The following is a 224,202-nucleotide window of genomic DNA, read 5'->3' on the forward strand; positions in this document are numbered from 1 at the left end:
TAGAGAATGCACAGGTCGACATTCGGGGAGTTCAGATTGTTCGGTTCGTTCGAGGCGCGCAGGTCGAGCTGGATGTCGGGATATTGATCGGTGAATTCCTGAAGCCGCGGGATAAGCCACAGCGACAGTACTGCCGCAACACAGGTCACGCGCAGCGTGCCGCCGGTCGAGGGCCGGGTCATCGCGGCTTTCGCTGCTGCGATGTCCGAAAATGCGTTGGAAACGACCGGCATCAGCAACGCGCCCTGGCTTGTAAGCTTCAGCCATTTGCCGCCGCGTTCGAACAGGCGCACGCCTAGCGATTCCTCTAATGTGCGTATCTGATGGCTGATCGCGCCGTGGGTGACATTCAACTCGCGGCCCGCCGCGGAAACCGATCCATGGCGGGCGGTTGCCTCAAACGCGCGTAGCGGGTTGAGGGGCGGCAGACGGCTGGACATAAGCAATGACCTGTGAGAAAAACTCGCACGAAGCTGTATATTAATATCAATTGATTTTCCAGCGAGCTTGCCGTTCAATCACTAAAAGAAGCCATCGGCCTCTGCGGCAAAGCTGCAGCCGAGGACCGATTTGCCATCCTGATCGCAACATCGTCACCCTCAAGAAGGCCGTCATGTCCTGGAATGAAACCAAGCTTTCCGAACTCCGAGCCAGATATGGCGACAGCCACGGCGGTGAGTTGCACCATCCTGAGTTCCGCAAGGTCGCGGAGAAGATCTTTAACAAGAGCGGCACCAGGCTCGCGCCCTATTCGGGAATCCCGACATTCCTCTCCGCCCCGCTGATGCAGGTCGACAACGAGGACCCGGATTTCGGTGATCTGCAGGTCGCGATCCTCGGCGTGCCGATGGATCTGGGGGTGACGAACCGCCCAGGCTCACGCTTCGGGCCGCGCGCGCTACGCGCCATTGAGCGCATCGGGCCTTACAATCACGTGCTCGGCTGCGCGCCGGTTCAGGAACTGCGCGTGGCAGACATTGGCGATGTGGCGTTTCAGAGCCGCTACCGGCTGGAATTGTCGCATGAGGATATCGAAACACGCGTCGCGCAGATCGTTAACGCCGGTGTGCTGCCGCTCTCGGTAGGCGGTGACCACTCGATCACCCATCCGATTCTGCGGGCCGTTGGCAAGGAGCGGCCAGTCGGCATGATACATATCGACGCCCATTGCGACACCGGCGGTGCTTACGACCTGACCAAGTTCCACCACGGCGGGCCGTTCCGCAACGCGGTGCTCGACGGTGTGCTCGACCCGACGCGCGTGGTTCAGATCGGCATTCGCGGCTCGGCTGAATATCTCTGGGAGTTTTCTTATGCCTCGGGCATGACGGTGATCCATGCTGAGGAGATCTCGGCAATGGGCATTCCAGCAATTATCGAAAAGACGAAGGCCATCATCGGTGACGGGCCAACCTATCTTTCCTTCGACATCGACAGCCTCGATCCGTCTTTCGCGCCGGGCACCGGCACGCCGGAGATTGGCGGCTTCACCACCCGCGAGGCGCTGGAGCTCATCCGCGGCTTCAAGGGCGTGAACTTGGTCGGCGGCGATGTCGTCGAGGTCGCGCCCCAGTATGACGCTACCACCAACACAGCCCATGCTGGCGCGCAGATGCTGTTCGAAATATTGAGCCTGATGGCGTTCAGCCCGGCAATCCGCCGTGCCGCCTGACGGCCCTGGCCGCAGCTCAAGGCCAGGAACGAAAAGAAGGCTGCAAAGGCCTCGAATAAATTGAAAGAGGGAAGCGGCGTGCCGCATCGGTTAGGAGAAAGACGATGACGAAACTGACAACGAACCGCCGCACCGTGCTCGGCCTCGGAATAGGTGCGGGTGTAGCCATGTTGGCAATGCCCAATGTGCTGCGCGCTCAGGACAAGTCGCTGAAGGTCGGTGTTTATGGCGGCTACTTCAAGGACTCGTTCGACAAGAACATCTTTCCGGAGTTCACCAAGGCGACCGGCATCGCCGTCGAATCCGTCGCAGAGCCGACCGGCGAGGCCTGGCTGGTGCAGATGCAGCAGGCAGCCAAGGCAGGCCAGGCGCCGGCTGACGTTTCGATGATGTCGCAGGTGTCGATGCGCAAGGGTCAGGCCACAGAGCTGTGGGCTCCGCTCGACCTCGCCAAGATCAAGAACTCCAGCAACCTGCTTGAGCGGTTCGTCAACAAATACCAGGATGGCCGCGTCGCCGGCATCGGCGCGGTCTCATGGTTCATCACCCTGGTCACCAACACCGATGTTTACAAGGAAGCGCCGACCAGCTGGACCGCGCTGTGGGATCCCGCCAATGCCGACAAGCTCGGTCTGCTGGCGCTCGTCTCCAACTCCTTCCTGCTCGACGTGACGGCAAAGACCTATTTCGGCGGCGCCCAGGCGCTCGACACTGAGGAGAGCATCCTCAAGGTCTTCGCCAAGCTGGCCGAGCTGAAGCCGAATGTCCGCCTGTGGTATCGCGACGAGGCGCAGTTCGAACAGGCGCTAAAATCGGGTGAAATCCCGATGGGACAGTATTATCACGACGTGACCGGCCTCGCCGCCGCGGACGGCCAACCCGTTCGCTCGACCTTCCCGAAGGAAGGCGGCATCCAGGACGCGGGCTCGTGGGCGCTGTCGAAGGCGTCGCAGAAGACGGAAGAGGCGCATATCTTCATCGACTATATGTGTCAGCCGTCCATCCAGGCCGTGCTGTCACGCAAGGTAGGCACGTCACCAACGGTCAAGCGCGAAACGACCGACCTGAACGAGAAGGAATTTGCGGCGGTTTCCTCCGACATCGAACCGATCATTCCACACTACGACATGTACATCTCCAAGGCCGACTGGCTGAACGAGAAGTGGACGGAAATGATCGCCAGCTGACACTGATCGTGCTTTCGCAGGCCCCGTTCAGGGGCCTGCCTTTCGGTTGGGAAGGGGCATATGTCGGGACTCACGCTTCAGAATATCGTCAAGGACTTCGGCGCCTTTCGCGCCGTCAACAATGTCGACCTGACGGTGCCGCACGGCGCATTCGTCTGTCTGCTCGGCCCCTCCGGCTGCGGCAAGACAACCTTGCTGCGCATGATCGCAGGTCTAGATCTGCCGACATCGGGCCGCATCACGCTCAATGGGAACGACATCACGAGGACGCCCACGCACCAGCGCGAGCTTGGCATGGTGTTCCAGTCGCTGGCGCTGTTCCCGCACCTGACGGTAGGCGAGAATATCGCCTATCCACTTCGCATTCGCGGCCGGCCGAAGGACGAGCAGGCAAAGCGCGTCGAAGAGCTGCTGGCGATGATTTATTTGCCGGGCTACGCTGATCGAGCCGTGTCGAAACTTTCGGGCGGCCAGAGGCAGCGCGTCGCAATCGCTAGGGCACTGGCGATTTCGCCAAAACTCTTTTTGCTCGACGAGCCGCTGTCGGCGCTTGATGCCAAGCTGCGGGAAGCCATGCAGGTGGAGCTTCGCCAGCTTCATCAGCGGCTCGGCATCACCACGATCGCCGTCACGCACGACCAGCGCGAGGCGATGACCATGGCCGATACGGTGGTGGTCATGAACGGCGGTCAGATACGCCAGGCGGCGTCGCCGACCGAGATTTATCGTAGGCCGGCAGACAGCTTCGTAGCGGATTTCATTGGCCAAACAAATCTGGTCGAGGCCAGGCGGGAGGGCGGCGCGGTCAGCATATTGGGGCAGCCGGTCGCCGACTTGTCGCTGTCGGCAGGGATCGAGCGCGCCACGCTCTCGATCCGGCCGGAAGACGTGCGCCTGGGCCCGCCGAAGGCCGGTGCACTGATGGGCGAGGTCATCTTCGTGCGCGATCTCGGCGGCGTCGTCGAAACCTTTGTCAATGTCGGCGGTCAGCAGTTCATTGCAGTCTCGACGCCGCGCGAGCGCCCTGACGTGGCGGTTGGCCAGAAGGTCGGCATTGCGCTCACCGACAAGGACTGCGTGGTGCTCGAGCAATGAGACGCGAAGCCCCCCAGACGCTTGGCGACTATGCCCCGCTAGCCTTCCCGGCGATCATGCTAATCGTCTTCTTCGTCGTGCCTTTCGGCACCATGATTTCCGTCAGCTTCTTCAAGCGCCAGCAGGGCGCCTTCTACACGCCTGATTTTGTCTTCGATAATTATGTCCGCTTCCTCTCTGCCTTCTTTGGCGGAGTGCTCAGCTTCTCGCTGATCCTTGCGATTGCGGTGGCCGTCATGTGTGTCGTTCTGGCCCTGCCTTTCACATATCTGCTGATCCGTATGAAGCGGAGCACCCAGGTGGTCTGGCTGGTCGCACTCCTTTCGATCCTGTCCCTTTCTGAGGTAATCATCGGTTTCGCCTGGTCGACGCTGTTTTCGCGCACGGCCGGCATCACCAACCTGTTCGTGTGGCTCGGCCTCATGCAGCAGGCAGTCGCCCTGACGCCGAGCATCGGGGCCGTTGTCACGGGCATGGTCTATCAGGCCTTCCCCTACACGGTCCTAGTCCTCTATCCCGCGCTGGTGCGGCTTGATCCGACGCTTTCGGAGGCCGCGCGTACGCTCGGCGCTTCGCCGGTCAAGGCATTCTTCACCGTCGTCGTGCCTGCGCTTCGCGATACGATCGTCGCCACGCTGATCATGGTTTTCATCTTCGCGCTCGGGTCCTATCTGTTGCCGCAACTGCTCGGCCGCCCGCAGCACTGGACGTTTTCCGTGCACATTACCGACCAGGCGATCTATCAATCGAACATGCCCTTCGCGGCTGCCATGGCGGTTTTCCTGGTATTGGTCACACTAGCCCTTGTAGCGCTGACCCTGCTCGTTGGCCGCCGAGGAGGGGCGATCAAATGACTATTCTCCGCAACGTTCTTTTCGGGGCCGTTGGACTGTTTCTCGCTCTGCCGCTGATCGTCGTCGCCGGCGTGTCGGTCAACGCCAAGCAGAGCTTGACCTTCCCGCCGCAAGGCTTCTCGCTCGGCTGGTACGGTGAAATATTTCTCCACATGGAATGGCGCAACGCGCTGATCGCGTCACTTGTGCTCGCGCTCTCGTCGGCGGCGCTGGCAGTGCTGATCGCCTTGCCGCTAGCCTGGTTCCTATGGCGCCGCTACGCGCCCTGGGCCAATATCTTCCAGTTGCTCGGAGTGGCGCCCTTTACCCTGCCGCCGGTTATCACGGCGCTCGGCCTGCTGACTTTCTGGGCCACGACCGGATTTTACGGGCAGTCGTGGACGGCGGTGATCGGCCACGCCATCTTCTTCGTCACGCTGCCGTTGGTGACCATTTCGCTCGGCTTTTCGGCCATCGATCACTCGCTCGTAGAGGCCGCGTCGACCTTGGGCGGTGATGATCGCGCTGTGTTCCGAACCATCGTTCTGCCACTGATTTCGCCGTACATCGTGTCAGGCTACGCTTTTGCCTTTGTGCTATCGCTCAACGAATACATCGTTGCCTACATGACGGTCGGTTTCACGATGGAAACGCTGCCGATCAAGATCTTCAATTCGCTGCGTTACGGCTACACGCCGACCATGGCGGCGGTGACGGTCCTGTTTGTGGCGACGGCAGCGATTGTCTTCAGTCTCGTCGCACGCTTCGGCGACCTGCCGAAACTGCTGGGCGCGATGACTTCCAGCGAGCCCTGATCGAGGCAACCCATCGCCGCCACGGAACCCCAGGGCGTCATGCTGTTTGCCTCCGCCACCACTGGGCGTCGCGGCGGCGATCATTTGATGAACATCCTCAAAGCCGTTGAAGACTTTGCCGCATGTGGCTGGCACCCAAAGAGGCAGGGCGGGCGAAAACCGAACTTAACTTCGATGGAGAATCGGATGACTGAAGCCGTTACGATGAGCGTGGAAGCCCTGCAAAGTCGCGTCGTTGCCATCTTCGAGCGCGCAGAATTGAACAAGATCAAGGCGGCGGCTCTGGCCCATGTCATCGTGGCCGGAGAACGCGATGCCTGCAAGTCGCACGGCATTTACCGCATCGAGGGTGTGCTGCGCACGGTAAAGGCGGGCAAGGTGAAGCCCGATGCCGCTCCTGTTCTCGCGCCGGATGACGGCAGCGCGATCGTCAGGATCGATGCGCGGGGCGGATTCGCAAATGCGGCGTTTGAGCTCGGCGTACCTGCCCTGGCGGAACGCGCAACGCGGCTTGGCATCGCCGCCATGATCGTCAACGATTGCTCGCATTTTTCGGCGCTGTGGCCAGAGGTCGAGGCGTTGACCGCGCACGGTCTCGCAGCATTGGTGATGTGCCCGAGCTATGCGACGGTTGCCCCATCCGGAGGCAGCAAGCCTCTGCTCGGTACCAATCCGTTTGCCTTCGGCTGGCCTCGCAAGGACCAGCCGCCTTATGTGTTCGATTTTGCCACTTCGGTGGCCGCGCGCGGCGAGATCGAACTGCACCGCCGCGCTGGCAAGCAACTGCCGGAAGGTTGGGCGATTGACGCTGCCGGCAACCCAACCACTGACCCGGTTGCTGCGCTCGAAGGTGCAATGATGCCCTTCGGCGGCCACAAGGGGTCCGCCATCGCCACCATGATAGAGTTGCTCGCCGGCATCATGATCGGCGATCTCACCAGCCCCGAGGTTCTAGACTACCTCGGCACGACGATCTTGGCGCCGTTCCATGGCGAACTGATCATTGCAATGTCACCCGAAGCCTTCGCCAGAGGCCGCCCCGGCGATCGTTCGCGCGCGCCGAAGTGCTCTTCGAATCGATCGTCGGACAAGGTGCGCGGCTTCCGTCGCAGCGCCGCTTCACCGCGCGCATCCAATCGGAAGCCAAAGGTATCAGCCTGACCGCAGCTGAGATTACCCAACTGGATGCGTTGTTGGAGGGCTGACCGCTGTTAACTAAAGCGCTCGCGTCAAACGGACTAGGGCAATTTGTGCGAAACCATTAGCCGGTGTGGGAGGTAGGTGAGCATACCGGCCGCAACCGATCATTTTTTCACCGCCACCATAAAAATTCGCGGGAACCGCAGCAGCACCCGCCCGTCCGATAGCTTCGGATAGGCCCTTTCCACCCGTTCCAGATAATCCGCCAGAAAAGCCTCGCGGTGCTTTTCGCCGGCATGGGCGAGATAGGGCATCAGCCCGGTGCCCTTTACCCATTCGACGATTGCCGCCGCATCCGCCATCGGGTGGTTGTAGATGGTGTGCCAGATATCGACGCGCGAAGCCTTGGCGATCAGCCTGGAGTAATAAGTGGAGGGCGGAGCCAATGGCTGGCGGCGCACGCTCTTTTTCTCGAAGGCGGCCTTCCACGGGCCGGCATGCGCGCTCTCTTCCATTGCCAGATGCGAGGGTTCGCCGAGATTGTCGGGCATCTGCACGGCGAGCACGCCGCCAGGCGAAAGCCCGTCCATCAGCCGGTCGAAAATGTCGAGATGATCGGGCAGCCATTGGAAGACGGCATTGGCAAAGAGCAGGTCGGCCGGCTCTGTCGGCTGCCAGCTGCCGAGATCGGCCTCGACGAAGGCGGTGCCGGGAAGTCGCTTGCGGGCCGCCTCCAGCATATTGACGTCGCTGTCGAGGCCGGCGACACCTTCGGCGCCATAACGCTCAATAATGAGTTCGGTCGAATTGCCCGGCCCGCAGCCGAGGTCGACGGCGCGGCCGATGCTCTGCAGCGGCACCTGCGCCAGAAGATCGCGTGCCGGGCGTGTGCGTTCGTCCTCGAATTTCACATATTGGCTGGCGGACCATGCCATGGCGGTACCTCCTGATGTCGGGCCACAATTCCCTGTGGCGGATGCCGATCCTGTCGAGTTGCTCCGTCGGGCTCGACGATCTCAACGGCGCCGGCTTTCACTCCGCAGATACAAGTATCTTGTCCACGCGCCTGCCGTCGAGATCGATGACTTCGAAGCGCCATCCGTCTCGCGTGAAGCTCTCACCCAGTTCCGGCAGGTGTTTCAGCTCTTCCAGCACCAGGCCGGCCACGGTTTGATATTCGAGATCGTCATCGAGCTTGAGATTCAGGAATTCGGCGAATTCGTCGATCGGCGTCCAGCCGGACACCAGGTAGGAGCCGTCGTCGCGGCGGGCGATGGCCTGTTCGTCGACCGGCCCCTCCTGCAGAGCGCCCATGATCGCTTCCAGAATGTCGCCTGACGAAACAATTCCCTCGAAATGGCCGTACTCGTCGAAAACCAACACCATGTGGACCGGCGATTTCCGGATCGCTTCGATCACATGAATGGCGGTTGAAAGGTCTGAAACCACAGGAACGTCCTGCGTCAGGGCCTTGATATCGGCACTGCCGTGTTCGGACATTGAATCGTAGAAATCCTTGACCGGAAGAATGCCGATCACCTCGTCCGAACTGCCTTTTCGAACGGGCAACCGGGACCGTTTCGTCCGGTGCAGCTGCGCGCGAATTTCGTCAAGGCTGTCGTCGATATCGATGATTTCGACGTCGCGCCGGGGCGTCATCAGTGCGCGGGCGGTGCGATCCGCGAGCCGCATGACGCCTGAAATCATCGCCGACTCTTCGCTTTCGATCACGCCTGCGGACTGCGCCTCGGCCAGAACTGTTTTGATCTCCTCGTCGGAGACGTTGTCGCCGCCTTTCCCTGATTGGCCCAAGAGCTTGAGCACAAGGTTGCCGGAGGCGTTCAGAAGCCAAACGAGCGGCAGCGCAATTTTCGAAAGCAGCGCCATGGCGGGCGCGACCTTCGCAGCGACGGCTTCGGGTTCCCGCAACGCGATCTGCTTTGGCACAAGTTCGCCGACGATCAAGGAAAGATAGGTGATGGCGACGACGACCGAACCGACGCCGACAGCGTCTGCAGCCCCCGACGACATGCCCTGTGCTTCCAGCCATCCGGACAAACGGCCGCCGAGCGTGGCCCCTGAGAAGGCGCCCGAGAGAACGCCGACCAGGGTGATGCCGATCTGAACCGTGGAGAGAAAGCGGCCGGGGTGTTCGGCAAGTTTGATGGCCTGGGCCGCACCCTTGCTGCCATTGTCGGAGAGAACCTTCAGGCGGGCTGTTCGAGAAGACACGACAGCCAGCTCAGACATGGCGAGCACACCATTGAGAATGGTGAGAAACGCCACAATTCCAATTTCCAGAAACACAGGGACCCTATTCGTTATTGATCAGGCGACGCGGCGAGGCATTCGACGAGAGGCTATATATACGCATCGCCCATCGTCTTCCATCGTCGTGTTAAGATCGATGTCGGTTCTCTCCGTCTTTGGAAATGCCTGAGACAGCAAGCGGGATCCAGGCCGGAAGGTCTCGTCACGCCGCCAGGATCGTAATCCCATAGGCATTGGCGGCCGCCGTCATGCGGGCGATGGTTTCCGCCGAAGGGCTGGTCTGCGGTGGCTCGCTTGCGCCTTCCGCTTCGATGAATTCGGCCATGTCGCGATCGACGACAGCGGAAAAGACCGCCGGAACGCTTCCGCGGTTGGCATAGCCGTGCACCATGAAGGGCGCGATGGTGACGATGTCGCCGGCGCCGGCCTCGATCTCTTCAGGGCCGTTGTCGGTCACCCGCCAGATCGTCAGGCGTCCCTCGAGGATGCGGAACACCTCAGGGCTTGCATGCGCATGTCTAGGCGTCCGGCTACCGGGCGGCACGGTGACGTCGAAGATGTTGAGCCAGGTTCCGCGGATACGGACCTGTCGTTCGATCCGGTCGCCGAGGACGAAAAAGCGTTTTGCCTCCTTGCCGGCAGGCATTGTCACAAATGAGTTGGACATCATGTCTCTTTCTTCTTCTTGGTTTTTGTTTGCGGGGCAGCCGTTAAAGCTTGGCGCCTTTGACAACAGCCCCGTTGTCATGGCTGCCGACGATCCCGGTCGGCACGCCGGTGACGGCGATATCGGTACGGTCGGCCATTTTCGCAAGGCCTGCCGGCTGCGACAAAATGCGGAGGCCCGCATTTCCGGCCGGCGCCTGTAATACCGCCGACACAGAAGAGGCGCATAGAACGCGGCGGCTGTTCCGGCCGCCTTGAGGCCGCCTCTCTACGCCGTCCCGGCACCCACTTTGATGGAGCTGATCCATGTCCTCTCTTCCCGTCGTCGGCGCCGCCATGACGCTTGATGAGCTTGAAGTTCACCGTGACTGGCTTTTAGAAAAATCCCGCGATCTTGAATTGCAGAGCTTCGTCGACGCCGAGATCCTGAACGGCGACTGGACGCCGCTTGCCGCGCGCGCCAGGAGGCTTCTCGACGGGCATACCGGCCGCCTCGGCATTCACGGCCCATTCTGGGGTTTCACCATCGCCTCGCGGGATCCTGACATTCGCGCCATCGTCACCAGGCGCCTGCTGCAAGGCCTCGAGGTCTGCGCCGCCATCGGCGCCACACAGATGGTCATCCACAGCCCTTACACCTCCTGGTCCTACAACAATCTCGACAACAATGCCGGCGCCCGCGAGGCGTTGGTCGAGCGCGTGCATCTGACGCTGCGCGACGCCGTCCGACGCGCCGAGGAGATCGGCTGCACCATGGTTCTCGAGAATATCGAGGATAAGGATCCGCATATCCGCGTGGCGCTCGCCGAAAGCTTCAATTCGCCCGGCGTCGCCGTTTCGATCGACACCGGCCACGCCCATTACGCCCATGGTTATACCGGCGCGCCACCGGTGGATTATTACGTCAAGGCCGCCGGCAACCGGCTCCAGCATGTCCATCTGCAGGACGCCGACGGATATGCCGACCGCCACTGGAGCCTCGGCGAAGGCTCGATCCATTGGCGCGCCGTCTTCGCAGCCCTTGCCGAGATCAACAGCAATCCGCGCCTGATCATCGAGATCAAGGACAAGTCCAAGATCCCGGCGTCTGCTGCCTATCTAGCGTCGATTGGAGTGGCGGAGTAGGGCTGCGCCTGTGCTCTCGCGCCGAAGCTGGAAGCCTGGAAGGGGTGGTCAGCGTCACGGCTTGGCTCCCTCTTCTCCCCAGCGGGGGTCCGAAGGACGGGTTGAGACCCGCGGCTCAACCCAGGTAAAGGTGGCCCGAAGGGTCGGATGAGGGGGCCGCACGGCACACCATTCATGATTGCCCTTCGCTTGCGCTCAGCGCATTCGCGGCTTTGCCGCTCACCCCCTCATCCGCCTGCCGGCATCCGCTGGGGTCGAGCCACGCGTCTCGACCCGTCCTTCGGACCCCCGCTGGGGAGAAGAGACGTGTGGCGGCCTTGCTCCTCGGCCGAAGCAAGATTCGTTGGACGAAGGTTTTTTCCTGGGCCTGCCACAGGCGAGAGGCCGGACTTCCCTCACGAAAACCGCGTGATCACGCTGATTCCCGTCCCCTCCGCCTTGTCGAGCACCATCAGCGCCGGTACGGCCTCCTCGAGGCTGATGCGCCGTCCGATCAGTTTCTGCGGGGCGATCTTGCCGGCCGCCAGCATCGACAGCATGGCGTCGTAGCGCCAGGCCTGCATGCCGTGGCTGCCGTAGATCTCCAGCTCGTTGCTGATCACTTGGGCCATCGGAATTTGCGGAGTCGCGTGCTCGGCAAGCATCAGCCCCACCTGCACGTGACGTCCGCGGCGGCGAAGGTTCTTGATCGAGTTGAAGCAGGTGGTGGGATGGCCGAGCGCGTCGATCGAGACATGCGCGCCGCCCTTGGTGATCTCGCGCACCGCCTCGGCCACGTCGGCAACGCTTGAGGCATTGACCGTCGCCACCGCCCCGCACTCTCTGGCGAAGGCGAGTTTCTCCTCCGATATGTCGATGCCGATCGCACTGGCGCCGAGCGCGGTGGCGATCATGATCGCCGACAGGCCGACGCCGCCGCAGCCATGCACGGCGATCCATTCGCCGGGTCCGGTGCGCGCATGGTCGGCGACGGCGCGAAACGAGGTGGCAAAGCGGCAGCCGAGGCTCGCCGCCGTCGCATCGTCGATCGTGTCGGGCAGGTGCACCAGATTGGTGTCGGCATAATCGATTGCCACATATTCGGCAAACGAGCCCCAATGGGTGAAGCCCGGCTGGAACTGGTTCGGGCAGATCTGCTGGTTGCCGGAATGGCATTCGCTGCAATGACCGCAGCCGGAGACGAAGGGAACGGTCACCCGGTCGCCGACCTTGAAGCGCATCACGCCGCGGCCGGTGGCGACGACTTTTCCGGCAAGCTCGTGCCCCGGCACATGCGGCAGGCGGATATCGGGATCGTGCCCTATCCAGCCGTGCCAGTCGCTGCGGCAGAGGCCGCTGGCGCCGACTTCGATGACGACGCCGTCCTCTGTCGGCGTCGGATCGGGCAGGGTGCGGATTTCGGGCGCCTGCTCGAATGCTTCGTAATACATGGCTTTCATCGGCGTCCTCCTTCATGCCTCTTTTTGGGGGCCATGATGACACGCGGCAGGCAGCCATTCCAACAGAGATTCCATCACTTTTGCTGATGCACTCATCGCCGACGCCGCAGCTGTCGCGCACGAATATTGCGGCCCCGCCGCATCCCCCGGCATTTTCTTGCTTCCGTATTTCCGGCCGGGATTTGTCCTTGACCCGGCTTGCCGCCGGGGCTTTTGCTTTCCCGGATTCGCAAGGGAGAGCAGCAATGGCCGTCGATACATCACCGCGTTCCACCACCTGGACTCACGTCGACGGGGAATGGCTTCCCGGCAATCCGCCGCTGATCGGGCCGACCTCACATGCCATGTGGCTGGGCTCCACGGTCTTCGACGGCGCCCGCTGGTTCGACGGCATCGCCCCGGATCTCGATCTGCACTGCCAGCGCATTAACCGCTCGGCGCTTGCTATCGGCCTGCAGCCGGTGAAGTCGGCCGAGGAGATTGCCGCGCTTGCCTGGGAAGGCGTTGGCAAATTCGACGGCGCGACGGCGATCTACATCAAGCCGATGTATTGGGGCGAACACGGTTCGCCCGGCAGCATCGTCTCCGTCGACGCGGCATCGACCCGCTTCGCGCTCTGCCTGTTCGAGGCGCCGATGGGCGGCCATGCCGGCACCAGCCTCACCGTCTCGCCCTATCGCCGCCCGTCGCCGGAAACGGCGATGACCGAGGCGAAGACCGGCTCGCTCTATCCCAACAGCGGCCGCATGATCGCCGAAGCCCGCAGCCGCGGTTTCGACAATGCGCTGGTGCGCGACCTCAACGGCAACGTCGTCGAAACTGCCTCCTCGAACGTCTTCATGGTCAAGGACGGCATGGTGATGACGCCGGCCGCCAACCGCACCTTCCTCGCCGGCATCACCCGCGCCCGCGTCATGGACCTGCTTCGCAAAGCCGGTTTCGACGTCGTGGAAACGACGCTCTCCGTCGAGGATTTCCTCGCCGCCGACGAAATCTTCACCACCGGCAACTATTCCAAAGTCGTCGGTGTCACCCGTCTCGACGACCGCAACCTCCAGGAAGGCCCGGTCACCCGCAAGGCGCTTGACCTTTACATGGACTGGGCCCACGGCCGCAGCGAGAGTGAAGAGTAAGCGGCGGTTCGGCGAAGCCGAAGCAATCGATCCAGTGAATCGATTGCAACTGCGGACGCCCGGAGCGCAAGCGCAGGGCTGGCACGGTGGTTTCCGTTGGAACCAATTGCGAAGCCATCAAGGCGACTTCAAACCGATGGGGCGTCACCAGTACTCATCTCGCCTGTAGAAATTGCCGTAGAGGTGCGTCAGCACCGAACTGGATGCCAGTTTTTCTTCATCGCTGTTACTATAAACATGTTTGTGTGGATCGCCTTCGCTGTAAATGAGAGCGACGAAATGATCGACACTCACGCCTGCGATTCCCGTCGAAACGTCGCGCGCCTCGATGATGGCAAACTTTGGACTGTTCTGTGAAGAACCACTCGTGGCTGCGGCAGCTTCGAAACTCGATTTATTGAAAATGGCGTACCATAGCCAAGGATCGAATAGTGGCACGGTGACGATCGTCCCAAACCAAACCGGAACAATGATGATGGCGATGAAGCTACTCGCCATCCCACGGAGACGACGATCATATTGGGCAGCAATGGCGCTGATAAACCAAACGAGCAGTATACCCACGACCGAAAGAACGAGCAGCGGACCGCCCAATAAATCAAAGAGTCCTCGTAGCCCATTGGCAAAACCAAGCGGCCAAAAATCCAAGGCGCGAGCGTAGGCGGCACATGCGGTGCCAAGAAAAGCGGCGATGACCATTCGCCGCACATTCCAAATGTCTACGCACTCAACCGACACATTAACCTCGTTGTTTTTAACGTCGAATGGTGTCCAGCGAAGTCGAGGCATTTTGATGTCCGATCGGCATTGCTGCCGAGCTTCGCCATGTTGAATTCCCCCTCACGTCATCCACTTCCGATGCTCGGCAAATCTCTCCGCGAGCAAGTCGATGAACAGCCGCACCTTGGTCGGCAGGTGGCTGCGGTTGGGGTAGACGGCGTTGATGTTGAATTCCACCGGCCGGTAGTCCGGCATGATCTTCACCAGCCGCCCTTCGGCGATGTCGTCGAACACCACGAAGCTCGGCGCCAGGAAGATGCCTTTTCCGTTCAGCGTCAGGAAACGCAACATCTCCGCGCTGTTGGAGACGACGTTGCCGGCGATCTTTACGCTCTCCTTGTTGCCGTCGCCATCCTCGAAGCGCCATTCGTCGCCATAGGGGTAATAGGCATATTGCAGGCAATTGTGGTCGGCGACCTCGGCCGGCTTTTTCGGCATCGAGTGGTTCTCGGCATAGGCCGGTGAGCAGACGAGCACATGGCGCCAGGGCGTCAGCTTGCGCGCGATGAGCGAGGAGTCCGGCGGCAGCAGGGTGCGCATCACCAGGTCGTAGCCATCCTCGATCATGTCGACCATGCCTTCGCCGACGCTGAAATCGAGCGAGATCGACGGATAAAGCTCCATAAACTCGCTGACCACAGGCAGCAGGAAACGCACGATGGCGCCGCTGGTATAGACCTTCAGCGTGCCGCGCGGCGTCGTGCTCAGCGCGCCGGCCGTTCGGTCCGCCTCATCGAGTTCGGCGAGAATCTGCGACGAGCGCTCATAATAATATTTGCCGGTTTCCGTCAGGCTGACTTTGCGCGTCGTGCGGTTGAGCAGCCTGACACCGAGCCGCTCCTCCAGCGATTGCACATGATTGCCGACCATGGTGACGGACATGTTGAGCCGGCGCGCGGCGGCGGAAAAGCCGCCGCATTCCACCACTCGGCCAAAGACGGCGAGGCTTGTCAGTCGATCCATATTGTCTCCGGATTATCCGCTGAGAGTTGATGATCCTTCCCGATATAAGCAGATTATCAAAGTGAATGGCAGGGCGCATTTTCCTTCGCATCGAACAGGGCCTCGCAGAAACGGGGTAGAAGACGAAGGAAGAGACGATGGTCGAACTACCCCGCAAGCAGGATTTCGAAAGCGCCGGCGAGGCCGAGCGGATTTTGGCCGAGGAGGCCGCCAGGACGCCCGTCGCCGAAGCGCCCGCGATGCCCGCTGCCGAAACCCCGGTTGTCGAAGCGCCAAAAAAGACCGGCCGCGGCATCGTCAAGCGCGCCGTCATCGCCGCCGCGCTGCTTGCCGGCGTCACTTTCGCGGGCGATTTCGGCTACCGCTACTGGACGGTCGGCCGCTTCATCGAATCCACCGACGACGCCTATGTGAAGGCCGACTACACCACCGTCGCGCCGAAGGTCGCCGGCTATATCAGGCAGGTTCTCGTCAACGACAATGACGCGGTCAAGGCTGGCCAGGTGCTTGCCCGCATCGACGACCGTGATTTCCAGGCAGCGCTTTCGCAGGCGAGAGCCGAGGTAAAGGCGGCCGAGGCCGCCATCGCCAATATCGATGCCGAGATCGTGTTGCAGCAGTCGGTCATCGAACAGGCCAGGGCGACGGTCAATGCGTCGCAGGCTTCGCTGGATTTTGCCGTGTCCGATGCGGCCCGCTCCGCCCGCCTCATCACCAACGGCGCCGGCACCCAGTCCCGCGCCGAACAGAGCCAGTCGGCCCGCGACCAGGCCGCCGCCGCCGTCGAACGCGATCGGGCAGCGCTTGTCGCGGCAGAGAACAAGGTGCCGGTGATTCGGACCCAGCGGGAACAGGCGGTGGCGCAGCGCGACCGGGCTGCGGCCGCCGCTCGCCAGGCGGAGCTCAACCTCTCCTATACGGATATCGTCGCCGCCGTCGACGGCACAGTTGGCGCCCGCTCGATCCGCGTCGGCCAGTACGTCACATCGGGCACACAACTGATGGCCGTCGTGCCGCTGCATGCAGTCTATGTCGTCGCCAATTTCAAGGAAACCCAGCTGACCTACATCCGCCCGGGCCAGTTGGTCGAGATCAAGATCGACAGCTTTCCCGGCAAGGCGATCAGGGGCCATGTCGACAGTGTTTCGCCGGCAAGCGGGCTCGAATTCTCGCTGCTGCCGCCTGACAACGCCACCGGCAACTTCACGAAGATCGTCCAGCGTATACCCGTCAAGATCGTCATCGACGACGAGGCTCTGAGCGGCCTTCTGCGTTCCGGCATGTCGGTCGAGCCCGAGATCGACACCAAGGCTGCCCAGAACGACGCAAACAACACCGCCGGAGCAGCCGGGGAGGGATCGTCCAGTCACGCTGGATAATCCGTTCCCATCTGCCAGAACTATCAACCCAACCCGTCATGAGACGTTTTTCCGCGAAGCCGGAAGGGGATAAGTCATGGCCACTCTTCAGATCGCCGCAAACAGCAATTCGCTCGTGCGCGCCGCCGCGGCTTCACCTGCCCAACCGGCAAAGATGAGCCCGCTGCGCACCTGGGCGGCCGTCGTCGGCTCCACGCTCGGCGCCTTCATGGCGGTCCTCAATATCCAGATCGTCAATGCCTCGCTTGCCGATATCCAGGGCGCCATCGGCGCCGGCACGGATGACGGCGGCTGGATCTCGACCTCCTATCTGATCGCCGAGATCGTCGTCATTCCGCTCAGCGGCTGGCTGGCGCGGGTCTTTTCGCTCCGCAACTATCTGCTGGCCAACGCCATCCTCTTCCTGATCTTCTCGGTCGCCTGCGCCTTCGCGGTCAATCTGCAGCAGATGATCATCCTGCGTGCGATACAGGGCTTTTCCGGCGGCGTGCTGATCCCGATGGCCTTCACCATCATCATCACGCTTCTGCCCAAGGCCAAGCAGCCGGTCGGCCTTGCCCTCTTTGCCCTTTCGGCCACTTTCGCGCCGGCAATCGGCCCGACGATCGGCGGTTACCTCACCGAAAACTGGGGCTGGGAGCATATCTTCTACGTCAATCTGGTGCCGGGCGCGCTGATGGTCGGCCTGCTCTGGGCTTCGCTCGACCGTGCGCCGATGAACCTGAAGCTTCTCGCCAAGGGCGACTGGCCGGGTATCGTCACCATGGCGATCGGCCTGGCGGCCTTGCAGACCGTACTGGAAGAGGGCAACAAGGAAGACTGGTTCGGCTCCGACTTCATCCTCCGCCTGTCGGTCATCGCCGCCGTCTCGCTGACGCTGTTCCTGGTCATTGAGCTGAAGGCGGCCCAGCCGCTGTTGAACCTCCGGCTGCTGCTCCGTCGCAACTTCGGCTTCGGCATCGTCGCGAATTTCCTGCTCGGCATTGCGCTTTACGGCTCGGTCTTCGTGCTGCCGATCTATCTCGCCCGGATACAGGGTTACAATTCCGAGCAGATCGGCATGGTTCTCGCATGGACCGGCATTCCGCAGCTGGTGCTGATCCCGCTGGTGCCCCGCCTGATGAAGCGTTTCGACGTGCGCCTGCTGATCATCATCGGCTTTGCCCTCTTCGCCGCGTCGAATTTCATGAACGTGCATATGACGGGCGACTATGCGAGCGACCAGCTCTTCTGGCCGAACATCGTCCGTGCCGTCGGCCAGGCGCTGGTCTTCACCCCGCTGTCCGCCATCGCCACCGCAGGCATCGAGCAGGAGAATGCCGGTTCGGCTTCCGCGCTTTTCAACATGATGCGCAATCTCGGGGGCGCGGTCGGCATCGCCTTGCTGCAGACGTTCCTGTCGAAGCGCGAGCAGTTCCATTCGAACATCCTCACCCACTCGGTGTCGGTGTTCGAGGAAGCCACCCGCGATCGCATCGCCCAGCTGACGGCCTATTTCATGAGCCACGGCGTCAGCGACCAGGCGGCCGCCAGCCAAAAGGCGGTCGTCGCCATAGCTCTGAAGCTGCGCAAGCAGGCCAATATCATGGCCTTCAGCGACGCGTTCTTCCTGCTCGGCGTCGCCCTCGTCGTCGCCCTGCTTGCGATCCTGCTTCTCAAGAAACCCGCTCAACTCTCCGGCGGCGGCGCTCACTAGCACCGCCTGCCTCAAGGAGGAGATGCCATGACAACTGCGATCTATGCTCCAGCTGCAGAAAGGCAGGCCAAAGCCGTCAGCACCGGTGCGCTCCTCGCCATCATCGAATGGCTGTCCGGCGACGAATGCCACGCGCTCGACGAAGCGGGCCTCGTCTCCGGACTCGGCCGCAGGCTTCAGGCGCTCGGCCTGCCGGTCGACCGGATGACCCTGCATCTGATGACGCTGCATCCAGAGCTCGTCGGCCGCACCATTGCCTGGGCGCCGGGCGAGCCGGTCGAGATCCACGACCGCGAACATGGCGCGCGGGTCGCGCTCGCCAATACGCCGCTGCGCAAGGTCATGGAAACCCGGGAGCCGCTGGTGGTCGGTCCTGGCGAAAACGTGCACGGCCGCTGGCAGCATATCGACGTCTTCGCCGATCGCGGCCTGATGCAGCTTGTCATCGCGCCGCTCTGCAATATCGATGGGCCGGTCGGCGCTGCCGTCTTTGCCACGAGGCGGCCGGTGGGCTTCACCGACTCCGAACGTCAGGTGATCGAGCGCATCCTGCCGGCGCTGCGCAACACCAGCGAGCTGCGCATTCTTCGCCAGGTCGAGCTCAGCCTGCTCGATACCTATGTCGGGCCGCTGACCGCAAGCCGCATCCTTGCCGGCCGCATCCGCCAGGGCGAAATCGAGTCGATGGACGCCGCCCTGCTGCTTTGCGATCTGCGCGGCTTTACCGAGTTGTCGAACCGGCTGCCCGGAAGCACCGTGCTCGGGCTGCTCAATGCCTATTTCGACAGGATCGTCCCTGCCATTACCCGAGAGGGCGGCGAAGTGCTGAAATTCATGGGCGACGCCGTGCTTGCCTTCTTCCCGGGTTATGCCGCGGCCCATACCTGCGGCGCCGCCCTGGCATCGGCTCGCGCCATCCTCGATGAGATCGACCATTTCCAGTATGACGGCACCGGCGTGAACACCGGCATCGCCCTGCATTATGGCGAAGTCAGCTACGGCAATGTCGGTTCAGGCCGGCGTCTCGACTTCACCCTGATCGGCCGCGACGTCAATCTGGTCAGCCGCATCCAGACCGCCTGCAGTGAATTGAGCGAGCCCCTGCTGATGTCGGCGCCGTTCTGCGAAGAGGCCGGGGCAGGGGATGTGGTGTCGGTCGGGGCGCATGGGTTGAAGGGGTTTGCGGATCCGGTGGAGCTTTTTACGATTGTGAGATGATGCGACGCGGCCCCCTCATCCGCCTGCCGGCACCTTCTCCCCGAGGTGAGAAGAGATATGCCGCAACTTCTCGATTCCCTCTTCTCCGCTCGGGGAGAAGGTGCCCGTAGGGCGGATGAGGGGGCCGGCGAAACCGGTCTATCTTCTTGACCTATTCAAGCCTCGCCGCCCACTTGCCCGGAACTCAGGAAGGCTTGCCCAAAACGACTTCGCTTCCCCATATCTTTCCGCCATAGTGCCGCCAACCCCACAACCGAGGAAGAACCCATGACCCTGCTGTCCGACGAACAAGGCGAGATCATCCGCGAGCTGGGCGTTGCCGCCGAGATCGATCCCGAGCGCGAGATCGCGCGGCGAACCGCCTTCCTCAAGGATTATCTCGTCGCCTCAGGTCTGCGCAGCTACGTTCTCGGCATCAGCGGCGGTGTCGATTCGCTAACCGCGGCGCTGCTCGCCCAGAAGGCGGTGCGCGAGCTGCGCGACAGCGGTCATGCTGTGGAGTTCGTTGCCGTGCGTCTTCCCTATGGCGTCCAGGCTGACGAGGCCGATGCCGAGAGGGCGCTTACAACGATCGGCGCCGACCGCTCGATGGTCATCAATATCAAGGCGGCTGCGGATGGGATGCTGGCCGCCGCTCAAAAGGGCGGTCTGGCTTTCGCCGACGCCGGCCGGCAGGATTTCATCCTCGGCAATATCAAGGCCCGCCAGCGGATGATTGCTCAGTTCGCTTTGGCCGGTGCGCTCGGCGGCCTTGTCATCGGCACCGATCATGCCGCCGAAGCGGTCATGGGCTTCTTCACCAAATTCGGCGATGGCGCCGCCGATATCCTGCCGCTCGCCGGTCTCAACAAGCGCCGCGTCCGCCTGCTGGCCAAGCGGCTCGGCGCGCCTGACGAACTGGTCTTCAAGGTGCCGACCGCCGACCTGGAGGATCAGCGGCCGCTTCGCCCCGACGAGGAGGCCTATGGCGTTACCTATGACGAGATCGATGATTTCCTCGAAGGCAAGCCGGTCGGCGAGATCGCCCGCCGCCGCATCCTCGCCGCCTATCGCGCCACCGCCCACAAGCGCGCGCTGCCGGTGGCCGTCAACGCGCTCTGACGGCTATTATGGCCTGACCGGCGAGCCCGTCCGCCCTGATGAGGCGACATAGGCATGCGGCGCGAAGAAGACGCCACCGGCATCGAAGGCCTCGAGATCTTCGGCCTGCATCGCCTCGCGCACCTTCGGGCGCGCCGCCACGCGGGCCATGAAGCCGTGCAGCGCCGGCCATTGCTTGAGATCGATCTCGATCCAGGGCGACCAGTTCAGGCAGACGAAGAGATAGGCGTCCGCCACGGTGAAGGCCTCGCCGGTGAGGTAGGGTCCGGCAAGCCGGCCGTTCAGCCAGGCGAGCCGCTTCGATACCAGCGCGCGGATTTCCGGGTGGACGGTCGCATAGGCCGGGTTGAAGAGCAGCACCATCGGCTTGTGCAGCTCGGCGGTGATGAAGTTCAGGTAGGATTGCACCTCGTTGCGTCTGAGGTTGCCGAGCTCGGGCAGCATCGCCGTGCCGTGCGGCACGCTGTCGGCGAGGAACTGCACGATCGCCGGCCCCTCGGTCAGCACCTTGCCGTCATCGAGCCTCAGCGCCGGCACATAGCCATTGCCGTTGATGGCAAGATAGTCCTCGCCGCCGCTCGTCCTGTGGGTTTCCCGGTCGACCTCGACGAGTTCGATATCGAGCCCCAGCTCACGGCAGACGATATGCGGCGAAAGCGAGCAGGCCGCGGCGTTCATATACAGTTTCATAGCGAGTTCCTTCTCCGAGGAGGCGGTCTGTTGCCGCCTGTCAATGGCGTTGAACATCTGTACTGTTTCGCATAAAATACCCTGCGTCAAGATTTTAATGCGAAACGGTACAAAATATGAAGGATGAGAGGAAGCGAGGCCGCCCGAGGGCTTTCGATGCCAAGGCAGCGCTTGGCAAGGCCCGGGACGTCTTCTGGGACAGGGGCTTTGCCGCAGCCTCGCTCGATAATCTCAGCGCGGCGACCAACCTCAACCGTCCGAGCCTCTACGGCGCCTTCGGCGACAAGGAGGATCTCTATCTCGATACGCTGGAGGCCTATCGGCAGGACGGCATGGATGCGCTGGCCGAGGCACTCGATCCGTCACTTCCGCTGCGCGACAATCTCGCCCGCGTCTATGCCGGTGCGCTGGCGGTCTATCTGCATGGCGAAACCGCCGCGCGCGGCTGTCTGCTGATCGGCACGGCGACGGTCGAAGCCGTCGAGCGCGAGCGGGTGCGCGAAGTGCTCGGCCGCAGTCTCAGCGATTTCGACGGCGAGATCGAAAGGCGCATGCGCCTTGCCGTCGAACGCGGCGAGCTTCCCGAGAGCGCCGATCCGCAGATGCTGGCAAGGCTTGCCTCGGCCGTCATGCATTCGCTCGCCGTACGCGCCCGCGCCGGCGACAGCCGCGAGACGCTTGAGGCAATCGCCCGTTCAGGCGTCGAGCTGATCTGCGGTAGCGCGCGAAGCTGAGCCCGATCCGGCCTCGATCTTTCTGGGCCGCACCAGCCAGGCATAGGCAGCACCCGCGACCAGCAGCACCGATGTGCCGAGGAAAACCGCCCGCATGCCGATATGCCCGCCGACAAAGCCGCCGAGGATAGGACCGGCCACCTGGCCGACATATTGTGAGGAGACGGACAGGCCGAGAATGCTGCCGGCCGCACTATCGGGCACGCTGTGGCGGATCACGGCGGCAATGCAGGGCAGCAGCCCGCCGAGTGCGGCGCCCATCAGGAAGCGCAGGACGATCAGTTGCCAGGAACTGGTGACGAAGGCCTGCGGGATCAACAGCAGCCCAGCGACGGCGAGCGCGCCCGAGATCACCGGCCAGTGGCCGATCCTGTCGGCAAGCCTGCCGAGCCAGGAGGCGGAAAGAATGCTGCCGAGGGCGGCCGCCGACATGACGAGGCCCGAGATCATCGTCACCTGGGCTGCGATGGGCACGATCTGCGCGACATAGACGGTGATGATCGGCTCGATCGACATATTGGCGAACATCAACAGCATGCCGGTTGCCAGCATGGCGATGACCGGCCGCTTGTCGGGAATGGATTTCCAGCCGCCGCTCGCCTTGGCCGCCTGTTTGCGGGCCGGCGATTTCTCCTCCTTGATCAGCAGGGTAGTGGCGAGAAAGGCAAGGAAGATCATGCCGCCGGCGGCGAAAAACGTGCCGCGGATGCCGATAACAGGCGGCAGCACTCCGCCAAGGAGCGGCCCGACGAGATTGCCGGCCATGATGCCGGAAGAGAGCACGCCGAGCGCCCAGGCCGATCGGTCCTTCGGCGTCTGCGTCGCCACCAGCACCATCGAGCCGGAGGAATAGCCGCCCGCAAGCCCGACGAACAGCCGCAGCGCCACTAGCTGCCAGATATCGCCGGCCATTCCCATCAGCGAGATCGCCAGCGTCATGCCGAGGCTGGCGCGCACCAGCATCAGCTTGCGGCCGTAAATGTCGCCGAGCCGCCCCCACAGCGGCGCGACGAGAGCCGCGGCAAGAAAAGTGGCGCCATAGGCGATGCCCGACCATTGCACGATCGCCGCATGATCCGCCACGCCGAGTTCCCTTACATAGAGCGGCAGGAAGGGAAGCAGCAGCGTCATCGCCACGATCGTGGTAAAGGAGCCGATCAGCGAAACGGCGAGATTGCGCTTCCAGTAGATCGAGCCTGTCCCAATGCTCGCCGCGTCCAATTGCCTATCGGTCATTCCTGCCTCGGCGGTTCGATCACGAGGGCGCGATTGCGCCGAAACTGGATCATTTGAGGTAAACGTGCTAAACTGATTGCGATATGCAATCGGTTTATCGGAGGATATTGCCATGAATGATGTGCGCACGAGGCAGCAGACCGTCCGCGATCTCTACGCCGCCTATCTGGATGACCGCAAGGACAAAGTCGGCGCCATGTCGACGGAGGATTTCACCTTTTCTAGTCCGCGCGACGATCATATCGACCGGGCCACTTATTTCGAACGCTGCTGGCCGAAGGAGCCGCTCTTCGGCGCCATCCACATCGAATTTTTGGCGGTAAACGGCGACGAGGCTGCTGTTCGCTACCGTGCCGAAAAACTGGGCGGCACGAGCTTCGGCAACATGGAAAGCCTTCGTTTTCGCGGTGACAGGATCGCCGCCGTGGAGGTCTATTTCGGCCGCAATCTCTGAGCCTTCGAAGTTCTAGAAGATCCGCAGCGCCGACGTCGTGATGATGACCATCGAGACCGCCACCATCAGCGCCCGCACCGGCAGCCGCTTGACGAGAATGGCGCCGAAGGGGGCGGCGATGACACCGCCGATGATGAGGCCGATCGCCGAGTTGAGCTCAGACCAGCCGAGCGTCACGACGAAGGTGACCGAAATCGTCAGGGTCACGGCGAATTCGGTGAAATTGGTCGAGCCGATCACCCGCTTCAGGTCGTGACCGCGCCCGACAAGCGTGCTGGTGACGACAGGACCCCAACCGCCGCCGCCGATCGCATCGAGAACACCGCCGAAAAAGCCGACGGGCGGCACGGCCCAGTCGCGCACCTCGCGCCTGATCTGCGGCCGGAAGGCCTTGTAGAGGATCAGCAGGCCTATCGCGATCAGATAGGCCGATACGAAGGGCTCGATCACCTTGCCGTCGATATTGGCAAGCAGATAAGCCCCGATCGCGCCGCCGATCATGCCGGCAGGCGCCAACCGCGCCACCAGCCGCCAGTCGACATTGCGGTGATAGGCATGCGAGAGGCCGGACGCCGCCGTCGTGAACATTTCCGTCACATGCGTCATGGCGCTGGCATTGGCCGCCGGAACCCCGAAGGCCAGCAGGCTTGTCGTCGACAGCACGCCGAAGGCCATGCCGAGTGCGCCATCGACGATCTGCGCGCAGAAGCCAACGGCGATGAAGAAGAAGATATCCGATGTCATGCGGTCCCCTCAGACGAACGGTAGCATCAGAATCCGCGATGCGGGAAAAAACTTTTGCTCAGGCGGAAAGTCCGCGCTGCTTCAGCCGGACGATCTTGAAAAAGCCGTTCGGAAAGACCGGCAGAATATCGGTCGCCGAAAAATCGCCGCGACGCTCGGCCCAGGCGAGGATGCGATGGATGCGGAAGGCGGAAGACCAGCCGATGTGACGCACCAGCGGCGCCACCGCCGCTTCGATCGCCCCCTGCAGGCCGGCGCCGTCGCCGAGCTTGCTGGCGAGGATGATCTCGCCCCCCGGCCGCAGCACCCGGGCGCACTCGTCGAGCGCCCGCTCGGGCTCGGGAATCAGCGTGATGACGAAGGGCAGACAAACCACGTCGAAGGACTGGTCGGCAAAGCGCAGCGCATGCGCATCCATCACCTCGAGCGCCTGCACATGCTGAAGGTTTTCGCGACGCACCTTCTCGCGCGCCCGGGCGATCATATGTTCGGAAATGTCGATGCCGGTCACCTGGCAACGGCTGGGATAATGGGCGAGCGTCAGGCCGGTGCCGGTGCCGATTTCCAGAATATCGGTGCCGGCCGCGGCGGCAAGCGCGGCAAGCTTGCGATGGCCGTCGCGCAGGATGCCGCGATAGACGCGATCATAGACCGGTGCCCAGCGCTGATAGATTTTCTGCTGATCTTCCGCCCGCTTGCGAAGCTCCGACATGTCTAAACCTCCCTGCGCACAACCCCAAGATCGGAATCAATTTTTGAAAAGGATCATGCATTTATCACAAACATAGAGCGCCTCGACGCCTCTCACAGACGCCCGACGCTGTAAAAACCCGGAACTTCAACTCGCAAGGGTAGGCTCGGGTTCCGCTCGGAATGCGACGGAAGTCACAACAGCTACGGCGACCGACTATTTAGCCAAGGTCAGCCCAAGTTTCTTGGCATCCATCGCGCTGCCGATCTCGACCGACTTCTCCTGCTTGTCATAGACGCAGATCTGGACGACGAGCCCCTTGGCGCCCTTCGGCTTTCCCGTCACCAGGGCGAGCCCGTAATGTGATGTGCCGAAGGGGTCGACGGCGGCAACTGGCTTCTCGATTCCGACCGCGGCCTTCCTGCACTTGGCTTCCACGTCGGCGGCCAGCTGTTTCCAGGCCTCGTCCGAAGAGGCACCCGCCGCAGCCGCAAGAAACGGAAGCGCGGCCATGGCGAGAAGCGGGATTATATTCCTGTTCATGTCAAGCTCTCCATTGATGTCTGTCGCCGGTAAGCGGTTTTCGCGGCGGCCTGCCGGTCGATTTGCATGCTCGAATCCAGCCCTGAAACTGAGGCAAATTTTCCTCCGGCCGGTCGTTTTTTGATATTTCGCCGGTTGCCTCTCCCCCGTTCCCCTCCTATGTTCCGCCTCACCTGCCGATGACGCAATCTATTGCCAAGAGGAGATCTGACATGGCTTTCGAATTGCCTGAACTTCCCTATGATTACGAAGCCCTTGCCCCCTTCATGTCGAAGGAAACGCTGGAGTTTCACCACGACAAGCACCATAAGGCCTATGTCGACAACGGCAACAAGCTCGCCGCTGAAGCCGGCCTTTCGGATCTGTCGCTCGAAGACGTCGTCAAGAAGTCCTTCGGCACCAACGCCGGCCTCTTCAACAACGCCGCCCAGCACTACAACCACATCCATTTCTGGAAGTGGATGAAAAAGGGCGGCGGCGGCAATAAGCTGCCGGGCAAGCTCGAAGCGGCTTTCGCCTCCGATCTCGGCGGCTACGACAAGTTCAAGGCCGATTTCGCCAATGCCGGCGCCACCCAGTTCGGCTCCGGCTGGGCCTGGGTTTCCGTCAAGAACGGCAAGCTCGAAATCTCCAAGACCCCGAACGGCGAAAACCCGCTCGTTCACGGCGCCACCCCGATCCTCGGCGTCGACGTCTGGGAACACTCCTATTACATCGACTATCGCAACGCCCGCCCGAAATACCTCGAAGCCTTCATCGACAGCCTGATCAACTGGGACTACGTCCTGGAACGCTACGAAGAAGCCACGAAGTAAGCGGCACCAGGCTCGCCGCCATCGACGGCGATTCTCAGCCTCTTTTTTTGCACCCGGCGTTCCTCCGAACGCCGGGTGTTTGTTTTCAAGCTCGTCACATCCCTGTCACCGGCCGCTCCTAATCACGCCCCATGTCCTCTTCCGCTCTTCCCCTGTTCCGCTTCGGCATCATCGCCGATCCTCAATATGCGGCCATCCCCCCGCATGCGGCCATGGGCCGTTACTATGCCAACAGCCTCGCCAAGGTCGCCGAGGCGATCGAGATCTTCAACGGTTGGGATTTGAGCTTCGTCATGACGCTCGGCGATGTCATCGACCGCAGCTTTTCAAGCTTCGACGAGATCCTGCCGGTCTATGAGAAGCTGAGGCACGAGGCGCTCTTCCTGCTTGGCAACCATGATTTCTCCGTCTCCGCTGGACATCTCTCCGAAGTCGCCGCACGTCTCGGCATGCTGTCGCCCTATTACAGTTTCTGCCGTCACGGCTGGCGCTTCATCGTGCTCGACGGCAACGAGGTCAGCACCTTCGCGCCGCCCGAGGGCCATCCGCATCGAGCGCTGGCCGCGCAAATGCTGGCCGAGCTGGAGGAGAACGGCGCCAGCAATGCCCATCGCTGGAATGCCGCGCTGAGCGACGCGCAGTTCGCCTGGCTGGCCGATGAAATCGCCAAAGCGGGCGGGGCCGGCGAAAAGGTGATCGTCATGAATCACTATCCCGTCTATCCGCCCAGTGAACACGGCATGTGGGACAGCGAACGCATCGTCGCGCTGCTCGCCTCTGAGCGCAATGTCGTCGCCTACCTCAACGGTCACGACCATGTCGGCAATTACGGCATGGCCGGCGCCTGCCACTTCGTCAATTTCAAGGGCGTGGTCGACACCGAGGCCGAAAACGCCTTCGCCATCGTCGAGGTCCACCCCGATCGCCTCGAAATCCGCGGCTTCGGGCGCGAGGACAGCCGGACGCTGGCTTTTTAGGCCTGGGAGAGACTGCCGATAAAGTCGGCCCCAACCTCGTCATGCTCGGGCTTGGTCTACGGATCCCCACTTGCGGGAAAGGGGGCGAGCCTCGCACGAGGGCGCGAGGAACGGAGATGTCGCGGCATGTCCTCTTCTCCCCTCGGGGAGAAGGTGCCGGCAGGCGGATGAGGGGGCCACACGGCACATCTTTCACCTAAAATCTATTCCGCCACGCCGACGGTAACGCCGTTCCCCGCGCCCTGAACTTGGTTGAGACGATGCCAGCGCGATCGAAATCCGCATGGGCGTTGTTGGAAAGACCGGCTTCGCCGGCCCCCTCATCCGCCCTACGGGCACCTTCTCCCCGCTGGGGAGAAGAGGGAGTCGAGACGTCGCGACCTTCTCCAGATAGTTGTCTGCAAACCACGCATCACCCCGACACAGCCTTCTCCGCCCAGCCGCTCGTCCACAATTCCCGCAGTCTGTCACCGTCACCTTTGAAAAAATCCTCACCCGCCGCGCAGCGCTCCACCCGGTCACTGCGGAAATTGCGGATCGCCTGGCGCAGTTCGCACCAAGCGACGATGTTGGCGGTCTGCGAATAGTAGATCAGCGCGATCGGCTGGATCGTCCGCTCGCTTCCGCGGCCAAGTTCGTCGCGGTAGCCGAGCATCAGCTTGCGTTCGTCGCGGATCGCCCGGCGCACGATCGCAAGGTCGAAGCCGGCCGGCTGCGCGGTCGAACCCCAGGCATAAAGCACCTTATTGTCCATTGCCTGGCGCAGCGGCGCCGGCACGGCGCCTGATATCTTCTGGTTGACCCGGCGCGCGGCCTGCTTCAGTTCCTCGTCGGCGGTGCGTTCGAGCAGCGCCAGCGACAGCACGATCGCCTCCATTTCCTCGATCGAAAACATCAGCGGCGGCAGGTCGAAGCCGGGCCGCATGATATAGCCGATGCCGCGCCCGCCCTCGATCGGCACGCGCATCGCCTGGAGTGCGGCGATATCGCGATAGATCGAGCGCACGGTCACCTCGAGCGTCTCGGCCATCTTAGCCGCCGTCATCGGTTTTCTGGCGAGTCGCAGGATCTGAATGATCTCGAAAAGCCGCGAGGCCTTGCGCATTTTGCCTCTCCCATCCCTTACGCTCCTGACAATACCCTGTCAGTTGGGTTCCCGTATAGAGCCGCCTATCGGATTGAAATCAATCAGGGTCTTTCAAAGCGACCCATGCAGCGGCAAGGCGGTAACTGACATGAACTACCATGAAAACCTCTGGCTCTTCTTCACCCTTCTGTTCGGCATCATCATCGTGCCGGGCATGGATATGCTCTTCGTGCTCGCCAACTCCCTGACCGGCGGCATCCGGCGGGGGCTGGCCGCGACCGGCGGCATCATGGCCGGCGGCGCCGTGCACTCGGCCTATGGCGCGGCCGGCGTCGGTGTGCTCGTCACCATGCTGCCGCAACTGTTCAACGTGCTGCTCTTTGCCGGCGTCGCCTATATGATCTGGATCGGCATTTCGCTGATGCGCAGCTCGATCACCGTCGAGGCGGTCGGGCCGGCGACGGCGGGCTCCGGCTGGCGCGCTTTCCGCCAGGGCGCGGTCACCTGTCTGGTCAATCCCAAGGCCTATATCTTCATGTTCGCCGTCTATCCGCAGTTCCTGAAACCGGAATATGGCCCGGTCTGGATGCAGGGCCTGATCATGGGCGCCATGACGATCGCGACGCAGTTCGCCATTTACGGCACGCTGGCGATGACCGCCGGCCGCAGCCGTGATCTTCTCGTCGGAAACCCCGATGCGACGGCCTTTGTCGGCCGCTGCGCCGGACTGCTCCTGGTCGCCGTCTCCGCCCTCAGCCTTTGGCAGGGCTGGAAAAGCGCCTGAGCCGGCTGTCCCTTGTCGCCGTCACTGATAGTGGGAAAGCAAATCTTCTTTTACGCCCGCCCCGGCGCGCGCGATATTGCCACGCGCGTCGGGGCGGCCGGAACTCGCGGCCTGGGTTGGATTAGTACCCGACGGTGAACCGTTGCCTGACGTGGGCAGGAGCTTCGATCTCGTCAACGAGCGCAACGGCGAAGTCCTCGAAGGAAATGCTGCTGCCGTGTTCGTTCGTCAGCAGTTCGTCCTTGCCGAGGCGGAAGCTGCGGTGCGCTCGCCGGGGACGAATGCGGCCGAAGGGGACAGGAAGGTCCAGTCGAGGTCGTGTTCACCCTTGAGCTTATTGAGGTAGTCGACGCCGCCCTGCGCTTCGGATTTGTAGATCGCCGGGAACTCGGGCGTATCCACCAGGAGAACGCCTGGAGCGACTTCGAGGCTGCCCGCCCCGCCAACCACATAGTAGCGGCGAACGCCGGAGGCCTTGACGGCGCCGATCAGCTTGTCCGGATCGCTGGCGGAGAAATGCACCGAGCTGATGACTGCGTCATGACCCTCCAACACCTTCGCTAGAGCTTCAGGTGCGGCGATGTCGCCGGAGGCGGCGGTGACATCAGGCAGAGAGGCGACCTTAGCGGGATCTCGGGCGATCGCGGTGACGCTATGGCCGCGAGCCGACAATTCCGACAGGATGCGGGAGCCGGCCTGACCGGAGGCTCCGATAAGAGCGATTTTCATGATGATACTCCTGGTTGGGATTGATGTTTCAGGCGGCTGCGCAGAGCTCGTCGAGCGCTGCGGCAAGCCGAGCCGGACCTTGATAGAGCGCCTCGCCGCTAAGGATGTGGGCCTCGCCGTTGATGAGGGCGACGAGCTGCGGGACGCCGCGAATGCCGAGGACGTCCATCTGACGCTGGGTCTCTTCCATCCGCTCCAGCGTGCGCTTCCTGAGATCGGCGTCGTTCCGGAGCCTCTCAGCCAAGACCTCGGCAGTCAGTTCGATGCCATGCTCGGCAGCCACCTTGGCGGCGACCATCGCAACTTCCTGAATGTCGGTAGTATCGCGGCCCTCGACATAACGCGCGATCTGGATCGCATGCAGGAAACGGGGTTCGAGTTGCGTGGAGTGTTCGCCGAGCGCAGTGAGCGCAAGTGTCGCAGGTCCCGAGTCGAAAACGCCGTTCGGCGCCAGCAGGACGTTCTGGTGGTATTCCTTGGAAAAGCGCTGCCCGGTGAGAGCCTGGATCCTCTGGTCGTTGCGCCATGCGTGATCTGATATCGACGAGATCGGCCTTGCGCCGATGAAAAGGCCGGAGGGAAGCATCCTGAGACGATCTGAAAATTGGTCGGCAAGACCCGCCAGCGCCGGAGCGCTTGCGTAACACCAGCCGCAGAAGGGGTCGAAGAAATATTGAAGTTCGATGTCGGTGGTCACTGCGATCTCCCTGTGTTCAAGAAAGATATAATGTTGCGCGTATCAAAGATAAACGTCACTATGATCGACAGAATGTTGCATAGATCGAGCGAATAGATGGATCGGATCATTGCGGCGAAAGTGCTCTTGAAGACTGTCGAGCGCGGCAGCGCTTCAGCTGCAGCCGAAGAATTGGGCATGTCCCGCGCGATGGCGTCGCGCTACATCGCGGCCATGGAAGACTGGTCGGGAACGCGACTTCTCCACCGCACGACGCGACAGCTCAGCCTGACATCGGCGGGCGAACGCGTTCTCGACATGTGTCGGGACATCGTCCGTGTTGCCGACGCGGTGACGGAGGTCGCAAGCCATGCAGAGACTCCGCACGGTCTTCTCAGGGTGACAGCGCCCGCCATCCTCGCCGAGGCGCAGCTCATTCCCCTTCTTGCCGATTTTGCCGACGTCTATCCGCGCATCAAGGTCGATTTACAGATTTCCGATCGGACGATCGACCTCGTGCAGGATCGCATCGATCTGGCGATAAGGATCGCCAACCGCATGGATCCATCCTTGATCGCAAAACGGCTCGGACAATGCTCGTCGCTGCTCTACGCCTCGCCGCGCTATCTCGAGCAATACGGAATTCCGACAGGACCGGAGGATCTCGGCGGCCACAGGTGCCTCACTTACACCCACCTTGGAGGAACGGAATGGTCGCTGAGGAATTTCGACTCTCAGATCGTCATCTCAGTGCAAGGAACCTTCCAGACCAATGACGCTGTCGCCCTGCGCCGTGCCGCTCTGTCTGGTCTCGGCATCGCCATGCTGCCGCGTTTTGCCGCCGATCAGGAGGTTCGGACAGGCAATCTGGTGGTCGTCCTGCCGGCATGGCAGCCGGCCACGCTTGGCATCCATGCTCTTTATGTTTCCCGAAAGCACCTGCCGATGGCTGCACGAGTCCTTATCGATTTCCTGGCAACGAGACTGCCGGACGTATAGGATTGCCGGGTTGGGTTAACGCGGCGTCGGCCTGTCTGGCACTGGCCCGCCCCGGGTCCGTTCGCTGTTTATCACATTGTTTTTATGGTGATCCGGCAAAACGTGACTGCCTTGCGCCATGGATTTTGGCATGCTCCCGGTGCAGATTGGCCACCGGCCGCCTTGGCCGAAGAGAAATGGAGAGGAAAAATGAATTGGAAAGCAGTAGCTGCCGCTGCAGCGATGGCCGGCATGGCCTTCGGCTCGGTGACCGCCGCCGAAGGCACGCATGATTCGCGCGCGGCGCTGATGAAGAAGATCGGGGGTTCGGCGGGCGCGCTGGCCGGCATCGCCAAGGGCGAGAAGCCCTATGACGCCGAGGCGGTGAAAGCCGCGCTGACGACGATTGCCACAACCGCCAAGGTTTTCCCCGATCAGTTCAAGCCGGGCACGGAGACGGGCGACGAAGCGGTGAGCCCGAAGGTCTGGGAAAACATGGACGACTTCAAGGCGCGCGCCGCGAAGCTCTCCACCGATGCCGAAACCGCGCTGGCTCAGCTTCCGGCCGATGCCGCCGCCGTCGGCGCCACGATGAACACGCTCGGGGCCAATTGCGCCGGCTGTCACAAGGCCTATCGCCTCAGCAAGTGAGCGATAGGCCGTTTTGATCTGGTCCTTATATGCGATCCGCGCCGGCCTTGCCGCCGACGCGGATCGTCTTGATATCCGCTCGGGGAAGTCTCGGAAAAAAGGGAGGCGGGGCATGATCCGCAGGTTCATCCGGTTACTGCTCTGTCTGATCGGCATCGCCGTCCTCGGCGGTGCCGCCTTCTATCTGGTGACCGCGCCCGATCCGCTGCCGGAGAGCCACTGGGCCGGCCTCGGCGCGCCGGATCCTGCCAACGGTGAGATGGTCTTCTGGGCGGGCGGCTGCGTCAGCTGTCATTCAGCCCCCGGTTCCGAAGGCGATGCGAAGCTGACGCTTTCGGGCGGGCTGGCGCTGAAGAGCGCTTTCGGCACCTTCCACGTGCCGAGTATCTCACCCGATGAAAAAGCCGGCATCGGCGCCTGGACGCTGGCCGAATTCGGCAATGCGATGAAGCGCGGCGTCGGACCGGACGGTGAGCATCTCTACCCGTCCTTTCCCTATGGCTCCTATTCCCGCATGAGCGACAAGGACGTCAACGATCTCTTCGCTTTCCTGAAAACCTTGCCGAAGAGCGCCAACGTCGCGGCTCCGCATGAGCTGCCGTTCCCCTACAACATTAGGCTGGCGCTCGGTGGTTGGAAATTCCTCTATTTCAACGATCAGCCGCGCGTGACTCTTTCGAAAAGCGACGACAAGATCAAGCGCGGCCAATATCTCGTTGAAGGCCCCGGCCATTGCGGCGAGTGCCACACGCCCCGCGATGCGCTCGGCGGGTTCCAAGCCGATCAGTGGCTCGCCGGCGCGCCCAATCCGGAAGGCAGGGGCCGCATACCCAATATCACGCCGGCGTCGAAAAGCATCGGCGGCTGGAGCGAGGCCGATATCGCCAGCTATCTCGAAACCGGCTTCACCCCCGATTTCGATAGTGTCGGCGGCTCGATGGTCGATGTCCAGCAGAACATGGCCCGCCTGCCGGCCGCCGACCGCGAAGCGATTGCCGCCTATCTGAAGGCTGTGCCGGGGCGTTAATGCCTGGTCGCGCAAGACTGTGCAGCGGTTTTTGCGGCCGCTGCATTTGCAAGGTCGATCTCCCTGTTATAGGGAAGTGGGACCAGGCATGAGATCATAGGGATGGCGCCAGCCCGGCATGCTGCTGATGCGATCTTTCCAGGCTGCGATAGCCGGAAAGGCACTGTGATCGATTCCGGTATCCTCCGGCATGAAGGCGTAGCCCGCCAAAGAGAGGTCTGCGATCGTCAGCCGGTCGCCGACCATGGGCCAAGTGTTCGTCAACGATCGCATAGGCAGCTTTGGCTCTCAGCCTTAGGAACTCGACGACGGGCGTCTCGCCGCTCTTCTGAAGGCCATAGATGAACCGCAGCGTCGCGTAATAGCTGGTGAATTTATGATTGTCGAAGAGGATCCAACGCATGATGTCGCGTCGTTCTTCGGCCGTCTGCGCCCCAAATTGGCCTGTCACCTCTGACAAGTAGTCCAGGATAACTCCCGATTGGCTGATCTTCGCTTGGCCATGTTCGAGCACCGGCGCTTCGCCCTGTTCGTTGATCGTCTTTCGCCATTCTTCAGTACGCGTTTCGCCGCCCAGATAATCAACGAAAATGCTTTCCCATTCCATGCCGGCAAGCGCAAAGAAGAGTGCGACCTTGTAAGAGTTCCCGGAGAGAGCGAAGCAATGAAGTTTGAAATCAGCCATGAATGCTCCTAACGCGATTTGATAAAGTATCAGCAGTCCTGAAGCGGGGCCCGTCCGACTCGATCCGAACCCCACCCTACGTCTGAATAGATGCGCGCCGCTCCAGCTGGCAAGCTTAACCCGCTCCCGCTCCATCGAGCCAGGAATGTGGACCTTCGTGCCACCCTAAGCGATCGACTGCATGTAGCGCATGCCGGTCACCGGCCGCGGCGTGAAATCCAGCTGTTCGTAGAAGCGGTGCGCCAGCACGTTGCCGGTCGCCGCACTGACGGAGAGGTAGCCGCAGCCGGCATTGCGGGCGGTTTCGCGGGCCCGGTCGACCAGCAACTGACCGGTGCCGTGGCCGCGATGGCCGTCGCGCACGAAGAGGTGATGCAGGTCCATGCCGCGTTTTCCCTCCTGCGCCCTGTAGAGCGGCACGAGGATGGCGTAGCCGATCAGCCCTTCGCCGGTCTCGGCAACGAGAGCCTGGATCCAGGGCAGGGGGCCGAACAGATCGCGCTCGAGCTGCTCCGGCGTCGTCGCCGCCGCGTCGCCGTGATGGGCGGCAAGCAGGGCGATCATGTCGTTGAGTTCGGGCAGGTCGCGCGGCTTGGCGGTGCGGATCGTCACCACCGATGGGCGCATCAGTGAGATTTCGCTGTCTTCCATTTCGGTCATGGTCTTCGCGTCCTTTGATAATCTGCCGTCAGGACGCTGCCGATACAACAAAGCCGCCTGACGGCGGCTTGTTGACAATATGATCTGTCCGGCCGCCCTTTACAGGTACAGCCAAAAATACGAGCGGCTCTGGTGCACGTTTTTGATCATGGCGCATCAATCGCCGCAAACGCGGCATTTGTCAATGGCGTTGGAGCGTGGCGCTCAACACGCTGTAACGCTCGTTGATGTCAGTCCGTGCGCTTGGTAGTATACCCCCCTATGTTATAGAAGGCCGACCATGTCCCATACCACTTTGCAGAAAAAGAAGCTCATCGCCCGCATCAGCCGCCTGAAGGGGCAGATGGAGGCGGTCGAGCGGGCGCTCGAGGCCGAGCGCCCCTGCGGCGAAATCCTGCAATTGCTGGCCTCGATCCGCGGCGCTTTGAGCGGACTGACCGGCGAGGTGCTGGACGATCACCTGCGCGAGCATGTGCTGAATGCCGCCGATGACGCGGCACGGGCCGAGGCGGTCGAGGAAATTTCGGAAGTGTTGCGAACCTATATCCGCTGATGAGAGAAGGAGCCTGGAATGAATGCCGGGATCGGGAAAGCCCAGATGACCGCCCTCGAACACGATCACGTCTTCCTCGGCGCCGACCATCAGCGCAATGAGCTGCGGATCTGGCTGGTGATCGGACTGACGACGCTGATGATGGTGGCCGAAATCTTCGCCGGCACGATCTACGGCTCCATGGCCCTCGTGGCCGATGGCTGGCACATGTCGACCCATGCCAGCGCGCTGCTGATTTCGGCGCTCGCCTATCTCTTCGCCCGCCGTCAGGCGCGCAATCCGCGCTTCACTTTCGGCACCGGCAAGCTCGGCGATCTCGCCGGTTTTGCCAGCGCCATCATTCTTGCTTTGATTGCTTTGCTGATGGCATGGGAGAGCTGGCTGCGGCTTGTAAATCCGGTGCCGATCGGCTTTGCCCAGGCGATTGCGGTCGCGGTGATCGGCCTTGCCGTCAATCTCGCCAGTGCCTGGCTGCTCGCCGGCGGCGGCCACGACCACGGTCATCACGCTCATCACGGGCATGGCCATCACGGACATGACCATCACGGGCATAGCCATCGGGGCCATCACGATCACGGGCATGGCGACCATGCCCACCACGGTAAAACCGGCGACAACAATATCCGCGCCGCCTATCTGCATGTCGTCGCCGACGCGCTGACCTCCGTGCTTGCCATCGCGGCGCTGACGCTCGGCAGCCTCTATGGCTGGCTCTGGCTCGATCCGATCATGGGCATAGTCGGTGGCCTGGTCATCGCCAACTGGTCCTGGAGCCTGATGAAATCCTCGGGCGGCATCCTTCTCGACGTCGTCCCGCACGGCGAGACGCTGCCGGTTGACATTCGCGAGGCGATCGAGACGGAGGAAGACCGGATCACCGATCTGCATGTCTGGCAGGTCGGCCCCGGCCACCATGCCGCGATCGTCGCGATCCTCACCCCCGAGCCGCGCGATCCGGCCTTCTACAAGGCTCGGCTTTCGGCGCTGTCGGAATTGTCGCATGTGACGGTCGAGGTGACGCGGGCGGCATAATTCCAGTGCGGACGCCGCCGCGATGACGAGATGCCGCCGCAATCGCGCCTTAGCTCTGTCCTCCTCACCGCCGGAGGAATTTCATGGATCTCAGCCTTACCCGCCGCATGCTGATCGGCTCGGCTTTGTGCCTGCCTGCCCTCACGTTTCCCGTCAATGCCGAGGAGAAGAGCGAGGAGGGCGACGACAATGTCGAGCGCCGCCTGGCCGAGCTGGAAAAACGCACCGGCGGGCGCCTCGGCGTCTCGGTGCTCGACACCCAGACCAGCATCTCCTTCGGCTATCGCGGCAGCGAAGCCTTTCCGATGTGCAGCACCTTCAAGGCGCTGGCCGCCGGCTTCGTGCTGGCCCGCGTCGACAAGGGTGACGAGAGCCTCGACCGGCGGGTGACCTACGGCAAGGACAAGCTTGTCGACTATTCGCCGATCAGCGAAAAACACGCAGGCGCCGACGGCATGACGATCGCCGAACTCTGCGATGCGGCGGTGACGGTCAGCGACAACACCGCCGGCAACCTGCTGCTCGAAAGTTTTGGCGGGCCTGCCGGGCTGACCGACTGGCTGCGCTCGATCGGCGACGGCACGACGCGTCTCGACCGCACCGAACCGACGCTGAACGAGGGCCGGAAGGGCGATCCGCGCGACACGACCACCCCGGCTGCGATGCTCGATACGCTCGGCAACCTGACGCTCGGCTCGGTGCTGACCGAAGCCTCCTGCGACAGGCTGATCAACTGGCTGGTGGCAAGCACGACAGGCAAGGAGCGGCTGAGAGCCGGCCTGCCGGCCGATTGGAAGGTCGGCGATAAGACCGGCACCGGCCCGAACGGCTCCCTCGGCGACATCGCCGTCATCTGGCCCCCCGACCGCGGCCCGATCGTCGCCGCCGTCTATATCGCCGAGGCGACCGTGCCGGTGAAGGAGCTGAACCCGGTCTTTGCCGAGGTGGGACGGATGATTGTGGAGATGGTTTGAAATAGGAAAGATGCGACGGCTGTCCGGAGTGCGGGTGAAAACCCCTCCCCACAAGGGGGAGGGGCTAAGCTGCGGCGCGCTCCCGCACCAAAATGCGCTGCCACATGCGGTATCGTCAGAAATGAAATGTGACGGGCGCGGCACGGTAGCTCCTCCCCCTTGTGGGGCTATTAGATTCACACATTGTCGAAAGCTGATAAGAGGAGGTCTACGCCGCGTTTGGCGGCCTGGAACTGCTGCCATCCGTCGAGCATGACGATTGGCCCAGGCTTGCCGTAGTAGCCGGTCCATCCGCCGAGGCGGGCGCAGACCCAGGCGGCATAGGCCAGCGACCCTTTGGGATGCGGGTTCTTCTGTTTGGCGGTGTTGCCCTGAAGCTTGGCGCAGAAGGCTTCCAGCAGCGGCCGGTCGCTCGGCTCGAAGGCGTCTTCGATGGGGCGCAAGGTGCTGCCGGGTGGGGCGCCGTCGCGGGCATGCACCAGTTGTTGCACGATGACGGCGGCGACGAAGGCGGCCGTCACCAGATTGCTCAGCGCCCCCGCGTCCTCGATGCGCAGGCCTTCGATGTCGAAGCCCTGCGTCTTCAGGGTGCGGAACAATTGCTCGATCGTCCAGCGGCGGCGATAAAGGGCGATGACCGCCACCGCCTGGTCGGCATCCGACACCGCGTAGGTCGTCAGCAGCCGCCAATGGATCGGCGTCTCGCCCGGTGGTGCGGCGGTCTCGCGCACATCCACCAGAAAAAGACGCACCCCATCCGGGGTCTTCCTGTAGATGCCGTTCTTCGGGGGCAGCAATGTCACCGGGCTGAAGCGGATCGCCAATTGCGTGTCGCGCTGCTTGCGGCCCGGCTTGGCCGGCAGGGTGAAGGCAAGGTTTGCCGCAACCGGCAAGGCATCGGCCATGGCAAATAGCGACGGCTGGTCTTTGCCGAAACTGCGGTCTTTGGCGGCGCGCACGACAAGGTCGACATTGGCAGGCCTGCGGGTGAAGGCCTCGTAGATATCGCTTTCGCGGTCGGCAATGACGGTGATGTGGCGCGCCGCTGCGCAAACCTCAGCCGCCCGGTCGGCGCCCTCCAGCCAGCGATAGCTCTCCTTCTCTTCGATCGCACGCGCCCGCTGGGTGCCGCGCTTGCCCTGGTCGCGGCTTAGAAACTGTCCATGGATCGCCCCGACGATCGCGCCATCGTCGGCGTCGACCCCGATCATCGCATGCAGATAAAGACCGCCACCGCCGCTGGAACGGACCACCGTCGTATCCTGAATGGCCAGGATGTGCCGATCCGCGCAGCGGCCGGCCGTGCGCAAGGCCGCTTCATCGATCATCGCCTGCGGATCGACCGCTCCATTGCGTAAGAACCGGGTCAAGCGGATCTCTCCGGCCCGATTGCCGCCGAGCTTGCGCACCCGCATTCCCTGGCCGGCCGTCGCAATAAGGCGCTCCAGCAAGAACGCCCCCCTTTTTCCAGGCGACGGTCGCCAAACCGCCCCAGGCTCAAATCATCCATCGCTCAATTCTCCTGCTTGCAGCAAGAGAATCAGAACGCCATTCCATAGGCAATTCTAAATGTGTGAATGCCATAGCCTTGTGGGGAGGGGTTGGGGAGGGGTCTTTCTCCGAAGGAACGGCAACTCCTCCATCACGGCAGCGTATAAGCAATCACATAATCACCGGGCTTGGTGCCCACCGAGCCGTGGCCGCCGGCGACCATGACGACATATTGTTTGTTGTCGTCAGTCGTATAGGTCATCGGCGTCGCCTGGCCGCCGGCGGGAAGCCGCGCCTGCCAGAGTTCTCGGCCATTTGTCACGTCATAGGCGCGCAGGTAGTTGTCGACGGCGGCGCTCAAGAAGGCGACGCCGCCTTTGGTCAGCATCGGCCCGCCAATGCCGGGCACGCCCACCTTGAAGGGCAGCGGAAGCGGCGTCATGTCGTGCACGGTGCCGTTTTTGTGCATATAGGCGATCTTGCCGGTGCGCAGATCGACGCCCGTGACATAGCCCCATGGCGGCGCCTGGCAGGGGATCTGCAGCGGGCCGAGGAAGGGGCCCATGAAGACTCCGTAGGGCGCGCCGTCATTGCGGTTGAGCCCCTGTTCGCTGCCCTTCTCGTCCTGGCCGCGTGGCGGAATCTCGGCAGCCGGCACCAGGCGCGAGGTGAAGGCGAGATAGGTCGGCATGCCGAACATGATCTGCCGTTCCGGATCCACCGCGACGCTGCCCCAGTTGAAGGTGCCGAAATTGCCGGGATAGACGATCGTCCCTTCGAGTGACGGCGGCGTATAGCGGCCCTCATAGCGGTAGCGGTGAAAATCGATGCGGCAGACGAGCTGGTCGAACAGCGACACCCCCCACATGTCCTTTTCCTTGAGCGGTTCGGGCGAAAAGGTGAGGTCGGAGATCGGCTGGGTCGGCGAGGTATGATCGCCCGAGATCGCGCCGCCGGGGGCCGGGATTTCCTTGACCGGGATGATCGGCTCGCCGCTGCGCCTATCGAGCACGTAGAGATCGCCCTGCTTGGTCGGGCCGACCAGGGCGGGAACGACGCTGCCATCTTCTTTCGTCAGGTCGATCAGCGCCGGCTGGGCCGGGACGTCCATGTCCCAGAGATCGTGGTGCACCGTCTGGCGCACCCAGCGCAGCTGGCCCGTGGCGATATCGAGGGCGACGATAGAGGAGGAGAATTTCTCGACATTGTCGCTGCGGTTGATGCCGAGCTGGTCGGGCACCTGATTGCCGAGTGGGATGTAGACCATGCCGAGCGCCTCGTCGACGCTGAAGACCGACCAGCTGTTCGGCGAATTGGTCGTGTAGGTCTGGCCGGCCGCGATCGGCGTCGTCACATCGGGATTGCCGGAATCCCAGTTCCAGACCAGAGCGCCGGTCTTGATGTCGAAGGCGCGGATGACGCCCGACTGCGCCTGCGTGGAGTAATTGTCGTTCACCGCCCCGCCGATGATGATCTTGCCGGCCACCGCGACCGGCGGCGAGGTGGAATAATAATAGCCGGCCGGGTTGAAGCGCATGCCGGTTTCGAGATGCAGTACGCCCTGATCGGCAAAGCTGGTGCACACCTTCCCGTCCGCGGCGTCGAGCGCGATCAGCCGGGCATCCGAGGTCGGCAGATAGACGCGCTCGGCGCAGGGCTGGCCGGCGGCGACTTCAGGATCGGCATAATAGGTGACGCCGCGGCAGGTCTGGTGCTGCCGGTTGGGGTTCATGCCGGAATTGGAGTCATATTTCCATTTCTCCTTGCCGGTCTTGGCGTCGAGCGCGATCGCCCAGTTATGCGGCGTGCAGAGATAGAGCGTGTCCTTCACCTTGAGCGGCGTCACCTGATAGGTGGTCTCGCTGATGTCCTCCGGCCGTTTGACGTCGCCGGTCTGATATCGCCACGCCTCTTTGAGGGTGGAGACGTTTTCGGCAGTGATCTGGTCGAGCGGCGAATAACGCTGGCCGAACGGCGTGCGGCCGTACTGATGCCATTCTCCATCCGGCACGCTGCCGCCGAAGGCGGGGCTGGCCACGACCTCATCCCTAGGCAGGTCGCCGGCAAGATCGTGCGGATCCGTCGTCATCGAATAGAGGGCGACGGCGATGGCGAGAACAACGGGCACGGCAAGCGGCCAGGGGTTGGCGCCGTAGGTTATGCCCGTCGGGCTGCGAAAGCCGAGCGGCCGGCGGATCCACGGCGTCAGCAGCCAGAGCCCGAGCAGGATGATCATGCCGCCGCGCGGTCCGAGCTGCCACCAGTCGAAACCGACCTCCCACACCGCCCAGGCGAGTGCTGCGACGACGAGCACCGCATAAACCCAGAGCGCCACCGCCTTGCGCATCAGCAGCAGGCCGGCGGTGATCAGAAACATCAGGCCGGCGAACAGATAGAAGAGGCTGCCGCCGAGCGTGACGAGCCAGAACCCGCCGCCACCGAGCGCCAGCCCGATGATGATGAAGAGGATGGAGGTGATAACGATCGCCATAAGGCTGTCTCCCGTTGAGGTCCGCCGGGTGAAGGAGGGGCGGAAAAGCCCCACCGGTCAGCCAGATAGCGCGAGAGAGATGCCTTTCAACGGCTGCATTTGCCGCAGCGTGAAATCACGGTCCGGTTGTAGGAATGCCGGCCGCCGGCTCGAACGATAGGGATTTAATCGTGCTCACGTCCCGCAGAAAGTCGCGAGCACCCGCTCGTGCGGCTTCGGCGGCTCGCTATAGGGGGCAAAATCCGGCTGGTCGTCGTAGGGATTGGCGAGCACCCTCAGCAGCGCCTCGAACAGCGAGAAATCGCCGTTCTCGACCGCTGCCTCGATCGCCTGTTCGACCCGGTGATTACGCGGAATGAAGGCCGGATTGACGCTGCGCATGGCGGCTGCGCGCTCGCCGTCGCTTTGGCGATCGCGTGACAGCCGCTCGCGCCATTGCGCAAGCCAGGTGCCGCAGGAATCCGGCTCCCGGAAGCTCGCGGCGAAGGCTGTCTCCAGGGCGTCATCGCCGGTCAGATCCGACAGCCGCCGGAAGGTCAGGGTAAAATCGGCGCCCTGCGCCTGCATCAGTGAGAGCAGCGCTTGCACCAGTTCGAGATCGCCGTCCTCTTTGCCGGCGAGGCCGATCTTCGCCCGCATACCGGCCAGCCAATGCGCCTGGAACCGCTCGCCATAAGCCCGGATCACGCCATTCGCCTTATCGACTGCGCCGTCGGGCTCGGCGTCGATCAGCGGCAGCAGCGTTTCGCCGAGCCGCGCGAGGTTCCATTGGCCGATGGCCGGCTGGTTGGCATAGGCGTAACGGCCATGCTGGTCGATCGACGAGAAGACGGTCGCCGGATCATAGGCATCCATGAAGGCGCAGGGGCCGAAATCGATCGTCTCACCGGAGATCGTCATATTGTCCGTGTTCATCACCCCATGGATGAAGCCGACATGCAGCCAGCGGGCGATCAGCGCCGCCTGGCGCTCGGAGACTGCCTCGAACAGCGCGAGATAGGGATTGTCGGCTTCTTTCAGGGTGGGGTAATGCCGGTCGATGACATAATCGGCAAGCGCCCGCACGCCGTCGGTATCGCCCCTGGCGGCGAAGAACTGGAATGTACCGACCCTGATATGGCTGGCTGCGACCCGGGTGAAGACGGCGCCCGGCAGCACCTCTTCGCGGTAGACCGGCTCGCCCGTCGTCACCGCCGCCAGCGCTCGCGTCGCCGGAATGCCGAGCGCAAACATAGCCTCGCTGATCATGTATTCCCTGAGCACCGGTCCGAGCGCCGCCCGCCCGTCGCCGCGGCGCGAAAAGGGCGTCGGTCCGGCGCCTTTCAACTGGATGTCGAAACGCCTGCCGCTCCGGTCGACCACTTCGCCGAGCAGGATCGCCCGGCCGTCGCCGAGCTGCGGCGAGAAGCCGCCGAACTGATGGCCGGCATAGGCCATGGCCAGCGGTTGCGCCCCTTCGGGAACGAGATTGCCGGAAAAGATCGCCGCGCCGTCGCGCCGCAGCGTCTCGACGTCGAGCCCGAGCTCGGCGGCCAGCGGTTCGTTGAGCTTGATCAGCCACGGCTCCGCCACGGGCGTCGGCACTTGCGCCGCAAAAAAGCGTTGCGGCAGGCCGGCATAGCTGTTGTCGAAGGCGAAGGCCGCACCGGGCCGGTTTTTCTCGAGGGCGGAGGTCATGATTGATAGGTAGGGCCGGGTGGCCTGCGGCGCAAGCTCTTCACGAAGCATGAGGCCGATGCAAGCAAACGTGATGTGCTTTTCTCTCTCGTCAAAGCTGCTTTGCCATAAAGGACATAGCGCCGCCATGATCGCGGGCGTATACCAGATCGTCTCCCCTTGGCATTACGCCATGTCATCCCCCGCGGCCTTGCAGCCTCGTGTGCTCCGCCGCGCCACCGCGAGTGATCCCGGACGATGTCGGATCAGATTTACCAGGCGCCTATGGTTCGGCGCGCCGCGCCCAATTTCCGGGTGATCGCGATGATCGTCGCGAGTGCGATGCTGATGGAAAATATCGATGCGACCGTGCTGGCGACGGCGCTGCCGACCATGGCGCGCGACTTCGCGGTCAGCGCCCCGGCCATGTCGATCGCTCTCACCTCCTATCTCCTCAGCCTGGCGATCTTCATTCCGGCGAGCGGCCGGATGGCCGACAGTTTCGGTTCCCGCACCGTGTTCCGCGCGGCAATCGCCGTTTTCGTCATCGGCTCCATCCTCTGCGCGCTGGCGCCGACGCTGTCCTTCCTGGTGCTGGCGCGGCTGCTGCAGGGCCTGGGCGGCGCGATGATGATGCCGGTCGGCCGCCTCGTGCTGATGCGCAGCGTCGACCGCAAGGATATGGTCAGCGCCATGTCCTGGCTGCTGGTGCCGGCGCTGATCGGCCCGATCGTCGGCCCACCGCTCGGCGGTTTCTTCGTCACCTACCTCGACTGGCGCTGGATCTTCTACATCAACGTGCCGATCGGCATCATCGGCATGATCTTCGTCTCGATCTATATCGACGAGGTCAAAGGCAAGGCGAGCGGTCCCTTCGATACGATCGGCTTCGTGCTCTCGGGCCTCTCGCTCGGCTCGCTGCTTTTCGGCTTCGAAATGTCGAGCCATGAAGGCGAGGGCGCCTTCTCGCTCTTCCTGATCGCCGTCGGCCTCATCTTCGGCATCGCCTATCTCAGGCATGCCCGCCGGCATCCGTCGCCGATTCTGGATTTCTCGCTGATGAAGGTGCCGAGCTTCGGCACTTCGGTCATAGCCGGTTCGCTGACCCGCATCACCCAGGGCGCACAGCCCTTCCTGCTGCCGCTGCTCTTCCAGATCGGCTTCGGCCTGTCGGCCGCCGCCGCCGGCCAGATCGTCATCGCCACAGCACTTGGTGCGCTCGCCATGAAGCCGATGGCAAAATTCGTCTTCAGCCGGCTCGGCTTCCGCCGCAGCCTCGTCCTCAACGGCATCTTCGGCACGGTCGGTTACGGCCTCTGCGCCGCCTTCCGGCCGGACTGGCCGATGCCGCTCATCTTCATCGTGCTGATACTCAGCGCCTTCTTCCTGTCGTTCCAGTTCACCGCCTATAACACGATTGCCTATGACGAGATCGACAAGGAGCGGATGAGCTCGGCCACGAGTTTCTACACCACCTTCCAGCAGCTGATGCTGTCGCTCGGCATCTGCATCGGTGCCTTGGCGCTGCACGGCTCCATGGCCTTCAACAATGTCGAAACGCCGTCGCTCGACGATTTCTCCACCGCCTTCGTCGTCGTCACGCTCATCTCGATCACCGCGACCTTCTGGAACTTGCGTTTCTCCGCGACCGCCGGCGAGGAGATCAGCGGCTACAAGGCCAAACAGACGAAAGACGCGGTCGGAGACTGACGCCCTCAGCCTTCTTGACGCAGATCGGCAATGAACTGGTCTCTCTGGCCTTGTGCCGTAGCAGCCCCCCTCTGCCCTGCCGGGCATCTCCCCACAGGCGGGGAGATCACAAGCGGATTGAACTTCCTACTCATCTACCGTTTCGTCGTGCTGGACGCTCATTGTTTGGGGAAGCCAGTGAGCCCAGCCCATCTCCCCACCTGTGGGGGAGATGCCCGGCAGGGCAGAGGGGGCACACATGGCACGCCGTAGCCGGATACAGGCCTCCTACCGCTGTCATGCCGCCTGCGGCAGGCATGCCTCGCAGATCGCCGCGACATGGCGGTGGTCGGTGCCGCAGCAGCCGCCGAGCACGCGCACCGCCGGCATGCGGCCGATGAGCTTGCGGTAGCGGCTGCCGAGATCCTCGGGATCGCCCGCATCCAGCGTCTCGCTATTGTCCAACTGCTCGTGGCTCATGGTCGAGGCGTTGGCGCGAATGCCGGAAATGCGCATTGCCCAGGCGCTGCCGGGATCGAGTGCACCTTCGAAATGCGAGGGATGGGCGCAGTTGATCATGTAATAGGCCGGCGTCCCGCCGGTCGCCGCATCCGTGGTCTCGATGGCATCCTGAAGGCTGTGACCCGTCACCAGTCTGCCATCCGTCTCCAGCGTGAAGGAGATGGCCGAGGGCATGTTGAACGACTGTGCCGCCCGCGCCACGCCGATCGCCTCGTCAATATTGGTCAGCGTGAAGGCGGTCACCATGTCGGCCTCGGTGCCGGCGAAAGCCCCGATCTGGAAAGCGTGGTAGTCTTCCGCTTCGGCGGCATCCATGCTGCCCGCCTTATAGCCGTCGCCGCGCGGGCCGATCGCGCCGCTGATGACGATCGGCTGCTCCGGCCGCTCATAGGCGCTGCGTAACCCGACGAGCAGGTCGACGGCTTCCTCGTTGGCCGCCTTCAGGGCGTCAGCGGTATAGCCGAGCTTCTGCCCCCAGTCCGGATTGGCGCGCCATGTCGCGGTGTCGAGCACGAAGCCCGTGCCGTGCCGCCGCGCGATATCGAGATAACGGCGATAGTAATTCCGCATCCGCTGGCGCCCGTCTTCGGAAGCCAGCAATATGAAAGCAGCGAAATGCGGAAGCTCGATGCCTTCTTGAAAGATCATCGTCGTTTCCATGCCGCCATCGGTAATGAAGGTGCCGCCTTTGAGCTGCGGCAGACCGTTTCTGTACTTTGCCATTGTTGAAGCCTTTTCCTCGCGGCAGCCGAACAGCTGTCGTCGAACGAAGTTCTCGCGCTTAATCGGCTGTCAAACTAGGCGACTTGCGGTATACTGCCGGCGGTTTTGGCTTTTGCCGGTTAATATCAATCGCTTGGCGTAACCGAAGCTGCCGGGGACGCAGGCAAGTTCTGACCGTGCGCCGATCAAAACTGTACCGCCGGTACAGGAGGGGATATGCGAAAGGGCGAGGAAACCAGGACCCGCATCCTCGATGTGGCCGAGGCGGCTGTGTTGCAGAAGGGGTTCGGCGGCACCTCCATCGAGGAGCTGATTGCCGAGACCGGCATCACCAAGAGCGGCTTCTTCTATCATTTCAGGGACAAGAACGAGCTCGCCAAGGCCCTGCTCAACCGCTACATCGAAAATGACGAGCGCATCTACGACGAGATCTTCAGCCGCGCTAAGGATCTGGTGGACGATCCGCTGCAATCCTTCCTGCTCGGGCTGAAGCTGCTGTCCGAACTGCTCTCCGACCTGCCGAACGGCCATCCCGGCTGCCTTGTGGCGACCGTCTGCTATTACGAGCGACTGTTCGACCGGGAGATACAGGAGACCAACCGCAATGCGGTGCTTGCCTGGCGGCGCCGTTTCAGCCGCATGCTTCGCGATATCATGGAGGTCTATCCGCCGCGCGAACCCGTCAATATCGACCAGCTCGCCGATATGGTGTCCTCAGTCCTGGAAGGCGGCATCGTCCTGTCGAAGACACTGAAGGAGCCGAACACGCTGGCCGAACAGGTGCTGATGCTCAGGACTTTCGTAAAGATGCTCTTCCTGCCGGCCGCGGAAATGCCGAAGGCCTAGCTGCCGTTAACGTTCCATCGCTGCGGCCATTTCCGCGAGCTTGCGCACGGTATTGAGATTGCGCGAGGTCGCTGGTTTCAGCGCCGGCAGCTTCAGCTTCGAGCGGCCGGAGCCATTGGGATAGTGCACATAGATTTCGCGGGCCGCGAGTTTTGCCTCCTCGCCGTCGGGCGCCACCATATTTTCGAGTGCATCGGCAGGGGCTCTTTCGGGCAGGAAATAGACGAGCAGGAAGTTCGGTTTGGCGTCGGGGAAGGGTGCGTCGGCGACGATCGCGTCGAGCTCCTTCCGGGTTCGCACCATCACGCCTGGCCGCTTGCCCATCGTCTTGCCGAGGGCTGCGTCGAGCTTTTCCTCCACCGCCGTTTCGGATTCATCCGAGCGGAAGAGCACATTGCCGCTCTGGATATAGGTTTTGACATCCGTGAAGCCGAGCTCTTCGCAGATTGTTTTCAATTCGGTCATCGGCAAGGCGCCGGTGCCGCCGACGTTTACGGCGCGGAGGAGGGCGATGTAGATGGGCATTTCCTTCTCCTTTGACCGTTGTGCCGTGCCGCCCCCCTCTGCCCTGCCGGGCATCTCCCCCACAGGTGGGGAGATTGGCTGGGCTTGCTGGCTTCCCAAACAACCAGCGTCGCGGCTGGGCGAAACGGTAGAGAGGCGGGAAGGTTTGGCCACTTGCCGATCTCCCCGCCTGTGGGGGAGGTGCCCGGCAGGGCAGAGGGGGCGACCACGGCACCCCCCTAAAAATTCACATCTTCCCCGCCACCTTGATCGCAAACGCATACTCAAACGCAATCTCTTCCAACCGCTGGAAACGCCCGGACGCGCCGCCATGGCCGGCATCCATATTGGTCTTGAGCAGGATCGGCGCCGCGCCGGTCGTCTGCTCACGCAGCTTCGCCACCCATTTGGCCGGCTCCCAATAGGTGACGCGCGGGTCGGTCAGGCCGCCTAGCGCCAGGATCGGCGGGTAGGCTTTGGGGCCGACATTGTCATAGGGCGAATAGGCGGCGATCTGCTCGTATTCTTCGCGGCTGTCGATCGGGTTGCCCCATTCCGGCCATTCCGGCGGCGTCAGCGGCAAGGTGTCGTCGAGCATGGTGTTGAGCACGTCGACGAAGGGAACGGCGGCGATGATGCCGGCGAATTTTTCCGGCGCCATGTTGGCGACGGCGCCCATCAGCATGCCGCCGGCCGAGCCGCCCTCAGCGATGATCTTCGCGTAAGAGGTGAACTTCTGTTGATTCAGATAATCGGCCGCGGCGACGAAGTCCTTGAAGCTGTTCGTCTTCTTGTCCATCTTGCCGTCTTCGTACCAGGCAAAGCCCTTGTCCTTGCCGCCGCGGATATGGGCGATGGCATAGACGAAGCCGCGGTCGGCGAGCGACAGGCAATTGGTGTTGAAGCCGGCCGGAATGGTAATGCCGTAGGCGCCGTAGCCATAGAGCAGGCAGGGGGCGCTGCCGTCGAGCGGCGTGTCCTTGCGGTAGAGCAGGGTGACCGGCACGGTCTCGCCATCCCAGGCGGGGGCGAAGACCCGGCGGGTGACGTAGTCTTCGGGATTGTGGCCCGACGGCACTTCCTGCGTCTTCAAGAGCGTGCGCTCGCGCGTCACCATGTTGTAGTCGTAGAGCTGCGATGGCGTCGTCATCGAGGAATAGGAGAAGCGGATGACATCCGTGTCGTATTCCGCAGCACCCGACAGCCCCAGCGAATAGGCTTCCTCGGCAAAGGCGATCGCGTGTTCCTCACCGGTCGACCGGTCGCGGATGATGATCCGCGGCAGCCCGTCCTTGCGCTCCAGCCACAGGAGATGGCGGGCATAGGCCATGTGGCTGATGATCAGCGTGCCGGGCTTATGGGGAACCACTTCGCGCCAGTTTTCCTTGCCCGGATTGTCCACAGGCGCTTCCATGATCTTGAAATCCTTGGCGCCGCCGTCATTCGTCAGAATATAGAAGACGTCGCCGCCCTCGGTCATCGAATATTCGATGCCTTCCTCGCGCGCCGCCACCAGCTTCGGCTCGGCTGTCAGATCCTTGGTCGACAGCAGCCGGTATTCGCTGGTCTCGTGGTCGTGGATGTCGATATAGATGAAATCGTCGAGCAGCGAGCCGCCGACGCCCATGAAGAAGCCGGCATCGGTTTCCTCATAGACCAGCCGGTCTTCCGACTGCGGCCGGCCGACAATATGGTGGAACACTTTCGAGGGCCGGTGGTTCTCGTCGAGCGCCGAATAGAAGAAGCTCTTACCATCGGGCGCCCAGACGCCGCCGCCGCCGGTATTCTCGATCACGTCGTCGAGATCCTGGCCGGTCGAGAGGTCGCGCACCTTCAGTGTGAAGAATTCCGAGCCCTTATCGTCATAACCCCAGATGCCGCGGCCGTGGTCGCTCGAGTGGTCGAGGCCGGCGAGGCGGAAATAGGCTTTGCCCGTTGCCTCCTTGTCGCCGTCCAGCAGCACCATGCGGATCGTCTCGTCGGCGACATCGCCGTCGCGGGGGATGCGGAAGTAGCGCGGCTGCTCGCCGCCGGTCACGTAGGATGTGCCGTAGGCATAGGCGCCGTCCTTCACCGGCACCGAGCTGTCGTCTTCCTTGATGCGGCCGCGCATTTCGGAAAACAGCACCTTCTGCAGCGGTTTGGTGTCTTCCATCGCCGCATTCATATAGGCGTTTTCAGCTTCGAGATGCCGGCGGATCTCGGGATCGAGGATCGAGGGATCCTTGAACATCGCTTGCCAGTTGTCGGCGCGCAGCCAGGCATAATCGTCCGTGCGGGTAATGCCGTGGCGCGTATCGGAGACGGGCTTCTTCGGGGCGGCAGGCGGTGTCGGCAGGTTTTTGAAAACGGACAAGGAATTGGCTCCGGTGGGAAGGTCGGGTTGGCAAGAGATAGAGGCGCACCGGTTCCGGATCAAGCGCCAAGGGGGAAGGGGGCCTTCCACAGACAAGGCGACGGCTTGTCTCGCCCTGCCTTGATGTCACCACAAAGTTTAAGAAAGTCCGCTATCGCTGCATGAAAGTTACACCTGCCAAGCCCCTGGCAACCCGCCTGTGGCAGGGTGAAGAATGGACAACAGTAAGGGATTTTCTCCGCAATGCCGAAACGTCTGCTCCTGTTTGTATCCCTGGCCGCTCTTGCCGCCCCCGCCTTTGCCGTCGATCCCGCCATCAAGAAGCAGCTGGAGAAACTCGATCCCTCGACCCGCCTGGAGCAGAGCTGCGACACCGAGGCGATGAGCCGCATCAACCAGGACAGCACCGGCTTCAAGCCCGACAAGGTGATCGCCTATACCTTCAAGGATCCGATCGCCGGCGACAATTCGCTGCAGGCGCCGGGCGCGGTCTTCCGCAGCAAGGGCGACTGGTACCATCTCTCCTACACCTGCATCACCGGTCCGCAGCATATCAACGTGCGCCAGCTCGATTACCAGATCGGCGACAAGGTGCCGCGCGAGAAGTGGGAAAAATATTATCTCTACGATTGATCGCCTGTCGCCTTGGCTGCGCTGACCGGCCACATGGTGGTGGACGAATGCCGTCGCTAAACTCGGCCGATTGAATCGTAGAAGTCCTTCCATGAACCGCATCTTGCTTGCTTCGGCGTTTCTTCTGGCCGGCCTCTCCACGGTGTGCGCGGCCGAAACGCCGCTGCTGCCGGCTGCCGGCGCTCCGGTCATCAAGGGTCCGGCGGTAAACCTCGTCGAGCCGCATCTGCATATTGCCCGCTCCAACATCGCGGGCCATGCTCGCATTGCGCTGACCTTCGATGCCTGCATGGGCCAGGCGGACGAGCGCATCCTGTCGACCCTGGTGCGCGAGCGCATTCCCGCGACGATCTTCGTCACCGCTCGCTGGCTGAAGCGCAATCCCGCCGCGCTCGCCGTCTTCCTGCAGAACCCCGACCTGTTCGAACTCGAAAATCATGGTGAGAACCACATTCCCGCCGTCGATACGCCGACGCGGGTCTATGGCATAGCGTCCGCCGGCTCGCCGCAGGCCGTCCGCCAGGAAGTCGAAGGCGGCGCTGCCGCCATGCTCGCATCCGGCATTCCCGCACCGCACTGGTTCCGCGGCTCGACCGCCAAATATGACCTTTCGGCAATCGGCGAAATCCGCGCCCTCGGCTACCGCATCGCCGGTTATTCGGTGAACGGCGACGGCGGCTCGCTGCTCGGCGCTGCAATTACCGAAAAGCGCATCGCCTCGGCCAAGGACGGTGACGTCGTCATCTCCCACATCAACCAGCCGACCCATGCGGCGGGCGAGGGGGTAGCAAAGGCGCTGGTCGATCTGAAGGTGAAGGGCACGGAGTTTGTTCGCCTCGATGATGTCGATGATATGGGGGATGATCGCACGACGGAGTAGTTCGCTATTGAAGGTGTGCCGTGGCCGCCCCCTCTGCCCTGCCGGGCATCTCCCCCAGAGGTGGGGAGATTGGCAAGTAGCCAAGCCTTCCGCCTCTCTACCGTTTTGCCGAGCCGCGATGCCAGTTGTTTGGGGAGGTCACCAAGCCCAGCCGATCTCCCCACTCGTGGGGGAGATGCCCCGCAGGGCAGAGGGGGCGGCCACGGCACGACAGCCACTACAAGGCCTCTACCGCAGTTCACTCCCCGCTCGCGCCCTATCTTCCCCAAACCGCCGCAGCCCCGGCCCGTCGCGATCGAGCGCGAAATCCTCGAACCAGTCGCGATGCATGCCGGCAATCATCGCGCCGATCATCTGGGCAGCGAGATAGGAAAGGGTAATGCCGTTGCCGCCGTAGCCATAGGCGGCGAACACATGCGGCATGCCGGGTACCGGGCCGATCAGCGGCAGGCCGTCGGCGGTTTCGCCGAAGGTTCCGCCCCAGGCATGGGCGATGCGGGTGTCGGCCCTCGGCCAGAGCCGCTGCATCTTCGCCTGAATTACACGGATCTTCGCCGGCAGCTTCCGCTCGCGCACCGCAGCATTGACGGTGCCGTCGTCTTCACCACCGGCGACGATGCGGTGATCCGCTGTCGTGCGCATGTAGAGATAGGGATGGCTGTCCTCCCAGATCAGCGCCCTGTCGCGCCAGAGCCTTGCCGGGTTTTGGGGCACGGTGGCGAACGCCCAGCTCGAACAGACGCGGTGCAGCTTCGGCATCTCGAGACCCGGCATCGAATAGCCGGTCGCCAGCACAAGATGGCGCGCTTGGATGACATGGCCTCCGTCGGTTTCGGCAGTGACGTGGTCGCCGTCGCTGTGCAACGCGGTCACCGAAGCCTTGAGCAACTGCGCGCCGCGCCGCACAGCGATCGCGATCAGCGCCCAGGTGAGCAGCAACGGATCGGCTTCCGCCGAACCCGGCGAATAGATCGCGCCATCGCGATCGAGCTCGAACTGGGTGAAGAGATCGGGATGTTCGAGATAGACGCCGGGCAGGCCGGCCCGGCGGCGCAGCTGGCGCTCCGCCTGCAGGTCGCGGGCACCTTCCTGATTGGCGGCGAGATAGAGCGTGTTGCGCGACCGAAAACCGCAGGCGATGCCGTTTGTGGCGATCAGCTTGGCAAGGCCGGCGACGGCAGCGGCGCTGCGGCGATAGATGCCGGCCGCACGCTCGAAGCCATACCAGGTCTCCAGCTCGCTGAGCGTGCTGTCGATTTCCCATTGCAGCATCGCCGTGCTGGCGGCGGTGCTGCCAAAGTCCAGTTCCTGCCGGTCGACGATAACAACGCAAAAGCCCCGCGCCGTCAGATGTTCTGCGATCAGCGCACCGGTGATGCCGCCGCCGATCACCGCCACATCGGCAGCAATGCTCTGCTCGATCGGCCGCCACTCCGGACGGATGGCATTCCTCCCCCAAAGCGAACGGCCGCTGACCATCTGGTCATGATCGGATTCGTCGAGATCGGGATCAGATGCCAACGGATGTCTCCTCGCTTGATCACTTCGGCAATTGCGGCTGCGGTCGTTCCTCGATCAACAACTCCTCGATAATGGTCATGACGATCAACGACAGCGGCAGCGCCAGCATCGCTCCGACCGCACCCCACATCCACGTCCAGAACAGGATGGCGATGAAGACGATGAAGGGGTTGATTTCGAGCCGTCGCCCCATCACCGCCGGGAAGATGATGTTTTCCATGACGAGATGCACCGTGAAGAAGGCGGCGGCCGGCATCAGGCCGACGATGAAGCCGTCATATGTAATGATGCCGGCGATAGCGACAGACAGCGTCATCAGCGTGATGCCGAGATAAGGAATGAAGCTCGACAGGAAGGCGAAGAAGCCCCACAGCACCGGTGCCGACAAGCCGCTCGCATAAGCGATAATGGTCATGACGATGCCAAGCCCGACATAAATCAGCGAGGCGGTGGCAAAGTAGAAGCCGAGCACCTGTTCGACGGCATTGATGATGCGGATCGCGGCCAGCCGCTGCGGGCGGGTGCGGAAGGTCATGATGATCGTCTTGCGCAGATTGACCCGACTGGCGAGGAAGAGCAGCAGCGCAGCGAAAAAGATCAGCCCCTGCACCAGCGCCGGCGTCAGGCTGGTGGTCACCACATGCAGGACGTTGCCGGTGTTTTCGAGCAGTGCACCGATTGACATCGGCCCGCTTTCGAATGTCGCCGGCGTGATGTGCAACCATTCGATGCGCTCCAGATAAGGCATGATACGGCTGATCGTGCGCTCGACGAAAGCCGGGGCTTCATTGGCAAGCGTCGTCAGCGGATCCGCAAGCGAGTTGGCCAGCAGCGCGATGACAAGAGCGACCCCGCTTGACAGCAGAAAGGCGTTGGCGAGCCGCGGCACTCCCATCTTACTGAGATTTTCGGCGGCGAGGCCGAGGATCATGCCGACGACCACCGCAAGCGTGATGGGGATGAGGATCAGCGACATCATATAGACGGCCGCCAGCCCGAGGATGGCGAAGATGCCGATGATCGCCCAGGCCGTGCTGATATCCAGCCCGTCCTTTTCCACACGACGCACCGGCGCAGGTGGTGGCAGCTCCTCCGCCGCCTCCTGCAATGTCTTTGCCCAGGTGCTGGTGCGGCGTTCGCCGTCGGCGATCTTCTTTGCCTGTTTGCGGATGCCGTTGGCGATGCCCATGCGGTGAGGTCCCCGAAGCCCCATTGCTTCGCCACAAGAACGCGCTGCTTCGGTTCCGGTTCCGCAAGGTCACGCGATGCCGCAAATGGCGCCCGTTGCAGGCGTGCGCGGTCAGGCGAGAGGACCTCCGCCCCGCGCCGGCAAGCAAGCGAGTTGAATTGCATCGCCGGAACAAGCTTGCAGTCGCGGGCGTTCGACGTCGGAAGGAGATAGCTCATGACCGAAGATCCCGATCGGACGAAAACCACCGAGACCTATTCGACCAATCCCCCTTACGCCGACGAGAGGGGCCTGAAAGCCGCCGACCAACGGCGGTGGTGGGCCTGGACGGTCCTTGCGGCAGGCGCGGCCGTTCTCATCATTGCCGGCGTCAGTGTTGCGATCTGGCCCGACCCAGACAATAACGATCCGACGGCGACGGCGTCGACGAAACCGGATCCGATCAATACGCAGCCGTCCGGTCCCGGCACGTTCAACGATGACCCGGCCTCCGGTCCTGCACGGCCGCCGGAAGCAACAGACCGTTCGCCGGCGCCGAGTGGCAACGGCGGCGGGCCGACCGGGGTGACGACGCCATCGGGAACCGAGAAGGTCCAATAGCGTCCCGGTCAGGCCGACAGCGTCAGGCCGATGCCCCAGGGATCCCGGAGGAAGACGCCGCCATCGCGCTTCTCGCTGTTGATCTCCAGTGCGTCGAGCTTCGAGACCGCCGCATCGAGCGTCGCCTTGTCGTTGAAACGGATCTTGTAATCGGACAGGCCGGTCATATTGTCGGCGCGCGGGCCCGCACCCCGGCTGTTCCAGATATTGGCGGCGAGATGGTGGTGATAGCCGCCGGTCGCAAAGAAGCTCGCGCCGGGATAGCGGGCCATCAGCTTGAGGCCGAGCACGTCGCGGTAAAAGGCGTCGGCTTGCGGGATATCTCCGACCTGCAGATGCAGATGGCCAATCGCCGTCCCCTGCGCCATGCCGCCCCAGCGCTCGTCCGGCGCGCTGTCGTAAAGCGCCTGCAGGTCGAGACGCTGCGTCGCCATCTCCACCATGCCGTCCTGATGAAACTTCCATCCCTGGTGCGGCCGGTCGGCATAGATTTCGATGCCGTTGCCTTCCGGGTCTGAAAGATAGATCGCCTCGCTGACGAGATGGTCGGAAGCGCCGTCAAGCACGACATTGTTATGCGCCGCATGCCGCAGCCAGCGCGCCAGTTCGGTTCGGTCCGGCATCAGGAAGGCGGTGTGGAACAGGCCTGCGGCGTTTCGCGGCGCGATTGCGGCATTGCCGGCGGTCGTCAGCGCCAGCAGCGGCTGCCCGCCGACTCCAAGGACTTCGCCGCTTGCCGTCTTTTCGATGACTTTCAGGCCGAGCATCGACTGATAAAAGCCGGACACAAGCGCAAGGTCTCGGACGACGAGATGCGATTGGTCGATATAGGCAGGCCGCGTCAGCGCATAGGATGTCTCGGTCGTCATGAATAATTCTCCTGCCTCTGAAATTGAAGGCGCACCGGCGGTGGCGGCAACCATGCCGCCTGTAGCAAACCCGAGAAAGTGTCGCCGGTTCATTCGCCTGATCTCCTCGGGTTGCCGTACTTGTCCCCTATATGGCTCATCTGGATTGTTCACAGAAGGCTCGTTTTTGAGGATGAAGCGTTGAGCAGCTGTTGACGATGACGCGCGCCGGCCTTGATCGGAGTCAATGCGCCCATATCTTTATTAGAGCACGCTTATGCATCTCAGTCATGGAGGGAAGCCATGTACAGGAAGATTATCGTGGCGATCGCGCTCGGCCGCCTCGACAGGGGAGAGAACATTCTTCGCAAGGCCGCGTCGCTGCTCGATGAAGGCGGCGAGATCGTCGCCCTCAACGTCGTCGAGGATGTGCCGACCTATGTCGCGATCGAGCTCCCGGCCAATATGCTCGAGGACGCATTGAAGGACAGTCGCGACAAGTTGGAAGGGCTGGTTGCTACCACCGGAATTGCGGCAAGGATCGACATCCGCAACGGTCCGCCGGCCAAGGCCATTATCGCGGCCGCCGAAAGCCATGGCGCCGACCTCATCATCCTCGCCTCGCATATTCCGGATTTTTCCAACTACTTTATCGGCGCCACGGCCGACCGCGTCGTGCGTCACGCCAAGTGCTCAGTGCTAGTCGAGCGGCCGAAGATCTGAATCTGCGCCGCTCCGTTTTCCGAGTGCTCTTTCGCGCCGTCGAGGCGGGGAAGATGTCGTGCGGTCTGTCACGAAGATTTACCGCTGGCGCGACGTGCCGCTGTTGCGCCGCCATCGGTTCAATGCGACCATCACCATCGGGCACGAAACGGATTGGCGCGCATGGCTGAGTTCAACGGCATTCGCTGGGCTTACGACAGATATGAGCTGATCGCCGATGGCATCGTCCATGGCGTCGGCCTCGTGCTGGCGCTGATCGGCGCCACCGTTCTGATCTTCTACGCCACGGTCTGGAGCTCCTATGGCGCACTCGCCGCCGCCTGGATCTATGGCGTCGGACTGGTGCTGACGCTTGCCATTTCCTTTTCCTACAATCTCTGGCCGGTCTCGCGCACGAAATGGTTCCTGCGCCGCTTCGATCATTCGGCGATCTTCATCCTGATCGCCGCCACCTATACACCCTTCCTCCAACGCGGCGCGGACGATCCGCTGCTCTTGTACATGCTGGTGGCGATCTGGCTGTTCGCCGTCGTCGGCATCGTCCTGAAATGCGCCTTTCCCGGCCGCTACGACCGTCTCGCCATCCTGCTTTACCTCGCCATGGGCTGGAGCGGCGTGCTGGTCGCCGGGCCTGTCTCCGCGCGCATCCCCTCCGCCTCGATGCTGCTGATCGTCATCGGCGGCGTCCTCTACTCGCTCGGCGTCATCTTTCATGTCTGGGAGAAACTGCGCTTCCAGAACGCCATCTGGCATGGCTTCGTCGTCATCGCCGCGGCCGTGCATTATTCGGCGGTGTTCACCTGTTTCAGCCTGTCGGCATCGGGTTTCTGAACGGCGGCCGGGCGCAACCGTCCCGCAACCGCGGTCTCCACTGCCGTTTACATCTTCTGAACCGCGGCGTATGCCACCCCAGATAGCCAATCAAACCGGACCAACCATGACAGACACCGTCCTCATTCGCGACGCTACCGAAGCCGATCTTCCCGCCATCCGCGAGATTTACAATCACGCCGTGGAGCACACGACGGCGATCTGGAACGAGACGCTCGTCGATCTCGAAAACCGGCGGGAATGGCTGAGGGCGCGCAAGGGGCGCGGCTTTCCCGTCATCGTCGCCGAAATGTCGGGCAAGGTCGCGGGGTACGCCTCCTACGGCGATTGGCGCGCCTTTGACGGCTACCGCCATACGGTCGAACATTCCGTCTATGTCGACAAGGATTGCCGCGGCGCCGGTATCGGCGAGACCCTGATGCGCGAATTGATCGCGCGTGCCGCCGCCGGCAATGTCCACGTGATGATCGCCGGCATCGAGGCTGAGAACACCGCCTCGATCCGGCTGCACGAGAAGCTCGGCTTCCGCATCGCCGGCAGATTTTCCGAGGTCGGCACCAAGTTCGGCCGCTGGCTGGATCTCACCTGCATGGAGCTTCGTCTGCCCTCCAAAACGGATTGACCGCTTGGCTTGGAAGACCGGATGGCCGCTTGCCCGGGCAAAGCGGATGAACGCTTCGGACGGAGTGACCCCGCAAATCATTGCCGGCGCGTTCGCCATCTTTTTATTGTATTCTGAGCTGTGTAGAAATGGGAGCGCCTGCTTCGCGAGAGGCGGCGTGATAAGCGTCATGGAGATCAACAGTTCAATGGCAATGCATCGATCGGCGCTCGGCCTCCTTGCCTTCCTTCTTCTCGCCGCCGCTCCGATCTCTACGCGCGCTGCCGATTGCGGCAGCACGGCCTCGCCGAAGCTCGACTGGCAGGAATGCTCGAAGAAAAACCTGATGCTGCAGGGCAGTGATCTCGAAGGCGCCAATCTCTTCAGCACCGATTTCTCGCTGACCGATCTCAGTGGTGCGAATTTCAAATCCGCCAATCTGGAGAAGGCGACTTTGGTGCGTGCCTCGCTCGAAGGCTCACATGCCGAAGGGGCCAACTTCGCCAAGGTCGAGGCCTATCGCGCCAGTTTCGCGAATATTGCCGCCGAAGGCGCTTCCTTCGCCGGCGCTGAGCTGCAGCGCGCCAATTTCGGCGGCGCCCGGCTCGCCGGCGTGAGCTTCGAAAAGGCCGAACTCGGCCGCGCCGATTTCGACAAGGCAGTGCTGACGGGGGTGAAATTCTCCTTCGCAAATCTCTCCCGCGCCGATCTCTCCAACGCCACCTTCGAAGGCCCGGCGACATTCGAGCGCGCCTTCATGTTCCTGACCCGCATCGAGGGCCTCGACCTCTCGGCTGCCGCCGGGCTCGAACAGGCGCAGATCGAGCTCGCCTGCGGCGATGCCTCGACCAAGCTGCCGCCCGGCCTCTCGGCGCCGGCAACTTGGCCATGCCCTGCAGAGCACGAGTGATCGGTCGGGCTTCGCAGGATCGCGCGGCCGGATTATCGACTGCGATGGATGCCGGAGCTAGTGGAGCTTGAACTCGCCCATGACGCGGCGCCATTCGTTAGGTCCGATCAGTTGCTGATGGGTGTAGCGAACGGAGTGTAGCGGCCCGTCGAGCGTCGACTGCCAGAAATCGAGAAACTTGTGCATTTCCGGAAAGTCCGGGGCGAGGTCGTAATCCTGCCAGACATAGGTCTGCAGCACGGATTCAAAATCAGGAATGCGATAGAGGATATGCGCGGTGGTCAGTCCATAGCCGTTCAGCTGACGCTCCAGATCTGATGAAAATTGCATGCTTCATCTCCGTTTCATGACGCTCGAAAGGTGGCGCAAAATTTTGCGGCCATCAACGGATTTCTGAACGCGTCCACCCTGTTTATTGTTCCTTTACAGGATGTTAGCAGCCACTCCGAGTGAGTGCTAATTTTTTTATGGCGCCCTCTTGAAATGGGAAAAGCGCAAAACCAGATCATTGCGCGCAGAACGCTCGATCGAGGTTTTGCACCCGCCCGGACTGGTCATCCGGTCCGGCCAGGGGAACAACATCATTATTGTTTGTCCATTGGAGGAAAACATGTCGTTCCGACCGCTTCATGATCGCATTCTCGTCCGCCGCGTCGATTCCGAGGAAAAGACCAAGGGCGGCATCATCATACCCGATACCGCCAAGGAAAAGCCGCAGGAAGGCGAGGTTATCGCCGTCGGCCCCGGCGCGCGCGATGATGCTGGCCAGGTCCAGCCGCTCGACGTCAAGGTCGGCGACCGCATCCTGTTCGGCAAGTGGTCCGGCACTGAGATCAAGATCAACGGCGAAGACCTGCTGATCATGAAGGAAAGCGATGTCATGGGCATCATCGAGGCCCGGGCCGCCGAAAAGATCGCCGCCTGAGGCGATTTCCGCGCATTAGTCAAAAAAGCTGCCTATTGAAGGAGTTACAGAATGGCTGCGAAAGAAGTCAAATTTCATAGCGATGCCCGTGAACGCATGCTGCGTGGGGTCGATGTATTGGCCAATGCGGTGAAAGTAACGCTCGGCCCGAAGGGCCGCAACGTTGTGATCGACAAGTCCTTCGGCGCGCCGCGCATCACCAAGGACGGCGTTTCGGTCGCCAAGGAAATCGAACTCGAAGACAAGTTCGAAAACATGGGTGCTCAAATGCTGCGTGAAGTAGCATCCAAGACGAATGATCTCGCCGGCGACGGTACCACGACGGCGACCGTTCTCGCCCAGGCGATCGTCAAGGAGGGCGCAAAGGCGGTTGCCTCCGGCATGAACCCGATGGATCTGAAGCGCGGCATCGATCTTGCCGTCGACGCGGTGGTCGCGGAATTGAAGGCTAACGCCCGCAAGATCTCCAACAATTCCGAAATTGCCCAGGTCGGTACTATTTCAGCCAACGGTGATTCCGAGATCGGCCGCTATCTCGCCGAAGCGATGGAAAAGGTCGGCAACGAAGGCGTCATCACGGTCGAAGAGGCCAAGACCGCCGAAACCGAACTCGAAGTCGTCGAAGGCATGCAGTTCGACCGCGGCTATCTCAGCCCCTACTTCGTCACCAACCAGGACAAGATGCGGGTCGAGCTCGAGGATCCCTATATCCTGATCCACGAGAAGAAACTGTCGAACCTGCAGTCGATGCTGCCGGTTCTCGAAGCTGTCGTTCAGTCCGGCAAGCCGCTCCTCATCATCGCTGAAGATGTCGAAGGCGAAGCGCTTGCAACGCTCGTCGTCAACAAGCTCCGCGGCGGCCTGAAGATCGCTGCCGTCAAGGCCCCCGGCTTCGGCGACCGCCGCAAGGCCATGCTCGAAGACATCGCCATCCTGACCGGCGGCACCGTCATCTCCGAAGACCTCGGCATCAAGCTCGAGAATGTGACGCTCAACATGCTCGGCCGGGCCAAGAAGGTGGCGATCGAGAAGGAAAACACCACCATCATCGATGGTGCCGGTTCGAAGGCGGAACTTGACGGTCGCACCGCTCAGATCCGCGCCCAGATCGAAGAGACCACCTCCGACTACGACCGCGAGAAGCTGCAGGAACGTCTTGCCAAGCTCGCCGGCGGCGTTGCCGTCATCCGCGTCGGCGGCTCGACGGAAGTCGAAGTGAAGGAAAAGAAGGACCGCGTCGACGACGCGCTGCATGCAACCCGCGCGGCGGTCGAAGAAGGCATCCTGCCCGGCGGCGGCGTGGCATTGCTGCGCGCGGTCAAGGCGCTCGACGCTATCAAGACGGCCAATGATGACCAGCGCGTCGGCGTCGACATCGTTCGTCGTGCAATCGAGGCGCCGGTTCGCCAGATCGCCGAAAACGCAGGCGCGGAAGGTTCGATCATCGTCGGCAAGCTGCGGGAGAAGAGCGAATTCGCTTACGGCTGGAACGCCCAGACCGGCGAATATGGCGATCTCTACGCGCAGGGCGTCATCGATCCGGCCAAGGTCGTTCGCACCGCACTACAGGATGCCGCCTCCGTTGCCGGCCTGCTGGTGACGACGGAAGCGATGATCGCCGAGAAGCCGAAGAAAGACGCCGCACCGGCAATGCCGGCCGGCGCCGGCATGGACTTCTAAGCGATCGCCTGGCCCGTCCTGCCCTCGGGGCGGGCCTCGCCACCAAAATGAGAATGCATGAAGTTCCATCGGTCAACATCAGTGGAGCCAAGCCATGAGAAAGGAAAGCACCAGCAATTCCATCGAGCAGCAAGCCAGGGCAGCGATCAGCGCGGGGCATCTGCTTCATCCAGCGAAACATTTCAGTCACCCGCGTGACGTGCTGACCGCCACCGACATCAGCAATGACGAAAAGCGGGCGATTCTCGCCTCCTGGGCATCCGATATCTTCGCCATCGAATCCATACCTGCTCTTCGCCTTTATCCCGGAGCGGAAAGAGCCGTCTCCTATGACGAGATCCTCGAAGCGCTGAAGACGCTGGATAAGGGTGATCGGCAATCCGGGGAGCAGGGTTCGTCCGCTCCCTCTGGGTCCCGCAGGGCCCGTCGCCACAGGCTGGCGGCACGCCGGCTGCCGGGGCTCGGCTTTTGCAGCTATTCGAGAGGAGGACGGCGTTACCAGCCATTTGAGAGCTGACCCTCCAGCTGACCTGACGCGTGCTCCCTTGAGGACGCAGGCATGATTTTTGCCGACGACTCTTTGCTCAACTGAGGAGGTTTTGCCAATGAAGATCGCTCAGATTGCACCGCTTGCCGAGAGCGTTCCGCCAAAGCTCTACGGCGGAACGGAGCGGATCGTCTCTTATCTTACTGAAGAACTCGCCGGCCAGGGGCACGAGGTCACGCTGTTTGCCAGCGGCGATTCCGTCACCCGCGCGAGACTGCTGCCGTGTGCGAACGTCGCACTTCGGTTGAATCCGACGGTCAAGGACCATCTGCCGCATCAGGTCGTGATGCTGGAGGAGATCCGTCAGCGCGCGCATGAGTTCGACGTGCTGCATTTCCACATCGATCTCCTGCATTTCCCGCTGATCCGCGATTTCGCCGATCGCACGGTTACCACACTGCACGGACGGCTAGACCTGCCTGATCTCAAGCCGTTTTACACGGCGTTCCCGGACGTTCCGCTGGTGTCGATCTCCAATGATCAGCGCCGCCCGATGCCACCGGTCAACTGGCGCGGCACGGTCTATCACGGTTTGCCGGCCGATCTACTTCCCTTCACGGAGAATCCGAAGGGCAATTACCTTGCCTTCCTCGGGCGGATTTCTCCGGAAAAGCGCCCCGACCGCGCGATCCAGATCGCGGCAAAGGTCGGAATGCCGCTGAAGATCGCCGCCAAGATCGATAATGTCGACAGAGCCTATTGGGAAACCGTGATCGAGCCGATGGTAAAGAGCCATCCGCATGTGGAATACATCGGCGAGATCAATGAACACCAGAAGGCTGACTTCCTTGGCAATGCAGGCGCGCTGCTCTTCCCCATCGACTGGCCGGAACCCTTTGGACTGGTGATGATCGAGGCAATGGCCTGCGGCACGCCGGTGATCGCGTTCGGCTGCGGCTCGGTTCCCGAGGTCATTGACAATGGCGTCTCCGGCATTCTGGTCGACAGTGTCACCGAGGCGGCCGAGAACGTCGAATGGGCGCTCCGGCTGGATCGACGCAGAGTGCGGGGCGCATTCGAAAAGCGTTTCACTGCGGAGCGGATGGCGTTCGACTATCTCGACATCTATCGCAACTTGCCGGGTGTTCGCACCAAAGCGGCGCCAATCCGCCGGTCGAATGGTCAGGCGCCCGACCTGCAGGCTGTCGCCTGACGCCAAGGAGGAGACATGTCGAACATTTCTGCGGGCATCGACGCCGCCACTGCATCACTACGCCCGGCGGCGGTCGCCCAGTTCTTCATTCCGGCTGCCGCATCGCTGCAGGAGCGCCGGCCGCGTACCCTGAAGCACGGCGATACGTTCGCCGTCTTCGACTACAATGGCGACGCTCTATCCGGGCCTGGAAGCCCAGAAGGTCTTTACCACCGGGATACCCGTTATCTCTCGCATCTCTACCTGACGATCAATGGACAGCGGCCGATGCTTTTGTCGTCGACCCTTCGAGATGACAACGCCACGCTGACTTGCGACCTCACCAATCCTGACCTGTTCGATGACAGGGGAAAGCTGGTCATGGGCCATGACCTGATTCACCTGCGCAGGTCACGGTTTCTGTGGAATGACCGCTGTTATGAGCGGGTGGCTGTGCGGAATTATGACGAACGGCGCCAACATGTCCGCATCCAGATCGCGTTCCAGGCGGATTTCGCCGATCTTTTCGAAGTCCGCGGAACGGCAAGAGCAAAGAGAGGCCGCGATCTTCCCGCCGTAATCGAGCCGGCTTGCATCCTCCTTTCCTATATCGGCCTGGACGATCACAAGCGGTCGACGCGACTTTCCTTTGTACCTGAGCCCTCGGAAATCCGCAGCGATCTTGTGACCTACGATTTCGAGCTCGATCCGCACGAGTCCAGATCGCTCTTCATCACCATCGGCTGCGACCAGACCTCCGCCGATCAACCTGCCCATTATTCTTTCTTCCTGGCGCTGCGGGATGCACGCCGTGCGCTGCGCGCTTCTTCCTCGCGCGCGGCTTTAATTGCAACTTCCAACGAGATCTTCAACGAAGTTTCGCGGCGCAGCGTCTCCGACCTCTACATGTTGATGACCGACACGGCGGAAGGTCCCTATCCCTACGCTGGAATTCCCTGGTTCAGCACCGTCTTCGGCCGCGACGCTTTGATCACCGCGCATCAGACACTTTGGCTCGATCCGGAGATTGCGCGCGGGGTTCTTTGTCATCTGGCCGCCAACCAGGCGGCGAACGTCGATCCTGCCTCGGACGCCGAGCCGGGCAAGATCCTGCACGAAGTGCGTTACGGTGAAATGGCCGAGCTGGGCGAGGTTCCATTCCGGCGTTATTACGGCAGCGTCGACTCGACGCCGCTGTTCGTCATGCTGGCAGGCGATTATCTCAAACGAACCTCGGATCTTGCGACTATCGAACGTCTGATGCCGCATATCGAGGCAGCGCTGACATGGATCGACGAATACGGCGATCGCGATGGCGACGGCTTCGTCGAGTATGGTCGGCTGACCGAAGAGGGCCTGATCAATCAGGCATGGAAAGACAGCCACGACTCGGTGTTCCATGCCGATGGCACATTGGCCAGGGGGCCGATCGCGATCGCCGAAGTTCAGGCTTATGTCTATGGGGCTTGGCTAAGTGCCCTGGAAATCTTTCGGCGAATCGGTAAGCCGGAACGAGCGGCGAGCTTTCTCGCGCGGGCGGAAGGACTGCGCCGTGCCTTTGACATCAGTTTTTTCGACGAGGAACTCGGCACATATGTGCTGGCCCTGGACGGGGACAAACGACCCTGCCGGGTTCGATCGTCGAACGCCGGCCATGCCCTGTTCACCGGTATAGCTTATCCTGAACGGGCGGCACAGATTGCCCGCACTCTGATGAGTGCATCGTCCTTCTGCGGCTGGGGCATTCGCACCCTTCCCTCCACCGAAGCACGCTACAATCCTATGAGCTACCACAATGGTTCGGTCTGGCCGCACGACAATGCCATGATCGCCACTGGCCTTGCCCGTTATGGCTATCGAACCGAAGCGGCGCGCATCTTCGAAGGGTTGTTCGCAGCCGCCAGCTATATCGAGCTCAGGCGGCTTCCCGAACTTCTTTGCGGCATGCCGCGTCAGCGGGCACGGGGGCCGACCTTTTATCCGGTTGCCTGCTCGCCTCAAGCATGGGCGGCTGCAGCGCCCCTGTCTTTGCTGCAATCCTGTCTCGGCCTCGACTTCGACCCGGATGGCATGCAAATCAGCTTCAATCTGCCGCAACTTCCCTCGTTCGTCGACGAGGTGATCTTGCGGCACCTGTGGATCGGCAGTGGTTCGGCTGACGTCGCCATCCGGGGGTCGGGACGGCAGGTCGTGGTCGATGTCATCGATCGTCGGGGCAACGTTCAGGTGCTCACCACCGCATGACGAAGCACGGTCTGGAGTAGGCGGGTCCCCGCCTCTCTAATCCTCTTCCTCTTCATCCGCCCTCAGCAGGTCGATCAGCGCAGCAATCCGGCCGGTCGGCAGAGGTCGGCCTTCGCCGATTAGCGCCTCATCGTTGTTGGCCCAGGCAAATGCCTCGGCAAGTTCGGCCTGCGTTGCACCTGTTGCGATGACCTCGGCTACAAGCGTGCTGTCGGCAGGCCCAAGGACGGCGATGACGTCGCCTGAAGTCATTGTCATAGCCATTTCTCCTGGTTCAAGCTGCGCCCAGCATATGGTGCGCCTATAAATGAAATCAATTTTCCTCTGCGAAATTCCATCCCCTTGAAACGTTAAGCCGCTGAATTACATAAATATTGTCGATCGCTGAAGAGGGGTCGACAGAAGGTCCAGGAGACGCCGGTCGCTCTTGGCGTCTCCTTGTATCCATGTTGCTTATGAGGAGGATATGGCTATGAGGACAAACTCCGACTTCACGCCCCTGTTTCGCTCGAGCGTCGGCTTCGAACGAATGTTGAATGCGCTCGAGGCTGCACGCCGCGCCGAGACAGTCGACAACTGGCCGCCTTATGACATCGTCAAGACCGGCGAGGATGATTACCGCATCACCATGGCAGTGGCGGGCTTCTCACAGGATGAATTGGCGCTCAGTCAAGAGGAGAACATGCTCGTCGTCTCCGGCCAGAAGGCGAATGGTGAAGATGTTCAGTATCTGCATCGCGGCATTGCCACACGGCCGTTTCATCGCCGGTTCGAACTCGCCGACCACGTGAAGGTTGTGGATGCCGAGCTCGTCAATGGTCTGCTGACCATCGGTCTCAAGCGCGAAACACCGGAAGAGGTGAAGCCGCGCCAAATTGAGATCGCAACGGCTCAGGCGATGCCGAAGGCGGTACCGGAACAGATCGAAGCCGGCAAGCACGCGGCTTGAGCTCTGCCCCGGCAGCAGGCAGCCATCGGCCAGATGGCTGGCGCCATGTGGAGAGCTTGCCCAACAACCACCAGAAAGGAGTAAAACCATGAGTGTCCGTGACTTGATTCCCTGGGGTCGCACCAACGGCAACCAGGGTCCGAGTCTCCTTCGCGACGATGACCGCGATCCCTTCCTGTCGCTCCATCGCGAGGTCAATCGGCTGTTCGACGATGTTTTCCGCGGCTTCGGCTCCGGGCCACCGTCACTGCGTGGCGCCAGCGGCTTTGGTGCCGGCTGGCCGAGTGTCGAAATCTCCGATACCGACAAGGAAATCAAGGTGACGGCCGAAGTACCCGGCCTCGAGGAAAAGGACATCGAAGTCCTGCTCGATGACGGCGTTCTGACGCTGAAAGGTGAAAAGCGTTCGGAGACCGAAGACAAGGAGAAGCAGTTCTCGGAGCGCTACTACGGTCGCTTCGAGCGGCGCATCCCGCTCGGCACCGAGGTCAAGGAAGACCAGGTCGAGGCCACCTTCAAGAACGGCGTCCTGACCGTAAGCTTGCCAAAAACCGAAAAGGCTCAGTCACAGGTCAAGCGCATCGCCATCAGGAGCTGATCGAAACGAGCGCGGCGGCCGCCCCGCGGCCGCCGCTTGTCCTTGCCGGAATGGGGAGGATAAACGATGGAAACTGTTCATCAATCACAGAAGGAAAGCGAACCAAAGTCCTGCGGTCCCCGCGCCTCGAACAACAGTCGGCGCAGCCATCCTCTTGCGGGAAGATCACTGTTTCCAGAGAATGCCACTGCCCGCATCTTGAAACCGTCCTGCTCCGTGATGACGTTGGCAACCGCACCGACCAAGGAGTGGCGGCTTGTCTTCGATCGCTGCAGCGCTCCGTTCATCGAGCCTCTGCTGGGCTACACCGGCAGTGGTGAGACGCTGGTGCAGGTGGAGTTGAAATTTCCGACCCTCGAATCGGCCATTCGCTATGCGGAGCGGCAGGGTCTCGATTACTTCTTGCAACGACAGGCAGACACGGGCGCACAGCTGTCTCCGAGGCTGGTCGTGCCCGGACGAGAGGGCGGGAGACGGGGTCATGATCTGCCCGAACAAAAGGCAGCATGAGGTGCGCCCATGAACCCGCATGTCGTCGATTGCCACAAAATCCAGCTCGACAGGTTTGCTTTAACGGTTGCTGCGGCCGCGCGCGGTCGTTTCGGGCGTGGTGCGAAGCCGGTCCCCGAACTGCCCGAAAGCCCGACCGAGCTCGAATTTAAGGAGATCGCAGGCGACGCCTTTAGGAAGGGCGGACTGTTGTTCCTGGCGGGAATATCGGCAACAGCCCCACTTGCAGCTCCCCGCGCCACGATTTCCGAGGCTTGCGGTGACGGTGATCCACTGGCGCCGCAGCCGTCTCCTGTCCACAGGAGGCGGTCCATTGATGATCCAACCAAAACAAGAAGGAGAAATGACCGATGCTGAAGTCTCTGTCTTCTAACAACCGGACGGCTTTCGATATCGTCAATATCGTTGCCGGTCTTGGCCTCTTGATCTCACCCTGGCTGTTCGGCTTCGCCGCTGAAACTTCTGCAGCCTGGAATGCATGGATTGTCGGCGCTGCCATCACCGTGCTCGCCGTCGCGGCTCTCTATGCGTTTTATGAGGCGGAGGAGTGGGCGAACCTGGTGCTCGGCCTTTGGGCCCTGGTCGCTCCATGGATTCTTGGCTTTTCGGCCGCGACGGCAGCCATGTGGGCGCATGTGATTGCCGGCATTGTAGTCGCTGTCCTGGCCGCAGGCAGCATCTGGTTCAGTCATAACCATCCGCTGTCGGCCGCATGAGTCCGGTCTGAACGGGCTCGGGTGTCCGAGCCCGTTCTTTTGCCCGGTGCCAAGGACGATGTCGGAGTAGTAACCGTCAGATCCAAGGAGCAACCGATGTTTGATCTCGCCGCAAGACTCCACACGATTGCTGCTTCCGTAGCCATTGCCGCTGGAGCCGCGCTTACCGATGCCTCCATCAACCCGGGCAATTCAGGCGGTGCCCTGGTGACGCTAGATGGCAAGCTGGTCGGGATCAATACCGCGATTCTCAGTCCTGCGGGCGCCAATGTCGGCATCGGCTTTGCGGTGCCGACCACCATGGTCGTGTCGGTGATGAAGCAGCTGATCGCCCATGGCGAGGTACAGCGTGGCCGATTGGGCGTCGGCATCCAGGATATCACACCGGATCTGGCGGACGCGCTCGGTCTCGGTGACCTGCGCGGCGCGCTCGTCGCCAACGTCGAACCCGGCTCGGCCGCCGATCGGGCTGGACTGAAAACCGGCGATGTGGTGACCGCCGTGGACGGCAACGCGGTGCGTAGCGCGACTGACCTCAGGAACCGCATTGGCCTCACGCCAGTGGGCAGCGAGATTAGACTGACCGTGAAGCGCGGCAGCGAGCAGCGCGAGATTGAAGTCACCACCACGAGCGAAAGTCGCACCTCCTCTGGCCTCTCGGGGACACTGCTCGACGGTGCGATATTGCGGGACGCCTCGGCACCCGAATCCGGGGCAGCTGGAGCCTCGGGCGTCGTGATCGAGAGCGTGGCTGCTGACAGCCGAGCCGACCGCGCCGGCCTTCGTGCAGGCGACGTAATCGTCGCGGTCAACAGAACCCCAGTCTCCTCGGTTACAGAATTGCGTCGTACCATCAGCAAGGCGGCTGTAGCCGCCCTGGAACTATTGCGGGATGGCGCGCGCTTTCTTTTGGTCATCAGGTGAATGAGGGTGAGCGTCCCTCTCGTGATGTTAACGCGCTGGCCGGCCCGCTGAGTGTAGTGTTTCTAAACCGCGGGCCAATCGCCGACGGGCGCTCATGCCCCGAAGATTTTCAACGAACGTGCGGTTCCTTGTTCCGCTGCGGAAGCGACGTCATCAAGGCTGCTCTCCGGCGCCAGCAGATCGTGTTTCTCAGCAAACGCGACGAACAGGCCGCGGGCGGTTTCCGCCTCGATTTCGCCGCGGAGTGCGGCGGTGCAGGCCTTGAGGGCAATAGAATGGGCGGGGTCTCTGAATGTCTCCGGCCATTCGGCAAGATGCCGATACGCCTCCATGACTGTTCGGACCTTCGCTGGAAATCCAAGGCCGACAAAAATAGTGACAGGCTGTTTGAACACATCGGGTTTCATCATTCGCTCCTTCCCTACCGCGATGTTGAACGAGCAATCTGCGCCAAGCGGCCTCCGAGCTGTGATCGGCGATAAGGCAGCGGCCTCTTAGGGGCGCTCGGCTTGCGGCAGATTAATTGGTTTTTGCGGGCTTTTAATTCAATAGGAACGAAGAAAAAATTGGCGCCTTTATCGCCGAAAATGCGGTGGAGAAAGGGCAGATCGGCAGGCGTGATTTCCCGCAGGGTCAGCCGGTCGGGCAGCGCCATCGGCCGCTCCTGCGTGCGGAATCCCCCTTGGCCGCTTTCAGAGCCGAACGCCTTATTTCCCGGGCTCGAACACCATGGCGTGGCCGTTGATGCAGTAGCGGAGGCCGGTGGGCGGCGGGCCGTCGGGGAAGACGTGGCCGAGATGGGCGTCGCAGGTGCCGCAGCGAATTTCGGTGCGCACCATGCCGTAGGTGGTATCGCGATGCTCGGTCACCGCATCGGGCGACACTGCTTCGAAATAGCTCGGCCAGCCGCAGCCGGCATCAAATTTCGTGTCGGAGCGGAAAAGCGGCGCGTTGCAGCCGACGCAGCGGTAAAGCCCGGTTTCGAAGGAATCCCAGTAGGGGCCGGTGAAGGCGCGTTCGGTACCGTGCTGGCGGGTGATGCGGTATTGCTCGGGCGTCAGCTGCTCTTTCCATTCCGCGTCGGTCTTATGGATCTTGGCGGTGGTTGCAGTTTCGGACATGACGTGCTCCTTTCGCCGAGGGGCGGTTCCGTCTTGCGAGGAAATGTGGTGCGCCGTCCTTGCTTCATCAAGCCTTCAGCGCCTGCGGTGACAATCGCGGCATGCAGCAGTTCAGGGAAGACGATTTCTTTTACATCCATTAAGGGTTTTCTGTTAGGGTTAATGTTACGTGCATTGAGGAAACATTGGTGTTTGAAGCGGCAATCGTCCTGCTCTACGGTCTCGTGGCCGCGGTCGCCATCGCGATCACGATGCTGGAAGGCTGGGCCAATCATGACGGCCTGACGTTCCATCGTCTTGCCGGGCTGGTCGCCTGCCTGCTCTGGCCGCTGGCGCTTGTGGCCTTCGTCCTGCACGGCTGCGCCGTCCGGTTGCTGACGCGTCTTTCCCGATCGATGGCCTGAGGGCTTGGAACTTTGCAGCGTGGTTTGGCTGCGACCGAAATCGCTTGAGACGCCTTGCCGTTTCGCCTAAGTCAGAAGACAAGCCGATTTGAGATCGGCTTTCCGTCTGGGCGGTAGAGGAGGAGACATGGCCGATGTCACGGCTCTGACATTTCTGGCCCTGTGTCTGCCGCTCGCCGGCGCTCTTGCCGCTCCCTTCGTCATCCGCTTCCTCGGCGCAAACGGTGCCTGGCTGCTGGCCGCCGCTCCGCTGTTCGCCTTCCTGCATTTTCTGCGCCTGCTTCCGCAGGTCGCACGCGGTCAGACCGTCACCGGCGGTTATGCCTGGGTGCCGAGCTACAACCTCTCCTTTTCCTGGTTCCTCGACGGGCTGTCGCTGGCCTTCGCGCTGCTGATCACCGGCATCGGCACGCTGATCGTGCTCTATGCCGGCGCCTACCTTAGGGGACACAAGGATCAGGGCCGCTTCTTCTCCTTCATCTTTCTCTTCATGGGCGCGATGCTCGGCATCGTGGTGTCCGACAGCTTCCTGATGTTCTTCGTGTTCTGGGAACTGACGTCGATTACCTCCTTCCTGCTGATCGGCTTCGATCACGAGCGCGAGGCGGCCCGTCGCGCCGCTCTGCAGGCGCTTGTCGTCACCGGCGGGGGAGGGCTGTGCCTGCTCGCCGGCCTGCTCATCCTCTGGAACATGTCGGGCGTCACGCAGATGTCGCAGCTGATCGTATCGGGCGATGTCCTGCGCGAAAGCCCGCTCTATCTCGCCGCTCTCATTCTGGTGCTCGGCGGCGCCTTTACCAAGTCGGCGCAGTTTCCCTTTCATTTCTGGCTGCCGAACGCCATGGAGGCGCCGACGCCGGTTTCGGCCTACCTGCATTCGGCCACCATGGTAAAAGCCGGCGTCTATCTACTGATGCGGCTCAACCCGGTCATGGGGGCAACGCCCGCCTGGGAAATCCTTCTACCATTCTTCGGCGGGCTCACCCTGGTGGTCGGCACGGCGCTCGCCATCCGCCAGACCGACCTGAAGCTCAAGCTCGCTCATACCACCGTCTCGTCGCTCGGCCTGCTCGTCATGCTGATCGGCTTCGGCTCGGACCACGCGGTGGAGGCGGCGGCGCTCTATCTGGTGGCGCATTCCCTCTTCAAGGGCGCGCTCTTCATGGTCGCCGGCATCATCGATCACGAAACCGGCACGCGCGACATCACCCGGCTCGGCGGCCTCAGGCGGGCGATGCCGCTGACATGGCTCATCGCCCTTGCCGCGGCCTTCTCCATGGCCGGTCTGCCGCCCTTCTTCGGCTTTCTCGCCAAGGAGGAGATCTATACGGCGCTCGCCGGCGGCGACATCCGCGCCATCACCTTCACGGCGATCGCCGTCTTCGGCAACGCGCTGATGTTTGCCGTCGCCTTTGCCGTGGCGCTGAAACCCTTCCTCGGCCAGAAGGTCGAGACGCCGAAATCCGCGCACGAGGCGCCCGTGCTGCTCTGGCTCGGCCCCGCCGCTCTCGCCGTCCTCGGCCTGTTGTCGGCGGTGTTCTCGACCTTCACCCATGCCGCTCTGTCTTCGCCGATCGCAGCCGCTATCCGCGGAACCCCGGTTGAAATCACCATCTCGCTGGCGCCGCATATCGGCCTGCCCCTGATCCTGTCGCTGCTGACCGTGCTGCTCGGAATCGGCGTCTACTGGCAGCTCGATCGCGCGCGATTCTGGATGGCGGTTTTCCTGCGCGCCGCCGGGCGGGGGCCGGATCACGGTTTCGATCTGGCCGTATCGGGTCTTGTCCGCTTCTCCGCCCACCTCATCCGTGTCGTCCAGCCGGGACGGCTTGAGATCTATGTCGCCTGCACGTTCCTCTGCCTCGCCGCCATCCTGATCGTTCCGCCCATCGTTTATGGTGAACTGCCGCGCTTTCCCGCCTGGCCCGCCGATGTCAGGCTGCATGAAGGGGCGGTCCTGCTGATCGCCGCTTTCGGCCTTGTCGCCGTGCTCATCGCCCGCGACCGACTGACGGCGATCGTCTCGCTCGGTATCCAGGGATTCGCCGTCGCCGTCATCTTCCTGCTGTTCGGGGCGCCGGACCTGTCATTTACGCAGTTCATGGTCGAAACGCTTTCGGTTGTCATCCTCGCCCTCGTCATGACAAGGCTCAAGCTTTCGCCGGCCGACCGGCGGCCGTTCGGCCGCAGGCTGTTCGACGGCTCACTGGCGCTCGTCTGCGGTCTCGGTTTTGCACTCTTGCTGCTGCGGGCGACGCAGGCACCGTTCAACAATGCGCTGACGGCCTTCTTCAACGCCTATTCAAAATCGATCGCCCACGGAGCCAATGTCGTCAACGTCATCATCGTCGACTTCCGCGGCACCGATACGCTCGGTGAGATCGCCGTCGTCGCGGTCACCGGCCTTGCCATCCTGGCGCTGATCCGCATCCGCGCCGGCACCGAGCGCAAGCTTGCCGCCAATGATCCGGATGCGGTGGGGGCAGGGGAATGATCGTATGAATACCCTGATCTTCCGCACCATCGCCCCCTTCCTCACCGCGCTGATGCTGCTTTTTTCCGTCTTCGTGCTGCTGCGCGGCCACAACGAGCCGGGCGGCGGCTTCATCGGCGGGCTGATCGCCGCCTCGGGACTGGCGATTTACGGCATTGCCCGCGGCGTTGCCGCCGTTCACCGGGCGCTGTTCTTCCACCCGCTGTCGATTGCCGGCTGCGGCCTCTTCCTTTCGACTGCGGCCGGTCTTCTCTCGATCGTCGTCGGCGTTCCCTTCATGACCGGCCTCTGGATCTACCCGAACCTTCTCGGCCTCGAGGTGCCGCTGTCGAGCATCATGCTCTTCGATCTCGGCGTCTATCTCGTGGTACTCGGCGCCATCACCTCGATCGCCCTCACATTGGAAGAAAAGGAAGTGGCATCGGAAGAAAAGGAGATGGAGTGATGGAGCCCCTTCTGGCGATCCTCGTCGGCCTGTTCTTTGCCGCTGCCATCTACCTGATGCTGTCGCGATTCTCGATCCGCATCATGCTCGGCATCGCCATCCTCGGCAATGCCGTCAATCTGCTGCTCTTTACATCAGGCCGGCTGACGCGCGAAGTGCCGCCGATCATCCCGGCGGGTCTCGAGACCTTGCCCGCCGGCACGGCCAATCCGCTGCCGCAGGCGCTCATCCTGACGGCGATCGTCATCTCCTTTTCCTTCCTGGCCTTCCTGCTGGTGCTGACCTACCGCGCCTATCAGGATCTCGGCACCGACGACACCAGCGAAATGCGTGCCGCCGAACCCGACGACCGGCCGCTGCCACCATTGGGGTATTGACGCGAATGCCGGTGCGGATGCTCACCCCCCTCTGCCCTGCCGGGCATCTCCCCCACAAGGGGGGAGATCGGCTGGGAGCCTCGTCTCGCTCCAGTCAAATGCCTCAGATCGGCGAAGCTGCTTGGCGTGAAATTACCATATCGAGAAGCGGCCGCCTCTTGCCGATCTCCCCCCTTGTGGGGGAGATGCCCGGCCGGGCAGAGGGGGGTACCCTACGGCACGCCCCCGACCATCCCGGAGGCCGCACCTGATGGCCGCCCCAATCACCGTCGATCTCTCCGCCGCCTTGGTGACCGCCCCGGTGCCGCTAGCGCATTGGCTCGCCATTCTGCCGGTCGCCCATTGCATCACGCTCGGCGCTGTCCTGCTGATGGTGCGCGCCCATCCCCGCCTGCAGTCCTGGCTGGCCATTTCGGGCCTCGCGGGGCTGGCGCTGATCGATGCGGCGCTGCTTGCCAAGGTCGCGGCCGAAGGACCGCTCACCATGGTCATGGGGCGCTGGCTGCCGCCCTTCGGCATCGCCTTCACCGTCGATCTCTTCAGTGCGCTGATGGCCTTCGCCGCAGCCCTTGCGGGGCTAGCCGGCGGCATCTATGCGCTGGCCGATATCAGCGAAAGCGGCCGCCGCTACGGCTTCTTTCCGCTGCTCATGCTGCTGATGGCCGGTGTCACCGGCGCCTTTCTCACCGGCGACGTCTTCAACCTTTATGTCTGGTTCGAGGTGCTGCTGATCTCTTCCTTCGGACTGATCATCCTCGGATCGGAACGGCAGCAGATAGACGGGGCGCTGAAATATGCGGTGCTCAACCTGATCGCCACGACCTTGTTCCTGGTGGGGGTCGGCATTCTCTATGCCGTCTTCGGCACGCTCAACATGGCCGATATCGCCGGGAAGGCGCGAGACATCAGCGGCACGGCGCCGTTGATGTCGCTGGCAAGCCTCTTCCTGCTTGCCTTCGCCATGAAGGCGGCCGCCTTCCCGGTCAATTTCTGGCTGCCCGCCGCCTATCATACGCCGCGCATCACCGTCTCGGCACTGTTTGCCGGCCTGCTGACCAAGGTCGGCATCTACGCGCTGGTTCGGGTGATGGTCATGCTGCTGCCGGCCGAACGCGCCGAACTCAGCCTTGTGATCGCGCTCGCGGCCGCCGCGACCATTCTCGTTGGCGCGCTCGGCGCGCTTGCCGAAAACGATGTCCGCCGGCTATTCGGCCATGTCGTCATTTCGGGCATCGGCAACATGCTTGCCGGCGTCGCGCTCGGCAATGCCGGCGGCATCGCCGGCGCGGTTTTCTACGCTCTCCATTCCATGGTGCTGATGACGGCGCTTTATCTTGCCGCCGGCGAGATCGCCCGGCGCGGCGGCGGCTTTTGCCTGTCGGACCTCGGCGGGCTTTATCGCCAAAGCGGCGGCTTTGCCGCACTTTCACTGGTGCTTTTCCTGGCCGCCTGCGGCCTGCCGCCCTTTTCCGGCTTCTGGCCGAAGGTCATGCTCGTCAAGGCCTCGCTCGATAGCGGCGCCTGGTGGCTGGCGACGACAATCTTGACCGGCGGTTTTCTGACGACGATCGCCTTTGGCCGGCTCTTTCTCCTTGCCTATTGGCGTCCCGCGCCGATGACGCTCGCGCCGTCGCGCTCTTCCTGGCGCACCGTTCTGCCGGTCGCCGCGCTGACCGCGCTCACCATCGGCTTCGGCATCCTGCCGGAACGGCTGCTGGCGCTGTCGCAAGCGGCCGCCGCCGGCCTTGCCGATCCCCAGGCCTATCTCCATTCGGTGTTCCCGGAAGGAGCTCAGCGGTGATCGCTTTCCTCTTCAACCTGCTGCTTGCCATCGCCTGGATTGCCGTTACCGGCAGCGCCTCGCTGCACAATCTCGTCTTCGGCTTCCTGCTGGCGGCTCTGGCGCTGGCCGTCATCCGCGAACCCTTCGGCGGCGGGGGATATCTGCGTCGCACCCGCCTGGTGCTGTCGCTCATTGCCCTCTTCCTCAAGGAACTGTCGCTGTCGGCCTGGAAGGTCACGCTCACGGTTCTGTCGCCGGATATGAAGCTGAAGCCCGGCATCTTCGCCTTTCCGCTGACGGTGACGAGCGATTTCGAGATCACCCTGCTGGCAAATCTCATCACGCTGACACCCGGCACGCTTTCCGTCGATGTCTCGACAGATCGCCGCACCCTCTATGTCCACGCGCTCGATTGCTCGGATCCGGAGGCTGCAAGGCGCGGCATTGCCAACGGTTTCGAACGCAAGATCATGGAGGCCTTCCGGTGATCACGCCCGCCGACATCGTTGCCGTCGCATCCTCGGCCGCCCTCCTCATCCTCGGTCTGGCACTGCTCTTGACCGTCTGGCGCGTCGTTGCAGGTCCGACCTTGCCGGATCGGATCCTCGCCCTCGACATGCTGACCGGCGTCGCCATCGGCTTCATTGCCGTCATCGCAGTTAAGACAGGGTTCTCCCTCTATATCGATATCGCCATCTCGCTCGGCCTCGTCGGCTTCCTGGCAACCGTCGCCTTCGCCCGCTTCGTGCTGTCGCGCGGCAACATCAAATCGCCGCCATCGGTGTCCGCGGCAACGGGCGGCGCAAAGACGCGCCGGGCAGGGAGGAAGGGACGATGACAGCTTATCTCGTCGCAGCCGTCACCGCGCTGCTGCTGGTTGCCGGTGCGCTCTTTGCCCTTGCGGCGGCGATCGGCCTGGTCCGGCTGCCCGATCTCTATACCCGCATGCATTCGGCCTCGAAGGCCGGCACCGTCGGCTCCGGCCTGCTGCTCTTTGCCGCCGGCCTCTATTCGCAGGATCCGGCGGTTATCGCCCGCGCCCTTGCCGGGTTCGTCTTCTTCCTGTTGACGGCGCCGGTTTCCGCCCATCTGCTGGCCAGGGCGGCCCATAGTTCGGGACACGATCTCGGCGCCATCTCGGTCTGCGATGATATGCGCGAACGCTGAGGGGTTGCTATTGCCATCTTAACCTGTTTTACGTTCGACTTATGCACAGGAAGCTGTGAGTAAAGCTTGGCCTAAAGTCCTATAATTCTTCGCCGGCCATTTTTTCTCAAGAAAAACGACAAATAATAATTGGCCTTTCGGCCAAACGATGGTATTTGAAAATGCAAGTAGAATTCTGATTGTGAATTACAATCGTACTGCTTCCAAGTCCCTCAGTGTTGATTTTTCAATGTCTAAACTGAGGCCGCCGCCTGGAGCACGACGTAGTGGTTTTTGGTCAGGCAGTATAAGAACAGGTCTCGAACTTCGGAATCTAGGGGTGGATTTCACGTTTTTCGAAACAGAAGATTGCTTCCTGTGCTTTTGCTGTTCGCTTCTACGAGGCGGGTCTTTGGCGTGACAGTCAAAGATCGTTTGAGCATGCTAACAGGAGAAAACATATGACAGATATGGCGACCGGCAATGGGCCGGAGCTGCTTGTGGAACTGACGGCCGACATCGTCGCGGCCTATGTCAGCAACCATGTTGTCCCGGTCAGCGACCTGGCAAACCTGATTTCCGACGTGCATTCGGCACTGAGCAACACGTCCGTACCGCAGCCCGCTGCGGCCGTTGTCGAAAAGCAGAAGCCTGCAGTCTCTGTCCGCAAGTCCGTACAGGACGAGCAGATTACGTGTTTGGAATGCGGCGGCAACTTCAAGTCCCTCAAGCGCCACCTGATGACGCATCACTCTCTCTCGCCGGAAGAATACCGCGAGAAGTGGGACCTGCCGACCGACTACCCGATGGTAGCGCCCGCCTATGCCGAAGCGCGTTCGCGCCTGGCAAAGGAGATGGGCCTGGGTCAGCGCCGCAAGCGCGGCCGCGGCTGAGCTTTTTCGAAAGCCATCAACGACAAAAGCCGGGTCTTGTGCCCGGCTTTTCTGTCTTTATCGCGAATGTGATTCCAAAGGCTGCGAGCCGATTCGGACGACATTCTGTTCCGACTTATGAATTGACATGGGGAATCAGACTTTAGTCTGAGGAGGCCCGACATTATCCTGTTCCAGGCGGGGAAAATTATATTCCGGACTATTTTGCGCCTATCGCAAATGATCCGGGTGAGGACGGGAGATCACGAGGCGCCGGATCTTATGCTTCGGAAGTGCAGCGTAGAATGTATTCCTATACTATAAGGAAGTGTTAATATACTATATTAGAGGGCGCTGCCACACGCGTCCGGCCCGAATCGAATCGCGTTCAAGCAGCGGCACGGACTTTCGCCTCTTCCCGGATTCTTTTCACCATCGAGCGCAGCCCGTTCGACCGCTGCGACGACAGGTTCTCCACCAGGCCGATCTTCGAGAAGATCTCGAAGGCATCGAGCGCGGCGATCTCGGATGCCGGCTTGCCGGAATAGGTGGCAAGCACGATGGCGACAAGGCCGCGCACGATATGGGCATCGGAATCGCCCTCGAAGTTCATGATCGGGTTATCAGGATCGCCCGACGTGTGCGTCACCAGCCAGACCTGGCTGGCGCAGCCCATCACCTTGTTCTCCGAGGTGCGCTTTTCCTCGGCCAGTTCGGGCAGCGCCTTGCCGAGTTCGATGACATAGCGGTAGCGGTCTTCCCAATCGTCCAGGAAGGCAAAGTCGTCGATGATCTGGTCGAGGGATGCCATGGAAAGCCTTTCACCATCGGCATGGCCGGCGAAACTGCACGGCAATTCTGCCTACGGACATGCTCTAATACTGCATATAGGTGAAAGACCGACGGATTTGAACCGTTAAAGCGCGTTGCGGCGTCGGATTTGCCGCATGTCGCAAGACCCCGCCGCATATTGATGCGTGCTCGTTCTCAAAAGAAACGCCGTGAGGGATGGGCTTCCTCACGGCGCAGCAAGATGCTGAATTAAACAGGGCAGGCACGTCAGGCATGGGGCATTTCCGCGTCATGCGGACCACCGATGCAAGCTCAGGCAATTCCGGCTGCTAAGCTGTTTCGTCCGGAATTGAGTCAAACAAGAACGAAGAATTCGAAATGCGTTGCGGGCGGCCGCCTCGCAATACAGTCAGATCGCCGGTTTCGGCGTCGGCAGCGGGATCGCGCCGGTTACCACCGTCTCGGCGGCCGTTTCATCATCGACCGGCGGACGGTACGGCATCGGCTGGTTCAGCGAAGCCTTTGCCTCGCGCACTTTCTCCTCGACGGAGGGGGTGGCGAGGGAAGGCAGGGCGGGTGCCGACCGCTTTGCCGTTTCGGCAAGCCTTGCGGTCGTTGCCGGTTCGTCGGCGAACTGGCTGTCGAGCAATTCATAAGCGACATGGGCGCCCTCGCGGGCCCGATATCCGAGCGCCGTCAGGGTCTCTGCGCCCTTGGCGCAGACCTCGGGCTTTTCCGAGCACATGCCGGTCAGATAGTCATAGGCGCCGCTCGCCGCCGTAAAGGCGTCGGAAAGCTGCAATTGCGGGCCGCTGGCGAGCTTGTCGGAACCCTCCGTGCTGAAGACGGAAAGAAGCACGAGCACAAGGCCAAACCAGAAGGATCCTTTGATCAGAAACCACATTGTCGTTGCCCATCCTGTTTTCCCGTCCGGTTCTTTTCGCCGAATCAGGCCGGTTGTCCGGTGTGCTTCCACCCTATCGATTAGTTGCGAACGCCGCTTTTCGAAACTCGCGCGCATTTGCGGCAAATTTAATTCAAATTTTAGCGAACCGGATTTGAGCAGCATTTAAGTCGAATGCGAGCGATTGCCGTTAAGCATCAGGGCAGCACCTCCTTGCAATTGCAGGGCTTTTGGCTGCTCGCCTTGCCACAGGAGTTAACGCTGTGCTGAAATATGAAGGAATTCCGTTGCTTACCGGCTATTAACCACAAAAAGCAAAGGGCCTCTCGGATGCATCAAAACGGGAATTTCTGCCCTTTCCGGCTGTGAACGGCGCTTTTGCCTTATCCTTTCCTTAAGTCGCGGGGGCCTATTGTCCGGATCGACAGACAGCCTTTTTCGGGCGGGTATTGCGTGCGAGTATTGAGTGACATTGGCGGCTGGGTGACGGCGCTCGTAGACCGGGCGGCGACAAGCTGGCTCTCCCGGACGGGCGGCGGTGAAGCCGTGCGCCAACGCGAGCTTGCGATTCTGCGCCGCCTGGTGCTGCTGTCCTCGGCCGCTCTCGTCGCCGCGCCCGTCGGTCTTTCGGCGGTCACCAGCCCCGCCGTCGCCTTGCCGGCCGGTGTCGCCATGGTCTGCGCCGCCTTCCTCTTTTCCGCCGTCGGCAGCATTGCGCTTGCCCGCCAGGGCTCGTCGGCCGGCATCGCCACGCAGTCGGCCGAGGACTTCTTCCTGAGCGTCACGCCTGGTCTCGTCTTGTTCCTCGATCCGCACGGCAGCGTCGCCACCATCGGCGGCCGTGATCGGCGCGATTTCCTCGCCTGGATGCGCGATCCGAAGGGCAGGGGCTTCCTGGAGCAGGTGCATGTCTCCGATCGCATCCTGTTCCTGCAGGCGCTCGATGGCCTCAGGCGCGGCGAGGATGCCGCAAGCGTCGATCTGCGTCTCGACCGGCCTTCGGTTTCGCGCGATCAGCGCCAGTTCGCTTATCTCAGAATGGATATGACCGCCCGGCGCGATGCCGATGGCGACCTGACCGCCGTGATCGCCCAGCTGCGCGACGTCTCCGTCGAGCAGCAGCTGCGGGCCGAGGCGCAAAGCCGCGCGGCTGATGCCGAATCGGCAAACGATGCCAAGTCGCGCTTCCTCGCCGCCGTCAGCCATGAGCTGCGCACGCCGCTGAACGCCATTCTCGGTTTTTCCGACATTCTGATCGGCGAATATTTCGGCAAGTTCGAAAACGATCGCCAGCGGGAATATGTCGGCCTCGTGCGCGAATCCGGGGCGCACCTGCTTTCCGTCGTCAACACCATGCTCGACATGAGCAAGATCGAGGCCGGCCGCTACGAGCTGATCCTCGAAGCCTTCGATATATCGGCCTCCGTCAGATCCTGCGAATCGATGCTGGCCTTGCAGGCCAAGACCAAGGGCGTCACCCTGACGAGCCGGATCCAGCGCGGCCTCGGTGAGATCGTCGCCGATCAGCGCGCCATCCAGCAAATCCTCATCAATCTCGTCGGCAATGCCGTCAAGTTCACCGAGGCCGGTGGCGTCGTCTCCGTCGATGCGGCGGCCCGCGACGGCATCCTGAAGCTGACGGTCAGCGATACCGGCATCGGCATTGCCGCCGACAAGCTGGCGATGCTCGGGCAGCCCTTCGTCCAGATCCAGAACGATTACACCCGCCGCTTCGAAGGCACCGGCCTCGGCCTTTCACTGGTCAAGGGGCTGGTGGCGCTGCATGGCGGAAATTTTGCTATCGCCAGCCAGCCGGGTGAGGGTACGATCATCACCATCGAGATCGCGGTGGATGGTTCTGGCGCCAGGCGGGCAGACGATGCCGGCCATGGCGCGACCGTCGAGTTTCCGCCGCGGCTGAAAGACGTGGTCAAAACAGGGGTAGAATTGGAAGAGGGGCTTTTCGATGGCCGCGCGCAAGCGAAAATCGCCTAAGGGAAAAAACCGACGGCAGCAGCCCGGCCTGGTGGTGTCAGGTGCGGCCGCTCTCGGCGGCCTCGGCCTGCAGGGAGCATCTGCGCTGGGTGGTCTCGGTCTGCAGGGCGCATCTGTGCTCGGCGGCGTCATCGGCCGCAATCCGTCGGTTGCAGGCGGCACGATCGCCTTCGTCGTCATCTTCTCCTTTGTCGCGGCCAATGCGCTCTGGTATCAGCCCGGCCTGCATCCGCATCCGATTTTGCGCACGCGCGACCCGCAGTCTTCAAACGTGCTCGGCGCCCGCCGCCCAGCCGAAGAGCAGCAGGGCGAGGTTACCACCTTCCGGATCGAACGGCCTGAAGATGCTGCCACCACCACCAGCGCCACGCCGGCGCCGGCCGCACCGACTCAGCAGCCGAGCGAGCTCGTCATGGGTATCCAGCAGCAGCTGGTGCGCCGCGGTCTTTATAACGGCATTCCTGACGGTATTATCGGTCCCCGCACCAGCGCCGCCATCCTCTTCTTCCAGGAGACCGTCGGCATGGCCCAGACCGGGGAAGCGACGCCGGAGGTGCTGGCTGCGCTGAAAACCGACGCCGCCGGCCCCTCGACCGTGCCCGCGGAAAAACCGCGTGAGGATGTGAGCTCGAAGGCGGCGGCGGAAGACCCGGTGGCCGCCGCGATTCGCAGCGCCGAAAAGACCGTCAAGACGGCTCCATCAGCCGCAAAGCAGCTTCCATCAAGCGAACTCACCACTGTTGACCTGGTGTTGAAGATCCAGAAGGGTCTTTCCAACATGGCCTATGCCAATGTCGGCGTCGACGGTGTTGCCGGCGAGCAGACCCGCGCCGCCATCCGCCACTTCCAGAAGCACTACAACCTGCCCGAAAACGGTGAGCCGAACGAGGCGGTGCTGAAAAAACTCAAGGAAATCGGCGCGATCTGAGACGTTTCGCGCAGCGTGCAGCCGCACGCCCCTGGCTCGAGGCTCTACAACCTAAGTCTAAGACGCCGGCGCCGTTTGCAACTTATTAACCATGTTGGTCGAAGCTTTGCCGATTGAGGCGGGGGAACGTCGGTCATGCATGCGTTGAAGGCGATAGACGATTTGGCCGGAGAACCGGTCGTCGAAGCGGAAGGCCCCGATCGCACGGCCTTGCGTCACATCCTGCAGCGCCTTGCCGAGGAGGCCTCGACGCTTGGCATCGATCTTGTCGATATTGCCGGCGCCATTCAGGACATGGCGGCGATGTCGGCCCGCCATGCCTCCGCCTTCGATCATGTCACCCGCACCGCGCTTTCGATTGCCGAAACCAACCGCTCTGTCGCCCTGTCGCTGCGCGAGACCGACCGCACCGCGGCCGAAGCCCGCCAGATGCTGAAGGAATCGGCCAACCGCCTGTCCGGCTCCGTCGCCGAGATCGGCCACATGGTTCAGTCCTCCAACGTCATCGGTGCCGAAATCGCCGGCTTTTCGAAGTCGCTGGCCGATGTCGACAAGATCGCCGATGAGATCAGCACCATTGCCCGCCAGACCAACCTTCTGGCGCTGAATGCCGCGATCGAGGCAGCGCGCGCCGGCGATGCCGGCAAGGGTTTCGCCGTCGTCGCCGCCGAGGTCCGTGCGCTTTCGCTGCAGACCTCGAAGGCGACCGGCTCGATCCAGGACACGCTGGACGAATTGCGGGTGAAGATTGACCGGCTGTCGGTGGTCGGCGGCGATGCGCGCAATAGTGCTGCCGGAGTCCGCGACAAGTCCGAGGCGATGCGCGGTGCCTTCGAAAGCATGGAACATGTCATCACCCGCATCCTCGACAGTTCCACCGTCATGGCCAACACCACCGAGGCGGTCGACCAGCAATGCGCCGGTTTCGTCGAAAAGCTCAGCGAGATGTCCGGCGAGGTCGCCGGATCGAATGTCGCCCTGCAGCAGGCGGCAAAACGGGTCGACAGTGTCGTCGGTCTCTCCGAAACCTTGGTCCAGTTGACGGCGAGCGCCGGCGTAAAGACCGCCGACAGCCGCTGGATCGAGGAGGCGCAATCGGTGGCAAAGCAGATATCAGGCGCATTCGAACGGGCCGTCGCCGAGGGCCAGATCGGCCTCGACGCCCTCTTCGATCGCCGCTACCGGCCGATACCGGGCACCGATCCGGCGCAGATGATGGCGGCCTTCACCGAGCTCACCGACCGCCTGCTGCCGCCGATCCAGGAGCCGCTCCTTGCCCTGGACGAGCGAGTCGCCTTCTGCGCGGCTATCGACGAGAATGGCTATCTGCCGACCCATAACCGGAAGTTCTCGCAGCCGCAGCGGCCGGGCGACGCCGTCTGGAACACTGCCAACTGCCGCAATCGCCGCATCTTCGCCGATCGTGTCGGCCTGGCCGCCGGCCGCAGCACCGCGCCTTTCCTCGTCCAGACCTATCGGCGCGACATGGGCGGCGGCAATTTCGTGATGATGAAGGATATTTCCGCGCCGATCACCGTGCGCGGCCGCCATTGGGGCGGATTGCGGCTGGCGGTCAAGGTTTGACGCATCCGGCAACATCCGAGCGCCGATTGCCGATGCCGGCGCGCCGGTCTATACCGCGCCGATGAGATTACGCGCCGATATCTTCGTTTCCTCCCTTTTGCGCCGGGTCTTCGCCAGCGGCGATTTCGCCGCCGTCGAGAAGAAGGGGGCCGAGGAGGCGGGTGCGATCTTCATCCGTCAGCACTTTCGCGACGGCCTGGAAACGCTTTATGCGCCGGCGCCGCAGACCGCCTTCGGCGAAGACGAGATCCGCGATCGCCTTTTCGAAATCCGTCTTGCGCGCAGCGAGCCGGAGGCGGTGCGGGCGATGCTGGAGCGCGAACGCCGCTTCGACCCCGATCTGTGGATCGTCGAACTGGAGGCGGAGGAATTGGGCGACATGATCCCGCTTGCGGGGAAAGGTTGAGCGTCAGCTCAGCGTGACCGCCGTCCGAGCACGCGCATGTCGCGCTGCACCGGCGCCTGGCGGACGAAGCGGTGGCTCTCCGTTTCCTCGCGGGCCGGCGTAACAGCCGCCTCCGGCTTGTAGGTGTAGCGGTCGGCGCGCCGCCAGGCCTCTACCCTTTCGTGGCATTCTTCCGGATCGAGCCCATCAAGCACCATCCAGGCGCGCGTGACATTATGCTGCTGTTCGGCCAGGTGCGGATAGAACCTTTCCAGCACGAGGACGGCGTCGAGAAACCCCATGCCGAGGCTCGTCAACGTCGTGGCGAGCTGCTGGCCCGATAGATCGAGCATGATGCGTTCGGCAAGCCAGCGGCTGGCCGAAAGCGCATCGGCGAGCGCGGTCGCGAAATGGGTTGCCTCGCGCAGGCGGGCGAAGCGCACCAGCAGCGCCTCCTGAATGTCGGTCAGCGTGCGCAGGCCGAGCCTGTCATCGTCCTTGCGGCCGAGATGGCCGGCAAGGTCGAGAATGCGTTCGCGCAACGCTTCTTCATTGGCGATACGCTGTTCCGCCAGCGCTTCGGCCTCGTTGTTCTCGGCCGGGACCGGCGACAGCGGCACGGCCTCCGATTCTGTGATCGGCGCCGCAGGGGCCGCGGGTCGCGGCTGGGTCTGGCGCAACGCCACCAGCGCGTCGATGACCTTCGGCGAGAGCGATTCGCGGCTGACGATCGCCCTGACATGCGCCGCGCCCTGCATGCGCGCAATGGTGATCAGCGTGTCGTCGGCAATGGCCTTGGAGGCGGCAAGAAAGGGCGCGGCGATCTCGATCGGCTGATTGCCGATGAACAGCGCCACGGCTGCCGGCATGGTCTGGCATTGCGAAAGGGCGGCGACGGCCTGGCGCTTGGCCTCATCGGAGGAGGCCTGGAACAGCGGTGTGAAAAGCTCGGCGAATTGACGCAATTCGGATCGTGTCGGATGTGACAGGCTCTCGAAACTGCTGACAGTCGCCATTAACACCACGTCCTTTTTCCTGACGGCCAACGGGCCCTCGAGGTCTCGAAACCGGTCACGCACACGCACACCCTGAAAACGCAGAACCAAGGGAAACCGTGGGCCGATAGCGCTGGCGGGACACCGGTCGGACCGCACGGATATGAACAAATCCTACACCGGTACGGTTAATGCATGCTGAAGATTTTATTAAAATGCAACAGAAATACACACGTGTGACGTGTTGCTGGATAATTAGCCGGCAACAGAATCCCGTGCTTTTTGAAGGCCTGCTCTGAGGGCTTCCGATCGCTCGTTCGACCGCAGCGACAGTTAGTCCTGCTGTCATCTTGCGGGCGTGAAGCAGCTTTTGCGTGGCTGTCATCATCGCTCCAGTGCACACCTTGCTTGGTGCTGCAGACGGCGTCTTAAGGCTCTCGCTGCTGATATTCCGTTGGTGCGGTAGCTCCGCGATATCCGAGTCTTCGAACAAGGATGGGAATCACCGGCAGGGCTTGTTGCCCTTCGCTGCCGCTCGCGTCTGGAACGATTCGCGGGTCGGCGATGGCCGCAACCCCGCTCTCCGATTGAGGGCGGATCGTCCCGATCCTGGGGTGCGACGCAACGGATGTCGGTCTGCCGCATATTTGCAACACCTGCAGCGCCGCCGGCGCGCGGGGTCGTGGCTGCATTGCCAACGATATGAATTATATTCGATTTTATCCTTCAACGGGTGCCAGAACCCGCGCGCAGGCGGCATGAAACCAAACCGGCGTTTCATGCGTTAAAGAGGAAGTCAGGGGAACTGTGTTTGGCAAGCGCTGAGTATTAGTAAACTGTTAACTGTCATGTGTCTCAATTCGGACAGGAACGACGCGATTTGAGTGGTTGGATCGTCGAAACTCCGCATCACGGTATTTCAGTCAGGTGCCGTGAGAAAGGCGCGAATGCCCTCGGTTCGGTTATGCCGGCACCGCAGGACGCGCCGGCTCGCAGATTGGCGGGCAGGGTGAAATCCATCGCAAGTTCATCCGTCTCGGGCAGTGCATGGAGACGAGAATGGCAATAGTAGTCGCATTTGCGGATCGGCGACCGCGGGCGCCGCGTCCTCAGGACAAGGAACCCCGCGAAGCCAAGATCCTCTGGTTCACCGGTGTCCGCTACGAGCGGCTGGCCGAGCCCCCCAGACATGGCCCGGCGCCCGCGCCGCGCGCCAGCAAGAAGTAACGTCGGTTCAACCTTAGCGGGCGCTGAACTGCTCGCAGCCGGCTTCCGTCAGGAAGTTCCGTGCGGCCTCATCGAAACTCGCCTGCGGCGCCAGCGTCCGCAGCACGGCGTAACCGTCCGGCCGCGCCATTTCCACCAGGATCGCCTGTTCCAGCTCCCGTGGCAGGTTCTTGCGCAGGTCCGTCAGCTGGATCGGGCCGCCGGCCAGCACATCGAGCGCGCCGCCGACCGAAGTCCTATCATTCATGCTGAAGACTTCGTTGGAGGCGCTGTCGTAGATGGCGATCGACCAGAAGGGCACGTTGCCCCTGGCGGTGAAATGCACCGGCCCATCCTCGACATCGAAGGAGCAGACGGCGGTGCGCACGAAGGGGTCGCCATTGGCAAGCCCGGCCTCGTCATACTGGTCGTTCAGCAGGTAGAAATTGTTGAGGTCGCCTTCCGCCTGCACCCGGGTCGCCGCGTCCCTGCCGGTGAAATGCGGCAGCGAAAGGATGATGACCAGATGCAGAAGCGCTGCGCCGAAAAGCCCGGTCAGGATGGCGAAAACGATCCTAAGCATTGCCGCATCCGGTCTTGGTGAGCTTGGGCATGGCGAGGTCGATCACGCCGGAACTGCCGGCCGTCGGCGTATCGAACAAGGTCAGCACCAGCCGGAAGGTGCCGGCCTGCGGCAGGGCCAGCCAATTGCCCGGCTGCGCGACGGCGGAGATCTCGATCGAGAAGCTGCTGTCGGGCTGGCGCAGCACCGTCCAGGAGTTCAGCGCCGAGGGAAGCCCAGTCTTCACCGCCGCCGGATTGCCGCCATTGTCGGCGGTAAAAAGCGTCCACAGCCGGGCGGGCGGCGTCTGCCCGCTGATGCGGTAGCGGCAGCCGGCATTCAGCCGCGCCCCCGCGTCGTCGACGCTCGCCGTGAAGGTCAGCCCCTCGGCGCTGCCATAGAGCAGCTTGCCGGCGCGCGCCCGGTGCGACTTGGCATAAGGATCGGCATCGACCGTCTGCAACGCCGGAAAAGCCTCCCAGGCGCCAAGCTTGATCGCTCCGAAACCCTGCGTCGCATCCAGCGCATACAGCGAAATCATGATCCCGCCGCCAAAGGCGACGATCAGCGTGATCAGGATGAAAAGGGGGAATCGAAACACGTTGAGACCTTGGAAACCATATCGGATGAAAGGGTTACCACTGATTCTGACAGGGTGGAATGGCGTGCGACGACATGGACGCCGATCTGTCCGCGGCCGTGCTGAATGCGGCAACACGGCCCCTCACCCTAACCCTCTCCCCGTAAACGGGGCGAGGGGACGTGCCCTGCGAGAGGCCGGTGGGGACGGAGAGGTTGCGGCTAGGTCCCTTCGCCCCGTTTCCGGGGGTCCGAAGGACGGGTCGAGACCCGTGGCTCGACCCCGGTCGGTGGCGGCAGCCTGATGAGGGGCTGGTCTCGCCGATCTTCCTGGGTCTGGGCTACTCCGCGCTCGCCAGCTTCGCCGGCGCCAGCGGGGCGGCATCCTTCAGCTTTTTGCCGAGGTCTTTGAGGATATTCGTCGATTGTACCGAAAGCATGCGCGGCCTGATGAGCTGCGGTAATCCGTCCTGCGGCTTGGCGGCGACGGTCTTGGCGAGGTCCTTTTCTGAGGGCAGGGGGTTTTCCACGCCGGGGATGGCGCGCAGCGTCACGCCCTGGTGGGCATAGTCCATGGCGCGCTTGAAGGTCATCGCAGGCAGCGAGCCGCCGGTCATCTCGTTGGTCGAGGTGTAGTCGTCATTGCCGAACCAGACGGCGCAGGTGTAGTTGCCGGTGAAACCGACGAACCAGGCGTCGCGATAGGCCTGGGTCGTGCCGGTCTTGCCGGCGGTCAGAATGCCGTTGTCGAGAGCCGCCTTGCGCGCCGTACCGACATAGGGAACGCGCGACAGCATCTGGTTCATATAGGCGTCGGCCTGTTCCGACAGCACGCGTTTGGGCGCCGGTTCGTCGCGGTCGAAATCATAGAGCACATCGCCCTCGTAATCGAGGATCTGGCTGATGCCGTGGCGGCGCGACTGGTAACCGCCGGCCGGGAAGGTGGCATAGGCTGTCGCCTGGTCGAGCACCGTCACCTCGGACGTGCCGATCGGAATGGTGACGTCGTCGCGGATCGGCGTTTCGACGCCGAGGTTTTTCGCCATCGCCCGGATCGGCTGAATGCCGAGTTTCTCCTTGGCGAGCCGCACCGGCACGGTGTTGATCGACTGGGCGATCGCGGTCTCGAGCGTGATGCGCCCGACATAGCGATTGGCGTAATTGTGCGGGCTCCAGTTGCCCCAGTAGATCGGCGCGTCGACGATCGTCGTCTGCGGCGTCATGCCGCTCTCCATCGCCAGGGCATAGGTATAGACCTTGAAGGAGGAGCCGGGCTGGCGCAGCGCCCTGGTGGCGCGGTTGAACTGGCTTTCGCCGTAATCCCGGCCGCCGACCATGGCGCGCACGGCGCCGCCGTTTTCGATCATCACCAGGGCGCCCTGCTTGGCGTGGTAAGCCTCGCCATATTCGCGCAGCGACGTCTCGACCGAATCCTCGGCCGCCTTCTGGATGCCCATGTCGATCGTCGTGCGCACGATCAGCGAGTGCTGGTGGAAACGCGGCGAAAGCCGCTGCACCTCGTCGAAGGCCCAGTCGAGGAAGAAATCGGGCGATTCCACCTCGTTGCGGTCGACGACGGTGGCCGGGCTGCGTCGGGCGGCGATCACCTGGCCCTCGGTCATCAGCCCGCTCTGCACGAGGTTGGTCAGCACCTCGTTGGCGCGGGCACGCGCCGCCGGCAGGTTGACATGCGGCGCATATTTCGCCGGCGCCTTGAACAGGCCGGCGAGCATGGCGGATTCGGCAAGGTTCACATCGGTGATGTTCTTGCCGAAATAAAACTGCGCCGCCGCGGCCGCGCCAAACGTGCCGCCGCCCATATAGGCGCGGTCGAGATAGGTGGAGAGGATTTCCTTCTTGGATAGGTTGGCCTCGAGCCATAGCGCCAGGAAGGCTTCGGTGACCTTGCGGTCGATCGAACGCTCGTTGGAAAGGAACAGGTTCTTGGCGAGCTGCTGCGTCAGCGTCGAGCCGCCCTGCACGACTTCGCCGGCCTGGGCGTTGGTGACCATGGCGCGGAAGAGACCGATGGCGTCGATGCCAAAATGGTCGAAGAAGCGCCTGTCTTCGGTGGCGAGCACCGATTTGATCAGGGAGTCCGGCAGTTCGTCGATCGGCACCGAATTCTGATGGATGACGCCGCGATGGCCGATGACGTTGCCGTAGCGGTCGGTGAAGGTGACGGCGAAATCGCCGCGGTTGCGCCAGTCCTCCTTGGTCGCTTCGAAGGCCGGCTGGGCAAGCACCAGCATCAGCACCGCGCCGACCGTGCCGAGGGTCAGCCCTTCGCCGGCCAGTTCGAAGACCACGCGCTTCCAGCCGCGCACGCGGAAACGGCGGAAGAAGATAGTGGTGTCTTCCCAGATCTCGGCAGCGCGGAAGCCGGCGTTCCAGACGGTTGAATCGATCCACGAATCGATGCGCAACAGAATGTGACGGCTCTTCGCCGGCCGCCCGCCGGGGTCAGCGGCCTGCTTTTCTGTCTCTTTTTCAGGCCCTTTTTCAGGGTTGTCCGGATCCTGCACGTCCTGTATTCCCGCCTGATCGCGCCTGCCTCATGTCCGGCAGCCGGAAAGCGGCGAAAGCGCGAGGCCCGATGGGCCCGAAAAGCTCTCCGATACCAGGAGAAAGTTCTCCGGTACCAGGAGCATGCTGAAGAATTGATTGATTTTGTGGCGGATAACAAGAGAGTAGAGCGGTGGTCACGCGAATTTGCGGGCCGCTGTTGCAAGAAACGAACGATGAACGATCTGCCCTTCTGGAAGAGCAAGACGCTGGCCGAAATGACCGCGGCCGAATGGGAAAGCCTTTGCGACGGCTGCGGCCTCTGTTGTCTCAACAAAATCGAGGAATGGGATAGCGGCGATATCTATTTCACCTCGGTCAGCTGCAAGCTGCTCGACGGCCAGAGCTGTCGCTGCTCGAGCTATGAGAACCGCTGGGATTTCGTGCCGGACTGCGTGCAGCTGACCAAGGAGAACGTGCCTGAGATCGCCTGGCTGCCGCCCACCTGCGGCTACCGGCTGGTCAACGAGGGCCACGATCTCTACTGGTGGCATCCGCTCGTCTCAGGCGACCCGGAAACCGTGCATGCGGCCGGCATTTCCGCCCGCGGCCGCACGATCAGCGAAACCGAGATCGATATCGAGGATCTCGAGGATTACGTCGTCGACTGGCCGCTGACCGTCGGCGAGGAGAAGGACGAGGAGGAAGCGTAAGCGGCCGGCGCGCCCGGCTTTCGCCTTGCGGTGCGATATATCGCCCGCCGTGTCTCCGGCGCGACATATAAAATTGACGCCGGCCGCTGCTTGATTATTGAAAAGTGAGACCCCACTTGCGGTGCGACCCGCTGGTCCGGGCCCCTCTGGCGAGAGCTTCGGCACTCTTGCGATGTCGGACCTCTTCTCCGACAACCAGTGCCGACCAGGGGATTATCCTTGAATCTGTCTTTTTTGTTCGTCGAGTGGCTGGGAACGCCGCTCTGGATGTGGTCGAGCTTTTTCGCCCTTGTCATCGCCATTCTGTCGTTCGACCTCGGTATTCTTCATAAGCAGAACAAGGAAATCGGCGTCGGCGAAAGCGTCAGGCTTTCCGCCCTCTATATCGCGCTCGGCCTCGCCTTCGGTGGTTGGGTATGGTGGTATCTCGGCTCCGAGGCCGGCCTTGCCTATCTGACGGGCTTCGTCGTCGAAAAGACGCTCGCCCTCGACAACGTCTTCGTCATCGCTCTGATCTTCTCCTTCTTTGCCGTGCCGCGCCTCTACCAGCACCGTGTGCTCTTCTGGGGTATTCTCGGCGTCATCGTGCTGCGCGCCATCATGATCGGCGTTGGCGCCACGCTGGTCGCCGAATTCGCCTGGCTTCTCTATATTTTCGCCGCGTTCCTGATCGTCACCGGCATCAAGATGCTGTTCGTCAAGGAGGCAGAGCCTGATGTCTCGAAGAACGTCCTCGTCCGCTTCATGCGCAGCCGTTTCAACGTCACCGAGGAACATCACGGCGAACGGTTCTTCGTCAGAAAGGCAGACCCCAGGACGGGAGCGATGACCTGGTTCATCACGCCGCTCTTCATGGCGCTCGTGATGGTCGAAGTCGCCGACGTCATCTTTGCCGTGGATTCGGTCCCCGCGATCTTCGCGATCACCACCGATCCGTTCCTCGTCTATACCTCGAACATCTTCGCGATCCTCGGCCTTCGCGCCCTCTATTTCGCGCTGGCGGCGATGATTCATCGCTTCCGCTATCTGAAGCCCGCGCTTGCCATCGTGCTGATCTTCATCGGCTCGAAGATCTTCGTCGCCGATCTGCTGGGCCTGGAAAAATTCCCGGCTGCGCTCTCGCTGAGCATCACTTTCGCGATCATCGCCGCCGGCGTGGTCTGGAGCCTCCTCAAAACGCGGGATCCGCAGCAGCTCGCCTGAGCGGGCTCTGCGAGCAATACGTAAACAAAGGAAGGAACAGATATGATTTCGGATTTCATCGGCTGGATTTTTGCCCTCCTCGTCGTCGGTCCGCTGCAGGCCGAGATACAGCAACAGGCTGAGCGCGCCCGGCTTCCCGTGGAGATCGTCCGCCAGTCCCAGGCCTGCCTGACATCTCAGGGACCGCGGCTCGTCGAGCGCGCCGCCGGCGACTACGTCTGGGCGGCGGCCACAGTCGTCAGCATAGCGATCGGCCATACCGCGCCGGCGGAACTTCTCGACGGCAGCGACCCGCAATGCGCAGCCCTCGCCAGCGCCCTGAAGGGAGACGGCGAGGGTGCGTGACGGCAACCAGCTGAAAACGGACCGTGTGATTGATCAAGACGGAAAGAAACAACCGCCGCGCGGCGTGGCCACGACGCGGCTGCGCGAGATGTTGGAAATCGCCCGGGTAAAAGGCGGCCTCTCCGTCGGCGAGGCTCTGGAGGCGATGGGCCAGACGAGCATCGCCTTCACCATCCTGTTCCTGGCAATCCCGGCGCTGACCCCAATCCCCGGGCCGTTCGGAATGGTCTTCGGCACTGCGCTCGCGCTGGTCTCCCTCCAGATTGTCGCGGGTGGCCGGAAGATCTGGTTGCCCGCCATCCTCAGGGATCGCCGGGTTTCGCCCGCGGCGCTTGATCTTATCGTCGGTCACGCGGTTCCGGTGATCGCCGGGGTGGAAAAGCTCGTGCGCGCCGGCCGGCTGCAGGCTCTCACCGGTCCGGCAGTGCAGGCACTTCTTGGCGTTCCTGTCTTCCTGCTTGCTGTGGTGATCGCGCTGCCGATCCCCTTCGGCAATATTCTGCCGGTGGTCTCGCTGGTCGTGCTGGCCGTCGCCCTGATGGAGCGGGATGGTCTCGTCACCTTGATCGGACTGCTGCTCACATCGGCGACGATCGTCACCACCGCCACCTTGATTTATTTTATCAAGGCGATGATCTTCACGGCCGCTTAGCCGAATGGACGGGGACCGCTGCGAGGAACCGCCGCAGCTCCGTCTCCACATATTCATCCACCCGCCCTTCTGCGCCAAAGCCCCACCAGGTGAGCGAGCCCTGCCATTGCGACAGCATCAGCCGGGCGATGGTCTCCGGCGCGCTCGCCGATCCGAAGCAGCCTGCGATCGCTGCCGTCAGCGCCTGTCCCCAGGCCGCGCCGCGGGCGCGCAGCACCGGATCGCGAAAATCCTCACGAAGCACCAGAAGTCCCTCGCCATAGGCGGCGGCATTGTCGCCGTAATCCTGCGACAGGCCGACAAGCAGCGCGACCGCGCCTTCAGACGTTTTCGGCACGCTTTCGGCAAGCCTTGCCGTCTCCGCATCCAGCCTGTCCCAGGCATAGAGCAGGGCCGCGCGCAGCATCGCCGCCTTCGTCGCAAAACGCTGCACCAGCGTCGAGCCGGAGAGGCCGCTCGCCTTTGCCACTGCCGCAAAGGTCGCGGCATCCGGCCCTTCCGCCTGGATCAGCGCCAGCACCATGGCGAGAAGCTGCTCATCGGATAGGGTGCGGCGGCGCGGCATGAAATTCCCTCTTGCATTCAGCTTATTTATGAACGAGCATTCGTTTATATACAATAGGCGTTTTCGGTTCTAACGCGGAGGATGGCGAAATGACAGCGGAGTTGCGGGAAAAAGTGGCTTTGGTGGCCGGTGCGACGCGCGGCGCCGGCCGCGGTATTGCGGTGGAACTCGGCGCTGCTGGCGCAACGGTTTATGTGACGGGGCGCACGACGCGCGCCCATCAATCCGAATATGCCAGGCCGGAGACGATCGAGGAGACGGCCGAGCTGGTGACGGCGGCGGGCGGCAGCGGCATTGCCGTGCAGGTGGATCATCTGGTCGCCCATGAAGTCGAGGCGCTGGTCGCACGCATCCGGGCGGAAACCGGAAGGCTCGATATTCTCGTCAACGACATCTGGGGCTGCGAGAAGCTGTTCGAATGGGACAAACCCGTCTGGGAGCATTCGCTGGACAAGGGGTTGCGCATGCTGCGGCTCGGCATCGAGACACATCTGATCACCGCCCACTACGCGCTGGCGCTGATGATCGAACGGCCGGGCGGGCTCTTGGTGGAGGTGACCGACGGCACGGCGGAATACAACGCCGCGCATTACCGGCTGTCGCCCTTTTACGACCTCGTCAAGACAAGCGTCATCCGCATGGCCTGGGCGCATGCCCAGGATCTGGCTAAACACGGCGCCACCGCCGTTTCGATCACCCCCGGCTGGCTGCGCTCCGAAATGATGCTGGACGCCTATGGTGTCAGCGAGGCGAATTGGCGCGACGCGACGAAGGTCCAGCCGCATTTCGCCATTTCCGAAACGCCGCGCTTCGTCGGCCGCGCCGTGGCGGCCATCGCCGCCGATCCCGATCGCGCCCGCTGGAACGGCCAGTCGCTGTCGAGCGGCAGCCTGGCCAAGGTCTATGGCTTCGATGACATCGACGGGTCGCGGCCGGATTGCTGGCGCTACATGGTGGAAGTGCAGGAGCCGGGTAAGCCGGCGGATGTCACCGGCTATCGCTGAGACAGCCCGTTAGCTTGCGGCTCTGAGCCGCGCCACGTCACGAAACGACACCAGCCGTTTCGCCTGTTCGTCCCAGAGCACCAGCTTGACGCAACGCAGGCTATCCATGAGCGTGATGCGGCCGATATCGGCCAGCTCGGGATGGTCCCTTAGCACCTCCGGCAACCGATAATAAGGCACCCGGCTCGCCAGATGATGCACATGGTGGATGCCGATATTGCCGGTGATCCAGCGTAGCACCGGCGGCAGGTCGTAATGCGAGGCACCGTGAAGGGCCGCATGCTGGAACTGCCAGTCCGGTTTCTTCGACCAGTGCGTTTCCTCGAACTGGTGCTGGACATAGAACAGCCAGACGCCAGCGGCTCCCGCTAGAAGCACGATCGGCAGGTGCACCAGCAGGAAGGGAACGATCCCGCCCGCCCAGATCAATAAGGCGGCGGCCAGAGCGATGGCAAGGTTGGTCGCCATGGTCGAGATCCAGGGCAGGGGGCCGGAGCGCATCATGCCGAAGGGCAGGCGCTGCTTGAAGATGAACAGCCATGCCGGCCCGATCCCGAACATGACGGCTGGGTGCCGGTAGAGCCGGTAGGCAAGCCGCCCCCGGCGGGACCGCGCATTATATTCGGCGATCGTCAGTGTCTCAATGTCGCCAACGCCGCGCTCGTCGAGGTTTCCGGCCGAGGCGTGATGTTCCGCATGCGCCCGACGCCAGTAGTCGTAAGGCGTCAGCGTCAGGATGCCGATCGCGCGCCCGACCCAGTCGTCGAGGCGGCGGCGGGCGAAAAATGAGCCGTGGCCGCAATCATGCTGGATCATGAACAGCCTGAGCAGGAAAGCGGCTGCTGGAACGACGAGGATTAGGCCCGGCAAAAAGCCGTAACGAACGGCCGCCCATGCGGCGGCCCAGAACAGCGCAAAGGGAATAGCTGTCACGGCCAGTTCAAAGGCACTGCGTGTGGCCCTCGGCTGGCGATATCCTGCAAGGATCTTCAACCAAGGTTTTTCGGCGAAAAGTGCTGTCGGTTGTTTCTGCGGATTTTCACAAGGCTCGTCCAAGGCGGCAAGCCGGATTTCCTCGCTCTCGAAGCGGCGCGCGCCTTCGATCACGAAATATCGCCGGAAAAGGCTGCGACGCTCGACGGAGCGTCGACGCGGTTGATTATATGAACAAGAGTCATGCTCTGTGGCACCTTCCGGCTTTTTCGAAAACACGATCATCGCTGATCCCGCGTCCCGGTAGGACGCGCCGCCGCTTTTAGCCACACATCACCCAATACGCAAATCGATCCCGACTGCGTTTGTCATGAAAGGGGCCACGGGCGATCCACCCGAGGGCTCGACGCGCGCTTATTTCTTCGGCGCGCTGCTTCCGTGTGGAGCGGCCTGGGTCGCGGCCTTCATCTGGCCGGCGAATGTGCGTGCCATCTTCGGCGCCAGCTTGTCCTTCTTCGGTTTGCGAGCCTCGCGATTGCTTCTCAGCTGACCTTTTGCCATCGATCGATCTCCTGTTCAGACGAATGCAAAGCGCGTTTTCAGCTTCGCGCGTCGGGTTTGAGGTTTGTCTTACGCCTGTCGCTGGGCAATCCCTGGATCGCATAACGGTCGTATACCGGAGTGACTGGTTTCGGCGGCGTCTTCAGCTTGCCGAAGTAGTGTTCGAGTGCCTGCGAAAGCATGGCGGGCGACGTTACGCCCTCCTGAAACAGCTTGATCAGCAGCATCGCTGCGACATTGCAGCCCCCGCCGTCGTCGGGCGTGATCCTGGCCTCGTAGCCCGCATTGTCGAGTACGGACTGAAGCATGTCGAGATTGGACGAGGTCAGGTATGGCTTTTTGGAAGTGGAAGACATCGGTCCTCCTTTCGTCGGGGCGAAGGTATGAAAACCCTCAGTCGGCAGCGCCCGGACAATGGCTGCCGACGGCGAAACCATGCGCCTTTCGCCGAGGCAAGGCAATGGGATTCTCGCTATGAATATTCGTTTTTGCTTATGAAAAGCCCGCACCGGTCAGGTGCGGGCGATGATCCTCATTCCGCCGGCTGATAGGCCGTCTGCCGCGCCGGCGATGTCCTCGGACCGGCTGCCGCGCGGCGATTTCAAGAGCCGCGGCCTGACGGCCGTTCTATCTCACCCGCTTACATCTCCCCCTTGTGAAAATAGGCTTCGAGGCGGTAGCCGTCGGGATCGATGACGAAGGCGGCGTAATAGAAGCGGCCGTAATCCGGCCGGATGCCCGGTTCGCCATTGTCGGTGCCGCCGGATGCGATAGCGGCGGCGTAAAAGGCGTCGACAGCGGCCTCGTTCGGGGCGACGAAGCAGAAATGCAGCCCGGATTGCATGTCGGCGACAACGGGATGCTCGGCCTGTATCACCCAGAGGCCGACCTCATCAGGACCGTAGCCGATCACACCATCGGAATTGGACAGGCGCTCATAGCCGAGCGGCGCCAGCGCCGCATCATAGAAACGGCGGGCTCTTTCGAGGTCTTTGACACCGATGGAGACATGATCGAACATGGTCTGCAAACTCCGTTCATCCCAAGACTAATTGAACAGCAGCATCTTTCAACTGCCAAAAGAAGAGTGGAATCCGTTTGGAGGTCCGGCCGCGCGCACTTGGCCGGTAAGACTTTACTGCAGCTGCGGCTTTTTCAGAAAGCTGTTGCGGTCGGCGGATTTGACGCGCAGCCAGGCCTCCCGGCCGTTGCGCAGAATCCGCATCGGAATCTCGGCGCCGGCCGGGCCGCTGCTCCAGAGCTTGCGGTAGAAATCGGCAAGGCCGTCAACCTCTTCGTCACGGATCTCGGAAATGATATCGCCCTGACGCAGACCGGCCTCGGCGGCCGGACCGCCTTCGGCGACGCTCATCACCACCACGCCGCCATTGCTCTCAGCGGAGAATGCGCCGAGCCAAGGCCGCGGCGGCTTGTTGACCTGACCGCGGTTCAAGAGGTCGTCGAGGATCGGCGGCAACAGATCGATCGGCACGACCATATTGATGTCGGCGACCTCGCCGTCCTGGCTCATCTGCAGGCGCAGCGAACCGATGCCGAGCAGCTTGCCGTCGGCGCCGATCAGCGCTGCCCCACCCCAGGCGGGATGGGCCGGTGCGGTAAAAATCGCCTCGTCCAGCAGATATTCCCAATAGCCGGCGAATTCCTGCCGGGCGACGATGTTTGCCTGGACGAACTCGCCGATCCCATCGGCAAGCACGACGGGATCGCCGGGCCTGGCGGCGGCCGCATCGCCGAAATCCACCGCCGGGGCGTTGAGAACGCCGAGCGCCTGCACCAGGCCGAAGCCGCTTTCCTGATCATAGGCAAGAGGATGGGCGGGAACCACCCGGCCGTCCTGGGTCGTCAGCCAGACCTCCTCAGCCTCGGTGATGAGATAACCGATGGTCAGCACCAGCCCGTTGTCGCGAATGACGACGCCGCTGCCCTCCCGGACGGTGCCCAGCGTCTCCGCCGTGAAGGCATCTTCTGGGATGGAGGAACGGACGGCCACGACGGACCGCAGGATCGGATCAATATTCATGCTTTTATCCCGAGGCGCCGCCGCGCGACACCGAAAGCCGGCGCGCCTCCTTAATAGGTAAGAAGGTGAAGGGGCGGCGGCAAGGTTGGCGCGACTGGAATTTCCGCAGCCCTATGCCAAGCCGTGGAAGGCTACCGGAATATCTGGGGGTGACAGCGGTGCTGCGCAACAATATACAGTCAATCCTATCAGGAATCAGACAGGGATCACGACATGAAGGATTGGCATCCCGATCTCAGCCGGAGCAGCAGCCCGCGTTACATGGCGATTGCCGATCTGATCGAAATGGATCTGCGCAGCGGCCATCTGGCGGTCGGAGACCGGCTGCCGCCGCAACGCGACCTCGCCAAGCGGCTGAATGTCGATTTCACCACCGTGGCCAGAGGCTATGTCGAGGCGCAGAAGCGCGGTCTTGTCGAGTCGCATGTCGGCCGGGGCACTTTCATCACCGGCCGCGTGGGCAAGGCGAGGCAGGACTTCGCGCCTGACTCGGCGCCCGATCCGCGCCGCGCATCGATCGTCGACTTCTCGATGAACATGCCGCCGGAACCAGACGATCCGGAACTGATCGCGGGCATGCGAGAGGCCATGTCGGCGGTGGCCGCAAGTCTCATCCCGCTACTGCGCTACCAGGGTTTCGGCGGCTCCGGCATCGATAAGGACGCCGCCGCCGTCTGGCTCGGCCGCCGTGGGCTCACGCCTTCGCAGGAGCGGATCTTCGTCACGCCGGGTGCGCATCCGGCCCTGTTGGCGATCTTCGGCCTGCTGGCAAAGCCGGGCGAGACGGTGCTTTCGGAAATCATCACCTATCCCGGCATGCGCTCGATCGCCGCCCAGCTGCGGCTCAACCTCGCCGGCGTGCCGATGGACGAGGACGGTATCCTGCCGGACGCCCTTGCCAGCGCCTGCGAACGGTTGAAGCCGAAGGCGCTCTATCTCAATCCGACACTGCAGAACCCGTTGACACTGACCATTTCAACCGGTCGGCGCGAGGAAATCGCGGCCGTCGCCCGCAAACATCAGCTGCCGATCGTCGAGGATGATGCCTATGGCTTCATTCCCCAGCAAGGTCTGGCGCCGCTTGCGGCATTAGCGCCGGACCTCACCTGGCATATTGGCGGCCTGGCGAAATCCCTCGGCGCGGGCCTGCGCCTTGCTTATGTCGTGGCGCCCGACAGCAAGGCCGTATGGCCCTTCGTCAGCGCTATGCGCGCCAACAACGTCATGGCCTCGCCTTTGACAGTGGCACTCGCCACCCGCTGGATAGAGGACGGCACGGCCGATGCGATCCTGCGCTTCATCCGCGCCGAGGCCGCCGCCCGTCAGCAGATGGTCGCCGCCATCCTGCCTGCCGGCAGCTACCGCGCCGATCCGATCAGCTTCAACATCTGGCTGCCGCTCGCCAATGGCTGGACCCGTTCCACCTTCGGCAGTCATATGCGTTCCGCCGGCATCGGCGTCGTGGCAAGCGATGCCTTCACCGTCGAGGGCGCCGCCCCGGAAGCGGTGCGGGTCTGCCTCGGCGGCCCGATCACTCGGGAGAGACTGCACGGCGCACTGGAATTCATGACCCATGCGCTGGAAGGCCCGCCGGAAATGGCGGCGTCGTTCTTCTAATCCCGGCAGCTTTCAACTTGCCCTCAGGCCCGCTGCTGGTCTGGTCCCTTCGATGATGTGATGTCTGCGGTTTGCCCGGTCGCCAGCCGACGGGGATCTGCGGCATTCTGGCAAGTTGACTGGTGATTGATGCGTAATGTATTTATATTGAATGCATGCATTCGTGTGGCATTGATCGGCATTGAGCCGCGTGCCAGAGAAGACGAGGTTATCATGGACACCGAATATCCCCCGCTTCCTCCGATGCAGACCGGCGTCAGGGGACGTTGCCCGCGTTGCGGCCAGGGCCATATGTTCAAGGGCTTTCTGACGCTGCAGCCGCAATGCGAGGTCTGCGGCCTCGATTATGCCTTCGCCGATCCGGCCGACGGCCCGGCCTTCTTCGTCATCTGCTTCGCCTGCATACCGAGCGTCCTGCTTGGCGTCTGGCTGGAGGTGGCGTTTTCGGCGCCGATCTGGGTGCAGCTTCTGGTCACCGGCCCCTTCATGCTCGCCACCTGCATTCCGCCACTCAGGCCCCTGAAAGGCTGGTTGGTCGCCAGCCAATATTTCTACAAGGCGGAAGTGGGCAAACTCGCCTAGAGCCTATTTCAGCGTCGCGCGCAGGCGCGGCGTGGCGAAATCGATGAGCGCCCGCAGTTTCAGCGGCACCAGCCCCTGCGAGGGATAGACGAGCTGCACCGGCGCCGGCGGCGGTTCGAAATCTTCGAGCAGCGGCACCAGCAGGCCCGCCGCTGCGGCGCGGGCGGCCTGATAGGAGAGCACGCGGGTGACGCCGAGACCGGCGACGGCCGCATCGACGGCGGCCTCGGCGGTGTTGACCGCGAGCCGTGAGCGGATCGGCACGGCAAGATCGCGCTTCCCCTCCGTGAAGCTCCAGCTCCGAGTCGCGGCCATGTTCTCGAAGGTGATGCAGTCATGTGCGGAGAGATCGCCCGGCTGCCGGGGTGCCAGGTGCCGCGCGAGATAATCCGGGCTGGCATAGACGGTGCGGCGGATCGCGCCGAGCCGCGTGGCGATCAGGTTGCTGTCGGCCAGGGTGCCGATCCTCAGCGCCAGGTCGATATGATCCTCGACAAGGTTCGACAGACGGTCGCCGAGCATCAGCCGCAGATTGATCTCGGCATAGGCCTTCAGGAAATCCACCACGACAGGCAGGACATGCAGCCGCCCGAAGACGATCGGCGCGGTCATCGTCAGCTCGCCCTTCGGCGCGCTGTATTCGCCGGCGGCCGTCCGTTCCGCCTCTTCCACCCGGTCGAGAATTTCCCGCGCCGCCTCCACATAGGAGCGTCCGGCCTCGGTCAATGTGATCTTCCGATTGCTTCTCTGCAGCAGCTTGGCGCCGAGATGCGCCTCGAGCTCGGAGACCTTGCGGCTGACCGTCGCCAGCGGTGAACGCAGATGCCGCGAGGCGGCCGACAGGCTGCCTTGCTCGACGACGGCAAGAAGCACGCTCATGGCGTCGAGGCGGTCCATTTTATCCTTCCATCAATTGAGAACATGCCTTCCAGATTAGCATCCTACTGCAGTTCATTGGAAGGCAGTAAATTCCCTGCAGGTGGTTCGAACGGCCATCGCCGGCAAGGCCGAGGCCTTGTTCCCGCCCCATCAGACAAAGGAACCGTCATGAAACTCTACCATCATCCGCTGTCCGGCCATTCCCACCGGGTTCACCTGTTCCTGTCGCTGCTCGGCGTGCCTTACGAACTGGTCGAGGTCGACTTGGCCGCCGGCGCTCACAAGGCTCCTGAGTTCCTGAAGCTCAATGCCTTTGGCCAGGTGCCGGTGCTTGACGACGATGGAGCGGTCATTTCCGATTCCGCCGCCATCCTCGTCTATCTCGCACGCAAATTTGGCCGCACCGACTGGCTGCCGGTAGACATGTTGGCGGCGGCACGGATCCAGAAATGGCTCTCGGTCGCCGCGGGCGAGATCGCCTACGGGCCTTGCGCCGCCCGTCTCGTCACTGTCTTCGGCGCCGCTTTTCATGCCGACGAGGTGATTGCCCGGGCGCACCGTATTCTCACGCTGGTCGAGGCGGAGCTCACGGGCCGCGCCTTCCTGCTCGGCGACAATCCGACGATCGCCGATATCGCGCTTTACAGCTACATCGCCAATGCGCCGGAGGGCAATGTCGACACCGCGCCCTATCAGGCCGTGCGCGCCTGGCTTTCCCGCATCGAGGCGCTGCCGGGTTTCGTCAGCTTCCGCAAGACGAAGATCGGACTGGCCGCATAAAGATCCGTCCCGATCGTGCCTGAAAGGAGGCCGTGATGCTGGAGACAAGAGAGGATGCGCCATCGCCCTGGCATCAGGGTGAACTCGCAATGCAGCGCAGCGTCGGCGTCGTCGAGCGGATGGACGGGCCGGGGCGGAATTTCGTCCGCAAGGCGATGCCCGAGCAGCACCGCGCCTTCTTTCCGATGCTGCCTTTCGTCGTGCTCGGCACGGTCGATGCGAAGGGCGACGTCTGGGCGACGGTGCGGGCCGCGCAGCCGGGTTTCATGTCCTCGCCGGACCCGGAGACGCTTGAGGTCCGCCTGCCGCGCGAGTCGGCCGATCCTGCCGATGCCGGGATGGAGGATGGCGCCGCCATCGCGATGCTCGGCATTCAGCTCGAGACCCGGCGGCGCAACCGGTTGAACGGCGCCATCAGCAGGACGGATGCCGATGGTTTCCGCCTGCGCGTCGGCCAGAGCTTCGGCAATTGCCCGCAATATATCCAGCCTCGCGCCGCCGCCTTCGTTCGCGATCCCGCTCTGCCGACAGCGCTGCCGCCGCTGCGGTCCCATGAGTTCGACGAGCGCGCGCGGCGGATGGTCGAGAATGCCGATACGTTTTTCGTCGCTTCCTATGTCGACCGCGAGAATGGCGAACGCCAGGTCGACGTCTCCCATCGTGGCGGCTATGCCGGGTTCGTGCATCTCGGCGCCGATGGCGCGCTGACCGTTCCCGACTTTGCCGGCAATCGTTTCTTCAACACGCTCGGCAATTTCCTGGTCAATCCGAAGGCTGGGCTGGTCTTCATCGATTTCGATACCGGCGACATGCTGCAGATGACGGGACGGGTCGAGGTGTTGCTCGATTCGCCTGACATCGCCACCTTTCCCAGGGCGGAAAGGCTGTGGCGTTTCACGCCGGAGGATATCGTGCTTCGCCCGGATGCCCTGCCGCTGCGGTGGAACCGGCGCACCGATGTCTGAGCTCGATCGCCGCCCGACAAGACTTGTAAAACCTGTACCGATCGGTAAACTCGAAACTACCCAGTACAGGAGATATCATGTCCAGCCTCATTCCGCCGTTCACCCTGGAGACCGCCACGCAGAAAGTTCGTCTCGCCGAGGACGGCTGGAACAGCCGCGATCCCGAGCGCGTCTCGCTCGTCTACACGCCGGACAGCCGCTGGCGGAACCGCGCCGAATTCATTACCGGCCGCGCCGAGATCGTCGCTTTTCTCACCCGCAAATGGGCCAAGGAACTGGACTACCGGCTGATCAAGGAGATCTGGGCCTTCACCGACAATCGCATTGCCGTGCGCTTTGCCTATGAATGGCACGATGACAGCGGCAACTGGTTCCGCTCCTATGGCAATGAGAACTGGGAATTCGATGCGGCCGGCTTGATGCAGCGCCGTTTTGCCTGCATCAACGATCTGCCGATCCGGGAAACGGAGCGCAAATACCACTGGCCGCTCGGCCGACGGCCGGACGATCATCCCGGCCTGACCGAGCTCGGCCTCTAGAACAGGATGAATTCAGGCCGGTGAAGACCGTCTATGAACGCACCGACATCGTGCCGCTGCTCGCGGAAACCTTCCGCGAGCTCGGTTACGAGGGCGCCACGCTCAGCCGCATCACCGAACGCACCGGCATCGGCAAGGGCAGCCTTTATCACTTCTTCCCGGGCGGTAAGGAGGAGATGGCCGGCGCCGTGCTCGCCGATATCGACGCCTGGTTCGAGCAGGCGGTCTATCGGCCGCTGAGAAATGACGATGCCCGTCAGGCGATCGCGGCGATGTGGCTCAACGTGGGTGACTATTTCCGCTCCGGCGGCCGCATCTGCCTCGTCGGCGCCTTCGCGCTCGACGACACCCGTGAGCGGTTTTCGTCTGCGATCGGCGACTATTTTATCCGCTGGATCGAGGCGTTGCGTTCGGCGCTGATGCGGGCAGGCTGTGCCGAGCGGGAGGCGCAGACGCTGGCCGAGGAAGGCATCTGCGGCATTCAAGGGGCGCTGGTACTGTCGCGCGCGCTCAAAGATGAAGCGGTCTTCACCCGGTCGCTGGAAACGTTGGCGAAGCGGCTTGAGGCTGCGACGCGATGAGGGCAGACCTTACATCCGCGCCGCTTTGCCTGTATCTCTCGGCGTTGCGGTTGAGGCTGCCGGGTCGGGCGGGGTGTTCTCGCGCTCAAGGCGAATCTGGCGCCACTCATTTTCCATCTGGTCGACGACGTGCTGGGGAATGGTGGTCTGGGTATTGGCGGCAGGCGTCTGCATCGGAAGCCTCCTCTTGTGGTGGTAAGGCTTCAGGGCAAGGAAATGAATTGCACAAGATAAAAGCCGTGTAAATCAGGGGCTTAGGCACTTCAAACGATTAAGTTGATTTTAATCGATTAAGACGGTTTTAACCACGAGATTGCCGGGAAGCGCGGTATGGTTGTCCACATGGATCGGATGTTCTTTTTTGATGCGGTGTGCCAGGAGCTCTTTAAAGGAGGGCTAACTCATCCTCAGGTAGAGGGTATTGCGGCGATTCTCGATGCCTGGGAAAAGCGGTTTGCGCGGGCCGACCGCCGGTGGCTGGCCTACATCCTCGCAACCGCTTACCACGAGACCGCCTATACGATGCAGCCGGTCCGCGAGACGTTGGCTGAAAGCGATACTCGCGCCGTCGAGATCCTGGAGGCGGCCTTTGCCGCCGGCAGGCTTTCCTGGGTAAAGGCGCCCTACTGGCGGCCGGACGAGGATGGCCGCTGCTGGCTCGGGCGTGGCCTGGTGCAGCTCACCCATAGGCGGAATTACGAGGCGATGAGCGTGCTGACGGGCATCGACCTCGTTGCCGATCCTGATCGGGCGATGGAGATGGATGCGGCGGTGACCATCCTGATCGAAGGCATGCTGCAGGGCAGCTTTACCGGACACAAACTTGCCGATCACCTGAACGCGACGACCGAGGACTGGGTCAATGCGCGCCGCATCGTCAACGGCACCGACCGGGCCGAGAAGCTCGCGGGCTACGCCAGGGCCTTCCATGCGGCGATGCGTCCTGATGCCGCGCAGGGCGGGGCGTGCGGTTGAAGGCCCGGGGTCCGCGTGTTATCGCGCGGGCGACCCTCTGAAATCTGACAGGAGCTTCCGCGTGATCCGCCATATCGTTTTCTTCACAGTGCAGGAGGAACATCTGGAGGAGGTGAGGGCCGGACTGTCGATCCTGACCGCCATTCCGCACGCGCGGCTGCTGGAAATCGGCACCAATGTGAAGACCGATCAGCTGGGTACCGAGATCGATCTTGTCGTCTACGGTGAATTCGACGATGAAGCGGCTCTCGCTGCCTATAAGGCGCATCCCGATTATCAGCGCTCGATCGAGCGTGTGCGGCCGCTGCGGGAAAAGCGCATTGCCGCGGACTACGACAGCCGCGCAGCGGTGACGCGGCCGCTCTGAACCGGCAGGCCGTCGGCTGCCGGACGTGTTTTGGTTAAATTTCAAAGGGATAAACAGCTTTCCGGATTCGCCGCGCTGGATGTTGATGCAGCCGTGAGCCACCGGATCCAATCTTCGCAAAATCGGCGGCAAGCGATTCAAAAGATTCGTCAAACGCACGGTCCATCGTCAGCGGAAGAGGGCGTCCATTCCAAGCGTCATGAGGCGGCCGGGCTTGGCTAAGATGCCCGCGCACCGCGCACCAGCGTCATCAGCATCAGCACCAGAATCAGCGACAAGGCGGCGAGAACGGCAGCGGCGAAAAGCGCCGGGCCGGGGCCGGCGCGGTCGAGGATGGCAGTGAAGACAACAGGGGCGATCGCATTGGCAAGGTTCTGCGGCAGCGACAGCCGTGCCGATTGCAGGCCGAATTCGCGCGGCGAAAACACCGCCAGCGGCAGAAGCGCGCGGGCAACGGCCATGACGCCGGAGCCGAAGCCGTAGAGCACAACGAAGGTGACGAGCAGCGGCGTCGACGGACTGGCGAGCAGCATCATCAGGAAGCTTATCAGCATCAGGCCGATGCCCATGGCGGCGCTGAGGATGGGATTGCCGCGCCGGCCGAGCAGCATGTCGAGGAAGCGCGCCGAAATGCCGAGCACGCCGCGGGCCGAGCCGAGCTGCAGCGCCAAGGCCGGCGCGGCGCCCGACTGGCGGAAGATTTCGAGCAGCGAGGGCGAGATGCCGAAGGTGACGAAGGTGGTAAGGGTCGTCGTCGCGGCGATCAGCAGAAAGGCTTTGCGCCCGGCCGCCTTCGACAGCGGCACCGGCGCGATTTCGGCCGCGCCGCCGACGACATGCGCGGCGATCGGCTTCGGCAGGGCGAAAAGATGCAGCGGCAGGCAGATGAAGAATTGCAGGCCTGCGCAGATGAGGAAGGTGAGGCGCCAGCCGACGGCTTCGTTGAGCAAGCTGAGGATCGGCCAGAAGATGGCACTCGAAAGCCCGGTGAACAGCATCAGGGCGGCGATGACGCGCTTGCCGTTCATCCCTTCGCGCTCGACGACGGCGGTATAGGCGGGCGCCGACAGACCGAGCGCGCCGCCGATGCCGATCACGATCCAGGCGGCGGCGTAGAGAATGACGCCGTTGGCGGCTGCCAGCAGGCAGAGGCCGAGGGCAAAGGTCAGGGAAGCCGCCGAAAGCACCCGGGCAGCGCCGTAACGGCCAAGCCAGCGACCGGTCGTCGGGCCGACGATGGCGCTGACCAACATCATGATCGTCAGGCCGGCAAACGCCACCTCGTTCGCCATGCCGAGATCGGGCGCCACGATGCGGCCCATCACCCCGAGCATGTCGAAAGTCGTACCCCAGCCGATCACCTGGGTGATGGCAAGCACGAAGACCGTCTGCGCCGAGCGGAAGCGGAAGGAGTTTGGCATTGGTGCTGAAATGGCCTGAATGCGGGAGCCGCAAGGACATAACAGGTTCAATCAGCCGGCAAAAGCTGTGATTGCAATTTCCGGCAGCCCGCCGCGCGCGGGCTTGACCCAAGCATCCACGCGCAACCCTCCGTGTGCGCCTGGGGAAGACTTTTCCCATGCGCAAAAAGCGGCCGCGGCATCGGTTTTCAGCAGCTGACACCTGCTGCCGCCAACAGTCGAGAACGGTTCTAAACACCCGCATTACAGCGCATTCATTTGCCATTCAGGTCGCGTGAGTACATAGTCGCATCAAGTTGGAATTACCCTTGAAAGCATAACACATGGCCTTTCCTCTGAGCGTCGCAATAGTGGCCGCCGGACTGGTGGTATCGGCGCCCTCACCGGACGCCACAGGCACTCTTGTCGTGCGTGTGACAGGCGATTGCAGCGCCGCTGCCGCCCAGGTCGTCGAGCAGACGGGTGGCCAGCTCTTATCGGTGCAACCGGTGGGCGATAGTTGCATCATCACCGTTCTGGTGTCGGGCAACGGCCAGCGCCCGCGCAAGGTGACGGTAAAGGTTCCGATGTAGGCGGAATCGGTCTATTCAGAACATGGTCGATTTGAAGCGGACGAAGGCGGACCGATGCGCATCCTGGTAATCGAAGACGACGTCAATCTGAACCGGCAGCTGACCGACACGCTGAAGGAGGCGGGCTATGTCGTCGACCAGGCGTTCGACGGCGAGGAGGGACATTTCCTCGGCGATACCGAACCCTATGACGCCATCATCCTCGATATCGGCCTGCCTGAGATGGACGGCGTCACCGTGCTCGAAAAGTGGCGCGGCGCCGGCCGCGGCATGCCGGTTTTGATCCTGACGGCGCGCGACCGCTGGAGCGACAAGGTCGCCGGCATCGACGCCGGTGCCGACGATTACGTCACCAAACCGTTCCATGTCGAGGAAGTGCTGGCGCGCATCCGGGCGCTGATCCGGCGTGCGGCCGGGCATGCCTCCTCCGAGATCATCTGCGGACCCGTTCGGCTCGACACCAAATCCTCCAAGGCGACGGTTAACGGCACGGCGCTGAAGCTGACCTCGCACGAATACCGCCTGCTCGCCTATCTCATGCATCACATGGGCGAGGTCGTCTCGCGCACCGAACTCGTCGAGCACATGTACGACCAGGATTTCGACCGCGACTCCAACACGATCGAGGTCTTTGTCGGCCGCCTGCGCAAGAAGATGGGCGTCGACCTGATCGAAACGGTGCGCGGTCTCGGCTACCGCATCCAAGCGCCGAAACATGCGAATTAAGTCGCTCACCGCACGTGTGCTGCTGCTGACCACGGTCTGGTCGACGGTGGCCCTGGTGGTAATCGGCCTGCTCATCTCGACGCTCTACCGCAAGAGCGCCGAACGCGGTTTTCAGGATCTGTTGCGGGCCCAGCTTTATAACGTCATCAATTCGGTGACGATCGGCGATCAGGGGGCGTTGAGCGGCAGCCCGCAGCTCGGCGATCTGCGTTTTGCCCAGCCGAAGACCGGCTGGTACTGGGTGGTGGAGCCGCTCGGCACCTATACGACAGCGCCGCTGGTCTCGCCCTCGCTCGGCTCGGCGCTCATTCCGGTGCCATCCGTCGTCGAGGCGCCCTTCGACAAGAATTACGAGCGCTACTATCAGGTGACGGACGCCTCCGGCAACCGGGTGCAGGTCGCCGAAACCGAAGTGGTGCTCGACACCGACGGACGCGCGGCGCGTTTTCGCGTCACCGGCAATGTCGATGTCGTCGAGGACGATGTGCGCACCTTTTCCCACAGCCTCTATCTGGCGCTTGCCGGTTTCGGCGTCGGCAGCCTGATCGTCAATGCGCTCGCCATTCTCTACGGCCTGAAGCCGCTCGACAAGGCGCGCGCCGCCCTGGAGCGCATCCGTGCCGGCGAAAGCGAGCAGTTGAAGGGCGACTTCCCGCGCGAAATCCTGCCGCTCGCCAACGAGGTCAATGCGCTGATCGACAGCAACCGGCGCATCGTCGAGCGGGCGCGCATGCAGGTCGGTAATCTCGCCCATTCGCTGAAGACGCCGATCGCCGTTCTCCTCAACGAGGCGCGCGTTCTCGAAAAATCCCACGGCGAACTGGTGCGCAGCCAGGCGGAATCGATGCAGGGGCAGGTGCAGTCCTATCTCAACCGGGCCCGCATCGCCGCCCAGCGCGAATCCGTGCTGGCGCGCACCGATGCCGAGCCGGCACTCGAGCGGCTGGTGCGCGTCATGCGCCGGCTGAATGTCGAGACCGAATTCGATCTCGTCGTTTCGCCGCCGCATCTGGCCGTCGCCATGGAGCAGCAGGATCTCGAGGAGACGGTCGGCAATCTCCTGGAGAATGCGGCGCGTTTCGCCAAGAGCAGGGTGCGGCTCTCCGCCGTAGAGGCCGGCGAGGACGTGAAAGGGGCAGAGGCCAGCGCCCGCCGCCACTGGGTGGAGCTCGCCGTCGAGGACGACGGGCCGGGCCTGGAGCCCGACCAGATCCGCGAGGCGCTGAAGCGCGGCCGCAGGCTCGACGAAAGCAAGCCGGGAACCGGGCTCGGCCTGTCGATCGTCACCGAGATTTCCAACGAATACCAGGGGCGCCTCGAGCTGTCCCGCGGCGAGTGGGGCGGGCTGAAGGCGAAGCTTATCCTGCCCGGCGTCACAAAGGATGTTGCATGACCAACTGCTTGATGTCACAAAGATACTGGCAAACGCATAGCATGCTTTGCCTTAATGCTGACACGGGGACGCTGCACTTCGATCGGCTGAAATTGACCTCTGATCGTGGTTCGACGCAATGATTCTACGCTCGCAAGGGATGATCGTTTCCATCCTGCTTCTCGCCGTCGCGCTCACCGGCTGCACGACGACGAAGGGCGCTGCTTCGCGCGGCATTTTTTCCAGCAAACCTTCGGCATCGGCCGCCTTCATCACCGCGCTGCAGGGCGGCATCGTCGGGCGCAGCGGCGTCAGCTTGAGCGACAGCGACAAGCAAAGAGCGCTCGAGGCGGAATATCGGGCGCTGGAAGGGGCAGCTGTCGGTCAGCCGGTGGTCTGGAGCGGCAAGGACGTCACCGGCAAGGTGGTGGCGGCAGCCCCCTATCAGGTCGGCTCGCAGAATTGCAGGCAATATACCCATACGCTGACGGTCGACGGCAAGGACAGCGTGGCGCGTGGCGCTGCCTGCCGCAACGACGACGGTAGCTGGTCGCCGCTCGGGTGAGGCTCGTTCCAAGCTAAATTGCGGCGAATAGCCTCAAATCTTCGTCATTCCGGCTTTGGCAGTTGGAATAGCGCCACGCTTCACGTATTTGGGCCGGTATGCTGTTCTGGATTCTCGTTGCCGTTCTGACGGCAGCTGTCGCCGTCATCCTGCTTTACCCCCTTCTGCGTGGAGCGAAGGCGGCGGAGAACAGTCGTGCCGGCGAGGCGGCAGTTTATCGCGACCAGCTGCGCGAACTCGACCGCGATCTTGCCGGTGGGCTGATCACAGCTGAGGAGGCTGATTATGCCAGGGCCGAAATCGGCCGGCGGCTGATCGCCGTCTCCGCCGGCGAGCCGGAGGGAACGCCGAAGCCCGCGCGCCATCACCGTGTCACCGAAGCCTTCGTTCTCCTGATCCTGCCGGTGCTCGGGCTCTGTCTTTATGTGACGATGGGCAGGCCCGGTCTGCCCTCGCAGCCGCTCGAAGCGCGGCTGGAAAATCCCGGCAATGACGTGGCGGTGCTGATCGCCAAGGCGGAACGGCATCTGGCCGAAAATCCCGATGACGGGAAGGGTTGGGACGTGCTGGCGCCGATCTATGTCCGCACGATGCGGGTCAATGATGCTGAGGTCGCCTACCGCAATGCGATCCGGCTTCTCGGCCCGAGCCCGATCCGGCTCGACGGCCTCGCCGAGACGCTGATAGCGGTCTCCGAAGGCGTGGTGACCGAAGAGGCGCGCCAAGCGCTGGAACAGTCGTTGACGCTTGAACCCAACAATCCGCGTGCCCGCTTCTATATCGCCCTCAGCATGGAGCAGGCGGGGCGAGCCGACGAGGCGCGCCGGGCCTTCGAAGCGCTGGCGCAGCAATCGCCTGCCGATGCGCCCTGGCTGCCGCTGGTCACTGAACATATCTCCAAGAACGGCGGCGCGGCTGCCCAGCCTTCGGCGCCTAGCGGCCCAACGTCGGAAGACGTGGCGGCGGCCGAAAACATGAGCGCCGGCGACCGCCAGCAGATGATCCGCGGCATGGTCGAAAGCCTCGACGCCAAGCTGAGCGCCGAACCCAACAATTTCGAGGGATGGATGCGGCTCGTCCGCTCCTACGCCGTAATGAACGACAAGGATCGCGCAGCCGACGCCCTGAAGCGCGGGCTTGCGGCCTTTCCGCCGCCGGGGGAACAAGGTCGGCAATTGCTGGCGCTTGCCAGTGAACTTGGCATAGCCACGGAGGGTATGACCCAATGACGCGCAAGCAGAAGCGCCTTGCGGTGATCGGGGGCGGGATGAGTTTCATCCTTGCCGCGGTGCTGTTGGTGATGTTCGCCTTCAGCCAGTCTGTGGCCTATTTCTACATGCCGGCGGATCTGGCGAAGACGCCGGTGGCGCCGGAGACCCGCATCCGGCTCGGCGGCCTGGTGGGCGCGGGCAGCGTCGTGCGCGGCGCCGGCTCGACGGTGGAATTTGCAGTCACCGACGGCAGCGCCAATGCGGTCAAGGTCCAATATACCGGCATCCTTCCGGATCTGTTCCGCGAGGGCCAGGGTGTGGTCACCGAAGGCATGTTTGCCTCAGGCAGCAACGTCTTTGTCGCCGACACGGTGTTGGCCAAGCATGACGAGACCTATATGCCGAAGGAAGTGGCCGACAAGCTGAAGGCGCAGGGTCTGTGGCAGGAAGGCCAGGAGGCGAAGGCGACGCCATGATCATCGAGATCGGCCATTACGCCCTGGTGCTGGCGCTGGCGACGGCGCTGATCGTCTCGAGCGTGCCTGTGATCGGCGCCCGCCGCCGTGACCGGGCGATGATGGATGTGGCGACATCAGGCTCGCTGGCGATGTTTACACTCGTCGCCTTCTCTTTTGCCGTGCTGACCTATGCCCATGTCGTCTCCGACTTCTCGGTCGAGAACGTCTGGGAGAATTCGCATTCGCTGGTGCCGCTGATCTACAAATATTCCGGCGTCTGGGGCAATCACGAGGGATCGATGCTGCTCTGGCTGCTGATCCTGGTGCTGTTCAGCGCGCTGGTCGCCGTCTTCGGCCGCAACCTGCCGGAGACGCTGAAGGCCAATGTTCTGGCCGTGCAGGCCTGGATCTCGCTCGCCTTCACCCTGTTCATCCTTTTGACCTCCAATCCCTTCCTGCGGCTTGATCCGGCCCCGGCCGAGGGCCGCGACCTCAATCCGGTGCTGCAGGATGTCGGGCTCGCCATCCACCCGCCGCTGCTCTATCTCGGCTATGTCGGCTTCTCCGTCTGCTTCTCCTTTGCCGTTGCCGCTCTCCTGGAAGGCCGCATCGATGCCGCCTGGGCGCGCTGGGTCCGACCCTGGACGCTGGCCGCCTGGACCTGTCTGACGCTTGGCATCGCCATGGGCTCCTACTGGGCCTATTACGAGCTCGGCTGGGGCGGCTGGTGGTTCTGGGATCCGGTGGAAAACGCCTCGTTCATGCCGTGGCTGGCCGGCACAGCGCTTCTGCATTCGGCCCTCGTCATGGAAAAACGCGAGGCGCTGAAGATCTGGACTGTGCTGCTCGCCATCCTGACCTTCTCGCTGTCGCTGATGGGCACCTTCCTGGTGCGTTCCGGCGTGCTCACCTCGGTGCATGCCTTCGCCAGCGATCCCTCCCGCGGCGTCTTCATCCTTTGCATCCTGCTGATCTTTATCGGCGGGGCGCTGTCGCTGTTTGCCTTGCGGGCGCCGAAGCTTGCGGCCGGCGGACTGTTTGCGCCGATTTCGCGCGAGGGCGCCCTGGTTCTCAACAATCTGATCCTGACGGTCGCCTGCGGCACGGTGCTCACCGGCACGCTCTATCCGCTGCTCCTGGAGACGCTGACCGGCGACAAGATCTCCGTCGGGCCGCCCTTCTTCAACCTGACATTTGGCCTGCTGATGGCGCCGCTGCTCGTCATCGTGCCCTTCGGGCCGCTGCTTTCCTGGAAGCGCGGCGATCTGCTCGGCGTTTTGCAGCGGCTCTATGTTGTGGCGGGTCTCGCCTTCGCGGCCGCGCTGATCTTCTTCTATCTCCAACATGGTGGGCCGGTACTCTCCGTGCTGGGGCTCGCCGCAGGCCTGTTCCTGGTTCTCGGCGCAATCGCCGATCTCTGGTATCGCGCCGGCATCGGCAAGGTGGCGGCCAACGTCGCCTGGCGGCGTCTGACCGGCCTGCCGCGTTCGGCCTTCGGCACCGCCCTTGCCCATGCCGGGCTCGGCATCAGCGTGCTCGGCATCGTCGCGGTGACGACGTTCCAGACCGAGCACGTCATCGAGATGAAACCCGGCGAGACGACGGATGCCGGCGGCTACAGCCTGCATTTCGACGGCATGCAGCCGGCGACCGGGCCGAACTACACCGAGGAGCGCGGCCACTTCAGCATCCGCCGCGCCGGTGTCGCGGTCGCCGACACCTGGTCGGCCAAGCGGCTCTACATTGCCCGCCAGATGCCGACGACGGAGGCGGGCATCCTGACCTTCGGCCTTAGCCAGCTCTACGTTTCCTTGGGCGACGCCACCAAGGACGGCGGTATCGTCGTGCGCATCTGGTGGAAACCGTTCATCCTGTGCATCTGGGGCGGCGCGCTGATCATGGCCGCCGGCGGCCTCGTCTCGCTCTCCGACCGCCGCCTGCGCGTCGGCGCCCCGCGCCGTAAGGCGAAGGCAAGACCGGCGGCCCCTGCCATGGAGCCGGCGGAATGATGCGCTCGCACCTCTTTTCCGCTTCTCCCCACCGGGGAGAAGATGCCCGAAGGGCAGATGAGGGGGCCGAGCGGCAGAGCAGTGAGGAGCTTGAGCGCAAGCGAAAGGTCGTTTTTGCTTCGAGTGGCCGCCCCCTCATCCGCCCTGTCGGGCACCTTCTCCCCGAGGGGAGAAGGGGAATGCGGCTTCTCTCACAGCTCCTCGTCATTCTCTTCACCCTCTTCACACCCTTCTCCGCCTTCGCCGTCAATCCCGACGAGGTGCTGGCCGATCCGGCGCTGGAGGCGCGCGCCCGAACCCTTTCGGCCGAACTGCGCTGCATGGTCTGCCAGAACCAGTCGATCGACGATTCCAATGCCGAACTGGCGAAAGACCTGCGCCTCTTGGTGCGCGAGCGCATCAAGGACGGCGACAGCGACGAGGAAGTGCTGGACTACATCGTCTCGCGCTACGGCGAATTCGTGCTGCTGAAGCCGCGATTCAATCCGAAGACCGTGTTGCTATGGGGCGCGCCGGTGCTGCTGGTGCTCGCCGGCGGGCTATCGTTGGTCGTCTTTGCCCGCAAGAGGGTCGGCAAGCCGACGGGAAGCAAGCTGACGCCGGAAGAACAGGCGAGGCTGAACGAGCTTCTAAAGAAATAACAACCCGTCGAGCCGGTGAATATCCTTTCGACACCCCAGGGAAGGGCCGGGCGCAGTAACGGCCAGAAATATTCCAAACATTACCAATTTTTCATTGGCCGGACAGTTCGCAGTAAGGTGCGCCATCCTATATCTTGACGCATCGACTGATCCGGCGCTGCCGGTCTGAAGATCCAAGAACAAGAGAAGGTGCTCCAATGCTGAAGAATTTCAACGGACGTCCGTCCCTCGCCACTGTGCTCAAGGCTTCTACCGTCGCCGGTATCGCAGCCGCTGTGCTCGCGACCGGCGTTCCGCTCGAAATCACCCGGTCTTATGCCGAAGCCGTCAAGGTTCAGGCGCCTGCCGTTCCGAGCTTCGCCAATGTCGTCGATGCCGTGTCGCCCGCCGTCGTGTCCGTTCGCGTCGAAAACCGGGTCAATCCCGTCGCCGACAACAATGACGGCTTCTCCTTCGATTTCAACGGCCGCGGCTTCGATGATCTGCCTGACGATCATCCTCTGAAGCGCTTCTTCCGCCAGTTCGGCCAGGATCCGAACGACCAGCAAGGCCATCAGCGGCGCTTTGGCCAGAATGGCCCCGGCGGTCCGAATGGCCCCGGCAAGGGCCGTCTGCGTCCGGTCGCTCAGGGCTCCGGCTTCTTCATCTCCGAGGATGGCTACATCGTCACCAACAACCACGTGGTTTCCGACGGTCAGGCCTTCGTCGCCGTGATGAATGACGGCACCGAACTCGATGCCAAGCTGATCGGCAAGGATCCGCGCACCGACCTCGCCGTCTTGAAGGTCGACGGCAAGGGCAAGAAGTTCACCTATGTCAACTGGGCCGACGACAACAATGTCCGCGTCGGCGACTGGGTCGTCGCCGTCGGCAACCCCTTCGGCCTCGGCGGCACGGTCACAGCAGGCATCGTCTCGGCCCGCGGCCGCGATATCGGCTCCGGCCCCTATGACGATTACCTGCAGGTGGATGCGGCCGTGAACCGCGGCAACTCAGGCGGTCCGACCTTCAACCTCAGCGGCGAAGTCGTCGGCATCAACACGGCGATCTTCTCGCCGTCCGGCGGCAGCGTCGGCATCGCCTTCGCCATTCCCGCCTCGACTGCCAGGGATGTCGTCGCCGATCTGATGAAGGACGGCCAGGTTTCACGCGGCTGGCTCGGTGTCCAAATCCAGCCGGTGACCAAGGACATCGCTGAATCGATCGGCCTTTCCGAGCCGAGCGGCGCCCTGGTCGTCGCCCCGCAGGCGGGATCACCGGGCGATAAGGCCGGCATGAAGGCCGGCGACGTCGTCACCGCCCTGAATGGCGAAACAATCAAGGATGCGCGCGATCTCAGCCGCCGCATCGGTGCGATGCAGCCGGGCAGCAAGGTTGAACTTTCGGTCTGGCGCGCCGGCAAGGCGCAGTCTCTCCAGGTCGAACTCGGCACTCTGCCCGCCGACCAGAAGGATGCTAGCGCCGATGACAACAACCAGCCGCAGCAGCCCGAGGCGCCGGCGTCCGAGAAGGCGCTCGCCGATCTCGGCCTGACGGTCGGCCCTTCCGATGACGGCAAAGGCCTGGCCATCACCGGCATCGACCCGGACTCCGACGCTGCCGACAAGGGCATCAAGGAAGGCGAGAAGATCACCTCGGTCAACAACCAGGAAGTCTCCACCCCCGCCGATGTCGTCAAGGTGCTGAACCAGGCCAAGAAGGACGGCCGCACCCGGGCGCTCTTCCAGATTCAGTCGAGCGAAGGAAGCCGTTTCGTCGCTCTGCCGATCAACGGCCAGGGCTGATCCGCGAAAAACGGGAGCCGTGCGGAGGAAACTCCGCGCGGCTCGATTGTTCTGATTTTTGAAGGATGATCCCGATGAGCGCCGCTCCGCAGCCAGATGCTTTGAGCCTTGCCGAAACGCAGCCGGTGGGTAATGTCGGCCGCATGAAGATTCTCATCATCGAAGATGATCTCGAAGCCGCGGCCTACCTTACGAAAGCCTTTCGCGAGGCGGGCATTGTCGCCGACCATGCCAGCGACGGCGAGAGCGGCCTGTTCATGGGATCGGAAAATACCTATGACGTCATCGTCATCGACCGCATGCTGCCGCGCCGCGACGGTCTTTCCGTCATCAGTGAGCTGCGCCGCAAGGGCATTCATACGCCGGTGCTCATCCTCTCCGCGCTTGGCCAAGTCGATGACCGGGTGACCGGTCTTCGTGCCGGCGGCGACGATTACCTGCCGAAGCCTTATGCCTTCAGCGAACTGCTGGCCCGTGTCGAGGTGCTCGGCCGCCGCAAGGGTACGCCGGAGCAGGACGTTATCTATCGCGTCGGCGACCTCGAGCTCGACCGGCTCTCCCATGAAGTGCGCCGCGGCGGCAAGGAAATCCCGCTACAGCCGCGTGAATTCCGCCTGCTCGAATATCTGATGAAGAATGCCGGCCAGGTGGTGACCCGCACCATGCTGCTCGAAAACGTCTGGGACTATCACTTCGACCCGCAGACCAACGTCATCGACGTCCATGTCTCGCGCCTGCGCTCGAAGATCGAGAAGGACTTCAGCCAGCCGCTCCTGAAAACCATCCGGGGCGCGGGGTACATGATCAAGGACGAGGGATGAGCCGCTTCAGGGTTCTCTTCAAGTCCACTGCAGTCCGACTTTCGGCACTTTACATTCTGCTTTTCGCAATCTGCGCCGCGACGCTCGTCTTCTATGTGACGGCGATGTCGGAACGGCTGCTGACGGGCCAGATCCGCGATGCCGTCAGGCAGGAGGTAGAGCAGGTGCAGCGCGCCTATGACACCGGCGGTATGAACCTTCTGCTGCGCACCATGGAGCGGCGCGCCCGCCAGCCCGGGGCCAATCTCTACATCATCGCCGGTCCCTCGGGCGATATTCTCGCCGGCAATGTCGCTTCAGTGCAGCCGGGTGTCTTCGAGGAAGTCGGCTGGATCTCGGCCCCCTTCGCCTATCAGCGTTATACGGACGGTGGAGGTGTCGAGCGCCGGCACAAGGCGATCGCCAATATTTTCGTGCTCGACAACGGCTTGAGAATTCTCGTCGGCCGCGACCTCGGCGATCCAGAGCGTTTCCGGTTGCTGGTGCGCCAGGCGCTGATGGTCGCTTTGGCGATCATGGGTCTAGGCGCGATCATCATTTGGTTCGGCATTGGCCGCAACGCGCTGAAACGCATCGACCGTATGTCGGATGCGAGCAAGAAGATCATGGCAGGCGATCTGTCGCAGCGCCTGCCGGTTGGCGGCTCCGGCGACGAATTCGACCGGCTGTCGATGTCTTTGAATACCATGCTCGAACGCATCGAGAAGCTGAACGAAGGTCTGCGGCAGGTCTCCGACAACATCGCCCACGATCTCAAGACGCCGCTGACGCGGCTGCGCAATAAGGCCGCCGACGCCCTCGATATGACTGACGGCGATACGCGGCGCGCAGCGCTCGAAGGCATCATTTCCGAATCGGACCAGCTGATCCGCACCTTCAACGCGCTGCTGATGATCTCCCGCGTCGAGGCTGGATCGGTCGCCGCGGAGATGTCGCCGGTCGAGCTGTCGGCCATTGTTTCCGACAGCGCCGAGCTTTACGAGCCGGCGGCAGAGGAGGCCGGACTTGGCTTGAGCGCCAGCGTCGAACCCGGAATCGAGGTGCAGGGGAATCGCGAGCTGATCGGCCAGGCGATCTTCAATCTGCTCGACAATGCTATCAAATACTCCTCCGATACTAAAGGGGCGGGCGAGGTGTCGCTGAAGCTTGCCCGCCGCCCGGATGGCATCTGCCTGTCGGTGGCCGACCACGGGCCGGGTGTACCGGCCGATCGGCGCGACGACGTGGTGAAGCGCTTCGTCCGCCTCGACGAAAGCCGCTCGAAACCGGGCACGGGGCTCGGACTTTCGCTGGTGGAGGCGGTGATGGAACTGCACAACGGCCGGCTGGAGCTCTCCGATACCAATCCCGACAAGCCGGAACAGCGCGGACTGACCGTCAGCATGATCTTCCCGGCCAAGGCTGCCTGAACCACTTGTGCGGAAACACGATCGGTTGAATCGCGTATTGGCGGTTTGGCGCCGAGACCCTAGTTTAATCCCGATCGAGCGGCGGGGCCGTGATTCTGGCGGCCGTTTCCTCCGCTCCAAAGCCAGGGAGAGCCTATGCTGACGAAATCGACGCATGGCCTGAAGGACGTCGCCGAAGGGCTGCTGCGTCCGCTGAGCCAGACGGAGTTGAAGCTGGCGCTGAGCGATCTTCAGCAGGCCGGCAAAAGCGAGCCGTCAGTCGCCGCGATGCTGAAGAGCGAAGGGGGGCTGCGCGATTTCATCGCCGCCGTGCTGACGCTGTCGCCCTACCTGCGCGAAATCGTCAATCTCGACCCGGCCATCCTCGCCGGCGCCATCACGCAACCCTTGGAGCCGCAGATCGAAGCGCTGATCGCTGAAGCGCGAGACTGCTGGCGGCCGGACGGCGAGGGGGCGACGCCGGCGGAATCGGTGGTGATGAGCAGGCTGCGCATCATCAAGCGCAAGGCTGCCTTCCTCGTCGCACTCGCCGATCTCTCGCGCATCGTCGATGGTCGGGCCACGACCGGCTGGCTGAGCGAGCTCGCCGAAGCCTCTGTCGCCGCTGCAATCGACCATCTGCTGCTGGCGGCGCATGAAAGCGGAAAAGTCAGGCTGCGGGATCCGGCAAAGCCGAGCGAGGGCTCGGGGCTGATCGTGCTCGGCATGGGCAAACTCGGCGCCTGCGAGCTCAACTATTCCTCCGATATCGACCTCGTCGTCTTTTTCGACGAACAGGCCGGCATCGTGCCCGACCCAGATGACGCTATCGAGGTGTTCCCGAGGATGATGCGCCGGCTAGTGCGCATCCTGCAGGAGCGCACCGCGGATGGTTATGTCTTCCGCAGCGATTTGCGATTGCGCCCCGATCCCGGCTCGACGCCGCTGGCGATTCCGGTCGATGCGGCGATGATCTATTACGAGGGCAGGGGCCAGAACTGGGAGCGGGCGGCCTTCATCAAGGCGCGCGCAGTGGCCGGCGACCTCGCCGCTGGCGGCGAGTTCCTGCGCGGGCTTTCGCCTTTCGTCTTCCGCAAATATCTCGATTACGCGGCGATCGCCGATATCCATTCGATCAAGCGGCAGATCCACGCGCATAAGGGCCATGGCGCGATCGCGGTGAAGGGCCATAATGTCAAGCTCGGCCGCGGCGGCATCCGCGAGATCGAATTCTTCGTCCAGACCCAGCAGCTGATCGCCGGCGGCCGCATGCCGGCGCTGCGCGGCCGGTCGACGGAGGAGACGCTCGGCGAGCTCACCAAGGCGAAATGGATCGACGCCGAGACCCGCGATGAGCTGACGGAGGCCTATTGGTTCCTGCGTGACGTCGAGCATCGCATCCAGATGGTGCGCGACGAGCAGACCCATCTTCTGCCGGAGACCGACGCTGATCTCAAGCGTATCGCTTTCATGATGGGCTTTACCGACACGCCGAGCTTTTCCGAACGCCTGGTCGGCGTGCTGAAGACGGTGGAGCGGCGTTATGCCCGCCTCTTCGAGCAGGAGAGCAGGCTTTCCACCGAAACCGGAAACCTGGTCTTCACCGGCCAGGGCGACGATCCGGATACGCTGGAGACCTTGAAGAAGCTCGGCTTCACCAGGCCGTCGGACATTTCCCGCATCATCCGCACCTGGCATTACGGCCGCTACCGCGCGACGCAATCGGTGGAGGCGCGTGAAAGGCTGACGGAGCTGGCGCCGGAGCTCCTGCGCGTCTTCGGCGAAAGCAGGCGCGCCGACGAGGCGCTGCTGCGCTTCGACAGCTTCATCTCCGGCCTTCCCTCGGGCATCCAGCTCTTCTCGCTGCTTAGCAGCAATCCGGCGCTGCTGTCGCTGATCGTCAACATCATGTCCTCGGCGCCGCGGCTTGCCGAGGTGATCGCCGCCAAGCCGCATGTCTTCGACGGCATGCTCGATCCAGGCCTGTTGGCCGAACTGCCGACGCGCGACTATCTGAGCGAGCGTCTGAACGGCTCGCTCGTCCAGGCGCGCCATTATGAGGAGGTGCTCGACCGGCTGCGTATCTTCGCCGCCGAACAGCGCTTCCTGATCGGCATCCGCCTGCTCACCGGCGCAATCAACGGCGCAATGGCCGCCCGCGCCTTCACCCATCTCGCCGATCTCATCATATCAGCCGCACTCGATGCCGTGACAAGCGAGATGCGGGCGGCGCACGGCGATTATCCCGGTGGCCGCATCGCCATATCAGGCATGGGCAAGCTCGGCAGCTTCGAGCTGACCGCGGGGTCCGACATCGACCTGATCCTGCTTTATGATTATGACGCCGCCGCCGCCGAATCCGACGGGCCGAAGCCGCTCGACGCGACGCGCTACTTCACCCGCATCACCCAGAGGCTGATCGCCGCCCTGTCGGCGCCGACGGCCGAAGGCGTGCTCTATGAGGTCGACATGCGGCTGCGTCCCTCCGGCAACAAGGGGCCGGTCGCCACCCGCATCAATGCCTTCGGCAAATATCAGCGCGAGGAGGCCTGGACCTGGGAGCATATGGCGCTCAGCCGCGCCCGGCTGATCTCAGGCGATGACAGCCTGATCGCCGAAGCGGAGCATGTCATCCGCGAGGTGCTGTCGGCCGATCGCGATATCGTCAAGGTGGCACATGACGTGGCCGAGATGCGCGAACTGATCGACAAGGAAAAGCCGCCTTCGGGCCCGTGGGACCTGAAGCATATCCCCGGCGGTGTCATCGATCTCGAATTCATCGCCCAGTATCTGGTGTTGATCGCGCCAACCAGGGGCGTCGGCGTTGCTGTCAGCGGCAAGAGCACCGGCGAGGCTCTGAAGTTGCTCGGCGACCGGCTGCTGGCCGCGGACGATCTCGACACCTGTCTTGAAGCCTTCGCGCTCTATACCAGCCTGTCGCAATTGATTCGTCTCTGCATCGACGGTGAGTTCGATCCGAACGACGCGCCTGCCGGCCTCATCGAACTCGTCTGCCGTGCCGGCGACTGCCCCGATATCAGGACGCTCGAGGGGGAAGTGAAACGGCTCTCGAAGGCGGTTCGGAAGATTTTTCTGAGTGTGGTTAAAGCCTAAACATCATCCGGAATGCGCAGCGAGATCACCGTGCCCACCGCTTCGCGCGAGCGGATTTTCATGCGGCCGCCATGCAGCGCGGTCAGCGAACGCGAGATGGCAAGCCCGAGGCCGGAACCGCCCTTGCTCTTGGCGTACTGGCTCTGAACCTGTTCGAAGGGCTGGCCGATCTTCGACAGCGCCGAGCGGGGGATGCCGATGCCGGTGTCGGCGATGGTGACGGTGACGGCGCCGTCGACGCGGCGTGTGCGCACCGCGATGCGGCCGCCATTATCGGTGAACTTGACCGCATTGGAGAGCAGGTTGAGCAGCACCTGTTTCATTGCCCGGCGGTCGGCCGTCAGCGTCAGGCCGGAGGAGATGCGCTGGTCGATGACGATGTTCTTTTCCGCCGCCGGAATGGCGGTGAAGCGCAGGCTTTCCTCGATCAGCGGCACGAGGTCGATGCGCTCGCAATGCAGCCTGAGATGGCCGGCCTCGATCTTCGACATGTCGAGGATGTCGTTGATGACGTTGAGCAGATGTTTGCCGCTGTCATGGATATCGCGGGCATATTCGTTGTATTTCAGCGAGCCGAGCGGCCCGAACATCTGGTTCTGCAGGATTTCAGAGAAGCCGAGAATGGCGTTCAGCGGCGTGCGCAGCTCATGCGACATGTTGGCGAGGAATTCCGACTTTGCCTTGTTGGCGGCCTCGGCGCGTTCCTTCTCCGCCTGATAGTTGGCGTTGGCCGTCGACAGCTCGGCCTTCTGGATTTCCAGCGTCTGGCGCGAGGCGGAAAGATCGCCGATCGTCGCCATCAGCCGCCGTTCGGATTCCCGCAGCCGCTCCTGATGGCGCTTCATCAACGTGATGTCGGTTCCGACCGACACCTTGCCGCCGTCGCGGGTGCGCCGCTCGTTGATCTGCAGCCAGCGCTCGTCGGCCAGCTGCACCTCCGTCGTGCGCGAATAGCCGGAGCCGTCGGCATCGGCGATCCGCCGCTCGATGACCGGGCGGGCGGCGGCGGCATTGACGATCGAGCGCTCGGTGCCGGGCACCAGCACGCTATCCGGCAGCCCGTAAGCCTGCTGGAAATGCGTATTGCACATAACCAGCCGGTCGTTCTTGTCCCAGAGCACGAAGGCTTCCGAGGTGCATTCGATCGCGTCGGCGAGCCGCTGGTCGGCTTCCGCATAGCGTTGGGCGAGCCGGTGCTGTTCGGTCACGTCCATGGCGATGCCGATCAGATGCATGCGGCCGGAATTGCTGCGGATCACCTGGGCGCGGGCGCGCATCCAGACATAGTGGCCGCCGGCATGGCGCATGCGGAAGATCTGGTCGACCTGACCGGAATGGCCCGCGGCGATGGCGCGGGCGATCTCGTAAAGGCCGCTATCGTCGGGGTGCATCAGCCGCGCGGCTTCGCCGAAGCCCATCGTCTTGTCGGAGCCCGGCAGGCCGAGCATGTCGTACATCGAGCGCGACCAGAAGAATTCCCGGTTTTCGAAATCGAAGTCCCAGAGGCCGCAGCGGCCGCGCGACAGCGCCGTCTCGACGCGCAGGTTCGATTCCAGGAAGATGTCGTCGGCGTCGCGGGCGCGCTTCACCTGCGTGTAATAGGCATAAAGGATGACGAGCAGGATCGAGGAGATGCCGGCAAACAGCGTGACATTGAGCGCCAGCTCCTCGCGCCAGAGCCTGCCGACCTCCTCAAGCGAGGTGGCGGCGACGACGAAGCCGCCGGAATTGCCCATCAGCGTGATCTCGGCATAGTGCGGTACGCCGCCGATAGTCGTTTCGATGACGCCGGCCCGATCGCCGAAACGCCGGATCGCCGAGACCTCGGGGAAGAAATCGCCGACATTGCTGCCGACATGCGAAAGCCCGGCGGTCGTTGCGGCAAAAACCTTGCCGCTGGCCTGCACCAGCAGCACGAAGGCGCCGTTATCAAGCCGGTCCTGCGGCAGGTACCTGGAGAGGCGGGCCTGCGCTTGCGCGATATCGCCACTGTCGAAAATGTCGGCCGTATCGGCAAATACGGCCGACGCCGTCGCCGCCGAAAGCGCGGTGGCATGGCGGGCGGAAGCCTCCAGCCGGCTATATTCGCTCATCATGCCAAAGAAATGGGAGGCGGCGACGACGGTGAGGAAGGCGATGATCAATGCCGGAATGGCGCGCTTCAAGATCAGCTCTGCCTTCGGCAGATGACGCAGGAGCGGTTCCGATGTCGGGTGACCGGATAGGCTGTCTCGCCAGGCTTTCAGCCCGTCAAAATCGACACGCAGCCGTCCTCCGGCCACGGTTGCCCGCCGCACGTCCATCATCTCTTCGCCTTGTCCCTCGTGTGATTCGCGCGCCGCTCGCTCGAACCTGACCTAGAGAATCATGGGTGATTCGCCTTGTCCAGAGGCAAAGGTAAAAATCCGTTAACTATTTATATTTTTGTGTTTTTCGGGCGATTCGAACCACCGGGCGAGGCGGCCGCCGCGTGGTGCGCGCCGGCCGGTCCAGGCATATCACCCCTTGAGCGTGCGTTCGACGATATCGCGCACATCGGTGGAAAGGTCGGGCGCCCGCTCGATCTCGATCAGCGCGGAGCGGGCGTGATCGGCGCGTGTCGGCTCCAGCGAGCGCCAGGAGCGCATCGAGGTGAGAATGCGAGCTGCGAGCTGCGGGTTGCGGCCGTCGATTTCGAGAATTTGACCGGCGAGGAAACGATAGCCTTCGCCGTCGGCCCGGCCGAAACCGGTCGGATTGGCAAAGGCGAAGGTTCCGACCAGAGCCCGCATCCGGTTCGGGTTGGTCCGCTTGAAAAGCGGGTTCTCCATCAAGCCGCGCACCCGGTCCAGCGCCTTGACGCCTGGAATGCCGGCCTGGATCGTGAACCATTTGTCGATGACGAGCGCGTTTTCCGCAAAGCGGTCGCGGAAGGCGGCCAGCGCCTCGCTTGTCTCCGCACTGTCGGGGAAACGATGGGCGAGGATCGTCAGCGCATGGCTGAGGTCGGTCATGTTGTCGGCTGCGTCGAAGGCTGCCTTGGCGCGCGCAGGTGTCTGTTCGGCGTGCGAGAGATAGGTCAGCGCACTATTGCGCAGCGCCCGCAGGCCGGCGCTCTTGGCATCGGGGCTGAAGCCGCCAGAGGTCGCCATCGCCGCGTAGAGGCCGGCAAAGACTTCCTTTCCGGCATCGGCGATCTGTTTGAGGATCGCCTGCCGGCCGGCATGGATGGCATCGGGATCGTTGTTGCCGCCGAGTTCGCGGGCAATATCGGATTCGCTCGGCAGCGCCAGGGCCTGGGCGCGGAAGGCCGGCTCGAGACTTTCGTCGGCGGCCGCCGCAATCAGCGTCTCGACGAAGGTCGGCTCGCAGACGACCGGCTTGCCCTCGCGCGCGTCGCGGGCAGCCTTCAGAAGGTTCGGCAGCGCCAGATCGGTCAGCGCCTGCCAGCGGGCGAAATGATCCGTCTCATGGCGGGCGAGATGGGCGAGATCGGCCGGGCTTTGATCGAAATGCAGGTTGATCGGTGCCGAGAAGCTGCGGTTGATCGACACGACCGGGCGCGAGCCGACGCCACGAAACACCGCCGTCTGCGTGCGTCCGGTCAGGTGCAGCACCTCGCCGGCATATTCGGCGCCGTCGACCGAGCTCGGCGCGATCTTGCCGCCGTTCTCGCCGAAGAGCGCCAGGCTGAGCGGGATATACATCGGTTCCTTGCTCGACTGGCCGGGTGTAGCGGGCGTCATCTGTTCGAGCGACAGCGTGAAGGTGCCGGCCGCCGGATCATAGCTGCCCGATGCGGTGACGAGCGGCGTGCCGGCCTGATGGTACCAGAGCGAGAATTGCGTGAGGTCCCGTCCGCTCGCATCCACGAAGCATTTGACGAAATCCTCGATCGTCACCGCCTGGCCGTCATGGCGGTCGAAATAGAGATCCATACCCTTCTTGAAGCCGTCTCTGCCGAGCAGCGTCGCGATCATCCGCGTCACTTCGCTGCCCTTCTCGTAGACGGTCCGCGTGTAGAAATTGTTGATCTCGCGATATGTCGTCGGCCGCACCGGATGGGCGAGCGGGCCGCCATCCTCCGGAAACTGCTCGGACTTCAGATGGCGCACATCGGCGATGCGCTTGACCGGGCGCGAGCGCTGGTCGGAGGAAAATTCCTGGTCGCGATAGACCGTCAGGCCTTCCTTGAGGCACAGCTGGAACCAGTCGCGGCAGGTGATGCGGTTGCCGGTCCAATTGTGGAAATATTCGTGCGCGATGACCGCTTCGATATTGGCGTAGTCGGCATCGGTCGCGGTCTCGGGATCGGCAAGGACGTATCTGTCGTTGAAGACGTTGAGGCCCTTGTTCTCCATCGCGCCCATGTTGAAGTCGGAGACGGCGACGATCATGAAGATGTCGAGATCATATTCGCGCCCGAACCTCTCTTCGTCCCATGCCATAGAGCGCTTCAGCGCATCCATGGCATAGGCAGCGCGCGGCTCCTTGCCGTGCTCGACATAGATCTTCAGCACCACCTCGCGGCCGGACATGGTGGTGAAGGTGTCTTCGACGACGCCGAGATCACCGGCGACGAGAGCGAAGAGATAGCTGGGCTTCGGATGCGGGTCGAACCAGGCGGCGAAATGCTTGCCGGGGCCATAGCCGGCGCCGCCGAGGAAGTTGCCGTTCGACAGGAGTAGCGGGTTGGTCTCCTTGTCGGCGATAATGTTGACAGTGAACGGCGCAAGCACGTCGGGCCGGTCGGGGAAATAGGTAATGCGGCGGAAGCCCTCCGCCTCGCACTGCGTGCAGTAGATGCCGCCGGTGCGATAGAGGCCCATCAGTTGGGTATTGGCCTCGGGATTGATGATCGTGGTGATCGTCAGTTCGAAGGGGGCGCTTTCCGGCAGGTCGCGCACCGTCAGGCTTTCCGGCGTTGCCTCATAACGCGAGGGATCGAGCTCCACCTGGTCGAACAGCAGCCCCGCCAGCGTCAGCTCGTCGCCGTCGAGCACGATCGGCGCTGTAGTGTCGGCGCCCGGGCGGCGGTGAAAGATGAGACGGGCTTCGACTTTGGTCTCCGTCGGGTCGAGTTCGAAGGTCAGGTCCACGCGTTCCAGCACGAAGTCGGTGGGACGGTAATCTGCCAGATGAATGACCTGGCCGGTATCTGTTCGCATGGTGTTTCCTGAAGACCGTTATTTGACAACCGCGGATACAGAGGCGGGCGCACTCTGCCTAAATTGCCGGGCATGATTACATTAAAGTCTGAACCAAAGTTAAAGCAAATTGCCCGCGAACACGAAGTTTACGGGCTAAATATCCTGTTCGAAACGGATGGACGCGCGGGCCAGAATTAGGTCTGCTATTTCTGATTGAGGGCGGCCTTGATCGTACGCGTCGCTTGCGGTCTGCTGCACCACGCCGCCGTCCAGCCGAGCCCGTCGTAATCCTCGTAGCCGAGTGTGCGCGCGAAGGCGACGATCGAAACGCTATTGTAGTAGTAGCTGCCTTTTGCCCGGATTTGCCGGATTTGCTCGAGGATTTGCCAACGAGATCCCGGCCTCTCAAGACGCGCAAAGCATGCCGTAAGCCTTGAACTCCCGCGTCATCCTGACGTCGATTCCGATTTAAGGATTATGCAGCGGGATTTTCTTTCGCTACGATGGGGCGTCACCTGCTGCGTTCCCGAGTCGAACGCATTTCCCCTTCGTTCAAGTCAGCATTAGAGCCAGGATCATGCACTCGGTTCTCAGAAACCCGATGAGAGGCATTGCGCTGAAAGTCTCATCGGTCGTGGTCTTCCTCGCCATGCAGACCTTCATCAAGCTGGCCGGCCCGGATATTCCGCCGGGTCAGGTCACCTTCTGCAGGTCCTTCTTCGCGCTCTTCCCGATCATGGCCTATCTCGCCTATATCGGACAGCTGCGCGCCGCCTTTCAAACCACCAATCCGGTCGGGCACCTGAAGCGCGGCACGATCGGCATACTGTCGATGGCTTTCGGTTTTTACGGCCTCCTGCATCTGCCGCTGCCGGAGGCGATCGCGCTCGGCTACGCATTGCCGCTCGTCGCCGTGATCTTCGCCGCGGTTTTTCTCGGCGAGACCGTGCGCATCTATCGCTGGAGCGCCGTTCTGGTCGGCATAGCCGGGGTTGCCATCATCTCCTGGCCAAAGCTGACGCTGTTTCGAGACGGCGGCATGGAAACTGAACAGGCCGTCGGCGCGCTTTGCGTGCTGTTCTCGGCGGTTCTGGGCGGCATGGCGATGATCCAGGTGCGCCGCCTCGTCGAGGAGGAGAAGACGGCGACGATCGTGCTGTATTTCTCGCTCACCGCGTCGGTCTTCTCGCTGGCTTCGCTTCCTTTCGGCTGGCACATCCTGCCGTGGCCGTCGGCACTTTTTCTCGTCGCTGCCGGCTTTTGCGGTGGTGTGGCGCAGATCCTGCTGACCGAAAGCTACCGCCACGCCGACGTCTCCACCATTGCGCCGTTCGAGTATACGTCGATCCTGCTTGGCGGCGTCGTCGGCTACTTCGTCTTCGGCGACGTGCCGAGCCTTACCATGCTCACCGGCACGGTCATCGTCGTTGCTGCCGGTATCTTCATCATCTATCGCGAGCATCAGCTGGGCATCGAACAGCGCGAGGCGCGCAAGGCGACGACGCCGCAGGCCTGAGCTTCACGGCAGGCTGGATTTTAACGCGGCGATTGCGGCCGCGCGAAACCTGCTGCTCGGGGGCGAAGGAATGGTCAATTCTTAGGATGGCGTCGATCCCAGGAATATGGTTGTTGAACATGAGATACGATCATTTATTCAACGCTGTGCATGGCTGACAGGCCGCTGCCACCGCGGCTTTCGATATTACTGCTCCGAACGCTGGTCTGCGAGCGGAGGTGGAGAAAAGCATAATGGCGTTCACGGCGGAGCAATTGGCGGGGAACTGCGCCTTTCTGACGAGTATTCGCTTTCTGGCCGGGCAGACGCGCGGCATGTTCGATGCCGGCCCGCGTCTGGCGCGATTGCTCGCCTCCCACCAGCGCTGGCTGCTGACCCAGACCGCCTATGCCCTCCATCTGGAATATGATCCGCGCGACCCGACCTCGGGTCTTACAGCAGTTGGGCTGACCGGCCGCATCACCGCCCACAAGGTGGCGAGCCGCAACACCGTGCTCGCCTTCATCGAAGAACTCTTTACCTACCGCTTCATCACCCATACGCCGGGCGACGAGCGGCGCCGGCCGCGCCATTTCGAGCCTGCCAATGTCAGCCTCCAGGCGATGTCGGCGTGGATTCATGCCAATCTCGCCGCGCTCGATCTGCTCGACGGCGGTGAACGGGCGGCGGTTTTCCAGGCAAACCCGTCATTGATGAGGCTCGTTCAGCCGCGCATTGCACGCCACTGCCTGGAAGATGCCGCGTGGCGGGAGCCGCCGGCGCAGGTGGCGTTGTTTCTCTGGACGGAAGCCGGCGGCCTCGTCGTCGACAACTTCATCGCCAGGATGGAAACGGAAGACGCCGAGGCGGGCAAGTTTCTCGTCGGCCGCGTCGAAACCCGTGCGCTTGCCGCCGACTTCATGATGTCGCGCACGCACCTGCAGCGCCTTCTGGCAAAGGCGGCACAGCGTGGCTGCGTCGGCTGGTATGATGAGCCGCGTAAGGCGCATCTCTGGCTATCGCGGCATTTCGTCGAGGAATATTGCGCCTGGCAGGCGGTCAAGTTCGCCTATGTCGACGAAGCCTTCGAATGGGCAACGGCCCGGATCGACCCACTGACGGTGTGATCACAACACGATCGCTGCTGAGACCGGGCCGGCATTGGCCGGCTTTACCGACAACTCGCGCTCATATTCGCGCGCGGCGCAGACAGCGACGCGGATATGCTCGAAGGTGTCGATGTTGCGCAGAAGCGATAGCAGGATCGTTGACATGGTGGGTTACTCTGACATTTAAAAGGCAGCAGATTCAAAGCGCTACAGCATCATCTGCGCGTCTGGCGAGATGCGCGGCGCTGTAGCGGCCGCCGCTCAGTATTGCTGGAAGTCCGAGAAAATGGCGTTCGGGCGCGCCGTGCGGCTGTTGATGCCGGTACCGCGGGCGATCATCTGTTCGTTCGTGGCGAAACCGAAGCGGCTGTAGCCATGTGTGAAGCGAAGCTGGTCGCCGGCAAGGCGAAGGGTTTCAAACCCGGAATGCATAGGACGAAATCTCTTGTTCATGGCCTTGGTTCCTGTGATTCCTCCCAAGACACAGGCCTATATTGCAGTGCAGCATAGATTCTACAATGCGTGCTGACGCGATGCAGCAATGCGAAAAATGCATGGCGCGCTTCACAAATTCTTCAACGTCGACTAATTTCTGAGCAGAGAGAGGGATTTGAGTTTTGCCTGAAAGGCTAGAAGATCGTTCCAGGCGAGCCGCTTGTTGACGGGTGCGGTCAACAGATCCTGGGGATGCAGGCTGGCGATGGCCGAAATGGCACGATCGGCGATGACGATGTCCTTCCAGCGGCCCCGCAGGCCGTGAATCGTATCGTTTTCCCCGAAGAAGAATCGCGCCGCGAAATTGCCGAGCAGCAGGATCACCTGCGGTTCGGCGAGCGCAATCTGTCGTTCGATGAAGGGCCGGCAGATGTCGATCTCGGCCGCCGATGCCGCCCGGTTACCTGGCGGGCGCCAGGGAATGACTTGCGTCAGCAGAACGCTAGAGCGATCGAGCCCGATCGCCGCCAGCATCTTGTCGAACAACTGGCCGGACTTACCCGAGAAAGGCAGGCCTTCTCGGTCGTCTTCGGCGCTCGGGGCCGAGCCGATCACCATGATGCCGCTTTCGGCGTCGCCGTCGGCAAAGATGGTCGAGCGGGCGCTGTGCTTGAGATTGCAACCGTTGAAGGCTTCGAGCGCGGTCTTCAGTTCGCTAAGCGAGCGCGCGCTTTCGGCGACGAAACGCGCCTGCTGCACCGCCTCGCCATCCGGGATCGCCGGTTGCGGGCCGGAGGCTGGGGCTGGACGTGCTGCCGCAGTCGGGCGCGGCGATGTCTGACGCTCCCCGACGCTTGGACGCTCCCCGGCCGCAGGACGGTCCTGCTGCGCCGATCCCGGGCGGCGCGCCGCCTTCATCGCTTCGAACTCGGCGAAGCGGTCGACCGCCTCTTCCTCCAGCAGCCACTCCACGCCGGCATCCGCATGGAAATGCAGAAGCGCTGCAAGCTCGGCAGGGGAGAGGTCGTTGGCGGAGATCATGCGGCAAGTTTAACGGAGAGAAATGGGCATTGAAAGGGCAGGCTGCACATTGGCCGCTCCGTCCTGATCTATTGCACAGTCCATTGCGTGATGTCGTCGCGTTCGCCGATCAGTGCCAGGCCGTGGGCGATCGACAGCAGTTCGCCGCCGCTTTCGATCCGGTCGCGGTCGAAACGCTCCGTGAAGATGCGGCGCACCGCCGGCACGAAGGAGGTGCCGCCGGTCAGGAACACTTTGTCGATCTCCGCCGGCTTCGTCTCGGTCTTGTCGAGCACCTCGTCGAGCGCGCCTTCGATGCGGGCGAGATCCTCGGCGATCCAGCCTTCGAAGTCGCTGCGCTTGATGCTGCGGTGTCCGCCGCGGCCAAGCGGCGCGAAGTCGAAAGGCGCCTCGTCGGCGGCCGACAGCGCCATCTTCGTTGCCGATACCGCCTGGTAGAGCGGGTAACCCTCGTCATGGTCGATGAGGTCGATGAAGATCTCGAGCTTTTCCGGTTCCAGGCTGGTGCGCACCAGCTTCTTCAAATCCTCGAATTCGCGCGTGGTCTTGAAGATCGACAGCTGGTTCCAGCGGCCGAAGCTGGAATAATAGTTGGACGGCACTTCAAGGATCTTGTCGAAGCTTTTGAAATGGCTGCCCTTGCCGATTTGCGGCGCGACGATGTTGTCGATCATCCTGTAGTCGAAATGGTCGCCGGCGACGCCGACGCCGGAATGGCCGATCGGCGTTGCCGTCAGCCTGCCGGCGACGGTTTCGAAGCGGATCAGCGAATAGTCGGTTGTGCCGCCGCCGAAATCGGCGACCAGCACGGTCGCATCCCGCTTCAGGTTCTGCGCGAAATAGAAAGCGGCGGCGACCGGCTCGTAGACATAGTGGATTTCGGGAAAGCCGAAGCGCGACAGAGCCTCGTTATAGCGTTCGGTGGCAAGCACCGGATCAGGGCTGGCGCCGGCGAAATGCACCGGCCGGCCGGTGACGATGCGGCTGACATCTGAGGGCCAGTTGTCGCCGGCATAGTTGCGCAGGCGCCGCACGAAGATCTCCATCAGATCTTCGAAATTATGCCGCTTGGCGAAGATCAGCGTGCCCTGGAACAGCGCGCTCGCCGCAAAGGTCTTGATCGACTGCAGGAAGCGGCATTCGCCGGGGTTGTCGATGAATTGCCGGATCGCCGCATGGCCGGCCTCCACCTTCAGCGCCGAAGCGCCGAGCTGGGCATCCTTCATGAAGGACAGCGCGGTGCGCATGCTGTCGGCCGTGCCCGCCGTGCTCGTGAACGTCATCGAGCCGGTTGTCCCGCCGTCCGCCATGGCGAGAACCGTATTCGTCGTGCCGAAGTCGAAACCCAGCGCCTGAGCCATGCCCGCACTCCTTCATGCCGATTGTTATTGGAGACGGAGCGTCGCTCCGTGAAGGGCGAAGGACGCCCGGATCAAGGAGGGCGGGTGATGCCACAGAGGCGTGACACATTCAAGAGGATCGAAAGTTGATGTGATCAAGGGCGCACGTATTCTTCCTGGGGAAGAAGAGTTCTCCCTGCGGAAGAAGACGTGCGCCGCAAGGGCTGATGGCGACGCGGAAGTCAGAGGGCCATCATCATTCGGCAGCCATTGCCCTTGTCTCCTGCATCACCGGCGCCTCGACCTTCTTCTGGCCCATCAACCGGCCCAGGAAGTTTCCGAAGCGGTCCATCTCGACGAAGATGACCGGCGTGATGAACAGCGTCAGCAGCTGCGAGACGACAAGACCGCCGACGACGGCGATGCCAAGCGGCTGGCGCAGCTCGGAGCTCGCGCCGGTGCCGAGCGCGATCGGCAAGGCGCCGAGCAGGGCGCAGAAGGTCGTCATCATGATCGGGCGGAAGCGCCGCACGCAGGCCTCGTGGATCGCCGCCGTCGCCTTTTCGCCCGTCGTGCGCATCGTCTCCATCGCCACGTCGATCATCATGATCGCGTTCTTCTTGACGATGCCGATCAGCATCAGCAGGCCGATAAGGGCGATGATCGACAGATCGAAGCCCATGATCTTCAACGCCAGCAGCGCGCCGAAGGCCGCGGCCGGCAGGCCTGAGAGAATGGTCAGCGGATGGATGAAGCTTTCATAGAGCACGCCGAGCACGACATAGATGGTCAAAACGGCCGCCAGGATCAGGTAAGGCGTATTGCCCTGCGACTGCTGGAAGATTTCCGCCGTACCGCCATAGGAGGTGAAGACATCGGTCGGCAGGCTGATCTCCTTCTTGATCTGGTCGATCGCCGCCGTCGCGTCACTGAGCGAGACGCCCTCCGGCAGGTTGAAGGAGACGGTGGTCGAGACGAGCTGGCCGGTCTGATTGATGGTGACCGGGCCAGTGGTGCGCTCGACATGCGCGAAATTCGACAGCGGCACCAGGCTGCCATTCGACGAGGCGACGCGGATTTCGGCCAGTTTCTGGTCGTCCCAGGGTTTACTCGTATCGTATTCGACGATGACGTCGTAGCTGTCGCCGGTCGACTGGATCTCGGCCGCCGTATAGCCGCTGAAGGATTCCTGCAGCGTCGTGCGCAGGGTATCGTTGTCGATCCCGTAGGCGGCCGCGCGCTCGGTATCGATGACGATATTCGCCTGCAGGGCGTTGTTCTGGGCGTCCGAGGTGACGTCGGTGAACAGCCGATCCTTGCGCATCGCCGCCTGGATCTTGCCGGCCCAGAGGTTGGTCTGGTCGGCGCTCAGCGCCTGAATGACCAGCTGATACTGGCTGGCGGTCTGGCGGCCGCCGAAGCGCAGGCTCTGGTTCGGCGTCACGAAGGCCTGCAATCCGGGGATCTTGTTGATCGCCGTGCGCAGCTCGCGCAGCGTCTGGTCAAGCGGCGGACGCTCCTTCTTGTCCTTGAGCTCGACGAACATCGAGCCATTGTTCTGCGGTTTGTTGGGGTTGCCGCCGATCGTCGACATCACGTGGTTGACCGCCGGGTTCGCCTTGACGGCGGCTGCCGCCTGCTGCTGCAGCGCCTCCATGGCGGAATAGGAAATGTCCTGGCGGGCCTGGGTGCTGATCGTCAGGCGGCCGATATCCTCCTGCGGGAAGAAGCTCGTCGGCAGCGTCATGAAGAAATAGACCGTCAGCGCCACCGAACCGAGGAACACGCCGAGGATCGTGATGCGATGACGCAAGCACCAGCCGACTGCTCTGTCATAGCCATTGAGCGTCCGCTCGAAGCCGGCATCGAAGAGGCGGATGAGCAGCGGCGGCCGGCTGTGGTTGTTGGACAGACGCGAGCCGAGCATCGGCGTCACGGTTAGCGAGACTATCGCCGACGAGATGATGGCGATGGCCACCACCATGCCGAATTCGTTGAAGACGCGGCCGACGACGCCGCCCATCAGCAGGATCGGGATGAACACCGCGATCAGCGAAACCGACATGGAGATGATGGTGTAGCTGACTTCGCCGGCACCCTTGATCGCCGCTTCGCGCACCGGCATGCCTTCCTCGACATGGCGCAGAATGTTTTCGAGCATGACGATGGCATCGTCCACCACCAGCCCCACTGCGAGCGTCAGCCCCAGCAGCGATATGTTGTCGATGCTGTAGCCGAGCACATACATCATGCCGAAGGTCGAGATCAGCGACAGCGGAACGGCAAGCCCTGGAATGATCGTCGCCGTCGCGTGGCCGGTGAAGAGGTAGATGACGAGGACGACGAGGCCGATCGTCAGGAACAGCGTGAACTTCACGTCGGCGATGGCGGCGCGAATGGGTTTTGCGGCGTCGTTCATGACCACGGTCGTGACCGAAGCCGGAATTTCAGCGTGAAGCTGCGGCAGCTTGGCGTTGATCGCATCGACGACGTCGACAGTGTTGGCATCCGGCTGGCGCTGGATGGCGAGGATGATGCCGCGCTGGCCGTCATACCAGCTGCCAGTATACTGGTTCTCGACGCTGTCCTGCACATCGGCGACATCGCCGAGATGGATCGGCGCGCCGTTCGGATTGGCAATGACGAGCGAGCGGAACTGGTCGGCATTGGTGCGCTGCGTGTTCGCCGTGATGGTCATGCTCTGCGCATTGTTCTGCAGCGTCCCCACGGGCTGCTGGCTGTTGGCGGCAGAAAGCGCCTTGTTGACGGTGTCGATGCCGATGCCGCGGGTGAGCAACTTGTTGGGATCGACTTCGACACGCACAGCATAGGTCTGGGCACCATAGACGCTGACCTGAGCGACGCCGGGGAGGGTGGAAAGCGACGGCGAGATGATGTCTTCGGCGATCTCGTCGAGCTTGCTGCGCGGCATGGTGTTGCTCTGCACCGAGAGCAGCATGACCGGCGCATCGGCCGGGTTGGTCTTGCGGTAGCTCGGCGGCGTCGTCAAATTGTCGGGCAGCTGCCGGGTCGCATGTGAGATTGCAGCCTGCACGTCGGCCGCGGCCGCGTCGATATCACGGTTGAGGTCGAACTGCAGCACGATGCTGGTGCTGCCGAGCGAGCTCGAGGCGCTGATCTCGCTGATGCCGGGAATGGTCTCGAACTGCTTGATCAGCGGCGTGGCGACCGACGTCGCCATCGTCTGCGGTGAGGCGCCGCTCAGCTGCGCCGAAACGTTGATCGTCGGAAAATCGACCTGGGGCAGGGCCGCAACTGGCACGAGCCGGTAACCGGCAAGACCGGCCAGAATGACGCCGATGGCAAGCAGCGTCGTCGCGACGGGGCGCTGAATACAGAAATTGGGGATCATTGCTGAGCTCCCACGGTGATCGTCTCGGACTTCTGCGGCTGCCGGGGCGCGTCGGCGGACGCGAGATCGAGCGCCTTTTCGTCGAACTGCTCCTTGATCGCCTGCTGGTCGCTGAGCTGGCCCTGGCCCTCGACGACCACATGGTCGCCTTCTGAAAGGCCAGATTCGATGGCGGTGAAGCCGCCATTGGCGCGAGCGACGGTCACCGGTGTCAGCCGCGATTTGCCGTCCTTGGCGACAAAGGCGAAGAAACCGTCCGGGCCGGGACTGACGGCGACCGTCGGCACCACCACCTGCTGTTCGTTGTTGTTGAAATGCACGACGATATTCACCGACTGGCCGGGCCAGAGGGCGCCGGAGGCGTTTTCGAATTTCGCCTTGGCGAGGATCGTGCCCGAGGCGGTATCGACCGTGTTGTCGTAGAAGCTGATCTCGCCCTTGCGGACCTGGCCCTTGGTGGAACTGGGGGCTGTGCTGACCTCGACCGGACCGGCTGCCAATGCCTTCTTCAGCTCGCGCAAATAGCGCTCCTGCAGGTGGAATTTCACATAGATCGGATCGTATTTGGCGATGGTGACGATCGCCGCGCCGGCATTGAGGAAGGCGCCTTTACTGACCGCGATATCGCCAAGCCGGCCGTCGAATGGCGCGCGGATATCGGTATGCTCGAGCAGGATCTGATCGGAGGCGAGCGTCGCCTTATCAGCATCGACCGTCGCTGCGGCGGTATCGCGGGCGGCTCTCGCCTGATCCAGGCTCTGCTGGGTGCCGGCTTTCTGGTCGAACAGGTCCTGCGCGCGCACCAGCGCGGTCTCGGCTTCCGAAAGCGTCGCCGTGTCGCGCACGATCATCGCATTGTCCTTGTCGACGGCCGCCTTGGCCGTCCGGTCGTCCAGCTTGGCGATCAGGTCGCCGGCCTTGACGGTCGCCCCGTCCTGCGCCGCGATGCTGACGATCAGCCCCTGTTCCTGTGCGGCGATGGTGGTGTTGTCATCCGCGTCGGCCCAGCCGGTCGCCGTCACATCCATGGGCAGCGTCGTTTTGACCGCTGCGACGGTCTTGACGACGGTCGGGCCGCCGCCGCCGCGCCTGCGGCCGCCGCCCTGATGTTGACCGCCATCTTGCGATGGATCGGCCTGTGCCTGGCCGCCCTGAGCCTGTTGGCCGCCGCCATTGCCGCCGGCCGCCTGCCTGGTCAGCTGCGAGAAGTAGGGGATGCGCGAGGCATAGGGGATCAGGTTGCCGAATTGCCAGAGGCCGACGGCAGCAGCGGCGATAATACTGACGGTGATCCAAAATTTCTTCATGGCGAGACCGGTTGAGCAGGGTTGCGAATTTATGCTTGATTGAGCCGCGTATATTGCGGCGCAAAAAAGACATAATTCCCGGGTCGCGATCACTAAGTGGTTATAAGGGCTTAAATTTTTGTAATGAATATTCCGTAATATTCAAACTATACTAATATAGTAGGAGTGCGCCTGACGTGGCTACGCAGCGGCATTGCCGCTAGACTGCGGCAGGCCGAAGCCGCTCCCGCATGCGGGTCGCTGCACACAAGGAATAGCGGAAAACAGAGAAGGCAGTTCGTCATGACTGAGTTGGAAGCCCGCGAATTTCGCACCCTCATCACAAGCGTGTTTCCCCACCTGACGGCCTCCGTCTTCAAGCTGGCGGCGAAGGGTTGGGATTCGATGGCGGTTGATGTCGATGACACGCTGATCTTCAAGTTTCCCCGCCATCTCGGCGCCGAAAGGGCGCTGGTGAAGGAAGCGGCCTTGCTCGACATCATCAGGCCGTCGCTGTCGATGGCGGTTCCCGATATGCGCATTCACGACGGGCCGCCGATCTTCTCCAGTCACGCCAAGCTGGAGGGCGAACATCTCATTACCGAAGATTACGATGCGCTCGGGGAGGGCGAACGGCAGCGCCTGGCGGATGATCTCGCGCGTTTTTACGCCGAGCTTCACGCGCTTGACGCCGACCGCCTGCGTGCGGCCGGCGCAGCGGCGATCCAGCCGTGGCAATCGCCGGACGTGGTGCGAGCTAAGGCCTTGCCGCTGCTGCCCGCTGATATCCAGCGCTTTGCAGAGACCGTTGTTTCGGATTTCGAATTCCTGCCGCCGGATCCCTACGGCAAGGTCTACGGCTTTTTCGACGGCCACGGCTGGAACATGGCCTTCGATTTTCGGCAGGGCAGGCTCAATGGTATTTACGATTTCGCCGATTCCGGTTTCGGGCCGTTGCACCAGGAGTTCATCTATTCGAACTTCATCTCGCCCGATCTGACCGCACGCATCGTCTCGGCCTATGAAATCCTGACCGGCCGACGGCTTGACCGGCGGCGCATCGCGGTCCTGACTGGGTTCCATCGGCTTTCCGAGCTCGCCGAACTTGCCGACGATCCGGCCAATGTGGAACAGATGATCCGCAGCGCAGCGGCATGGGCGGCCTCGGCCACCCGCGCTGCTTAACGGATACCTCAGACGGATCGTGCCGCGCCGCCGTCGCAGCGGATGAGCGAGCCGGTGATGTAGCTTGCCGGCTGGCTGCACAGGAAGGCCGCCGTTGCGGCAAACTCCTCCACCTTACCGTAGCGGCCGACTGGAATGCGCGCCTCCTTGTCGGTGCGGATTTCCTCGAGGCTTTTGCCCGTCCGTTTTGCCGCTGCGCCATCGAGATCGTCGAGCCGCGCCGTCAGAATGCTGCCCGGCAGGAGCAGGTTGGTGGTGATGCCGAAACTCGCCACTTCGGAGGCAAGCGTCTTGCTCCAGCCGGCAAGGGCCGGGCGCAGCGTATTCGACAGCGCCAGATTGGCGATCGGCTCGATTACGCCCGAGGAGGCGACCGTCAGGATGCGGCCCCAGCCTTGCGCCTTCATGCCGGGCAGTAGGGCATTGGTCAGGGTGATCACCCGGGCGACCATGGAGAGGAAATAGGTTTCGAGCTTTTCACCCGTCATGTCCTCGGTCGTGCCGGGCGTCGGCCCGCCGGTATTGTTGACGAGGATATCGAGCCCGCCGAATTTCTCCTTCACCGCCGTCGTCACCGTCTCGACGAAACGTTCATCGCTGAGGTCGGCCCAGATCCAGTCGGCCCGGCCATGACCTTCTCTGTTGATCGCCTTGCAATTGGCCTCCAGCTGTTCGCCGCTGCGCCCTGAGAGCAGCACGTTTGCGCCTTCGCGCGCCAGTGCAGTGGCGATGCCGAGGCCAAGCCCGCGTGAGGAGGCGAGAACGAGCGCCCTTTTGCCCTTGATGCCGAGATCCATGATTTTCTCCATGTCTTTGAGCGATGTATAAGGCGCAGGCGACGAAAAAGGAAAGAGAGGGAAGGGCCGCATCGGATTTCGCAATTGACGTTAACGTAAGCGTTATCGTAAATCTCGGATCGGCAGACGTATCATTGTGCGAAATTGAGGATTGGCTGTCGCATCCCGGCTCGACAATGCGGCGCTGTTTTGACAAGAAAGTCACCCATGGGATGATGGCCGTAGGCGGCCAAGCGGAGACTAGTGAATGACCGAGACGACTGAGCTGCCCGAACGCGAGAGCATGGAATTCGACGTGGTGATCGTCGGCGCCGGCCCTGCCGGTCTTTCCGCGGCGATCCGGCTGAAGCAGGTCAATCCGGAACTGTCGGTCGTGGTGCTCGAGAAGGGCTCGGAAGTCGGCGCCCATATTCTCTCCGGCGCCGTCGTCGATCCTATTGGCATCGACCGGCTGCTGCCCGGCTGGCGCGATGAGGCCGATCATCCCTTCAAGACCGAAGTCACCGCGGACCATTTCCTGCTGCTCGGCCCGGCCGGCTCGATCCGCCTGCCGAATGTCATGATGCCGCCGCTGATGAACAATCACGGCAACTACATCGTCTCGCTCGGCAATGTCTGTCGCTGGCTGGCGACCAAGGCGGAAGAACTCGGCGTCGAGATCTATCCGGGCTTTGCCGCAACCGAAGTGCTCTACGACGACAAGGGCGCGGTGATCGGCGTTGCCACCGGCGACATGGGCATCGAGAAGAACGGCGAGCCGGGGCCGAACTATACCCGCGGCATGGAGCTGCGCGGCAAATATACGCTGATCGGCGAAGGCGTGCGCGGTTCGCTCGCCAAGCAGCTGATCGCCAAGTTCGACCTGCAGCAGGACCGCGAGCCGCAGAAATTCGGCATCGGCATCAAGGAGCTCTGGCAGGTGAAGCCGGAGAACCACAAACAGGGGCTGGTGCAGCACTCCTTCGGCTGGCCGCTCGGCATGAAGACCGGCGGCGGCTCCTTCCTCTATCACCTCGAGGACAATCTGGTGGCGGTCGGCTTTGTCGTCCACCTGAACTACAAGAACCCCTATCTCTATCCGTTCGAGGAATTCCAGCGCTTCAAGACCCATCCGGCGATCCGCGGCACCTTCGAGGGCGGCAAGCGGCTCTCCTATGGCGCCCGCGCCATCACCGAGGGCGGTTACCAGTCGGTGCCGAAGCTGTCCTTCCCCGGCGGTGCGCTGATCGGCTGTTCGGCCGGTCTGGTCAACGTGCCGCGCATCAAGGGCAGCCACAATGCGGTGCTGTCGGGCATACTGGCGGCCGAGAAGCTGGCGGCGGCGATCGCAGCTGGCCGCAGCCATGACGAGGTCGTCGAGATCGAGAATGAATGGCGCAAGGGTGACATCGGCCGCGATCTGAAGCGGGTCCGCAACGTCAAGCCGCTATGGTCGAAGTTCGGCACCGCGCTTGGCGTGGCGCTCGGCGGTCTCGACATGTGGACCAACACGCTGTTCGGCTTCTCCTTCTTCGGCACGCTTGGTCACGGCAAGACCGATGCGGCCTCGCTGGAGCCGGCCTCGCAGCACAAGCCGATCGCCTATCCGAAACCGGATGGCGTCCTGACCTTCGACCGTCTGTCCTCGGTGTTCCTGTCGAACACCAATCACGAGGAAGACCAGCCGGTGCATCTGCAGGTCAAGGACATGGGCCTGCAGAAAAGCTCCGAGCTCGGCATCTATGCCGGCCCGTCGACCCGCTACTGTCCGGCCGGCGTCTATGAATGGGTGGAGAAGGATGGCGACAAGAGCTTCGTCATCAACGCCCAGAACTGCGTGCACTGCAAGACCTGCGACATCAAGGACCCCAACCAAAACATCAACTGGGTGCCGCCGCAGGGCGGCGAGGGGCCGGTCTATCCGAATATGTGAGGCGGATCGGCATCGCAGCCGACAATTTCACCTGCTGACGTCTTCGTGATCGGCCGCCGGCGGCGGCTCTTAGCCATTCGTTAACCATAAATTCCTTAGCTTGCGACATCTTCTCGACGCACTAAGGACACATTCATGTCGATCTCCCGCCGGGGCTTTCTGATTGCTCTGCCTCTTTTTGTGGCCGGCTGCTCTTCCACCGGTCTCAACAGTCAGACGAATTACGCAGCGCTTCCCGATGAAAAGTTTCCGCTGAAGCAGGTGCCGATCGACAAGATCAAGCCGGAGCTTCGCCGTCAGGAAGTTGCTTACGAGACCGCGTATGCTGCGGGCACGATCGTCGTCGATACGCCGGCGCGTCGAGCCTATTATGTGCTTGGAAACGGCCGGGCGATGCGCTACGGCGTGGGTGTCGGTCGCGAGGGGCTGGCATTTGCCGGGGGTGCCTATGTCGGGCGCAAGGCGGAATGGCCGAGCTGGACGCCCACCGAAAACATGCAGCGCCGCGAAGAGCGCTACCGCAGGCTCGCCGGCGGCATGCCGGGCGGCCCGAACAATCCGCTCGGCGCGCGCGCCATGTATCTCTATCGCGGCGGCAACGACACCCATTTCCGCATTCACGGCACAAACCAGCCGGAATCGATTGGTCTTGCCATGTCGAGCGGCTGTATCCGCATGATGAACCATGACGTGATCGACCTCTATAGCCGCGTCGAAGTCGGCGCCAGGGTCGTCGTCATCCAGGCTTGAGTGGTCAACACTAGCCCCATAGAAAAAGCCGCCGCAGCGATTGCTGCCGGCGGCTTCGCTATTGTTGGTCGCAGCCGGTGCTCAACGACGCGCGGCAATGCCGGTGGAAAGCGCCACGCCAATGCCGGTGATCACAGCGGCGCTGATCTCGACGATGCCGATTGCTTCGCCGAGCAGGAAACCGCCGCCCAGCGTTGCCAACACCGGCGTCAGCGCCGTGAAGGCGGCGGCCTGGGTGCCGCCCAGTCGTCTCACGGCCGTACCGTAGGCGACCATGGCGACGAGACCGGAAAGAAGACCCTGGCTTAGCGCCTGCAGGCCGATTTCCGGCAGCGATGCTTGCGGCAGCGAAATGCCGAAGACGAGCGCAAGCGTTCCCATGATTAGGAAGGACCAGACCGCGATCAGGGCGCTCGCCTGCACGGCCGTGAGGCCGGAGCGGAGGAAGGCATGCGTATAGCTTGCCCACAGCAAAGCGCCGGCAGGCAGCAGTACGAAGCTGGTCCATGGCAGCGAGGCGTCCGCAAGCCTGTGCGTGAGCAGGATCAGCACGCCCGCGACGATCGCCACGAGCCCGGCAATACGCGTGCCATCAGGTCTTTCCCCAAACAGCGCCACTCCGATCAACGCCGTGGCGAGCGGCATCGAGCCGCCAAGCAGAATGCCCGACGAGGCGGCTGGCGTCGAATGGATCGCCAGCGTGGTCAGCAGGAAGAAGACCGCGCCGGAACCGCAGACCATGATTGCCAGCAGATGAAGCGGCAGGCCTTTCGGCAGCAGTCCTGTCCTGAGCCAGACCGGCGAAAGCGCAAGTGCCGGAATGCCGAAGCGGATCAGCCCGATGTCGATCGATCCGAGCGGCGTCGCAGCACTGTGGCGGGTTACAAGAAACCAGGTTGCCCAGATCAAGACTGTAATCGCGCCGCCTGCATAACCCAGCGCCTGCGAGGGTGACTTGTCGTCCGAAAAAGCAATAGTGGTCATCGTCCTATCCTTTCCTCCGTCCGGAGCCTGTCCGGTTGAGGAAAAGATTAGCCTCAGAGGGCAGGGCATGTCCTTGCTATCTATGGCTTGAAAATCATGCTAAACGCAATCTTCTGCCAATTGACGCCACCTGGATTCTCGAAAATGCCAAATCTCGATAAATTCGATATCGCTATCCTGAAGTGCCTGCAGGAGGATGCGCGCGCCACCAATGTCGAGATTGCCGAAAAGGTGAACCTTTCGCCCTCGCCCTGCCTGCGCCGTATCCGCAACCTCGAACGGTCCGGCATCATCCGCGGTTACACCGCCGATATCGACCGCAAGGAGGTTGGTCTCGGCCTGACCGTCTTCGTCGAATTCAAGGTTGCCCACCACAGCCGCGAAAATTCCGAGGCGCAGCAGCAGACGCTGCTCGCGATCCCCGAGATCGTCTCCTGCTTCCTGATCTCGGGCACGGCCGATTTCCTCGCCGAAGTGGTGGTCGAGGACCTCGCCGCCTATGAGCGGCTGCTGACGGAAACGCTGTTGACCCTGCCCAACGTCAGTGACATCCGCTCGAACTTCGCCATCCGCAGCATCAAGACGCATGGGCCGCTGAAGCTGCCCGAGGGGAAATGATTCCCCGGCTTTGTGCTCGGAACCCGCCCCTCATCCGCCTGCCGGCACCTTCTCCCCGCACGCGGGGCGAAGGGGGCAAGCCGCACCGGTTCTGTACCCTCGACGCTGCGTTTGGCACGTCCCCTCTCCCCGTTTTACGGGGAGAGGGCTAGGGTGAGGGGCAAATTCCAGGCGCTACAGCAGCGTCCCGCTGAGGATGAGCAGCGCCACCGAGAAGTAGATGACGAGCCCGGTGACGTCGACCAGCGTGGCGACGAAGGGGGCCGAGGCGCTGGCCGGATCGAGCCTCAGCTTCTGCAGCAGGAAGGGCAGCATCGAGCCGCAGATCGAGCCGAAGGTGACGATCCCGATCAGGGCGGCAAACACCGTGACGGCGACCATCTGCCAGTGTGGGCCGTAGTCGTAGAGCCCGGCCGACTGCCAGAAGACAATGCGGATGAAGCCGACGAGGCCGAGGATCGCGCCGAGCACGATGCCTGTGGGAAGTTCGCGGAAGAGCACTTTCCACCAGTCCGAAAGCTTCAGCTCGCCGAGCGCCAGGGCCCGGATGATCAGCGACGTCGCCTGCGACCCGGAATTGCCGCCCGAGCTCATGATCAGCGGGATGAACAGGGTCAGCACGACAGCCTTTTCCAGTTCGCCCTCGAAATGCTGCATGGCGCTTGCCGTCAGCATCTCGCCGAGGAAGAGCGCGGCAAGCCAGCCTGCGCGCTTGCGGATCATGCCGGCAAAGCCGATCTTCATATAGGGCTGGCCGAGGGCCTCCATGCCGCCGAACCTCTGGGCCGCTTCCGTCGTGTCGGAGATCATCGTGTCGATCACGTCGTCGACGGTGACGATTCCGAGCACGTGCCCATGTTCGTCGGTGACCGGCAGGGCGAGCAAGTCGTGCTTGCGGATCAGCCGGGCGACATCCTCCTGCTTCATCAGCGGATCGGCCGAAACCGGGTTGCCCTTCTGCGCCACAGAGAGGATGGAAGCATCCGGCTCGCCGGTGATGAGACGGCGCAGCGTTACCACATGCATGAGCGCATGGCTGACCTCGTCGAGCACATAGATGGCATAGACGGTCTCGCGCGAGCGTTCGACCTGGCGCACATGGTCGAGAGTCTGAGCGACGGTCCATCTAACCGGCACGCTGACGAACTCGGTCGTCATGATGCCGCCGGCGGTGCGCGGCGGATAGCCCATCAGGTGCTGGATCGCGATGCGCACCGGCTCGTCGAGGCTGGCGAAGAGCCGGGCGCGGGTCTCGCCGTCGAGTTCGAGCAGCACGTCGGCGACCCGGTCGTTGGACATGCCGTGCAGCAGCCGTGCTGCATCCTCGGCGCTGATCAGCGCCAGGATCTCGGCGGCGTTGCGAAGCTCCGGCCGGTCGAGAATGTTGACGGCATAGTCGAGCGGCATGCCCGTCAGGACGCGGCCGGCATCCTGGATGCTCAGCGCGTTCAGCGCTTCGACGCGTTCGGCGACCGTTGCGCCGCGGCTGTTGTTGATGAAAGCACGGGCGGCATGGCCTGCCCGAAGAGGGAAGCGATTGATATTCATGTGAGGCTCGCCTTTCCGTCGATCCGCCGTAGCGTCCCGAACGGGCGAGCCGACAGGAGTCGGTCAGCGCACGAGGGCCGCGTACGGCAAAGGCAATCGACTGCTACTGTCGCTTGGCATCGTGAAGATGGCTCCGTTGAAATCCGTGGCTAACGGGTGTCGGCCACGTTTTTGTAGGTGGTCCCGAACGCGGAAAAAGTCAAGCGGGGTAAATGCTTAACGCCACAATGTCGCACCCTGCGATGCGCGCATTGTTGACGACCTCAAATGGTCTGTGCGCTCCGGTTGCGACGCTCCAGGTGGAAGGACGCTGCAAAGACGAAGAGGCCGAGGAAGGAGAGTGCTGCGCCGACATAGCCGGTCGCCGCAAAACCGTAGCCCCAGGCGATGACGAGACCGCCGAGCCAGGCGCCGATCGCATTGGCGATGTTGAAGGCGGAATGGTTGGAGGCGGCCGCCAGCGTCTGCGCATCGGCGGCGACATCCATCAGCCGCGTCTGCAGCGCCGGGCCGGCGGCGAAACCGCAGCCGACGAGGAAGACCGAGAGGCCGAGCATATAGGGGTTGGCGGCGGTCAGCGTGAAGGTGGCCAGCACGACGATATTATAGACGAGCGAGCCGCCGATCGTGCCGAGCAGCGATTTGTCGGCGAGCCACGAACCGATGAAATTGCCGGCATTCATGCCGACGCCGAACAACACCAGCATGATCGGAACCGCGCTTTCCGGCAGCATCGCCACCTCAGTCGTGGTCGAGGCGATATAACTGAACATGGCGAACATGCCGCCATAGCCGACGGCGGCGATGCCGAGCGTCAACCAGACTTGCGGCCGGCGGAAGGCGCCGAGCTCGCGCAGGAAGCTTGCCTCTTCGGAAACCCTGTCCTTCGGAACGTAGAACCAGATCAACACCACCGTCAGCAGGCCGACGATGCCGACCGACCAAAACGCCACCTGCCAGTCGAGCGACTGGCCGAAAAACGTCGTCAGCGGCGTGCCGAGAAGCGTCGCGACGGTGAGCCCGAGCATGACGCGTCCGACGGCGCGTGCCCGCCGATAAACCGGCACCATCGAGGCCGCGACAAGCGCGGCGACGCCGAAATAGGCTCCATGCGGCAGGCCGGTGACGAAGCGCAGGAATGTGAAGGATTGGAAGGTCGGCGCGACGGCACTTAATATATTGCCGACGGCAAAGACCAGCATCAGTGTCAAAAGCAGGGTGCGGCGCGCCATCTTCGCGGCGAGCACGGCAATGACAGGCGCACCGACGACGACACCAAGCGCATAAGCGCTGATGACATAGCCGGCCTGTGGTGTCGTGACTGAGAAAGTCTCGGCGACATTGGGCAGCAGTCCCATGATCGCGAATTCGCCGGTGCCGATGCCGAAGCCGCCGCAGGCGAGCGCCAGTTGGACCAAGGCGACGGTCGTTGCCGACGGCAGCTCGTCTTCGGGCTGGGTTCCGACGGACTCATTGATGGCGATCTCACTCATGAGAGCTCCTCGGGAAGGTTTTCTGCTTGGCAATGCCTCTGGCGCAAGTGCGGCGCGAGGCGATCGTGATAGATGGCGGGAAGTGGAGACGATCTCTCCGATATCTGATCTATCCGTCATGTACCGGCGGGCGTCGAGTGCATTTTACGCAGTGCAGCGTCCTGCTATGTGCATATGTCCGTTGCAATATTTGCATTTCTGTTGTTTTTGCGGAGAGGTGGGCGCGCTTGAAATCGCCAGTGCCGCAACCATTTCAGGGCAAAGGCAGGAGCATTTCCGCGCCAGGGACGGGAGCCTCTATGAAGCTTGTAGGCTTTTTCAATCGCGACGGCGGCACCTTCAGGACCACCGACATGGTGGCCTACGAAAAGAGGGCGGAAGCGGCCTTTCGGGATGCCGGGCATGATTTCGATGCCATCGTTTTCTCCGGCAAGGAAATAATTCCCGCGATGGAACGGGCGGCCAAGCGCGACGATATCGACGGCATCGTCGCCGGCGGTGGCGACGGCACGGTTTCGGCCGCGGCGTCGATCGCCTGGAAAAACGGCATCGCGCTCGGCGTCGTGCCGGCCGGCACCATGAACCTTTTTGCCCGCTCCCTGCGCGTGCCGCTCGATATCTGGCAAGCGCTCGACGTATTGGCTTCCGGTGAGATCGATAATGTCGATATTGCCAGCGCCAACGGCCGGCCTTTCATCCATCAGTTTTCGGCCGGTCTGCATGCCCGTATGGTGCGCTACCGCAACGCCTACAGCTATCGCTCGCGGCTCGGCAAAATCCGGGCAAGCACCAAGGCCGCTCTTGGCGTGATCTTCAATCCGCCGGAATTCGAGGTCGAGTTCGAGGCGGCCGGCATGCGGGAGCGCCGCTGGGTCTCGGCGATTTCAGTTTCCAACAATCCCTTCGGCGAAAATGCGCTGCTCTATGCCGATAATCTCAGAAGCGGCGAACTCGGCTTCTATACGGCAAACCCGCTGAATCCGCTCGGCGTCGCCCGCCTCGCCATCGACATGCTGCGTGGCAAGGTCCGTGAGAATGCCGACGTCATGGTGATGCATCCGGCCGAGGTACACCTGCATTTCCCGAAACTGCGCCGCAAGGCCAATTGCGTCATGGACGGCGAATTATTGCCGCTCCAACGTGATGTTTCGATCCGGCTGCATCCCGGCGAGCTGAAGGTCCTCGTAAAGCAGGGGCTCGCGGCTCAGGTGAATGAGGACGAACGCCGCGAGCCTGCAGCCTGAGGCCGGAAGACTTCAGAGCCGCGGCAGATAGGTGCGATAGTCGAAATCCGAGACGGTGCGCAGATGCGCGAGCGCTTCCTTGCGCTTGGTGTCGCCGTAAAGCGCCTGATAACGCGTGCCGAAGATATCGGCGATGAAGGGCGAGGCGAGGAAGGTTTCGACCGCGCTCAGGAAATCATGCGTCAGCCGCGTCGTATTGGCGGACGTGTAGGAGGGCGTCGTTTCCTCGCCGGGGTCGAGCTCGCGGTCGAGACCGATGAGCATGCCGCCGAGAATCGCCGCGAGCAGCAGATAGGGATTGGCGTCGGCGCCGGCCACCCGATGTTCTATGCGTGCGGCCGCGCCGTCCTTGTCGGGTATGCGGATCGCCGTGCCGCGGTGGCCGCTGCCCCAGGTGAGGTCGACCGGCGCGAACGAGCCCGGCTGGAACCGCCGGTAGGAGTTGGCGAAGGGGGCGAAGATAAGCTGCGCCGCGCGCATGGTCTCGAGCAGGCCTGCCGTGACCGATTTCAGCAGCTTGGGCTCGCCGCCCTTGGCATCGAGGATGTTGCGGCCTTGCCGATCGACGATGCTCGCATGTACATGCAGGCCGGAGCCGGCATGTTCGGAATAGGGCTTTGCCATGCAGGTCGATTTCAGCCCGTGTCGGCGCGCCGCCTGTTCGGCGATGCGCTTCAAATAGAGGCAATCGTCGGCGGCGGCGAGCGCATCGGCGCGGTGCAGCAGATTGACTTCGAACTGGCCGGGGCCGAATTCTGCCGTCGTCGCATCCGCCGGCAATCCCTGCGCCTTCGCATAGGCCCTCAGGGTCCCGAGATAGTCGTCGAGCGCGTCGACGGCGTTCATGTCGTAGAGCTGGAAACCATTTGGCTCGCCGCGATAGGTGAGGCTGTCAGGCGGGGAGGGGCGACCGGTTTCGCGCCAGTCGCCCGACATCACGTAGAATTCCAGCTCGGTGGCGACGACAGGCGTCAAGCCGCGGCTGCGATAGCGCTCGACCACGGAAGCGAGGATGGCGCGCGGATCCATGAAGCTCGGGCTGCCGTCGAATTCATGCATGGTGGCAAGCACCTGCATCGAACCCTCCGGCGCCCAGGGCATCGGCGCGAGGCTGCGCCGGTCGGGAACAACCATGCCGTCGGGATCGCCGATCGTCAGAGACAGGCCGGTAATGTCGTCATTGTCGTCACCCCAGATATCGAGCGACTGCGTCGACGTCGGCAGGCGGATGTCGCCGGCCCAGACCTTGTCTTCGCCGCCGGATGGAAGCTGTTTGCCGCGTAGCTCGCCGTTCATGCCGACGATCAGGATCTCGAAACGCGGGTCGCCGCCGGCCTTGCCGTCCATCCTGTCGCTCGCCATGACCTTGAAAATCCTCCGGGACAAGGCCAAGCTCCTAACCCATCGATAGCAGCCTTTCAATCCGCGAGGGTCTTCTACCAGCCATGCCCGATACCTACCCGCCATCGAACCTTGCCGCGATTGATGCAGCCCATCATCTGCACCCCTTCGCCGACATGAAGAAGCTGAACGCCGATGGCGCCCGCGTCATCCAGCGCGGCGAGGGCGTCTATATCTTCGATGATCGCGGCCGGAAATATCTCGACGGCTTCGCCGGCCTCTGGTGCGTCAATATCGGCTATGGCCGGCGTGAGATCGCTGAGGCCGTCGCAAGGCAGATGAACGAGCTGCCCTATTACAACACCTTTTTCGGTACCACCTCGACGCCGACTTCGCTGCTGGCGCAGAAGGTGACGTCACATGCGGGCGCGCGTTTCAACCATATCTTCTTCACCGGTTCCGGTTCGGAGGCGAACGACACCTGGTTCCGCATGGCCCGTGTCTACTGGAGCGCCGTCGGCAAGCCGTCGAAGAAGATCGTCATCGCGAGGAAGAACGGCTATCACGGTTCGACCGTCGCCGGCGCCAGCCTCGGCGGCATGAAATACATGCATGAGCAGGGCGACCTGCCGATCCCTGGAATCGTCCATATCGGCCAGCCCTATTGGTACGGCGAGGGCGGCGATCTCTCGCCTGATGAATTCGGGCTGAAGGTCGCCCGCGAACTCGAAGCGAAGATCGACGAGCTCGGCGAGGAGAACGTCGCCGCCTTCGTCGCTGAGCCGGTGCAGGGGGCGGCCGGCGTCATCATCCCGCCCGAGACTTACTGGCCGGAAATCGACCGCATCTGCAAGGCGCGTGATATCCTGCTGGTGACTGACGAGGTGATCTGCGGTTTCGGCCGGCTGGGCGCCTGGTTCGGCCACCAGCATTTCGGCGTCGAGCCCGATCTCGCGCCGATCGCCAAGGGGCTTTCTTCCGGCTACCTGCCGATCGGCGGCGTGCTCGTCAGCGACAAGATCGCCGACGTGCTGATCAACGAGGTCGGCGAGTTCAACCACGGCTTCACCTATTCCGGCCACCCGGTCTGCGCCGCCGCCGCCCTCGAAAACCTGCGCATCATCGAGGCGGAAGGGCTGGTCGAACGTGTGCGCGACGATATCGGCCGCTATTTCGGAAAGGCCTGGGCAGCGCTCGCCGACCATGATCTGGTCGGCGAGGCCGTCAGCATCGGCCTGATGGGCGGCCTGCAGCTGGCCGCGGAGAAGAGCACGCGCACGCGTTATGAGAAGCCCGATCAGGTCGGCGCGCTGGTGCGCAATCACGCGCTGGCGAACGGCCTCGTGCTGCGCGCCACCGGCGACCGCATGCTGGCCTCGCCGCCGCTCGTCATCAGCCACGCGGAGGTGGACGAGATGGCCAGGACTACCAAACTGGCGCTGGATGCGGCCTGGAAGGAACTGAAATGCTGATGTCGCTCGGCCTAAAGCTCGAAATCCTGCGCCTTGATATCCTCGGCGCCATGCTTGGCACGTAGGATCTCGATACCGTCGTGATAGGAGCGATAGTAGCTACAGCGGTTCCGGTATGGCAGGCCACGCAGGCCTTCCGCGATGTGGTCGCGAGGAGATCCGGTGAAATCCACTTCGGCGATCCACGCGATCTTTGCGGTCAGGTCGTCCAGAAACTCCCGCGCATAATGGGGACTGCTCTCGGCGATATAGCGCCGCATATTCCGTAGATCCTTGATGGCGGATGGCGCAATAATCAGGCGCTTCGGTTTAATGGCCTTAGCTTTCGTTCATGACGTCTTTGAGGATATCCGCGCCGGTCGCGTATTCCTTGCCAAGGCCGGCTTCAATTTCCGAGTCGGCCGCCTGAATGTCCCTGCGCAGCGCTTCTATCTTCAGTTCGTGGTCGGCGAGCATACGGATGCCAGCCCGCACGGCTTCAGTTTCCGTGCCGAACCGGCCATTGCGGACAAGATCCGACAGGATCCCGTCATAAGTGTCGCCAAGGGAAAAAGTCTTTGCGCGTGCCATGTGATGACTCCTTCCCTTTAATATGAGGCAAAATACAATACTTTTGCAATACTGCATGGGAGGGCGATCCCGCCGAAGCCAATGCGTCCGATGTTGAGCTTCAGGGATGATGGTCGATCCAAGCATACCCGAAGCGGTAGCGGTCGTCGCCGCGCTGATAGAAATAGGGCACGTCGATCACCGATGCCGCAGGCGCGGACACGCCGAGATTGGCCTGGAGCCATTCAGCCATGGTCGGCGGAAGCCCTTCGCTTCCCCCCTTCGGCGGGATCAGCCACACGAGAAGCAGCGGTTGCCGGCCGCTAAGATCCGGGCGGAAGCCGGGATAATCCACGGAGAGGACCGGCACATCGGGAATATCCTGCCTAAGATTGCCGGCAAGCAGGCTGTCGCCGGCAAGGATCGCTGCCGGTTCGGCCTGTTTGCGCAGGTTTTCCAGCATTGTGGCATAGGGCCTGTTCAGCCGTTCGTAATGGCCGGTGAAGCGTGCGGCGGCGACGCTGCCGTAAAGGGCGGCCGGCACGCCAATCATGATGATGGCGACGATGGCCATGAAACGCCGGAACGCCCGGGCTGTCTGTACGCCGGCGGCGTCGATCTTCAGGCAGAAAAAGAGCGGCAGGATGAAGAGCATTGGCACCAACCAGCGATCCTTGATTCCGGCAGCACCGCCGAAGACGATCAAAAACAGGATGCCGATGACGAAGACGAGCATCATCCGCTCGATGAGCCGCGTCCATTCCGACCGAGCGGCCAATGCCGGGCGAAGGTTCTTGCCGAAGACGACAGCGAACACCGCCACGGTCAATCCGGCAAAGCTGACGATGGCAAGAGCGAGCGAGCCGACGCCCATGGCGACCTGCATCGGATAGCCGGCATTGTCGCTGGCGGTCATCTTTTCCAGGGTGCGGGCGGTGGCGAAGTCGAGATTGTCCTTCAGCCAAAAGAGATGCGGCAGGGTGATGACGAGGGCAACGATAGCGGTCACCGCCAGCCGCCGATCAAAGATCCGCCCCCGCCAGCGCGCATCCGCCAGCGCGCCGATCAAGGCTGCGGCCGGCAGGATGGCGAAATTATATTTGGCGAGCAGCCCGAAACCGATGCCAATGCCTGTTATCAGGTAGGAGGCAAGGCTCGGCTGTTTCAGACTGCGGATGAAGCCGTAGAAGAAGATGCTGGCCGAGAAGAAGACCGCGACCGTGTGGGTGAGGTCGCGCTGCATCTCGAAAACCATTTGCGGGATGGTCAGCAATCCGAGCGTCGCGATCGCCACCAGCGCCTTGTCGCGCAAAACAAGACGCGCGGTCAGGCCGTACAGCAGGTAGGCGCTGAACAGCAGGAGATTCTTCACCACCGAAAGCGCGACAAGCGAAACACCGGCAAACTGGAAGACGGCATATTGCAGCCAGTTGTAGAACGGCGGCTGCGGGCCGTAACCGGCGGCGAGCCATTGCGAACGGAAGACCTGTTCGGCCTCGTCGAGGTCGAGCGAATGCGAGGTCGCCAGCCGCACGCCGATCTGAAGCGTGAAATAGGCGGCGAGCAGCACGAAAATCCAGCTGACGTCGCGAAGACCGGTCTTGATCATTCTATCTGGCCCCCGGCCGAACCCAGGCATAGCCGAGTGCGAAATTATCGCCCTGGCGGCCGAAGTAATAGGGGAGCGACAGGGCGCCGATCTCCTGCGGCGCGATGCCTGCCGCCGTCAGCGCCGATGAAAACCGCTCCGGCATGACGGCATCCGCAGCCGTCGCCGTCTTCTTGCCGCGCCAGACGATCAGCACCGGTCCACCTGCAGTCGTGTAGGCTGGAATGCCGGCGACGGGAAAATCGGGGATGACGACGGGCACATGGGGAAGCTGCATACGCATATTCCCGGCGACATAGGGATCCGAGGCAATCACCAGCGCGGGTTCAGCCTGCCGGGTCATTTCGCGGACAAGGTCGGCCATCGGCACATTCGGCCGGCTATAGGTGCCGATCAGCCCGGCGCCGACCACACGGAAGCCGAGCGCGACCAGCACACAGGCCATCAGCACCGGCACGACCGGCCGGAAGCGGCGCAGCCCGGCGGAAAAATCGAGCCCGGCCGCCTTCATCTTTGCCAGAAAGTAGATCGGCAGCACCAGCAGGAACGGATCGAGCCAGCGCTCACGCACGGTGGTAGAGCCGGTGAACAGCACGATCAGAGCGATGCCGGCAAGGCTTGCGAGCATCATCCGCTCCATCATCCCGGTCCAGCGGTTCCTGGCCGAAAGCGCCCGGACAAAATCCCGGCGGAAGGCGGCTGCGAAGATTGCGACCGGCAGCGCTGCAAAGGCGAGGATAGCGATGAGAAAGGCGAGGAGGCCTTTGCCGATCCGGGCGATGCCGGCAGGTTCGTTGCCGGCGGCCATCTTGACCAGAGTATCGGAGGAGGCGAATGCGAGATTGCCCTGCAGCCAGATCGCGTGCGGCAGGACGATGACGAGCGCGACGGCGACCGCGATCAGCATGCGCCAGTCGAGCGCCCTGCGCCGCCATTCGGCGTCGGGCAGGATGGCAATCAGCGCGACGACCGGCATCAGCGCAAAATTGTACTTCGAGATCAGCCCGATGCCGGTCGCAAGCCCGAGCAGCAGGTAGCTGCCGACGCCAGGCCGGTCGAGCGTGCGGAAAAAGCCGTAGAGGAACAGGGAGCTGGCAAAGAGCAGCGCCGTTGTGTGGGTCAGGTCCTGCTGGGCCATGTAGGACACCTGGGGCAGGGTGATCAGCGCCAGCATGCCGATGGCGGCGAGCGCCTGGTCCTTCAGTGCTTCGCGCCCGGCGAGGCCGTAAAAGAGGTAACACAGGAAGAGCAGGATATTCTTCGGCACAACAAGCGCGCCGATCGACATGCCCGTCACCGAAACGATGGCATATTGCATCCAGTTGTAAAAGGGCGGCTGCGGGCCGTAGCCCGCCAGCAGATATTGCGAGAAGAAGGATTGCTCGGCCTCGTCGAGCTCCAGCGAATGCGGAAGCGTGATGCGCAGCGCGATGTTCAGCACGAAATAGGCTGCAAGCAGCAGCGCCGCGGTTTTGATCGTCCTCGTCGCGCGTTCCAGCATCGTGCTGCCGGCTTAGGCTTGGCTTTGATCGTCGAAGATCTGCCGCACGATATAGTTCGGAGAGGCGTCGTCACGATAATAGGTGCGCGCGATCATTTCCGCCAGAATGCCGGTGGTGATCATCTGCACCGACGACAGCAGCAGCACGACGCCGACCATCAGCATCGGCCTCGTGCCGATATCATTGCCCAAAACGAATTTGTCGAAGCCGAGGTAAAGCAGGATCAGCATGGCGATGGCGCCGAGGCCGAGACCCAGCGAGCCGAAGAAATGTCCCGGCCGCGCCTTGTAGCGCATGAAGAACATCACCGACAGCAGGTCGAGGATGACGCGGAAGGTGCGCGAAATCCCGTATTTCGAAACGCCGTGCTCGCGGGCATGGTGGGTGACGGCCATCTCGCCGATGCGCGAGCTCGGCACGACGCCGGCCACCCAGGCCGGGATGAAGCGGTGCATTTCGCCCATCAGCTTCACCTGCTTGATGATCGAGGCACGGTAGATCTTCAGGCTGCAGCCGTAATCGTGCAGCTTGACGCCGGTGATGCGGCCGATCAGGTAGTTGGCGCACCAGGAGGGTATCTTGCGCAGGAACAGACCATCCTTGCGGTTCTTGCGCCAGCCGACCAGGAGGTCGAGTTCGCGCCGCTCGAGCTCGGAGACCATCTGGGGAATGTCCTTCGGATCATTCTGCAGGTCGCCGTCCATCGTCGCGATCAGCCGGCCCCGGGCGGTGTCGATACCGGCCTGCATGGCGGCGGTCTGGCCGAAATTGCGCTGCAGCTCGACGATTCTGAGCGTCAGCCCCTCGCGCCCGACGAATTTACGGGCGTTGACGAGCGTCGCATCGGTGCTGCCGTCATCGACGAGGATCAGTTCCCAGCGATAAGGATATTCAGCCATCGCCGCAAGGATACGTTCGACCAGCGGGCCTACGCTTTCCTCTTCGTTGAAAACGGGCACGACCAGCGACAGCTCGAGCGATTGTACCGGATCATTCGTGCCGCGAATGGGTTCTACCGTTGTCTGCAACTTTCATCTCCAAAAGGCCGGCGGCCTGGCAATCCTTACTGCCGCCACCGCGTATGCGGAAGCCTACTACATGAAGTGTCCGTCCGTTGCCAGCGGACAATGCCGGTTTCCCTCGCTCCAGCTGCCGCAACGCTATTGCGCGCCGCCCTCCACCCAGGAGTAGCCAATCGAAAAGGTATGTTTGCCGTCACCGAAAAGATAGGGCAGCGTCAGCGTGTTTATCTCTTTCAGATGAATACCCGATTTCACGAGATCGTTGGCAAAACCCGGCGAAATGGTTGGATCGTTTGCCGTTTCGCCGCGCCAGACAACCAGCACCGGCCCCTTCGCTGTCGCATATTCCGGAACCCCGGGACCGGGGAAGAACGGGATCACGACGGGAACGTCGGGAAACTCCAGCTTCATATTGCCCGCCACGAATTTGGTCCCGGCCACGATGAGAACCGGCTTGCGGGTCGCGGTCAGTTCGGTCACGTAGTTCGCGAAGGGGACGTTCGTTCTCGTATAGGTGCCGATATATTGAATGGCGACGATCCGCAGCAGCAGGATCGACAGGATGACGATCATGAAGACCGGCACCACCGGCCGAAAGCGTGCAAGGCCGGCGGAAAGATCGAACCCTGCGGTTTCCAGTTTCAGGAACAGGTAGATCAGCAGGACGAGAAGGCACGGGTCGAGCCAGCGTTCATGGATGTCGCTCGCGCCGGCGAAGACGACGATGCCGGCGAAGGCGAGCAGGCTGACAACCATCATCCGCTCGATCACCCGGATCATCGGACTGGACGAGGAGAGCGCCCGGAAGAAATCCCGCCGGAAGGCAGCCGCGATGAGAACGATCGGCAACGCGATGAAGCCGAGCACGGCGATGACGAGGGACAACAGCCCCTGTCCGATGCGGGGAAGGCCGGCCGCGGCCTCATGCTCGGCAGTCATCCGCTCCAGCGTCGGGGCCGAAGCGCTGACGAGGTTATCGGGCAGCCAGAGCGCATGCGGCAGAACGATCAGAATGGCGATGACGGCCGCCGGCAGCAGGCGCCAGTCGAACAGGCGGCTGCGCCACTTCCAGTCCGGCAGCACGGCGACGAAGGCGGCAAAAGGCAGGATGGCGAAATTATACTTAGAGATGAGGCCGATGCCGGTGGCAATGCCGATGACGAGATAACTGCCGATCGTCGGCTGGCGCAACGTCCGGAAAAAGCCGAAGAGGAAGAGCGAGGTCGCAAACAGCAGGGCAACGGTATGGGTGAGCTCGCGCTGCGCCATCAGGCCGACCTGCGGCAGGGTAATCAGGCTCAGCATGGCGATGGGCGGGAGCAAACGGCTCTTCAGCACCTCGCGGGCGGCCAGACCGTAGAAAAGATAGCAGCCGAACAGGATAATATTCTTGGGAATCGAGAGCGCCCACATCGTGATGCCGGTCACCGAGACGATGGCGTACTGGATCCAGTTGTAGAAGGGTGGCTGCGGCCCGTAACCGGCCAGAAGATATTGCGAGTAGAATGCTTGTTCCGCCTCGTCGAGATCGAGCGTATGAGGCAATGAGACGCGGAGCAGGATGTTCAGCAGGAAATAGCCTGCCAGAAAAATGCTGGCGCTCTTGATGCTTTTGGTAATGCGCTCCAACATCGATCTCCAAGTCAAGCCGGCAAGGCCTCGCCATCTTTCGGTCTGCCGCGCGGATCGTCGGCTTGAGGCGCTCCCGCCGCCACCGTCATCAACTCCGCCGTTGTGCGCAACCTTCATTTCTCCTAAAACGCCGGTGACGGAACCGAGGCCCATGCCGACGCCAAGCGAGGAATGCCTACTACATGAAGAGTTCGATCGTTGAAAGCCAGCAGTCCTGGTTTATGCGCAATCGCATGACGGCGCTGACGATCGTAATTGTCGCAGCCTATGCGCTCTTCGTGCAGTGGTTCTGGGGCTGGTCCGGCATCATCAGCCAATGGGCCGATGTCGGGGCAGGTCCCGTCATCGGCGCGCTCGTGGCTCTGACGGGCACCTATTTCCTGCGCACCTGGCGCATCTACGACTATTTTCCGCAGGAGACCACGGGTCAGTTTGCGACCCTCTTCCGGGTCACGCAGATCCACAATCTCCTGAACATCATGCTGCCCTTTCGGACCGGCGAAACCAGTTTTCCCCTGTTGATGCGCACCGAATTCGGCATTCCGCTGACGCGCGGAACCTCGGCGCTCCTAGTTATGCGGCTGCTCGACCTTCACGCTCTGCTTGCGGCTGCCGGTATCGGCTTTGCGCTCGCCGCAGCCGATGTTCTCGTCGCATGGTCGCTCTGGGCAATCTTCCTGCTGCTGCCGGTCGCAGCTTTCGCAGCGCGCAAACCGCTATTGCGCGTCGCCGCCAGGCTTCTGCCTTCCAAGGCGCAGAAATTTGTCGACGAGCTCGAAAACGGCTTGCCGCTGAATGCCGTCGCCTTTGCGCGCGCCTGGGCGATGACCATCGTCAACTGGCTGGTGAAGGTGATCGTGCTCGCATGGGCGCTCGGATTGATGGGTGTGTTTCCCATGGCGGCCAGCTTCGGCGGTGCGCTCGGCGGCGAACTCTCCTCCGTCCTGCCGGTTCATGCGCCCGGCGGGGTCGGCACCTATCCGGCAGGTATTACCGCTGGCGCCATTGCGCTCGGAGCTTCGAGCGAGCGGACGGCGCTCGCCGTGCTGGCGCAGGCGAGCGTCAATGCCCATTTGCTGATCATAGTCTCGGCGCTGACAGGAACCGCGATCTCACTGCCGCTCGGACGCCGCGGCAAGCTCTGAAATCCGTTTGCGAAGAAAAGCCTGCTCCGGCTCCTGCCGGCACAGCGACAGCGCCGTTTCATAGGCCGCGATCGCCTCATCTCTCCGGCCGAGGCGGCGCAGGAAATCAGCACGCGCCGCATGGGCGAGGTGATAGGCCTGCAGCTCGCGGTGCCTCAGGACAGCATCGATCAGCTCAAGGCCTTTCGACGGCCCTTCCGCCATCGCGATCGCCACAGCGCGGTTGAGTTCGACGACCGGCGAGGACTGGGCTGCGAGAAGCAGGTCGTAATAGAAGACGATCCGGCGCCAGTCGGTTCGCTCGGCGGCAGGCACCTTCGCATGTTCGGCGGCGATCGCTGCCTGCACCGTATAGGTGCCGATCTCTCCCGTCCGCATCGCCTCGCTAAGGAGTGCCAGGCCCTCCGAGATTTTGGCATGGTCCCAGAGCGAGCGGTCCTGATCGGCAAGCAGCACGAGGGCTCCCTCCGCGCTGCTGCGGGCGTTGCGGCGGGATTCCTGCAGCAGCATCAGTGCCAGAAGCCCGCAAACGTCGGGGTGCGGCAGCAGCGCTAGAAGCAGCCGCGCCAGCCGGATGGCCTCTGCCGTCAGATCGGCGCGAACGACCGCGTCTCCCGACGAGGTGGAATAGCCCTCGTTGAAGACGAGATAGATGACATGCAACACCCGATCGAGCCGCTCGGGCAGCGCCTCGCGGCCCGGCACTTCATAGGGGATGTTCGCGGCCCGGATCCTGTTTTTGGCGCGCACAATCCGCTGCGCAACCGTCGGCGCCGGAACGAGGAAGGCATGGGCGATCTCCTCGGTGGTCAGTCCGCAGATTTCCCGAAGCGCCATCGCCGTCTGCGCATCCGCCGGGATAGCCGGATGGCAGCAGGTGAAGATCAGCCGCAGCATGTCGTCCTCGATCGCTTCCATCTCGCCCATCTCCATTTCGTCGACGCTATAGAGGCTGTCCTCGATGTGCTTCAGCGATGCATCGAAACGAGCACGCCGCCGGATCGCATCAATCGCCTTGAAGCGGCCGGTCGACACAAGCCAGCCGGAGGGGCTGGCGGGAACGCCGTCGACCGGCCATGTTCTTGCGGCCGCTGCAAAGGCATCGTGAAGCGCTTCCTCCGCACGGTCGAAATCGCCGAGCAATCGGATCAGCGTCGCCAGCACCCGGCGAGATTGGGTTCGGTAGATCTCCTCGATGACCGTTTCCACGGGGGCACCTCAGTTCGGAAGGGTGAGTGTTCGCACCGGTCTCAGTTCGACCGCGCCGTAGCGGGCCGACGGAATTCGCCCGGCGATCTCCTTCGCCTTCGCCATGTCAGGCGCCTCGATGACGTAGAAGCCGGCCAGATGCTCCTTCGTCTCGACATAGGGGCCGTCGGTGACGGAGAGCCTATTGTTTCGAACCCGCAGCACGCTCGCCTGGTCAGGCAGTTCGAGCGCATCGGAATGGATCATGAAGCCGTCGCGGCACAGTTCCTCGTCGAAGGCAAAGTGCGCTTTGATGAGATCGTCGGTTTCATCCGGTGTCAGCCTGCCGTCGGTGTCGGTGCTGTTATAGATCAGGCAGATGTAGCGCATGGTTATTTCCCATCTTGGATGGAATAGGCTGGGCGGACTTCGATCGAGCAATATTTAAGGATCGGGAAACTGGACGCGATGGTCTTTGCCTCCTCGATATTCTCGGCCTCGAGCAGCACAAAACCGCCCAGATGCTCTTTGATTTCGGCAAACGGGCCATCGGTTGCGGAGACTTCGCCATTGTGCAGGCGAAGCGTGATCGCCGTCGATGGTTCATGCAAGGCGTGCGCTACCAGCAGATGACCGCTGTCGCGCCAGCGATTGTCGCTGATAATGCATTCCTTCGTGACGGCATCCCATTCGGCCTGGGGAACCAGCTTGCTCTTTTCGGTGTCGAACCAGATCTGACATAGAAACTTCATCGGCGCCTCCTCATTGGGCTCTCAATTCATGGATCGGCCGCACCTCGATGGCGCCGAATTTGGCGAGCGGAATGCCGGCGGCGATGCGGATTGCGTCGTTGAGGTCCTTGGCCTCGATCAGGATGAAACCGCCGAGCGCCTCCTTCGTCTCAGCGAAGGGACCGTCCGTCACCGATGTCTCACCGCTCCGCACCCGCACGGTCACCGCCGATGTCGGCGGCTGCAGCGCCTGGGCGACGATCATGTGCCCGCTTTCGGCAAGGTCCTTGTCGTAGTTCAAGGAATTCGCGTCGAGCTCGGCCTTCTCCTCTTTCGTCATCGCGTCGAGCACCGCGCCGTCGAACCAGACCTGACAGAGATATTTCATCGCAGACAGCCTCCTTGCGATGTTTCAATGACTCTGGACGATCGAGCTTCACACATTTCGACAGCGGCAGAAAAAATATTTGTCGCCGCCGGCTGTCGAAATCGCAGGGCAGCACTCGACAAGGCTTCATCGAAACCTGTCGAGGAGAACGGCAATGAGTATTCTTGAAATCGCGATCGCAAGCCAGATCTGGGCACGCCGCCATGACAAGCCTCGTCAGGCGTTCGAGGAAGGCGATGGAATGAAGGTTCTCTTACGCACCGCTTTCACCTTCATCGCCTTCAGCCTGCTGATAGCAGGGCTGAACCTTGCTGCCGGCAGACCGCATACGATTGTGCAGCAGCCGGCGCCTGTCGTGGCGGGACGATGAGGAAACGGCCTATTGGAAGGCCGTTTCGAAGAAGCTGCGCAGCTTGCGCGAATGCAGGGCTTCCTTCGGCATGGCGGCCAGCTTCTGCACGGCGCGGATGCCGATCTGCAGATGCTGGTTGACCTGCGTGCGGTAGAAGGCCGTCGCCATGCCCGGCAGCTTCAATTCGCCGTGCAGCGGCTTGTCGGAGACGCAGAGCAGCGTGCCGTAAGGCACGCGGAAGCGGAACCCGTTGGCGGCGATCGTTGCCGATTCCATGTCGAGCGCGATGGCGCGCGCCTGCGATAGCCGCCTCACCGGCCCGCGCTGGTCCCGCAGTTCCCAGTTGCGGTTGTCGATCGTGCCGACGGTGCCGGTGCGCATGATGCGCTTCAGCTCGAAGCCCTCGTAGCCGGTAATTTCGGCGACGGCCGCCTCCAGCGCCACCTGCACTTCGGCGAGCGCCGGGATAGGCACCCAGACCGGCAGGTCGTCGTCGAGAACGTGATCCTCGCGCATATAGGCATGAGCGAGAACATAATCGCCGAGCCGCTGGCTGTTGCGCAGGCCGGCGCAATGGCCGAGCATCAGCCAGGCATGCGGGCGCAGCACGGCGACATGGTCGGTGATCGTCTTGGCGTTGGAGGGACCGACGCCGATATTGATCATGGTGATCCCGGCATGGCCCTTCTTCTTCAGATGGTAGGCCGGCATTTGCGGCAGGCGGGCAAGTGTTGCATCCGTTTCCGGCCCGCTCGAGCCGGGCAGGGTGACGATATTGCCGGGTTCGACGAAGGCGGTATAACCGTCGCCGCCCTCGGCCATCTGCTTGCGCGCCCAGTTGCAGAATTCGTCGATATAGAACTGGTAGTTCGTGAACAGCACGAAGTTCTGGAAATGCTCGGCATGCGTCGCCGTGTAATGCGACAGCCGGGCGAGCGAATAATCGATACGCTGGGCGGTGAACGGCGCAAGCGGCGAGGGCTCGCCCGGCGGCGGGATATATTCGCCGTTGGCGATCTCATCGTCGGTGGTGTTGAGATCAGGCGTGTCGAAGATATCGCGCATCGGGACATCGACGAAGGCGGAGGCCGATGCTTCCACATGCGCGCCCTCGCCAAAAGCGAAGTGCAGCGGAATCGGCGTCGTCGATTCCGAGACGATCACCGGAACATTGTGGCTCTTCATCAGCAGCGACAGCTGTTCCTTCAGGTAATGCTTGAAGAGCTTCGGCCGGGTGACCGTCGTCGTGTAGATGCCGGGCGCCGTGACGTGGCCGTAGGAGAGGCGCGAATCGACATGGCCGAAGCTGGTCGTCTCGATGCTCACCTGCGGATAGAAGGCGCGGTAGCGCGAGGCAATCGGAGCGCCTTGGGCAAGCTCGGTGAAGCTCTGGATCAGAAACGCCGTATTGCGCTCGTAGAGTTCGGTCAGCGTCTCGACGGCCTTGGCGGGATCATCGAAGCTCTGCGGCTGGAAAGGAGAGGGAGAGGAAATGTCGAGGGGCGACAAAGGGGAGATTCGTTTGTTCATGGCGCATTATAGAGAGTTGTTTTTGACAAGCAAACGACGTGCCCCGGCGGAATCGATTTTTTATCTTCTTCCGTGTCTGTACTGCTCACCGCACCGTCGGCGCGCAGAAGGTCCCGTTTCTCTCCAGGCAGGTATAGCTCGCACCGAAATGCGACTGCGTGCCGCCGCCGCCCTCATGCACGACGACCGCCGAAAATGTGACCGCGAAGATCGCTGCGAACAGCGTGATGATGCTGAAACGTCTTGCCAGAATGTAGAGGTTCATCTCATGCCCCGATACGGCAACCTAACTATGACAAGAGTTTTGTCATGCGGCGGCTGAACGAGTGCTGAGATGCCGGTTCATCCACCGTTCAGCTTGCGGGGCAGGGTCGGGCGAATTGTCGCGAAAATCGGCGGGCGGAGAAGCTTTCGAAGCATGCCGCATTTCCGCCGGCATGCTTCGGCGTTTTGAATGTTTGCTGCGTCGGCCTTATCGCATCAGAGCCGCGTCCAGGTCTGCGACTTGCAGAGGATTTTCAGGACGCAGCCCTGCATCCGCAGCGAATTGCCGGAAACCTTGCCCGAGCCGCTATAGGTCTTGTCGGCGGCCGGATCGGTAATCTCGCCGGCGTAGCTGCCGCCGGTGCCGGCAAGTGTGCCGATCTTCCGGCCGCTGTATTTGCCGGTTTTCAGCGTCACGCAGTAACTGCCGCCGCAGGCCGCGATCACCGCCGTTTCGCCAGAGGCGGTTTTCCAATTGCCGACGATCGGCTCTTCGGCATGCGCGGTGCCCGCGATGACGGCGATGGCGCTGGCGAAAATAAAGCTGCGGATCATCTTTTCCTCCCTGATGTCCTTTTGACCGGCCGCGAAAATAACTGACGCGAACGTAAAGGTAAATACAGGCGATCGGCTATTGCCGGAGATCGCCGAAAGCAGAAAAAAAGCGAGAGGTCGATGCGTTTAAACTGTCGTCTGCTGATTTCATGATGAACGATCGGTTTATTTTCGAATCTGAATCTTTCGTAAAATTCGAACGAAAACCCCTAAGCTCCAAGGCATCCGATGTTTAACAAAAATCCAATTTTACCAAGTGTTTGCACTTTGTTTGTCTCAAATTAATCATGGATTTTAGGCGTTTTTTGAAGGCCGCTCGGCATAGTGAAGCCATCAAACGAGCGGGACAAACCCGCCGAAACTGAAGGGCTGCAAGCCGCGATAGACGGCAAGGTCCGGAGGTAAAACAGGGTAAGTCACAAACAGGCTAACAGGGATAAAACCGATGGCACGCTTTGAAATGCACAATGCTGAAACGGCCACCATGGGTGGCGACAACAGCGCCGATGTCTTCTGCGAAATGGGTCTGATGTATGCGACCGGCCGCGGCTGCGCCGTCGACCTCGTCGCTGCCCACAAATGGCTGAACATTGCCGCGATCAAGGGCAACGACCGCGCCGCCGAGCTTCGCGCCGACGTGGCCGCCACCATGAACAAGATGCAGCTCGTGGAAGCGTTGCGTGCTGCCCGCGAATGGATGACGGTCCACTGAAACCGTCTCCTGCTGGCGGTTCGACAGAAATAACAACCTCGAAAGAGGGGCCGGCGGGGCGATTTGAAACGCCGATGCCGGGAGAAGAGCACCGCGGCCGGCTATCCTCCACCGGCCGCGGTTCTTCGTTGAATTATCAGTATGACGTCGTCCGAAAACCGCTGACACGTTCGGCATCACGCTTTATCAGCCGATCGCCTTCAGCACCTGCGGCAGCGCTTCCTCGAACAGCGCCATGTCGGTCTCCGGTCCGACGCTGACGCGGATGCAGCGGTTGAGCGGTGCCACACCGGGCATGCGGATGAAGACGCCATGCTCCATCAGCCCGTCGACGATCGCCCGCGCATAAGCGCCGTCGCGGCCGGCGTCGATCGCCACGAAATTCGTGGCCGAGGGCAGCGACTCAAGGCCGTTTGCCCGGGCGATGCGGCCGATCCGCTCCCGCGCCGCATGGATCTTGCCGACCACCTCGGTGAGATAGGCCTGGTCCTTGAGGGCGGCGAGCGCGGCAGCCGTCGCCAGCCGGTTCATGCCGAAATGATTGCGGATCTTGTCGAAGGCCTGCGCCGTGCCCGGCGTCGAGATGACGTAGCCGGTGCGGGAGCCGGCAAGGCCATAGGCCTTGGAGAAGGTGCGGGTGCGCACGATGTTCGGCAGATCGATCAGCGATGTGATCGACGGCAGCGAATTTGCCGGCCCCGTCTCGCTATAGGCCTCGTCGAGCACCATCAGCGTCGTCTCCGGCAGTGCCCGGGCGAAAGCGACGATGCTGTCGGCGTCCCACCAGCTTCCCATCGGATTGTCGGGATTGGCGAAATAGACGAGCGGCGCATTCTCGCGCCTGACGGCTTCGAGCAGTCCGTCGAGATCCTCGCGGTCATTGACATAGGGCACGGTCACCAGCCGCCCGCCGAAGCCGGCGACATGGAAATTGAAGGTCGGATAGGCGCCGAGCGAGGTGACCACCGGCGCGCCGGCGTCGATCACCAGCCGGACGATCTGGCCGAGCAACTCGTCGATGCCGCCGCCGATGGCGATATTGGCGGGGGAGATGCCGAGATGGGCGCCGAGCGCCTCCCTCAGCGCGAAATTTTCCGGGTCGTTGTATTTCCAGATATTGCCGGCTTCCTCGCTTATCGCCGCAAGCACGGAAGGAGCCGGGCCGAAGCCGTTCTCGTTGGCGCCGATGCGTGCCAAGACGGCACGTCCGCGTTGGCGCTCGATGGCCTCGGGGCCGACGAAGGGAATGGTGGAGGGCAGGGCGCTGATGAGCGGCGTGAAGCGCGAAAAGGCGGACATGCGAAGGCAATTTCCCGGACATGTTGACGGTTGGCGCAACAATAGGCCGGGGTACGGCCAAGGCAAGCAAGATTATTTCGACAGCTGACCAATGGGAGACGCTTGCGGGCGGAACAGCGGCGCGCGCCGTGCATCGATCGCTTCCATGTTGCCGACGAGGAAATCGGTGCGCACCACGCGGCGCAGGACCTCGGGATCCATCAGGTTGATGAACCGCACGCCGATGCGTTCCTTGTTACGGTAGACCTCGGCACAGCCGATCCGATAGGCGAGGCCGAGGATGTTGAGATAATAATGCTTCGGCAGACCGGCGGTGGTCGACACGATGAAGGTCGCGCCGCCTTGCGAGATATCGATGATCTCGGCGCTTCGCATCGAAACGCCTGTGAGGCACGGCCGGACGGCGACGATACGGGCGGGGCGCTTGACGTGGAACTCTTCCCAGCGCAGGTCGTAAATGGCGGATTTGACCGTGGCAAGGTGTGTGGCGCGGAGCATAGTCATCTTACATTCTCCGTCAGACAGGGCACAGTTGGGGTTCTTGCTCTGGTGCAAGCTGATCTTGCTCCGGCCAAGGTCACATGAATGTTTTGCGCATTCGTCAAAGATAAAATGACAATTTTAACGAGTTTGAAATTTGTTCCCATTCGGGACGTCGGCAGTCATTCCAAATCCGTTTCAGCAAGATTTCTGACGGTATGTCATTTGAAACCGGATCGCCGCTCCACTCGATTTCTGACCCAATTTCTCGAACTCTTTCAACGGCCGGACGTTCTGTCTTGATCGATGAAGCATGGCGAGCTTCGATGACGACAGCGAGGAGTTGAAGATGACCGACGTCAGAATTCCCGGGAAATCATGGATTGTAGTCTGCAATGGAGCCAAGGCTCTGATCATGCAGAATGCCGGCGATGCCCAACTGATGAACCTCAAGGTGCTGGAAACCCTGACGCAGCCGAACGAGCCCGATCGCGAAGTCGGCGCCGACAAGCCTGGCCGCAGCCATGCCGCCGATGGGTTCAGCCGCAGCGCTGTCGAAGAGACCAGCTGGCAGGAGCAGGCCGAAGCGCAATTTCTGAAACATGTGGCGGAACGAATGGACGAGCTGACCCAGGCAAAGGATGCGCACCGCATCGTCCTCATCGCGCCGCCGAAGGCGCTCGGGACCTTGCGGCCGGCACTCAGTGCCGAGACGCAGGCAGCGATTTCGGCGGAATTGGCGAAGGACTATACCAATCTGCCGATCGACGAAATCGAGCGACATCTCGCCGCGTGATCAAACCCGAGCCTAGGAGAGCGCGGGCCTGAATGGTCCGCGTTTTTGTTTTGCCTCACATCGACGGCCGCTGCCCGGCAAATAGGTCTTCATGATCGGCAAACAGCGCTGCCAGGCGGTCGATGACGGTCCTGACCTCCGGCCGTTGCCGCTCATCGTCATGCGCGACGATCCACATCTCGTAGGTCAGGTCGTCGATGACAGGCCCGGCGCGTACGAGCTTGCGTTCCTGATCGCCGATGAAACAGGGCAGCACGCCGCGGCCGGCCCCGCCACGGATCAGGTAAAAAAGCATATGCGGCGTGTTCGTCCAGCTGGTGATCCAATAATCCGGCTGTTCGAACGTCCATTTGTCGGCCGGGGTGATCGCGGTGTCGGTGCCAAGCGAAATCCAGTTGCAATTGGTCTGAGCAAAATCGGCCGCCTGGTAAGCGGCATGGGCCACTTTGACCGAACGGCGAATGGCGACGTTGCCGCTGTCCGGCCGGCTGCGGCGAATGGCGATATGCGCCTCGCGATAGGTGAAGTCGACGCCCGCATCACAGGTCTTGTAGCACATGCGGAAACTGTCCTTCGGCGTCCAGACGCCGGCCAGATGGTCGGCGATGAAGCGCAGGGTCCAGCTGTCGGCGGCCGTCGAGACGATCGGCAACGTCAGAACCTCGCCGCGCCAGTCGGAGATCGCCTGCGCCGCATCCTGCATCAGCCGGACGCGATCGAGCAGTTCCTGACCATCCCTGGCCAGAAGATAACCGGTAGGACCGCGGCTGAACAACGAACGACCGGTCGCCCTTTCGAGCGCCAGCATGCGCCGGCCGATCGTCGGCGCGCTGAGGCCGGTGCGTGCTGCAGCCGCCGAAAGCCCGCCGCCGGTCGCGACATGGAAGAAGAGTTGCAGATCGTCCCAGCTCGCATCTTTCATGGATGAAAACCCCCTTTCTCCAGCGCCTCTACATAGCCAGTGCGTGAAGGCCTAGCTCAAGTGCTCCAGCAATAGATGGAGGATAGGCAATGCTTCTCAACTGGGTCGTTCTCTTCGAGGAAGTCGAAACCCGCAATCGCCGCATGCGCCGCGATCCCATGGCCGATCCGCTCGATGGCCCGGAATGGCGCGGACTTCGCTGGATCATTCCGATCTTAACGCGTCTGGCCTCAGGAAGAGGCGAGACCGGAAAACCGCGCCGCGATAGGGCGCGGATTGACAATAGCCTCAGGTTTCGAAGCTCAGTCGCAGCACGTGGTGCAGGAATTCAGGATTGAGCAGCATGTTGAAGCTGATCGTCACCAGTCCCTCTTCGCGCTTGACCATGGTGGCGCCGATCTCGTCGTGGATGCCGAGGATCTCGAGAAAGAAATGGCTCGGCATCTCCAGGCTCGGGCTGACTTCGAGCACCGCGCCGGCCAGCGTGATCGTTCGGATCAGGCAGCGCACCTGCGTTCCGGTGCTGAGGTGATGGCCGACGAAGATGATGTTGCCGGGCCTGTCGAGGTTGAATTCCCTGTAAGCACGTTCCGCCTTGCGGTGTTCTGTGTCGAGGTGCATCTGAAAGGCCCTTTTAGCCTCCGCTTGTTCTACCACAGGATATTAGCTGAAGAATGCTGACGACTGCTGAAGAACATCGTTAGAATTGAGCGCATAGCCGGAACCTCCCGGAAAACCGCACCGATTTCGGGCAGATTTGCCCCGAATCTGCTCATTGCCCGGCGCACATGCGCCATTCTTGACATGTCGGCAGCCTTCGCGCATAGAAAGGGCCGGTTCGAGGCACCGGCCGCTCGCGGATGAAAATCCATGGTGAAGCCCTCGCGATCATGGTCACGGCCCTTTGTGCATGCTGACTGGCGGCAATGCGAGCTCCCATCCCGCAGTCGAAGAGCATGCCTTGCAAAGGCTGACGCCATGACGACGACCTATCCTGCCATTGAAGACTTGAAGGCCCAGGCCAAGCGCTTGCGCCAGGCGATGAACGATCGCGGCACCCCGCTGACCCACAGTGCGGCGCTGGAAATAATAGCCCGCCAGCACGGCGCGCGCGATTGGAATACACTCTCAGCCCTTGCGGCAAAGCCCAATGCGGGAGCGAAGACGCCGCTCTTCGTCGGCGCCCATATTCGCGGCCGTTATCTCAATCAACCGTTCACCGGCGAGGTTTTGGCACTGTCGGCCCTGCCGGGCGGCGATCTCCATAGGATCACCATCCATTTCGACGAGCCGGTGGATGTCGTCACTTTCGAGAGCTTTTCCGCCTTTCGCCAGCGTGTGAACGCGCAGATCGATGCCGACGGCCTCTCGCCGCGGAAAACCTCGAACGGCGTGCCGCATCTGGTGCTCGATCTTTGATTGCTCTTATTTCCTGGAAGGCCGACATGTAGATTCAAACTGCAGCAGCGCCGAGATGGCAAAGGCTTGGCGCTGCCAGATTATTTAGCGATCGAACCCGGGGCTTTACGCCTTCACTAGCCACTCGTGCTCGACGGCATTGTGGAATTTCCAGATCCGTTGCGGCCCGGCCATCACGTTGAGGTAATAGAGATCGTAGCCATGGCAGGCCGCGCACGGATGGTAGCCTTTCGGCACCAGCGTCACGTCTCCGTCCTCGATCGCCATCGCTTCGTCGAGCGAGCGGTCGTCGGTGTAGACACGCTGGAAACCGAAGCCCTGCGGCGGATTGAGGCGATGATAATAGGTCTCTTCCAGAAAGCTTTCGTTCGGCAGGTCGTCCTGATCGTGCTTGTGCGGCGGATAGGAGGAAGTATGGCCGCCCGGCGTGATCACCTCGACGACGAGCAGCGAATGCGCCGAATTGTCGTCTTCAGGCATGATATTGTTGACGTAGCGTACATTCGTGCCCTTGCCGCGCGTCACCTGCGGATGCGTGCCGGGCGGAATTTCCTTCGCCTGGTAGGTCCCGCCGCCGGGCGCCGAGCAGACGGCCAGCTCCAGATCGGTCTCCGCCGTCACCGACCATGTCGATTCCATCGGGATGTAGAGCGCATGCGGCGCGCCGTCGAAGGGGCTCATCCGCTCGCCGAGCGTGCCGAAATCCCTGGTGCCGGCCGACGCCTGGCCCTTGCCGGTGACCCAGACGAGGCACACTTCCCGATCTCCGGTCTCTCCCGAAACCGTCTCGCCCGGCTTCAAGCGATTCAGATCGAAGCCGACATAGGTCCAGCCGGCATTCTCAGGGGTGACATGCGTGACGCGGCCATGCGTGCCGGATGGTTTCACCTTGAGGTTTGGCATTGGTGTTTCTCCTCATAAATTGTGGGGTGCGGCCCCCTCATCCGGCTGCCGCCACCTTCTCCCCCAGGGGAGAAGGGATATGCCGCGCCGTCTCTATTCCCCGTCTCCCCAGCGGGGAGAAGGTGCCCGAAGGGCGGATGAGGGGGCTTCTTGCCCGACGATGCTCTTAAGCCCCGGGTCTTTTGCACCCGTTATCCCTTAGGAAAACCTTCGGTCGCCACGGTATAACCAGCCGCCGTCATCACCCGCATCAGTTCGGCATGGCCGATCTCAGCCATCTTCTGCGGCGGCGCCTTGCGCGGATCCTGTTCGGCTTCGACGACGAACCAGCCTTCATAGCCGTGGTCGGCGAATCGCTGGACGATGGCGCCGAAATCGAGCGAACCGTCGCCCGGCACGGTGAAGGCGCCGAGCGCCACCGCGTCGAGGAAGGACTGCCGGCTGCGGTCGAGCCCATCCACCACTGATTGGCGAATGTCCTTGACGTGGACATGATTGATTCGGGCATGGTGATTGTCGATGGCGCGCAGCACGTCGCCGCCGGCAAAAGCGAGATGCCCGGCATCGAGCAGCAGCGGAATGCCTTCGCCGGAATTGCGCATGAAGGCGTCGAGTTCCGGCTCGGTTTCCACGACGGCCGCCATGTGGTGGTGGTAGGAAAGAGGCATGCCCTGCTCGGCGCACCATTCGCCGAACTCGGTGACGCGGCGCGCATAAGCCTTCATCTCGTCGTCGGAAAGGCGAGGTTTGGTCGCGAGCGGCTTGGAGCGGTCGCCCTGGATGGAGCGGCCGACTTCGCCGTAAACGATGCAGGGCGCATTGACCGCCTTGAACAGTTCGATCATCGGCGCGATGCGGTCCTTGTTGGCCGCAAGCTCCTCATTAACCAGCGTGCCGGAGAACCAGCCGCCGCACAGCGTCACGTCGGCGGCGCGCAGGATCGGCAGCATTTCTTCCGGGTTGCTGGGGAAACGGCGGCCTTGCTCCATGCCGGTAAAGCCGGCGCTACGCGACTGCCGCAGGCATTCCTCCAGGGACACATCGTCGCTGAGTTCGGGAAGGTCGTCGTTCCACCATGCGATGGGCGACATGCCGAGTTTGGCCTTCATCATATTCTCCTTAAATGACATCGGGAGGAGCGGGTGCGCTCCTCCGGAAAATAGCGGTAACCTCGTTAACCGATGCGCTGGGAAGCGCGGGCTTCGACATAGCCCTTGCGCGCCTTGTTGACCTCTTCGCGTGGGCTGACCTCGGGCACCGCGACATCCCACCAGTGGCCGCCGGCCTCCGTGGTGATCAAGGGATCGGTGTCGATGACGAAGACCGAGGTTCGGTCGTTCTTCTTCGAGCTGGCGATCGCCTGCTCCAGCTCCGCGATTGAGCCGACCTTGACGGCGATGGCCCCCATGCTTTCGGCATGTGCGCGGAAATCGATCTCCGGCATCACCTCGTGGTAGGAGTCCTTCAGCAGATTGTTGAAGTTGGCGCCGCCTGTTCCCATCTGCAGCCGGTTGATGCAGCCATAGCCGCGATTGTCGAGCACGACGATGTTAAGCTTGAGGCCGAGCATCACCGAGGTTGCGATCTCGGAATTCATCATCATGTAGGAGCCGTCGCCGACCATGACGACGACATCGCGTTCGGGACGCGCCATCTTGGCGCCGAGGCCGCCCGCGATCTCGTAACCCATGCAGGAAAAGCCGTATTCCATGTGATAGCTGCCGGGCGCCGTCGCCGGCCAGAGCTTGTGCAATTCGCCGGGCAGGCCGCCGGCGGCGCAAAGCAGCGTCGTATTCTCGCCGCCGATCGTGCGCACCACCGCGCCGATCACCTGGGCGTCGGAGGGCAGGGCGGCATTGGTCGTCGCCATCGCCTTCGCCGCAGCTTCCATCCAGATTTTCTTCTCGGCCACGGCCTTCTCAGCCAACGCCGCCGGTGCTTTCCAGCCGGAAAGGCCCGCCGAAAGCGCCTTCAGCCCTTCGCGGGCATCGGCCACAACAGGGTGGCTGTCATGCTTCACCGCGTCGTAGGCGGCGATATTGAGCCCGATCATCTTCAGGCTGTCATTCTTGAATAGTGCCCAGGAGCCGGTGGTGAAATCCTGGCAGCGTGTGCCGACGGCGATGACGAGGTCCGTCTCTTCGGCGATCGCATTCGCTGCCGATGTGCCGGTGACTCCGACCGAGCCGAGCGCCAGCGGATGGGTCTCGTCGATTGACGACTTGCCGGCCTGGGTGACGACGACCGGAATGGCGTGGGCCTCGGCGAAGGCGGCAAGCTCCTGCGTCGCCTGTGAATAGAGCACGCCGCCGCCGGCAACGATCACCGGCTTCTGCGAGGCTTTGATCAGCGCGATCGCATTGGCGAGCTCATCCGCATCTGGCTGCGGCCGGCGGGTCGTCCAGATCTTTTCCTCAAACAGGCTTTTCGGATAATCGAAGGCTTCCGCCTGAACATCCTGGCAGAGCGACAAGGTCACCGGACCGCAATCCAAGGGATCGGTCAGCACCTGCATGGCGCGCTTCAGCGCCGAAATGATCTGTTCCGGCCGGGTGATACGGTCGAAATAGCGCGAAACCGGACGAAAAGCGTCATTGGCCGATACCGTGCCGTCGCCGAAATCCTCGATCTGCTGCAGCACCGGATCCGGCGCGCGGTTGGCGAAGACGTCGCCGGGCAGGAAGAGAACCGGAATGCGGTTGACATGCGCAACACCGGCCGCCGTCACCATGTTCAGCGCGCCGGGACCGATCGAGGTCGTGCAGGCCATGAAGCGCGTGCGGAAATTCGCCTTGGCATAGGCGATCGCGGCATGCGCCATGCCCTGTTCGTTATGGGCGCGATAGGTCGTCAATTCCTCGCGCACCTGATAAAGCGCCTCGCCGATGCCGGCGACATTGCCGTGACCGAAGATCGCCCAGACGCCGCCGAAGATCGGTACCTTCCGGCCGTCGACAACCGTCATCTGCTTTTTGAGGAAATGCGCGACGGCCTGCGCCATCGTCAACCGAATCGTCTTGCCCATCGGGGTCTCCCGGAGTTTTAACTCTTTATCTTTTTCCCTCCCCAAGCCCTCCCACAAGCGAGAGGGACTAACCTGTTCGGCTCTTTCCATTCACACCGCGCGGTTTCATCCGCAGGACGTTGCTCACGGTGTGAGGCGATGCCTCAGATTGAGTCCCTCCCCCTTGGGGGGAGGGTTGGGGAGGGGTCTTCTTCTCAATTCTCAGTTCAGCCCGCGCGTCTTCAGCCACGCCTCTGTCAGTTGCCGGAAGCGGCCGGCCATGTCGGCGATCGCCTCCTCGTCGTTCATGGCACCCGAAAGCCAGGCGCGCGCCGCGTCGGCAAAGATCGTCCTGCCGACGGCGAAGCCCTTCACCGAAGGAGCCGCCAGCGTCGCCTCGAAGCAGGAGATCAGCTCCTCGGCGGGTGCCTCGAGCCCGAGCAGCACGATACCGCGGCACCATGGATCATTTTTGGCAATCACCGCGTCGATCTTCTTCCAGGCTTCGCCGGAGGCTTGCGGCTCCAGCTTCCACCAGTCCGGCTTGATGCCGAGCGCATAAAGTTCTTCGAGCGCGGTTGCGATCGTATCGTCGGTAAGCGGTCCGTTCTTGCCGGCGATGATCTCCACCAGCAGCTCGCGGCCGACCTTGCGGGCGGCTTCGAACAGCGTGCGCAGCTTCTCCTGCTGCTCGCTCTTCAATTCGGCTGGATCGTCGGGATGATAGAAGCACAGGCACTTAATGCAGTGGCCGAGCGGCCATTCCACCAGCTGGGAGCCGATATCCTGGCTGAATTCGAAGCGCAGCGGCTTCGAGCCCGGCAATTCCACCGGCCGGCCGATCCACGAAAAATTCTTAGTCGCCGCATCGAAGAAGGCGTCGCGGCCGAAACGTTCGTCGATGAGCATGCCGTAGCCGTCACGGCCGTTCGAAACGCGCGCTGCCGCCGAGACCGCCAGCCGCTTGAAGGCGACGATCTTCTCATGGCCGACGCCGAGCTCATCGGCGAGGCTGACGAGCTGCGAACGATGGTCGATCGCCAGCGCCATCAGCTGCGGAATTTCGCCGCGCCGGGTCGATGCCCAATGAATATGGTTGATCGCCTCGTCCTTGCGCAGCGCCCGGTATTTGCTGCCCGTCTTCAGGAAGAAGTCGAGTTCCGCCCAGGTCGGATATTCCGGCGAGCAGAGCAGACGCGAGACGGCGAAAGCGCCGCAGGCATTGGCCCAGGTGGCGCAGGTCTTCAGTGGTTCGTCGCGCAGGAAGCCGCGCAGGAAGCCGGACATGAAGGCATCGCCGGCGCCGAGCACATTGAAGACTTCGATCGGGAAACCCTGGCCGACGATGCCGGCTTCTAGGTCGTCGGCGATCGGCCCGTCATAGACGATGCAGCCCATGGCGCCGCGCTTCAGCACGATCGTCGCCGGCGTCAGGCGGCGAATCTCCTTCAGCGCGCCGAGCACGTCGTCAGCGCCGGAGGCGATCAGGATTTCCTCTTCGGTGCCGACGATGAGATCGCAATCCGGCAGCGTCTCCTTCATCTTCGATGAAACGCGGTCGGATTTCACATAGCGCTCGAAACCTTCCGCATGGCCGGCAAGGCCCCAGAGGTTCGGCCGGTAGTCGATGTCAAAGATTACCTTGCGGCCGTTTGCCTTGGCGATGCGGATCGCCTTGCGCTGCGCCGCTTCGGTGTTCGGCCTGGAAAAATGCGTGCCGGACACCAGGACGGCGCGCGACGATCTGATGAAATTCTCGTCGATATCGCTTTCGTCGAGCGCCATGTCGGCGCAGTCGGAGCGATAGAAGATCATCGGCGATACGCCCTCGGCCTCCACCGCAAGCAGCACCAGCGCCGTCAGCCGCTCCTTGTCGGTGATGATGCCGTCGGTCGCGACACCTTCGCGGGCCGCCTGCTCGCGGATGAAGCGCCCCATCTGCTCGTCGCCGACGCGGGTGATGAGGCCGGATTTGAGACCGAGCCGCGCCGTGCCGATGGCGATGTTGGACGGGCAGCCGCCGACTGATTTGGCGAAGGAGCCGATATCCTCCAGTCGTGACCCGATCTGCTGGCCGTAAAGATCGACCGAGGAACGGCCGATCGTGATTACATCAAGCGCCGGCTCCGGCTGTGAACCCGGATTCGATTGTACCATGATGTCCTCCCGCTAGATTTGCGCGGCTTCCAGTGCCTGCGAATTGCCAATAATGAAACATTGGTTCCGATATTTTGTCAATTCGGAATGTTTATTCCATTTTCGCTTTTCCCGCTTTTGCGTGCTGAAGCTTGCGTCGCCGCTCGGCGATGGCCACCGGCAGCGCCATGGTGAGCGCCATCGAGGCCGAAAGCGAGCGGAAGCCGGCGAAATCGGCCTCCGCCACCTCGAACCAGTGCGTGGCGCAGGCGGCAAGCGGCGAGAAGGCCGAATCGGTGATGGCGATGATGGGGACGCCGCGGTCGGCAAGCTCCTGGCTCTGGCTGAGGCTGTCGGCCGCGTAAGGAGAGAAGCTCGCGGCGATTGCCGCATCCTTGGGCGTTGCGAACTGCACCATTTCAGGGTCGACCCCGTTCGGGGAGGCGACGATCTGGTGGCGGATGTTGAGCTTGGCAAACGCATAGGTCATATGCGCCGTCAGCGGGTAGGAACGCCGTTTGGCGATCAGATAGATCGTTTCGGCGGCGGCCAGAATATCCACCGCTTTCGTGAACGTATCGCTCTGCACCGTCGCCGCCAGTCGGTTGACCGACTGGCTTGCCGCGGCGATGAAGCCGGACAGCAGATTGGCGTCCTCGTCGTCGCCGCTCGCCTGCTCCAGCGTGACGAGCCGTTCTTCATAACTCAGTGTCCGGTCGCGCAGCCTTTCGCGGAAGATGCTCTGCAGATCGGAAAAGCCTTCATAGCCCAGATGATGCGCCAGGCGCACTAGCGTCGAGGGCTGGACGTCGGAGGCAGCGGCGATGCTGGCCGTCGTGCCGAAGGCGATTTCGTCGGGATTGCCGAGCGCGAAGGCGGCGACCTGCGCCAGCCGCTTCGGCATGCTCGCCTTGCGCTCAATGATAGTGCTGCGCAGGCTTTCGAAATCGCGCGGCACACGCGCCTGCCTCTGGGGGTCATTATCCATGCTTGCGGCTCACGGGATGAAACAAATATTCCATATTGTCGAGCATAGACGATTTCAAGCGACACGCCTAATTGTTTTTAATCGCCTGTAAATCAAGGCTTTTAAACAATTCGGCAGGGAAGGGATGCGGAAATGCCGGTGAACCCTCTCTTGTCAAAATGATCCAAATATTCCAAAAATCGCGCGCAGTCCTGGAGGAGACGGAAATGAAGCCACTTGGCATCGGTTTGATCGGCACGGGTTATATGGGCAAGTGCCACGCGCTGGCCTGGAATGCGGTGAAGACCGTGTTCGGCGATGTCGAGCGTCCGCGGCTCGTGCATCTGGCTGAAGCCAATGCCGGGCTTGCTGAGGCGCGCGCCTCCGAATTCGGCTTCGAGAAGTCGACCGCAGACTGGCGGGCGCTGATCGCCGATCCAGAGGTCGACGTCGTTTCCGTCACCACTCCCAATCAGTTCCACGCCGAGATGGCGATTGCAGCCCTCGAAGCCGGCAAGCATGTCTGGTGCGAAAAGCCGATGGCGCCGGCCTATGCCGATGCCGAGCGGATGCTGGAAACGGCGGAGCGCTCCGGCAAGGTTGCCGTCCTTGGCTATAACTATATCCAGAACCCGGTCATGCAGCACATCAGGACGCTCCTGGGCGAGGGCGCCATCGGTACGGTCAATCATGTCCGCGTCGAAATGGATGAGGATTTCATGGCTGATCCCGACGTCTTCTTTTATTGGAAGAGCGAGCTTGCCGCCGGCTATGGTGCGCTTGACGATTTCGCCGTGCACCCGCTGTCGCTGCTCTGGTATCTTTTCGGCCACGTCGAGGCCGTCATTACAGACATGGTCAAGCCCTATGCCGATCGTCCGCTCAGCGCCGGTGGCCGCCGCGCCGTCGAAAATCACGACGCGGCCAACGTGCTGATGCGGCTTGGCGGCGGCATCTCTGCCGTGTTGATGGCCAATCGCGCCGCCTGGGGACGCAAGGGCCGCATCGCTCTGCAGATTTACGGCTCGAAAGGCGCGATCCTCTACGATCAGGAACGGATGAACGAATTCGAGCTCTATCAGGCCGATGGCCGCGGCTCCGAACAGGGTTTTCGCAAGATACTGGCGGCACCCGCCCATCGGCCGTATGATCGCTTTATTCCGGCGCCTGGCCATGGCCTCGGCTTCAATGATCTCAAGATCATCGAATGCCGCGAGCTGATCCGGGCGATCTCGGGCGAACCGTCGTCGATCGTGACATTTAAAGACGGTCTCAGGATAGAGAAGTCGGTGCATGCCATGGCACAATCCTTCCACGAGCGTCGCTGGATCGAGATCGGCCGAATGTAAGAGGCCGCTTCCGTTGACGGCGCATAGGGCAGGGGATAGGCCTTGGCGAGAGTGTCGAGCCTAGTTTCAGGAGTGAGATCGTGACGGACAGATTGGTGATCATCGGCGCTGGACAAGCAGGTTTTGCCCTGGCGGCCAAGTTGCGCGCTTTGAAGGATCCGCGCCCGATCACTCTCATCGGCGCCGAGGATGTAGCTCCCTATCAGCGCCCGCCGCTTTCGAAGAAATATCTGCTGGGGGAAATGAGCTTCGACCGCCTGCTGTTTCGCGACCAGCACTGGTATGCCGACAATGACGTCGACCTTCGCCTTTCCACCTGGGTCGAGGAGATCAAACCGGACAGCAAGCAGGTGCTGCTGCAGGACGGCTCTATTCTCGACTACGGCACGCTGGCGCTGACCACCGGCTCGACGCCGCGCCGGCTGCCCGCGGCAATCGGCGGCGATCTCGAAGGCGTCTATGTCGCCCGCGACAAGCGCGACGCAGACCTGCTCGCCGACGAAATGCGGCCGGGCCGTCGCGTCCTCATCATCGGCGGCGGTTATATCGGCCTGGAGGCGGCAGCCGTTGCCCGCCATCTCGGCCTCGAGGTCACCGTTATCGAGATGGCCGACCGCATCCTGCAGCGCGTTGCGGCGAAGGAGACGGCCGACATCATGCGCGCGATTCATGAGGGTCACGACGTGGTGATTCGCGAGAGGACCGGGCTCAAGCATCTGATCGGCAAGGATGGCCGTGTTTCCGGCGCCGCTCTTTCCGACGGCTCGGTCATCGACGTCGATTTCGTCGTCGTCGGGATCGGCGTCGTGCCGAACGATCAGCTTGCCAAGGAAGCCGGGCTCGAAGTCGCCAACGGCATCATCGTCGATGAATTCGCCCGCACCTCCGATTCGGCGATTTTTGCGGCTGGCGATTGCGCGGCTCTTCCCTGGCAAGGCGGCCGCATCCGGCTTGAATCGGTGCAGAATGCTGTCGACCAGGCCGAAGCGGCGGCAGCCGTCATCGCCGGCGGCAGCGAGCCCTATGATCCGAAACCGTGGTTCTGGTCCGACCAATATGACGTCAAACTGCAGATCGCCGGCTTCAATCTCGGTTATGACGATACGTTGCTGCGCCCCGGCGCCCGCGAGGGCGCCCATTCGGTCTGGTATTTCAGGGAAGGCCTGCTGATTGCCGTCGACGCGATCAACGACGCGAAAGCCTATGTGACCGGCAAGAAGCTGCTGGAATCCGGAACCAACCCCGACCGATCGATTCTCGCCGACCCCTCCGCCGATCTCAAGAGCCTGCTTGGCTGAGCTGGTATCCGCTTATCGCCTATTCCCTGCAGCGGCACGAATGCGGTCGCGCGGCCGCTATGCGTTTCGCGATTGCGCATAAGAGGAGAGACGAGAAACGGCGGTGCTCTCCCTGAGCGCTTGGCGGTAGAGCCTCTCTCCTATTGAAGAGAGGCTCGATCGAATCATGCCGATCATGGGCGGGCAGCAACGCGCCTTTGCCCGACCCGATGGAAATGCCGGCCGCTGCATTTCTTCTGATGAAAACTCAAAAAGCCCTTGCATTCACAGACCGGTCACCATAGTTAGGCCGCACCGGAGAGGTGGCCGAGTGGTCGAAGGCGCTCCCCTGCTAAGGGAGTATACGTCAAAAGCGTATCGTGGGTTCGAATCCCATCTTCTCCGCCATTTCAATTTCCGCAGCGCATGTCGTGTCTTAACCCTTCGGTGGGAATCGTGGTCGCCTGATTGGCGATGTCTCGCAGTCGCGCGGCGGAGAAATCTCTTCCCTTCGAAGAGAGAATCGCCGGCGGGAATCACTTCCCGCGTTCCTGTCCTCGGCGACCTGCGAAAGCGGATCGGTGACCGGCCGGTTACGCTTCCAGCGATCCGGATGTCTCCCGCAATGATCAGATTTTGTCAGAAAAACGTCACGAATGTGTCGGAAGGCGCATGTCCAGCCCCTTGTCGATCTCTACTAAGCACCCGCAAAATAAGACTTTTCTTAACAAAGCATAAAGGAAATCGAGGCCGGGTGCCCGACTTGTGTCCTTTCAGCAACAGAATGCGGGGAAGGCTCCCTCAAACCCCTCGTTGGAGTAAGTTGGTGATTGCGTGACGGCCGCCGTCTTGTATTTTCACCCTCGGAAGCAAGGGCGACGGATCGTCCGCTTCTTGAAACACGGGGATGGGGCAGGGAACGCTGCTCAGCGAAAGATCCCAAACCCGATCGAAACTTTGAATTGGAGGTCATTTATGAACATCAAGAGCCTTCTTCTCGGCTCCGCTGCTGCTCTCGCAGTAGTTTCCGGTGCTCAGGCTGCTGACGCTATCGTTGCTGCCGAGCCGGAACCGGTTGAATACGTTCGCGTCTGCGACGCTTACGGCACCGGCTACTTCTACATCCCCGGCACCGAAACCTGCCTCAAGATCAACGGTTACATCCGTTTCCAGGTTGACGTTGGTGATCAGCCGCTCAACGGTTCGGACAGCAACGACTCGGACTGGGATGCTCGTACGCGCGGCCAGGTTCAGTTCACGGCCAAGAGCGACACCGAATATGGTCCGCTGACCGGCGTTATCGTCATGCAGTTCAATGCTGACAACGCTTCGGATCAGAGCGCCAAGCTCGACTCCGCTTACCTCGACATCGCCGGCTTCCGCGCTGGTCTGTTCTACAGCTGGTGGGACGACGGCCTCTCGGGCGAAACCGACGATATCGGCTCGCCGGTCACGCTGCATAACTCCATCCGTTATCAGTACGAAACCGACGCCTTCTACGCTGGCATCAGCGTCGACGAACTCGAAGACGGGTTCTACAAGTCTGACGAAGAGCCGAACAACGTCGGCGTAGCCGTCGGTCTCGGCGGCAAGGCTGGTGCGTTCAGCTACCAGATCACTGCCGGCTATGACGTCGACAACGAAGAAGGCGCTGTCCGTGCAATGGGTACGGTTGACATCGGTCCCGGTACGCTCGGCCTCGCTGCCGTATACGCTTCCGGCCCGAGCTCCTACTACACCAAGGCTGAATGGGCTATCGCTGCCGAATACGCTATCAAGGCAACCGACAAGCTCAAGATCACTCCTGGCGTCCAGTACTACAGCAACTACTACGTTGCTGGCGACGACTTCAGCGATGACGACGCTTGGAAGGTTGGTCTGACGGTTGATTACCAGATCGTCGACAACTTCTACGCCAAGGCTTCGGTTCAGTACCTCGATCCGGAAAACGACGACGACTCGACGGCTGGCTACTTCCGCCTGCAGCGCTCGTTCTAATCTGATGTGACTTCGGTCAATCAGGAAAGCCCGGCTCTCGAGCCGGGCTTTTTGTGTTTGTACGAGTGGCGTGGAGGCGGCTGGCGCATCGGCCCGAAAAGCGGAGCCCGTTTCGGAAAGCACATCGGCTTGCAAGCTTGTGGCTCCCTTGCGCATCTCTAGAGGTGTGCGGCTGTAGCTGAGAGGTCTCCATCAGCTATCGGCAGCTGGCGAGGAACGCTCCAATTGCAGCAGGGATATTGCCAAGATGGAGCAGGGGCGCGTGTCCTTGTCCCTGAGCAGCATGCAGGATCAGGCTCGGATGCCGGCGGACCATTTCCTCGACCGTCTCCTTTGAGATCAGAGCGGTATTTTCGCCGCGGATCAGCATCAGCGGAAAACGGCTCAGGCTTTCGAATTGCTCCCAGAGCTCGGGGGGCGGCTGGCTGAAATCCACCGATCGCAGCGCCTCTGCGATCGCCGGATCGAAGTCGGCGACCGGTCTTCCGCCGATGTCGCGATAAAGCGCAAGGGCCATCTCGCGCCAGTCTTCCCCTGCAAGCGCGGTAAACGAGGCACCGTGATTCTCCTGCAGTATATCGGCCGCCTCTCTCCAGTCGGCCGGCTTCCTGCCGCTGTTCAAATAGTCGCGAATGAGTAGCAGCCCTCCGGCCTCGATAGCAGGGCCGATGTCGTTCAGGATCACGGCTTCGAGAAGATCCGGCCGTGTCGCCGCGATCAGATGCAGGATCAGTCCGCCACGTGATGTGCCGATGAAAATCGCCCGCTCGATGCCGAATGCCGCGCAGGCGGCAATAATGTCGTCGGCTTCGACGGCGATATTGTAATTGGCCTTGTTCTCATCCCATGCGGAGTTTCCGCGCCCGCGCGAATCGAGCGCGATCACCCGGCGTGGGCCTGTCTCGTCGCGGCAGAGACGCAGCGCAAGCGGGTGAAAATCGCGGCTATTGCGGGTCAGGCCGGGCAGGCAGATCACCGGCAGCCGTTCGGCGGCGGCCGGCCCCTCGGGCCGGTAGTCGCGGGCATAAAGCGTCAGCCCATCGGCAGAAGAATAATATCGTTCCTGGAAACCGCCTGCATCCATGTTCGCCACCGCATCTCAAGAACGATCTGAGCCCGAAGATGTAGCCTGCTTTTGAAGCCGCGCCAACGGCTTCAGGAGGCGCTGCGTCCGCCAATCAGGTCGCGCTCAATATCCGTCGGCTGGCCGAGGCGAGCCTTGTAGACTTCGTAATTCTCCATCACCCGCTGCACGTAGTTGCGCGTCTCGGGGAAAGGGATGCGCTCGATCCAGTCGACGATCTCGTCGATCGACCTGCCGCGTGGGTCGCCGTAGCGGCCGATCCATTCCGGTACCCGCTTCGGCCCGGCATTATAGGCGATGAAGGTGAGGATATAGGAGCCGCCGAAGGCCTCGATCTGCTCGCCGAGATAATGCGCGCCAAGCGTTGCGTTGTAGCCGGCATCGGCCGTCAGCTTGTCTTTCGAAAAGGTGATGTTGTGGCGCTTGGCCACCGCCTGGGCCGTGCCGGGCAGTAGCTGCAGCAGACCGCGCGCATTCGCTGCCGAAACGGCGGCGGGGTTGAAGGCGCTTTCCTGCCGGGCGATGGCATAGGCGAGCGCCTTGCCGGAGCCTGATATATTGGCATTCGCCGGGATCACGCCGACGGGAAAGGCAAGCGCTGCGACGTCGATGCCGCGGCCATAGGCGATCTTGCCGATCTGCAGCGACAGATGGTGATTGCCCGATTGCTCGGCCTGTGCGGCGAGGACCGCTAGTTCACCCGGGCTCTGCAGCTGGTCGGCAAGCGCGAGATAGAGACTGTCGGCCCGCCATCCGTGACCTGCCGCCTCGAGCCGGCTGATCGCCTGCACGGCTTCGCGGGCCTGGAAGCGCTGGCGGTCGGCCGTGCTCGGCGCCGGATAGGTGACATTGAGCGTCTTCCGTCCCAGCTTTTCTGCCGCGAGCTGGCCGTAGAAGGTGCCGGGAAAATTCGCGGCCTTGCCGTAGAATTCGCCTGAACTGCCGGGGCCGCCGGCCTCGGCTGCCCGCCCGAGCCAATACCAGGCGCGGGACACCGAGATCGGTCCGTTCGACGTCGCCAGAATCTTGCGGAAATGTCTTTCCGCCGTTGTCGGATCCCGCAGACCGCGCAGCGCATACCATCCGGCATGGAACTCGGCCTCGACAATATCTGTCGGGCTGCTTGCCGCGGAGTTTGCGACGATGCGGTAGGCCGGCTTGAATTGTCCCTGATCGACGAGACCGCGGCTGACTATCCGCTGCTCGTTCCACCATTCTGCTGAGTTGACAAGTTCTCCCCGCTCACGCGGCATCTTCTCCAGGAGCGCCGCCGCTTCCGCATATTTATCCTGCTTGCGCAGATATTCGATCTTCGCAAACAGCAGGCCGGCATCGCCGCGCCATTTCGCCTCGACGCTATTGATGAGCGCGCCGGCATTGGCGGCCTTGGCGTCGACCGCGGCCCAGGCCTTGTAGAGCGACTGCGCCTCGCCCATGTCGCCGAAGCGCTTGGCCTGCGCCACCCGGCCGCGATACATCAGGTAGTCCATGCGCGCCTTGTGGTCGGCTGGCGTCAGCAGGGCGGAAAACTCGAGGAGGATCTTGTCTTCGCTCGCTTTGTCGAGAGCCTCGGTGCGCCACAGCTTGCGGATATATTTTCCTGCCTGCGCCTGCTTGCCTGAGGCAATCAGCGCCCGCCCAAGAATGACGGCGCCCTGCATCGTCTCCGGCGCGGTATCGCCGAAGGCGGCAAGTACCGCTGGTGGCGCGGGGTTTTCGTCGTAGAGAGCACGTTCGGAATAGGCCCGCAGCCGCGAAAGACCGGGCCACCCCTTGAGCTCCTGCGCAGCACCGGCGATCTCATAGGAAGGAACCCCCTTCAGCCCCGACACGGCGATCGCCCAGGTGAGGATATGACGGTCGAGCGTACCCTCCGGCATCCTGTTGCGGATCGACAGAGCCAGTTGCGGATTTTTGGCGGTAAGCGCGTCGAGGCCGGTTTTCAGATCACTGGCGACAGGTGCTGCGCCCGGATTGCGCGGGATGGCGCCGGTGGTCAGCGCCTCCGGTATCGATGTCTCGGGAACGAAGCCGATCGGCTTGATGCCGGGCGTCGGAGGGTTTTCGCCGGCAAGCGGCGACGCAACGCTGCCCCACGCGGCGGCAACGAAGCCGAAGGCGGTCAGAATCAAGACAGCTTTCTTCATCCGGGATCTCGCAACGAAAACACGCCCTACCCATTTGGCTGGAGGCATCTTAACGAAACCTTACCGTACCAGGTAAAATTCATTCACATCTGCTATCGGAATTTGCCCTAAACCGAACTCTACGCGCTTGTCGCGATGATTTCGGCGCTCTATGGTGCGCAACTCTTATTCATGGAATGCGGCCGAAGCAAGGATTTGGTCGTGAGGAGCTTTGCATGTTCAATGGGTCCATTCCCGCCCTCGTCACCCCCTTCACCGATGCCGGACTGATCGACGAAGACAGCTTCGCCGCCCATGTCGACTGGCAGATCAAGGAAGGCAGCGGCGGTCTCGTTCCGGTCGGCACGACAGGCGAATCGCCGACGCTGTCGCATGCCGAACACAAGCGGGTCGTGGAACTCTGCATCGAAGTGGCCGCAAAACGCGTTCCCGTCATGGCCGGCGCCGGTTCGAACAATACGCGTGAGGCGATCGAGCTTGCCCAGCATGCCGAAAAGGTCGGCGCCGATGCGGTGCTGGTCGTCACGCCCTATTACAACAAGCCGACGCAGAAGGGCTTGATCGCGCATTTTTCCGCGATCGCCGACGCTGTCGCCCTGCCGATCTATATCTACAATATCCCGGGCCGCTCGGTGGTCGACATGACGCCGGAAACGATGGGCGCGCTCGTCAAGGCGCACTCGAATATCGTCGGCGTCAAGGATGCGACGGGCAAGATCGAGCGTGTCTCAGAGCAGCGCATCACCTGCGGCAAGGATTTCCGGCAATTGTCCGGCGAGGACGCCACGGCGCTCGGCTTCAACGCCCATGGCGGCGTCGGCTGCATCTCGGTAACGGCCAATGTCGCCCCGCGCCTCTGCGCCGATTTTCAGGCGGCAACGCTGGCTGGCGAATACGCCCGAGCGCTGGAATATCAGGACCGGCTGATGCCGCTGCACAAGGCGATCTTCCTTGAACCCGGTCTCTGCGGCGCCAAATACGGCCTCTCCAAGCTCGGCCGCATGAGCCGCAACGTCCGCTCGCCGCTGCTGTCGACGCTGGAACCGGCAACCGAAGCAGCGATCGATGCCGCCATGCGTCATGCGGGGCTGCTCAACTGAGAAGATCGGCTGACTTCACAAGGCCGGATCGTTCCCCTACATAAAGGCAAACAATGAGGGTGCGGCCTTTCGCGCGCCTCGAAGGGAATATCGTCATGGCCCCCAAAGGCAGCCAGCGCGTGGTGAACAAGGTCGTGGCCGAAAACCGCAAGGCCCGCTTCAACTACGAGATCATCGACACCTACGAGGCAGGCCTCGTGCTGACGGGCACCGAGGTCAAGTCGCTGCGCGAAGGCAAGGCCAATATCGCCGAATCCTATGCCTCGGATGAGGGCGGCGAGATCTGGCTGATCAATTCCTACCTGCCGGAATATCTGCAGGCCAACCGCTTCAATCACGAACCGCGCCGGCGCCGCAAGCTCTTGCTGTCGGGCCGTGAAATCCATCGCCTGCGCTCTGCCGTCAACCGCGAGGGCATGACGCTGATTCCGCTGAAGATCTATTTCAACGATCGGGGTCGGGCGAAGATGGAGTTGGCGCTAGCCAAGGGCAAGAAACTGCACGACAAGCGCGAATCCGAGAAGGAGCGCGATTGGAATCGCCAGAAGAGCCGTTTGCTGAAGGATAATGGCTGACCCACCACGCCGCAGCTGATCGGCTCGCGGCGCCTTCGATCATTCCTCGAAATCGCTGGCCGGGGCGACTTCGGCCGGACGCGGCGCTCGCTCCGACGGATCGCGACCGATCTCAGCCTTCAAGGACAAGAGATCGATGAAATGATCGGCCTGGCGGCGCAGGTCGTCGGCGATCATCGGCGGCTGGGTCGCCATCGTCGAGATCACCGAGACCTTGCGGCCTCTGCGCTGGAGCGCCTCGACAAGGTTGGTGAAGTCGCCGTCGCCGGAGAAGATGACGAGGTGGTCGACGGTTTCGGATTGTTCCATGGCGTCGATCGCGAGCTCGATGTCCATGTTGCCCTTGATCTTTCGTCTGCCCATGGAATCGGTAAATTCCTTGGCGGGTTTGGTGACGACTTTGTAGCCGTTGTAATCGAGCCAGTCGATCAGGGGACGGATCGATGAGTACTCCTGATCCTCGATCAAGGCCGTATAATAATAGGCGCGCAGGAGATAGCCACGTTTCTGGAATGCTTTCAACAGCTTGCGGTAATCTATGTCGAAACCGAGGCTCTTGGATGCAGCGTAGAGGTTGGCGCCGTCGATAAAGAGTGCAATTTTTTCGCGTGGGTCAAACATCGCTTACCAATTCCTAATGAGAGAAAAAGAAATTCGCAGGGCATCAAATTTCAATAAATACAGTGACTTATTGTGATTTTTGGTTTGGTCCTTACTTTACCAACTGTTCATATAAGACAGATTTAGGGCACGATTCGTCATATTCCAAGCAACCTTCGGTAGAATTGTGACGTTCTCCATGGAAATTTAGCTCAGCCTCGGATAAAGACGAGGGAGCCGGAACGAAAAACTTGTATTTGCCCGGTTTTAATTGTATCGGGCGTGCTAATCCCGAAATGACGACCGTAAAGGACAGGCAATGGCCCGTGTCACAGTTGAAGATTGCATTGACAAGGTAGAGAACCGCTTCGAGCTGGTTCTGCTCGCCAGCCACCGCGCCCGGCTGATTTCCCAGGGTGCCTCGATCACCATCGATCGCGACAATGACAAGAATCCTGTCGTCGCCCTGCGCGAAATCGCCGACGAGACCCTTTCGCCCGACGATCTCAAGGAAGATCTGATCCATTCGCTGCAGAAGCATGTCGAAGTCGACGAGCCCGAGCCCGATCCGGCCAGCATGATCGCCGCCGGCGGTGTTGCCGCAGCCGACAGCGAGGAGCAGGACGACCTGCCGGAGACGATCACTTTCGACCAGATGTCGGAAGAAGAGCTGCTTGCCGGCATCGAAGGCCTGGTGCCGCCGGAAAAGAGCGACGATTATTAAGCGCGTCGGCCGGATCTGATCCGGAAAAGAGCGGCGATTACCAATCGTCAATCTTGCGCCTTTATTGCTTAGGCATATTATTGCCCACGTGTGCGCCAATCGTTGATTGGCGCGCTTTTATTTTTGTCGGAGTGGCTTTGGAATGATGCGGCAGTACGAGCTCGTGGAGCGGGTTCAGCAATACAAGGCCGATGCCAATGAAGCACTACTGAACAAGGCCTACGTTTACGCCATGCAGAAGCATGGCCAGCAAAAACGCGCGAGCGGCGATCCCTATATTTCCCATCCGCTCGAGGTCGCCGCCATCCTCACCGATATGCATCTCGATGAATCGACGATCGCAGTCGCCCTTCTGCACGACACGATCGAGGATACGACGGCGACGCGCGCCGAGATCGACGAACTCTTCGGCGAGGATATCGGCCGCCTGGTCGAGGGGCTGACGAAGATCAAGAAGCTCGATCTCGTCACCAAGAAGGCCAAGCAGGCGGAAAACCTGCGCAAGCTGCTGCTGGCCATTTCCGACGATGTACGCGTGCTGCTCGTCAAGCTTGCCGATCGTCTGCACAATATGCGCACCCTCGATCACATGTCGGCCGACAAGCGGGCCCGCATCTCCGAGGAGACGATGGAAATCTATGCGCCGCTCGCCGGCCGCATGGGCATGCAGGACATGCGCGAGGAACTGGAGGAGCTTTCCTTCCGGCACATGAACCCGGAGGCCTACGAAACCGTCACGAAAAGGCTGGAAGAGCTCTCCAAGCGCAACGAGGGCATCGTCAAGAAGATCGAGGCCGAATTGCGCGATCTGCTGGTCGCCAGCGGCCTGACCTCCGCCTATGTCAAGGGCCGGCAGAAGAAGCCCTATTCCGTCTTTCGCAAGATGCAGTCGAAGTCGCTGTCCTTCGAGCAGCTATCAGACGTCTACGGCTTTCGTTTGATCGTCGAGGATATTCCCTCCTGTTATCGTGCGCTCGGCATCGTCCACACGCGCTGGCGCGTCGTGCCCGGCCGCTTCAAGGACTATATCTCGACGCCCAAGCAGAACGACTACCGCTCGCTGCACACCACAATCGTCGGTCCCTCCAGCCAGCGTATCGAACTGCAGATCCGCACCAAGCGCATGCACGAAATCGCCGAATTCGGCATCGCCGCCCATACGCTCTATAAGGACGGCGCCAGCAATGCCGACGGCGACATCCTTTCGCGCGAATCCAACGCCTATTCCTGGCTGCGCCACACGATCGAGGCGCTCGCCGAGGGCGACAGCCCGGAAGAATTTCTGGAGCACACCAAGCTCGAGCTTTTCCAGGATCAGGTCTTCTGCTTCACGCCGAAGGGGAAGCTGATTGCTCTGCCGCGCGGCGCCACGCCGATCGACTTCGCCTATGCGGTGCACACCAATATCGGCGACACCACGGTCGGCGCCAAGATCAACGGCCGCATCATGCCGCTGGTGACGCGGCTGGCAAACGGCGACGAGGTCGAGATCATCCGCTCCGGCGTGCAGGTTCCGCCGGCCGCCTGGGAAGAAATCGTCGTCACCGGCAAGGCGCGCGCCGCCATCCGCCGCGCCACCCGCATGGCGATCCGCAAGCAATATGCCGGCCTCGGCCACCGCATTCTCGAGCGCACCTTCAACAGAGCCGGCAAAATCTTCTCGCGCGAGGCGATGAAGCCGGCGTTGCACCGTCTCGGCCAGAAGGATGTCGAGGATGCGATCGCCGCCGTCGGCCGCGGCGAGATGTCCTCGCTCGACGTGCTGCGCGCCGTCTATCCCGACCACCAGGACGAGCGCGTCACCATCAAGCCTTCCGGCGACGACGGCTGGTTCAACGTCCGCAGTGCCGCCGGCATGATCTTCAAGATCCCCGGCAAGACCAAGGCCGGAGCCGAGGGCGGCCATTCCGAACTCGACGCCGATGTCGATATCGGCCCGATCCGCGGTCTGTCCGGCAATGTCGACGTCAAGTTCGCCTCCACCGGCGCCGTGCCCGGCGATCGCATCGTCGGCATCATGGATCAGAGCAATGGGATCACCATCTATCCGATCCAGTCGCCAAGCCTGCAGCGTTTCGATGATCAGCCCGACCGGTGGATCGACGTCCGCTGGGACCTCGACGAGGCCAACAAGTCTCGCTTCATGGCGCGCATCATGGTGAATGGATTGAACGAGCCCGGCACGCTTGCCAAGGTCGCCCAGACGGTTGCAGGTCTTGACGTCAATATCCGCCTGCTGAACACCGTACGGGTGGCCGCCGATTTCACCGAAATGATGCTCGAGGTCGAGGTCTGGGATCTGCGTCAGCTCAACCAGCTGCTCGCCCAGATGAAGGAACTCGACTGCATCGCCACGGTCCGGCGGCTCTACGAGTAGGCTGTTGTCAAGCCGTCGCGGAGCTGACCAAGAATTGCACATTTTATGACCGTTTCAAGGTCGAAATCGCGCATCAAAGTGGCAATGTATGCGCTCAATGCATGGCTGTCTCCATGTTGCGGTGGTGGTAATTAACCTTTGTCGGGACTATCTTCTGGTCATCGAAAACGTAAACAGAAGATGAGACAAGAAATGTTTGATCCTATCAGGAAAATCGCTCGGGCACTTCGCGCGCCGACCACACAGGAACGTGAAATGGCCTATCTGAACGGCTCGTTCGATCGTATCGATCTCGAGTTTCGTCAGCGCCAGGTCGACCGCGGTCTGTTCCGCAGCCGCTAACAGCATATTTATACTTGGATGAGTGGGGGACGTTGCGTTACGAACGCCCCTCGGCATGAAGGCGCTGCTCTGCAGAGAAAATTGAGCGGTTGCTTTTCGGGTGGTATCATTTGCCGCTCTTGTCACGGTGCTGTGCGCTGCACTAAATAGCCGCCATGTTGTTTCGCCGTCGCAAGCCTGCTGGCTTCAAGGAAAAGATGCGGGAGCTTCTATGGCCCCGAAAAGGTTTCCTTCGCCCGATCCGTTATCTGACAATGCGCATCCTGCGCCTGAGCGCTTCGCCGCATGCGGTTGCAGCCGGCGTCGCCGCGGGCGCCTTCGTCTCGTGGACGCCGTTCGTCGGCGTGCATTTCATCATGGCTTTCGTCATCAGCTATTTCCTCTCCGGCAATATGGTGGCCGCCGCCCTCGGCTGCGCCGCCTTCGGCAATCCGCTGACCTATCCCTTCATCTGGGGCATCACCTGGGAGATCGGCCATCTGCTGTTGAGCCGCGAGGATCATCTGGCGGGGCAGGCGGTGGATCTCGCCGCCCTGTTTCACAAGCTGAACTTCTCCGAATTATGGAAGCCGGTGCTGGAGCCGATGTTGATCGGCGCCATTCCACCGGCCGCCGTGACGTCCGTTGCGCTCTATGCGCTGACGTTCTACACCGTGAAGGGGTTTCAGACGCGCCGCCGCACGCGCCTGACGGAGCGGGCGCGATTGCGTCTGGCGGGGCCGGCCAGCGACATGCCGAGCGTATGAAACCCGTGCAGAATGCTTGAGCGACGGAAGGATCTGGGATGATCATCGGCATTGGCAGCGATCTGATCGACATTCGCCGTGTCGAAAAATCGATCGAGCGCTTCGGTGAGCGCTTCACCCATCGCTGTTTCACCGAGATCGAGCGCGCCCGTTCCGACCGCCGGGCAAATCGTGCCGAATCCTATGCCAAGCGTTTCGCCGCCAAGGAGGCCTGTTCCAAGGCACTCGGCACCGGCCTTGCCCAGGGTGTCTTCTGGAAGGACATGGGCGTCGTCAACCTGCCGAGCGGCAAGCCGACCATGGTTCTGTCCGGTGGGGCCGCCGTGATCCTCGAGTCGATGCTGCCCGCCGGTCACAGGGCCGCCATTCATTTGACAATAACCGATGATTATCCCTTGGCGCAGGCCTTCGTTATTATCGAGGCGTTGCCCGAGAGCCTCTGATAGTGATCTCGGGAATGTTGATCGTGACCCCGGGGGCGCTTGATCGCGACCTCTCGTCGCTTTTGATCTTGTCGCCATTGCCGCAACCGGCCGAAGCCGCTAGAGAGAAGCACATAAAGAATTGCGCCGTCGCGGCGTCTTAAAGGAATAAGACTGCGTGTCCGATAAAGTCGAAGCCAAGCCGAACGCCCTCTGGGAAAATATCAAAGTCATCATCCAGGCGCTGATTTTGGCGATGGTGATTCGAACGGTGCTGTTCCAGCCCTTTACCATCCCGTCCGGTTCGATGATGCCGACGCTGCTCGTCGGTGACTACATCTTCGTCAACAAGTTCGCTTACGGCTATTCGAAATATTCGCTGCCCTTCTCGCCGGATATCTCCAATGGACGCCTGTTCGGATCCGATCCGAAGCGCGGCGATATCGTCGTCTTCCGTTTTCCGCCGAATCCCGATATCGACTACATCAAGCGCTGCATCGGCCTGCCCGGCGACCGTATCCAGGTCACCGACGGTGTGCTCTACGTCAACGGCAAGCCGGTTCCGAAGGTGGCGGACGGCACCTTCACCTCGGATTACAAGCTAGATCCGGGTGAGGACGTGCCGGTATTCCGCGAAACGCTTGATAACGGCAAGACCTACGACACGCTCGACCAGTCTCCGGTCTCGCGCGGTGACAACACCCGTGAATTCATCGTGCCGGAAGGCCATTATTTCATGATGGGCGACAACCGCGACAATTCGCTCGACAGCCGCTTTGATGTCGGCTTCGTGCCGGCTGAAAATCTTGTCGGCCGCGCCAGCGTCATCTTCTTCTCGCTCGGCAACGACACGTCGTTCCGCGAAATCTGGAAGTGGCCGACCAACATGCGCTGGGACCGTCTTTTCAAGGTTGTTGAATGAGCAAGGCGCCGACGCTTTCCGCGGCAGACCGCGCAAAGCTTGAAAGCCTGATCGGTTATGACTTCGTCGAAAAGGCACGCCTGGATCGCGCGCTGACCCATGCCAGCGCCCGGACGGAAAAGGGCGGCAATTACGAACGGCTGGAGTTCCTCGGCGACAGGGTCCTCGGGCTCTGCATTGCCGAACTCTTGTTCCGCACCTTCGGCACGGCGGGCGAAGGCGAGCTCTCGGTTCGTCTCAACCAGCTCGTCAGCGCCGAAACCTGCGCTGCGGTCGCCGACGAACTCAACCTTCACCTCTATATCCGCACCGGCGCCGATGTGAAGAAACTGACCGGCAAGCGCATGATGAACGTGCGCGCCGATGTCGTCGAAAGTCTGATCGCGGCGATCTATCTCGACGGAGGCCTCGAGGTCGCGCGGCGCTTCATCCTGCGTTATTGGCAGGGCAGGGCGGTCAGGGCCGATGGCGCCAAGCGCGACGCCAAGACCGAGCTGCAGGAATGGTCACACGCGAAGTTTGGCGTTACGCCGATCTACCGGGTTGATGAACGCAGCGGACCGGATCATGATCCGCGCTTCAAGGTGACGGTGGAAGTTGCTGGCATAATGCCGGAAACCGGCGTAGAGCGGTCGAAGCGTGCCGCCGAACAGGTGGCGGCGACCAAGATGCTCGAGCGCGAAGGCATTTGGCAGCAATCGCCTGCCGGAAACTGACGGGACAATGACACAAGAAGAAGATATCGCGGCTGAAGCTGCTGCAGAAACCCATGGTCCGACGCATTCGGGCTTCGTCGCGCTGATCGGCCCGACCAATGCCGGCAAATCGACGCTGGTCAATCGCCTCGTCGGCGCCAAAGTCTCGATCGTCAGCCACAAGGTGCAGACGACGCGCGCGATCGTGCGCGGCATTGCCATCCACGACAATGCCCAGATCGTCTTCATGGATACCCCGGGCATCTTCAAGCCGCGCCGCCGGCTCGACCGCGCCATGGTGACCTCGGCCTGGGGCGGCGCCAAGGATGCCGATCTGATCATGCTGTTGATCGACAGCGAACGCGGCCTGCGCGGCGATGCCGAAGCCATCCTCGAAGGCCTCAAGGAAGTCCGGCAGCCGAAGATCCTGGTGCTGAACAAGATCGACCGCGTCAATCGCGAGGATCTGCTGGCGCTGGCCGCGAGCGCCAACGACAAGATCGCTTTCGAGCGCACCTTCATGATCTCGGCCGAAAACGGTTCCGGCTGCGACGACGTCATGGACTATCTGGCCGCGACGCTGCCGGAGGGGCCGTGGTACTATCCGGAAGACCAGATCTCCGATCTGCCGATGCGTCAGCTCGCCGCCGAGATCACCCGTGAGAAGCTGTTTCTGCGCCTGCACCAGGAGCTTCCCTATTCCTCGCATGTCGAAACGGAGAAGTGGGAAGAGCGCAAGGACGGCTCGGTGCGCATCGAGCAGGTGATCTATGTCGAGCGCGACAGCCAGAAGAAGATCGCGCTCGGCAAGGGCGGCGAAACCATCAAGGCGATCTCGACGGCCTCCCGCAAGGAGTTGTCGGAGATTCTCGAACAGCAGGTTCACCTCTTCCTGTTCGTCAAGGTCCGCGAGAATTGGGGCGATGATCCCGAGCGGTTCCGTGAAATGGGTCTCGATTTTCCGAAATAGCAGCGGCAAGGATTTCGTCGGGCAGGAGCCAGCCCTTTGTTTCCTTGGAAAAAAATCGCTTCGTTGCGGAACGAATCCATGGCTTTGCGCATTCCCTGCTCGCCGGTGCGTCGATGAGGGGTGGCCGGCTTCCGCGGCCGCGAGGGCAGGTATGGCATTGTCGAGACCCATCAATTCCTTCAAGACCCCTTGCGAGCTGTGTCCCTTGCGGCCCCTGCCGAACTTCAGGGAGTTCAGCCGCGACGAGCTGGAATTCGTCTCCCGCTTCAAGCGCGGAGAGCTAGCCGTCGATGCCGGTTCCACCATCCTTGTCGAGGGCGCCCACAGCGCCCATCTTTTCACCGTGCTTTCCGGTTGGGGCTTCCGCTACAAGATGCTGGAAGACGGCCGCCGCCAGATCCTGAATTACATCATGCCGGGCGACCTGATCGGCCTGCAGGGAACCATCGCCGGCGAGATGCAGCATTCCATCGAAGCGCTTTCGCCGGTTTCCCTGTGCGTTTTCGAGCGCGACAGGCTGATGACGCTCTATAACAAGCACCCCTCGCTCGCCTTCGACATCACCTGGATCGCCGCGCGCGAGGAGCGGATATTGGATGAACATCTCCTCAGCATCGGCCGCCGCACAGCACTGGAAAGAGCGGCCTATCTGCTCGCATTCCTGTTTGAGCGCGGCAGGAAGCTCGATCTTTTCAACGGTCGCAAATTCATCCCCATCACCCAGCAGCACATCGCCGACACCCTCGGGCTTTCGATCGTCCACACCAACAAAACCTTGAGGAAGCTTAGCGAAAGGAGATTGATCCGCTGGCAGGAGCGCGGCTGCGAGGTGCTGAACGGCGAGGAATTGATGGCGATCGCCGGCTGGGAAGGGCTTGGAGAGGGCAAGCGCCCCTTCATCTGAAGCATGTTGCGCAAAGGTGCGCGGTGGTTTTGCGACAGGGACATGGGCAAAGGACCAGACGCGCGAGGAGTGACTTGAAAATCGGGCTTGCGCGTCACGGCAATCCGACAAATGGCAGCATTGTTGCGTGCGGAAACGCACAGCCTGTCCATCTATGTCTTTTTTAAATGCGCATTAGCATCCGGGAAAATAAGGTCGGCCGTCGTCTTTTCCTCCGATTTGATTCTTATTGGCCGGACAGAAAAATGGTTTATTCAGAAATGGTGGCGGAATTCACCGATAGCGTGCCATGCGGGGCACCGGAGGGCAATGATGTTGGCGAAACGGCCGGGGCGCTGCGACATGCGCCCGACGAGGGGCATGGAATCATGAGCGCAAACCGTGTTCTGGTTCTTGAGGACAGTCTGATCATCGCCATGGAGGCGGAGGATATTCTGCGCCTGTCCGGCGTCGACGGCATCGATATCGTCGGCAGCCTGGAACAGGCTAGGGCGGCGATTGCTGCGGAAAGCTATGACTTCGCCCTGCTCGACGTTAATCTCGGCGAGGGCATGAGCTTCGGATTTGCCCGCCACCTTCTCGATGTCGGCATCCCCTTCGGCTTCGTCAGCGGCTATTCCGATACACGCGATTTCCCGCCCGACCTGCAGCATATACCGCTTCTGGTGAAGCCTTTCGACGAGAAGGCGATGGGCGAATTCCTGCAGAGGCTTCTTCCGGCTGCGGCTTGACCCTGCCGGACGCCGAAAGCACGCTGTAACGCTTTGAATTACTGCATGATTCCTTAATTCGATTTCGATGTCGGGAATTATACGGTAGGATGGAATCGGCAGCCGCAGGGACTTTTTTCGATGCAGTGGCAGGACCACGCGATCATTCTGGGCGTCAAGCGTCACGGTGAGACGAGCGTCATCGTCGAAGTGATGACGCGTGATCGCGGCCGCCATCTCGGCCTGGTGCGTTCCGGCCGCTCTCGCGCCATGCAGCCGGTGCTGCAGCCGGGCAATGCGGTGGAAGTCATTTGGCGTGCCCGGCTTGACGAACATCTCGGTGAGTTCCGCGTCGAGCCGGTGACGCTGCGCGCCGCGCGCCTGATGGAAACGGCGACTGCCGTCTATGGCGTCCAGGCGATGGGTGCGCTGCTGCGCCTGCTGCCGGAGCGCGACCCGCATCCGCACCTTTTCGATGCGCTGGAGGTCATCCTCGACCATCTGCACAATCCAGCCGATGCCGGCGAACTCTTCGTGCGTTTCGAACTTGCGGTGCTGAACGATCTCGGCTTCGGTCTCGACCTTGCCGAATGCGCCGCGACCGGCGCCCGTTCCGATCTCGCCTATGTCTCGCCGAAATCCGGCCGCGCCGTCAGCCGCAGCGCCGGTGCGCCGTGGGCGGACAAGATGCTGCTCCTGCCGCCCTTCCTCGGGGTCGACGGCAATCACGCGGCCGACTTCGACAGTCTTGCAGCCGCATTCCGTCTGACGGGGTTCTTCCTGCACCGCCACGTTTATGAACCGCGCGGCATGGAGGCTTCGGCAGCGCGTGACGGCTTCGTCCAGGCCGCCCTCAAGGCGCTCAATCCAGCCCTGCGGACGCTTTCCGGTCCGAACGGCGTCTCCGCCTGACTTCATTTTTTACTGCTGCAAAACATCCTCCGGATTTGGTGGTTTACCCGCCTGGGAGCCCTTCCTATGTCTTGAAGGACTGCCAACTATGGAGGAAGCTCATGCTGACCAAGACCGCATCACCGACGACGATCACGCTTTGGAACGGCCGCGAAATACCGCGCCTCGGCATGGGATGCTGGGCGATCGGCGGCCCTTTCTTCGCCGGCGACACGCCGCTTGGCTGGGGTGAGGTCAATGACGACGAATCGGTGGAAGCAATTCATCGTGCCGTCGAGCTCGGCATCCGTTTCTTCGACACCGCCTCGAACTACGGCGCCGGTCATTCGGAGGAGGTGCTCGGCCGGGCAATCGGCAATCGTGACGACATCATCGTCGCCACCAAATTCGGTTTCGCCACCGATCCCGATACGAAGCAGGCAATCGGCGCCTTCGCCGATGAGGCTTTCATCCGCCGCTCCGTCGAGACATCGCTGCGCCGTCTCAAGCGCGACCGCCTGGATCTCCTGCAGTTTCACCTTAATGATTTTCCGCTGGAACAATCGGATGCCGTCTTCGATACGCTGGAAGCGCTGCGCGCCGAAGGAAAGATCAATGCCTTCGGCTGGAGCACCGACTTTCCCGATCGCGCCGCCCGCCATGCCGGGCGCAAGGGCTTTGTCTCGATCCAGCACACGATGAATGTCTTCGAGCCGGTGCCGGAGATGATCGCGGTGGTCGAGCAGAAAGGCCTGATCTCGATCAATCGCGGTCCCCTGGCCATGGGGCTGTTGACCGGCAAGTTCACTGCCGACAAGGCGGTCGGCGCCAAGGATGTCCGCGGCGCTGCGCTCGACTGGATGGTCTATTTTAAAGACGGGCGCATGGCCCCGGAATTCGCCGCAAGGCTCGATGCCGTCCGCGACCTTCTCAAATCAGGCGGCCGCACGCTGACGCAGGGGGCGCTCGCCTGGCTGTGGGCAAGGTCGCCGCGCACCTTCCCCATTCCGGGCTTCCGCACCGTCGCCCAGGTGGAGGAAAATGCCGGCGCGCTGGAAAAGGGCCCGCTGTCGGCCGGGGTTATAGCGGAGATCGACGCCGCGCTCGGGCATCCGTGAGAGGTGGGGACTTCCCCACGCTCCATCATTCCTGTGCTCGTCACAGGAATCCAGCCACCGCGCCTCTGCGCGGTGAATGACCCAATGCGAGTTTGAAGAAGACTCTCCCGCGCCCAAGGACTTGGGCGCACTGGATTCCTGTGACGAGCACAGGAATGAGGGAGGGTGCTGCGAGATATGCGGGAGAAAGCGCGGTCAGATCTTCCGCATGTGACCTACTCCCGTGCACGAACCTTCAAGGCCCAGCCCTCCGGCCTCTCCTCGATGATTTTCACCGTATCGCCGATCGTGATCCTGCCGCTGCCGCGTGGGGTGACGTTCCAGCCGAACAACGGGCCGGGCACGCGGCGGTCGGCCGACATGCGGATGCGGCCCATAGCCGGCATCGGGTTTGCCACCTCGCGTGACCCGGTCAGCTGGTCCTGCGTCGTCATGATGCAGCGCGAGCAGGGTTTGACGAGATCGAAGCGGATGCCGGCGATTTCGAGCGCCGCCCAGCGATCCTCCGGCCAGGCCTCGTCGGTGTCGATGACGATGTTCGGTCGGAAGCGCTCCATGCCGACGCTGCCCTCGCCATGGGCGGCGAGATCGTCGTTCAGCGCCCGCAGCGAACCGGTCGTCGTCACCAGGATCTGATAGCCGTCGGTAAAGCTCACGGGGGTGCCTTCGCCGGCCCATTCGGCATTCGCCGTCCGCTGTGCCTGTCCGTCGAAAAACACCAGCCGCACCTCGCGGCCGAGCCATTCGGACAGCTGGCGATTGCTCTCTGCATCGGCGACGGCAGCGCTGACGGTCGATTTCCACACGCTCACATCCATGCGGATTTCAGGCCGGGGTGGCGGCACCGATATCTCGGGCTTGCCCTGCATCAGCAGCCGGAAGGCGCCGGCCTCCGGCCGTATTTCGATCCGCGCGAGGTCCGGCAGTTCGCGCTGGGTAATGAAGTGGCCGTGCGGGTCGGTGATCATCGCCCGCCGGTCGCCGGGAAGCCCATAGGCGTCAATATCGGCGGCGGGCAGCGCAATGGCCCGAGCGCTCTTGAGCGGGTAGATGAAGAGGTCGCTGACACGCATGCTGCCGTGCTCCTAAATTTCGTCCATGAATGCCGAGAGAAAATCACGCAGACTTTTGTCACGCGCGGCCGCCAGCCGGCGGCCGGTCTCGGTCTGGAACCCTTCCGCCAGTTTGAACAGCTTCGTCTGGAAATGGTCAATGGCATAACGCTTGTCGTCGAGGGGACGGTTCGTTGCCGCCGGGTCGAACGGATCATAGAGCCCGGATCCCATTCGCCCGCCGATATAGAAGCAGCGTGCGGCGCCGACCATGCCGATCGCGTCCAGCCGGTCGGCATCCTGCAGGATCTTCGCCTCGATTGTCCGAGGCGTCACCCCGGCGGAGAAACTGTGAGCGGTGATGGCGTGGCCGACGGCGCCGATATCCGCTGCACTCCAGCCGAGTTCGGCCAGGATTACTGAGGCCTTTTCCGCCGCCAGCGCCGATGCTTTGGCCCGCAAGGGCGAATTCTTCTCAACCGCGACGCAGTCGTGCAGCAGCACCGCAGCAGCGAGGATGCGTCCATCTCCGCCTTCGCCCGCATGGATGCGCATGGCGTTTCTGAAGACGCGCAGGATATGGGCGAGATCGTGTGAGCCGTCGTCGCCTTCGGTTGCGTGCGCAATCAGCGCCGCTGCGAGCGTCTCATGAGGGGAGAAGGCTTCGGCCTTGAACATTGCGCCACCTGTTATTGGGAAATTTGTCCATAGAGCACCGAAAGCGGATGCGGTTTCCGGGAAGTGGCCCGGCTACGAAGAGTTGCAGAACACAAAACCGGTGTAGCGGCTTGCCATGCGAGTCGCAATCATGAGGAGCTCAGCGCTGTCCTCAGGAGAAGTCCGTCGCACCGTCGCTCTTCGGCGGTATGGAGAGAAGGTGCGGCACGTCTCGAGCGGGGCGCGGCGGACTGATGTGATAGCCCTGGATCTCGTCGCATTCCTCGCATTCGAGCAGCGCCAGCTGGGCGGCCGTCTCGACGCCTTCGACAGTGACGCGCATGCCGAGCGCATCGCCGAGCAGGATGATTGCGCGCATGATCGCATACGCTTCCTTATTGTCGACGATGTCATTGACGAAGGATTTGTCGATCTTGATCTTGTCGAAGGGAAAGCTCGAGAGATAGCTCAGAGAGGAGTATCCGGTTCCGAAGTCGTCCATCGAGATGCGGATACCGCGCTCCTTCAGTGCGTGCAGGATCGGCAGCACCTCGCTAAGGTTCTCCATCAGCACGCTCTCGGTGATTTCGAGTTCGAACCGTGACGGCGATAGCGCAGCGGCGGCAAGCGCTTCGCTGACATCCTGCGTCAGATCGCTGCTGCTGAACTGGATCGCCGAAACATTGACCGCCACCTTGATTCCTTCCGGCCATTGCGCCGCATCGCTGCAGGCCCGGCGCAAAACCCAGCGGCCAATATCGACGACGAGCCCGACCTCCTCGGCAAGCGGGATGAAATCCATCGGCGATACGCGGCCGCGGATCGGGTGGTTCCAGCGGATCAGCGCTTCGAAACCACAGATCCGCCGCTTGGAAAGGTCGTAGAGCGGCTGGTAGTGTAGCTCGAATTCTTCGTTTTCGACGGCGGCGCGAAGATCTGCCTCGAGAGCATGGCGCAACTGCATCTGCGCATCCATCTCGCGGGTGAAAAAGCGCTCGCCCTTGCGGCCGTCGGCTTTGGCATGCAACAGCGCCACGCCGGCATTTTTCAAAAGGATATCCGTTTCTTCGCCATCCCTGGGAGCGATTGCGATGCCCATGGAGACGCTGAGCTCCACCCTTTTTTCGCCGTGCAGGAATGGTTCGGAAAGCGCGCGGCGGATCCGGTCGGCCAAGGCCGTCACATTCCAGGGCTGCTGCTTACCCGCCTGCAGGATGGCGAATTCGTCTGAGCCGAGTCGCGCCAGAGTATTTTCCGAGCCGGCCGAGGCTCGGATGCGCTCGGCGACCTGCTGCAGGATCTTGTCGCCAACCGACACCCCGATCGTATTATTGATCGATTTGAAGCGGTCGAGATTGAGGTGGACGAGGGCAATCTGCTCGTCCGGCTTGCGTTCCGCAAGCGTGGCATCGACCTGCTCGCGGAAATAGATGCGATTGGGAAGATCCGTCAGGAGGTCGTGATGGGCGAGATAGGCGATACGCTCTGCTGCCTTTCGATCCTCCGTCACGTCGGCATGGATGGCGATGTTGCTGCCGTCGGAGAGGATCTTCACCACGCTTTGAATAATGCGGCCGTCATTCATCAGCCATTCGCGCCGGCGGATGCTGCTGCTCCCCGCCTTGGCGGAGGCACGTCGGCCGGTTCGCCGGCCGCTGGGTGAGACGGCGCTCTCGCTGCCGCGCATTTTTCCAATAAGCTCGGTAATCGTTGCGCCCGCCGCGATATCCTCCGGCGTCAGCCCGAAGAGCTGGTGGAAGCGGCTATTGTAGAGTGTCAGCCGCTGGTCGGCGTCGAAGACGCTGAGGCCGAGCGGCAGGTTGTTGAGGACGATCTCGAAGAGTTTTTTCTGTCCGTCGAACGCCTGGCTGAGGGCCGAAAGATTGCCTCTCAGAGACTGGTTTTCCTTCAGCAGCGTTTCCGCGCCTTGTTCGATTGCGTCATAGTCGCTTTCATGGCCGCGATAGGTTGCGATCACCAGCTCCATCAGACGCTGCGCGTCGATGGATCCGTCGGCCATGACAGCCTCTGTGCATTGCCGCCAGAAGAGCGCTTCAGCTTTCATGGGAAGCGTCTTGGAGAACGGCCACGGCAAAAACCGCCCGCCATTGACGTACGTGCCTCAAAATATCGGCCATGGGACCCTCAAAGACAAACATGGATTCTACAAACGTCTGGTGGCAATGCCGCAGATTATTCTGGAGTCGCCGGATTAATATTCGGTTGCAGTGCAGCAGGCGTACACGCGGCCCGGACGGGCGTTTTTATATCAAAAACCGCTGAAATATCGCGGAGGCTGCCGGCGAAGAGCCGGTTTGGCTGCCATCCGTTAATGGCTGTCAATCTTCATTAATGAGAAGTTAACAACTTATTGACGCACTGCGCAAATCAGTTTAACCACCGAGTCACTCGTTATCTTTCGCTCTCGTATTGCGTACAAACACCACCGGCAAAAGGCGGTGAATGGAGGTTTGTATGACCCAAACTACATCCGTTTCAGATACTTCATACGCATATCTTGCCACACTTTCGCGGCTCGATTCCAATGGTGACGGCGTGCTCAGCCGCGGCGAACGTGCCGCCGACGACAAGCCCGGTATCATCAAGCAGCTGCTGGAAGACGACGCGGCCGGCGATACACAGCCGAAATTTTCCGGCAGCCTGATTGCGCTGATGATGGACACGCGCGACACCGCCACGACGAGCAGCATCGCCGTTCCCTATCCATTGCAGCAGACCGCGCCTGCCACCGGCGATCAAGGCGATGATCTTTACCGCAACACCTACGGCCAGTTCGATTTTGACGCCGTCGCCTGACGGTGTCTAGAACCAGATGATCAGCAAGCCGGCCCGTTGGTCGGCTTTTTCGTTGGATGGTCCGCAGAGGAACACCTTCCGGGCTGGCACGTTCAGAAGGACAACCGGAGGGAAGGAGATCTCCATGAAAGCCATGCGCATCATCGCAGCCGTGAGCCTGCTTGCGATTGCCTTGCCGGCGGGCGCTCAGGACAAGCAGACCGCGGTCGCCAATTTCGTCGGCAAGGACGGCAAGGAGACCGGCCGCGCCCAGCTGACCGCCGCTGCCAATGGCGGCGTGCTGATCGAAGTGGAGATATCGGGGCTGCCGGCGAATAAATGGGTGGCCTTTCATGTTCACGAGACCGGTCGCTGCGATGCGGCAACGCATCACGAATCGGCAGGCGGTCATTTCAACCCGAGCTCGGCCGAGCACGGGATTCTGGCGGCCAAGGGACCCCATCCCGGCGATATGCCCAATCAATATGTCGGACAGGACGGCGTGTTGAGAGCCCAGATATTCGGCGGCATGGTGACGCTCGACGGCAAGAAGGACGGCATCCGCGGCCGCGCATTGATGGTGCATGCCAATTCGGACGATTATCGCAGCCAGCCCTCCGGGGACGCCGGGGAGAGACTTGCCTGCGGCGTTGTTCAATAGGCCGACGACCGCCCCGCGCAGCAATGTTTCACTGCCGCGTCTGCTTTTCGGCCGGAGCGGTGCCGTTGGACCTCTTTCCCGGCGCGGAATTTGCATCGTCGCGCAAAGCGGCCGAATCGTCCTTTTCGTCGAAGGCAAGTTTTACCCGCTTCACCATGTCCCGGCTGACCTGCCACCAGTCACCGGTTTTTGCCCAGTAGCGCAGCGTTACCGATATTGTGCTGTCACCGAGGCTGTCGATGAAAACGCTGGGTGCCGGTGACGGCAGCACCCTGGGATTGTCTTCGGCAATGCCCATCAACGACTCCATCGCCAAATCAAGATCATCCTCCCGAGAAATGCTGACCTTCAGGTCGTTCTGCCGCGTCGGTTCGCGGCTGAAGTTGGTAATCGGCGTATTCCAGAGCGTCGAATTCGGCGCCAGCCGATAGAGCCCGTCGCCGGTTCTGAGTTCTGTCGCAAACAGCCCGATCTCGCGCACCGTGCCGGCCACGCTGCTGGTCTCGATATATTCGCCGACGCGGAACGGTCTGAGGATCAGCAGCATGATGCCGGCCGCAATATTCTGCAGCGTCCCTTGCAGCGCCAGCCCGATCGCCAGGCCGGCTGCGCCGAGGGCGGCGATGATCGAGGCGGTCTGGACGCCGAATTGGCCGAGCACGGTGATGAACACCAGGATCAGCAGTGCATAGCGGATGACATTGGTGAAGAAGCGCGCCAATGTCTCGTCGATGCCATGGATGCGCGACAGGCCTTCATAGGCCCAGCGGCTGACGAAGCCTGCCAGCGTCCAGCCGACGATGAGCAGGATCACCGCTCCGAGGATGGAGAAGGAATACTGGACGGCGAGCGCGCTTGCCTGGCTGAGTGCCGTGCGGGTGGCAAGAAGGACGTCGGCTGCGTGTTGTTCCATGATTTGGCCCTGCGGATTGTGCGTGGTCCAAGGCAAGATGGAGCAGGCCGCCGCAGCGTCAACCGCAGGCGGCGTCCCGAATCGCAAGCAAAAACGGCGCATTGCCGTCGGCGTCGGCGCCGCGCCCGATGGCCCGGACGGCCGCGACCAGCCGGCCGCGGCGGTCAAGCAAGGTGTCGCCGATCTCGATCAGCCGGGTATTCGGGGTCGCAAAAGGTGAGGCGGCGCGCAGCCGCAGGGCAAGCCCTTCCTCGCTCTGATCCGGTGCGAGCGACAGGGCGGCGATCAAGGCGGCCGCCGGCGAGCGCGACACACCCATCCAGCAATGGATGAGCAGCGGCGTCTCCTGCCGCCACGATGCGGCAAACTCGATAAGCGCCTGCACATGCGTTTCATCAGGCGCCACGAGACCGCCGGTGCCCTTGAACGCGATATCGTTCATCGCAAGCGTCAGGTGACGCTCGGGCGCGATCACGCCCGGCCGGTGAAAAGCCTGTTCTTTGGCGATCAAGCTGATCATGTCACGTGCCTTGTGGCGCACCGCCATTTCGGCGATGCGTGACAGCGGCGAGACGACGATGATGCTCACGATCCCACCTCCCGCTCGGCCTCGATCGCAGCGAAACGCTCGCAGAAGAGCCGCTGCGCTTCCACTGCCGGAAGCGGTTCGATCATCAGCATTTCCCTGCTGATGCCGCGCGGCTGACCGAAGAATTTTTGCGCTTCGGCCGGCGTGAAACCGGCAAGCACCGTCGCCTCGAAATAGGCGGCAATCGCGTCGGCCCTCTTGATCCGGTCCTTGAGGTCGCGCGTGGGGTGCGGCGGCAGGCCGAAGCGCAGGTGCACGGCCGCCTCCAACCGCATTTCTACCGTCTTGTAGCCGCCGCCGACCACCGATTTGAACGGCGAGATCATGTCTCCGATCACATATTCCGGGGCGTCGTGCAGCAGCGCCATCAGGCACTCCTCCGGCCGGGCATTGTTGAAACGGCGGAAAATATCTTCGACGACGAGACTGTGCTGCGCCACCGAAAAAGCATGATCGCCCGATGTCTGGCCGTTCCAGCGGGCGACGCGCGCGAGCCCATGGGCGATGTCGGCGAGTTCGACATCGAGCGGCGAGGGGTCGAGCAGGTCGAGCCTGCGCCCGGACAGCATGCGTTGCCAGGCACGCGGAGCCTTAGTCGTCACGCGCTGGCCTCGTCGCTGCTGGTGGGGAAGACAAGGCCGGACCATTGCGGTAGGGCGAGAGCAACCGGCGTCCCGCCGGCCAGCAGCGGCGTGCCTTCCGCCATCGCGGCGCCGGCGCGGTCGATGCGCACGATCGCAAGTCCGCTGCCGCCCGCGACGGAACCGAGTGTGCCCACAGGCTTGTCGGCAGCAGTGATCTCGGTGCCCGTGCCCGGCAGAGCCGCTGCGGCGGATACCGTGACGACGCGCCGGCGCGCGGTGCCGCGGTGCTGCATGCGCGAAACCACCTCCTGTCCGACATAGCAGCCCTTCTTAAAGGAGAGGCCGCCGTTCAGATCCAACAGCACGTCATGCGGAAAGGCATCCTGCAGCGCGAAGTCCGATCCCGATATCGCAATGCCGTGGGCGATTCGCAACGCGTCGTAGAGCGCCTCAGCGCCGTCACCATGCCGTCCCCGCCGGCGGGTCAGCGCAATGCCGGCCTTGGCGAAGCGGCTGTCCCTGACGCATCGGCTGTCCCGGACGCCCTGGCTGTCGCGGACACCCTCGGCGTCCCCGATGCCATCGGCATCTTCGCCCCAGCAAACGCTGATGCCTTCTTCGGCGATGGGCGCAAGCGTGACGGCGGCCCGCAGCCTGTATATCGTCAGCCGCTTCATGAGCCCGTCACGCTGGCCGGCATCGGTTTCGATCGTATAGCCGTCGCCGTCCTGCCAGATCATGAAGTCGAACAGGATCTTGCCCTGAGGCGTCAGCAGCGCCCCGGGCCGCGCCTCGTCTGAAGCAAGCGAGGTGATATCGGTGGTGATCAGGTTCTGCAGGAAGGATTGGGCGTCCGCGCCGCCGACGGAGAGCAATGAGCGGTCTTTCAGGAATACGGCTGGCATGGCGGAACCTGTCGCGTTGGTCATCGCTCAGAGGTATGACTTCAGGAGGTGGATCGCAAGCGCCATGCGGCTTGCGTGAGGCGTCAGTCGCCTGCCGTGAAGAATTTCCATTTGCCGTCGGGCGTAATGCCGAGGCGGTAGAAATTATATCCGCCGAATTCCTGCATGTCGGACAGATCGCCGGCGGTGACGATGCGCAGCAGTTCGACGCGCTCCGGCGGCGTCAGCGACTTCAAGTCTTTCTCGGCGAAATAGGGCCAGACATACATCTCTTCGGCTGTGCCCTGGCCGACATGCACGAAGCCGGTCGAGACGATGTCGAGCATGATGGCAAGGATTTCGTCCCCATCGGGATCGCCGGAAAGATCCTTCAGCGTGCCGATCGGATCGTCTGTAGGCTCGCCGACGGTCACCTGCGTCTGCTCTGCGCCGGCGCCCATCAGCGGCCGCAGCCGTTCGAGATCGCCGGAGGCGGCCGCCTCGACGATCTGCTGGCGCATCTTTCGCACCGGCTCGGGCGCTTTGTTGATGTCGTAGATCACCTCGACGGGCTGGGAATTGTCTTGTGTGCCCGGCGTCTTGTCGACACCCTGACTGTTCTGGCTGTTGACCAGCGGATCGGCCATGGGAACGCCGGGGGTGGTGCCCTGCGGCTGGCTCTGCCCCTGGGCGCTTCCCTGTGCCGGCTGATCGTTCGGCTGGCCGGGAATCTTGTGCAGTTCGGAAAGCGCGTGGGCCGCGGGCGCAAGGGCGAGACTGCCGGCGGCAAGGCTGAACGCAAGCATCACCGGCGCGAGCGGAATTCGCGAAACTTTCTCTTTACCGATGCGCATCGAACTCTCTGATATAACTATTGCAGGGTGCGGTTGGCGGAGAATTCGCCGGCAAGCATACGGTCGCGCAGCGAATCGAGCAGAGCTTCGGCGCTGCTTTCCCCATGCAATCTAATGGTCTCGCGCAGTGCATGCGCGATGGCGGCATCAGCAATGATCTCAGGCTCGATCCCGTCGGCCATGCCGTCGGCCCAAGCCTCGTTCTGGTACTCCAGAGCCGCCTGCATCTTTTCGTGGACGATCATGTCGTCGATCTCGTTGAGGCTTGCTTCCATTGTCTTTTCCTCAGAACTTCTCATCTCTTACTGCACCGTTAACAACACTAACAGCCTTTTCCCAAAACGACACGTCCGCATGCGAAAACAGGTTAATTAAACGTCAATTTCCAAAGCGCGAGGTAATTTCTGTGGCAAGTGTTGCACCTTCGTTACGGTAGCGCTCTTCTGCCACGATGGCCGCCGGGGTGCAATCCGTATAGACCGAGGCGAAGGCGCGATAGCCGCGATTGAAGGCTGCCGTGAGCCTTTCCTTGCGTGGCGGTTCGTTGCCGGCCTCCGAATCGAGCAGCTGCTGCATGCCCTTTCGCCACTCATCACCGCCCGCCGCCTTACAGAGGGTCCTCAGATAATGCACCGAACCCAGCACTTCGGCGAGCCGCGCCAGCTTGTCGTCGTAAGGTACGATCGCGGCCGGCGGGGCAATCTCCTCCTCCTCTGGAGGCGGCGTGTTCTTGCCCTGAGCCATGGTGGGGCCGGCGAGCACGAGCAGGGACAGGACAACGCGTCGAACGGGAATCATGCTTCCAGTTGATACGTTGAGCATGACGGCAACAAGGCGCGCTTGAAATTTTCCACTTCTATTCGCCGCCCTCTAAACTTAATTCCGAACAGGATGTGCCAGCCGTTCCGCGCATTCGAGCACGCTTTGCGGCACGGGCAGTCGCCGAATCTCATCCACCGTGTACCAGCCCAGCGCCGCTGCATCGTCTGCGGCTTCCGCCACCATGTCTCGGTCGGCCTCGACACGAAAGACCGACAGGAAGAAATGGCTCTTGATGCTGCCGTCCGGCCCATGGGTCTTCAGGTCATAGGTCGAAAACAGCTGCGGATTATGCGCCGAGATGCCGGTTTCCTCGCGGAATTCCCGCAGCGCCGTCTGCTCCGGCGTTTCGCCCGGCTCGGCGCGCCCACCGGGGAAGGCATACATGTCGGCGGAAGGCGGGTTGCGTCGCAACACCAGCAGGAATCGTCCGTCACGTTCGAGAATGGCGGAGGAGGCGGCTTTGGCGGTGGAGATCATTAGACTGCTCTCGTTGTGACGATCCATTCTATTGGACCGATTGTTGCATGCAACTGCTGCCTGGCTTCCCCAATTTTCGTGTGGGCCGGTTCGGAAGACAAGGCCCGAAAGCCGGTGCCGCGGTTCCCGAGGTGACGACATGTGTGCAACAAAGATCTCAGATTTTCGAAAGGCCTTTGCGTGACCTATATCATCTACGCCTTTGCCGCGGTTCTTGAGATTGCCGGCTGCTTCGCCTTCTGGGCGTGGCTGAGGCTCGAAAAGCCCCTCTGGTGGCTGGCGCCCGGCATGATCTCGCTCGCGATTTTCGCCTGGCTGCTGACGCTGGTCCCGAGCGACGCCGCCGGCCGAACCTTTGCGGCCTATGGCGGCATCTATATTCTCGCTTCGCTCTTCTGGCAGTGGCTGGTCGAGGGCCGTGTGCCCGATCGTTATGATATCGGCGGCGGATTGATCTGCCTTGCCGGGGCGAGCGTCATTCTTTTTGGGCCGAGGGGCTGAAGCATGTCGCGCAAGCGCAACGCGGTCGCTCTTTGGTCGCGGCATGTTCTTGTCGTGAAACCCTGTACAGTTTTGCGCGGCATGCTCAGGGTGCCTTGACCGGACTCGGACCGGGTGCAAAGACAGACCGATGTGTGGACGTTTCGCCCTGACAAATTCCAGCGCAGAGCTGCGCAATTTCCTCTCCGGTGTCGATCTCGACGATTTTCCGGCGCGCTACAACATCGCCCCGACGCAGCCGATCCTCGTCGTCATCGCAGGTGAGGGCAGGGAGCGAGGCAGCAACCTGGCCGACCGGCGCGCGGTGCTGGTGCGCTGGGGTTTTACCCCGGCCTGGGTCAAGGACCCGAAGGAATTTCCGCTGCTGATCAATGCCCGCGCTGAGACTGCGATCGGCAAAGCCTCGTTTCGGGCGGCGATGCGTCACCGCCGCGTGCTGATTCCGGCTTCGGGTTTTTATGAATGGCATCGTCCGCCGAAAGAAAGCGGCGGCAAGCCGCAGGCCTATTGGATCAGGCCGCGCCACGGCGGGATCGTCGCCTTTGCCGGGCTGATGGAAACCTGGTCCTCGGCCGATGGCTCGGAAGTCGATACCGGCGCGATCCTGACGACGTCGGCCAATGCGGGCATCTCGGCGATCCACGACCGCATGCCTGTCGTCGTCAAGCCGGAGGACTTCTCGCGCTGGCTCGATTGCAGGACGCAGGAACCGCGTGAGGTGGCCGACCTGACGCAGCCCGTTCAGGACGATTTCTTCGAGGCCGTACCGGTCTCCGACAAGGTCAACAAGGTCGCCAATATGGGGCCCGATCTGCAGGAGCCGGCCGTCATCGAGCGGCCGCTCAAGGCAGCCGAGAAGCAAAGGCCGAATGACGGCCAGCTCAGCTTTTTCTGAAAAGCTATCGGCCGCATATGGCACGGCGGCCTGTTCGGCTCGTTCGCGATGTCGGGGGCATGTCGCGCAAAAGCGTGTTGCGGTTTTGCGGCAACGACATGCCTGAGAACAAGACCCATAGCGCAAGAAACGAATCCGCAAGATCACGACGCTTTAGAAACATGCCGCAGTCTTGGGCCAACGGCATGCCGGAAACTGGAAGGTGAAGCGCAGGTGACGGCAGTTCGAAGCTCGGCGCTTCAAGCGGATTTCTTGACGCTCTCGGGCTTGTTCTTCGCCATCAGCGATGCCGCGGCAACGGCCTTCAGGCCGACGGGGCGATAGTTGGCGGCGAGGTCCGGCTTGGCCGTCTGCTGTTCACCGGTACTGCTATTCTTCGAAGTCACGGATACTCTCCTTTACGTGGTTCTTCCCTGGGTATTTTATTTTTGCAGTTTCGCTAGAAATAGCGACAAATCGGCGACGTCGCTTATCAGGATTTGTGAACGCCCACCATATTTCGCGAGGCTTAACTGAAGCCTACGTTGGTTAATACTTACTGAAGGAAGCGGTTCCAAAAAAACTGCGCAGCCGTTTTCCCCGGGAAAGCTCATGGCTTTCCCGGAAGAAGCGCACGTTTTCCGGGAATAGGCGAGAACAAGGGGAGAAGCACTTCCAGGGGAGAGAGGCCAGGAAATGCTTAGAGGTCAGATGTGACGGCCGATATCGTCGTCGCCGACGCCGGGCTCCTCGATCGTCAGCGTCCCATATTTCCGCCGCCATTTCCGCGCGCCGAAGGGAAGCGACACGAGATAGGCGGCAACGGTAAACACCATCACCTCCCAGGTGTAGCTCATCAGCAGAGCCACATAGAGTACGACGCCAAGCATCATCGGCAGCACGAGATCGCGCCGCATCCGGTTGCCCTCCGATTTGCCCGACCAGACCGGCAGCCGGCTGATCAGCAGGAAGGCGATAAATACGGTGTAGATCGACGAGACGAAGGCGAAGGTGCGGTCGGTCGCGATCCCAAGGAAGCCGAGATAGACCGGCAGCAGCACGAGCATGGCGCCGGCCGGCGCCGGCACGCCGACGAAATATTCCGACTGCCAGCTCGCCTTGTTTTCGCTTTCGGCCATGACATTGAAACGGGCAAGGCGCAGTCCGGCGGCGATCGCATAGATCAGCGCCGCGATCCAGCCGAGCGAGCGCGCCTGGTCGAGCGCGAAGACATAGACGACGAGGGCGGGTGCGACGCCGAAATTGACGATGTCGGCAAGCGAATCCATCTGTGCGCCAAACTTCGAGGTCGCCTTCATCAGCCGCGCCACCCGCCCGTCGATGCCGTCGAGGAACGCGGCGACGAGCACCATGGCGACGGCGAGCTCATAACGATTTTCGAAAGCAAGCCGGATGCCGGTCAGCCCGGCGCAGATTGCCAGAATGGTGATGAGATTCGGAAAGACGAGGCGGAGCGGGATTTCGCGCAGACGCGGGCCGCGGGCAGAATCATCCGGACCATTGGGCTCGAAAGGTGGAAAAGGCGTTTTCATATCGCGTTCCAATCTAGAGCTAGCTGCGGCGGCTGATGACGGGACCCTTGGCCGAGGCGAATTCGGCGATGACAGTTTCCCCGGCAATCGCCGTCTGGCCGAGCGAGACCCGCGGTGCTGCACCGGCGGGCAGGAAGACGTCGAGTCGAGATCCGAAGCGGATCAGCCCGAAGCGCTCGCCGGCATCGACCGGCTCGTTGGGGTTTGTCCAGCAGAGGATGCGCCTTGCCACTAGGCCGGCGATCTGGACGACACCGATCTGGCCGTGACGGGTTTCGATCACCAGCCCGTTACGCTCATTGTCTTCGCTCGCCTTGTCGAGCTCGGCGTTGACGAAGCTGCCGGAGCGGTAGTTGATGCTGACGATGCGCCCGCGCATCGGCGCCCGGTTCACATGGCAGTTGAAGACGTTCATGAACACCGAGATGCGCAGCATCGGCTCGGAGCCGAGGTCGAGCTCGGCCGGCGGGGTGACCATCTGGATCGCCGAGACCCTGCCGTCGGCGGGAGAGATCACCAGATCGTCGTCCTGCGGGGTCACGCGCTCGGGATCGCGGAAGAAATAGGCGCACCACAGCGTGAAGATCATGCCGATCCAGAAGAGCGGCTCAAAGATCCATCCGAGGATCAGCGAGGCGACGAAGAAGGCGGCCACGAAGGGATAACCCTCCTTGTGCACGGGGACGATCGTGTTGCGAACCGTGTTGAACAGGCTCATGGCTGCCGGTCTCCTTGCGTTGTCGTTTTTTGCTGGTTAGCGAAAAACCGCCTCCGGGGCAATGCTGCGGCCTCCGCCCCCGTTCGCCCGCCGTGGTTCTGAACAACAAAAGCCTGTACCGGCGTCTGGTTCCCCAATCAGTTCGCCGGCGCAAGCCGCGCGATCACGCCCATATCGTCGCTTTCGCGCACCTGTTTCAGGAGCTCCTCGGCCTGTGTAGCCTCGCGCTGGCGGTTCCACATCGAGGCATAGAGACCGTTTTTATCAAGCAAGGCGGCATGCGTTCCGCGCTCGGCGATCTCGCCGCTTTTCAGCACGATGATCTCGTCGGCGCCGATGACGGTGGACAGCCGGTGGGCGATGACCAGCGTCGTCCGGTTCTTCGAAACCAGGTCGAGCGCCGTCTGGATTTCCCGTTCCGTCGTCGTGTCGAGCGCCGATGTCGCCTCGTCGAGGATCAGGATCGGCGGCGCCTTGAGGATGGTGCGGGCGATCGCCACCCGCTGCTTCTCGCCGCCCGAAAGCTTGAGCCCGCGCTCGCCGACTTTGGTTTCGAAACCCTCTGGCAGCGTTTCGATGAAATGGGCGATCTGCGCCACTTCGGCCGCGGCAAAGACCTCGCCGTCGCTGGCCGACGTGCGGCCGTAGCGGATATTGTAGGCGACGGTGTCGTTGAAGAGCACTGTATCCTGCGGCACCATGCCGATCACCGAGCGCAGGCTCTTCTGCGTCACCGTGCGGATATCCTGGCCGTCGACGGTGATCGTGCCGCTCTGAATGTCATAGAAACGATAGAGCAGCCGCGACAGTGTCGATTTGCCCGCACCCGAGGGGCCGACGACGGCGACCGTCTTGCCGGCCGGCACTTCGAAGGAAATGCCCTTGAGGATCGGGCGGGCTGCATCATAGGCGAAGTGCACGTCCTTGAAGGCAATCGCGCCCTGGCCGATCCGAAGCTCTGTTGCATCGGGCGCGTCCTTGACTTCGGCTTTCACCTCCAGGAGGTCGAACATCTGCTCGATATCGGTCAGTCCCTGGCGGATTTCGCGGTAGACGAAGCCGATGAAGTTGAGCGGCGCGGCAAGCTGCAGCAGCATCGAATTGACGAAGACGAAATCGCCGACTGTCTGCTCGCCGCGCTGCACGGCCAGTGCCGACAGCACCAGCATGATCGTCGTGCCGATACCGAAGATGACGCCCTGGCCGAAGTTCAGCCAGCCGAGCGAGGTCCAGACATCGGTCGCCGCCTTCTCGTAGCGCTCCATCGATTTGTCGAAGCGTTTGGCCTCCATCTCCTCGTTGCCGAAATATTTGACGGTTTCGAAATTGAGGAGGGAGTCGATCGCCTTGGTGTTGGCGTCGGTATCGCTGTCGTTCATCGACCGGCGGATGGCGATGCGCCAGTCGGATGCACGGATGGTGAACCAGATATAGGCCCAGACGGTGAAGGCGGTGACGGCGAGATAGGAAAAACCGTAACCCCACCAGAAGATCGCGGCCGTCAGCAGGAATTCGATGACGGTCGGGACCGAATTGAGGATCGTGAAGCGCACGATCGTCTCGATGCCCTTGGTGCCGCGCTCGATGATGCGCGAGAGACCGCCGGTCTTGCGTTCCAGATGGAAGCGCAGCGACAGCTCATGCATGTGCACGAAGGTCCTGTAGGCGAGCTGGCGCACCGCATGCTGCCCGACGCTGGCAAACAGCGCGTCGCGCAGCTGGTTGAGGCCGAGCTGGATCAGCCGGGTAACGTTATAGGCGATAACAAGCGCGATGGCGCCGGCAAGCAGCGGCGGCACCGTGCCGGCCAGATCCATTCTGCCGTTCAGTGCATCGGTCGACCATTTGAAGAAATAGGGGACGAGCAGCAGGACGAATTTGGAGATCAGCAGATAGACCGAGGCCCAGACGACGCGCATCCTGAGGTCGGGCCGGCCGGCCGGCCACATGTAGGGCCAGAGGTTGAGAAGCGTGCGCAGCAGGTGGGATTCCGAGACAGTCTTGCCGTTTGCCATGCGTGTCTCCAGCCCGGTCGGGATTGCCGCGGTCGTGTGGGTCGATGCCGGCAAAGTGCGAACGGGACGTGCTCGAGCGCTTCCCAATCACCGCCAGATAGGGTGCCGGGCGGATGAATACAACAAATGCGGGGTTCAGGAAAAGCTCAAGCGCGTCGCATCAAACTTGATTCATGCGCCGCGCTTTAGCCCTTTGTTTTATGCATGTCCTTGTCCGGAACCACTGCACACTTCCGGGCAACATGCATTGGGCCGGGCGGTTATCCCGCCCGGCCCTATCAGGTTCTTCTGCTATGTTTAGAGTTGCCGGTTGGAAAGGCGTTTGCGGTGCAACTCCTCGGCATTCGGCAAGGCATCCTTCGGCAGGCCGAAAATCTGGCCGGGGCGGATGCGGTCGGGATTGATGATCTTGTCCTCGTTGGCGATGTAGATCGTCGTATAGCGCACGCCGAGGCCATAGGTCCGGCGCGAGATCTGCCAGAGCGTGTCGCCGCGGCGAATGATGACCGCCGCGTTGTTGGCCGTCAGCGGCGCCTGTTCGATCGTCCTCGGCTGGTTGCCGGCAGCCTCATTTGCAGCCGGTGTCGTCGACGCGGGTGCAGCCGGCGCGGGTGCTGTGGTGAGTTCGGCGATCAGCGCGCCGAGCCCGTCGAGCGCGGCGCCGACCGACTTCGCGTCCTGCGGCAGCCCCTGCAGCACTTTCAAGGCATTGGAAGCAGTCTGCGAGGCCGCGCCGGAGGCTTGCTTGAACGGGTCGGACGCATCGGCCGCCGGGCGGAAGTCGGCGACCGAGCGCAAAGCGAATTCCGTTGCCGAGCGTGCCGCGGCAAGTTGTTCGGCGCCGGGCAGCTTGCCATCGGCAAACAGTCCCTTCAGCAGGCCGAACGCCTTGCCGACTTCGGTCTTGAGCTTGCCGAGTTCGCCTTCGTCGAGCGGCACCATCGGAGAAGCGCCATTTGCATCGGTGGGGCCGACTTGAGCGGCAACCCTCACCTGGTCGCCCGCCGGGCGATTGAAGTTCACCGCGGCGCGCACAATCACCTTGCCGGTGGGATCGACGACGTCGACGCGGATCTTATGGTCGCCGACCGAGAGGGTCGCAGCGCCTTCGATGACGAAATGGCCGTCGGGGCCGGCAGTATCCTGGCCGACAAGGCTGTCGTCGGCATAACCGAGAACCTTGGCGTTGGCGCGCGCCGTACCGGCAATGAATATCTTGTTACCCTCGATTTCGACGGCGTTGACCATCACATCGGGCGCAGTGGCCTTGTCGGTTCCAGCCGCACCGGGAACGGCCGGCGCCCCATCCGTGCCACCGCCGGCGGCGGGCAGGCCAGGGGTCTGCAGCGCCAGCTCACCCGGCGCTACAGCTGGTGCGGTAGGAGCGCCCGCTGCAGCGGCAGCGGTTTCGCCGGCCGCGGTCGTGTCGGCAGGCGGCGCCATTGGATTGGAGGCGTCGGCGACTTCGGTTCCGCCCGTCGGCGCCGTGATGATGCGGCTTGCGGTGCCGGGCTTGGAGACCATGGCGAGCAGATTGGCGGCATTGCCATCCTTCGGCACGGAAACGGTTGCGACTTCTTCGGAAAGCGTAGTCTTGCCATCCTTGCCCGTCACCTTGAGCACGAGCTGGTGGTCGCCGGCCGGAAGCGGATCGTCGAGGACGGCGGCGAAATCGCCGCTCGGGCCGATATCGGCCGTCGTCACCACCTTTTCGCCGTCAAGCACTTCGACCTTGCCGTTCGGCTCGGCGGAGCCGGCGATAACGGTCGAACCGTCAGGCTCGACACGCAGGACGTCGAAGGCCGGAAGTTTCGGGCCGGCATTCGCTGCCGCCGCGGCGGGCTCGGGCGCGCCGGTCAGCGCCGCCTCGGCCCTGGCGATTGCGGCAAGCGCATCGGTGCTGCTTTCCGGCAGCGACTGCACGATGGCGAGCGCCTTGGCGCCACCTTCCTTGGCCTTCGTGGCAACGGCTTGCGTTGCAGGATCGACGCCGTCGGGAATGGTGAAGCCGGCGATTGCGGTGAGCGCGTTGATGGCCTTCGTCTTAGCGGCGGTGAAGACATCGATGGCCGGGCCTTTGCCATCGGCAAACAGCGCCTTGAGCGCGCCGAGCGCCGCACCGGCGTCGGCCGAAAGACGGCCCAGCTGATCGGAGACCGCAGCCGCGTCGCCGGCAGTGGAGCGCGAGGTCTTTGCCGCTTCGTTAACCGTGTTCTTGAGCTCCGTGCTCGCCTGGTTGATGGCGTCGCCGACCTTGGATGCATCGCCGCCGATGCGCGGCATGACTACGAATACCATCAGTAGGGTTGCGATTACGAGCACTGCAAGGGCCAGCAAGCCGGCACGGTTCTTCATCATTATGTCTCCCAAGGCGGCAATTTGCCGTAGTACCGAAAATTGCTAGCGATTCCCGTTGCTTTTCACAAGCATTCAAAGCAATTAGGCAAGCTAGGCATGCTGCTTTTCAGTCAATTTTCTTGACTGCATTGAAATGAAATAGTTGTTTCGCCTCCATGACCGAACAATCTGTATCGATTCGATCCATCTGCGTTTACTGCGGCTCGAGGCCGGGACGCGATCCTTCCCACATGGCGGCCGGGCGCGCTCTCGGAAGAGAGATCGCCGAATACGGCCTGCGCCTCGTCTATGGCGGGGGTACCAAAGGCATCATGGGCGCGGTTGCAAGCGGGGTGCTTTCAGGCGGCGGTCAGGTCACGGGGATCATCCCGGAGTTCCTGATCGATATGGAAGCGACTCGCCATTCGCTCGGTCAGCTCAACGAACTCATTGTAACCCCTGACATGCATGCACGCAAACATACGATGTTCGAGCGCTCCGATGCCTTCGTCGCGCTGCCGGGCGGCATCGGCACGCTGGAGGAGATCGTCGAGATCATGACCTGGGCCCAACTCGGCCGCCATGAGAAGCCGATGGTCTTTGCCAACATCAACGGTTTCTGGGATCCGATGATGGAACTGCTGCGCCATATGACCGATGAAGGTTTCCTGCACACCGCCCACCGGGTGCAGCCGCTCATCGTCGACGACATCTCCGGCATCATTCCTGCGATCATGGCCCAGGCCGCCCAGCTCGCCGCCGATCGCGATGGCGAGGACGCTGTTATTTCGAAGATGTAGTGGGGCGCGAGATTTAGCGCCCGCGGCCGGCCTTCAGCATCGACCAACTATAGAAGAACAGCCCCGCCCAGATCAGCGGGAAGGCGATCATGCGCGCCGTGCCGAGCGGCTCTTGAAAGGCGAACACGGCGATCAGGAAGATCATCGTCGGCGCGATATACTGCATGATACCGATCGTCGAGAGCTTCAGCAGCTTGGCGCCATTGGCATAGATCATCAGCGGCACGGCAGTGACGACACCGCAGCCGAGCAGCAGGGTCGTGTCGGCAAAGCCGGTGCGGTAGAAGTGCCCCTGTCCGCTGCCGAGTTCGAGATAGAGGATGTAGAGGAGGGCGGGCACGCTCAGGATCAGCACTTCCAGGAAGAAACCCTGATTGGGGCCGAGCGGCAGCGTCTTGCGGAGCAAGGCGTAAAAACCCCAGCTGACCGCCAGCGTCAGCGCCACCCACGGAATGCCGCCGCTGTCGAAGGCGAGAATGGCAACGGCAAGTGCGGCAAGCGCGATCGCCGCGATCTGCAGCGGCTGCAGCTTTTCCTTCAGCAACACCGCGCCGAGGAAGATGCTGAACAGCGGATTGATGAAATAGCCGAGTGCCGCGTCGAGCGAATGGCCGGCGCCGATCGCCCAGACATAGGTGCCCCAGTTGACGGTGATCAGCGCCGCCGTCAGCGCCGCCATCGCCAGCATGCGCGGCGAACGCAATGCTGCGCTTATATCTCCGGTGCGTCCGAGCACGATCAGCACGATGCCGGCCAGCGGCAGCGACCAGACGATGCGGTGGGCGATGACTTCGGCCGGCTGGATATGCGCCACCGCCTTCATGTAGAACGGCAGGAAGCCCCAGAGCAGATAGGCGGTCAGCGCGAAGGCGAAACCGCGCGGACTATCTTCGTTCTTGGCCAAGGGAACGGATGCATCGGTCGACATCGGGTGTTTCCATCTTTGTTCTTCTTCTGATCCGGCCTAGCTTAAGCGCCGTGAATAGGCCAATTCATTTCGTTGAATGAAGAGTGAGAGGATTTGAAGCGGAAACGCCGCGCATGCGTCGAAGATGTCGGCATCGCCGCCTTGCAGGACCGGCGGAACAGGTTCATTCCGCCGCGATCTTGCCCGCCAGCTGCCGGTTCTTCATCAGCTTGTAGATGACCGAATCCATCAGCGCCTGGAACGAGGCGTCGATGATGTTCTCCGAGACGCCGACCGTCCACCAGCGCACGCCGTCGCTGTCGGTGGATTCGATCAGCACGCGGGTGATCGCCTCCGTGCCGCCGTTGAGGATACGCACCTTGAAATCGGCAAGCACCAGATCGTCGATCTCGTGCTGGTATTTGCCGAAATCCTTGCGCAGCGCCAGGTCGAGCGCGTTGACCGGGCCTTCGGCATCGGCAACCGACATCAGCGTCTGGCCGTCGATGGTGATCTTGACCACCGCCTCCGAGACGATTTTCACGCGGCCGAGACTGTCGAAGCGGCGCTCGATCATCACCCGGAAGCCTTCGATGGTGAAGAATTCCGGGATGGTGCCGAGCGTGCGATGCGCCAGCAGCTCGAAGCTCGCATCGGCGCCCTCATAGGCATAGCCGATGGATTCCCGTTCCTTGACGATCGAGATCAAGAGGTCGAGCTTCGGATCGTCCTTGGCGACGGTGATGCCGCGCCGCTTCAGCGCATTGATGAAGTTCGCCTTGCCGCCCTGGTCGGAGACCATGACCTTGCGGAAATTGCCGACGCTTTCCGGCGCCACATGTTCATAAGTCTTCGGATCCTTCAGCAGCGCCGATGCGTGGATGCCGGCCTTGGTGGCGAAGGCGGAAGCGCCGACATAGGGCATCTGGTGGTCGGGCGAGCGGTTGAGCAGCTCGTCGAAGGAATGCGAGAGCCGCGTGAGGTTGAGCAGCCGCTCCTCGTCGATCGCCGTTTCGAAACGTGTGTTGTAGGCGCTCTTCAGTGCCAGGGTCGGGATCAGCGTCACCAGATTGGCATTGCCGCAGCGCTCGCCGATGCCGTTCAACGTGCCCTGGATCTGCCGGACGCCGGCTTCGACCGCAGCCAATGAATTGGCGACCGCCTGGCCGGTGTCGTTGTGGGCATGGATGCCGAGACAGCGGCCGGGCACGCCGGCTGCGATCACCGCCTCGACGATGGCGCGCACCTCCGGCGGCTGCGTGCCGCCATTGGTGTCGCAGAGCACGACCCAGCGGGCGCCACTGTCAAAGGCGATCTTGGCGCAGGCGAGCGCATAGGCCGGGTTGGCCTTGAAACCATCGAAGAAGTGCTCGCAATCGACGATCGCCTCCTTGCCGGCGCCGACCGCCGCCTTGACGCTTTCGGCGATGCATTCGAGATTTTCCTCGTTGGTGCAGCCGAGCGCCACCGCGACATGGTAATCCCAGCTCTTGGCGACGAAACAGATGGCGTCGGATTTCGCCTGCAGCAGCCCGGCAAGGCCCGGATCGTTGGAGACCGAAATGCCCGCCCGCTTCGTCATGCCGAAGGCGACGAAGCTCGCCTGGCTGGTGCGCTTCTCGCTGAAAAAGGCGGTATCGGTCGGATTGGCGCCGGGATAGCCGCCCTCGATATAATCGCAGCCGAACTCGTCCAGCATGGCGGCGATCGCAATCTTGTCCTCGACGGAAAAATCAATGCCAGGCGTCTGCTGCCCGTCCCGGAGCGTCGTGTCGAAGAGGTAGATGCGTTCTTTCATGTCGTTTCCTCCCGGCGGGCGGGCGTTGTTGGAATGCGTATGCTGCCTCTCATCCGGCTGCCGCCACCTCTCCCCGTTCTGACGGGAAGAAGGGACATGCCGCACCGTTTCGCAAGGCACGTCCCCTCTCCCCGCGCGCGGGGAGAGGGCTAGGGTGAGGGGCTGCCCTGTTAGGGCAATCAGTCCGTCTTCCCTGCAAACTTGTCCGTCGCCCGGATCAGCCGATCGAGAATCCCGGGCTCCGAATAGGCATGGCCGGCGCCTTCGATCAGATGGAACTCCGCCTTTGGCCAGGCCTTGTGCAGCAGCCAGGCATATTTGGCTGGGCAGGGCATGTCGTAGCGGCCATGCACGATGACGCCGGGAATATCCTTGAGCTTGCCGGCGTCGCGGATCAGCTGTCCTTCGTCCATCCAGCCGGCATTGACGAAGAAGTGGTTCTCGATGCGGGCGAAGGCATAGGCGAATTCCGGCTCCTCGAACTTGCCGCTCGTCGAGGGTTCCGGCAGCAGCGTGATCGTTTCGCCTTCCCAGATGCTCCAGGCCTGCGCGGCCGCAAGGCGCACGCTTCTGTCCGCATGCGTCAGGCGGCGATGATAGGCCTGCATCATCTCATGCCGCTCTTCCGGCGGGATCGGAGCGATGAAGCGCTCCCACTTGTCGGGGAACATCTCCGAGACGCCGAACTGATAGTACCAGTCGAGTTCCGCCTTGGTCAGCGTATAAATGCCGCGCACAATGAGCTCGGACACCCGCTCGGGATGGGTCTCGGCATAGGCGAGCGCCAGCGTCGAACCCCAGGAGCCGCCGAATACCTGCCAGGTCTCGACGCCGGCCATCTCGCGCAGCCGCTCGATGTCGGCGACGAGGTGCCAGGTCGTATTGGCATTGAGCTCAGCATGCGGCGTCGACCGGCCGCAGCCGCGCTGGTCGAACAGCAAGACGTCGTAGAGGGCGGGATCGAACAACCGGCGATGGGCGGGTGAGAAGCCGCCGCCCGGGCCGCCATGCAGGAAGACGGCGGGCTTGGCGCCGGGCGTTCCCGAACGTTCCCAGTAGATCACATGGCCGTCGCCCACATCGAGATGGCCGGAGGCATAGGCTTCGATTTCGGGATAGAGGGTGCGCAGTATCTCGGTCATATCTTCACGCCTTTCGCGGGCCAGACTTGGGTGTCATGATCGGGATGCTGAAACGAGATGATCGCCTCCTGTCGGGTATAGAAATCCGGGTCCTTATGCACTGGGGCTTCGAAGATCGTCTCGACCCAGGGCAGGCGGGCATCGTAGTTGACCTGGATTTGCGGCGCGAGATCGCTGCGGTCGTCGAAGGTGCCGATCGCAAGCTCCAGGCCACCAGGATGACGATAGGTCATCGGCGTGCCGCAATCGCTGCAGAAGCCGCGGTCTATATTGACGGAGGACTGAAAGTAGCTCGGCTCGCCGCGGGTCCACTCCATTCCCTCCTCGGGTGCGGTGACCAGCGCGGAAAAGAAGCCGCCGAACTGCTTCTGGCACATGCGGCAATGGCAGATAGAGGGTCGCCCCAGCTTGCCTGAGATGCGGAAGCGCACGGCGCCGCACTGGCATCCGCCTGTTCTTATCCTATCCGTCATAGGTGTTCTCCGAATGGCCAGCTTTTCGTATCGTGGTCGGGGTGCTGATGGTTGCTTGCTGCAATCGCGTTCTCGCGGTCGGGCGTTTCAGGCTGCGGCTCCACCGGCAGGCCGTCCAGCGTGTGAAACCAGGACATCTTGCGGCCGGTATTGGATTGCATCACCGGCCGAACCGCATCGGGATCATCGAGTGAGCCCAGCGCGATGTTGATGAAATCCGCTTCCGGAATATCGTAGAAGAGCGGCGTGCCGCAATCGCCGCAGAAGCCGCGCCGCACCAGATCCGAAGACCGGAACCATTTCGGTGCGCCGCGCGTCAGCTCGAAATCCTCGCGCATGGCGGCGGCAAGCGGCAGGAAATAATTGCCGGCGGCCTTCTGGCACATGCGGCAATGGCAGACATGGGGATAGCCGAGTTCGCCGCGCGCGCGATAACGAACCGCGCCGCATTGGCATCCGCCGGCCTGCTGCTTCATTTCGCTCAAGCGCGATCCTCCGGTGGCCAGACCTGCGTGTCATGGTCGGGATGTTGATAGGAAACGAGTTCGTGCAGGAAGGAGCCTGCCGTCAGATCGGCCTCGGTCCGCTCTCCCGGCAGTTCGTGCAGGTGATCGACGAAGCCGATCTTGCCTTCCACGCCCCATTGAATGGTCGGCGGCAGGCACGACGGATCGTCGAAGGCGCCCGCCGCAATCGCCATTCCGTCTGGCGCTTCATAGGTCAGCGGCGTGCCGCAGTCACCGCAGAAACCACGCTCGACGAAATTGGAAGAGCGGAACTTCTTTCGCTCGCCGCGTGTCCATTGGAAATCGGCGCCGCGCACCGAGACGAGCGGCGCATAATAAGCCCCGAACGCCTTCTGGCACATGCGGCAATGACAGATCGACGAATCCTTGAGTTCGCCGCTGACACGAAAGCGGATCGCACCGCATTGGCAGCCGCCGGTATAGGTGGTCATGGCAGGTCCTCCTGCAGCGACGTCGATGAGAAAGAGAAAGCCCCTCCCAACCCTCCCCACAAGGGGGAGGGCTCTCTCGTGGCGCCGTCTTCGTTTACGTCTCGAATGTTTGCAATTGCGGTGAAGTCGCTTCGGAGCAGTGCGGCGCCGTAGCCCCTCCCCCTTGTGGGGAGGGGTTGGGGAGGGGTCTTATCCCAACACACCACTCTCACCGCTTCACCTCCCACGTCGTCACCCGCTCGCCGGTCACCGGATCCTTGCCGTCCTTCAGCTGGATGCCTTTTGCCGTCAGTTCGTCGCGGATATTGTCGGCTTCGGCAAAATTCTTCGCCTTCAGCATTTCAAGACGCATGGCGACCAGCGCGTCGACCGCCGCGGCGACGGCTTCGTCAATCTCGGCTTTCTTCGGCAGCACCCCGAGGAGGGCGGCCGTTGCGGCGAAGGTGGCGCCGGCGGCGGCATCGGTATGGGCGGCCTGCGCCAGCGCATGCAGCGCCTGCACCGCCGCGACGGTATTGAGATCGTCGGCCAGCGCGTTCATGACGGCCTCGTCCGGCTTGGCGTCGCCGGGCTCCGTCGCCGGCCATTTGGCGAGCAGGCGTTCGGCCTCTTCCAGCCGCTTGATCGAAAAATCGATCGGCTCGCGGTAATGCGTCATCAGCATGGCAAGGCGCAGCACCTCGCCCGGCCATTTGCGGCCGCCGAAGACCTCAGTGTGCAGCAGATCGTGGATGGTGACGAAATTGCCCTCGGACTTCGACATCTTGCGGCCTTCGACCTGCACGAAGCCGTTATGCATCCAGACATTCGCCATCACCTCGGTGCCGTGGGCGCAGCGCGACTGGGCGATCTCGTTTTCATGGTGCGGGAAGATCAGATCCAGCCCGCCGCCGTGAATATCGAAGACATCGCCGAGATAACGCCGGCTCATCGCCGAGCATTCGATATGCCAGCCGGGCCGGCCGCGGCCCCAGGGGCTCTCCCAGCCGGGCTCGTTATGGCTAGACAGTTTCCAGAGCACGAAATCGCCGGGGTTCTTCTTGTGCGCGTCGACGGCGACGCGGGCGCCGGCCTGCTGCTCGTCGAGCGGGCGCTTCGAAAGCTGGCCGTAATCCGCCATCGATTTGGTGTCGAACAGCACTTCGCCGGCTGCGACATAGGCATGACCGTTGGAGATCAGCTTCTCGATAATCTCGGTCATCTCAGCGATATTGTCGGTGGCGCGCGGCTCGACGTTCGGCTCCAGGCAGCCGAGCTCAGCGACGTCGGCGTGAAACTGCGTCTCGGTCTTTTCGGTGACCGCGCGGATCGCATCGTTCAGCGGCAGGCCGGGATGATCTCTCAGCGCCCGCGCATTGATCTTGTCGTCGACGTCGGTGATGTTGCGGGCATAGGTGACATGGTTTTCGCCATAGACATGGCGCAACAGCCGGAACAGCACGTCGAAAACGATGACCGGCCGGGCATTGCCGATATGGGCGAAATCATAGACGGTCGGGCCGCAGACATACATGCGGACATTCTCGGCATCGATCGGCGCAAACACCGATTTCTCCCGCGTCAGCGTGTTGTACAGCTTCAGTTCCGGCGTGCCGCCCATTTCACTCTCCCAGATGCACGATCAGAAAATATCGCAACCGGCGGGCCGGGGCGTTTCGCATCTTGACTATTTGGGAGATGAAAACGGCCAGGCCAGCGCTTGCGCTAGCGAATAATCTTTCCGCAGATAATGCAGATAACCGTTTTCATGCCGCGTTTTATGGCGCGCGAATGACGTTTGGTCAAGGGGGCGAGGAATGATCCGGCGGCAACTGGAACGACGCGTCGGTAATCCTTTTGCAAGAACGAGCGCGCGGGCTTTGGCCGCCATTCTCCCGACGCAAATCGCGCATAGCCAGCTGGGAAGCTACTGAAAATATGGGAGGAATGAGTGGGGACCGTGGTTCGTTGGACGATTGGAGCGACCGCAATTCTAATGGTCGCATCCGTCGCATATTTCGCTTACGATTTCGGCATGCTTCGCTTCAACAATCCAACCTTAGCTCGTTATCCGATCCAGGGCATCGATGTCAGCCATCACCAGGGCGATATCGATTGGAAGACGGTGGCCGCGCAGCCGAACGTGCGTTTCGCGATCATGAAGGCGACTGAAGGCGGCGATCACAGGGATTCAAAGTTTGCCGAGAACTGGCAGAATGCCGGAGATGCCGGAGTGGTCAGAGGCGCCTATCATTTCTTCACATTCTGCCGCCCGGGCAAGGATCAGGCGCAGAACGTCCTGGCGACCGTGCCGAAGATGCCGGGAACACTGCCGATTGCCGTCGATCTGGAGTTTGTCGGCAATTGCGACAAGGTTCCGACGCTCGAGGAAATGGCGACGGAGGTGAATGCCTTCTTCACCGAGCTGAAAGCCACCTTTCCGGAAAAGCCGATCTTCTACGTTACCCAGGAATTCTTCGATCAATATCTGAAAGGCAATGAGGCCCGCTTCCCCGAACATTATCTTTGGCTGCGAAGCGTGTTCAAGGAGCCGACGCAGGAAGGCTGCGGTCGTTGGTCGATCTGGCAATTTGCCGACAACGGTACGGTGAACGGCATTCAGGGGGCGGTGGATCTCAATGCGCTCTGCCCGTCGGAAACGGGCTTCGCTCATTTATTCCCGGCTGTTGCATCCAATTGAGGCGTCGATCTATTCCGGCAGCCGGTAATCGGCGAGCTTGTTCTCGCGCACGATGAAGAGCTTGCCCGTTTCGGTCACGCCGGGACCGAGCAGCGGCAGGATCGCCTTGGCGACCTCGGAAGGATGCGGCAGCATCTGGGGATCTTCGCCGGGCACGGCCTGCGCTCGCATCGCCGTGCGGGTCGCGCCCGGATCGACGCTGGTAACGCGCAGCGGGGTCGACTGCGTCTCGCCGGCCCAGGTGCGGGCGAGCGCCTCGACGGCAGCTTTGGAGGCGGAATAGGCGCTCCAGAAGGGACGGCATTTGTGCGCGGCTCCGGACGACAGGATGACGGCGCGGCCGGCATCCGAGCGGGCGAGCAGCGGATCGACCGAGCGGATCAGCCGCCACGTCGCCGTCACGTTGATGGTCATGACCTTTTCGAACACCTTCGCCTCGATATGGCCGATCGGCGAGATGACGCCGAGCACGCCGGCATTGGCGACAAGGATGTCAAGCTTGCCCCAGCGCTCGAAGATCGAGCCTCCGAGCGCATCGATCGCGTTCATATCGGCGAGATCGAAGGGCACCAGGGTCGCGCTGCCGCCGACCGCCTTGATCGCATCGTCGAGATCCTCGAGCCCGCCGACCGTGCGGGCGCAGGCAATGACATGGGCGCCGGCTTTGGCAAGTTCCAGCGCAGTGAAATAGCCGATGCCGCGCGACGCACCGGTGACGAGTGCGATCTTGCCCTCAAGATTGATGTTCATCTGTCCGGTTCCGGATTGGCTTGCGAAGGTGAGGGGCGCAATTAGGCCCCTCGGAAGCGAAAGTCAAAGTGGCAAGCGGCTCAGCCGTTGCTGGCAAGCATCGAAAGCTTGTTGCCCATAGACTCGCCGTTCTTGTCGAGCAGACGGGTCGGGTAGTCACCGGTGAAGTAGTGGTCGGTGAATTGCGGGCGGGCCGGATTGCGGTCCTCGCCGCCGACGGCGCGATAAAGTCCGTCGATCGACAGGAAGGCGAGCGAATCCGCGCCGATATATTTGGCCATGGCTTCGACATCGGCATACTGGTTGGCGAGCAGCTTGTCGGCATCGGGCGTGTCGATGCCGTAGAAATCGGGGAAGAAGATCATCGGGCTTGCGACGCGGAGATGAACTTCGCGCGCGCCGGCTTCGCGGATCATCTGCACGATCTTCAGCGACGTTGTGCCGCGCACGATGGAGTCATCGACCAGCACGACGCGCTTGCCTTCGATCATCGCCCGGTTGGCGGAATGCTTCAGCTTCACGCCGAAGGCGCGAATCTGCTGCGTCGGCTCGATGAAGGTGCGGCCGACATAATGGTTGCGGATGATGCCGTACTCGAAGGGAATGCCGCTTTCCTGCGCATAGCCGAGCGCCGCAGGTGTGCCGCCGTCCGGCACCGGCACCACAACGTCGGCCTCGACCGGCGCTTCCTTGGCAAGGTTCATGCCCATGTTCTTGCGTGTCGTATAGACGTTGCGGCCGCCGACGACCGAATCCGGCCGGGCGAAATAGACATATTCGAACAGGCAGAGGCGCTCCGGCTGCGGCTTGCCGGGCTTGCGCGCATCAATGCTGATCGAGCCGTCAGGCTGGATTTCGCAGATGAT

Annotated in this window: 224 protein-coding genes, 1 tRNA gene and 6 pseudogenes (2 of these 231 running past the window's edge); 121 read left to right on the forward strand and 110 right to left on the reverse strand. The window is 62.3% G+C overall.

Features of this window, described 5'->3' with window-relative positions; genetic code table 11:
• Positions 1-440: the 5' portion of a LysR substrate-binding domain-containing protein gene (locus N2597_RS04435; protein ID WP_183599846.1), read on the reverse strand. Its footprint begins 439 nt before the window's first position; only the first 440 of its 879 coding nucleotides appear in the window; it begins with the start codon at positions 438-440; the stop codon falls past the left edge of the window.
• A gap of 173 nt (positions 441-613) precedes the next feature.
• Here N2597_RS04435 and speB point away from each other — a divergent pair, with 173 nt between their 5' ends.
• From speB to N2597_RS04465, 6 genes and pseudogenes are all read left to right on the forward strand, one after another.
• Positions 614-1,672: an agmatinase gene (speB, locus tag N2597_RS04440; protein ID WP_077994768.1), complete on the forward strand. Its 1,059-nt coding sequence runs from the start codon at positions 614-616 to the stop codon at positions 1,670-1,672.
• 104 nt (positions 1,673-1,776) lie between these two features.
• Positions 1,777-2,859 carry an ABC transporter substrate-binding protein gene (locus tag N2597_RS04445; RefSeq protein WP_077994769.1) on the forward strand — a complete coding sequence of 361 codons (1,083 nt, stop codon included), beginning with the start codon at positions 1,777-1,779 and terminating at the stop codon, positions 2,857-2,859.
• Positions 2,860-2,919: 60 nt separating this feature from the next.
• Positions 2,920-3,954 (forward strand): ABC transporter ATP-binding protein, encoded by a 1,035-nt coding sequence (locus tag N2597_RS04450; protein ID WP_077994770.1) that lies wholly within the window; start codon positions 2,920-2,922, stop codon positions 3,952-3,954.
• Positions 3,951-4,808 carry an ABC transporter permease gene (locus tag N2597_RS04455; RefSeq protein WP_064706566.1) on the forward strand — a complete coding sequence of 286 codons (858 nt, stop codon included), beginning with the start codon at positions 3,951-3,953 and terminating at the stop codon, positions 4,806-4,808. Before N2597_RS04450 ends, N2597_RS04455 begins: the two co-directional genes overlap by 4 nt.
• On the forward strand, positions 4,805-5,602 hold the full coding sequence (locus tag N2597_RS04460; protein WP_077994772.1) for an ABC transporter permease: 798 nt from the start codon (positions 4,805-4,807) through the stop codon (positions 5,600-5,602). The genes N2597_RS04455 and N2597_RS04460 overlap by 4 nt, the downstream gene beginning before the upstream one ends.
• Positions 5,603-5,788: 186 nt before the next feature.
• Positions 5,789-6,807: pseudogene (locus N2597_RS04465) on the forward strand (Ldh family oxidoreductase).
• Positions 6,808-6,906: 99 nt separating this feature from the next.
• Here the strand turns inward: N2597_RS04465 and tam are convergent.
• The 3 genes from tam to N2597_RS04480 form a co-directional block, all read right to left on the reverse strand.
• Positions 6,907-7,677: a trans-aconitate 2-methyltransferase gene (gene tam, locus N2597_RS04470; RefSeq protein WP_183599806.1), complete on the reverse strand. Its 771-nt coding sequence runs from the start codon at positions 7,675-7,677 to the stop codon at positions 6,907-6,909.
• 97 nt (positions 7,678-7,774) lie between these two features.
• Positions 7,775-9,049: a hemolysin family protein gene (locus N2597_RS04475; RefSeq protein ID WP_106795381.1), complete on the reverse strand. Its 1,275-nt coding sequence runs from the start codon at positions 9,047-9,049 to the stop codon at positions 7,775-7,777.
• Positions 9,050-9,215: 166 nt separating this feature from the next.
• Positions 9,216-9,683, reverse strand: coding sequence for a cupin domain-containing protein (locus tag N2597_RS04480; RefSeq protein WP_106795380.1), 468 nt, complete (start codon positions 9,681-9,683; stop codon positions 9,216-9,218).
• 302 nt (positions 9,684-9,985) lie between these two features.
• Between N2597_RS04480 and N2597_RS04485 the strand changes: the two genes are divergently transcribed.
• Entirely contained in the window at positions 9,986-10,804 is an 819-nt protein-coding gene (locus N2597_RS04485) for a sugar phosphate isomerase/epimerase family protein (protein WP_183599810.1), read from the forward strand.
• A gap of 395 nt (positions 10,805-11,199) precedes the next feature.
• Here the strand turns inward: N2597_RS04485 and N2597_RS04490 are convergent, their stop codons facing one another.
• Entirely contained in the window at positions 11,200-12,243 is a 1,044-nt protein-coding gene (locus tag N2597_RS04490; RefSeq protein WP_183599812.1) for a zinc-dependent alcohol dehydrogenase family protein, read from the reverse strand.
• Between the two features lie 245 nt (positions 12,244-12,488).
• On the opposite strand from N2597_RS04490, the gene N2597_RS04495 reads away from it, so the two are divergent.
• On the forward strand, positions 12,489-13,376 hold the full coding sequence (locus N2597_RS04495) for a branched-chain amino acid aminotransferase (RefSeq protein WP_009996168.1): 888 nt from the start codon (positions 12,489-12,491) through the stop codon (positions 13,374-13,376).
• Between the two features lie 144 nt (positions 13,377-13,520).
• Here the strand turns inward: N2597_RS04495 and N2597_RS04500 are convergent, their stop codons facing one another.
• Entirely contained in the window at positions 13,521-14,075 is a 555-nt protein-coding gene (locus N2597_RS04500) for a hypothetical protein (protein ID WP_077994855.1), read from the reverse strand.
• Positions 14,076-14,216: 141 nt separating this feature from the next.
• Positions 14,217-15,119 (reverse strand): LysR family transcriptional regulator, encoded by a 903-nt coding sequence (locus N2597_RS04505; RefSeq protein ID WP_077994776.1) that lies wholly within the window; start codon positions 15,117-15,119, stop codon positions 14,217-14,219.
• Between the two features lie 137 nt (positions 15,120-15,256).
• On the opposite strand from N2597_RS04505, the gene N2597_RS04510 reads away from it, so the two are divergent.
• From N2597_RS04510 to nadE, 4 genes are all read left to right on the forward strand, one after another.
• Positions 15,257-16,498, forward strand: a complete 1,242-nt coding sequence (locus N2597_RS04510; RefSeq protein ID WP_077994777.1) for an HlyD family secretion protein — start codon at positions 15,257-15,259, stop codon at positions 16,496-16,498.
• A 76-nt stretch (positions 16,499-16,574) separates the two neighbouring features.
• On the forward strand, positions 16,575-18,194 hold the full coding sequence (locus tag N2597_RS04515) for an MDR family MFS transporter (protein ID WP_106795376.1): 1,620 nt from the start codon (positions 16,575-16,577) through the stop codon (positions 18,192-18,194).
• Positions 18,195-18,221: 27 nt separating this feature from the next.
• The gene (locus N2597_RS04520) at positions 18,222-19,412 is read left to right on the forward strand and encodes an adenylate/guanylate cyclase domain-containing protein (protein WP_096764195.1); all 1,191 of its coding nucleotides are present in this window, start codon (positions 18,222-18,224) and stop codon (positions 19,410-19,412) included.
• A gap of 267 nt (positions 19,413-19,679) precedes the next feature.
• On the forward strand, positions 19,680-20,513 hold the full coding sequence (nadE, locus tag N2597_RS04525; protein ID WP_183599814.1) for an NAD(+) synthase: 834 nt from the start codon (positions 19,680-19,682) through the stop codon (positions 20,511-20,513).
• 6 nt (positions 20,514-20,519) lie between these two features.
• Here the strand turns inward: nadE and gstA are convergent, their stop codons facing one another.
• Entirely contained in the window at positions 20,520-21,203 is a 684-nt protein-coding gene (gene gstA / locus N2597_RS04530; protein WP_038692364.1) for a glutathione transferase GstA, read from the reverse strand.
• A 116-nt stretch (positions 21,204-21,319) separates the two neighbouring features.
• Here gstA and N2597_RS04535 point away from each other — a divergent pair, with 116 nt between their 5' ends.
• Complete coding sequence (locus tag N2597_RS04535; RefSeq protein ID WP_183599816.1) at positions 21,320-21,937, forward strand: TetR/AcrR family transcriptional regulator; 618 nt, start codon at positions 21,320-21,322, stop codon at positions 21,935-21,937.
• On the opposite strand, the gene N2597_RS04540 is transcribed toward N2597_RS04535, so the two are convergent.
• Positions 21,899-23,173: a multidrug efflux MFS transporter gene (locus N2597_RS04540; RefSeq protein WP_183599818.1), complete on the reverse strand. Its 1,275-nt coding sequence runs from the start codon at positions 23,171-23,173 to the stop codon at positions 21,899-21,901. The genes N2597_RS04535 and N2597_RS04540 overlap by 39 nt on opposite strands.
• Before the next feature lie 112 nt (positions 23,174-23,285).
• Between N2597_RS04540 and N2597_RS04545 the strand changes: the two genes are divergently transcribed.
• Positions 23,286-23,627, forward strand: coding sequence for a nuclear transport factor 2 family protein (locus N2597_RS04545; RefSeq protein ID WP_183599820.1), 342 nt, complete (start codon positions 23,286-23,288; stop codon positions 23,625-23,627).
• A 12-nt stretch (positions 23,628-23,639) separates the two neighbouring features.
• Here the strand turns inward: N2597_RS04545 and N2597_RS04550 are convergent, their stop codons facing one another.
• The 3 genes from N2597_RS04550 to N2597_RS04560 all read right to left on the reverse strand — a co-directional run bounded on the left by N2597_RS04550 (position 23,640) and on the right by N2597_RS04560 (position 25,605).
• On the reverse strand, positions 23,640-24,371 hold the full coding sequence (locus N2597_RS04550; RefSeq protein ID WP_009995169.1) for a sulfite exporter TauE/SafE family protein: 732 nt from the start codon (positions 24,369-24,371) through the stop codon (positions 23,640-23,642).
• A gap of 58 nt (positions 24,372-24,429) precedes the next feature.
• A complete protein-coding gene (locus N2597_RS04555; RefSeq protein WP_183599822.1) occupies positions 24,430-25,083 on the reverse strand; it encodes a class I SAM-dependent methyltransferase in 654 nt (217 codons plus the stop codon).
• A gap of 195 nt (positions 25,084-25,278) precedes the next feature.
• The gene (locus tag N2597_RS04560) at positions 25,279-25,605 is read right to left on the reverse strand and encodes a hypothetical protein (RefSeq protein ID WP_183599824.1); all 327 of its coding nucleotides are present in this window, start codon (positions 25,603-25,605) and stop codon (positions 25,279-25,281) included.
• A 212-nt stretch (positions 25,606-25,817) separates the two neighbouring features.
• Between N2597_RS04560 and N2597_RS04565 the strand changes: the two genes are divergently transcribed.
• A complete protein-coding gene (locus N2597_RS04565; protein WP_004672907.1) occupies positions 25,818-26,420 on the forward strand; it encodes a superoxide dismutase in 603 nt (200 codons plus the stop codon).
• A gap of 131 nt (positions 26,421-26,551) precedes the next feature.
• The gene (locus tag N2597_RS04570) at positions 26,552-27,397 is read left to right on the forward strand and encodes a metallophosphoesterase (protein ID WP_183599826.1); all 846 of its coding nucleotides are present in this window, start codon (positions 26,552-26,554) and stop codon (positions 27,395-27,397) included.
• Between the two features lie 412 nt (positions 27,398-27,809).
• Here N2597_RS04570 and N2597_RS04575 read toward each other — a convergent pair whose 3' ends face one another.
• Positions 27,810-28,502: a helix-turn-helix transcriptional regulator gene (locus tag N2597_RS04575; RefSeq protein ID WP_183599829.1), complete on the reverse strand. Its 693-nt coding sequence runs from the start codon at positions 28,500-28,502 to the stop codon at positions 27,810-27,812.
• 130 nt (positions 28,503-28,632) lie between these two features.
• Between N2597_RS04575 and N2597_RS04580 the strand changes: the two genes are divergently transcribed.
• Complete coding sequence (locus tag N2597_RS04580; protein WP_009995872.1) at positions 28,633-29,268, forward strand: LysE family translocator; 636 nt, start codon at positions 28,633-28,635, stop codon at positions 29,266-29,268.
• Positions 29,269-29,389: 121 nt separating this feature from the next.
• On the opposite strand, the pseudogene N2597_RS04585 reads toward N2597_RS04580, so the two are convergent.
• Positions 29,390-29,997: pseudogene (locus N2597_RS04585) on the reverse strand (NAD(P)-dependent oxidoreductase).
• A gap of 28 nt (positions 29,998-30,025) precedes the next feature.
• Positions 30,026-30,694: a DsbA family protein gene (locus N2597_RS04590; RefSeq protein WP_183599831.1), complete on the reverse strand. Its 669-nt coding sequence runs from the start codon at positions 30,692-30,694 to the stop codon at positions 30,026-30,028.
• A 96-nt stretch (positions 30,695-30,790) separates the two neighbouring features.
• Here N2597_RS04590 and N2597_RS04595 point away from each other — a divergent pair, with 96 nt between their 5' ends.
• The 3 genes from N2597_RS04595 to N2597_RS04605 all read left to right on the forward strand — a co-directional run bounded on the left by N2597_RS04595 (position 30,791) and on the right by N2597_RS04605 (position 33,329).
• A complete protein-coding gene (locus tag N2597_RS04595; RefSeq protein ID WP_183599833.1) occupies positions 30,791-31,672 on the forward strand; it encodes a LysR family transcriptional regulator in 882 nt (293 codons plus the stop codon).
• Positions 31,673-31,861: 189 nt separating this feature from the next.
• The gene (locus N2597_RS04600; protein WP_038687706.1) at positions 31,862-32,302 is read left to right on the forward strand and encodes a c-type cytochrome; all 441 of its coding nucleotides are present in this window, start codon (positions 31,862-31,864) and stop codon (positions 32,300-32,302) included.
• Positions 32,303-32,414: 112 nt separating this feature from the next.
• Positions 32,415-33,329, forward strand: coding sequence for a c-type cytochrome (locus tag N2597_RS04605; protein WP_183599835.1), 915 nt, complete (start codon positions 32,415-32,417; stop codon positions 33,327-33,329).
• Positions 33,330-33,395: 66 nt separating this feature from the next.
• Here N2597_RS04605 and N2597_RS04610 read toward each other — a convergent pair.
• Positions 33,396-34,014: pseudogene (locus N2597_RS04610) on the reverse strand (glutathione S-transferase family protein).
• A gap of 165 nt (positions 34,015-34,179) precedes the next feature.
• Entirely contained in the window at positions 34,180-34,674 is a 495-nt protein-coding gene (locus tag N2597_RS04615; protein WP_096764209.1) for a GNAT family N-acetyltransferase, read from the reverse strand.
• Between the two features lie 280 nt (positions 34,675-34,954).
• On the opposite strand from N2597_RS04615, the gene dmeR reads away from it, so the two are divergent.
• The 3 genes from dmeR (at position 34,955) to bla (ending at position 37,233) form a co-directional block, all read left to right on the forward strand.
• A complete protein-coding gene (gene dmeR / locus N2597_RS04620; protein WP_039618663.1) occupies positions 34,955-35,227 on the forward strand; it encodes a Ni(II)/Co(II)-sensing transcriptional repressor DmeR in 273 nt (90 codons plus the stop codon).
• Positions 35,228-35,245: 18 nt separating this feature from the next.
• A complete protein-coding gene (dmeF, locus tag N2597_RS04625; RefSeq protein ID WP_183599837.1) occupies positions 35,246-36,259 on the forward strand; it encodes a CDF family Co(II)/Ni(II) efflux transporter DmeF in 1,014 nt (337 codons plus the stop codon).
• Between the two features lie 83 nt (positions 36,260-36,342).
• The gene (bla, locus tag N2597_RS04630; RefSeq protein ID WP_183599840.1) at positions 36,343-37,233 is read left to right on the forward strand and encodes a class A beta-lactamase; all 891 of its coding nucleotides are present in this window, start codon (positions 36,343-36,345) and stop codon (positions 37,231-37,233) included.
• A 176-nt stretch (positions 37,234-37,409) separates the two neighbouring features.
• Here bla and N2597_RS04635 read toward each other — a convergent pair whose 3' ends face one another.
• The 3 genes from N2597_RS04635 to N2597_RS04645 form a co-directional block, all read right to left on the reverse strand.
• Positions 37,410-38,684 carry an IS4 family transposase gene (locus tag N2597_RS04635; protein WP_341356227.1) on the reverse strand — a complete coding sequence of 425 codons (1,275 nt, stop codon included), beginning with the start codon at positions 38,682-38,684 and terminating at the stop codon, positions 37,410-37,412.
• 191 nt (positions 38,685-38,875) lie between these two features.
• Complete coding sequence (locus tag N2597_RS04640) at positions 38,876-41,215, reverse strand: glucose/quinate/shikimate family membrane-bound PQQ-dependent dehydrogenase (RefSeq protein WP_077994794.1); 2,340 nt, start codon at positions 41,213-41,215, stop codon at positions 38,876-38,878.
• A gap of 174 nt (positions 41,216-41,389) precedes the next feature.
• On the reverse strand, positions 41,390-42,892 hold the full coding sequence (locus tag N2597_RS04645; RefSeq protein ID WP_086156450.1) for a protein adenylyltransferase SelO: 1,503 nt from the start codon (positions 42,890-42,892) through the stop codon (positions 41,390-41,392).
• 237 nt (positions 42,893-43,129) lie between these two features.
• Between N2597_RS04645 and N2597_RS04650 the strand changes: the two genes are divergently transcribed.
• Positions 43,130-44,581, forward strand: a complete 1,452-nt coding sequence (locus tag N2597_RS04650; RefSeq protein WP_183597043.1) for a DHA2 family efflux MFS transporter permease subunit — start codon at positions 43,130-43,132, stop codon at positions 44,579-44,581.
• A gap of 276 nt (positions 44,582-44,857) precedes the next feature.
• Here N2597_RS04650 and N2597_RS04655 read toward each other — a convergent pair whose 3' ends face one another.
• Complete coding sequence (locus tag N2597_RS04655) at positions 44,858-45,805, reverse strand: homocysteine S-methyltransferase family protein (RefSeq protein WP_183597041.1); 948 nt, start codon at positions 45,803-45,805, stop codon at positions 44,858-44,860.
• A 216-nt stretch (positions 45,806-46,021) separates the two neighbouring features.
• On the opposite strand from N2597_RS04655, the gene N2597_RS04660 reads away from it, so the two are divergent.
• Complete coding sequence (locus N2597_RS04660) at positions 46,022-46,651, forward strand: TetR/AcrR family transcriptional regulator (RefSeq protein ID WP_096771117.1); 630 nt, start codon at positions 46,022-46,024, stop codon at positions 46,649-46,651.
• A gap of 6 nt (positions 46,652-46,657) precedes the next feature.
• Here the strand turns inward: N2597_RS04660 and N2597_RS04665 are convergent, their stop codons facing one another.
• A complete protein-coding gene (locus N2597_RS04665; protein WP_096771116.1) occupies positions 46,658-47,176 on the reverse strand; it encodes a DUF1697 domain-containing protein in 519 nt (172 codons plus the stop codon).
• A gap of 226 nt (positions 47,177-47,402) precedes the next feature.
• Positions 47,403-49,511 (reverse strand): S9 family peptidase, encoded by a 2,109-nt coding sequence (locus N2597_RS04670; protein WP_183597039.1) that lies wholly within the window; start codon positions 49,509-49,511, stop codon positions 47,403-47,405.
• A 243-nt stretch (positions 49,512-49,754) separates the two neighbouring features.
• On the opposite strand from N2597_RS04670, the gene N2597_RS04675 reads away from it, so the two are divergent.
• Positions 49,755-50,144 carry a DUF930 domain-containing protein gene (locus N2597_RS04675; protein WP_010059182.1) on the forward strand — a complete coding sequence of 130 codons (390 nt, stop codon included), beginning with the start codon at positions 49,755-49,757 and terminating at the stop codon, positions 50,142-50,144.
• 91 nt (positions 50,145-50,235) lie between these two features.
• Positions 50,236-51,024 (forward strand): polysaccharide deacetylase family protein, encoded by a 789-nt coding sequence (locus tag N2597_RS04680; protein WP_183597037.1) that lies wholly within the window; start codon positions 50,236-50,238, stop codon positions 51,022-51,024.
• A gap of 228 nt (positions 51,025-51,252) precedes the next feature.
• Here N2597_RS04680 and N2597_RS04685 read toward each other — a convergent pair whose 3' ends face one another.
• Positions 51,253-52,545: an NAD(P)/FAD-dependent oxidoreductase gene (locus tag N2597_RS04685; protein ID WP_183597035.1), complete on the reverse strand. Its 1,293-nt coding sequence runs from the start codon at positions 52,543-52,545 to the stop codon at positions 51,253-51,255.
• A gap of 19 nt (positions 52,546-52,564) precedes the next feature.
• Positions 52,565-53,734 (reverse strand): AI-2E family transporter, encoded by a 1,170-nt coding sequence (locus N2597_RS04690; RefSeq protein WP_010057635.1) that lies wholly within the window; start codon positions 53,732-53,734, stop codon positions 52,565-52,567.
• 216 nt (positions 53,735-53,950) lie between these two features.
• On the opposite strand from N2597_RS04690, the gene N2597_RS04695 reads away from it, so the two are divergent.
• Complete coding sequence (locus tag N2597_RS04695; protein WP_038687733.1) at positions 53,951-54,334, forward strand: hypothetical protein; 384 nt, start codon at positions 53,951-53,953, stop codon at positions 54,332-54,334.
• Positions 54,335-54,342: 8 nt separating this feature from the next.
• Here the strand turns inward: N2597_RS04695 and N2597_RS04700 are convergent, their stop codons facing one another.
• Entirely contained in the window at positions 54,343-55,296 is a 954-nt protein-coding gene (locus N2597_RS04700) for a VOC family protein (RefSeq protein ID WP_183597033.1), read from the reverse strand.
• 189 nt (positions 55,297-55,485) lie between these two features.
• Between N2597_RS04700 and N2597_RS04705 the strand changes: the two genes are divergently transcribed.
• From N2597_RS04705 to N2597_RS04720, 4 genes are all read left to right on the forward strand, one after another.
• A complete protein-coding gene (locus N2597_RS04705) occupies positions 55,486-55,905 on the forward strand; it encodes a universal stress protein (RefSeq protein WP_183597031.1) in 420 nt (139 codons plus the stop codon).
• A gap of 162 nt (positions 55,906-56,067) precedes the next feature.
• The gene (trhA, locus tag N2597_RS04710) at positions 56,068-56,736 is read left to right on the forward strand and encodes a PAQR family membrane homeostasis protein TrhA (protein ID WP_077994806.1); all 669 of its coding nucleotides are present in this window, start codon (positions 56,068-56,070) and stop codon (positions 56,734-56,736) included.
• 106 nt (positions 56,737-56,842) lie between these two features.
• On the forward strand, positions 56,843-57,358 hold the full coding sequence (locus N2597_RS04715; RefSeq protein ID WP_077994807.1) for a GNAT family N-acetyltransferase: 516 nt from the start codon (positions 56,843-56,845) through the stop codon (positions 57,356-57,358).
• Positions 57,359-57,545: 187 nt separating this feature from the next.
• A complete protein-coding gene (locus N2597_RS04720) occupies positions 57,546-58,247 on the forward strand; it encodes a pentapeptide repeat-containing protein (RefSeq protein WP_038692370.1) in 702 nt (233 codons plus the stop codon).
• A 57-nt stretch (positions 58,248-58,304) separates the two neighbouring features.
• Here the strand turns inward: N2597_RS04720 and N2597_RS04725 are convergent, their stop codons facing one another.
• Positions 58,305-58,577: an usg protein gene (locus N2597_RS04725; RefSeq protein ID WP_010044618.1), complete on the reverse strand. Its 273-nt coding sequence runs from the start codon at positions 58,575-58,577 to the stop codon at positions 58,305-58,307.
• A gap of 280 nt (positions 58,578-58,857) precedes the next feature.
• Here N2597_RS04725 and groES point away from each other — a divergent pair, with 280 nt between their 5' ends.
• The 5 genes from groES to N2597_RS04750 all read left to right on the forward strand — a co-directional run bounded on the left by groES (position 58,858) and on the right by N2597_RS04750 (position 64,775).
• On the forward strand, positions 58,858-59,172 hold the full coding sequence (gene groES / locus N2597_RS04730; RefSeq protein WP_009985402.1) for a co-chaperone GroES: 315 nt from the start codon (positions 58,858-58,860) through the stop codon (positions 59,170-59,172).
• 51 nt (positions 59,173-59,223) lie between these two features.
• Complete coding sequence (groL, locus tag N2597_RS04735) at positions 59,224-60,852, forward strand: chaperonin GroEL (protein ID WP_077994808.1); 1,629 nt, start codon at positions 59,224-59,226, stop codon at positions 60,850-60,852.
• A 94-nt stretch (positions 60,853-60,946) separates the two neighbouring features.
• Positions 60,947-61,369 carry a hypothetical protein gene (locus N2597_RS04740; RefSeq protein WP_106795351.1) on the forward strand — a complete coding sequence of 141 codons (423 nt, stop codon included), beginning with the start codon at positions 60,947-60,949 and terminating at the stop codon, positions 61,367-61,369.
• An 88-nt stretch (positions 61,370-61,457) separates the two neighbouring features.
• A complete protein-coding gene (locus tag N2597_RS04745; protein ID WP_183597029.1) occupies positions 61,458-62,552 on the forward strand; it encodes a glycosyltransferase family 4 protein in 1,095 nt (364 codons plus the stop codon).
• Positions 62,553-62,567: 15 nt separating this feature from the next.
• On the forward strand, positions 62,568-64,775 hold the full coding sequence (locus tag N2597_RS04750) for an amylo-alpha-1,6-glucosidase (RefSeq protein ID WP_106795349.1): 2,208 nt from the start codon (positions 62,568-62,570) through the stop codon (positions 64,773-64,775).
• A 36-nt stretch (positions 64,776-64,811) separates the two neighbouring features.
• Here N2597_RS04750 and N2597_RS04755 read toward each other — a convergent pair whose 3' ends face one another.
• Positions 64,812-65,033, reverse strand: coding sequence for a hypothetical protein (locus tag N2597_RS04755; protein WP_096764224.1), 222 nt, complete (start codon positions 65,031-65,033; stop codon positions 64,812-64,814).
• Positions 65,034-65,247: 214 nt separating this feature from the next.
• Here N2597_RS04755 and N2597_RS04760 point away from each other — a divergent pair, with 214 nt between their 5' ends.
• From N2597_RS04760 to N2597_RS04785, 6 genes are all read left to right on the forward strand, one after another.
• Positions 65,248-65,724, forward strand: coding sequence for an Hsp20 family protein (locus tag N2597_RS04760; RefSeq protein ID WP_009995635.1), 477 nt, complete (start codon positions 65,248-65,250; stop codon positions 65,722-65,724).
• 88 nt (positions 65,725-65,812) lie between these two features.
• Positions 65,813-66,322: an Hsp20/alpha crystallin family protein gene (locus N2597_RS04765; protein ID WP_183597027.1), complete on the forward strand. Its 510-nt coding sequence runs from the start codon at positions 65,813-65,815 to the stop codon at positions 66,320-66,322.
• A 66-nt stretch (positions 66,323-66,388) separates the two neighbouring features.
• Entirely contained in the window at positions 66,389-66,832 is a 444-nt protein-coding gene (locus N2597_RS04770; RefSeq protein ID WP_183597025.1) for an NADH dehydrogenase ubiquinone Fe-S protein 4, read from the forward strand.
• A gap of 9 nt (positions 66,833-66,841) precedes the next feature.
• Entirely contained in the window at positions 66,842-67,189 is a 348-nt protein-coding gene (locus N2597_RS04775) for a DNA-directed RNA polymerase subunit omega (protein WP_125461965.1), read from the forward strand.
• Positions 67,183-67,548, forward strand: a complete 366-nt coding sequence (locus N2597_RS04780; protein WP_009992872.1) for an SPW repeat protein — start codon at positions 67,183-67,185, stop codon at positions 67,546-67,548. The genes N2597_RS04775 and N2597_RS04780 overlap by 7 nt, the downstream gene beginning before the upstream one ends.
• Positions 67,549-67,644: 96 nt before the next feature.
• Positions 67,645-68,472, forward strand: coding sequence for a PDZ domain-containing protein (locus N2597_RS04785; protein WP_183597023.1), 828 nt, complete (start codon positions 67,645-67,647; stop codon positions 68,470-68,472).
• Positions 68,473-68,581: 109 nt separating this feature from the next.
• On the opposite strand, the pseudogene N2597_RS04790 reads toward N2597_RS04785, so the two are convergent.
• From N2597_RS04790 to msrB, 3 genes and pseudogenes are all read right to left on the reverse strand, one after another.
• A pseudogene (locus tag N2597_RS04790) lies at positions 68,582-68,879 on the reverse strand (DUF982 domain-containing protein).
• Positions 68,880-68,893: 14 nt separating this feature from the next.
• Positions 68,894-69,127, reverse strand: a complete 234-nt coding sequence (locus N2597_RS04795) for a GNAT family protein (protein ID WP_077994815.1) — start codon at positions 69,125-69,127, stop codon at positions 68,894-68,896.
• 52 nt (positions 69,128-69,179) lie between these two features.
• Positions 69,180-69,593, reverse strand: a complete 414-nt coding sequence (msrB, locus tag N2597_RS04800; RefSeq protein WP_008528859.1) for a peptide-methionine (R)-S-oxide reductase MsrB — start codon at positions 69,591-69,593, stop codon at positions 69,180-69,182.
• A gap of 188 nt (positions 69,594-69,781) precedes the next feature.
• Here msrB and N2597_RS04805 point away from each other — a divergent pair, with 188 nt between their 5' ends.
• The 9 genes from N2597_RS04805 to N2597_RS04845 all read left to right on the forward strand — a co-directional run bounded on the left by N2597_RS04805 (position 69,782) and on the right by N2597_RS04845 (position 77,135).
• Positions 69,782-69,997, forward strand: a complete 216-nt coding sequence (locus tag N2597_RS04805; RefSeq protein WP_010056887.1) for a hypothetical protein — start codon at positions 69,782-69,784, stop codon at positions 69,995-69,997.
• Between the two features lie 127 nt (positions 69,998-70,124).
• Positions 70,125-72,491 (forward strand): putative monovalent cation/H+ antiporter subunit A, encoded by a 2,367-nt coding sequence (locus tag N2597_RS04810; RefSeq protein ID WP_183597021.1) that lies wholly within the window; start codon positions 70,125-70,127, stop codon positions 72,489-72,491.
• Positions 72,492-72,495: 4 nt separating this feature from the next.
• On the forward strand, positions 72,496-72,936 hold the full coding sequence (locus tag N2597_RS04815) for a Na(+)/H(+) antiporter subunit B (RefSeq protein WP_183597019.1): 441 nt from the start codon (positions 72,496-72,498) through the stop codon (positions 72,934-72,936).
• Positions 72,936-73,313 carry a Na+/H+ antiporter subunit C gene (locus N2597_RS04820; protein ID WP_038687763.1) on the forward strand — a complete coding sequence of 126 codons (378 nt, stop codon included), beginning with the start codon at positions 72,936-72,938 and terminating at the stop codon, positions 73,311-73,313. Before N2597_RS04815 ends, N2597_RS04820 begins: the two co-directional genes overlap by 1 nt.
• 250 nt (positions 73,314-73,563) lie before the next feature.
• Complete coding sequence (locus N2597_RS04825) at positions 73,564-75,114, forward strand: Na+/H+ antiporter subunit D (protein ID WP_183597017.1); 1,551 nt, start codon at positions 73,564-73,566, stop codon at positions 75,112-75,114.
• On the forward strand, positions 75,111-75,584 hold the full coding sequence (locus tag N2597_RS04830; RefSeq protein WP_183597015.1) for a Na+/H+ antiporter subunit E: 474 nt from the start codon (positions 75,111-75,113) through the stop codon (positions 75,582-75,584). Before N2597_RS04825 ends, N2597_RS04830 begins: the two co-directional genes overlap by 4 nt.
• The gene (locus N2597_RS04835; protein WP_077994819.1) at positions 75,581-75,934 is read left to right on the forward strand and encodes a cation:proton antiporter; all 354 of its coding nucleotides are present in this window, start codon (positions 75,581-75,583) and stop codon (positions 75,932-75,934) included. Before N2597_RS04830 ends, N2597_RS04835 begins: the two co-directional genes overlap by 4 nt.
• Entirely contained in the window at positions 75,931-76,263 is a 333-nt protein-coding gene (mnhG, locus tag N2597_RS04840; RefSeq protein ID WP_077994820.1) for a monovalent cation/H(+) antiporter subunit G, read from the forward strand. Before N2597_RS04835 ends, mnhG begins: the two co-directional genes overlap by 4 nt.
• 440 nt (positions 76,264-76,703) lie before the next feature.
• Entirely contained in the window at positions 76,704-77,135 is a 432-nt protein-coding gene (locus N2597_RS04845; RefSeq protein WP_010060045.1) for a Ros/MucR family transcriptional regulator, read from the forward strand.
• 367 nt (positions 77,136-77,502) lie between these two features.
• Here the strand turns inward: N2597_RS04845 and N2597_RS04850 are convergent, their stop codons facing one another.
• The gene (locus N2597_RS04850) at positions 77,503-77,925 is read right to left on the reverse strand and encodes a SufE family protein (protein ID WP_009987486.1); all 423 of its coding nucleotides are present in this window, start codon (positions 77,923-77,925) and stop codon (positions 77,503-77,505) included.
• A gap of 390 nt (positions 77,926-78,315) precedes the next feature.
• Positions 78,316-78,810, reverse strand: coding sequence for a DUF5330 domain-containing protein (locus N2597_RS04855; protein WP_096764231.1), 495 nt, complete (start codon positions 78,808-78,810; stop codon positions 78,316-78,318).
• A 453-nt stretch (positions 78,811-79,263) separates the two neighbouring features.
• On the opposite strand from N2597_RS04855, the gene N2597_RS04860 reads away from it, so the two are divergent.
• From N2597_RS04860 to N2597_RS04875, 4 genes are all read left to right on the forward strand, one after another.
• Positions 79,264-80,805: a sensor histidine kinase gene (locus N2597_RS04860; protein ID WP_106795341.1), complete on the forward strand. Its 1,542-nt coding sequence runs from the start codon at positions 79,264-79,266 to the stop codon at positions 80,803-80,805.
• Positions 80,777-81,733, forward strand: a complete 957-nt coding sequence (locus N2597_RS04865; RefSeq protein ID WP_010055705.1) for a peptidoglycan-binding domain-containing protein — start codon at positions 80,777-80,779, stop codon at positions 81,731-81,733. The genes N2597_RS04860 and N2597_RS04865 overlap by 29 nt, the downstream gene beginning before the upstream one ends.
• A 135-nt stretch (positions 81,734-81,868) precedes the next feature.
• Positions 81,869-83,317 (forward strand): methyl-accepting chemotaxis protein, encoded by a 1,449-nt coding sequence (locus tag N2597_RS04870; RefSeq protein ID WP_183597013.1) that lies wholly within the window; start codon positions 81,869-81,871, stop codon positions 83,315-83,317.
• Positions 83,318-83,378: 61 nt separating this feature from the next.
• The gene (locus N2597_RS04875; RefSeq protein ID WP_038687782.1) at positions 83,379-83,723 is read left to right on the forward strand and encodes a DUF1491 family protein; all 345 of its coding nucleotides are present in this window, start codon (positions 83,379-83,381) and stop codon (positions 83,721-83,723) included.
• An 8-nt stretch (positions 83,724-83,731) separates the two neighbouring features.
• Here the strand turns inward: N2597_RS04875 and N2597_RS04880 are convergent, their stop codons facing one another.
• Positions 83,732-84,781 carry a DUF2336 domain-containing protein gene (locus N2597_RS04880; protein WP_183597058.1) on the reverse strand — a complete coding sequence of 350 codons (1,050 nt, stop codon included), beginning with the start codon at positions 84,779-84,781 and terminating at the stop codon, positions 83,732-83,734.
• 975 nt (positions 84,782-85,756) lie between these two features.
• Between N2597_RS04880 and N2597_RS04885 the strand changes: the two genes are divergently transcribed.
• Positions 85,757-85,924: a hypothetical protein gene (locus tag N2597_RS04885; protein ID WP_183597011.1), complete on the forward strand. Its 168-nt coding sequence runs from the start codon at positions 85,757-85,759 to the stop codon at positions 85,922-85,924.
• Between the two features lie 13 nt (positions 85,925-85,937).
• Here the strand turns inward: N2597_RS04885 and N2597_RS04890 are convergent, their stop codons facing one another.
• The 3 genes from N2597_RS04890 to N2597_RS04900 form a co-directional block, all read right to left on the reverse strand.
• Complete coding sequence (locus tag N2597_RS04890) at positions 85,938-86,486, reverse strand: DUF1254 domain-containing protein (protein WP_009994722.1); 549 nt, start codon at positions 86,484-86,486, stop codon at positions 85,938-85,940.
• The gene (locus N2597_RS04895) at positions 86,479-87,066 is read right to left on the reverse strand and encodes a DUF1214 domain-containing protein (protein WP_183597009.1); all 588 of its coding nucleotides are present in this window, start codon (positions 87,064-87,066) and stop codon (positions 86,479-86,481) included. The genes N2597_RS04890 and N2597_RS04895 overlap by 8 nt, the downstream gene beginning before the upstream one ends.
• A gap of 319 nt (positions 87,067-87,385) precedes the next feature.
• Positions 87,386-89,569 (reverse strand): transglycosylase domain-containing protein, encoded by a 2,184-nt coding sequence (locus N2597_RS04900; protein ID WP_183597007.1) that lies wholly within the window; start codon positions 89,567-89,569, stop codon positions 87,386-87,388.
• A 216-nt stretch (positions 89,570-89,785) separates the two neighbouring features.
• Here N2597_RS04900 and N2597_RS04905 point away from each other — a divergent pair, with 216 nt between their 5' ends.
• The 4 genes from N2597_RS04905 to N2597_RS04920 all read left to right on the forward strand — a co-directional run bounded on the left by N2597_RS04905 (position 89,786) and on the right by N2597_RS04920 (position 92,462).
• Positions 89,786-90,262: a YcgN family cysteine cluster protein gene (locus N2597_RS04905; RefSeq protein WP_183597005.1), complete on the forward strand. Its 477-nt coding sequence runs from the start codon at positions 89,786-89,788 to the stop codon at positions 90,260-90,262.
• Positions 90,263-90,481: 219 nt separating this feature from the next.
• On the forward strand, positions 90,482-91,465 hold the full coding sequence (locus N2597_RS04910; RefSeq protein WP_183597003.1) for a TerC family protein: 984 nt from the start codon (positions 90,482-90,484) through the stop codon (positions 91,463-91,465).
• Between the two features lie 42 nt (positions 91,466-91,507).
• Entirely contained in the window at positions 91,508-91,810 is a 303-nt protein-coding gene (locus N2597_RS04915) for a hypothetical protein (RefSeq protein ID WP_183597001.1), read from the forward strand.
• 25 nt (positions 91,811-91,835) lie between these two features.
• On the forward strand, positions 91,836-92,462 hold the full coding sequence (locus N2597_RS04920) for an exopolysaccharide biosynthesis protein (RefSeq protein ID WP_183597056.1): 627 nt from the start codon (positions 91,836-91,838) through the stop codon (positions 92,460-92,462).
• Here N2597_RS04920 and N2597_RS04925 read toward each other — a convergent pair.
• Positions 92,449-93,027, reverse strand: a complete 579-nt coding sequence (locus tag N2597_RS04925; protein ID WP_183597000.1) for a TetR family transcriptional regulator — start codon at positions 93,025-93,027, stop codon at positions 92,449-92,451. The two genes, N2597_RS04920 and N2597_RS04925, sit on opposite strands and share 14 nt — an antisense overlap.
• 89 nt (positions 93,028-93,116) lie before the next feature.
• Here N2597_RS04925 and N2597_RS04930 point away from each other — a divergent pair, with 89 nt between their 5' ends.
• Entirely contained in the window at positions 93,117-94,031 is a 915-nt protein-coding gene (locus N2597_RS04930) for an SDR family oxidoreductase (protein ID WP_183596998.1), read from the forward strand.
• Between the two features lie 9 nt (positions 94,032-94,040).
• Here the strand turns inward: N2597_RS04930 and N2597_RS04935 are convergent, their stop codons facing one another.
• The 5 genes from N2597_RS04935 to N2597_RS04955 all read right to left on the reverse strand — a co-directional run bounded on the left by N2597_RS04935 (position 94,041) and on the right by N2597_RS04955 (position 97,566).
• Positions 94,041-95,138 (reverse strand): fatty acid desaturase, encoded by a 1,098-nt coding sequence (locus N2597_RS04935; protein ID WP_183596996.1) that lies wholly within the window; start codon positions 95,136-95,138, stop codon positions 94,041-94,043.
• Between the two features lie 240 nt (positions 95,139-95,378).
• Positions 95,379-95,525, reverse strand: coding sequence for a hypothetical protein (locus tag N2597_RS04940; RefSeq protein ID WP_170965057.1), 147 nt, complete (start codon positions 95,523-95,525; stop codon positions 95,379-95,381).
• A 38-nt stretch (positions 95,526-95,563) separates the two neighbouring features.
• The gene (locus N2597_RS04945; protein WP_183596994.1) at positions 95,564-95,962 is read right to left on the reverse strand and encodes a hypothetical protein; all 399 of its coding nucleotides are present in this window, start codon (positions 95,960-95,962) and stop codon (positions 95,564-95,566) included.
• Between the two features lie 203 nt (positions 95,963-96,165).
• Complete coding sequence (locus N2597_RS04950) at positions 96,166-96,546, reverse strand: VOC family protein (RefSeq protein WP_009996888.1); 381 nt, start codon at positions 96,544-96,546, stop codon at positions 96,166-96,168.
• A gap of 114 nt (positions 96,547-96,660) precedes the next feature.
• The gene (locus tag N2597_RS04955; protein ID WP_010059187.1) at positions 96,661-97,566 is read right to left on the reverse strand and encodes a S1C family serine protease; all 906 of its coding nucleotides are present in this window, start codon (positions 97,564-97,566) and stop codon (positions 96,661-96,663) included.
• Between the two features lie 213 nt (positions 97,567-97,779).
• Here N2597_RS04955 and N2597_RS04960 point away from each other — a divergent pair, with 213 nt between their 5' ends.
• Positions 97,780-99,183 carry an aminotransferase-like domain-containing protein gene (locus N2597_RS04960; RefSeq protein WP_183596992.1) on the forward strand — a complete coding sequence of 468 codons (1,404 nt, stop codon included), beginning with the start codon at positions 97,780-97,782 and terminating at the stop codon, positions 99,181-99,183.
• 213 nt (positions 99,184-99,396) lie between these two features.
• Positions 99,397-99,765: a DUF983 domain-containing protein gene (locus N2597_RS04965; protein ID WP_183596991.1), complete on the forward strand. Its 369-nt coding sequence runs from the start codon at positions 99,397-99,399 to the stop codon at positions 99,763-99,765.
• A gap of 3 nt (positions 99,766-99,768) precedes the next feature.
• Here N2597_RS04965 and N2597_RS04970 read toward each other — a convergent pair whose 3' ends face one another.
• Positions 99,769-100,662 (reverse strand): LysR family transcriptional regulator, encoded by an 894-nt coding sequence (locus N2597_RS04970; RefSeq protein WP_077994830.1) that lies wholly within the window; start codon positions 100,660-100,662, stop codon positions 99,769-99,771.
• A 150-nt stretch (positions 100,663-100,812) separates the two neighbouring features.
• Between N2597_RS04970 and N2597_RS04975 the strand changes: the two genes are divergently transcribed.
• From N2597_RS04975 to N2597_RS04990, 4 genes are all read left to right on the forward strand, one after another.
• Entirely contained in the window at positions 100,813-101,424 is a 612-nt protein-coding gene (locus N2597_RS04975; protein ID WP_183596989.1) for a glutathione S-transferase family protein, read from the forward strand.
• A gap of 35 nt (positions 101,425-101,459) precedes the next feature.
• Positions 101,460-102,389, forward strand: a complete 930-nt coding sequence (locus tag N2597_RS04980; RefSeq protein ID WP_183596987.1) for a pyridoxamine 5'-phosphate oxidase family protein — start codon at positions 101,460-101,462, stop codon at positions 102,387-102,389.
• A gap of 77 nt (positions 102,390-102,466) precedes the next feature.
• Positions 102,467-102,928: a nuclear transport factor 2 family protein gene (locus N2597_RS04985; protein WP_038687812.1), complete on the forward strand. Its 462-nt coding sequence runs from the start codon at positions 102,467-102,469 to the stop codon at positions 102,926-102,928.
• A gap of 20 nt (positions 102,929-102,948) precedes the next feature.
• A complete protein-coding gene (locus N2597_RS04990) occupies positions 102,949-103,509 on the forward strand; it encodes a TetR/AcrR family transcriptional regulator (protein ID WP_077994832.1) in 561 nt (186 codons plus the stop codon).
• Positions 103,510-103,518: 9 nt separating this feature from the next.
• On the opposite strand, the gene N2597_RS04995 is transcribed toward N2597_RS04990, so the two are convergent.
• Positions 103,519-103,683: a hypothetical protein gene (locus tag N2597_RS04995; protein ID WP_009993710.1), complete on the reverse strand. Its 165-nt coding sequence runs from the start codon at positions 103,681-103,683 to the stop codon at positions 103,519-103,521.
• 156 nt (positions 103,684-103,839) lie between these two features.
• Between N2597_RS04995 and N2597_RS05000 the strand changes: the two are divergent.
• Together N2597_RS05000 and N2597_RS05005 are read left to right on the forward strand one after the other, a co-directional pair.
• Positions 103,840-104,525: pseudogene (locus N2597_RS05000) on the forward strand (hypothetical protein).
• Positions 104,526-104,545: 20 nt separating this feature from the next.
• Entirely contained in the window at positions 104,546-104,851 is a 306-nt protein-coding gene (locus tag N2597_RS05005) for a Dabb family protein (protein WP_039618754.1), read from the forward strand.
• 218 nt (positions 104,852-105,069) lie between these two features.
• Here N2597_RS05005 and N2597_RS05010 read toward each other — a convergent pair whose 3' ends face one another.
• On the reverse strand, positions 105,070-106,272 hold the full coding sequence (locus N2597_RS05010) for an MFS transporter (protein ID WP_183596985.1): 1,203 nt from the start codon (positions 106,270-106,272) through the stop codon (positions 105,070-105,072).
• 323 nt (positions 106,273-106,595) lie between these two features.
• On the opposite strand from N2597_RS05010, the gene N2597_RS05015 reads away from it, so the two are divergent.
• The 12 genes from N2597_RS05015 (at position 106,596) to N2597_RS05070 (ending at position 120,933) form a co-directional block, all read left to right on the forward strand.
• Entirely contained in the window at positions 106,596-106,844 is a 249-nt protein-coding gene (locus N2597_RS05015) for a hypothetical protein (RefSeq protein WP_009994276.1), read from the forward strand.
• A gap of 54 nt (positions 106,845-106,898) precedes the next feature.
• Positions 106,899-107,570, forward strand: a complete 672-nt coding sequence (locus N2597_RS05020) for a response regulator transcription factor (RefSeq protein ID WP_039618759.1) — start codon at positions 106,899-106,901, stop codon at positions 107,568-107,570.
• The gene (locus tag N2597_RS05025) at positions 107,560-108,963 is read left to right on the forward strand and encodes an ATP-binding protein (RefSeq protein ID WP_038687818.1); all 1,404 of its coding nucleotides are present in this window, start codon (positions 107,560-107,562) and stop codon (positions 108,961-108,963) included. The genes N2597_RS05020 and N2597_RS05025 overlap by 11 nt, the downstream gene beginning before the upstream one ends.
• 118 nt (positions 108,964-109,081) lie before the next feature.
• A complete protein-coding gene (locus tag N2597_RS05030; RefSeq protein ID WP_038687820.1) occupies positions 109,082-109,507 on the forward strand; it encodes an RT0821/Lpp0805 family surface protein in 426 nt (141 codons plus the stop codon).
• A gap of 98 nt (positions 109,508-109,605) precedes the next feature.
• Positions 109,606-110,736 (forward strand): c-type cytochrome biogenesis protein CcmI, encoded by a 1,131-nt coding sequence (ccmI, locus tag N2597_RS05035; RefSeq protein WP_077994834.1) that lies wholly within the window; start codon positions 109,606-109,608, stop codon positions 110,734-110,736.
• The gene (gene ccmE / locus N2597_RS05040) at positions 110,733-111,194 is read left to right on the forward strand and encodes a cytochrome c maturation protein CcmE (RefSeq protein WP_009988134.1); all 462 of its coding nucleotides are present in this window, start codon (positions 110,733-110,735) and stop codon (positions 111,192-111,194) included. Before ccmI ends, ccmE begins: the two co-directional genes overlap by 4 nt.
• Positions 111,191-113,185 carry a heme lyase CcmF/NrfE family subunit gene (locus tag N2597_RS05045; RefSeq protein WP_183596983.1) on the forward strand — a complete coding sequence of 665 codons (1,995 nt, stop codon included), beginning with the start codon at positions 111,191-111,193 and terminating at the stop codon, positions 113,183-113,185. Before ccmE ends, N2597_RS05045 begins: the two co-directional genes overlap by 4 nt.
• 179 nt (positions 113,186-113,364) lie before the next feature.
• Positions 113,365-113,826, forward strand: a complete 462-nt coding sequence (locus tag N2597_RS05050) for a cytochrome c-type biogenesis protein (RefSeq protein ID WP_183596981.1) — start codon at positions 113,365-113,367, stop codon at positions 113,824-113,826.
• Positions 113,827-114,023: 197 nt separating this feature from the next.
• On the forward strand, positions 114,024-115,610 hold the full coding sequence (locus N2597_RS05055) for a Do family serine endopeptidase (protein ID WP_077994837.1): 1,587 nt from the start codon (positions 114,024-114,026) through the stop codon (positions 115,608-115,610).
• Positions 115,611-115,675: 65 nt separating this feature from the next.
• On the forward strand, positions 115,676-116,431 hold the full coding sequence (locus tag N2597_RS05060; protein WP_406549641.1) for a response regulator transcription factor: 756 nt from the start codon (positions 115,676-115,678) through the stop codon (positions 116,429-116,431).
• Positions 116,428-117,840, forward strand: coding sequence for a sensor histidine kinase (locus tag N2597_RS05065; protein WP_077994838.1), 1,413 nt, complete (start codon positions 116,428-116,430; stop codon positions 117,838-117,840). The genes N2597_RS05060 and N2597_RS05065 overlap by 4 nt, the downstream gene beginning before the upstream one ends.
• Before the next feature lie 135 nt (positions 117,841-117,975).
• Positions 117,976-120,933 carry a bifunctional [glutamine synthetase] adenylyltransferase/[glutamine synthetase]-adenylyl-L-tyrosine phosphorylase gene (locus N2597_RS05070; protein WP_183596979.1) on the forward strand — a complete coding sequence of 986 codons (2,958 nt, stop codon included), beginning with the start codon at positions 117,976-117,978 and terminating at the stop codon, positions 120,931-120,933.
• Here N2597_RS05070 and N2597_RS05075 read toward each other — a convergent pair.
• The 3 genes and pseudogenes from N2597_RS05075 to N2597_RS05085 form a co-directional block, all read right to left on the reverse strand.
• Complete coding sequence (locus tag N2597_RS05075) at positions 120,930-123,239, reverse strand: PAS domain-containing sensor histidine kinase (RefSeq protein WP_183596977.1); 2,310 nt, start codon at positions 123,237-123,239, stop codon at positions 120,930-120,932. The genes N2597_RS05070 and N2597_RS05075 overlap by 4 nt on opposite strands.
• A gap of 192 nt (positions 123,240-123,431) precedes the next feature.
• Positions 123,432-126,080, reverse strand: a complete 2,649-nt coding sequence (gene pepN, locus N2597_RS05080) for an aminopeptidase N (protein ID WP_183596975.1) — start codon at positions 126,078-126,080, stop codon at positions 123,432-123,434.
• 185 nt (positions 126,081-126,265) lie between these two features.
• Positions 126,266-126,421 (reverse strand): annotated as a pseudogene (locus N2597_RS05085) (methyl-accepting chemotaxis protein); the annotation flags it as partial.
• A 218-nt stretch (positions 126,422-126,639) separates the two neighbouring features.
• On the opposite strand from N2597_RS05085, the gene N2597_RS05090 reads away from it, so the two are divergent.
• Together N2597_RS05090 and N2597_RS05095 are read left to right on the forward strand one after the other, a co-directional pair.
• Positions 126,640-127,578: a DMT family transporter gene (locus tag N2597_RS05090; RefSeq protein WP_077994842.1), complete on the forward strand. Its 939-nt coding sequence runs from the start codon at positions 126,640-126,642 to the stop codon at positions 127,576-127,578.
• Positions 127,579-127,811: 233 nt separating this feature from the next.
• A complete protein-coding gene (locus tag N2597_RS05095) occupies positions 127,812-128,684 on the forward strand; it encodes a hypothetical protein (protein ID WP_010060498.1) in 873 nt (290 codons plus the stop codon).
• On the opposite strand, the gene N2597_RS05100 is transcribed toward N2597_RS05095, so the two are convergent.
• From N2597_RS05100 to N2597_RS05125, 6 genes are all read right to left on the reverse strand, one after another.
• On the reverse strand, positions 128,685-128,831 hold the full coding sequence (locus N2597_RS05100; RefSeq protein WP_164519028.1) for a hypothetical protein: 147 nt from the start codon (positions 128,829-128,831) through the stop codon (positions 128,685-128,687). It lies immediately after the preceding gene.
• A gap of 96 nt (positions 128,832-128,927) precedes the next feature.
• On the reverse strand, positions 128,928-129,119 hold the full coding sequence (locus N2597_RS05105; protein ID WP_077994844.1) for a hypothetical protein: 192 nt from the start codon (positions 129,117-129,119) through the stop codon (positions 128,928-128,930).
• Between the two features lie 132 nt (positions 129,120-129,251).
• Positions 129,252-130,142 (reverse strand): uracil-DNA glycosylase, encoded by an 891-nt coding sequence (locus tag N2597_RS05110; RefSeq protein ID WP_183596973.1) that lies wholly within the window; start codon positions 130,140-130,142, stop codon positions 129,252-129,254.
• Positions 130,143-130,210: 68 nt separating this feature from the next.
• Positions 130,211-131,503: an Hsp70 family protein gene (locus tag N2597_RS05115; protein ID WP_077994846.1), complete on the reverse strand. Its 1,293-nt coding sequence runs from the start codon at positions 131,501-131,503 to the stop codon at positions 130,211-130,213.
• A gap of 235 nt (positions 131,504-131,738) precedes the next feature.
• Positions 131,739-134,855 (reverse strand): efflux RND transporter permease subunit, encoded by a 3,117-nt coding sequence (locus N2597_RS05120; RefSeq protein ID WP_077994847.1) that lies wholly within the window; start codon positions 134,853-134,855, stop codon positions 131,739-131,741.
• On the reverse strand, positions 134,852-136,162 hold the full coding sequence (locus tag N2597_RS05125; protein ID WP_077994848.1) for an efflux RND transporter periplasmic adaptor subunit: 1,311 nt from the start codon (positions 136,160-136,162) through the stop codon (positions 134,852-134,854). Before N2597_RS05125 ends, N2597_RS05120 begins: the two co-directional genes overlap by 4 nt.
• 282 nt (positions 136,163-136,444) lie before the next feature.
• Here N2597_RS05125 and N2597_RS05130 point away from each other — a divergent pair, with 282 nt between their 5' ends.
• A complete protein-coding gene (locus N2597_RS05130; RefSeq protein ID WP_009995260.1) occupies positions 136,445-137,326 on the forward strand; it encodes a phosphotransferase family protein in 882 nt (293 codons plus the stop codon).
• Between the two features lie 8 nt (positions 137,327-137,334).
• Here the strand turns inward: N2597_RS05130 and N2597_RS05135 are convergent, their stop codons facing one another.
• On the reverse strand, positions 137,335-138,123 hold the full coding sequence (locus N2597_RS05135) for an SDR family oxidoreductase (RefSeq protein ID WP_096764251.1): 789 nt from the start codon (positions 138,121-138,123) through the stop codon (positions 137,335-137,337).
• A 247-nt stretch (positions 138,124-138,370) separates the two neighbouring features.
• Between N2597_RS05135 and N2597_RS05140 the strand changes: the two genes are divergently transcribed.
• Positions 138,371-140,035, forward strand: a complete 1,665-nt coding sequence (locus tag N2597_RS05140; protein WP_183596971.1) for an electron transfer flavoprotein-ubiquinone oxidoreductase — start codon at positions 138,371-138,373, stop codon at positions 140,033-140,035.
• A 135-nt stretch (positions 140,036-140,170) separates the two neighbouring features.
• Complete coding sequence (locus N2597_RS05145; protein WP_009992680.1) at positions 140,171-140,785, forward strand: L,D-transpeptidase; 615 nt, start codon at positions 140,171-140,173, stop codon at positions 140,783-140,785.
• 81 nt (positions 140,786-140,866) lie between these two features.
• Here N2597_RS05145 and N2597_RS05150 read toward each other — a convergent pair whose 3' ends face one another.
• A complete protein-coding gene (locus N2597_RS05150; RefSeq protein ID WP_183596969.1) occupies positions 140,867-141,769 on the reverse strand; it encodes a DMT family transporter in 903 nt (300 codons plus the stop codon).
• Between the two features lie 96 nt (positions 141,770-141,865).
• On the opposite strand from N2597_RS05150, the gene N2597_RS05155 reads away from it, so the two are divergent.
• The gene (locus N2597_RS05155) at positions 141,866-142,387 is read left to right on the forward strand and encodes an Lrp/AsnC family transcriptional regulator (RefSeq protein WP_183596967.1); all 522 of its coding nucleotides are present in this window, start codon (positions 141,866-141,868) and stop codon (positions 142,385-142,387) included.
• 174 nt (positions 142,388-142,561) lie between these two features.
• On the opposite strand, the gene mgtE is transcribed toward N2597_RS05155, so the two are convergent.
• Together mgtE and N2597_RS05165 are read right to left on the reverse strand one after the other, a co-directional pair.
• Complete coding sequence (gene mgtE, locus N2597_RS05160; RefSeq protein WP_183596965.1) at positions 142,562-143,935, reverse strand: magnesium transporter; 1,374 nt, start codon at positions 143,933-143,935, stop codon at positions 142,562-142,564.
• A 263-nt stretch (positions 143,936-144,198) separates the two neighbouring features.
• Positions 144,199-145,428 (reverse strand): MFS transporter, encoded by a 1,230-nt coding sequence (locus tag N2597_RS05165; protein ID WP_096762220.1) that lies wholly within the window; start codon positions 145,426-145,428, stop codon positions 144,199-144,201.
• Between the two features lie 299 nt (positions 145,429-145,727).
• Between N2597_RS05165 and N2597_RS05170 the strand changes: the two genes are divergently transcribed.
• Positions 145,728-146,672 carry a diacylglycerol/lipid kinase family protein gene (locus tag N2597_RS05170; protein ID WP_038687860.1) on the forward strand — a complete coding sequence of 315 codons (945 nt, stop codon included), beginning with the start codon at positions 145,728-145,730 and terminating at the stop codon, positions 146,670-146,672.
• Positions 146,673-146,684: 12 nt separating this feature from the next.
• On the opposite strand, the gene N2597_RS05175 is transcribed toward N2597_RS05170, so the two are convergent.
• The gene (locus N2597_RS05175) at positions 146,685-148,034 is read right to left on the reverse strand and encodes a glutamine synthetase family protein (RefSeq protein ID WP_183597054.1); all 1,350 of its coding nucleotides are present in this window, start codon (positions 148,032-148,034) and stop codon (positions 146,685-146,687) included.
• Between the two features lie 83 nt (positions 148,035-148,117).
• Between N2597_RS05175 and N2597_RS05180 the strand changes: the two genes are divergently transcribed.
• Positions 148,118-149,485, forward strand: coding sequence for an aspartate aminotransferase family protein (locus tag N2597_RS05180; protein WP_183596963.1), 1,368 nt, complete (start codon positions 148,118-148,120; stop codon positions 149,483-149,485).
• A gap of 11 nt (positions 149,486-149,496) precedes the next feature.
• On the opposite strand, the gene N2597_RS05185 is transcribed toward N2597_RS05180, so the two are convergent.
• The 6 genes from N2597_RS05185 to N2597_RS05210 all read right to left on the reverse strand — a co-directional run bounded on the left by N2597_RS05185 (position 149,497) and on the right by N2597_RS05210 (position 155,799).
• Complete coding sequence (locus N2597_RS05185; RefSeq protein WP_210281825.1) at positions 149,497-149,745, reverse strand: type II toxin-antitoxin system RelE/ParE family toxin; 249 nt, start codon at positions 149,743-149,745, stop codon at positions 149,497-149,499.
• Between the two features lie 58 nt (positions 149,746-149,803).
• A complete protein-coding gene (locus tag N2597_RS05190) occupies positions 149,804-150,055 on the reverse strand; it encodes a ribbon-helix-helix domain-containing protein (protein WP_038687866.1) in 252 nt (83 codons plus the stop codon).
• A gap of 100 nt (positions 150,056-150,155) precedes the next feature.
• Positions 150,156-151,643 carry a glycosyltransferase family 39 protein gene (locus N2597_RS05195; protein ID WP_183596961.1) on the reverse strand — a complete coding sequence of 496 codons (1,488 nt, stop codon included), beginning with the start codon at positions 151,641-151,643 and terminating at the stop codon, positions 150,156-150,158.
• A 1-nt stretch (position 151,644) separates the two neighbouring features.
• Positions 151,645-153,144, reverse strand: coding sequence for an ArnT family glycosyltransferase (locus tag N2597_RS05200; RefSeq protein ID WP_096771840.1), 1,500 nt, complete (start codon positions 153,142-153,144; stop codon positions 151,645-151,647).
• A gap of 12 nt (positions 153,145-153,156) precedes the next feature.
• Positions 153,157-154,173: a glycosyltransferase family 2 protein gene (locus N2597_RS05205; protein ID WP_096771839.1), complete on the reverse strand. Its 1,017-nt coding sequence runs from the start codon at positions 154,171-154,173 to the stop codon at positions 153,157-153,159.
• 132 nt (positions 154,174-154,305) lie between these two features.
• Positions 154,306-155,799 (reverse strand): ArnT family glycosyltransferase, encoded by a 1,494-nt coding sequence (locus N2597_RS05210; protein ID WP_096771838.1) that lies wholly within the window; start codon positions 155,797-155,799, stop codon positions 154,306-154,308.
• A 182-nt stretch (positions 155,800-155,981) separates the two neighbouring features.
• On the opposite strand from N2597_RS05210, the gene N2597_RS05215 reads away from it, so the two are divergent.
• Positions 155,982-156,944 carry a lysylphosphatidylglycerol synthase domain-containing protein gene (locus tag N2597_RS05215; RefSeq protein ID WP_096771837.1) on the forward strand — a complete coding sequence of 321 codons (963 nt, stop codon included), beginning with the start codon at positions 155,982-155,984 and terminating at the stop codon, positions 156,942-156,944.
• On the opposite strand, the gene N2597_RS05220 is transcribed toward N2597_RS05215, so the two are convergent.
• From N2597_RS05220 to N2597_RS05235, 4 genes are read right to left on the reverse strand one after another with little or no spacing between them, the layout of a single operon-like run.
• Complete coding sequence (locus N2597_RS05220) at positions 156,912-158,153, reverse strand: RNA polymerase sigma factor (RefSeq protein ID WP_183596959.1); 1,242 nt, start codon at positions 158,151-158,153, stop codon at positions 156,912-156,914. The two genes, N2597_RS05215 and N2597_RS05220, sit on opposite strands and share 33 nt — an antisense overlap.
• Positions 158,154-158,162: 9 nt before the next feature.
• Positions 158,163-158,522: a YciI family protein gene (locus N2597_RS05225; protein WP_096771835.1), complete on the reverse strand. Its 360-nt coding sequence runs from the start codon at positions 158,520-158,522 to the stop codon at positions 158,163-158,165.
• Between the two features lie 2 nt (positions 158,523-158,524).
• Positions 158,525-158,884 carry a YciI family protein gene (locus N2597_RS05230; protein WP_096771834.1) on the reverse strand — a complete coding sequence of 120 codons (360 nt, stop codon included), beginning with the start codon at positions 158,882-158,884 and terminating at the stop codon, positions 158,525-158,527.
• A 10-nt stretch (positions 158,885-158,894) separates the two neighbouring features.
• Complete coding sequence (locus N2597_RS05235; protein ID WP_096771833.1) at positions 158,895-159,251, reverse strand: YciI family protein; 357 nt, start codon at positions 159,249-159,251, stop codon at positions 158,895-158,897.
• A gap of 154 nt (positions 159,252-159,405) precedes the next feature.
• Here N2597_RS05235 and N2597_RS05240 point away from each other — a divergent pair, with 154 nt between their 5' ends.
• Complete coding sequence (locus N2597_RS05240) at positions 159,406-159,621, forward strand: hypothetical protein (protein WP_183596957.1); 216 nt, start codon at positions 159,406-159,408, stop codon at positions 159,619-159,621.
• Between the two features lie 9 nt (positions 159,622-159,630).
• Here N2597_RS05240 and N2597_RS05245 read toward each other — a convergent pair whose 3' ends face one another.
• The 3 genes from N2597_RS05245 to N2597_RS05255 all read right to left on the reverse strand — a co-directional run bounded on the left by N2597_RS05245 (position 159,631) and on the right by N2597_RS05255 (position 161,952).
• Positions 159,631-161,133, reverse strand: a complete 1,503-nt coding sequence (locus tag N2597_RS05245; protein ID WP_096771831.1) for an AMP nucleosidase — start codon at positions 161,131-161,133, stop codon at positions 159,631-159,633.
• 85 nt (positions 161,134-161,218) lie between these two features.
• Complete coding sequence (locus N2597_RS05250; protein ID WP_009995126.1) at positions 161,219-161,398, reverse strand: hypothetical protein; 180 nt, start codon at positions 161,396-161,398, stop codon at positions 161,219-161,221.
• Positions 161,399-161,613: 215 nt separating this feature from the next.
• The gene (locus N2597_RS05255; protein WP_077993131.1) at positions 161,614-161,952 is read right to left on the reverse strand and encodes a DUF2147 domain-containing protein; all 339 of its coding nucleotides are present in this window, start codon (positions 161,950-161,952) and stop codon (positions 161,614-161,616) included.
• Between the two features lie 445 nt (positions 161,953-162,397).
• Between N2597_RS05255 and N2597_RS05260 the strand changes: the two genes are divergently transcribed.
• Positions 162,398-162,664 (forward strand): SEL1-like repeat protein, encoded by a 267-nt coding sequence (locus N2597_RS05260; RefSeq protein WP_038687885.1) that lies wholly within the window; start codon positions 162,398-162,400, stop codon positions 162,662-162,664.
• A 186-nt stretch (positions 162,665-162,850) separates the two neighbouring features.
• Here the strand turns inward: N2597_RS05260 and N2597_RS05265 are convergent, their stop codons facing one another.
• Both N2597_RS05265 and N2597_RS05270 read right to left on the reverse strand, forming a co-directional pair.
• A complete protein-coding gene (locus N2597_RS05265; protein WP_183596955.1) occupies positions 162,851-163,963 on the reverse strand; it encodes a pyridoxal phosphate-dependent aminotransferase in 1,113 nt (370 codons plus the stop codon).
• A gap of 72 nt (positions 163,964-164,035) precedes the next feature.
• The gene (locus N2597_RS05270; protein WP_039618820.1) at positions 164,036-164,467 is read right to left on the reverse strand and encodes a pilus assembly protein PilZ; all 432 of its coding nucleotides are present in this window, start codon (positions 164,465-164,467) and stop codon (positions 164,036-164,038) included.
• 325 nt (positions 164,468-164,792) lie between these two features.
• Between N2597_RS05270 and N2597_RS05275 the strand changes: the two genes are divergently transcribed.
• Complete coding sequence (locus N2597_RS05275) at positions 164,793-165,239, forward strand: baeRF12 domain-containing protein (protein ID WP_038692389.1); 447 nt, start codon at positions 164,793-164,795, stop codon at positions 165,237-165,239.
• Between the two features lie 55 nt (positions 165,240-165,294).
• On the opposite strand, the gene N2597_RS05280 is transcribed toward N2597_RS05275, so the two are convergent.
• Positions 165,295-166,161, reverse strand: a complete 867-nt coding sequence (locus N2597_RS05280; protein ID WP_183596953.1) for a LysR family transcriptional regulator — start codon at positions 166,159-166,161, stop codon at positions 165,295-165,297.
• A gap of 89 nt (positions 166,162-166,250) precedes the next feature.
• On the opposite strand from N2597_RS05280, the gene N2597_RS05285 reads away from it, so the two are divergent.
• A complete protein-coding gene (locus N2597_RS05285; RefSeq protein ID WP_077993135.1) occupies positions 166,251-166,499 on the forward strand; it encodes a hypothetical protein in 249 nt (82 codons plus the stop codon).
• Here the strand turns inward: N2597_RS05285 and N2597_RS05290 are convergent.
• On the reverse strand, positions 166,450-166,782 hold the full coding sequence (locus N2597_RS05290) for a hypothetical protein (protein WP_077993137.1): 333 nt from the start codon (positions 166,780-166,782) through the stop codon (positions 166,450-166,452). The two genes, N2597_RS05285 and N2597_RS05290, sit on opposite strands and share 50 nt — an antisense overlap.
• Before the next feature lie 357 nt (positions 166,783-167,139).
• Between N2597_RS05290 and N2597_RS05295 the strand changes: the two genes are divergently transcribed.
• Positions 167,140-167,580: a glyoxalase superfamily protein gene (locus N2597_RS05295; RefSeq protein ID WP_009996047.1), complete on the forward strand. Its 441-nt coding sequence runs from the start codon at positions 167,140-167,142 to the stop codon at positions 167,578-167,580.
• Between the two features lie 105 nt (positions 167,581-167,685).
• Here the strand turns inward: N2597_RS05295 and iolB are convergent, their stop codons facing one another.
• From iolB to N2597_RS05320, 5 genes are all read right to left on the reverse strand, one after another.
• On the reverse strand, positions 167,686-168,483 hold the full coding sequence (gene iolB, locus N2597_RS05300) for a 5-deoxy-glucuronate isomerase (protein ID WP_009996048.1): 798 nt from the start codon (positions 168,481-168,483) through the stop codon (positions 167,686-167,688).
• A gap of 191 nt (positions 168,484-168,674) precedes the next feature.
• Positions 168,675-169,592, reverse strand: a complete 918-nt coding sequence (iolE, locus tag N2597_RS05305; protein ID WP_183596950.1) for a myo-inosose-2 dehydratase — start codon at positions 169,590-169,592, stop codon at positions 168,675-168,677.
• 65 nt (positions 169,593-169,657) lie between these two features.
• Entirely contained in the window at positions 169,658-171,508 is a 1,851-nt protein-coding gene (gene iolD / locus N2597_RS05310) for a 3D-(3,5/4)-trihydroxycyclohexane-1,2-dione acylhydrolase (decyclizing) (protein WP_183596948.1), read from the reverse strand.
• 201 nt (positions 171,509-171,709) lie between these two features.
• Positions 171,710-173,644 carry a bifunctional 5-dehydro-2-deoxygluconokinase/5-dehydro-2-deoxyphosphogluconate aldolase gene (locus N2597_RS05315; protein ID WP_183596946.1) on the reverse strand — a complete coding sequence of 645 codons (1,935 nt, stop codon included), beginning with the start codon at positions 173,642-173,644 and terminating at the stop codon, positions 171,710-171,712.
• A 91-nt stretch (positions 173,645-173,735) separates the two neighbouring features.
• On the reverse strand, positions 173,736-174,611 hold the full coding sequence (locus N2597_RS05320) for a MurR/RpiR family transcriptional regulator (RefSeq protein WP_038687902.1): 876 nt from the start codon (positions 174,609-174,611) through the stop codon (positions 173,736-173,738).
• A 206-nt stretch (positions 174,612-174,817) separates the two neighbouring features.
• On the opposite strand from N2597_RS05320, the gene N2597_RS05325 reads away from it, so the two are divergent.
• From N2597_RS05325 to N2597_RS05340, 4 genes are all read left to right on the forward strand, one after another.
• Positions 174,818-175,939: a Gfo/Idh/MocA family protein gene (locus tag N2597_RS05325; protein ID WP_038692391.1), complete on the forward strand. Its 1,122-nt coding sequence runs from the start codon at positions 174,818-174,820 to the stop codon at positions 175,937-175,939.
• A gap of 80 nt (positions 175,940-176,019) precedes the next feature.
• Positions 176,020-177,237, forward strand: a complete 1,218-nt coding sequence (locus N2597_RS05330; protein WP_183596944.1) for an NAD(P)/FAD-dependent oxidoreductase — start codon at positions 176,020-176,022, stop codon at positions 177,235-177,237.
• Between the two features lie 296 nt (positions 177,238-177,533).
• Positions 177,534-177,624: transfer RNA gene (locus N2597_RS05335), tRNA-Ser, on the forward strand.
• Between the two features lie 567 nt (positions 177,625-178,191).
• Positions 178,192-179,214, forward strand: coding sequence for a porin (locus tag N2597_RS05340; RefSeq protein ID WP_183596942.1), 1,023 nt, complete (start codon positions 178,192-178,194; stop codon positions 179,212-179,214).
• Between the two features lie 196 nt (positions 179,215-179,410).
• Here the strand turns inward: N2597_RS05340 and N2597_RS05345 are convergent, their stop codons facing one another.
• The gene (locus N2597_RS05345; RefSeq protein ID WP_183596940.1) at positions 179,411-180,307 is read right to left on the reverse strand and encodes an alpha/beta fold hydrolase; all 897 of its coding nucleotides are present in this window, start codon (positions 180,305-180,307) and stop codon (positions 179,411-179,413) included.
• A gap of 62 nt (positions 180,308-180,369) precedes the next feature.
• The gene (locus N2597_RS05350; protein WP_183596938.1) at positions 180,370-182,445 is read right to left on the reverse strand and encodes a lytic transglycosylase domain-containing protein; all 2,076 of its coding nucleotides are present in this window, start codon (positions 182,443-182,445) and stop codon (positions 180,370-180,372) included.
• 215 nt (positions 182,446-182,660) lie between these two features.
• Between N2597_RS05350 and dapA the strand changes: the two genes are divergently transcribed.
• Positions 182,661-183,545, forward strand: coding sequence for a 4-hydroxy-tetrahydrodipicolinate synthase (dapA, locus tag N2597_RS05355; RefSeq protein WP_038687913.1), 885 nt, complete (start codon positions 182,661-182,663; stop codon positions 183,543-183,545).
• Between the two features lie 95 nt (positions 183,546-183,640).
• Entirely contained in the window at positions 183,641-184,120 is a 480-nt protein-coding gene (gene smpB, locus N2597_RS05360) for an SsrA-binding protein SmpB (RefSeq protein WP_038692393.1), read from the forward strand.
• Positions 184,121-184,159: 39 nt separating this feature from the next.
• On the opposite strand, the gene N2597_RS05365 is transcribed toward smpB, so the two are convergent.
• Positions 184,160-184,741 carry a LabA-like NYN domain-containing protein gene (locus N2597_RS05365; RefSeq protein WP_038687915.1) on the reverse strand — a complete coding sequence of 194 codons (582 nt, stop codon included), beginning with the start codon at positions 184,739-184,741 and terminating at the stop codon, positions 184,160-184,162.
• Between the two features lie 298 nt (positions 184,742-185,039).
• Between N2597_RS05365 and rpoZ the strand changes: the two genes are divergently transcribed.
• The 12 genes from rpoZ (at position 185,040) to N2597_RS05425 (ending at position 195,541) form a co-directional block, all read left to right on the forward strand.
• Positions 185,040-185,444, forward strand: coding sequence for a DNA-directed RNA polymerase subunit omega (rpoZ, locus tag N2597_RS05370; RefSeq protein WP_003574261.1), 405 nt, complete (start codon positions 185,040-185,042; stop codon positions 185,442-185,444).
• Positions 185,445-185,586: 142 nt separating this feature from the next.
• Positions 185,587-187,821, forward strand: coding sequence for a RelA/SpoT family protein (locus N2597_RS05375; RefSeq protein WP_038687917.1), 2,235 nt, complete (start codon positions 185,587-185,589; stop codon positions 187,819-187,821).
• 192 nt (positions 187,822-188,013) lie between these two features.
• Positions 188,014-188,163 carry a DUF3563 family protein gene (locus tag N2597_RS05380; RefSeq protein ID WP_004675049.1) on the forward strand — a complete coding sequence of 50 codons (150 nt, stop codon included), beginning with the start codon at positions 188,014-188,016 and terminating at the stop codon, positions 188,161-188,163.
• Positions 188,164-188,318: 155 nt separating this feature from the next.
• Positions 188,319-188,909, forward strand: coding sequence for a DUF2062 domain-containing protein (locus N2597_RS05385; protein ID WP_077993144.1), 591 nt, complete (start codon positions 188,319-188,321; stop codon positions 188,907-188,909).
• A 38-nt stretch (positions 188,910-188,947) separates the two neighbouring features.
• Complete coding sequence (gene acpS, locus N2597_RS05390; RefSeq protein ID WP_004675052.1) at positions 188,948-189,352, forward strand: holo-ACP synthase; 405 nt, start codon at positions 188,948-188,950, stop codon at positions 189,350-189,352.
• A 157-nt stretch (positions 189,353-189,509) separates the two neighbouring features.
• Entirely contained in the window at positions 189,510-190,253 is a 744-nt protein-coding gene (lepB, locus tag N2597_RS05395) for a signal peptidase I (protein WP_038687925.1), read from the forward strand.
• Complete coding sequence (rnc, locus tag N2597_RS05400; protein ID WP_077993146.1) at positions 190,250-190,969, forward strand: ribonuclease III; 720 nt, start codon at positions 190,250-190,252, stop codon at positions 190,967-190,969. The genes lepB and rnc overlap by 4 nt, the downstream gene beginning before the upstream one ends.
• Before the next feature lie 7 nt (positions 190,970-190,976).
• Entirely contained in the window at positions 190,977-191,918 is a 942-nt protein-coding gene (gene era / locus N2597_RS05405; protein ID WP_009995497.1) for a GTPase Era, read from the forward strand.
• 151 nt (positions 191,919-192,069) lie between these two features.
• A complete protein-coding gene (locus tag N2597_RS05410; protein WP_009995498.1) occupies positions 192,070-192,822 on the forward strand; it encodes a Crp/Fnr family transcriptional regulator in 753 nt (250 codons plus the stop codon).
• Positions 192,823-193,067: 245 nt separating this feature from the next.
• Positions 193,068-193,553, forward strand: coding sequence for a response regulator (locus N2597_RS05415; RefSeq protein WP_010049222.1), 486 nt, complete (start codon positions 193,068-193,070; stop codon positions 193,551-193,553).
• A gap of 120 nt (positions 193,554-193,673) precedes the next feature.
• Entirely contained in the window at positions 193,674-194,444 is a 771-nt protein-coding gene (recO, locus tag N2597_RS05420) for a DNA repair protein RecO (protein ID WP_009993637.1), read from the forward strand.
• A 101-nt stretch (positions 194,445-194,545) separates the two neighbouring features.
• Positions 194,546-195,541, forward strand: coding sequence for an aldo/keto reductase (locus N2597_RS05425; protein WP_096762203.1), 996 nt, complete (start codon positions 194,546-194,548; stop codon positions 195,539-195,541).
• A 215-nt stretch (positions 195,542-195,756) separates the two neighbouring features.
• Here N2597_RS05425 and N2597_RS05430 read toward each other — a convergent pair whose 3' ends face one another.
• The 3 genes from N2597_RS05430 to N2597_RS05440 all read right to left on the reverse strand — a co-directional run bounded on the left by N2597_RS05430 (position 195,757) and on the right by N2597_RS05440 (position 199,315).
• A complete protein-coding gene (locus N2597_RS05430) occupies positions 195,757-196,614 on the reverse strand; it encodes an MOSC domain-containing protein (protein ID WP_096762202.1) in 858 nt (285 codons plus the stop codon).
• 12 nt (positions 196,615-196,626) lie between these two features.
• Positions 196,627-197,271 carry an HD domain-containing protein gene (locus N2597_RS05435; protein WP_009994856.1) on the reverse strand — a complete coding sequence of 215 codons (645 nt, stop codon included), beginning with the start codon at positions 197,269-197,271 and terminating at the stop codon, positions 196,627-196,629.
• Positions 197,272-197,422: 151 nt separating this feature from the next.
• The gene (locus N2597_RS05440; RefSeq protein ID WP_183596936.1) at positions 197,423-199,315 is read right to left on the reverse strand and encodes a putative bifunctional diguanylate cyclase/phosphodiesterase; all 1,893 of its coding nucleotides are present in this window, start codon (positions 199,313-199,315) and stop codon (positions 197,423-197,425) included.
• On the opposite strand from N2597_RS05440, the gene N2597_RS05445 reads away from it, so the two are divergent.
• The 3 genes from N2597_RS05445 (at position 199,269) to N2597_RS05455 (ending at position 200,707) form a co-directional block, all read left to right on the forward strand.
• A complete protein-coding gene (locus tag N2597_RS05445) occupies positions 199,269-199,466 on the forward strand; it encodes a hypothetical protein (RefSeq protein ID WP_164519010.1) in 198 nt (65 codons plus the stop codon). The genes N2597_RS05440 and N2597_RS05445 overlap by 47 nt on opposite strands.
• 247 nt (positions 199,467-199,713) lie before the next feature.
• The gene (locus N2597_RS05450; protein ID WP_183596934.1) at positions 199,714-200,067 is read left to right on the forward strand and encodes a hypothetical protein; all 354 of its coding nucleotides are present in this window, start codon (positions 199,714-199,716) and stop codon (positions 200,065-200,067) included.
• 124 nt (positions 200,068-200,191) lie between these two features.
• A complete protein-coding gene (locus N2597_RS05455; RefSeq protein ID WP_009993229.1) occupies positions 200,192-200,707 on the forward strand; it encodes a superoxide dismutase family protein in 516 nt (171 codons plus the stop codon).
• A 28-nt stretch (positions 200,708-200,735) separates the two neighbouring features.
• Here N2597_RS05455 and N2597_RS05460 read toward each other — a convergent pair whose 3' ends face one another.
• The 8 genes from N2597_RS05460 to N2597_RS05495 all read right to left on the reverse strand — a co-directional run bounded on the left by N2597_RS05460 (position 200,736) and on the right by N2597_RS05495 (position 205,830).
• The gene (locus N2597_RS05460) at positions 200,736-201,620 is read right to left on the reverse strand and encodes a mechanosensitive ion channel family protein (protein WP_077993159.1); all 885 of its coding nucleotides are present in this window, start codon (positions 201,618-201,620) and stop codon (positions 200,736-200,738) included.
• 58 nt (positions 201,621-201,678) lie between these two features.
• Positions 201,679-202,209, reverse strand: coding sequence for a tyrosine phosphatase family protein (locus tag N2597_RS05465; RefSeq protein WP_077993160.1), 531 nt, complete (start codon positions 202,207-202,209; stop codon positions 201,679-201,681).
• On the reverse strand, positions 202,206-202,778 hold the full coding sequence (locus N2597_RS05470; RefSeq protein ID WP_051649839.1) for an HD domain-containing protein: 573 nt from the start codon (positions 202,776-202,778) through the stop codon (positions 202,206-202,208). Before N2597_RS05470 ends, N2597_RS05465 begins: the two co-directional genes overlap by 4 nt.
• Positions 202,779-202,807: 29 nt before the next feature.
• Positions 202,808-203,698, reverse strand: a complete 891-nt coding sequence (ygfZ, locus tag N2597_RS05475; protein WP_183596932.1) for a CAF17-like 4Fe-4S cluster assembly/insertion protein YgfZ — start codon at positions 203,696-203,698, stop codon at positions 202,808-202,810.
• Positions 203,699-203,781: 83 nt separating this feature from the next.
• The gene (locus N2597_RS05480) at positions 203,782-204,531 is read right to left on the reverse strand and encodes a hypothetical protein (protein WP_183596930.1); all 750 of its coding nucleotides are present in this window, start codon (positions 204,529-204,531) and stop codon (positions 203,782-203,784) included.
• A 17-nt stretch (positions 204,532-204,548) separates the two neighbouring features.
• Entirely contained in the window at positions 204,549-204,806 is a 258-nt protein-coding gene (locus N2597_RS05485; RefSeq protein WP_004675135.1) for a hypothetical protein, read from the reverse strand.
• Between the two features lie 103 nt (positions 204,807-204,909).
• Positions 204,910-205,353, reverse strand: coding sequence for a TIGR02301 family protein (locus N2597_RS05490; protein WP_179363789.1), 444 nt, complete (start codon positions 205,351-205,353; stop codon positions 204,910-204,912).
• A gap of 54 nt (positions 205,354-205,407) precedes the next feature.
• A complete protein-coding gene (locus N2597_RS05495) occupies positions 205,408-205,830 on the reverse strand; it encodes an NUDIX hydrolase (RefSeq protein WP_183596928.1) in 423 nt (140 codons plus the stop codon).
• 180 nt (positions 205,831-206,010) lie between these two features.
• On the opposite strand from N2597_RS05495, the gene N2597_RS05500 reads away from it, so the two are divergent.
• Together N2597_RS05500 and N2597_RS05505 are read left to right on the forward strand one after the other, a co-directional pair.
• Entirely contained in the window at positions 206,011-206,331 is a 321-nt protein-coding gene (locus N2597_RS05500; RefSeq protein WP_077993415.1) for a YnfA family protein, read from the forward strand.
• Between the two features lie 130 nt (positions 206,332-206,461).
• Positions 206,462-207,226, forward strand: coding sequence for an SOS response-associated peptidase (locus tag N2597_RS05505; RefSeq protein ID WP_077993163.1), 765 nt, complete (start codon positions 206,462-206,464; stop codon positions 207,224-207,226).
• Positions 207,227-207,465: 239 nt separating this feature from the next.
• On the opposite strand, the gene N2597_RS05510 is transcribed toward N2597_RS05505, so the two are convergent.
• The 5 genes from N2597_RS05510 to N2597_RS05530 form a co-directional block, all read right to left on the reverse strand.
• Entirely contained in the window at positions 207,466-207,612 is a 147-nt protein-coding gene (locus N2597_RS05510) for a hypothetical protein (protein ID WP_009986385.1), read from the reverse strand.
• A 300-nt stretch (positions 207,613-207,912) separates the two neighbouring features.
• On the reverse strand, positions 207,913-208,758 hold the full coding sequence (pssA, locus tag N2597_RS05515; protein WP_039618871.1) for a CDP-diacylglycerol--serine O-phosphatidyltransferase: 846 nt from the start codon (positions 208,756-208,758) through the stop codon (positions 207,913-207,915).
• A gap of 19 nt (positions 208,759-208,777) precedes the next feature.
• Entirely contained in the window at positions 208,778-209,476 is a 699-nt protein-coding gene (locus N2597_RS05520) for a phosphatidylserine decarboxylase (RefSeq protein WP_038687955.1), read from the reverse strand.
• 137 nt (positions 209,477-209,613) lie between these two features.
• The gene (locus tag N2597_RS05525) at positions 209,614-211,491 is read right to left on the reverse strand and encodes an ABCB family ABC transporter ATP-binding protein/permease (RefSeq protein WP_039623157.1); all 1,878 of its coding nucleotides are present in this window, start codon (positions 211,489-211,491) and stop codon (positions 209,614-209,616) included.
• Positions 211,492-211,788: 297 nt separating this feature from the next.
• On the reverse strand, positions 211,789-213,849 hold the full coding sequence (locus N2597_RS05530) for a LysM peptidoglycan-binding domain-containing protein (protein ID WP_183596926.1): 2,061 nt from the start codon (positions 213,847-213,849) through the stop codon (positions 211,789-211,791).
• 155 nt (positions 213,850-214,004) lie between these two features.
• Between N2597_RS05530 and N2597_RS05535 the strand changes: the two genes are divergently transcribed.
• Positions 214,005-214,628 carry an LOG family protein gene (locus N2597_RS05535; protein WP_077993167.1) on the forward strand — a complete coding sequence of 208 codons (624 nt, stop codon included), beginning with the start codon at positions 214,005-214,007 and terminating at the stop codon, positions 214,626-214,628.
• Between the two features lie 13 nt (positions 214,629-214,641).
• Here the strand turns inward: N2597_RS05535 and rarD are convergent, their stop codons facing one another.
• The 7 genes from rarD to cysS all read right to left on the reverse strand — a co-directional run bounded on the left by rarD (position 214,642) and on the right by cysS (position 221,506).
• Entirely contained in the window at positions 214,642-215,556 is a 915-nt protein-coding gene (gene rarD, locus N2597_RS05540; protein ID WP_183596924.1) for an EamA family transporter RarD, read from the reverse strand.
• 163 nt (positions 215,557-215,719) lie between these two features.
• Positions 215,720-217,333, reverse strand: coding sequence for a citramalate synthase (gene cimA, locus N2597_RS05545; protein WP_183596922.1), 1,614 nt, complete (start codon positions 217,331-217,333; stop codon positions 215,720-215,722).
• A 179-nt stretch (positions 217,334-217,512) separates the two neighbouring features.
• Entirely contained in the window at positions 217,513-218,475 is a 963-nt protein-coding gene (pip, locus tag N2597_RS05550; RefSeq protein WP_077993171.1) for a prolyl aminopeptidase, read from the reverse strand.
• The gene (locus N2597_RS05555) at positions 218,472-218,948 is read right to left on the reverse strand and encodes a GFA family protein (protein WP_077993173.1); all 477 of its coding nucleotides are present in this window, start codon (positions 218,946-218,948) and stop codon (positions 218,472-218,474) included. The genes pip and N2597_RS05555 overlap by 4 nt, the downstream gene beginning before the upstream one ends.
• Positions 218,945-219,424, reverse strand: coding sequence for a GFA family protein (locus N2597_RS05560; RefSeq protein ID WP_077993418.1), 480 nt, complete (start codon positions 219,422-219,424; stop codon positions 218,945-218,947). The genes N2597_RS05555 and N2597_RS05560 overlap by 4 nt, the downstream gene beginning before the upstream one ends.
• Before the next feature lie 5 nt (positions 219,425-219,429).
• Positions 219,430-219,906, reverse strand: a complete 477-nt coding sequence (locus tag N2597_RS05565) for a GFA family protein (RefSeq protein ID WP_077993174.1) — start codon at positions 219,904-219,906, stop codon at positions 219,430-219,432.
• Between the two features lie 208 nt (positions 219,907-220,114).
• Positions 220,115-221,506, reverse strand: a complete 1,392-nt coding sequence (gene cysS / locus N2597_RS05570; protein ID WP_077993177.1) for a cysteine--tRNA ligase — start codon at positions 221,504-221,506, stop codon at positions 220,115-220,117.
• Between the two features lie 375 nt (positions 221,507-221,881).
• Between cysS and N2597_RS05575 the strand changes: the two genes are divergently transcribed.
• The gene (locus N2597_RS05575) at positions 221,882-222,586 is read left to right on the forward strand and encodes a glycoside hydrolase family 25 protein (protein WP_183596920.1); all 705 of its coding nucleotides are present in this window, start codon (positions 221,882-221,884) and stop codon (positions 222,584-222,586) included.
• A gap of 9 nt (positions 222,587-222,595) precedes the next feature.
• Here N2597_RS05575 and N2597_RS05580 read toward each other — a convergent pair whose 3' ends face one another.
• Both N2597_RS05580 and purF read right to left on the reverse strand, forming a co-directional pair.
• The gene (locus N2597_RS05580) at positions 222,596-223,336 is read right to left on the reverse strand and encodes an SDR family NAD(P)-dependent oxidoreductase (RefSeq protein ID WP_096762189.1); all 741 of its coding nucleotides are present in this window, start codon (positions 223,334-223,336) and stop codon (positions 222,596-222,598) included.
• 80 nt (positions 223,337-223,416) lie between these two features.
• Positions 223,417-224,202: the 3' portion of an amidophosphoribosyltransferase gene (gene purF, locus N2597_RS05585; protein WP_038687987.1), read on the reverse strand. Its footprint extends 705 nt past the window's final position; 786 of the gene's 1,491 nt are visible here — the last part of the coding sequence; its start codon lies beyond the right edge, outside the window — the gene reads right to left on this strand; it ends in the stop codon at positions 223,417-223,419.

Source organism: Rhizobium sophoriradicis (genome assembly GCF_025200795.1).
Classification (GTDB): Bacteria; Pseudomonadota; Alphaproteobacteria; order Rhizobiales; family Rhizobiaceae; genus Rhizobium; species Rhizobium sophoriradicis.

Bases quoted from the DNA above. Each gene is read 5' to 3' on its own strand.
- pip (WP_077993171.1), bottom strand. From the start codon at position 218,475: ATGACCGAGATACTGCGCACCCTCTATCCCGAAATCGAAGCCTATGCC.
- rnc (WP_077993146.1), top strand. From the start codon at position 190,250: ATGAGCAAGGCGCCGACGCTTTCCGCGGCAGACCGCGCAAAGCTTGAA.
- N2597_RS05365 (WP_038687915.1), bottom strand. From the start codon at position 184,741: ATGTTTGACCCACGCGAAAAAATTGCACTCTTTATCGACGGCGCCAAC.
- N2597_RS05235 (WP_096771833.1), bottom strand. From the start codon at position 159,251: ATGAAATATCTCTGTCAGGTCTGGTTCGACGGCGCGGTGCTCGACGCG.
- N2597_RS04755 (WP_096764224.1), bottom strand. From the start codon at position 65,033: ATGACAATGACTTCAGGCGACGTCATCGCCGTCCTTGGGCCTGCCGAC.
- N2597_RS04450 (WP_077994770.1), top strand. From the start codon at position 2,920: ATGTCGGGACTCACGCTTCAGAATATCGTCAAGGACTTCGGCGCCTTT.
- N2597_RS05070 (WP_183596979.1), top strand. From the start codon at position 117,976: ATGCTGACGAAATCGACGCATGGCCTGAAGGACGTCGCCGAAGGGCTG.
- N2597_RS04850 (WP_009987486.1), bottom strand. From the start codon at position 77,925: ATGGCATCCCTCGACCAGATCATCGACGACTTTGCCTTCCTGGACGAT.
- N2597_RS04580 (WP_009995872.1), top strand. From the start codon at position 28,633: ATGAACTACCATGAAAACCTCTGGCTCTTCTTCACCCTTCTGTTCGGC.
- N2597_RS04485 (WP_183599810.1), top strand. From the start codon at position 9,986: ATGTCCTCTCTTCCCGTCGTCGGCGCCGCCATGACGCTTGATGAGCTT.
- N2597_RS05075 (WP_183596977.1), bottom strand. From the start codon at position 123,239: ATGATGGACGTGCGGCGGGCAACCGTGGCCGGAGGACGGCTGCGTGTC.
- N2597_RS05565 (WP_077993174.1), bottom strand. From the start codon at position 219,906: ATGACCACCTATACCGGCGGCTGCCAATGCGGTGCGATCCGCTTTCGT.
- N2597_RS04550 (WP_009995169.1), bottom strand. From the start codon at position 24,371: ATGACATCGGATATCTTCTTCTTCATCGCCGTTGGCTTCTGCGCGCAG.
- rpoZ (WP_003574261.1), top strand. From the start codon at position 185,040: ATGGCCCGTGTCACAGTTGAAGATTGCATTGACAAGGTAGAGAACCGC.
- N2597_RS05180 (WP_183596963.1), top strand. From the start codon at position 148,118: ATGCCCGATACCTACCCGCCATCGAACCTTGCCGCGATTGATGCAGCC.
- N2597_RS05270 (WP_039618820.1), bottom strand. From the start codon at position 164,467: ATGACTATGCTCCGCGCCACACACCTTGCCACGGTCAAATCCGCCATT.
- N2597_RS04970 (WP_077994830.1), bottom strand. From the start codon at position 100,662: ATGGACCGCCTCGACGCCATGAGCGTGCTTCTTGCCGTCGTCGAGCAA.
- N2597_RS04865 (WP_010055705.1), top strand. From the start codon at position 80,777: ATGGCCGCGCGCAAGCGAAAATCGCCTAAGGGAAAAAACCGACGGCAG.
- N2597_RS05210 (WP_096771838.1), bottom strand. From the start codon at position 155,799: ATGTTGGAGCGCATTACCAAAAGCATCAAGAGCGCCAGCATTTTTCTG.
- N2597_RS05015 (WP_009994276.1), top strand. From the start codon at position 106,596: ATGGCCTTTCCTCTGAGCGTCGCAATAGTGGCCGCCGGACTGGTGGTA.
- N2597_RS05580 (WP_096762189.1), bottom strand. From the start codon at position 223,336: ATGAACATCAATCTTGAGGGCAAGATCGCACTCGTCACCGGTGCGTCG.
- N2597_RS04720 (WP_038692370.1), top strand. From the start codon at position 57,546: ATGGCAATGCATCGATCGGCGCTCGGCCTCCTTGCCTTCCTTCTTCTC.
- N2597_RS05060 (WP_406549641.1), top strand. From the start codon at position 115,676: ATGATCCCGATGAGCGCCGCTCCGCAGCCAGATGCTTTGAGCCTTGCC.
- N2597_RS04785 (WP_183597023.1), top strand. From the start codon at position 67,645: ATGTTTGATCTCGCCGCAAGACTCCACACGATTGCTGCTTCCGTAGCC.
- N2597_RS05185 (WP_210281825.1), bottom strand. From the start codon at position 149,745: ATGCGGCGCTATATCGCCGAGAGCAGTCCCCATTATGCGCGGGAGTTT.
- N2597_RS04825 (WP_183597017.1), top strand. From the start codon at position 73,564: ATGGCCGCCCCAATCACCGTCGATCTCTCCGCCGCCTTGGTGACCGCC.
- N2597_RS05190 (WP_038687866.1), bottom strand. From the start codon at position 150,055: ATGGCACGCGCAAAGACTTTTTCCCTTGGCGACACTTATGACGGGATC.
- N2597_RS04725 (WP_010044618.1), bottom strand. From the start codon at position 58,577: ATGCAATTTTCATCAGATCTGGAGCGTCAGCTGAACGGCTATGGACTG.
- ccmE (WP_009988134.1), top strand. From the start codon at position 110,733: ATGACGCGCAAGCAGAAGCGCCTTGCGGTGATCGGGGGCGGGATGAGT.
- N2597_RS04445 (WP_077994769.1), top strand. From the start codon at position 1,777: ATGACGAAACTGACAACGAACCGCCGCACCGTGCTCGGCCTCGGAATA.
- N2597_RS04780 (WP_009992872.1), top strand. From the start codon at position 67,183: ATGCTGAAGTCTCTGTCTTCTAACAACCGGACGGCTTTCGATATCGTC.
- N2597_RS04615 (WP_096764209.1), bottom strand. From the start codon at position 34,674: ATGACCGAAATGGAAGACAGCGAAATCTCACTGATGCGCCCATCGGTG.
- N2597_RS05380 (WP_004675049.1), top strand. From the start codon at position 188,014: ATGTTTGATCCTATCAGGAAAATCGCTCGGGCACTTCGCGCGCCGACC.
- N2597_RS05250 (WP_009995126.1), bottom strand. From the start codon at position 161,398: ATGAACCTCTACATTCTGGCAAGACGTTTCAGCATCATCACGCTGTTC.
- smpB (WP_038692393.1), top strand. From the start codon at position 183,641: ATGGCCCCCAAAGGCAGCCAGCGCGTGGTGAACAAGGTCGTGGCCGAA.
- N2597_RS05415 (WP_010049222.1), top strand. From the start codon at position 193,068: ATGGTTTATTCAGAAATGGTGGCGGAATTCACCGATAGCGTGCCATGC.
- N2597_RS04765 (WP_183597027.1), top strand. From the start codon at position 65,813: ATGAGTGTCCGTGACTTGATTCCCTGGGGTCGCACCAACGGCAACCAG.
- cysS (WP_077993177.1), bottom strand. From the start codon at position 221,506: ATGGGCGGCACGCCGGAACTGAAGCTGTACAACACGCTGACGCGGGAG.
- N2597_RS04490 (WP_183599812.1), bottom strand. From the start codon at position 12,243: ATGAAAGCCATGTATTACGAAGCATTCGAGCAGGCGCCCGAAATCCGC.
- N2597_RS05505 (WP_077993163.1), top strand. From the start codon at position 206,462: ATGTGTGGACGTTTCGCCCTGACAAATTCCAGCGCAGAGCTGCGCAAT.
- N2597_RS05555 (WP_077993173.1), bottom strand. From the start codon at position 218,948: ATGACGGATAGGATAAGAACAGGCGGATGCCAGTGCGGCGCCGTGCGC.
- N2597_RS05245 (WP_096771831.1), bottom strand. From the start codon at position 161,133: ATGAACAAACGAATCTCCCCTTTGTCGCCCCTCGACATTTCCTCTCCC.
- N2597_RS04875 (WP_038687782.1), top strand. From the start codon at position 83,379: ATGAGATTACGCGCCGATATCTTCGTTTCCTCCCTTTTGCGCCGGGTC.
- nadE (WP_183599814.1), top strand. From the start codon at position 19,680: ATGACCCTGCTGTCCGACGAACAAGGCGAGATCATCCGCGAGCTGGGC.
- N2597_RS04570 (WP_183599826.1), top strand. From the start codon at position 26,552: ATGTCCTCTTCCGCTCTTCCCCTGTTCCGCTTCGGCATCATCGCCGAT.
- mgtE (WP_183596965.1), bottom strand. From the start codon at position 143,935: ATGAATATCAATCGCTTCCCTCTTCGGGCAGGCCATGCCGCCCGTGCT.
- N2597_RS04760 (WP_009995635.1), top strand. From the start codon at position 65,248: ATGAGGACAAACTCCGACTTCACGCCCCTGTTTCGCTCGAGCGTCGGC.
- N2597_RS05275 (WP_038692389.1), top strand. From the start codon at position 164,793: ATGACCGACGTCAGAATTCCCGGGAAATCATGGATTGTAGTCTGCAAT.
- pssA (WP_039618871.1), bottom strand. From the start codon at position 208,758: ATGAAAACGCCTTTTCCACCTTTCGAGCCCAATGGTCCGGATGATTCT.
- pepN (WP_183596975.1), bottom strand. From the start codon at position 126,080: ATGCGAACAGATACCGGCCAGGTCATTCATCTGGCAGATTACCGTCCC.
- N2597_RS04810 (WP_183597021.1), top strand. From the start codon at position 70,125: ATGGCCGATGTCACGGCTCTGACATTTCTGGCCCTGTGTCTGCCGCTC.
- N2597_RS05115 (WP_077994846.1), bottom strand. From the start codon at position 131,503: ATGGCTCAGGCGCTGGGTTTCGACTTCGGCACGACGAATACGGTTCTC.
- N2597_RS04640 (WP_077994794.1), bottom strand. From the start codon at position 41,215: ATGGCGATCGTTATCACCTCCATCCTCTTCATCATCATCGGGCTGGCG.
- iolD (WP_183596948.1), bottom strand. From the start codon at position 171,508: ATGGGCAAGACGATTCGGTTGACGATGGCGCAGGCCGTCGCGCATTTC.
- N2597_RS05020 (WP_039618759.1), top strand. From the start codon at position 106,899: ATGCGCATCCTGGTAATCGAAGACGACGTCAATCTGAACCGGCAGCTG.
- N2597_RS05385 (WP_077993144.1), top strand. From the start codon at position 188,319: ATGTTGTTTCGCCGTCGCAAGCCTGCTGGCTTCAAGGAAAAGATGCGG.
- N2597_RS05240 (WP_183596957.1), top strand. From the start codon at position 159,406: ATGAGTATTCTTGAAATCGCGATCGCAAGCCAGATCTGGGCACGCCGC.
- N2597_RS04775 (WP_125461965.1), top strand. From the start codon at position 66,842: ATGAACCCGCATGTCGTCGATTGCCACAAAATCCAGCTCGACAGGTTT.
- groL (WP_077994808.1), top strand. From the start codon at position 59,224: ATGGCTGCGAAAGAAGTCAAATTTCATAGCGATGCCCGTGAACGCATG.
- iolE (WP_183596950.1), bottom strand. From the start codon at position 169,592: ATGAAGGCCAAACTCGGCATGTCGCCCATCGCATGGTGGAACGACGAC.
- N2597_RS05325 (WP_038692391.1), top strand. From the start codon at position 174,818: ATGAAGCCACTTGGCATCGGTTTGATCGGCACGGGTTATATGGGCAAG.
- tam (WP_183599806.1), bottom strand. From the start codon at position 7,677: ATGGCATGGTCCGCCAGCCAATATGTGAAATTCGAGGACGAACGCACA.
- N2597_RS05290 (WP_077993137.1), bottom strand. From the start codon at position 166,782: ATGCACCTCGACACAGAACACCGCAAGGCGGAACGTGCTTACAGGGAA.
- N2597_RS05490 (WP_179363789.1), bottom strand. From the start codon at position 205,353: ATGCTCAACGTATCAACTGGAAGCATGATTCCCGTTCGACGCGTTGTC.
- N2597_RS05065 (WP_077994838.1), top strand. From the start codon at position 116,428: ATGAGCCGCTTCAGGGTTCTCTTCAAGTCCACTGCAGTCCGACTTTCG.
- N2597_RS04845 (WP_010060045.1), top strand. From the start codon at position 76,704: ATGACAGATATGGCGACCGGCAATGGGCCGGAGCTGCTTGTGGAACTG.
- N2597_RS05145 (WP_009992680.1), top strand. From the start codon at position 140,171: ATGTCGATCTCCCGCCGGGGCTTTCTGATTGCTCTGCCTCTTTTTGTG.
- N2597_RS04945 (WP_183596994.1), bottom strand. From the start codon at position 95,962: ATGGTTTCGCCGTCGGCAGCCATTGTCCGGGCGCTGCCGACTGAGGGT.
- groES (WP_009985402.1), top strand. From the start codon at position 58,858: ATGTCGTTCCGACCGCTTCATGATCGCATTCTCGTCCGCCGCGTCGAT.
- ccmI (WP_077994834.1), top strand. From the start codon at position 109,606: ATGCTGTTCTGGATTCTCGTTGCCGTTCTGACGGCAGCTGTCGCCGTC.
- N2597_RS04605 (WP_183599835.1), top strand. From the start codon at position 32,415: ATGATCCGCAGGTTCATCCGGTTACTGCTCTGTCTGATCGGCATCGCC.
- N2597_RS05280 (WP_183596953.1), bottom strand. From the start codon at position 166,161: ATGAAAGATGCGAGCTGGGACGATCTGCAACTCTTCTTCCATGTCGCG.
- N2597_RS05525 (WP_039623157.1), bottom strand. From the start codon at position 211,491: ATGGCAAACGGCAAGACTGTCTCGGAATCCCACCTGCTGCGCACGCTT.
- N2597_RS04515 (WP_106795376.1), top strand. From the start codon at position 16,575: ATGGCCACTCTTCAGATCGCCGCAAACAGCAATTCGCTCGTGCGCGCC.
- N2597_RS05030 (WP_038687820.1), top strand. From the start codon at position 109,082: ATGATTCTACGCTCGCAAGGGATGATCGTTTCCATCCTGCTTCTCGCC.
- trhA (WP_077994806.1), top strand. From the start codon at position 56,068: ATGGCTGAGTTCAACGGCATTCGCTGGGCTTACGACAGATATGAGCTG.
- N2597_RS05135 (WP_096764251.1), bottom strand. From the start codon at position 138,123: ATGGATCTCGGCATCAAGGGCAAAAGGGCGCTCGTTCTCGCCTCCTCA.
- N2597_RS05010 (WP_183596985.1), bottom strand. From the start codon at position 106,272: ATGCCAAACTCCTTCCGCTTCCGCTCGGCGCAGACGGTCTTCGTGCTT.
- N2597_RS04535 (WP_183599816.1), top strand. From the start codon at position 21,320: ATGAAGGATGAGAGGAAGCGAGGCCGCCCGAGGGCTTTCGATGCCAAG.
- N2597_RS05025 (WP_038687818.1), top strand. From the start codon at position 107,560: ATGCGAATTAAGTCGCTCACCGCACGTGTGCTGCTGCTGACCACGGTC.
- recO (WP_009993637.1), top strand. From the start codon at position 193,674: ATGCAGTGGCAGGACCACGCGATCATTCTGGGCGTCAAGCGTCACGGT.
- msrB (WP_008528859.1), bottom strand. From the start codon at position 69,593: ATGTCCGAAACTGCAACCACCGCCAAGATCCATAAGACCGACGCGGAA.
- N2597_RS04645 (WP_086156450.1), bottom strand. From the start codon at position 42,892: ATGACCTCCGCCCTCGAGAAAAACCGGCCCGGTGCGGCCTTCGCCTTC.
- N2597_RS05120 (WP_077994847.1), bottom strand. From the start codon at position 134,855: ATGATCCCCAATTTCTGTATTCAGCGCCCCGTCGCGACGACGCTGCTT.
- N2597_RS04695 (WP_038687733.1), top strand. From the start codon at position 53,951: ATGACCGAAGATCCCGATCGGACGAAAACCACCGAGACCTATTCGACC.
- N2597_RS05340 (WP_183596942.1), top strand. From the start codon at position 178,192: ATGAACATCAAGAGCCTTCTTCTCGGCTCCGCTGCTGCTCTCGCAGTA.
- N2597_RS05050 (WP_183596981.1), top strand. From the start codon at position 113,365: ATGCGGCTTCTCTCACAGCTCCTCGTCATTCTCTTCACCCTCTTCACA.
- N2597_RS05165 (WP_096762220.1), bottom strand. From the start codon at position 145,428: ATGAGTGAGATCGCCATCAATGAGTCCGTCGGAACCCAGCCCGAAGAC.
- N2597_RS04495 (WP_009996168.1), top strand. From the start codon at position 12,489: ATGGCCGTCGATACATCACCGCGTTCCACCACCTGGACTCACGTCGAC.
- N2597_RS05430 (WP_096762202.1), bottom strand. From the start codon at position 196,614: ATGCGTGTCAGCGACCTCTTCATCTACCCGCTCAAGAGCGCTCGGGCC.
- N2597_RS05055 (WP_077994837.1), top strand. From the start codon at position 114,024: ATGCTGAAGAATTTCAACGGACGTCCGTCCCTCGCCACTGTGCTCAAG.
- N2597_RS04995 (WP_009993710.1), bottom strand. From the start codon at position 103,683: ATGCAGACGCCTGCCGCCAATACCCAGACCACCATTCCCCAGCACGTC.
- N2597_RS04745 (WP_183597029.1), top strand. From the start codon at position 61,458: ATGAAGATCGCTCAGATTGCACCGCTTGCCGAGAGCGTTCCGCCAAAG.
- N2597_RS04505 (WP_077994776.1), bottom strand. From the start codon at position 15,119: ATGGATCGACTGACAAGCCTCGCCGTCTTTGGCCGAGTGGTGGAATGC.
- N2597_RS04915 (WP_183597001.1), top strand. From the start codon at position 91,508: ATGATTTCGGATTTCATCGGCTGGATTTTTGCCCTCCTCGTCGTCGGT.
- N2597_RS04820 (WP_038687763.1), top strand. From the start codon at position 72,936: ATGGAGCCCCTTCTGGCGATCCTCGTCGGCCTGTTCTTTGCCGCTGCC.
- dapA (WP_038687913.1), top strand. From the start codon at position 182,661: ATGTTCAATGGGTCCATTCCCGCCCTCGTCACCCCCTTCACCGATGCC.
- N2597_RS04715 (WP_077994807.1), top strand. From the start codon at position 56,843: ATGACAGACACCGTCCTCATTCGCGACGCTACCGAAGCCGATCTTCCC.
- N2597_RS04660 (WP_096771117.1), top strand. From the start codon at position 46,022: ATGCGAAAGGGCGAGGAAACCAGGACCCGCATCCTCGATGTGGCCGAG.
- N2597_RS05530 (WP_183596926.1), bottom strand. From the start codon at position 213,849: ATGATGAAGAACCGTGCCGGCTTGCTGGCCCTTGCAGTGCTCGTAATC.
- N2597_RS05435 (WP_009994856.1), bottom strand. From the start codon at position 197,271: ATGTTCAAGGCCGAAGCCTTCTCCCCTCATGAGACGCTCGCAGCGGCG.
- N2597_RS04680 (WP_183597037.1), top strand. From the start codon at position 50,236: ATGAACCGCATCTTGCTTGCTTCGGCGTTTCTTCTGGCCGGCCTCTCC.
- N2597_RS04555 (WP_183599822.1), bottom strand. From the start codon at position 25,083: ATGTCGGAGCTTCGCAAGCGGGCGGAAGATCAGCAGAAAATCTATCAG.
- N2597_RS04675 (WP_010059182.1), top strand. From the start codon at position 49,755: ATGCCGAAACGTCTGCTCCTGTTTGTATCCCTGGCCGCTCTTGCCGCC.
- N2597_RS05150 (WP_183596969.1), bottom strand. From the start codon at position 141,769: ATGACCACTATTGCTTTTTCGGACGACAAGTCACCCTCGCAGGCGCTG.
- N2597_RS05100 (WP_164519028.1), bottom strand. From the start codon at position 128,831: ATGTCAACGATCCTGCTATCGCTTCTGCGCAACATCGACACCTTCGAG.
- N2597_RS04655 (WP_183597041.1), bottom strand. From the start codon at position 45,805: ATGGCAAAGTACAGAAACGGTCTGCCGCAGCTCAAAGGCGGCACCTTC.
- N2597_RS05460 (WP_077993159.1), bottom strand. From the start codon at position 201,620: ATGGAACAACACGCAGCCGACGTCCTTCTTGCCACCCGCACGGCACTC.
- N2597_RS05095 (WP_010060498.1), top strand. From the start codon at position 127,812: ATGGCGTTCACGGCGGAGCAATTGGCGGGGAACTGCGCCTTTCTGACG.
- N2597_RS04705 (WP_183597031.1), top strand. From the start codon at position 55,486: ATGTACAGGAAGATTATCGTGGCGATCGCGCTCGGCCGCCTCGACAGG.
- N2597_RS05450 (WP_183596934.1), top strand. From the start codon at position 199,714: ATGGAGGTTTGTATGACCCAAACTACATCCGTTTCAGATACTTCATAC.
- N2597_RS04950 (WP_009996888.1), bottom strand. From the start codon at position 96,546: ATGTTCGATCATGTCTCCATCGGTGTCAAAGACCTCGAAAGAGCCCGC.
- N2597_RS04460 (WP_077994772.1), top strand. From the start codon at position 4,805: ATGACTATTCTCCGCAACGTTCTTTTCGGGGCCGTTGGACTGTTTCTC.
- N2597_RS05215 (WP_096771837.1), top strand. From the start codon at position 155,982: ATGAAGAGTTCGATCGTTGAAAGCCAGCAGTCCTGGTTTATGCGCAAT.
- N2597_RS04540 (WP_183599818.1), bottom strand. From the start codon at position 23,173: ATGACCGATAGGCAATTGGACGCGGCGAGCATTGGGACAGGCTCGATC.
- N2597_RS04650 (WP_183597043.1), top strand. From the start codon at position 43,130: ATGTCGGATCAGATTTACCAGGCGCCTATGGTTCGGCGCGCCGCGCCC.
- N2597_RS04965 (WP_183596991.1), top strand. From the start codon at position 99,397: ATGGACACCGAATATCCCCCGCTTCCTCCGATGCAGACCGGCGTCAGG.
- N2597_RS05045 (WP_183596983.1), top strand. From the start codon at position 111,191: ATGATCATCGAGATCGGCCATTACGCCCTGGTGCTGGCGCTGGCGACG.
- N2597_RS04815 (WP_183597019.1), top strand. From the start codon at position 72,496: ATGAATACCCTGATCTTCCGCACCATCGCCCCCTTCCTCACCGCGCTG.
- N2597_RS04770 (WP_183597025.1), top strand. From the start codon at position 66,389: ATGGAAACTGTTCATCAATCACAGAAGGAAAGCGAACCAAAGTCCTGC.
- bla (WP_183599840.1), top strand. From the start codon at position 36,343: ATGGATCTCAGCCTTACCCGCCGCATGCTGATCGGCTCGGCTTTGTGC.
- N2597_RS05140 (WP_183596971.1), top strand. From the start codon at position 138,371: ATGACCGAGACGACTGAGCTGCCCGAACGCGAGAGCATGGAATTCGAC.
- N2597_RS04560 (WP_183599824.1), bottom strand. From the start codon at position 25,605: ATGAACAGGAATATAATCCCGCTTCTCGCCATGGCCGCGCTTCCGTTT.
- N2597_RS04890 (WP_009994722.1), bottom strand. From the start codon at position 86,486: ATGCTTAGGATCGTTTTCGCCATCCTGACCGGGCTTTTCGGCGCAGCG.
- N2597_RS05155 (WP_183596967.1), top strand. From the start codon at position 141,866: ATGCTAAACGCAATCTTCTGCCAATTGACGCCACCTGGATTCTCGAAA.
- N2597_RS05495 (WP_183596928.1), bottom strand. From the start codon at position 205,830: ATGATCTCCACCGCCAAAGCCGCCTCCTCCGCCATTCTCGAACGTGAC.
- N2597_RS05425 (WP_096762203.1), top strand. From the start codon at position 194,546: ATGCTGACCAAGACCGCATCACCGACGACGATCACGCTTTGGAACGGC.
- N2597_RS04455 (WP_064706566.1), top strand. From the start codon at position 3,951: ATGAGACGCGAAGCCCCCCAGACGCTTGGCGACTATGCCCCGCTAGCC.
- N2597_RS04975 (WP_183596989.1), top strand. From the start codon at position 100,813: ATGAAACTCTACCATCATCCGCTGTCCGGCCATTCCCACCGGGTTCAC.
- N2597_RS05315 (WP_183596946.1), bottom strand. From the start codon at position 173,644: ATGGTACAATCGAATCCGGGTTCACAGCCGGAGCCGGCGCTTGATGTA.
- N2597_RS04545 (WP_183599820.1), top strand. From the start codon at position 23,286: ATGAATGATGTGCGCACGAGGCAGCAGACCGTCCGCGATCTCTACGCC.
- N2597_RS05265 (WP_183596955.1), bottom strand. From the start codon at position 163,963: ATGTCCGCCTTTTCGCGCTTCACGCCGCTCATCAGCGCCCTGCCCTCC.
- N2597_RS04690 (WP_010057635.1), bottom strand. From the start codon at position 53,734: ATGGGCATCGCCAACGGCATCCGCAAACAGGCAAAGAAGATCGCCGAC.
- N2597_RS05480 (WP_183596930.1), bottom strand. From the start codon at position 204,531: ATGCGCATCGGTAAAGAGAAAGTTTCGCGAATTCCGCTCGCGCCGGTG.
- N2597_RS05535 (WP_077993167.1), top strand. From the start codon at position 214,005: ATGACCGAACAATCTGTATCGATTCGATCCATCTGCGTTTACTGCGGC.
- N2597_RS04510 (WP_077994777.1), top strand. From the start codon at position 15,257: ATGGTCGAACTACCCCGCAAGCAGGATTTCGAAAGCGCCGGCGAGGCC.
- N2597_RS04940 (WP_170965057.1), bottom strand. From the start codon at position 95,525: ATGGCAAAAGGTCAGCTGAGAAGCAATCGCGAGGCTCGCAAACCGAAG.
- N2597_RS05350 (WP_183596938.1), bottom strand. From the start codon at position 182,445: ATGAAGAAAGCTGTCTTGATTCTGACCGCCTTCGGCTTCGTTGCCGCC.
- iolB (WP_009996048.1), bottom strand. From the start codon at position 168,483: ATGCCAAACCTCAAGGTGAAACCATCCGGCACGCATGGCCGCGTCACG.
- N2597_RS05455 (WP_009993229.1), top strand. From the start codon at position 200,192: ATGAAAGCCATGCGCATCATCGCAGCCGTGAGCCTGCTTGCGATTGCC.
- N2597_RS04565 (WP_004672907.1), top strand. From the start codon at position 25,818: ATGGCTTTCGAATTGCCTGAACTTCCCTATGATTACGAAGCCCTTGCC.
- N2597_RS05170 (WP_038687860.1), top strand. From the start codon at position 145,728: ATGAAGCTTGTAGGCTTTTTCAATCGCGACGGCGGCACCTTCAGGACC.
- N2597_RS04960 (WP_183596992.1), top strand. From the start codon at position 97,780: ATGAAGGATTGGCATCCCGATCTCAGCCGGAGCAGCAGCCCGCGTTAC.
- gstA (WP_038692364.1), bottom strand. From the start codon at position 21,203: ATGAAACTGTATATGAACGCCGCGGCCTGCTCGCTTTCGCCGCATATC.
- N2597_RS04930 (WP_183596998.1), top strand. From the start codon at position 93,117: ATGACAGCGGAGTTGCGGGAAAAAGTGGCTTTGGTGGCCGGTGCGACG.
- mnhG (WP_077994820.1), top strand. From the start codon at position 75,931: ATGACAGCTTATCTCGTCGCAGCCGTCACCGCGCTGCTGCTGGTTGCC.
- N2597_RS04870 (WP_183597013.1), top strand. From the start codon at position 81,869: ATGCATGCGTTGAAGGCGATAGACGATTTGGCCGGAGAACCGGTCGTC.
- N2597_RS05440 (WP_183596936.1), bottom strand. From the start codon at position 199,315: ATGAAAGCTGAAGCGCTCTTCTGGCGGCAATGCACAGAGGCTGTCATG.
- N2597_RS04600 (WP_038687706.1), top strand. From the start codon at position 31,862: ATGAATTGGAAAGCAGTAGCTGCCGCTGCAGCGATGGCCGGCATGGCC.
- N2597_RS05560 (WP_077993418.1), bottom strand. From the start codon at position 219,424: ATGAAGCAGCAGGCCGGCGGATGCCAATGCGGCGCGGTTCGTTATCGC.
- N2597_RS05255 (WP_077993131.1), bottom strand. From the start codon at position 161,952: ATGATCCGCAGCTTTATTTTCGCCAGCGCCATCGCCGTCATCGCGGGC.
- N2597_RS04665 (WP_096771116.1), bottom strand. From the start codon at position 47,176: ATGCCCATCTACATCGCCCTCCTCCGCGCCGTAAACGTCGGCGGCACC.
- speB (WP_077994768.1), top strand. From the start codon at position 614: ATGTCCTGGAATGAAACCAAGCTTTCCGAACTCCGAGCCAGATATGGC.
- N2597_RS04855 (WP_096764231.1), bottom strand. From the start codon at position 78,810: ATGTGGTTTCTGATCAAAGGATCCTTCTGGTTTGGCCTTGTGCTCGTG.
- N2597_RS05445 (WP_164519010.1), top strand. From the start codon at position 199,269: ATGACAGCCTCTGTGCATTGCCGCCAGAAGAGCGCTTCAGCTTTCATG.
- N2597_RS04575 (WP_183599829.1), bottom strand. From the start codon at position 28,502: ATGCGCAAGGCCTCGCGGCTTTTCGAGATCATTCAGATCCTGCGACTC.
- dmeF (WP_183599837.1), top strand. From the start codon at position 35,246: ATGAATGCCGGGATCGGGAAAGCCCAGATGACCGCCCTCGAACACGAT.
- N2597_RS05200 (WP_096771840.1), bottom strand. From the start codon at position 153,144: ATGCTGGAACGCGCGACGAGGACGATCAAAACCGCGGCGCTGCTGCTT.
- N2597_RS05225 (WP_096771835.1), bottom strand. From the start codon at position 158,522: ATGCGCTACATCTGCCTGATCTATAACAGCACCGACACCGACGGCAGG.
- N2597_RS04985 (WP_038687812.1), top strand. From the start codon at position 102,467: ATGTCCAGCCTCATTCCGCCGTTCACCCTGGAGACCGCCACGCAGAAA.
- N2597_RS04795 (WP_077994815.1), bottom strand. From the start codon at position 69,127: ATGGCGCTGCCCGACCGGCTGACCCTGCGGGAAATCACGCCTGCCGAT.
- N2597_RS05125 (WP_077994848.1), bottom strand. From the start codon at position 136,162: ATGAAGAAATTTTGGATCACCGTCAGTATTATCGCCGCTGCTGCCGTC.
- N2597_RS04980 (WP_183596987.1), top strand. From the start codon at position 101,460: ATGCTGGAGACAAGAGAGGATGCGCCATCGCCCTGGCATCAGGGTGAA.
- N2597_RS05090 (WP_077994842.1), top strand. From the start codon at position 126,640: ATGCACTCGGTTCTCAGAAACCCGATGAGAGGCATTGCGCTGAAAGTC.
- N2597_RS05260 (WP_038687885.1), top strand. From the start codon at position 162,398: ATGGCACGCTTTGAAATGCACAATGCTGAAACGGCCACCATGGGTGGC.
- N2597_RS04885 (WP_183597011.1), top strand. From the start codon at position 85,757: ATGGCAATAGTAGTCGCATTTGCGGATCGGCGACCGCGGGCGCCGCGT.
- N2597_RS05410 (WP_009995498.1), top strand. From the start codon at position 192,070: ATGGCATTGTCGAGACCCATCAATTCCTTCAAGACCCCTTGCGAGCTG.
- rarD (WP_183596924.1), bottom strand. From the start codon at position 215,556: ATGTCGACCGATGCATCCGTTCCCTTGGCCAAGAACGAAGATAGTCCG.
- N2597_RS04905 (WP_183597005.1), top strand. From the start codon at position 89,786: ATGAACGATCTGCCCTTCTGGAAGAGCAAGACGCTGGCCGAAATGACC.
- N2597_RS05130 (WP_009995260.1), top strand. From the start codon at position 136,445: ATGACTGAGTTGGAAGCCCGCGAATTTCGCACCCTCATCACAAGCGTG.
- N2597_RS04595 (WP_183599833.1), top strand. From the start codon at position 30,791: ATGGATCGGATCATTGCGGCGAAAGTGCTCTTGAAGACTGTCGAGCGC.
- era (WP_009995497.1), top strand. From the start codon at position 190,977: ATGACACAAGAAGAAGATATCGCGGCTGAAGCTGCTGCAGAAACCCAT.
- N2597_RS05575 (WP_183596920.1), top strand. From the start codon at position 221,882: ATGGTCGCATCCGTCGCATATTTCGCTTACGATTTCGGCATGCTTCGC.
- N2597_RS04750 (WP_106795349.1), top strand. From the start codon at position 62,568: ATGTCGAACATTTCTGCGGGCATCGACGCCGCCACTGCATCACTACGC.
- N2597_RS05375 (WP_038687917.1), top strand. From the start codon at position 185,587: ATGATGCGGCAGTACGAGCTCGTGGAGCGGGTTCAGCAATACAAGGCC.
- N2597_RS05110 (WP_183596973.1), bottom strand. From the start codon at position 130,142: ATGATCTCCGCCAACGACCTCTCCCCTGCCGAGCTTGCAGCGCTTCTG.
- N2597_RS05105 (WP_077994844.1), bottom strand. From the start codon at position 129,119: ATGAACAAGAGATTTCGTCCTATGCATTCCGGGTTTGAAACCCTTCGC.
- N2597_RS04700 (WP_183597033.1), bottom strand. From the start codon at position 55,296: ATGAACCGGCGACACTTTCTCGGGTTTGCTACAGGCGGCATGGTTGCC.
- ygfZ (WP_183596932.1), bottom strand. From the start codon at position 203,698: ATGCCAGCCGTATTCCTGAAAGACCGCTCATTGCTCTCCGTCGGCGGC.
- N2597_RS05295 (WP_009996047.1), top strand. From the start codon at position 167,140: ATGACGACGACCTATCCTGCCATTGAAGACTTGAAGGCCCAGGCCAAG.
- N2597_RS04925 (WP_183597000.1), bottom strand. From the start codon at position 93,027: ATGCCGCGCCGCCGCACCCTATCCGATGAGCAGCTTCTCGCCATGGTG.
- acpS (WP_004675052.1), top strand. From the start codon at position 188,948: ATGATCATCGGCATTGGCAGCGATCTGATCGACATTCGCCGTGTCGAA.
- N2597_RS04520 (WP_096764195.1), top strand. From the start codon at position 18,222: ATGACAACTGCGATCTATGCTCCAGCTGCAGAAAGGCAGGCCAAAGCC.
- N2597_RS05320 (WP_038687902.1), bottom strand. From the start codon at position 174,611: ATGGATAATGACCCCCAGAGGCAGGCGCGTGTGCCGCGCGATTTCGAA.
- N2597_RS05470 (WP_051649839.1), bottom strand. From the start codon at position 202,778: ATGCTGTCCGGGCGCAGGCTCGACCTGCTCGACCCCTCGCCGCTCGAT.
- N2597_RS05230 (WP_096771834.1), bottom strand. From the start codon at position 158,884: ATGAAGTTTCTATGTCAGATCTGGTTCGACACCGAAAAGAGCAAGCTG.
- N2597_RS04955 (WP_010059187.1), bottom strand. From the start codon at position 97,566: ATGAATATTGATCCGATCCTGCGGTCCGTCGTGGCCGTCCGTTCCTCC.
- cimA (WP_183596922.1), bottom strand. From the start codon at position 217,333: ATGAAAGAACGCATCTACCTCTTCGACACGACGCTCCGGGACGGGCAG.
- N2597_RS05485 (WP_004675135.1), bottom strand. From the start codon at position 204,806: ATGGAAGCAAGCCTCAACGAGATCGACGACATGATCGTCCACGAAAAG.
- N2597_RS05520 (WP_038687955.1), bottom strand. From the start codon at position 209,476: ATGAGCCTGTTCAACACGGTTCGCAACACGATCGTCCCCGTGCACAAG.
- dmeR (WP_039618663.1), top strand. From the start codon at position 34,955: ATGTCCCATACCACTTTGCAGAAAAAGAAGCTCATCGCCCGCATCAGC.
- N2597_RS04740 (WP_106795351.1), top strand. From the start codon at position 60,947: ATGAGAAAGGAAAGCACCAGCAATTCCATCGAGCAGCAAGCCAGGGCA.
- N2597_RS04480 (WP_106795380.1), bottom strand. From the start codon at position 9,683: ATGATGTCCAACTCATTTGTGACAATGCCTGCCGGCAAGGAGGCAAAA.
- N2597_RS04500 (WP_077994855.1), bottom strand. From the start codon at position 14,075: ATGGTCATCGCCGCTTTTCTTGGCACCGCATGTGCCGCCTACGCTCGC.
- N2597_RS05175 (WP_183597054.1), bottom strand. From the start codon at position 148,034: ATGGCGAGCGACAGGATGGACGGCAAGGCCGGCGGCGACCCGCGTTTC.
- N2597_RS05195 (WP_183596961.1), bottom strand. From the start codon at position 151,643: ATGATCAAGACCGGTCTTCGCGACGTCAGCTGGATTTTCGTGCTGCTC.
- N2597_RS05285 (WP_077993135.1), top strand. From the start codon at position 166,251: ATGCTTCTCAACTGGGTCGTTCTCTTCGAGGAAGTCGAAACCCGCAAT.